The sequence below is a fragment of the Candidatus Nitrosocosmicus agrestis genome (assembly GCF_008389435.1).
Classification (GTDB): Archaea; Thermoproteota; Nitrososphaeria; order Nitrososphaerales; family Nitrososphaeraceae; genus Nitrosocosmicus; species Nitrosocosmicus agrestis.
This window is the reverse complement of the sequence record NZ_VUYS01000004.1, coordinates 57672-250828: the sequence shown is the minus strand read 5'-3', so window position 1 is coordinate 250828 and position 193157 is coordinate 57672. Positions and strand designations below refer to the sequence as shown.

Annotated in this window: 174 protein-coding genes, 2 tRNA genes and 5 pseudogenes; 87 read left to right on the top strand and 94 right to left on the bottom strand. The window is 32.9% G+C overall.

Annotated elements, in window-relative coordinates; all coding sequences use genetic code 11:
* Positions 1-1337: 1337 nt before the first annotated feature.
* Positions 1338-1598: a UBP-type zinc finger domain-containing protein gene (locus F1Z66_RS03900; protein WP_149862294.1), complete on the bottom strand. Its 261-nt coding sequence runs from the start codon at positions 1596-1598 to the stop codon at positions 1338-1340.
* Positions 1599-1686: 88 nt separating this feature from the next.
* Here F1Z66_RS03900 and F1Z66_RS03895 point away from each other — a divergent pair, with 88 nt between their 5' ends.
* Entirely contained in the window at positions 1687-1875 is a 189-nt protein-coding gene (locus F1Z66_RS03895; protein ID WP_149862293.1) for a hypothetical protein, read from the top strand.
* Between the two features lie 312 nt (positions 1876-2187).
* On the opposite strand, the gene F1Z66_RS03890 is transcribed toward F1Z66_RS03895, so the two are convergent.
* The 7 genes from F1Z66_RS03890 to F1Z66_RS03860 all read right to left on the bottom strand — a co-directional run bounded on the left by F1Z66_RS03890 (position 2188) and on the right by F1Z66_RS03860 (position 10145).
* Positions 2188-3162: a hypothetical protein gene (locus F1Z66_RS03890; protein ID WP_149862292.1), complete on the bottom strand. Its 975-nt coding sequence runs from the start codon at positions 3160-3162 to the stop codon at positions 2188-2190.
* Positions 3163-3316: 154 nt separating this feature from the next.
* Positions 3317-4405: a cation diffusion facilitator family transporter gene (locus tag F1Z66_RS03885; RefSeq protein ID WP_159357555.1), complete on the bottom strand. Its 1089-nt coding sequence runs from the start codon at positions 4403-4405 to the stop codon at positions 3317-3319.
* A 248-nt stretch (positions 4406-4653) separates the two neighbouring features.
* Positions 4654-4727 (bottom strand) — tRNA-Pro (locus F1Z66_RS03880).
* Positions 4728-4819: 92 nt separating this feature from the next.
* A complete protein-coding gene (locus tag F1Z66_RS03875) occupies positions 4820-6175 on the bottom strand; it encodes an NAD(P)/FAD-dependent oxidoreductase (RefSeq protein ID WP_255437888.1) in 1356 nt (451 codons plus the stop codon).
* 65 nt (positions 6176-6240) lie between these two features.
* Positions 6241-6615: a hypothetical protein gene (locus F1Z66_RS03870; protein ID WP_149862289.1), complete on the bottom strand. Its 375-nt coding sequence runs from the start codon at positions 6613-6615 to the stop codon at positions 6241-6243.
* A gap of 114 nt (positions 6616-6729) precedes the next feature.
* Positions 6730-8742, bottom strand: coding sequence for a DUF790 family protein (locus F1Z66_RS03865; protein WP_149862288.1), 2013 nt, complete (start codon positions 8740-8742; stop codon positions 6730-6732).
* Positions 8739-10145: a DEAD/DEAH box helicase family protein gene (locus tag F1Z66_RS03860; RefSeq protein ID WP_255437887.1), complete on the bottom strand. Its 1407-nt coding sequence runs from the start codon at positions 10143-10145 to the stop codon at positions 8739-8741. Before F1Z66_RS03860 ends, F1Z66_RS03865 begins: the two co-directional genes overlap by 4 nt.
* Before the next feature lie 244 nt (positions 10146-10389).
* Between F1Z66_RS03860 and F1Z66_RS03855 the strand changes: the two genes are divergently transcribed.
* From F1Z66_RS03855 to F1Z66_RS03845, 3 genes are all read left to right on the top strand, one after another.
* Positions 10390-10719, top strand: coding sequence for a hypothetical protein (locus tag F1Z66_RS03855; protein ID WP_149862286.1), 330 nt, complete (start codon positions 10390-10392; stop codon positions 10717-10719).
* Positions 10720-10833: 114 nt separating this feature from the next.
* Complete coding sequence (locus tag F1Z66_RS03850) at positions 10834-13167, top strand: helicase-related protein (protein ID WP_230207440.1); 2334 nt, start codon at positions 10834-10836, stop codon at positions 13165-13167.
* Positions 13168-13710: 543 nt separating this feature from the next.
* On the top strand, positions 13711-13944 hold the full coding sequence (locus F1Z66_RS03845) for a hypothetical protein (RefSeq protein ID WP_149862284.1): 234 nt from the start codon (positions 13711-13713) through the stop codon (positions 13942-13944).
* On the opposite strand, the gene F1Z66_RS03840 is transcribed toward F1Z66_RS03845, so the two are convergent.
* From F1Z66_RS03840 to F1Z66_RS03825, 4 genes are all read right to left on the bottom strand, one after another.
* Positions 13931-14872: a proteasome assembly chaperone family protein gene (locus tag F1Z66_RS03840; protein ID WP_149862283.1), complete on the bottom strand. Its 942-nt coding sequence runs from the start codon at positions 14870-14872 to the stop codon at positions 13931-13933. The two genes, F1Z66_RS03845 and F1Z66_RS03840, sit on opposite strands and share 14 nt — an antisense overlap.
* A 75-nt stretch (positions 14873-14947) precedes the next feature.
* The gene (locus tag F1Z66_RS03835; protein WP_149862282.1) at positions 14948-15247 is read right to left on the bottom strand and encodes a hypothetical protein; all 300 of its coding nucleotides are present in this window, start codon (positions 15245-15247) and stop codon (positions 14948-14950) included.
* Positions 15248-15629: 382 nt separating this feature from the next.
* On the bottom strand, positions 15630-16853 hold the full coding sequence (locus tag F1Z66_RS03830; RefSeq protein WP_149862308.1) for a glycosyltransferase: 1224 nt from the start codon (positions 16851-16853) through the stop codon (positions 15630-15632).
* Between the two features lie 341 nt (positions 16854-17194).
* Complete coding sequence (locus F1Z66_RS03825) at positions 17195-20164, bottom strand: PQQ-dependent sugar dehydrogenase (RefSeq protein WP_149862281.1); 2970 nt, start codon at positions 20162-20164, stop codon at positions 17195-17197.
* A gap of 287 nt (positions 20165-20451) precedes the next feature.
* Between F1Z66_RS03825 and F1Z66_RS03820 the strand changes: the two genes are divergently transcribed.
* The gene (locus F1Z66_RS03820; protein ID WP_149862280.1) at positions 20452-21165 is read left to right on the top strand and encodes a hypothetical protein; all 714 of its coding nucleotides are present in this window, start codon (positions 20452-20454) and stop codon (positions 21163-21165) included.
* 70 nt (positions 21166-21235) lie between these two features.
* Here the strand turns inward: F1Z66_RS03820 and F1Z66_RS03815 are convergent, their stop codons facing one another.
* Positions 21236-22894: an ArnT family glycosyltransferase gene (locus tag F1Z66_RS03815; RefSeq protein ID WP_149862279.1), complete on the bottom strand. Its 1659-nt coding sequence runs from the start codon at positions 22892-22894 to the stop codon at positions 21236-21238.
* A gap of 206 nt (positions 22895-23100) precedes the next feature.
* Between F1Z66_RS03815 and F1Z66_RS03810 the strand changes: the two genes are divergently transcribed.
* Entirely contained in the window at positions 23101-23553 is a 453-nt protein-coding gene (locus F1Z66_RS03810) for a hypothetical protein (protein WP_149862278.1), read from the top strand.
* A 282-nt stretch (positions 23554-23835) separates the two neighbouring features.
* Positions 23836-24705 carry a Kelch repeat-containing protein gene (locus F1Z66_RS03805; RefSeq protein WP_159357554.1) on the top strand — a complete coding sequence of 290 codons (870 nt, stop codon included), beginning with the start codon at positions 23836-23838 and terminating at the stop codon, positions 24703-24705.
* A gap of 836 nt (positions 24706-25541) precedes the next feature.
* Here F1Z66_RS03805 and F1Z66_RS03800 read toward each other — a convergent pair.
* The 3 genes from F1Z66_RS03800 to mpgS form a co-directional block, all read right to left on the bottom strand.
* Positions 25542-26567, bottom strand: coding sequence for a Kelch repeat-containing protein (locus F1Z66_RS03800; RefSeq protein ID WP_149862276.1), 1026 nt, complete (start codon positions 26565-26567; stop codon positions 25542-25544).
* 97 nt (positions 26568-26664) lie between these two features.
* Positions 26665-27261, bottom strand: a complete 597-nt coding sequence (locus tag F1Z66_RS03795; protein WP_149862275.1) for a beta/gamma crystallin-related protein — start codon at positions 27259-27261, stop codon at positions 26665-26667.
* A 216-nt stretch (positions 27262-27477) separates the two neighbouring features.
* Positions 27478-28692, bottom strand: a complete 1215-nt coding sequence (gene mpgS / locus F1Z66_RS03790; protein ID WP_149862274.1) for a mannosyl-3-phosphoglycerate synthase — start codon at positions 28690-28692, stop codon at positions 27478-27480.
* 534 nt (positions 28693-29226) lie between these two features.
* On the opposite strand from mpgS, the gene F1Z66_RS03785 reads away from it, so the two are divergent.
* From F1Z66_RS03785 to F1Z66_RS03760, 7 genes and pseudogenes are all read left to right on the top strand, one after another.
* The gene (locus tag F1Z66_RS03785; protein WP_159357552.1) at positions 29227-30147 is read left to right on the top strand and encodes a Kelch repeat-containing protein; all 921 of its coding nucleotides are present in this window, start codon (positions 29227-29229) and stop codon (positions 30145-30147) included.
* A gap of 468 nt (positions 30148-30615) precedes the next feature.
* Complete coding sequence (locus F1Z66_RS03780) at positions 30616-32322, top strand: PQQ-dependent sugar dehydrogenase (protein ID WP_149862272.1); 1707 nt, start codon at positions 30616-30618, stop codon at positions 32320-32322.
* Between the two features lie 111 nt (positions 32323-32433).
* Positions 32434-33049 (top strand): annotated as a pseudogene (locus tag F1Z66_RS16380) (transposase); the annotation flags it as partial.
* Between the two features lie 56 nt (positions 33050-33105).
* Positions 33106-33240 carry a hypothetical protein gene (locus F1Z66_RS16210; RefSeq protein ID WP_255437882.1) on the top strand — a complete coding sequence of 45 codons (135 nt, stop codon included), beginning with the start codon at positions 33106-33108 and terminating at the stop codon, positions 33238-33240.
* 654 nt (positions 33241-33894) lie between these two features.
* Positions 33895-34923, top strand: a complete 1029-nt coding sequence (locus F1Z66_RS03770) for an ATP-binding cassette domain-containing protein (RefSeq protein WP_149862270.1) — start codon at positions 33895-33897, stop codon at positions 34921-34923.
* 17 nt (positions 34924-34940) lie between these two features.
* Positions 34941-35756 carry an ABC transporter permease gene (locus F1Z66_RS03765; RefSeq protein ID WP_149862269.1) on the top strand — a complete coding sequence of 272 codons (816 nt, stop codon included), beginning with the start codon at positions 34941-34943 and terminating at the stop codon, positions 35754-35756.
* A 543-nt stretch (positions 35757-36299) separates the two neighbouring features.
* Entirely contained in the window at positions 36300-37190 is an 891-nt protein-coding gene (locus tag F1Z66_RS03760) for a MarR family transcriptional regulator (RefSeq protein WP_149862268.1), read from the top strand.
* 158 nt (positions 37191-37348) lie between these two features.
* Here the strand turns inward: F1Z66_RS03760 and F1Z66_RS03755 are convergent, their stop codons facing one another.
* The 3 genes from F1Z66_RS03755 to F1Z66_RS03745 all read right to left on the bottom strand — a co-directional run bounded on the left by F1Z66_RS03755 (position 37349) and on the right by F1Z66_RS03745 (position 39264).
* On the bottom strand, positions 37349-38023 hold the full coding sequence (locus F1Z66_RS03755) for a proteasome subunit alpha (protein WP_149862267.1): 675 nt from the start codon (positions 38021-38023) through the stop codon (positions 37349-37351).
* Between the two features lie 21 nt (positions 38024-38044).
* Positions 38045-38674: a proteasome subunit beta gene (locus F1Z66_RS03750; protein WP_149862266.1), complete on the bottom strand. Its 630-nt coding sequence runs from the start codon at positions 38672-38674 to the stop codon at positions 38045-38047.
* Positions 38675-38820: 146 nt separating this feature from the next.
* Positions 38821-39264, bottom strand: a complete 444-nt coding sequence (locus F1Z66_RS03745; RefSeq protein ID WP_149862265.1) for a hypothetical protein — start codon at positions 39262-39264, stop codon at positions 38821-38823.
* A 309-nt stretch (positions 39265-39573) separates the two neighbouring features.
* Between F1Z66_RS03745 and F1Z66_RS03740 the strand changes: the two genes are divergently transcribed.
* Together F1Z66_RS03740 and F1Z66_RS03735 are read left to right on the top strand one after the other, a co-directional pair.
* The gene (locus F1Z66_RS03740; protein ID WP_149862264.1) at positions 39574-39792 is read left to right on the top strand and encodes a hypothetical protein; all 219 of its coding nucleotides are present in this window, start codon (positions 39574-39576) and stop codon (positions 39790-39792) included.
* A 199-nt stretch (positions 39793-39991) separates the two neighbouring features.
* Positions 39992-40393: a hypothetical protein gene (locus F1Z66_RS03735; protein ID WP_149862263.1), complete on the top strand. Its 402-nt coding sequence runs from the start codon at positions 39992-39994 to the stop codon at positions 40391-40393.
* Positions 40394-40837: 444 nt separating this feature from the next.
* Here the strand turns inward: F1Z66_RS03735 and F1Z66_RS03730 are convergent, their stop codons facing one another.
* Complete coding sequence (locus tag F1Z66_RS03730; protein WP_149862262.1) at positions 40838-41215, bottom strand: VOC family protein; 378 nt, start codon at positions 41213-41215, stop codon at positions 40838-40840.
* A 1065-nt stretch (positions 41216-42280) separates the two neighbouring features.
* On the opposite strand from F1Z66_RS03730, the gene F1Z66_RS03725 reads away from it, so the two are divergent.
* Positions 42281-42820, top strand: a complete 540-nt coding sequence (locus tag F1Z66_RS03725) for a hypothetical protein (RefSeq protein ID WP_149862261.1) — start codon at positions 42281-42283, stop codon at positions 42818-42820.
* Between the two features lie 158 nt (positions 42821-42978).
* Here F1Z66_RS03725 and F1Z66_RS16005 read toward each other — a convergent pair whose 3' ends face one another.
* Together F1Z66_RS16005 and F1Z66_RS16000 are read right to left on the bottom strand one after the other, a co-directional pair.
* Positions 42979-43227, bottom strand: coding sequence for an SRPBCC domain-containing protein (locus F1Z66_RS16005; RefSeq protein ID WP_255437886.1), 249 nt, complete (start codon positions 43225-43227; stop codon positions 42979-42981).
* Between the two features lie 27 nt (positions 43228-43254).
* Complete coding sequence (locus tag F1Z66_RS16000) at positions 43255-43422, bottom strand: hypothetical protein (protein WP_201448606.1); 168 nt, start codon at positions 43420-43422, stop codon at positions 43255-43257.
* A gap of 52 nt (positions 43423-43474) precedes the next feature.
* On the opposite strand from F1Z66_RS16000, the gene F1Z66_RS03715 reads away from it, so the two are divergent.
* A complete protein-coding gene (locus F1Z66_RS03715; RefSeq protein ID WP_149862260.1) occupies positions 43475-43822 on the top strand; it encodes an ArsR/SmtB family transcription factor in 348 nt (115 codons plus the stop codon).
* A gap of 136 nt (positions 43823-43958) precedes the next feature.
* On the opposite strand, the gene F1Z66_RS03710 is transcribed toward F1Z66_RS03715, so the two are convergent.
* A complete protein-coding gene (locus F1Z66_RS03710; RefSeq protein ID WP_149862259.1) occupies positions 43959-44939 on the bottom strand; it encodes a hypothetical protein in 981 nt (326 codons plus the stop codon).
* Between the two features lie 975 nt (positions 44940-45914).
* Between F1Z66_RS03710 and F1Z66_RS03705 the strand changes: the two genes are divergently transcribed.
* Complete coding sequence (locus tag F1Z66_RS03705) at positions 45915-47183, top strand: hypothetical protein (protein ID WP_149862258.1); 1269 nt, start codon at positions 45915-45917, stop codon at positions 47181-47183.
* 118 nt (positions 47184-47301) lie between these two features.
* On the opposite strand, the gene F1Z66_RS03700 is transcribed toward F1Z66_RS03705, so the two are convergent.
* Complete coding sequence (locus F1Z66_RS03700) at positions 47302-47637, bottom strand: hypothetical protein (RefSeq protein ID WP_149862257.1); 336 nt, start codon at positions 47635-47637, stop codon at positions 47302-47304.
* A gap of 180 nt (positions 47638-47817) precedes the next feature.
* Here F1Z66_RS03700 and F1Z66_RS03695 point away from each other — a divergent pair, with 180 nt between their 5' ends.
* Entirely contained in the window at positions 47818-48537 is a 720-nt protein-coding gene (locus tag F1Z66_RS03695; RefSeq protein ID WP_149862256.1) for an alpha/beta hydrolase, read from the top strand.
* Positions 48538-48737: 200 nt separating this feature from the next.
* Here the strand turns inward: F1Z66_RS03695 and F1Z66_RS15775 are convergent, their stop codons facing one another.
* From F1Z66_RS15775 to F1Z66_RS03675, 4 genes are all read right to left on the bottom strand, one after another.
* Positions 48738-49502, bottom strand: coding sequence for a hypothetical protein (locus tag F1Z66_RS15775; RefSeq protein ID WP_195907463.1), 765 nt, complete (start codon positions 49500-49502; stop codon positions 48738-48740).
* A gap of 325 nt (positions 49503-49827) precedes the next feature.
* Positions 49828-51342 carry an MFS transporter gene (locus tag F1Z66_RS03685; RefSeq protein ID WP_149862255.1) on the bottom strand — a complete coding sequence of 505 codons (1515 nt, stop codon included), beginning with the start codon at positions 51340-51342 and terminating at the stop codon, positions 49828-49830.
* Positions 51343-51555: 213 nt separating this feature from the next.
* The gene (locus F1Z66_RS03680) at positions 51556-52047 is read right to left on the bottom strand and encodes a winged helix-turn-helix transcriptional regulator (RefSeq protein WP_230207436.1); all 492 of its coding nucleotides are present in this window, start codon (positions 52045-52047) and stop codon (positions 51556-51558) included.
* Positions 52048-52176: 129 nt separating this feature from the next.
* Positions 52177-52521 carry a hypothetical protein gene (locus tag F1Z66_RS03675; RefSeq protein ID WP_149862254.1) on the bottom strand — a complete coding sequence of 115 codons (345 nt, stop codon included), beginning with the start codon at positions 52519-52521 and terminating at the stop codon, positions 52177-52179.
* Between the two features lie 1561 nt (positions 52522-54082).
* Between F1Z66_RS03675 and F1Z66_RS03670 the strand changes: the two genes are divergently transcribed.
* Together F1Z66_RS03670 and F1Z66_RS03665 are read left to right on the top strand one after the other, a co-directional pair.
* Positions 54083-54850, top strand: coding sequence for a PsbP-related protein (locus tag F1Z66_RS03670; RefSeq protein WP_149862253.1), 768 nt, complete (start codon positions 54083-54085; stop codon positions 54848-54850).
* A 937-nt stretch (positions 54851-55787) separates the two neighbouring features.
* Positions 55788-56759 carry an SPL family radical SAM protein gene (locus F1Z66_RS03665; RefSeq protein ID WP_149862252.1) on the top strand — a complete coding sequence of 324 codons (972 nt, stop codon included), beginning with the start codon at positions 55788-55790 and terminating at the stop codon, positions 56757-56759.
* A 195-nt stretch (positions 56760-56954) separates the two neighbouring features.
* On the opposite strand, the gene F1Z66_RS03660 is transcribed toward F1Z66_RS03665, so the two are convergent.
* Both F1Z66_RS03660 and F1Z66_RS03655 read right to left on the bottom strand, forming a co-directional pair.
* Positions 56955-57542, bottom strand: a complete 588-nt coding sequence (locus F1Z66_RS03660; protein ID WP_149862251.1) for a universal stress protein — start codon at positions 57540-57542, stop codon at positions 56955-56957.
* 595 nt (positions 57543-58137) lie between these two features.
* Complete coding sequence (locus tag F1Z66_RS03655) at positions 58138-59046, bottom strand: pirin family protein (RefSeq protein ID WP_149862306.1); 909 nt, start codon at positions 59044-59046, stop codon at positions 58138-58140.
* Between the two features lie 539 nt (positions 59047-59585).
* On the opposite strand from F1Z66_RS03655, the gene F1Z66_RS03650 reads away from it, so the two are divergent.
* The 4 genes from F1Z66_RS03650 to F1Z66_RS03635 all read left to right on the top strand — a co-directional run bounded on the left by F1Z66_RS03650 (position 59586) and on the right by F1Z66_RS03635 (position 62597).
* Complete coding sequence (locus F1Z66_RS03650; protein WP_149862250.1) at positions 59586-59870, top strand: UBP-type zinc finger domain-containing protein; 285 nt, start codon at positions 59586-59588, stop codon at positions 59868-59870.
* Between the two features lie 24 nt (positions 59871-59894).
* On the top strand, positions 59895-60104 hold the full coding sequence (locus tag F1Z66_RS03645; RefSeq protein WP_149862249.1) for a hypothetical protein: 210 nt from the start codon (positions 59895-59897) through the stop codon (positions 60102-60104).
* A gap of 33 nt (positions 60105-60137) precedes the next feature.
* Positions 60138-60623, top strand: coding sequence for a (4Fe-4S)-binding protein (locus tag F1Z66_RS03640; protein ID WP_149862248.1), 486 nt, complete (start codon positions 60138-60140; stop codon positions 60621-60623).
* Between the two features lie 1569 nt (positions 60624-62192).
* A complete protein-coding gene (locus F1Z66_RS03635) occupies positions 62193-62597 on the top strand; it encodes a PPOX class F420-dependent oxidoreductase (RefSeq protein WP_201448605.1) in 405 nt (134 codons plus the stop codon).
* A 255-nt stretch (positions 62598-62852) separates the two neighbouring features.
* Here F1Z66_RS03635 and F1Z66_RS03630 read toward each other — a convergent pair whose 3' ends face one another.
* Positions 62853-63053: a hypothetical protein gene (locus F1Z66_RS03630; RefSeq protein ID WP_149862246.1), complete on the bottom strand. Its 201-nt coding sequence runs from the start codon at positions 63051-63053 to the stop codon at positions 62853-62855.
* Between the two features lie 341 nt (positions 63054-63394).
* Here F1Z66_RS03630 and F1Z66_RS03625 point away from each other — a divergent pair, with 341 nt between their 5' ends.
* Positions 63395-63892, top strand: coding sequence for a DUF2299 family protein (locus F1Z66_RS03625; protein WP_159357550.1), 498 nt, complete (start codon positions 63395-63397; stop codon positions 63890-63892).
* A gap of 308 nt (positions 63893-64200) precedes the next feature.
* Positions 64201-65304 (top strand): Rieske 2Fe-2S domain-containing protein, encoded by a 1104-nt coding sequence (locus F1Z66_RS03620; RefSeq protein WP_149862244.1) that lies wholly within the window; start codon positions 64201-64203, stop codon positions 65302-65304.
* Positions 65305-65913: 609 nt separating this feature from the next.
* On the opposite strand, the gene F1Z66_RS03615 is transcribed toward F1Z66_RS03620, so the two are convergent.
* Positions 65914-66831, bottom strand: coding sequence for an SDR family oxidoreductase (locus F1Z66_RS03615; protein ID WP_149862243.1), 918 nt, complete (start codon positions 66829-66831; stop codon positions 65914-65916).
* Positions 66832-67232: 401 nt separating this feature from the next.
* Between F1Z66_RS03615 and F1Z66_RS03610 the strand changes: the two genes are divergently transcribed.
* Positions 67233-67553, top strand: coding sequence for a hypothetical protein (locus F1Z66_RS03610; protein WP_149862242.1), 321 nt, complete (start codon positions 67233-67235; stop codon positions 67551-67553).
* Between the two features lie 240 nt (positions 67554-67793).
* On the opposite strand, the gene F1Z66_RS03605 is transcribed toward F1Z66_RS03610, so the two are convergent.
* Entirely contained in the window at positions 67794-68051 is a 258-nt protein-coding gene (locus tag F1Z66_RS03605; RefSeq protein WP_149862241.1) for a hypothetical protein, read from the bottom strand.
* A gap of 34 nt (positions 68052-68085) precedes the next feature.
* Positions 68086-68436, bottom strand: coding sequence for a hypothetical protein (locus F1Z66_RS03600; RefSeq protein ID WP_149862240.1), 351 nt, complete (start codon positions 68434-68436; stop codon positions 68086-68088).
* Positions 68437-68822: 386 nt separating this feature from the next.
* Between F1Z66_RS03600 and F1Z66_RS03595 the strand changes: the two genes are divergently transcribed.
* Positions 68823-69407: an MEDS domain-containing protein gene (locus tag F1Z66_RS03595; protein WP_159357549.1), complete on the top strand. Its 585-nt coding sequence runs from the start codon at positions 68823-68825 to the stop codon at positions 69405-69407.
* 354 nt (positions 69408-69761) lie between these two features.
* Entirely contained in the window at positions 69762-70085 is a 324-nt protein-coding gene (locus F1Z66_RS03590; protein WP_149862238.1) for a hypothetical protein, read from the top strand.
* A gap of 19 nt (positions 70086-70104) precedes the next feature.
* On the opposite strand, the gene F1Z66_RS03585 is transcribed toward F1Z66_RS03590, so the two are convergent.
* Complete coding sequence (locus F1Z66_RS03585; RefSeq protein WP_149862237.1) at positions 70105-70929, bottom strand: hypothetical protein; 825 nt, start codon at positions 70927-70929, stop codon at positions 70105-70107.
* A gap of 138 nt (positions 70930-71067) precedes the next feature.
* Here F1Z66_RS03585 and F1Z66_RS03580 point away from each other — a divergent pair, with 138 nt between their 5' ends.
* From F1Z66_RS03580 to F1Z66_RS15995, 4 genes and pseudogenes are all read left to right on the top strand, one after another.
* Positions 71068-71262 carry a CDGSH iron-sulfur domain-containing protein gene (locus F1Z66_RS03580; RefSeq protein ID WP_149862236.1) on the top strand — a complete coding sequence of 65 codons (195 nt, stop codon included), beginning with the start codon at positions 71068-71070 and terminating at the stop codon, positions 71260-71262.
* Positions 71263-71400: 138 nt separating this feature from the next.
* On the top strand, positions 71401-72492 hold the full coding sequence (locus F1Z66_RS03575) for a tetratricopeptide repeat protein (RefSeq protein ID WP_149862235.1): 1092 nt from the start codon (positions 71401-71403) through the stop codon (positions 72490-72492).
* A 1132-nt stretch (positions 72493-73624) separates the two neighbouring features.
* Positions 73625-73825, top strand: a complete 201-nt coding sequence (locus tag F1Z66_RS03570; RefSeq protein WP_149862234.1) for a hypothetical protein — start codon at positions 73625-73627, stop codon at positions 73823-73825.
* A gap of 484 nt (positions 73826-74309) precedes the next feature.
* Positions 74310-75851, top strand: a pseudogene (locus F1Z66_RS15995) (MFS transporter).
* A 366-nt stretch (positions 75852-76217) separates the two neighbouring features.
* Here the strand turns inward: F1Z66_RS15995 and F1Z66_RS03555 are convergent.
* The 4 genes from F1Z66_RS03555 to F1Z66_RS03540 form a co-directional block, all read right to left on the bottom strand.
* Positions 76218-76709: a hypothetical protein gene (locus tag F1Z66_RS03555; protein ID WP_149862231.1), complete on the bottom strand. Its 492-nt coding sequence runs from the start codon at positions 76707-76709 to the stop codon at positions 76218-76220.
* Positions 76710-77095: 386 nt separating this feature from the next.
* Positions 77096-77344, bottom strand: coding sequence for a hypothetical protein (locus F1Z66_RS03550; RefSeq protein ID WP_149862230.1), 249 nt, complete (start codon positions 77342-77344; stop codon positions 77096-77098).
* Positions 77335-77658, bottom strand: a complete 324-nt coding sequence (locus F1Z66_RS03545; RefSeq protein ID WP_149862229.1) for a hypothetical protein — start codon at positions 77656-77658, stop codon at positions 77335-77337. The genes F1Z66_RS03550 and F1Z66_RS03545 overlap by 10 nt, the downstream gene beginning before the upstream one ends.
* Before the next feature lie 1112 nt (positions 77659-78770).
* Positions 78771-79022, bottom strand: coding sequence for a hypothetical protein (locus F1Z66_RS03540; RefSeq protein ID WP_149862228.1), 252 nt, complete (start codon positions 79020-79022; stop codon positions 78771-78773).
* Between the two features lie 152 nt (positions 79023-79174).
* Here F1Z66_RS03540 and F1Z66_RS03535 point away from each other — a divergent pair, with 152 nt between their 5' ends.
* From F1Z66_RS03535 to F1Z66_RS15235, 4 genes are all read left to right on the top strand, one after another.
* Positions 79175-79681, top strand: coding sequence for a CHRD domain-containing protein (locus F1Z66_RS03535; RefSeq protein WP_149862227.1), 507 nt, complete (start codon positions 79175-79177; stop codon positions 79679-79681).
* Positions 79682-80913: 1232 nt separating this feature from the next.
* A complete protein-coding gene (locus F1Z66_RS03530; protein ID WP_149862226.1) occupies positions 80914-81156 on the top strand; it encodes a hypothetical protein in 243 nt (80 codons plus the stop codon).
* A gap of 757 nt (positions 81157-81913) precedes the next feature.
* Positions 81914-82159 carry a hypothetical protein gene (locus F1Z66_RS03525; protein WP_149862225.1) on the top strand — a complete coding sequence of 82 codons (246 nt, stop codon included), beginning with the start codon at positions 81914-81916 and terminating at the stop codon, positions 82157-82159.
* A gap of 300 nt (positions 82160-82459) precedes the next feature.
* Complete coding sequence (locus F1Z66_RS15235) at positions 82460-82633, top strand: hypothetical protein (RefSeq protein ID WP_195907462.1); 174 nt, start codon at positions 82460-82462, stop codon at positions 82631-82633.
* Positions 82634-82783: 150 nt separating this feature from the next.
* Here the strand turns inward: F1Z66_RS15235 and F1Z66_RS15230 are convergent, their stop codons facing one another.
* Positions 82784-82951, bottom strand: a complete 168-nt coding sequence (locus F1Z66_RS15230) for a hypothetical protein (protein ID WP_154670479.1) — start codon at positions 82949-82951, stop codon at positions 82784-82786.
* A 505-nt stretch (positions 82952-83456) separates the two neighbouring features.
* Here F1Z66_RS15230 and F1Z66_RS03520 point away from each other — a divergent pair.
* A complete protein-coding gene (locus tag F1Z66_RS03520) occupies positions 83457-84347 on the top strand; it encodes an SDR family NAD(P)-dependent oxidoreductase (protein ID WP_149862224.1) in 891 nt (296 codons plus the stop codon).
* A 790-nt stretch (positions 84348-85137) separates the two neighbouring features.
* On the opposite strand, the gene F1Z66_RS03515 is transcribed toward F1Z66_RS03520, so the two are convergent.
* The gene (locus F1Z66_RS03515; RefSeq protein ID WP_149862223.1) at positions 85138-85584 is read right to left on the bottom strand and encodes a hypothetical protein; all 447 of its coding nucleotides are present in this window, start codon (positions 85582-85584) and stop codon (positions 85138-85140) included.
* A gap of 233 nt (positions 85585-85817) precedes the next feature.
* Complete coding sequence (locus tag F1Z66_RS03510) at positions 85818-86417, bottom strand: hypothetical protein (protein WP_149862222.1); 600 nt, start codon at positions 86415-86417, stop codon at positions 85818-85820.
* Between the two features lie 828 nt (positions 86418-87245).
* On the opposite strand from F1Z66_RS03510, the gene F1Z66_RS03505 reads away from it, so the two are divergent.
* Complete coding sequence (locus tag F1Z66_RS03505) at positions 87246-87677, top strand: hypothetical protein (protein ID WP_149862221.1); 432 nt, start codon at positions 87246-87248, stop codon at positions 87675-87677.
* Between the two features lie 835 nt (positions 87678-88512).
* Here the strand turns inward: F1Z66_RS03505 and F1Z66_RS15770 are convergent.
* Positions 88513-88743 (bottom strand): hypothetical protein, encoded by a 231-nt coding sequence (locus F1Z66_RS15770; protein WP_195907461.1) that lies wholly within the window; start codon positions 88741-88743, stop codon positions 88513-88515.
* Positions 88744-89163: 420 nt separating this feature from the next.
* Between F1Z66_RS15770 and F1Z66_RS03500 the strand changes: the two genes are divergently transcribed.
* Entirely contained in the window at positions 89164-89664 is a 501-nt protein-coding gene (locus F1Z66_RS03500; protein ID WP_149862220.1) for a CBS domain-containing protein, read from the top strand.
* A 1203-nt stretch (positions 89665-90867) separates the two neighbouring features.
* Entirely contained in the window at positions 90868-91746 is an 879-nt protein-coding gene (locus F1Z66_RS03490) for a cache domain-containing protein (RefSeq protein ID WP_149862218.1), read from the top strand.
* 1814 nt (positions 91747-93560) lie between these two features.
* On the opposite strand, the gene F1Z66_RS03485 is transcribed toward F1Z66_RS03490, so the two are convergent.
* The 5 genes from F1Z66_RS03485 to F1Z66_RS03465 all read right to left on the bottom strand — a co-directional run bounded on the left by F1Z66_RS03485 (position 93561) and on the right by F1Z66_RS03465 (position 100100).
* Positions 93561-94739, bottom strand: coding sequence for a patatin-like phospholipase family protein (locus tag F1Z66_RS03485; protein WP_149862217.1), 1179 nt, complete (start codon positions 94737-94739; stop codon positions 93561-93563).
* 17 nt (positions 94740-94756) lie between these two features.
* Complete coding sequence (locus F1Z66_RS03480) at positions 94757-96088, bottom strand: NAD(P)/FAD-dependent oxidoreductase (RefSeq protein ID WP_149862216.1); 1332 nt, start codon at positions 96086-96088, stop codon at positions 94757-94759.
* A gap of 23 nt (positions 96089-96111) precedes the next feature.
* On the bottom strand, positions 96112-97512 hold the full coding sequence (locus F1Z66_RS03475; RefSeq protein ID WP_149862215.1) for an NAD-dependent succinate-semialdehyde dehydrogenase: 1401 nt from the start codon (positions 97510-97512) through the stop codon (positions 96112-96114).
* A 13-nt stretch (positions 97513-97525) separates the two neighbouring features.
* Positions 97526-98584 carry an alcohol dehydrogenase gene (locus F1Z66_RS03470; protein WP_149862214.1) on the bottom strand — a complete coding sequence of 353 codons (1059 nt, stop codon included), beginning with the start codon at positions 98582-98584 and terminating at the stop codon, positions 97526-97528.
* Positions 98585-99491: 907 nt separating this feature from the next.
* Complete coding sequence (locus tag F1Z66_RS03465; RefSeq protein ID WP_195907460.1) at positions 99492-100100, bottom strand: MarC family protein; 609 nt, start codon at positions 100098-100100, stop codon at positions 99492-99494.
* A 1063-nt stretch (positions 100101-101163) separates the two neighbouring features.
* Between F1Z66_RS03465 and F1Z66_RS15990 the strand changes: the two genes are divergently transcribed.
* The 3 genes from F1Z66_RS15990 to F1Z66_RS15980 are packed head-to-tail and all read left to right on the top strand — an operon-like array spanning position 101164 to position 101715.
* Positions 101164-101325, top strand: coding sequence for a hypothetical protein (locus F1Z66_RS15990; RefSeq protein ID WP_230207434.1), 162 nt, complete (start codon positions 101164-101166; stop codon positions 101323-101325).
* A gap of 6 nt (positions 101326-101331) precedes the next feature.
* Entirely contained in the window at positions 101332-101478 is a 147-nt protein-coding gene (locus F1Z66_RS15985) for a hypothetical protein (RefSeq protein WP_230207433.1), read from the top strand.
* A gap of 12 nt (positions 101479-101490) precedes the next feature.
* A complete protein-coding gene (locus F1Z66_RS15980; protein WP_230207432.1) occupies positions 101491-101715 on the top strand; it encodes an Hsp20/alpha crystallin family protein in 225 nt (74 codons plus the stop codon).
* A gap of 303 nt (positions 101716-102018) precedes the next feature.
* On the opposite strand, the gene F1Z66_RS03455 is transcribed toward F1Z66_RS15980, so the two are convergent.
* Complete coding sequence (locus F1Z66_RS03455; RefSeq protein WP_149862212.1) at positions 102019-102201, bottom strand: hypothetical protein; 183 nt, start codon at positions 102199-102201, stop codon at positions 102019-102021.
* Positions 102202-102490: 289 nt separating this feature from the next.
* On the opposite strand from F1Z66_RS03455, the gene F1Z66_RS03450 reads away from it, so the two are divergent.
* From F1Z66_RS03450 to F1Z66_RS03435, 4 genes are all read left to right on the top strand, one after another.
* A complete protein-coding gene (locus F1Z66_RS03450) occupies positions 102491-102682 on the top strand; it encodes a hypothetical protein (protein ID WP_149862211.1) in 192 nt (63 codons plus the stop codon).
* Positions 102672-103010: a DDE-type integrase/transposase/recombinase gene (locus F1Z66_RS03445; RefSeq protein WP_149862210.1), complete on the top strand. Its 339-nt coding sequence runs from the start codon at positions 102672-102674 to the stop codon at positions 103008-103010. The genes F1Z66_RS03450 and F1Z66_RS03445 overlap by 11 nt, the downstream gene beginning before the upstream one ends.
* Positions 103011-103358: 348 nt before the next feature.
* Positions 103359-104312 carry a VOC family protein gene (locus tag F1Z66_RS03440; RefSeq protein WP_149862209.1) on the top strand — a complete coding sequence of 318 codons (954 nt, stop codon included), beginning with the start codon at positions 103359-103361 and terminating at the stop codon, positions 104310-104312.
* A gap of 795 nt (positions 104313-105107) precedes the next feature.
* Positions 105108-106172, top strand: coding sequence for a multicopper oxidase domain-containing protein (locus F1Z66_RS03435; protein ID WP_149862208.1), 1065 nt, complete (start codon positions 105108-105110; stop codon positions 106170-106172).
* Positions 106173-106437: 265 nt separating this feature from the next.
* Here the strand turns inward: F1Z66_RS03435 and F1Z66_RS03430 are convergent, their stop codons facing one another.
* The 3 genes from F1Z66_RS03430 to F1Z66_RS03420 form a co-directional block, all read right to left on the bottom strand.
* Positions 106438-107790: a Glu/Leu/Phe/Val family dehydrogenase gene (locus F1Z66_RS03430; RefSeq protein ID WP_149862207.1), complete on the bottom strand. Its 1353-nt coding sequence runs from the start codon at positions 107788-107790 to the stop codon at positions 106438-106440.
* Positions 107791-108238: 448 nt separating this feature from the next.
* On the bottom strand, positions 108239-108439 hold the full coding sequence (locus F1Z66_RS03425; RefSeq protein WP_149862206.1) for an isochorismatase family protein: 201 nt from the start codon (positions 108437-108439) through the stop codon (positions 108239-108241).
* 93 nt (positions 108440-108532) lie between these two features.
* Positions 108533-108925: an isochorismatase family protein gene (locus F1Z66_RS03420; protein WP_149862205.1), complete on the bottom strand. Its 393-nt coding sequence runs from the start codon at positions 108923-108925 to the stop codon at positions 108533-108535.
* Between the two features lie 129 nt (positions 108926-109054).
* Between F1Z66_RS03420 and F1Z66_RS03415 the strand changes: the two genes are divergently transcribed.
* Both F1Z66_RS03415 and F1Z66_RS03410 read left to right on the top strand, forming a co-directional pair.
* Positions 109055-110314 carry a cation:proton antiporter gene (locus tag F1Z66_RS03415; RefSeq protein ID WP_230207430.1) on the top strand — a complete coding sequence of 420 codons (1260 nt, stop codon included), beginning with the start codon at positions 109055-109057 and terminating at the stop codon, positions 110312-110314.
* A gap of 181 nt (positions 110315-110495) precedes the next feature.
* The gene (locus F1Z66_RS03410) at positions 110496-110804 is read left to right on the top strand and encodes a hypothetical protein (protein ID WP_149862204.1); all 309 of its coding nucleotides are present in this window, start codon (positions 110496-110498) and stop codon (positions 110802-110804) included.
* 321 nt (positions 110805-111125) lie between these two features.
* On the opposite strand, the gene F1Z66_RS03405 is transcribed toward F1Z66_RS03410, so the two are convergent.
* The 3 genes from F1Z66_RS03405 to F1Z66_RS03395 all read right to left on the bottom strand — a co-directional run bounded on the left by F1Z66_RS03405 (position 111126) and on the right by F1Z66_RS03395 (position 113749).
* Positions 111126-111593, bottom strand: a complete 468-nt coding sequence (locus F1Z66_RS03405; RefSeq protein ID WP_149862203.1) for a universal stress protein — start codon at positions 111591-111593, stop codon at positions 111126-111128.
* A gap of 339 nt (positions 111594-111932) precedes the next feature.
* Positions 111933-112433 carry a universal stress protein gene (locus F1Z66_RS03400; protein WP_149862202.1) on the bottom strand — a complete coding sequence of 167 codons (501 nt, stop codon included), beginning with the start codon at positions 112431-112433 and terminating at the stop codon, positions 111933-111935.
* A gap of 953 nt (positions 112434-113386) precedes the next feature.
* Positions 113387-113749, bottom strand: a complete 363-nt coding sequence (locus tag F1Z66_RS03395) for a nuclear transport factor 2 family protein (protein ID WP_149862201.1) — start codon at positions 113747-113749, stop codon at positions 113387-113389.
* A gap of 1264 nt (positions 113750-115013) precedes the next feature.
* On the opposite strand from F1Z66_RS03395, the pseudogene F1Z66_RS16205 reads away from it, so the two are divergent.
* The 3 genes and pseudogenes from F1Z66_RS16205 to F1Z66_RS03390 form a co-directional block, all read left to right on the top strand.
* Positions 115014-115172, top strand: a pseudogene (locus F1Z66_RS16205) (IS5-like element ISThar1 family transposase); the annotation flags it as partial.
* A gap of 94 nt (positions 115173-115266) precedes the next feature.
* Positions 115267-115588: pseudogene (locus tag F1Z66_RS16375) on the top strand (IS5-like element ISThar1 family transposase); the annotation flags it as partial.
* Between the two features lie 2419 nt (positions 115589-118007).
* The gene (locus tag F1Z66_RS03390) at positions 118008-118724 is read left to right on the top strand and encodes an MIP/aquaporin family protein (RefSeq protein ID WP_149862200.1); all 717 of its coding nucleotides are present in this window, start codon (positions 118008-118010) and stop codon (positions 118722-118724) included.
* 386 nt (positions 118725-119110) lie between these two features.
* Here F1Z66_RS03390 and F1Z66_RS03385 read toward each other — a convergent pair whose 3' ends face one another.
* The 4 genes from F1Z66_RS03385 to F1Z66_RS03365 all read right to left on the bottom strand — a co-directional run bounded on the left by F1Z66_RS03385 (position 119111) and on the right by F1Z66_RS03365 (position 121910).
* Positions 119111-119884: a hypothetical protein gene (locus F1Z66_RS03385; RefSeq protein ID WP_149862199.1), complete on the bottom strand. Its 774-nt coding sequence runs from the start codon at positions 119882-119884 to the stop codon at positions 119111-119113.
* Between the two features lie 24 nt (positions 119885-119908).
* On the bottom strand, positions 119909-120094 hold the full coding sequence (locus F1Z66_RS03380; RefSeq protein ID WP_149862198.1) for a hypothetical protein: 186 nt from the start codon (positions 120092-120094) through the stop codon (positions 119909-119911).
* 428 nt (positions 120095-120522) lie between these two features.
* On the bottom strand, positions 120523-121404 hold the full coding sequence (locus F1Z66_RS03370) for a DUF72 domain-containing protein (RefSeq protein WP_149862196.1): 882 nt from the start codon (positions 121402-121404) through the stop codon (positions 120523-120525).
* Positions 121405-121439: 35 nt separating this feature from the next.
* Positions 121440-121910: a hypothetical protein gene (locus F1Z66_RS03365; protein ID WP_149862195.1), complete on the bottom strand. Its 471-nt coding sequence runs from the start codon at positions 121908-121910 to the stop codon at positions 121440-121442.
* A gap of 252 nt (positions 121911-122162) precedes the next feature.
* On the opposite strand from F1Z66_RS03365, the gene F1Z66_RS03360 reads away from it, so the two are divergent.
* The 4 genes from F1Z66_RS03360 (at position 122163) to F1Z66_RS16200 (ending at position 127113) form a co-directional block, all read left to right on the top strand.
* The gene (locus F1Z66_RS03360) at positions 122163-123134 is read left to right on the top strand and encodes a hypothetical protein (protein WP_149862194.1); all 972 of its coding nucleotides are present in this window, start codon (positions 122163-122165) and stop codon (positions 123132-123134) included.
* Positions 123135-123863: 729 nt separating this feature from the next.
* Positions 123864-124073, top strand: coding sequence for a hypothetical protein (locus tag F1Z66_RS03355; protein ID WP_149862193.1), 210 nt, complete (start codon positions 123864-123866; stop codon positions 124071-124073).
* Between the two features lie 1089 nt (positions 124074-125162).
* Positions 125163-126032, top strand: coding sequence for a family 16 glycoside hydrolase (locus F1Z66_RS03350; RefSeq protein ID WP_149862192.1), 870 nt, complete (start codon positions 125163-125165; stop codon positions 126030-126032).
* Positions 126033-126978: 946 nt separating this feature from the next.
* The gene (locus tag F1Z66_RS16200; protein ID WP_255437880.1) at positions 126979-127113 is read left to right on the top strand and encodes a hypothetical protein; all 135 of its coding nucleotides are present in this window, start codon (positions 126979-126981) and stop codon (positions 127111-127113) included.
* A 195-nt stretch (positions 127114-127308) separates the two neighbouring features.
* On the opposite strand, the gene F1Z66_RS03345 is transcribed toward F1Z66_RS16200, so the two are convergent.
* Positions 127309-127629 carry a hypothetical protein gene (locus tag F1Z66_RS03345; RefSeq protein ID WP_149862191.1) on the bottom strand — a complete coding sequence of 107 codons (321 nt, stop codon included), beginning with the start codon at positions 127627-127629 and terminating at the stop codon, positions 127309-127311.
* A gap of 765 nt (positions 127630-128394) precedes the next feature.
* On the opposite strand from F1Z66_RS03345, the gene F1Z66_RS03340 reads away from it, so the two are divergent.
* The 5 genes and pseudogenes from F1Z66_RS03340 (at position 128395) to F1Z66_RS03315 (ending at position 132296) form a co-directional block, all read left to right on the top strand.
* Entirely contained in the window at positions 128395-128622 is a 228-nt protein-coding gene (locus F1Z66_RS03340; protein ID WP_149862190.1) for a hypothetical protein, read from the top strand.
* 182 nt (positions 128623-128804) lie between these two features.
* A pseudogene (locus F1Z66_RS03330) lies at positions 128805-129865 on the top strand (MFS transporter).
* The gene (locus F1Z66_RS03325; RefSeq protein ID WP_438502937.1) at positions 129750-130307 is read left to right on the top strand and encodes an MFS transporter; all 558 of its coding nucleotides are present in this window, start codon (positions 129750-129752) and stop codon (positions 130305-130307) included. The pseudogene F1Z66_RS03330 and the gene F1Z66_RS03325 overlap by 116 nt, the downstream one beginning before the upstream one ends.
* Before the next feature lie 382 nt (positions 130308-130689).
* The gene (locus F1Z66_RS16195) at positions 130690-131226 is read left to right on the top strand and encodes an NADPH-dependent FMN reductase (protein ID WP_149862186.1); all 537 of its coding nucleotides are present in this window, start codon (positions 130690-130692) and stop codon (positions 131224-131226) included.
* Between the two features lie 425 nt (positions 131227-131651).
* Positions 131652-132296 carry a YncE family protein gene (locus F1Z66_RS03315; protein ID WP_149862185.1) on the top strand — a complete coding sequence of 215 codons (645 nt, stop codon included), beginning with the start codon at positions 131652-131654 and terminating at the stop codon, positions 132294-132296.
* Positions 132297-132546: 250 nt separating this feature from the next.
* Here F1Z66_RS03315 and F1Z66_RS03310 read toward each other — a convergent pair whose 3' ends face one another.
* A complete protein-coding gene (locus tag F1Z66_RS03310; RefSeq protein ID WP_149862184.1) occupies positions 132547-133218 on the bottom strand; it encodes a hypothetical protein in 672 nt (223 codons plus the stop codon).
* A gap of 88 nt (positions 133219-133306) precedes the next feature.
* Between F1Z66_RS03310 and F1Z66_RS03305 the strand changes: the two genes are divergently transcribed.
* Both F1Z66_RS03305 and F1Z66_RS15220 read left to right on the top strand, forming a co-directional pair.
* Positions 133307-134380 carry a class I SAM-dependent methyltransferase gene (locus F1Z66_RS03305; protein ID WP_149862183.1) on the top strand — a complete coding sequence of 358 codons (1074 nt, stop codon included), beginning with the start codon at positions 133307-133309 and terminating at the stop codon, positions 134378-134380.
* Between the two features lie 579 nt (positions 134381-134959).
* On the top strand, positions 134960-135115 hold the full coding sequence (locus F1Z66_RS15220; RefSeq protein WP_154670477.1) for a hypothetical protein: 156 nt from the start codon (positions 134960-134962) through the stop codon (positions 135113-135115).
* A gap of 77 nt (positions 135116-135192) precedes the next feature.
* Here the strand turns inward: F1Z66_RS15220 and F1Z66_RS03300 are convergent, their stop codons facing one another.
* Positions 135193-135426, bottom strand: coding sequence for a hypothetical protein (locus F1Z66_RS03300; RefSeq protein WP_149862182.1), 234 nt, complete (start codon positions 135424-135426; stop codon positions 135193-135195).
* A gap of 98 nt (positions 135427-135524) precedes the next feature.
* Entirely contained in the window at positions 135525-135716 is a 192-nt protein-coding gene (locus F1Z66_RS03295; protein WP_149862181.1) for a hypothetical protein, read from the bottom strand.
* 863 nt (positions 135717-136579) lie between these two features.
* On the opposite strand from F1Z66_RS03295, the gene F1Z66_RS03290 reads away from it, so the two are divergent.
* Together F1Z66_RS03290 and F1Z66_RS03285 are read left to right on the top strand one after the other, a co-directional pair.
* On the top strand, positions 136580-136879 hold the full coding sequence (locus F1Z66_RS03290; protein ID WP_149862180.1) for a hypothetical protein: 300 nt from the start codon (positions 136580-136582) through the stop codon (positions 136877-136879).
* Positions 136880-137304: 425 nt separating this feature from the next.
* A complete protein-coding gene (locus F1Z66_RS03285) occupies positions 137305-139101 on the top strand; it encodes a PKD domain-containing protein (RefSeq protein WP_149862179.1) in 1797 nt (598 codons plus the stop codon).
* Positions 139102-139311: 210 nt separating this feature from the next.
* Here F1Z66_RS03285 and F1Z66_RS03280 read toward each other — a convergent pair whose 3' ends face one another.
* On the bottom strand, positions 139312-139896 hold the full coding sequence (locus F1Z66_RS03280; protein ID WP_149862178.1) for a hypothetical protein: 585 nt from the start codon (positions 139894-139896) through the stop codon (positions 139312-139314).
* A 2-nt stretch (positions 139897-139898) separates the two neighbouring features.
* A complete protein-coding gene (locus F1Z66_RS03275) occupies positions 139899-140564 on the bottom strand; it encodes a hypothetical protein (protein WP_149862177.1) in 666 nt (221 codons plus the stop codon).
* Between the two features lie 407 nt (positions 140565-140971).
* Here F1Z66_RS03275 and F1Z66_RS15215 point away from each other — a divergent pair, with 407 nt between their 5' ends.
* A complete protein-coding gene (locus F1Z66_RS15215) occupies positions 140972-141145 on the top strand; it encodes a hypothetical protein (protein WP_154670476.1) in 174 nt (57 codons plus the stop codon).
* 53 nt (positions 141146-141198) lie between these two features.
* Positions 141199-141600 (top strand): hypothetical protein, encoded by a 402-nt coding sequence (locus F1Z66_RS03270; RefSeq protein ID WP_195907458.1) that lies wholly within the window; start codon positions 141199-141201, stop codon positions 141598-141600.
* 275 nt (positions 141601-141875) lie between these two features.
* Here F1Z66_RS03270 and F1Z66_RS03265 read toward each other — a convergent pair whose 3' ends face one another.
* The 4 genes from F1Z66_RS03265 to F1Z66_RS03250 form a co-directional block, all read right to left on the bottom strand.
* A complete protein-coding gene (locus tag F1Z66_RS03265) occupies positions 141876-142424 on the bottom strand; it encodes a hypothetical protein (protein WP_149862175.1) in 549 nt (182 codons plus the stop codon).
* Between the two features lie 2318 nt (positions 142425-144742).
* The gene (locus F1Z66_RS03260; protein WP_149862174.1) at positions 144743-145315 is read right to left on the bottom strand and encodes a hypothetical protein; all 573 of its coding nucleotides are present in this window, start codon (positions 145313-145315) and stop codon (positions 144743-144745) included.
* Positions 145316-145344: 29 nt separating this feature from the next.
* On the bottom strand, positions 145345-146802 hold the full coding sequence (locus F1Z66_RS03255; RefSeq protein WP_230207428.1) for a multicopper oxidase domain-containing protein: 1458 nt from the start codon (positions 146800-146802) through the stop codon (positions 145345-145347).
* A gap of 37 nt (positions 146803-146839) precedes the next feature.
* Positions 146840-147655 carry a hypothetical protein gene (locus F1Z66_RS03250; RefSeq protein ID WP_149862173.1) on the bottom strand — a complete coding sequence of 272 codons (816 nt, stop codon included), beginning with the start codon at positions 147653-147655 and terminating at the stop codon, positions 146840-146842.
* Between the two features lie 401 nt (positions 147656-148056).
* Here F1Z66_RS03250 and F1Z66_RS03245 point away from each other — a divergent pair, with 401 nt between their 5' ends.
* Positions 148057-148887, top strand: a complete 831-nt coding sequence (locus F1Z66_RS03245; protein ID WP_149862172.1) for a cupredoxin domain-containing protein — start codon at positions 148057-148059, stop codon at positions 148885-148887.
* 420 nt (positions 148888-149307) lie between these two features.
* Here the strand turns inward: F1Z66_RS03245 and F1Z66_RS03240 are convergent, their stop codons facing one another.
* Positions 149308-150147 carry a COG4705 family protein gene (locus F1Z66_RS03240; protein WP_230207427.1) on the bottom strand — a complete coding sequence of 280 codons (840 nt, stop codon included), beginning with the start codon at positions 150145-150147 and terminating at the stop codon, positions 149308-149310.
* Between the two features lie 514 nt (positions 150148-150661).
* Between F1Z66_RS03240 and F1Z66_RS03235 the strand changes: the two genes are divergently transcribed.
* Positions 150662-153049, top strand: coding sequence for an FTR1 family iron permease (locus F1Z66_RS03235; protein ID WP_149862171.1), 2388 nt, complete (start codon positions 150662-150664; stop codon positions 153047-153049).
* 93 nt (positions 153050-153142) lie between these two features.
* On the opposite strand, the gene F1Z66_RS03230 is transcribed toward F1Z66_RS03235, so the two are convergent.
* From F1Z66_RS03230 to F1Z66_RS03210, 5 genes are all read right to left on the bottom strand, one after another.
* Positions 153143-153778 carry a phosphatase PAP2 family protein gene (locus F1Z66_RS03230; RefSeq protein ID WP_149862170.1) on the bottom strand — a complete coding sequence of 212 codons (636 nt, stop codon included), beginning with the start codon at positions 153776-153778 and terminating at the stop codon, positions 153143-153145.
* A gap of 81 nt (positions 153779-153859) precedes the next feature.
* On the bottom strand, positions 153860-155476 hold the full coding sequence (locus F1Z66_RS03225) for a PQQ-dependent sugar dehydrogenase (RefSeq protein WP_159357541.1): 1617 nt from the start codon (positions 155474-155476) through the stop codon (positions 153860-153862).
* 496 nt (positions 155477-155972) lie between these two features.
* Positions 155973-156614, bottom strand: a complete 642-nt coding sequence (locus F1Z66_RS03220; protein WP_149862168.1) for a PepSY domain-containing protein — start codon at positions 156612-156614, stop codon at positions 155973-155975.
* Positions 156615-156669: 55 nt separating this feature from the next.
* The gene (locus F1Z66_RS03215) at positions 156670-157026 is read right to left on the bottom strand and encodes a hypothetical protein (RefSeq protein WP_149862167.1); all 357 of its coding nucleotides are present in this window, start codon (positions 157024-157026) and stop codon (positions 156670-156672) included.
* Between the two features lies 1 nt (position 157027).
* On the bottom strand, positions 157028-157591 hold the full coding sequence (locus F1Z66_RS03210; protein WP_149862166.1) for a winged helix-turn-helix transcriptional regulator: 564 nt from the start codon (positions 157589-157591) through the stop codon (positions 157028-157030).
* 1927 nt (positions 157592-159518) lie between these two features.
* Between F1Z66_RS03210 and F1Z66_RS03205 the strand changes: the two genes are divergently transcribed.
* On the top strand, positions 159519-159731 hold the full coding sequence (locus F1Z66_RS03205) for a zinc-ribbon domain-containing protein (RefSeq protein ID WP_149862165.1): 213 nt from the start codon (positions 159519-159521) through the stop codon (positions 159729-159731).
* Between the two features lie 352 nt (positions 159732-160083).
* Here F1Z66_RS03205 and F1Z66_RS03200 read toward each other — a convergent pair whose 3' ends face one another.
* Positions 160084-160995 (bottom strand): hypothetical protein, encoded by a 912-nt coding sequence (locus tag F1Z66_RS03200; protein ID WP_149862164.1) that lies wholly within the window; start codon positions 160993-160995, stop codon positions 160084-160086.
* 552 nt (positions 160996-161547) lie between these two features.
* Here F1Z66_RS03200 and F1Z66_RS03195 point away from each other — a divergent pair.
* Positions 161548-161895, top strand: a complete 348-nt coding sequence (locus tag F1Z66_RS03195) for a S1C family serine protease (protein WP_149862163.1) — start codon at positions 161548-161550, stop codon at positions 161893-161895.
* Positions 161896-162138: 243 nt separating this feature from the next.
* Positions 162139-162303 (top strand): hypothetical protein, encoded by a 165-nt coding sequence (locus F1Z66_RS15210; protein WP_154670475.1) that lies wholly within the window; start codon positions 162139-162141, stop codon positions 162301-162303.
* A gap of 840 nt (positions 162304-163143) precedes the next feature.
* Here F1Z66_RS15210 and F1Z66_RS03190 read toward each other — a convergent pair.
* From F1Z66_RS03190 to F1Z66_RS03170, 5 genes are all read right to left on the bottom strand, one after another.
* The gene (locus F1Z66_RS03190; RefSeq protein ID WP_149862162.1) at positions 163144-163485 is read right to left on the bottom strand and encodes a hypothetical protein; all 342 of its coding nucleotides are present in this window, start codon (positions 163483-163485) and stop codon (positions 163144-163146) included.
* 152 nt (positions 163486-163637) lie between these two features.
* Complete coding sequence (locus F1Z66_RS03185) at positions 163638-164849, bottom strand: hypothetical protein (protein ID WP_149862161.1); 1212 nt, start codon at positions 164847-164849, stop codon at positions 163638-163640.
* Positions 164850-164968: 119 nt separating this feature from the next.
* Complete coding sequence (locus F1Z66_RS03180) at positions 164969-167218, bottom strand: hypothetical protein (protein ID WP_149862160.1); 2250 nt, start codon at positions 167216-167218, stop codon at positions 164969-164971.
* A gap of 4 nt (positions 167219-167222) precedes the next feature.
* On the bottom strand, positions 167223-167450 hold the full coding sequence (locus F1Z66_RS03175; protein WP_149862159.1) for a hypothetical protein: 228 nt from the start codon (positions 167448-167450) through the stop codon (positions 167223-167225).
* Between the two features lie 2 nt (positions 167451-167452).
* On the bottom strand, positions 167453-167695 hold the full coding sequence (locus F1Z66_RS03170) for an AbrB/MazE/SpoVT family DNA-binding domain-containing protein (RefSeq protein WP_149862158.1): 243 nt from the start codon (positions 167693-167695) through the stop codon (positions 167453-167455).
* A 56-nt stretch (positions 167696-167751) separates the two neighbouring features.
* Between F1Z66_RS03170 and F1Z66_RS03165 the strand changes: the two genes are divergently transcribed.
* The gene (locus tag F1Z66_RS03165; RefSeq protein ID WP_149862157.1) at positions 167752-168843 is read left to right on the top strand and encodes a hypothetical protein; all 1092 of its coding nucleotides are present in this window, start codon (positions 167752-167754) and stop codon (positions 168841-168843) included.
* On the opposite strand, the gene F1Z66_RS03160 is transcribed toward F1Z66_RS03165, so the two are convergent.
* On the bottom strand, positions 168832-170145 hold the full coding sequence (locus F1Z66_RS03160; RefSeq protein WP_149862156.1) for a hypothetical protein: 1314 nt from the start codon (positions 170143-170145) through the stop codon (positions 168832-168834). The two genes, F1Z66_RS03165 and F1Z66_RS03160, sit on opposite strands and share 12 nt — an antisense overlap.
* Positions 170146-170207: 62 nt before the next feature.
* A tRNA-Arg gene (locus F1Z66_RS03155) sits at positions 170208-170282 on the bottom strand.
* Between the two features lie 767 nt (positions 170283-171049).
* Between F1Z66_RS03155 and F1Z66_RS03150 the strand changes: the two genes are divergently transcribed.
* From F1Z66_RS03150 to F1Z66_RS03140, 3 genes are all read left to right on the top strand, one after another.
* Positions 171050-172195, top strand: a complete 1146-nt coding sequence (locus tag F1Z66_RS03150; RefSeq protein WP_149862155.1) for an alpha/beta fold hydrolase — start codon at positions 171050-171052, stop codon at positions 172193-172195.
* Between the two features lie 621 nt (positions 172196-172816).
* Positions 172817-173113, top strand: coding sequence for a hypothetical protein (locus F1Z66_RS03145; RefSeq protein ID WP_149862154.1), 297 nt, complete (start codon positions 172817-172819; stop codon positions 173111-173113).
* A 111-nt stretch (positions 173114-173224) separates the two neighbouring features.
* Positions 173225-174565 (top strand): serine hydrolase domain-containing protein, encoded by a 1341-nt coding sequence (locus F1Z66_RS03140; protein WP_159357538.1) that lies wholly within the window; start codon positions 173225-173227, stop codon positions 174563-174565.
* A gap of 264 nt (positions 174566-174829) precedes the next feature.
* Here the strand turns inward: F1Z66_RS03140 and F1Z66_RS03135 are convergent, their stop codons facing one another.
* Both F1Z66_RS03135 and F1Z66_RS15205 read right to left on the bottom strand, forming a co-directional pair.
* On the bottom strand, positions 174830-175375 hold the full coding sequence (locus F1Z66_RS03135) for a hypothetical protein (RefSeq protein ID WP_149862152.1): 546 nt from the start codon (positions 175373-175375) through the stop codon (positions 174830-174832).
* 239 nt (positions 175376-175614) lie between these two features.
* The gene (locus tag F1Z66_RS15205; protein WP_154670474.1) at positions 175615-175788 is read right to left on the bottom strand and encodes a hypothetical protein; all 174 of its coding nucleotides are present in this window, start codon (positions 175786-175788) and stop codon (positions 175615-175617) included.
* A gap of 383 nt (positions 175789-176171) precedes the next feature.
* On the opposite strand from F1Z66_RS15205, the gene F1Z66_RS03130 reads away from it, so the two are divergent.
* Both F1Z66_RS03130 and F1Z66_RS03125 read left to right on the top strand, forming a co-directional pair.
* Complete coding sequence (locus tag F1Z66_RS03130; protein WP_149862151.1) at positions 176172-176669, top strand: hypothetical protein; 498 nt, start codon at positions 176172-176174, stop codon at positions 176667-176669.
* 255 nt (positions 176670-176924) lie between these two features.
* Positions 176925-177665 (top strand): hypothetical protein, encoded by a 741-nt coding sequence (locus tag F1Z66_RS03125; RefSeq protein WP_149862150.1) that lies wholly within the window; start codon positions 176925-176927, stop codon positions 177663-177665.
* Positions 177666-178382: 717 nt separating this feature from the next.
* Here F1Z66_RS03125 and priX read toward each other — a convergent pair.
* Positions 178383-179417: a DNA primase noncatalytic subunit PriX gene (gene priX, locus F1Z66_RS03120; RefSeq protein WP_159357537.1), complete on the bottom strand. Its 1035-nt coding sequence runs from the start codon at positions 179415-179417 to the stop codon at positions 178383-178385.
* Between the two features lie 649 nt (positions 179418-180066).
* Complete coding sequence (locus F1Z66_RS03115) at positions 180067-180378, bottom strand: hypothetical protein (protein WP_149862148.1); 312 nt, start codon at positions 180376-180378, stop codon at positions 180067-180069.
* Positions 180379-182445: 2067 nt separating this feature from the next.
* Between F1Z66_RS03115 and F1Z66_RS03110 the strand changes: the two genes are divergently transcribed.
* Positions 182446-183237 carry a class I SAM-dependent methyltransferase gene (locus tag F1Z66_RS03110; protein ID WP_230207426.1) on the top strand — a complete coding sequence of 264 codons (792 nt, stop codon included), beginning with the start codon at positions 182446-182448 and terminating at the stop codon, positions 183235-183237.
* A 588-nt stretch (positions 183238-183825) separates the two neighbouring features.
* Here the strand turns inward: F1Z66_RS03110 and F1Z66_RS03105 are convergent.
* From F1Z66_RS03105 to F1Z66_RS03095, 3 genes are all read right to left on the bottom strand, one after another.
* Positions 183826-184143, bottom strand: coding sequence for a hypothetical protein (locus F1Z66_RS03105; protein ID WP_149862146.1), 318 nt, complete (start codon positions 184141-184143; stop codon positions 183826-183828).
* A 124-nt stretch (positions 184144-184267) separates the two neighbouring features.
* On the bottom strand, positions 184268-184612 hold the full coding sequence (locus F1Z66_RS03100; protein WP_255437884.1) for a nuclear transport factor 2 family protein: 345 nt from the start codon (positions 184610-184612) through the stop codon (positions 184268-184270).
* A gap of 276 nt (positions 184613-184888) precedes the next feature.
* The gene (locus F1Z66_RS03095) at positions 184889-185395 is read right to left on the bottom strand and encodes a hypothetical protein (protein WP_149862144.1); all 507 of its coding nucleotides are present in this window, start codon (positions 185393-185395) and stop codon (positions 184889-184891) included.
* An 801-nt stretch (positions 185396-186196) separates the two neighbouring features.
* On the opposite strand from F1Z66_RS03095, the gene F1Z66_RS03090 reads away from it, so the two are divergent.
* The 3 genes from F1Z66_RS03090 to F1Z66_RS03080 all read left to right on the top strand — a co-directional run bounded on the left by F1Z66_RS03090 (position 186197) and on the right by F1Z66_RS03080 (position 187840).
* The gene (locus tag F1Z66_RS03090) at positions 186197-186451 is read left to right on the top strand and encodes a hypothetical protein (protein ID WP_149862143.1); all 255 of its coding nucleotides are present in this window, start codon (positions 186197-186199) and stop codon (positions 186449-186451) included.
* A 654-nt stretch (positions 186452-187105) separates the two neighbouring features.
* Complete coding sequence (locus F1Z66_RS03085) at positions 187106-187366, top strand: hypothetical protein (RefSeq protein ID WP_159357535.1); 261 nt, start codon at positions 187106-187108, stop codon at positions 187364-187366.
* A gap of 165 nt (positions 187367-187531) precedes the next feature.
* The gene (locus tag F1Z66_RS03080) at positions 187532-187840 is read left to right on the top strand and encodes a hypothetical protein (RefSeq protein ID WP_149862141.1); all 309 of its coding nucleotides are present in this window, start codon (positions 187532-187534) and stop codon (positions 187838-187840) included.
* 76 nt (positions 187841-187916) lie between these two features.
* Here the strand turns inward: F1Z66_RS03080 and F1Z66_RS03075 are convergent, their stop codons facing one another.
* Together F1Z66_RS03075 and F1Z66_RS15200 are read right to left on the bottom strand one after the other, a co-directional pair.
* Positions 187917-189143 (bottom strand): cation:proton antiporter, encoded by a 1227-nt coding sequence (locus F1Z66_RS03075; protein ID WP_230207425.1) that lies wholly within the window; start codon positions 189141-189143, stop codon positions 187917-187919.
* Positions 189144-190038: 895 nt separating this feature from the next.
* Positions 190039-190227 carry a hypothetical protein gene (locus tag F1Z66_RS15200; RefSeq protein WP_159357533.1) on the bottom strand — a complete coding sequence of 63 codons (189 nt, stop codon included), beginning with the start codon at positions 190225-190227 and terminating at the stop codon, positions 190039-190041.
* A gap of 100 nt (positions 190228-190327) precedes the next feature.
* Here F1Z66_RS15200 and F1Z66_RS03070 point away from each other — a divergent pair, with 100 nt between their 5' ends.
* Together F1Z66_RS03070 and F1Z66_RS03065 are read left to right on the top strand one after the other, a co-directional pair.
* Positions 190328-190624: a chorismate mutase gene (locus F1Z66_RS03070; RefSeq protein WP_159357532.1), complete on the top strand. Its 297-nt coding sequence runs from the start codon at positions 190328-190330 to the stop codon at positions 190622-190624.
* A 197-nt stretch (positions 190625-190821) separates the two neighbouring features.
* A complete protein-coding gene (locus tag F1Z66_RS03065; RefSeq protein WP_149862139.1) occupies positions 190822-192012 on the top strand; it encodes an aminotransferase class I/II-fold pyridoxal phosphate-dependent enzyme in 1191 nt (396 codons plus the stop codon).
* Here the strand turns inward: F1Z66_RS03065 and F1Z66_RS03060 are convergent.
* The gene (locus F1Z66_RS03060) at positions 192009-192275 is read right to left on the bottom strand and encodes a hypothetical protein (protein WP_149862138.1); all 267 of its coding nucleotides are present in this window, start codon (positions 192273-192275) and stop codon (positions 192009-192011) included. The genes F1Z66_RS03065 and F1Z66_RS03060 overlap by 4 nt on opposite strands.
* A gap of 17 nt (positions 192276-192292) precedes the next feature.
* Complete coding sequence (gene npdG / locus F1Z66_RS03055; RefSeq protein WP_149862137.1) at positions 192293-192970, bottom strand: NADPH-dependent F420 reductase; 678 nt, start codon at positions 192968-192970, stop codon at positions 192293-192295.
* Between the last annotated feature and the right edge of the window lie 187 nt (positions 192971-193157).

Sequence of the window (193157 nt, the reverse complement as noted above, 5' to 3'; positions counted from 1 at the left end):
TAATCCAAATTAATAAGATGGCAAGCAAACAACTATTAATTCCTCTTTATGTTATATCTGCGTCTTGATAAGTAATCTCTAGTATAATGAAATTCGTTACTAATGGATTATACAATAGTTTGCAACTTACTACACAATGTTTATATTTTAGGGAACTTATTTATATTTATACAAACTCCTGCAACTCCAAATGCAAACTGAATAATGAGATCTGTCCACTGCATAATTGATATTTCATATAATCCTTCCTAATCTTCGTTATGCCTGCTAGAGATGCACACAATTGCTTTTCGTCTATTCACGAACCGCCAGCACCATGCAGTACCCTACATGCCATGAAAGAATAAAACAATTTGATAAGAAATATTGCTGATCAATCATTGAGTACGATGATAAATATGAAATAGATGAAACTTCGTTGCTAATTTCACTAAAAATACATCTGGGTCTAGTTTAGGAATAGTTAACTGGGAAAAGAACGACAAACCAAAATCTTGTATTGAAGTGCCGTAACAATAAAAATTAAAGAAGAGGTGCCACTAATAATAATTGAAGTTAAATAGTTCTTGTTATTTGTGGTTTCCTAAACTACAGTAATATTTTAGATTTATCCATATTCGGCAACTGTTGTGTTTCTAATCATTGAGTTGCCATCAGTAATATGTATAATGTTCTAGTACAAGTATTTTTGGTAAGGTATGACCGTTAAATTGTTGATATTTAAGCAAATAGGAAGTTATAGATGTCCTGCAACCATCAGAGACGCGACTGCAAGAATGTTGGCAATAAGAAACAACATATTTTTCATACTTGTTTAAAAGTTGTTTTATTTGGTTTACTTATTGCCTGTAACCATTATATTTTACTTTTACGGATGTGTATGTAATATGTTGTGGACCATTAATCCTTAACATAGCGTATTCTATCATTTTCATTGGGATTATCCCTAAAAATCTAACAAACTTTGAGTTTTAAGGGCTTTTTCACCTGTAGTAGAGAATTAGGATGGATAAATAGATTGATAATCTTTTTGGATACATCTATGATGCCGAGAATAATTAATTTATAGATACATGTTATAAATTGGTGTAAGAATTAGACTAGGCTGTAATATTCTTTGGTAAAGGAAATTTATTAGCCTTTGTTATTATTTATATACCAAAGACTCGACAAAATGCATATTATTGAGATCTTATAACTATGGGTAGTATGGTAGAAAGATTTACCCAAATATAGAAATATTATTTGGTTGTACTACGAATTGATATATTGAAAGTAGGATTTATGTATAACAATGATTTGATGGGTTACTTGAAATTACTTTGACAATTTTTTTACTAGCCATACTGCTTATGTTCATAACACCATTTCCATGATTTGTTTGGTACTTCTATCATTACAGGGTGCTTGGTGGATTCAAAATGTTTTCTCGCATGTAAGCCAGCTGATGAATCGCAGCATCCAACATGTCCGCATGTCAAACACATTCTAAGCGCGACCCAATTACTTCCATCTTGATTACATACTTCACATACGTATGAATTTGGTTTATCAAAATTATCCATAGAGGATTGAGTGTGCTCACAACCTTTTTTCATAAATAAGATAAGTCATATTCACTTTAAGAATTATTCGATAAGCAAAGGTAATAGAGATTAAATAGTATGTTTATCATGGTTTGATGTTATGCCTCAAAATAACAAGAATAATCAAAACAATAGGGGTTTGGCATCTGCAAGTGCTGAAACTAGAGCAAGAGTCGCTAGAGCAGGTGGAAAAGCTAAACATGAGGAGAGGGGATTACAGGCAGCAGATCCTCAAACAAGAACTAGAGTCGCTAGAGCCGGTGGAAAAGCGTCCCGCAAAAATTCATAATTTAATGCAATCAGTCTCTGCTTTGCTTAACTCAATACCCGATATCATATGGATCCCATTGAATTTTCCTAAATTGTTCTAGAATATTGTATTTGGAGTCAATAGGGAAGTTTAATCTATCTTTTTACCAATTATAAATTCACTAGGAAATAGAGTTTTTAATAATTAGATAGCTTAGCAGTTAGGACTAAACAAACAGTCTGTCGTTCTGATACAAATCAAAATGTCTAACCTTTGTACCAGTAATATAAGAATTTTTTCTATTAATTAGATATTTTTATTGTTATTTAGCTTTACAATTCAGAAAAAAAATTATTGTTGTGCTGCTGCGTTATTTCCTGTATTATTTTGTGTTTGTGTATTTTGGTTGTTTCCAGAACCTTGTGTATTACCACCAGAAACTACTCCACTTCCTTGGTTAGAGGATTGTGATTGGCCTATAGCTTGATTAGCTGTATTACCACCGTTGCTGCTACCACTTCCACTACCACCTTGTTGACCTACCGCATTACTTCCTGTGTTTGTTTGTGTTTGTGTATTTTGGTTGTTTCCAGAACCTTGTGTATTACCACCAGAAACTACTCCACTTCCTTGGTTAGAGGATTGTGATTGGCCTATAGCTTGATTAGCTGTATTACCACTTTTTCCACTTCCACTACCGCCGCTTTGTGCTGCTGCGTTATTTCCTGTATTATTTTGTGTTTGTGTATTTTGGTTGTTTCCAGAACCTTGTGTATTACCACCAGAAACTACTCCACTTCCTTGGTTAGAGGATTGTGATTGGCCTATAGCTTGATTAGCTGTATTTGCTCCATTGCTTCCGCCTCCTTGCTGAGCCAATGCATTGTTACCACTGTTTTGCTGGTTTTGAGTATTCAAATTATTGCATGAAACAAATGTTCCTAAACCAGAAACACATAATGCATTTTGGTTAGAGGATTGTGATTGGCCTATGCCTTGGTTTGCAGTATTACCACCGTTGCTGTCATCATCATCATCATCATCATCATCATCATCATCATTACCGCCGCTTTGTGCTGCTGCGTTGTTACCACTGTTCGATTGGCTTTGAGTATTCAAATTATTACACGAGAAAAGAGTGCCGTCACCTGATACACAAACACCCAATTGAGTTGAAGATTGTGATTGGCCTATGCCTTGGTTTGCAGTATTACCTTGAGCAAATACATTCATGGTCATTGAAGTTGGACTCATTAACAGGATAAATGATACAACAAGGACTGCTGACATAACTAATGCTTTATTTACACTGAGGAGTTTATTCATCAAATTTGAGTATGCATAAAAATATATAAACTAAATTCTATCTTCATAAGATATAATATTGTTCACTCCATTATTTCTACGATCTTCTACTTTTTAATACTATATTACATTTACTTCTTCAAACATAAAGTACATTCTGAATTTTGTATACTGTTTATTTTGCATTTTCGTTTTGTTTATTACTTCTGTTCATGTAAGATGGTCTTCTCAATTTAATGCTTCTAAATTTATCCATTCTAGATGTTACTCTTGTTTCTGAAGCAGAGTATGGATGAGGAATCACTAATACCCTTTCGATTGAGGGGAATTGAGAACTAATGACTAATTGTATCTTTAAAGATAGCATCTCGACTTCTTCAAGTGATTCCTTTCCATCAACTGCAATATGTATTTCTGCTTGATCAACCATACCAGAAGATCGTAATAATACGTCTCTTACAAGAATTTTTTCATCACTAAATTGTTCTGAAATAATGTTTTTGATCATAACTGTGAGTTTAGGATTCTGCCATGAATCTATTAGTATCAACGATGATTTCTTGAGAGAGAGGTAAGAAACTGAAAATATGTAACAAGCTATTATCATCCCACCGATGCCATCCATTTGTACAAACCCAAATTGAGTCGCTACCAATATGCTAAAGAAACCTATTACAGATGCAGATCCATCCTTGATGGAATTCCTTGCATCGGTCTTTAAAGATAATAGATTATATTTGTTTGCGATGATGCGCATCTGGAAAGCTCTGTGTAGTGATAATGCACTTGCTCCTGCTAGTACAGCCATAACTATGTATGGGTGCCTAATTTCATGAGGATTGATTAATGCTTGATAGGAGTTGTAGAATATTATTACACCAATTATTATCATTCCTATTGCGGCTATTAATGCTGAAAAACTTTCTACTTTGTGATATCCAAAGTGGAATTTCTTATCTGCAGGTCTGTGAGCAATTCTTAGTCCCAATAAGACTATAAACGAAATTGCAGCGTCGGATATGGAATCAATTCCATCTGCCATAGCTACTACACTGCCACTTAATATGCCAGTTATAATTTCGACGATACCAATTGCCAAAAGGGTGATAACCGAAATCTTTGCGATCTTCTTTCCAGCGACAATTCCTTCCTGTACCAAATTAGGAGACTGTTGCTGTGGGTTACCATTTTTGATTAAATTATCTTTGAGTTCTGTGAGATCGTCAGTAGAATTATTCCGTTTACTGTCTTCTAAATCGTCCAAATTAAAATTTATTTTAATATCTTGTGCACACTATTTAAAATTTGCTAGCTTACCAATCTTTCTCAAATAAATTTGTCTAAATTTGATTTATTTAAGTAAATTGTAAATAATATAAATCTATTTTTAAATTATTTTGAACATTTTGTATAGTGAATAGAAAGAATTCTTGCCATTTTTTGATTACTCATAACCCGAGGATCATTTATCATACACCTCACAAGATGATAGTCATTCTAAAAAGTAGAAGGTGGGATCAGCCGGATTCGAACCGGCGACCTCCAGCGCCCGAGGCTGGCATCATACCAAGCTAGACTATGATCCCTTCCTTTGTTAGATCTTCTTGTTAACTTGATGACCTATTTTATTGTGTCTCATAACTTTCATTTAGTTTAAAATTTACTTAGCTGATTCGAACTACTTAAATTCTACTTCTATTTCTTTTCTACAGTTTTCTATTAGTTTTTCATCAAATGGTGTTAAATTCGTTAATTTTCTTTGTTCTATGCCATTGTTATTATATCTCAATATACCTTTGTCTACTAGTTTAAAGACTAATGCGTAAGCTATTGGAAAAACACCTGTAGCACCAGGAGAATTGTAATTTAAAATATGTAATACATTATTGTGCAGTTTGAATATTGGGCTCGATATAAAATCTCCATTTTTGTCTATAATGTTCGCGCGAATTCCAGACGTTCCACGAATCGTGAAATCTTTTGCTTCAATACTGGGAAGAAATTTTTTCACCCTTTTTATCATATATCTTTTCGAAACACTACTTAGCGCTTCCGTTGCAACTAAATTGAACATTTCTTTTCTTAGTATGGATTTATTTATTCTATGCTCTCCTAGTGTTAACTTGTATAACTTTGGGAAGAATTCCTTTAGATTATTGAGTTTATCATATCCATATGGAGAAAAAACGGGACAGGCATTAGGCCCTATCTCTCTATGTCCATTTGTACGAATAATCCAATGTGGATCTAAAAAGGGAAATTGATGAAATTGAGGTATTGAATAAATACTACGCCTAGTCAAATTATTATATTTTGAAGGTGCAATCCAATATTCTCCCAAAAAGAAAAGATCTTGATAGCCATGTTCTATTTTTGTTGTGTTCATTACATTGAGTGCATTACTTCCTGAAGCATTAATCAGAAAGTCAAATTTCATTTGTCTAACCGCATTCCCGTCCATATTCTGATATTCTATTATTCCAGGTAAGTCCAAATTTCTGTCTGTTTTTATGTTTATAACTTTTGATAACGTGGCAATTTTCACTTCTCGATCGTTATTGAGAAAGTGATTAGCGAGAAGTCTTGTGATTTGACCATAATCTACTGATGCATCCTTTTTGCATAATATGGCCTGATGGCATTTGACATGTGGTTCAATCATTTTGACCTCATTTTGATCTAAAAGTTTTATCTCATCGTAATTCAATCCATTTTTTATCCCCCAATCCAGATGGAATGAAAGTATTTTAGCTGAATCTGCATCAGTAGCTACCTCCAATACTCCGTCTTCTTCAAATGGGATTTTATTTGCTTCACAATAATTTTTCCAGAATTGATAACCATACAACGCGGCTTTGGCCCAGACTCTTTTCTTTTCTGGATGATAAATGAATGGCGCATGTACTTTCCCTGTATTTCTAGAACTTGTATGCAAAGCTGGTTTTGCTTCTTGTTCCAAAATAGTTATTTTCGACTTACATAAAGAAGAGATTACGTTTGCGAGAGCTAATCCTAGAATTCCTGCACCTACAATTATTATATTATCTTTTTCGTTTATTTCTTGACCCTAATTCCTAAACAAAATTCTCTTATTCTTGTTCATACTCCTGTCATTGTAACTTTTCCTGCCATTAAAGATTGGTTAATTTCTTGGATCTCATGGCTTTTGTGTTTTCTGCGTTCTACTACATATCCTGATTTAGAATGATAATATATTATCATGTCTGTAGGGTAAAAAGAAATCATTGAATGATTGTCTGAATCAGAGGCGAGATGTCTGAGATGAATGTTTTCCCATTCAAATAGTTTGTCTATATTGCCGTCGAAATGAAATTCACTGCCGCAAATACACTGAACATATCTCCAACTCTGTTTAATGTTCCTTAACCACCTGTCATTTTGTTGCCCTGATTTATTATCTGTCTCATCAAGAAATTCGTTTTTTTCCTTTGCATTTTTGGACGGTTGCATCATTCTACTTCAGTCGCCTTAAATAATTATTAATGTTGTCTTGTTTTAAATCTGTTTACTTTCCTTAAGTTCGGGGTTTATCCATATATATATACATATCATATCGATCGTCAGACGTTAAGAGTCGTCTTTTTTATGAAATGAATGATTTAGATTATTGGAGTCTTTTGCCACAACCAATTTTGCTTTTGAATAGTCTAGGCCTGCCCAATCTATTTGAAATCCAAGAAAATTGAGCAGGTCGATATGTATCTTTTCAGGTATTTCTTTTGATTTTAACAAGTCAATTGCCTTGCCTAAAGTAGAAATCTCTTTTATTTCGTTAAAAATTTCATCTAAAATTCTCTTCTTAAATATGCATTCTTTTATCAAAATTAATCCCTGTCGAGATATTTCTTCCTTAATTAAGTTGCTAAAATGTGGATTCTTATTAAATAAATCTGATAGTCTTATTTTTTCAAAAGTGTTGACCTGCCTATCTGTCTTAATAATCTTCTCGAGTTCGTCAAACAATATCAAACTCCTTTCTGTATTTGAGAGATCCTTTAATGAATTTGCAAACTTTATCATTAAATTTTCTTGATTCGATTCATTAAGAAATTGATGCTTCAGATATCTTTCCTCAATTGCTTTGAGATATGAAATAATATCTTTAAAGGATATTCTATTTTGCTTATAAGATGTTAACAATATGTTCTGATTGTTGCTATCGTTCATGTTTTTAATGCCTATAAAATTTTCATTTTCACTCATTTCGTATGACATCAAATTTGCATAATTAATAACCAAAATCATAAAAAAATACTCATTACTATATTTCTTATTCTGAATAATATCATTTAATTTTAATAACTTTCTTTCGAGATATTCTTTGGTCCAAAATCCAACTATCTCAACTAATATTTTGATATCATATTTGGATAAGACAAAGTCTGGTATGAAAGCTGCTTTATGAGTCGTGATAATAGGTCCTGGTTCTCTCTCAATTTTCCATCCTGATCGCATAAGTTCAAATTGTTCTGAAAATATTTTTTCTATTTTACTATCGTAAGATGCCTGTGATATGCTTAAATCCTTTTCTGAACTGAATGATAGATCAGTAGCAGTACGATTCACATAAAGAGTATTTAGAATATTCTGATTTTGAATACCTAAAGTCGGTATAAAATCGGGATAAGTGTCATATGCAATCTCAAATTTGTAAATTGATTTCTTTCCATTAATTGAATTCTTAAGTATGTCACAGCTTATATTCCATTTTTGTGATTTTAATATGTATGGAAACAGTTTAGAAATAGCGTTTCCATATCTATCAGTTAACTTTAAGACATTTAGGGCTCCTTCTATGGTACAAATCATCTTAGGATTGCTTTGGGACCTTTTATCGTTATTATCTGACTCATTTTCATTACCATAATCGAGCGAATCAAGCCAATACATTAATCCCAGTCTTTTCACATCTCTTAAGATTTCTTTCCATATTGTTCCTTCACTAAGATTTGATTGTAACCATACCTTCATTTGAATACATCCAAAGAGTAATGTTTGAACTGAAGATATGTTATACATGTAAAGTAACTGTTCGGGCGTAACTGGGTTAAGGCTTCTGATTATAGAGTTTTCTTCCAGATCTGACCACATTATCTCTAATAAAGAACTAACCTTAATGCCTAATCTATTGGAAACGTTTTGTAAAATTGTTTCTCTCTTGTTCTTGTCAGTCGCAATGCCTAGCATAGAAGATTCGGCAAATACTGCTTTTCTGATTTCTGGGGCAGAAAAATTTTCGAACAAATTTCTGTTATCATATAAATCATTATAACCATTTTCTGTGGGATGTTTAACTTCAGTTAAATTTCTATGTATGTGTGAACTGAAAGTACATCTTCTTTCTAAGATGGTGGACAATCCTCTAACGAGTTTAAAATCCTTATAAACATATTCTATGTTCTTTAGTAACTGATCTAAATTTTCCTTTATCTCTTTGTTTCTAAAGCAGTATTCAAACGCTTGTATTATTTGTGTGGCTATTTCTAGATCCTTTGAGTTTTTGTCTAAGGAACATAATACAGGGAGAATTCTATTGTTCTTATTATCTAGTTTGTACCTTAAGATGTCGGAAGGGATCATTTCTGTAAGTTATTTTTGTGATTTATACTGTTTACTCCTTTGTTTCTTCTAGTGCTAGTATAAATTTCACTTGTATCAGCTGATATTATCTCTATAAGATCAGCTACGTTCTCTATCTCAGATTTGGGCCTTAATATTCTTCCAAGCCTTTGTATGAATTCTCTCTTACTACCTGTTCCACTTAATATGATGCCCATATTCGCATCAGGAACATCCGTTCCTTCATCTAGGACCTTTGTAGTCACGATGATTTTGTACTGTCCTTTCTTAAAACTGTTTAAGATTTGGTTTCTTTCGTCATTTTTTGTTCTGTGTGTTATCACAGGAATCAAGAACCGATCTGAAATGATATATGCAAGTTTAGTATGTACTGTAAATATTATAATTTTTTTAAGCAAATTTTGTTTCAGAATGTTCTCTAATTCTGCTACTTTGGCTTGGCTGTTAAGTGCTATATCTAATGCTTCATTTCTTAATAATAATGCCTTTCTAAGATTGGGGTTTTTTCCTGATAACATAATTAGCTTTTCTAGTTTTATTGGATAATAGATCTTCGAATCCCTTAACAATTGTTTATATTCATTCATTGATTTATTGTATCTGTGTGACTCCTCAGGTAACATGTTGATCTTCATCTTTCTTAATCTAAATTTTGCTAGATGATTGTCTTTAGATAGTTCATGAAAATCCCGATCGTATATTACATTCCCTACTAGTTTGTATATATTCATATGTTTTCCATCTTCTCTCTCTATAGTTGCAGTCAAACCCATTCTTAATGGCGATATAAATTGTTCGCCAATCAAGGAATATTTGTCTGAACCTAGATGATGTACTTCATCAAATATCAAGAATTCAAATTTGTTTCCTAGATAGGATGATTTCAAATATGCAGAATCGTATGTTGTTATTGTAATGGTTCCTATTTTCTCATTCCCACCACCTAACTTTCCTAATTGATCCGGCTCCTCTAGTATATTAGACACCTCCTCGTACCATTGTTCTACAAGGTTTAGTGTTGGGACAACTATCAGAGTCGAAGTGTTGGTTTCTCTTATTGCCTCTAAAGCTATAACTGTTTTGCCAGTCCCAGTTGGCAAAACGATACATCCTCTTCTATTATTGATCTTCCATTTTGCAAGAGCCTCTTTTTGATAGTTTCTTAGATTAATTGTCTTTTTTTCTTTGAATTTATCACCATGTAATGGAACCAAATAATTGGGCACATAGTCCAAATAATTAATTTTGTTGTTATTGAAATATTTTATTATTTCTTGATAATTCATACCCAATGCTCTGTATTTGCTGGTTCTGGGGTCCAAAACAGAAAATGGACTGTGAAATACACCATCAATAACTATGGTGCCTTTATCGTAATTGAGCTTTGTAGTGGTTTTTGTGATTATATATTATATATAAACAATCGTTTTTATTTAATTATCGTTGTTGATTAAATGAATATAACCATAAACATAAATGTGTACTTTTCACACAATTTTTTCTCGTAAATTAATTATTCTTATGTTCATAGAATATAATTAAATAGCAAAATATGTTTAATTAATTAATCGTCAGTTAAAAAATTTTTTAGATATGTAAATAGATAAAATTAAAAGGATAGTCTATGGAGTATTAATTGCTTATAAAATGTCGGGAGATGAACGATTATCACAATTTTTGAAAGAAGGTAAGGATTGGGAACGAAAACCAACAAATGTTGCTGGCGTTTTCTTATTTAAACTACCTGAATACCGTGGTAGACCTCCAACTATTGCAATTGAAATTAACCCATTAAATTCCAATGGTACCCCTAGTAAGAAGCGTGGTATTGTAATCAAATCCCTTGAAGAATTAAATTCCATTTCGGATCTAGTTGGAAATCCTAAAGTTACCCAACTTGCACAGTCAATTGATAATGTAAATCCTGAGAGAAAAACTGTACCAAAGGGTGATACTAGTGAAGTTTTTGAAATATGATATAAGCTAAAATGTTTTTTGTATTCCTAATGTCACTGAAATCCTGTTAGATATGGCTATAATATAACTTTGACAAAAATAAATTATTTTTCACATCCTCTATTACGGGATAATGTGCTCAATTACAGACAATATCAACAAGATATTGTAACCAAATTGCTATATAATAATTCCTTAGTTGTAATCCCTACATCCTTAGGTAAAACCATCATTGCGTTATTGGTTTGTATAGATATTTTATTTAATTGGAAGCACTCTAAGGTTTTGATTTTGGCACCAACTAGACCACTTGTTATGCAACATTTTAATATGTTTAGAAGCCATACTGTTTTATCAGAACAATGTGTAGCTCTTACGGGTAATGTTTCTCCTGAAATTCGAGAAACAATTTGGAGATCGCATTCAATAAGAATTTTTTTTGCAACGCCTGAATTAGTAATTAATGATTTACGTAATAATCTTATAAAAAAGGAGGACTTTTACTTGCTTGTTTTTGACGAAGCTCAACGAACAGTCAAAGATTACAGCTATACTCATATTGCAAAACAGTTTTATGATGCTGCTACCAATATGAGACCCCCATTAATTCTGGGGTTATCAGCTAGTCCAGGATTTACCGAGGAAAAAGTGAGAGAAGTGTGTTCTAATTTATTCATAGAACAAATCATTGCCAAGACAGAAGATGATGCAGATGTACTTCCCTATGTCTATAACACAAGCATAGAATATTGCCATTTAAAGATGACTGATTCTGACGTAGAAATTTCAAGATTGCTGAAATCCATGATCAGTGACTATATTGGATGGTTGATCAAAAATAAATTTCTGAAAAAGAAGCAAATTGAAAATGTTTATAAAAAAGATCTATTGGAACTTAGAGACAGTATTATTTCGCATCTTGATCCAAAAAACCCCAATTTTTTGTTAATAGCTGGATTAAAGTATCAATCCATTTCTATGATATTGTATTACTGTCGTGACCTGATAGAGTCTCAAGGAGATTTTGCTCTCAGAAAATTTCTTAACTCGTCAAAATTAAATGAGTCAAAGACATATGCCGAGTTTTTTGCTGATAATAGAATAAAGGAGATTGTCCAAATCCTCAATATCCATATCAACAAAAGTTCACCTAAGTTGGAAAAGCTGTTGTCGATTATTGCAGAATTTGGGTTATTAGAGAAATATCAAGAGTTTAATTTAAAACATAACTCCAAAACTAATTTCACTCAAAAAAACCTTAAACTTGAATCTATAAACGGGAACTCATTTGAAAAACAGACTTTCAAACCAATACAAAAGAAGATTCTAATCTTTTCGCAATATAGGAACACTCTGGAAGAAATTACTGAATTTCTTAATATGCATAATATATCATGTAAGGGTTTCTTTGGACAATCTAAAAAGAATGGCCAAAAGGGACTAGATCAGGACAAACAATTATCTATATTGGAGGATTTTCGAAATGGAAAGTTTCAAGTTCTGGTTGCGACTTCTGTTGCTGAAGAGGGGCTAAATATTCCAAATGTCGATCTAGTAATTTTCTATGAACCTGTTCCAAGTGAAATTAGGTTCATACAGAGAAAAGGCAGGACTGGGAGATTTTCTAATGGAAGAGTCATCATTTTAAGTTATGAGGACTCTATTGACATCAAATACCTGGATTCTTCAAAGAGAAAACTATCCAAGATGAAGGCCTTGCTTCAAAATGCCAATTTCTCGTTGACCACTTTTGATAAGAGAGACTTTGGACAATGTGATAGAATTTCGGAATCAGAATTGGATCATATAAGAAAGAGGCACTCAAGAATACCCAAACTTACAAAGCAAAGTGTAGATGAGGGCACACATGTTATTGCAAACGTTAGTAGCAACCCAGTTATAGAATCCATTACATCTAGTTCTAATCGGAACATCAAACATCTTTTGAAAAAATTATCTTATGGGTATACTCGAGCTAATTCTTCTAATGATGAGGATTCTAATTTAAGTGATAGTTTGGAGGATCTTTTCGAGGTTTCTTTAAATTTAGATAGAAAGAAGATAACCAGTAGAATCCAACGACAAATTATGGAATTACTAAGCCAAGTTGGACGTTCGGGATTACAAGTTTCGCAATTAGATGAAATCAATGTTAAAGATAAAAGTATCGTGGCGGATGCGATAAACAATTTGAAAAAATCAAAGCGAATTACAATTTCAGAGGATGATGTTATAATTCCAATCGAATCAAAAAAGTTTTTGTCAGGAAATAAGTATTCTGTTTTTGTAGAAAAGATTATGACAGGAAAGGCTCTTGTTAGAGTCAATGAAAAATGGTATGCATTACTAGATCACTCTGATTACTTTGGTCCTAGGGCATTATTAAAAAAAGGAAATACTATTACTATTATTGGGGAACTATATCGAAATTCAGGTAAACTTCATTTATTGGTAAAAAGGACATTATAGATTAAGAATCCTAGATGTCAAGTGTCATGGATGTGATCATCAATTCTTCTTATTACCAAAAATAGCCCGACTTGCTTTTTTTTATGGTTAAGTTATATTTTATTATAATATAATATAATTTATGAATTATTCCATCTATATATATGGCAAAGGTTGTCGACATTAATGTTTATATTCTTTAGAGGAAGAACTAGTTTCATACAAGATTGTCGGTATGACTAAAATAATTTTAATCGATATGATGCTTTCTTTGATTAACGATAAATACAATTTATTGTAATTCATTTATTTATGTGATGTAATTCTCTCTGAATTTCTGTATACCTTTTATAGTTACAAATCCGATCATGAGTTCGAGAGAAACAATAAATGACTCACTGCAAAGGATTCTGGTATTGGACCCGAGTCTGACACAAACAGAATATTACACCCGGCCTAATTTATGCGATTATATGTACGATAGTAAAAATCGTCTTACCATGCTTAGGCGATCATGACTGAAATTAAACCGACACTTTTTCACCTTCTGCAATATTTAAAACATTGCTGACGACACTAGCAGGTCAGTTTCCAATCGTACATGATAAGGATTTTAGATTTAGAGAGGAGAATCTATGTTCACTCAATACTCCAACAAATGATATACACCTTACAATAGCTGTTATGAAAACAAAGTTAAGGGGTATGGAATACATGTCCACGGTAATGACTGTCGAACATTCAAATGATTATATTTTAACTTTACCGAGTCATACAAAGAAAATCAGCCATACATAAATCGATGACTAGAAACATTTCCTTCATCTTGCCCGCCTGTGCCTCCTACCACTCGCTGTTCTTGTTCTGCTTTAATGATTTGTTCTAATTGTTTTTTCAATTTTTGACCCTGTTCTCTCAACTGGGTAGTTTCGATTTTTAATTTATCGTCGTTGATAAAATTATTGAAAGTTTCTATCAAAAGCGAAGCGCCTTCAGGATCAGGTATTCCGCTGGACGAGGGAATAAGAATTGCCGCACACGGTATCTGATAAGATAGGCAAGAAGATAATAATCCTCCAGCTATACCGCCTATGAATGTAGTGTATTTTTTACTCGAATCTTCTATTGCATTCCTATTAAAGTTGCTTTGAGAACTCCCTTCTTGTTTGATTGGTCGATTGGATTCTCTGTCAGAATTTTCTGAGGATTGAGTTTCTGCAATTTTAATCTCACTACTATGATTTTGTTCCATATTTTCGCTTGCAAGAATAACTGTCTTTCTATCTGAATCTGGTATACCTTGAACCGGGATTCCATCTAACACCATTACTTCTTCTATGGAATTCTTGATGGCCCAGTCCATCACTGCATCTAGTACAAAATGAGTCCCATCCATCATTATGGGTGCTTCGCATACTAGCACACAAACATTGCCTTCTTTGTTTGCATACAAGCGAAATGGATGTCTTAATTTACCATCAATAAAAATGACCCCGGGTGAGATATAGTGGGATTCTACAAATGCTATTTGATACATCTCTAGCTTATCAATAATATAACTAGTACTGATTGATCCAACGAGTCCTGGACCTGGAAAACCTGCAATCAGTATAGTTCGATCCTTTTTCAAATTATTCAGATCTGCAATTGTTATTATTTTGGTTGTAGTAGAAGCTCCAACTCCTATACTTGGTTCTCCCTTTGGATTTGTCGACACGGGATTCATTAATCGTCTATACCTCTCATGTTTGCTTATTAATAATATGGTTAATAACGATTATACAGACGATACGGGCTCTGTTCACTTAATATGTTTTATTTCATTGTTATGATAATCTACAAAGAGCCGCAGCCAATTCCGTACATGCTTTAACTTGCAATTCTTTATTCTACAATGAAAGTAATCATCAAAACTTTGCGTTCTGTCTTTAATGTATTGCATTTTCATTTCTGTAAGGCTCTTCTCTACTGAAGAATGAATGTGATGATCGAGATTTAAGGATCTACAAGCCTGTAGATTCCAAGTACCTCCATAAGTGGATACTGGATGTTTGCCATAAATCTTGACTACCTTCGATAGAAATCTCTCTATTATCAGCATGTTTCTTTAGATATAGTTACTGCGAGAATTTACCTGTTTTCTGGCTCTATGATTACCCAAAGCCATATGTATTCTGACCCAACCTTCAACAATAAGGTCTCATCGACAATAAATTCAAAAATCCTATCTTTCTTAATTTATTGTTGGATGGGGATTTTGACTACAGCTTCACATTGAAACGTTATGATTTGTTTTATTTTGAATAAGAGATATATGTTTTGGAATCTCATCTAGTCGATAATTCAAGTAAAATATAAAATATGATCAATATCTGATTCAGATGTTCTGTTTTTTTGTTGTTGATCATGATTGAAGTAGAGCATCTTCAAGCAATTGAATTTTTCGTTAAGTTAACGAAGCCAGACAAGACTTTAATAACTATTTATTCCCATATATTTTCCTTAAAGGTTAATTTCTTGTTGAACAAAAAGTTGCTTACCGATGCAATTGTCACCCCTAGTAATAATGAAATATCATATGACATTCCTGATTCTCTTAGGAAATATATGGACAAGAATTGTATGAGTATTCCCAGTGAACTACATCCAACAAACATTCCGTACTGCTTAATAGATCTGATCAGATCTCTATTCTTGTCCTCAAAAGTCCAGAATTTGTTTAGCAAGAAGTTAGTGGTAACGGATACTGCAATTCCTACTGCCGTTGCTTGTAGATATTCCAGATTACCAAGAATTCCATTTGAAAATAGTATAGATATTATATAATTGAGGACAAACCCGCTAGCTCCTACAGTATAGAATCTAGCAGCTTTTGAAATAAACTTGACCGATTTTCTGCTTTCTGATTGAGTATTTTGTCTCTTTGATTTTCTACCATATCTATAAAGCTTCCAAACTGCTTTCAGATAGTCAACAATTGTTGAAAAATCCAACTTGCTTTGACCATGTTTTCTATCTCTGAATGTATAAGGAATTTCCTTAACACAAATATTATTATTCTTTTTAATCAAAATCTCCAGCAAAATTTTAAATCCATTTGTATTAAACTCTACATCTTGCAATACATGTTTCGGAAACGCAAAAAATCCTGACATGGGGTCGTAAACGTTTTTAAGAGATAAACCGTGCCTCGCAATCCAGTTAGCTCCTTGACTTAACAAAAATCTCTTAAATGACATCCCATCAATCGCTCCACCATCTACATAGCGAGAACCAATAATGATACAATTTGGTGCTTTTTTCAATTCACTGATCATTTTGTTTATTACTTCTGGGGGATGAGAAAAATCCGCATCCATTATTAGAACGTTTTTACCTTTGCAAAGGCCTATACCATTGACTATAGCAGCTATTAACCCAGCTTTTTCCTTCCTATGAATTACTCTAATCAAAACGTTCTTTGAGATTAATTTCTGTTTAGGTGCCTTTGAGTTCTCTTCGATATATTTCTCCACAATAAGTCCTGTGCCATCTGGAGAGTTATCGTCTACAATTATGATTTCAACATTGGTTTTAGCAGGAATATTAAATTGAATTTGGTTTAAAAGCTCTCTTATATTCAAGGATTCATTGAAAGTAGGGATAATAATAGAAACAAATTTTTGATCATCTTTGACCTCTTGCAGAGTATCATTCACATTAAGCATTGTCACGGCTACTTCCTCATCTCACATTTAATCAATTATCAAAATACTATATAATACATACGATTGTTTTCTAATATTAGAATGAGTTTAATGTGTTCAAAGTCAGGTCTACTATTAAATTCCATTTACGATAATCAACAATTGTTTTTCTTTATACCGGGGAGACAAATTGATTGAGAAAAATATTTGTAAAAAAACATTAGTTAAGATATTATGGAATTTCCCATCCTACAGCGTAGATCTCAAGGTTTCGAATTTCTTTGTCTCCAACAGAGTGTTATATTGCCCGTAAATTATTAGATGTATATACTATTATTTGGTTACTAAAAAAATTTATGGATTTATTTTGGGACGATTCTATAGAGATTACCATACAAGTGAGACAACACATACAGATAACCATCTGGACCCTCCTTTATATCTGTAGCAACTCCAAATCCTTGACCAAATACTACAGAATCCAATTCAGCGTTATTATTTGCAACTTTGTCTACTAGATCTCCTTCTAAATCTAACTTTGTCCTGTCGTCTATCAGGTTGAAATCATACAGGTAGTTATTGTTATAGTCCGCTACAAACAAATCATTTTGGTATTGAGTCCCTAATGTATCGTTCTTGAGGAACTCAAGTGCTGTTACTCCAACGGACATGTTCCATGTAAACTCTGGACTACTGTAATGTCCTTTATCCGCAAAGGTTTCTAAATTATCTGGTATTGTCACGATCTTATCTCCAAAATATCCTCTCTCTGGGGGTAAAGGCTGTGCATTTTCTACAGGCCACCATCCCTGCACTTTTAACCATCCACTATTGAACCCTGGTTCTACCAAGTTTAGTTCGTCACCATAACCAGGACCGTTTTCACTGTCCCACAGTTTATTGGAAATCGGATCAAATGCTAATCCAAATCCGTTTCTAACTCCGTAAGCAAAATACTTGTTTAGAGGGCTATGATCCGCTAATACCCCAGTTGTTTTATTTTCTCCTCCTAATATTGGTTCCCCAAATGGATTTATTCTTAGTATACCCCCTCTTCCATCGGGTGGATGACCCGTAGGAACATTGGATGATTCTGCATTTACAGTACTATCTTCAAAAGTACCAGTACAAAATTCATCTTCCCAACAACTATCGCCATCTCCAACGAGGACATAGATGTTTCCATCAGGACCAACTTTTATCACTCCGCCGTTATGATCAGCGCCTGGACCTACTGGAAGATCCAAGATGAGATTAGGGTTTATTAGTTCGCTTCCTGTCCACTCAAGTCTATAAACTCTATTTCCCAAAGGATTTGTTTTTTCATCACAAACTGTAGCTCCAGAACAAACATCGTTTCCATCTTTTAGAGCTTGAGTATAGAAGACGTAAACATATGTTTTCTCGCCTGTAGAGTTATTCAATGTCTGATTCGCTACTGCAATACCTAGCAGACCTCTTTCTATCTTGTTTGCAACGTTAAAGTCTATGACTGGCTTATCCAATAAAGTCCCGTTTATTATTCTCATTATAGTGCCATTATTTTTTTCTAGGACTAGAATGTCATCTTTTCCGACAAATGCCATTGTTGTAGGATACTTGAGTCCACTGGCTACTAGCTCAACTTTCAAATTAGGATCAGCAACCGTTGGCATAGGGATCTGAGGAACAGTCAAATTGAGATTCTCGGAATCCATCGTCCCGTTAGATGTTTGAGCGTATACTATATTGTCCTCATTTACATGATTTGATCTAACTTCAATCAGTCCTAATTCCCGTACCTCTTTCATATTGGTAAATGGATATTGATTTATGTCAATATTTTTAATTGGATTGTCAACAAATAAACCCACTCTGTCGGAATTATGGTATATTTTTCTTATTTTATCGAGGTGCTCACCCTGAACCGAATAATCTAGTACGTCGTGCTTTAGTTGATTATCCACTACCATTAGGACATCGTCAGTCTTTAACGGTTCTCTCAAATAACGTTCAGGGAATACGTCCTTTACGAAATTTGTCTTGTCATGTATATACATAGGAATCCATGAAAAGCTTCTAATCCAGTGCTGACCCATAAGTGTTGTTTTCATATTAAGGTCTGTGTTTGAAACCACATAATTTGAGATAAATGCCGATAACTCAAAAAAGGTTTCGTTTGTATTATTACCAATTACCATTAAAGTGCAAGTTAATCCGAAAATACCTATTCCAGCAATCAGAATTATTGATAAAAAATTATGTATCTTAATCTTTCTTGCACTTTTTTTACCCATCGCAGATATTTTATTACTAATTGTTACTATTATAAACCCTCCTGAAATTGCTAATATGGGTAACAACTCAATAAAGTGAAAGTATTTTACTATTCCACCAACTTGCCAAATAAACAAGAAATAGGGAATAGTCCATAATACAAAAAGCAGATCCCTTTTGACAAATGTGAGAGTTAGTCCTCCAACAATACCAAGAATTACAAGTACAGGATCTGCAAAAACAATAAAATTCAAAGTATCTGCAAAGTCCCTTTCGCCTCTCTCAATCTGATATAAGATTCCATTTAGCCCATTCTCTAAATTACCACTATAAATAATATAACCTGGCCAAATTAAAGGAATTAATATAACTGGAATCAACCATAAACCTATTTTCCTAAAACTTTTGGTTTCTTTATAGATTATGTATCCTACTAAGGGAATGAAAGTTACTACTGGTATCTTGGTAAAAATTGCGAGTCCAAGAGTTATGCCGGACAAAAAGATCAAAGCCGTCACAGACGAATCTTTCTTAAACCTTTTTCCTACAAACAAAGCTAACAAAACTGAAGAGAGGAAAAATGGCATTAGTAAATTGTCTAATAGTGTCATCTTTAACATCCATGTTAACGGCATGACTCCAAAAAGTATGGCCGACACAAAACCTACTTTTTTTCCTTTCCATATTTCTCCTATCTTGTAAACTAATAAGGTATCCACAACTGCTAATAGTCCCATTATTATTCGAGGTGTAAGATATAGCTGTTCAATTGATTGAGGACTTTCAGCATTTTGATCCGCATGATATCTGTAATCTGCTATTTTTAGTAACGAGGCTAAAAAAATCTGACCAAAATATGGGTGGTCATAAGGATGATCATATACTAATATTGATTCTTGAGGTCCCTGGCCTTCTAATACTTGAAGTGCCCTTCTCATATAGTGATCTTCATCTATGTATATGGATGGAAATCCAGTCGGATTCCATAGATGTGTGAATGCAGATAATACTACAGGAATCAGGATGATTATTATATACTTGGTTTTATTGCATTGTTTTTCTGTACACTTTATCAAAAATTATTTCACCTTCCATTCATTAATGCGAAAAGGATAACACTGACACTTCGTGCTTTAACAACTAAATAAAAACATTATCGATATTATCTGAATTAAGAATGTTTCTATTCGAAAGATTATAGATATATGTGTTCTGATATGATTTTTGAAATTGGAAAATCATAATCTGACACTCCATTGTTCTTTAAGCAGAAAAAGGTGTTTAGATATAAATATAACATATGTCTCGATACCAAAGCATGTTGAATTTTTTGTTTGTTAGCGGTAAAATAAAAGTGGTCTTTTTGTCATGCTTTTTTGCTTTTTTTGCTGTAATTATTATAGATGGTGGCGCTGTATCAAAGTCCATCAGTATGGCTTTTGAACCAAGTCCGACAATTTTTGGCAACGAAACAGTAGCGGGATCGAAATTAATCTATGAGACTGTACCTTCAAACGTCTCCATACACGTGGAACCAAAGGACACTGGAACTCTATATCTGTCTGCATTAATTTTCAATGATACTGTGGATATTTTCCGTGATCTAAATGACGAACTATTTCCATTTCAAGTGGTAAATTGGTATCAACTCATAAAGCTAGAACCTAGATACAAAGAATCTTCTGCTTTTGAGAACTTTACTAATAGTGATTTGGTCGTAGGACAACTCCAAGATTTTGATAACTTTGACAATTTACTAGAGCAAGCAAGACTCTATAACAATATACCTTTAAATGAAACTTTTATCTTGGATGTTCCTAACAGAGACGTTAGTTTCATATTGCTTAAAATCGATTTTACGGATGGTGAATCAGCTATATATTACGGACTTTATGATGGAAATCAACAACCTAAAGACAAATCTGAGGTCAATCTCCGTTTAAATCCTAAATCTAGTTTGAAGATGCCAGAATCAGAATCAGCAACCGAAATAAAGAATGATGATTTATTATTTAATATTACCAAAACGTTTGTTTGTAACGATCTTTATAAATTAGGATATGAAAAGTGTCAATAATTTTCTTTTTTTGATTAAAATAATAAAAAAATCTACTCATCTTGATTAATATTGTTATCATGCATACTTTTTAAAAATTTGTCCTTACCTCTATTGGACTCCCACCCAAATTAAATCTCATACTGCTATATGGGTATTGATTAAAGTTAAACTCTCTCCCATTTCCTACAAAATATTTTGATGAATTCAATCTCTTCATTACTTCGTAAATTCTATCAGCAGATGCAATATCTTGATTCCATGTACTGTTTTTTGATTCTACATTATTAGCTAAAAAATCTCTGAAGTATCTATCCAAAACTAAAATTAACTTGGTGTCATTTCTGAATTCTTTGTCTTCTGTATAGCTATAAGAAGTTTCATTGTAAGAATATATGTATTTGTAAATCCACGAATATATTGGACTAGCAATCATCGTTGTTTTTAATTTGTTGATATTGCTATCCCTCAAATTATTTCTTTCTCTTTGAGAATTTCCCAAGTCAGATATCGGTTCGGCATTCTTTTGTTTGAAGGGATCTTCTAATCCTAAGTCAAAATTAATATCTCCTTTAGATAGAATTGCATTAATATAAGAAATCGTTTGATCTTGGAATGACCCTACATCAGTCAAAATCAAAAGTAAGGTTGAGAGAAAGCCAAAGGTGATAACAAGTCCAATAATTGAAACAGTAAATAATTTAAATTTCGAAAAGGAGGAAATGATTCTTATTATTAGTACACTGGAGGATATACAAACAAATCCAAAAATAGGTATCATGTAGAACCAATTTATATAATCTATTAAAATTGAAAAAAAAGCTAAGAATGGTATTATTCCTAGTAAAATAAAATAATCTCTTTTAATAATGGCAAATAAGATCCCTGCAATGCCAATTGAAAAAATGGTTGGGTCGATTTCAAGAATGTTATAGATGGCGTCGAGCATGGCGGCGTCGTGTCTCATCATTTGAGAACTTACACCTAGCGTCCATTGTTCAAATTCTCCCTTAATTAATGCATCTAGTGGCCAAATTGTTGAGATTACAATTTCCGGAATCATGAATATTATGATATACGTCAACTCCTTGTTCTGTTTGTAGATAAGATATATCAATAGAGGAATCATAAGAAATATCGGTGCTTTTGTAAAAACTGATAACCCGAAAAGTATTCCTGAAACTGATATTAATAACCATGTGTTTTTTCTGTTCGACTGATTTTGATAATTTGAATACAAGACAAGCAAAACAGATCCAAGAAAAAAAGGCAACAGTAGCGATTCCAAATAAATTCGTCGTAGTGCCCAGGTAAAAGGCATTACAGAAAATAATACCGCCGATAAAATTGCTACGTTGCGGTCGTACAATCTTTTTGAAATTGCATACACCAAAAATGTATCTATTATTGCAAATAGGCCCATCATGAGTCTAGGAATTAAGTAGGGATTGTTGGCTAATCCTTGAAATTGTGTATCTGATAATACAAGAAGAGGGTAATTAACAACTTTTAAAAGAATTCCAAGCAAAACCGGACCAAAATACGGATGATCATAAAATGAAACATTCCATCCAACGTTTCCCAAGGTCAAAAAATGCATTGCTCTGTACATATAAGTCCCTTCATCTATGTGGATAGTGGGGAATCCAGTAACATTATAGAGATGAAATAATGTTGATATAGAAATTATCAAAATGATTGTAAAGTATTTGCTTTCATAAATCAATGTCATTCTGGCTAGCAGAGACATTCAGTTTCGAATTTCCTCCTAATTCTTTAACTAAGACTAATAGTTTGATATAAATCTATTTCTTAGGTAACATTTTATAGGTTACCAAAGCTTTTATTTATTTTTATTTCATCAAGTAAGGATATTTTTCAATCAAGGTTCACCTTCATTCTATGAAATGAGAATTAACAAATGTATTATATTGTTAAAGAATCACTTATCGTTAAATGAATAGTAATCCTCTTGCCAAATTCAAATTCAGTACGATCTTTGTATTCATGATTTCCGCTGTTACATTACTAATTACAGCATCTCCCAGCATTGTTTTTGGACAAATTGAAAGTGAGTCTGCTACAAGCGAAGAAGATAGTCGTTCTCCAATCGCAATTATTAACGAAATAAGAAATCTCTTGACACAAGCAAATAATCAATATGCATCTCAAGATTTTGTAGCAGCTGAACAAACAGTCAGAACTGCTTATTTAGATCATTATGAATTCTTAGAAGGACCATTAGCTGCATTGAATCCTGAATTAATGGAAGCAACTGAATTATTAATTCGTGAAGACTTGATATCGGCCATTCAGGAAAGAGCACCAGTTTCAGAGATTCAGAATTTGATAAATACAATAAATAACAACTTGGATCAAGCAGAAGTTTTGTTCCAACAAAATCCATAATTTTTTTAATCGAGTAATTCAAGACAATTGTATTATTCCATCTCAGACATAATTTTATAATATACTACTAGTTTTAATAAGAATATTTTAATTTCAAATTAGAGGATCAGCAATTCCTTTATATCTACTTTTAAAAAATTAGCTATTATGAATTTTTTCACAAAAAAACACTTGACGACCTTCCTTTGTATAATAATGATATCAACATTAAGCATGATAAATTATTTCCAATTTTCATATTCACAACCGGACACTGGAGTTTTTTGGACCCGAGGAGCAGATATGCCTCGCCTAACAACTGAAGCTACAGCAGCCCAAATTGGTGACGGCATATATGTAATAGGAGGCTATGATCAAGAAGGAGAAGGAGTAGGAATGGTTGAATTGTATAATGCTACAATGGATACTTGGTCTGAAGATATATCACAATTACCGTTACCTCTGCATCATGTAGCAGCGGCAGCTTTTGATGGCAAAGTCTATGTTGCAGGTGGTTACACAGGAGATTGGACTGCAAGTGATAGACTTTTCATTTATGATCCAGTTACGAATGAGTGGACCCAAGGCAATCCTATGCCTACCCCACGAGGATACCCTAACGCAGAATTTGTTAATGGAACTTTATATGTTATGGGTGGTGATGGTGGAGAGGGATATGATAGAGCCTTAAACACAACCGAGGCATATGATCCAAATACCAATCAATGGACTACAAAGGCTTCTATGCCTACATCCCGTCATCATGCGGCATCTGCAGTTGTTGATGGAAATATATACGTAATCGGCGGTAGAATTGGAGAAGAACTTAACAATGTTGACTTGATTGAAAAATACGATCCTGTCTCTAATACTTGGATTACTGATCTCTCACCCATGCCATCAAAGAGGAGTGGAAATGCTGCTACATCATTAGATGGATTTATTTATGTTTTGGGAGGAGAACAGAATCAGGGTGCCTTCAATGATAACGAACGCTATGATCCTCAAACTGATACGTGGACCAAGGAATTACCCATGATGAATGCTAGACATGGATTTGGTGCAGCGTCTTTTGATGGTAAGATTTATGCGATAGGAGGCGGACCTCAAAGAGGTTTCTTTACATCAAATATAACTGAAATATATCATCCTCTAAATCGCACTAGTCAATAATTATGGACTGATCGGAGGGATAGTTTTTGCCTGTTTGAGATGCTTCACCATTAGACATGTTCATATTCTTTTTTTATTGATTATGATTTAGAAAACTCTAGTAAACCTATGCGAGTTCTAGGTTTACTGGAATTAAAAAAAGTTGATATCTTGACCCACAATTTCATAAATTTAAAAGGATTTCGCCTTTGGCTGCATTTTGCATTAATATCTTTTATGCCAAGATATTTCCCATCAATCTGTACATAGTAAATATGACCCTCATAGGTTACTTAGTGTAGTAAACATTTTTTTTGGCTAATTCCATGATGTCTAGAGAAAATACTGTATTTCAAAATCTAGATAGGCTGGGATTGTCATCTAGAGTTGGATAAATTGATGGAAACAGATTCAGATAGAACGTCTTCCATTGAAGCAGATATAGTTTTCAAATTAATATAGAGTATATTGGGTTTATGTGTTATTAGGTCTTAATAATCCATGATCGAGCCTATATTACTGAAATTAAAAAAAATGGGTTGTCTATTACCTCTTGTTATAATATGATCAGACTTTGAACAGTAATCGGAGATACAGGCGGTATATATTTTTTTCATCTTCTAATATGGTCAAGAGATTACAACTTTAGACTCGATTATTTTTGTCACTATTAGATGTCATATGAGAATCGTGAGTGATATTTAATAAATGACTGGGCAAACAAATTAAATAAAGTGGTTGTATTAAATGGCATTTCGATTACCATACTCTGCAAATTTTCCATACATCTTAAATAAACAACTATGAATGAGCTTCACAAAAGATTAACCCACTATACTATTGAATATGATACTGATTTATGGTATTTTGTTCTGGTGACTACTGTTTCCCGGAGTTAATACCTCGTTTATATTCATAGCCTGAAGTCCTTCATGCTGTCCGCCAAATACATATATTTTATCATTATATGCTGCAACTGCCAAGCCCGATCTGTCTGCTTGCATATCAGGCTCGATGGACCATTGATTAGTAATTGGATCGTATCTCTCTATGTTTTTGCTAGCTCCGTCTGCCATCTGTCCGCCAAATACATATATCTTCCCGTCTAATGACTCGGCTGAAAAGCCGCTTCTTCTGATGGGCATTGGATCCATCTCTGTCCATTTATCTGTCTTTGGATCGTATTGCATATTATCGTCTAGGTTTGTGAGAGCATCGTTTATTTCATTAGGTACTCCATTGCCAAACAGTCTTCCACCGATAACATAAATTTTGCCGTCAACCGTGGCAGATGCGGCATGGTGTTTTGGACCATTATGTTCTGGCATTGGAGCTTTAGTCATCCATGTGTCATTTTCTATATTATATGCAAAATTAGTCCTTACGGGGTCGTGATCCAAATTTAGACCTGATATGATATATATAGTGCCATTTACAACTTCTGCTACTGAGGCAGCTCTTGGTTCGGGCAGAGGGTTTCCCTCAGTCCATTGATTTGTTACAGAATCATAAATCAATACCTTATCTGTGGTAATTTTATCCTCTTGAAAACCTCCAATCACATATATTTTGTTTTTATAAACAACGGATGGTGCATGGTCAAGTGAATATGGTAGAGGATTTCCCTTGGTCCAATTATTGTTTTGGGGATCATATATTTCGACTAAATTTAGTTGACCACCATTTCTATAGTCCGCTCCACCGATGACAAATATCTTATCATTTACGACGTCTGCAGTAATTTCAGTTCTATTTGTTGGCATTTCTTTTCCAAATTCCCAAGTGGAATTGTTGACGGCGTTAGTATCCTCTGGTAATGCAAAAATGATTGTAAACACAAATAAAACGGATATTGAAACAATCGCACTGTACTCTGATCCCATGATTGAGGATCCCTAAAATAAAAATGACTTATAACCTTTTGTTAAATTATCATTTATGAAATACACATCATACAATAATAGAGTTTGAATTGTTATATTAATTAGATCCGTTAGTTATTATTCCCGGTTTGATGTTCTTGAGTTCTAAAGTTTCTGGGGATAAAACTCTTAAGGATGAAATTTGATCATTAAGCCATCCTAGAGTTTGAATGTTATGTTTACCTGCACCTAGTATCATACAATTTCCTGCATAGCTTTTATGTTCGCAAACTTCTACCATGTATCCTGCACTCTGATTTCCATCAATTGTAATTATTAAACTACTTATCGAATCTTGAAATTGACCATTGATCAATGGAGTGTTTTGAGTAATTATTGTGTTATTCCCTACAAAATTCTTATGAATAAAAACTTGAGCAGCAAAGTGGTTAGTGAGGTTAGCAACTGGTGGCTCCAATGATGTTGTGTTAGCAACTGGGGACTCTAATGATGTTGTGTTAGCAACTGGGGACTCTAATGATGTTGTGTTAGCAACTGGGGACTCTAATGATGTTGTGTTAGCAACTGGGGACTCTAATGATGTTGTGTTAGCAACTGGTGGCTCCAATGATACAGATTCATTTGATAGAATTTTGGAATCTATGTTTTCAGCATCAAAAAAAGATTGATTCTCTGTAGTCGCTTCGGATTGCATGGGTCGAATAATTAAACTTGAAAATACAGTTACGAATATCAATAACAAAGATACAAAAACCAACTTACTATACATGTTGAGAAAACAAAGGAAAGCGTAATAAAAACCTGTACTAGATTCTAGGATTTGAAATTTGATTTGTAATAATCTAGAAATTCAAAAAAATAGCATAGATCTCAAATTTGTTACCTTTTGAAACCTTTATTTAAACTTAAATCATTGGACGTTAAACAAATGCAATAATTGAGGACTATCAATTACTAATTCATTAAATTTGTCAATTGGGATAGTGTTGATAGGCGCCATAATGTGGTCATTATTGTTCCCATTAAGTTTTATGCTGCCGTTGTTTGCTTTATGTTGTAACATTATCATATGATTTTTTATATCTTTGGTAATTTCGGTATTGCATATTTTACTGTTGTTTATGACATTGAGAGATTCATATAACATTCCTGTAATGTGTTCATCACCTTTGTTTTCATGAAAATGTGGATTCCTTGTTTCTATCTGGAATACTTCAACAAAGTCCTTAGTCGAGTTTGTAGTTTCGTTGATTATTCCACCAAATTTTTCTAAGATGTTTATTAATTCATATGGTTCTACCGAATATCCTGTTGAAAAATCCATGTTTTCAGCTAAACTCATTGATAATGCGTGTTCACCTGCATTGCCTGTGGTTACAATGTCTCTTTCAAAACCAGTTATATATGAGATCAGATCATTGAGATATTTATTACTGTGTTCTGAGATACGTCCCCATCGAGGGAAATAGACTCGATTATTAGCTACTTTGGGCTTTGAACGCCAACAAACCCTTACGTTACTTAAATGAGACTTGGACATGGCAAACCCTGAAGCAAAGATTTTTACATATTCATTTACCGCACCGGGAAAATAATTATCGCTATCAACAAATCCCACATATTTCATCCCGTGCATCTTTGCCAGTAATATGCCTATTACCATTCCTTCAGCCTTTCCGCTACGAATTTGGCTATAATTATCCAAAATTGAGGAATAATTGAGCTTGTGAAATATTCTACCAAGATTCGAATCTCTCTGATGAACAATTGCAATCCTTTTATTAGTAAATTGAGAATATTGTTTGACCATCTCAACTTCCATAGAATATCTATCTACAGGAGTCTTTTGACTGTTTGAAACTATGATGATTAGACATTCATTAGGAACACCACTAAGGACACCCTCCAAAAGACTTAGTTTTTCATTTTTTACTGGAATGACTATTGCCATTTCGTTACAGATTTTAGATATTTTTTTGTTACCAAAAGATATTGTTGAATTGTTGAGTTGAGAGTTCTTTGTTTTAGTACCATATCCTGAATCTATTTCATATACCTTCTGCAATGAGTGAATTTTGACAGCACCTATGACTTCAGTATACTTTGGAGGAAAGTCTAATCTCATATATCCTTCTTCCTATATACATCATAGGTTAATAATATAATATATGTTGAACCTTGTGAATGAATAAAAAAATTTTGCAAGTATTTAACCTTTACTATAGAAAATCTTTTAAATTGATATAAAATATATCGCTTGGACTTGGATTCTACTTCAATAAGTATCTAATATTCAATAAAATCACAAAAAGAGTTTTCTACCTTTAGGTCTTATGTCATTAACGTGCCTTAAAAAAATAATTACTGATTGATGATGACAGGTATATTTTCTATACTGTGATTATTTGAATAGTAACATAAAGTATTTATGAATCAGGATTCATCAAACTCAAAGTCTTTGTATTTAGCGAATTTATAATTAAATCAAAATGTTCGCAACCTCTAAGGATACATATCTGTTGTCATAAAAGTACATTATCATGTTTGAGGATTGTCTTCTATTTTATATTAGTTCTCTTATAGTAAGAATGTTATGATAAATAAAAATTTTAAACTGCTATCCCTTGTTATTTTGGTTTTTATTTTTTTGGTTGCTATTTTGAAATCAGATGATTATATTGCTGCTTTTTCTCAAGAATCAAGTGGATATGGAACTTGGTTAGAAGGAAAATCGTTACCAACTCCACGTACTGAAGTAACGGCGGCAAGTCTTGATGATTTAGTATATGTAATGGGTGGGTTCACAAATGATGGAAGAATAACTAGTACAGTTGAGGTATATAATACGACCAACAATCGTTGGAATGCAAATTCAAGTCCCTTGCCTGTTCCACTTCATCATACAAGCTCATCTGTCTATGATGGAAAAATTTATGTTATCGGTGGATATACGGGAGATTGGAATCCCAGTAATCTGTTATTCATATATGATCCTAAAATTAATAACTGGACGATCGGCCCATCAATGCCTACAGCAAGAGGTTCTCCAGTATCGTCTTTTGTAGGTGATGTTCTGTATGTAATTGGTGGTGATAAGCATGATCAGTCTCTTTCTACTGTAGAAGCTTATAATACTATCAATGGAACGTGGACAAGTCTTTCACCAATGCCTACGGCAAGACACCACGCAGCATCGGGAGTAGTAGATGGAAATATTTATGTAATCGGAGGAAGGATCGCTACTTCCCTTGTGAATGTGGATGTCGTGGAAAGATACAACCCAATTTTGGATAAATGGGATTCTGATCTTTCACCCATGCCCTCTAAGAGAAGTGGAATTGCTGCAACTACTGTTAATGGCCTGATCTATGTATTGGGTGGCGAACAGAATCAAGGTACTTTTAACAGGAATGAGGTGTATAATTCAACCAATAATGTTTGGACCGAGGAAACACCTATGCCTACAGCTAGACATGGACTTGGTATTGCTAATATCGAAGACAAAATCTATGTAATCGGAGGGGGACCACATCCTGGACTTACTGTAACTGGCAAAAATGAGGTTTATTTTGTTAATTAAGAATGAATTATACATATGCGCTTATGAATCAGACCGAATTTTCGCTACGAGTAAAGTCCAAAGTCCATCATATCATGTAATGTGATTCTGAGACACCAAATATGAAAAAACATAAAATTGACTTTGACCTAAAACTTTTTGCAACTAATCAAATATGGATTAGAATATGTGGTTTTTTCTTTGTAATTAAGTTTACTTTCTATACTCATATCTCCTAGTCATCCGCTAGTTGACATGATTTCATTAGATTTTTTAACTTTACACGTTTTTATGCTATACCTTGAACTACAAAATCATCGATGCCCTTTTTGTAATCATCTTTATTCATAATTGTAAAAAACTATAATATTGATTTACAATAATTTTATAATAGTGGAAGATATCTTTACTTGTTTATGATGAAATTACTATCTCAGTTACGAAACCTTAATTAATTTAACATAATCCTTAGTATAAATAGACAGACTTATGGTTAGTAATAGACAGAAACTGTTGATTTCCTTTTTTGCCATGTTCTTGATTACCATTTCATCCATTACTTCTTCTATTCAATTATCTTATGGTGCATATGCGAAGGCACCTTTATCTCCAAATGGTCCAACCGTAAATGATGACACTCTAACTGTGGAAAAAATAGCGGATGATTTGGAATTTCCAACCAGTATGGCATTTCTTGGTCCGAATGATATTCTAGTTACCGAAAAAACTACAGGAAAAGTAATGCGAGTAACAAACGGGATTGTGAATCCGAATCCGGTTCTGGATGTACCTGTTGCCAATGGAATTGAACGAGGTCTTTTAGGTATTGCTGTAGCGAAACAGCCCGATGGGAAAATCTATGTATTTCTCTCTTACACTGAATCAGGTAATGGTGTTGATGGCAGTGATGTTACTAGCTTTGTTGAGCCATTAGGTAACAGACTTTATCGCTATGAGTTTGTTGACGGCAGATTAATTAATCCTGTGTTATTATTGGATTTGACTGCTGTTCCTGTTAATGGTAGAGGAGAACATAATGGAGGCAAGATAAGAATCGGTCCTGATAATAATGTTTATTATATGGTAGGAGAAGTGGGTGGACATCGAACACAGGCTCAGAATATTCTTACAGGACCTCCTCCCAATGGTTTAGGTGGAGTGCTGCGTATAACCCAAGATGGGGGTATAGTAGATCCTGCTAACCCTATTTTCGGAAAAGGATTGCCATTGAACATTTACTATGCAATGGGCATCCGTAACAGTTTTGGAATGGATTTTGACCCTCTAACGGGTAATCTGTGGGATACTGAAAATGGTCCTGCAGCTGGTGATGAGATAAATTTGGTTTTCCCTGGTTTCAATAGTGGCTGGTATCAAATTCAGGGTTTTGTAGATGATGACATACTAGAACATGGAACTACCGAAAATGATCTCGTAGTTTTCGGTAGTAGTCAATATGCTGACCCGAAATTTGTATGGGATACCACTATAGGTATAACCGCATTAAAATTTCTAAATTCCCACAGATTAGGTGATGAATATGCAAACAATATGTTTGTAGGTGATATTAATAACGGACTACTATATCGATTTACACTTAACGAAGAAAGAGATGCAATTTTTATAAATAGTACATATCCTGGAAATATAGATCTTTTGCAAGATAATGAAGTCGACGATCCTAAGGAAAACCAGCCATTAATTTTTGCCCAAGGTTTTGGCGGGATAACTGACATTGAAGTTGGACCTGATGGGTATCTTTATGTTTTAAGTTATACTGGATCACTATTTAGAATATTGCCTATTTCTGATAGCATAAAACCTGGTAGTCCGCCGGTCGTATCTGCTGAAGAAGAGACTTTGCGTAATCAATCAGTACCTGCAGTAATACTGGGAATTGATGGAGATGACTCCTATTCTCCTAATCCTATTGAAATTAACGTGGGTCAAACAGTAACTTGGTATAATGGTGATACTATTTCGCATACCGTGACCTCAGGAGCAGATGGGGATCCTGATGAAGGTACTCTGTTTGATTCTGATGCGATAATCCCGAGTCAGTATTATAGCCTCACATTTAACCAGGCTGGGGACTTTCCTTACTATTGCATTTACCATCCAACCATGGTGGGAGAGGTCGTTGTAGACACACCTAACAGTGATGACTCTGACAGTGATGACTCTGACAGTGAATAACCCTTCTATTCAATCGTCATTGTCAGTTACATTATAAATTATTTAGTCCAAAAAATTGGACAGTTTATAGCAATTTTGTATATAATAATAATTACATCATGATTTCCATAGATAGCTAGCTCTGGAGCCAAGATAACCAATAGGGGCCAGTGGATGAATGGATGAATGGATGAGAAATGGAAGGGAAATGGAAGGTGCAGAATAGGAAAAAAGGCTATCTAAAGATCCATATCGCTTTAAACATAAAAACAAAGGAAATCCTTGCCCGCGGTAACAGATGAGAAGATTCATGATGGTAGACATTAAAGAAATTGGTCGACCATGTTCTGAATACTACCACTATCTCTACCTCTCTACCACTACCTATGCGAAGAATTTAATTCGCTACTCTCTCCTAGGGGATGGAGCTTATGATTCAAATACAAACTTTCAGCATCTTCAGGAGAAAGGAAGGGATCAAACTGGGAATAAAGGTAAGAAAGAATTCAGTCGTTACACCTAAAAACAACAGTTTAAGAAATGAGGAAGCAATACTGCAAACAAAAGAGATCTATTGAAATGGAAGAAAAAGAAAAGAAAGTACGGACATAGATGGATGGATGGCTGAAACTGCTTTCTTAACATTCAAAAGCATTTTGGCGAGTGTATGTATTCGCAACAAGGTTTCAAAATGATAAAGGAGATGATGATAAAAGTGTCATTGTATAATCTGTTTAGGAGAATATAAGGTAACAAGCATAGTTAGATTAAAAGGACAAGGATACAAAGCAGTTGTGATAGAATATGCCTGATAAGGCCTCTGCTGACTGGGCTCTGGCATCTGATTATATGCATTATAACGGAGATAATCCTGTAATTAAAGTCAATTCCTATAATCATACAAAGAATTTTATTAGTATGGGATTTGTTTCGCAATAAAGATTTGCAAGAAGTCATCCCGAAATATTAATACGTCTTTAAATTTATCATCGTCTCAGATACTTTGTTCGCTATATATTTGTCATCAAATAATCTGGCCTCTCACACCAAGTCAGTTACAACACTTTTGTTTCTACTCATTTACGATATCCAATTACTCCAATTAAGAGAATAGTCTGCTATACTTATTCTACTTAATCTTAAGGTTATTATTTTTATGATACTAGTACTTGGATTATTGACATTATTTTTACAGTTTGAGTAATTTTATTATGCAATCTATAAATACATGTTATCATGTGCAGGATGTTATGATATGAGATGAGGAAACATCTTGCTTCCATGTATTAGTTTATTTTCTTAATCAGTAAAATGGTATTATATCTGAATTTTATCTATCAGATATACTTTTTATCCCGTAATGATTTTTATATCAAAGACTCCAAGTAAAAGAATGTCCTTACTAGATTATCTAATAAATATTGTCGGCACATATCTCTCTATCAATTTTAATGGGAAAAATATAACTTCATCACCAGTCATTCTTACTATAGACAAATCTTGTCCCTCTTCTTTCCATTATATTTTTATTCGCGATACTTTTTGATTTTGATAAACATAATTGCCAGTTTCTTGTTGAAAGGTGTTTTTTAGATGAATACAAAAATAGACGATAAGAAAAATAGTACATTAGAAAATAATTCAACTTCAAATGATGTTTTGAATGAGATTACAATTTCTGTTAAGGAACTTCGAAAATCCTTTAAAGATGTGACAGTTCTCGATGGAATTACTTTTGACGTTAAGAAAGGTACAGTTTTAGCATTACTTGGACCAAATGGTGCCGGAAAAACTACTACTGTTCATATATTAAGTACTCTGTTGTTACCTGATAGTGGTGACATAAGGATTAACAATCATGAGGTTGTAAAAGATGTAGAAAAAGTGAGGAGTTTGATTGGGCTAACGGGGCAATACGCCGCCCTCGATGAATATTTGACAGGGAAAGAAAATCTACAAATGATTGGTAGATTGTATCGTCTTAGCCATAAGGCCATAAAAAAAAGAACAACTGAACTACTGGAATTATTTGATCTGGTCAGCGCTTCAAATAGAGCAGTAAAGACTTATTCTGGTGGAATGAAACGGCGTTTGGACTTGGCTGTTAGTCTTATTGCATCACCTCCTGTGCTGTTTTTGGATGAGCCTACAACAGGACTAGACCCTCATAGCCGGTTAATTATGTGGGATATAGTGAGACAATTGGTGTCACAGGGGACTACAGTTTTATTGACCACCCAAGATATGGACGAAGCTGATAGTCTCGCAGACAAGATAATCGTACTTAATGGAGGTAAGATAATAGCTGAAGGTACGTCTGAGGAATTGAAACAACTTGTTGGATCGGAACGATTAGAAATTACTGTTGCAGGAGATGACAACTTTACAAGGGCTATCAATCTTATCAATGAAGAAAATCTAAGTATAGATAAACAAGCACGGAAACTTAGTTTTGTTATAAATGGAGGAGTGCGTCAGTTAAAACAAGTACTAGACCGGTTAGATGAAGACAATATTATTGTAGAAAATATTTCCTTTCATAATCCTACCCTTGATGATGTCTTTTTGATCTTAACAGGACATATGACGCAACAATTAAACACAGAAAGCGAGATCAGTTAAGGGTTTGAAAATAAACTATGAACAAAAATTATATTAACTACAGTGTAGATATCGAGAAGCACTCTAAATTATTCTGGCTTATAAGCGATTCATGGGTTTTGGCAAAGCGTAGTATACGTCATATAACCCGAAATCTGGATCAACTTTTCTCAGTTGCGTTATTTCCAATTATGTTCTTTCTGCTATTCCGATACGTGTTCGGCGGGGCAATAGATACTGGTAGTATTAGCTACGTAAACTTCCTAGTTGCCGGTATCTTTGTTCAAATGCTTGCATTTGGAGCAAATTATACTACAATGAATTTAGCTATAGATTTACAGCGAGGTATCGTAAATCGATTCAAGTCACTTCCAATTGCAAGGTCGGCATGGCTGATAGGTCATGTTGGTGCAGATTTAGTTAGAAACATGATAACCGGGTCCATTGTCATAGGTGTTAGTTTCCTAGTTGGTTTCGAGCCTGTTGCGACTCCTCTTGATTGGATACTAATATTCATCTTAGGTGCTCTTTTTTCTTTGGCTATTTCTTGGATCTCTGCGGTAATGGGGCTGCTGGTAAAAAGTATCGAAGCCGCACAATGGACAGGTTTTATAGTGATCTTTCCTTTGACGTTTGTTAGCAGCGCATTTGTACCTACGGATACGATGCCATTTGCATTACGAGTATTTGCCGATAACCAACCACTTACACATGTAATAGAGGCCATACGCTCTTGGTTGGTTGGGGCGCCTGTAGGTGATTCCGGGTACCTTGCATTTGCCTGGTGCATTGGTATTATTGCAGTATCTGTCCCGCTCGCAACTTGGCTCTTTAAACGACAGACTCTTAGATAAGCAAATGCTTATTTGGTAGAACTAAAGGCCAGTCAAAAATATTGTTAACTTTATGTCAGACCACAAAAACCCATTCAATGCATTTAATACCTTTTTTTGAATAATTACCTACCTAATTATTACTACAAGAGTATCGCAGTTTAATGTAAAGAACAATTATTCACTTTTATATTTTGTATTTTATATTAATACTAATTCCTTTCCACTTCCTCTTACACAACACAAATAACGACATTGAATGTCTTTTAATCGGGGATTGATAAGCTACATTATGACTGCTTCTATGAATGTTTTCGTATTCCCTTTTTGTTTTAATTTCATTGCACTTGTATACTTGATATGATTTTCGGAACGAATACCTGCCACAATTAAAAGATCCTCTAATTTCCAAAGTTTTTTAAAAGGTTTAGTATATTTAATATAGTATGAAATTGGAAAATGAATTTTCCGGGAGGTACAAAGTAGCAGTAGCCCATAGTGGGATTTACGAAACTAAAGTGTTGATCGATTTTCCAATTTGTAATACGCGGGTCGAGTGATAAGATGCAAATTTCTAACATGATAATTCCCGAATACCTTGATTTTAGTTTAGGGTACAATAATAATAGAAATCTGCATTTGATGCCTGCAAAGTATGAGACACTAAATGAAATTAATCTTACTAACGAAAACCAGAACAGTGGTATCCATAGAAACCGCTTTCCTAAATTGGGTAAAGTGTTCCTTTCAGAAGATGATTATCTACTATCACTCAAGGATCTTTCTGAAGTTGACCAGAGAATTCTATTTCTGTTAAATGAACAACTAGGGTCGACATTCACGTTTAAGGCTTTGGAACGCAAATTAAATATACATCAACAAACTCTTACGAGATCTCTCAAAAGACTTATTGAATTAAAGTTAATAATAAAATCATCAAGAGGATATCAAATTAACGAAATTAATTCATCTTGGCTCTTCTCTAAGGATGGAGATTCAATTATCAATTTGATAACAGAGACAGAGATTGATACAGAGATCAGCCGATCAAAAAGAAGTAGAAAGTTCAAACAATTCCTACAAGTTTATCTTCCCATCAAGGTAGACATAGAAGCAATAATTTCGGCCGTGAGTGGAAAATGGTTTGGTAATCTTAGATGGCTTGGATTAGTTAAAAAGGATACTGGTTACAGGCTAGAGTGGGTGGCATTAGATAAATACAGCGATGAGAACCTATTCAAGATTATTGTTAACATCGTGGCAGATTATATAATAGTTGAGTCGGATGCCGAAGGCCAAGAAGAAAAGATGGATGCTATGGCGTCTTCAAACAGAATTGTAGGCGATATAATAAAAATCATTAAAGATAACCTGAAGAGTGAAAAAGAGACCGATAAGAAGTTTCACAAAATATATACAAATGATATCAAGTATTCTGTTAAGAAAGGCGAATGATCTTTTTTATTCTTCACCAAACTTTTTGAACTTTTCAATTCTTTGTAAAACTTTTATTGAAAGAATCATAATCTGGTATCAGATTTAACTTATTCATAAAGCACATTTAAGTATCAAAAACAAAAAAATTGTTTCGGAAGGTAGTACCATTGAGAGATCTAATTCATCTTTGAAAATCCTTTTGAAGTTACAATACCTGATTCTACTGTTGGTTTTTCACCAATTGCACTTTCAATTGCCCTTTTTGCAAGTTCGAGTGCGCTATCGATCGTCAAGTTTTTGCTATATCCCTTTTGAATCTCTTCTATTGCAACATCAGATGCGTGTCCAATTGCAAAACCATTTCCGCTTAAATATGTTCCACTTGGATCAACCTGGAATAATTGAATTCCTTTTTCATCAATTCCGGTAATAATTATGGATGCGGCTTGTGGCCTGACAGCATAGATTGTATAGTTGTGGAGATAAGTACTCAAGTGCTTGGCAACTGATTTGACATCGATTGGACTATCGTAGGACAGTAGGTGTTTCTGAGCTTGTACTCTTATTTCCTCAATTAACTGTTCTATGTCCGCTATGTATCCAGCACCAGTAGCTCCAATGTGTTTGTCTATCGTGAAAATTTTCTCATTAGGATCAACTAATGGCAATGTGGGTTTGATGTGACTGGATATCAATGAAAATTCGGGTGTCTTAATTCCTACCGTGGTTGAACCTCTGTTTACTGCTTCTAAAGCACTATCAACTAGAATCAGTCGTCCTCCTTGTCCATAGTAGTATGGATATCTTCCATTACCGCCTGAGCTATATCCAGAATTGTTGGTATCTGACATTCTCTAATCACTTCTCTCCTGTTAGGCCACAACCTCGCCGACAGAAATCAATTTGGGTATTATTAGAACATCTATACCATTTCCTGATCCTGGATCTCGCTCCATAGCCGCAGAGACCGCTTTAGCTGCAATTTCTTTAGCTTCTTCATTTGAAATGTCTTTGCGATACAGGCTTTCTAAAACACCGTATGCAATAGGAGCTCCAGAACCCGATGCGGCAAAATCCTCATTCGTAATGGCTCCACTCATGTCTGCTACATTTATGTGTGAACCTGTCGAATCAACTCCAGCTACTAATAGCTCAACATAGTAAGGTTGATAGTTTTTGAGTCCTGAATATGCTAGATTTGCGATAAGTCTTGACGATTCTTTTACAGTTAAAGGAAAGCCTCTTCTCATTTCTATTAATTTTCTTTCTGCAGCCGCCACTTTGATCAAGTGTTCTGCATCAGATAATTGTCCGGCTATGGCAATAGCAAGTGTATCATCTATCTTGGAGATTTTTTGGACTATTTTAGATCCAATAAAGAATCCTTTACTGGCCCTCTTATCGGATGCAAGTACGACTCCCTCTTTTGTTTTGATTCCTATTATTGTAGTCATCTTTACTATTATATAGGGCCAGAAGCATTTATTGACCAACTTATTCATACATTAGTCACATGTATTTTCTACATACATCAGTTAGACAATTAAGCACATGAATTTTAAAGGGATATCTAAAATTTAAGATTCTAAGGTATATAATTTTAAATTATTTTGGATCTTGAATAAAAAAGTGTATGTGTTTTTAATTGTTAACACATTAACCCCGGCTTGCAGTTTTTAGGATCAAAGATGTGGTGTTTTTCAGTCCAACTCTCATGATGACTGTGGTGATCAGCATGGTGGGGATGGGTGTGAGTTACGGTATGTACATGATCTTTATGTGTAAAGTAATGTGTATGGGTGTCAAGATATTGACCACTGTTGTCAGTGGTGATTTTACCTATGATGTCTGATAATTCTCCTATGATTGCGGTTAATTGTGTAGTAGCTAGTCCCGAATCGTTATTTGATACCGAGCTTTGAGCTTGGGTTAAATTTTGGACTAACTGTTCCAATACTTTTGCATTTTCGTTACTGTTTTCAGCGGTTTGAGCAAATGCGTCAAATCTAACATTTCCGCTTTCAGTAGTTGCGCCATAGAATACAAGCAACATTGGTATTATAGCAACAAAATAATACAGAGATATCTTCATTTCAAGTTTAGTATCTAGTTGGTTTTATTTAAAGAGAACTGCAATTATTGGATCGCACATGAATTTTGTGGCTATACCATTCCTCAATTGATCGAATCAGAGAATTCAGCCGAGAAAGATAATGGGTTATCATATTGATAGACATGACTTTAACTAATACCTATATCCATCCATCGTGGTAGTTCAAGTGTAATTATGACTCTGTATTCTAATGCTTAAAACTCTGATGTATGTTTGTTAAACTAAATTGCTTTCTTACTTATCTGCACAATATAATATAGTGTTATAAATCTTGTTCTTTAGTGAAAGATGATGAACAAAATACATCTATTTTCAATAATTAGTGTGTTAGCAGCATCAGTCTTGCTAGTAGGCGCAAACTCTTCCGCATTTGCACAGGATAATATGACCATGAATACTTCGGAGTCTGCCCCAGTTGATAATACGACACAATTGACTGATACAGGTGCAGGTTTGGATGCAAATATTGCCTTAGGTAATTCTTCGGGAGCAAATGCAACTAGTTAATAAATAATCCTAATTTCTTTTAATTTTTTATATTGTTATTCTGAATCGAAAATCTTATGAAACAAGTTTTATCTTAAAGTTTCTTTTTGTTATTTCAATAAAATGTATTTATGCTAATAATGGATTTACAACAAGGTTTTGATTGGAGGATTATAAAGATCGTATTTATCTTTTATATTATGTTGATAATTAAAATAAAATGAATGACAAAAACAAATTATCTATCAGCTTTGTTATCGCATTAGCATCAATGCTTGCAGCTATCTCTCCTGCATTACCTATGTTACCTGCCTTTGCTCAATCTGATGGCGATGATGACACATCTAGTTCTAGTAATTACGAAGAGTTTGTTAACTGCTTAGGTCAATCTGAAGGAGATAAAGGATATGCTAGTGAGAGTGAGATAAGAGATTGTTTCAGACCTATATATGACCCTCAGGCAGATACCGCGGGTGATTCGATCGCTAGTGACAGTTCTAGTGGGGATGGCATAGGCGGTAGCAGCACTACGGATTCAAGCAGCAATGACGATTCTGATGGTAGTAGTAGTGATGATGACTCAGAAAGTACTAGTAGTAATAATAGCGAAGGTAGTAATTAGTAACTGAGGCAGACGACTAATGGTCAATTCACTTGAGCCCATTCTATCCGTCTAAATTACAAACTAACAACCTATTTTTTAGTTGGCAAAAGGATTGTCTTTGCAGATAAATCTCTTTACTTTATTAAAAAAAGATTGATCGTTCTTCATCATATTTATTGTTTAATCTTTCTGATATGTCCACTCCCTTGGTGGATAAGGCCATCAACAAGTCTTGCTGAATTGCAAAAATAAACTAGTATCAAGGTTTTTATATTGCCATAATTTAACATAGCAAGCGGTTTAATTCCAAATATCAACAAAGATATGAATGGAAAACTTGAATTTCTAAAAATGATTCCCTACCCGTTACTGGTAAAACCACTAATGGGAATTGGCTCTAAGCAGTATAAGGTTGATAGGAGGTGTTTTCCCAATACCTATCTCTTCTTTGTTAAGTAAATATTATTGATTGATCAAGTTGAGGATATTTCCATCTGGGTCTTTAAACCAAGCAACTTTCATGTCACCATAAACATGAATATCTCCTTCCAAGACTGTATCAGGCATTTTATAATGCTCAAAACTCACACCTTTCTCTTTAAGCTGTTTCACAATATTTTGAATATCTGCACCTACTGCCCATGTTACACATGTTGCCTTATTTGTCCCAGCAAAATCCGATCTATAAACAACAATCGACGAATGTCCGCTCTTGTAAACTATTACCTCTTTTCCAAATGTTTCAATTCTTTTTAATCCCAGTATATTTTCATAAAAATTCTTGGCAGTCTCAATATTCTTTACTGCTATATCTGCGGATGAATCTTTATCTCCTAACACTTATTTTTCACCTCAAACTATTGATTTTGCTGTTATAGTATTGTTCTAAGTTAATTATAATATAGTCAAGATGCAATCTTGGTCTGTACGAACATACATGCGGTCCAAACATACCCACATTTACAAAACATAGTATAAAAATCAGTAAGGGAACAATTGTATATTTTGCAATATATTCAAAAGGATTCCGGTGTTTTAAACACTCATATGGTCCATTAGTCGCAGGATGTCTTTATCTAAGGCAAGATGGTAAAAGATGTATTTATTTGAATTCCGGATTTTGTCATCTAATCTTGTGATATGTTGCTATTCTGGTAAACATTTATTTTTTGACTTAATCCATCGGACAACCATCTGTTTTTATATCTATGTACATTTCACTATTTACCTTATTTTTGGTTAAATGATCCATATTTTATAATGCCAATTTTTTTACACGTCCTCATTTGTCAATACTTAAAATTCTTACAATTCTGTTGATCCTTCTATGACAATGGACCTTATTACGAATCAATATATGTTGATAAACATTGCGATGGACATAATCCGGGTGATTCCATTCGGGTAGTTTCCTGTAAGGAAAACAGTAGTAATAATATTAAAAATAACAGTCACTTCTGAATTAATAGGCAATATTAAAAGAGGATACAAAAATTAATAGTATCTCTTTAATCGATAATTCCATTTCTTACAGAACTAGTATAACCTTGATCTGGTTTTTTTAGAAATCTTGAGGATTGACCTTGTACTCTAATACTATTTACATTTGATTGCGATCTCAAAGTGGAATTTTCCTTTCAACTAGTAGGGGACGATGATACCTATGATGTCAACTAATATTATAATAAATATGCATTTGTTTAATGGATGATTCTAAAGAATCTGGATACACAATTGGTTTGAGTATCTCTAACTCTGTGAGAATAAATCTGGACCAATTTTCTTTGAATACTAAAATAATTTAGTGTTTCATATTTATGATTGTGCTTGCCAAATAATATTGCTTAATATTTTTTATAGTGTATTTTTATCAAACTTAAATACTATTGGCCTCAAATTTATGTGATGGAATTCAACAAGAATTTGATACCGACTACTTTTCTTTTGGCTGTATCGTTATTACTGATTGCTGGAACGAGTCTAAATCAAGCGTATTCTCAGAATCCTTCTAATTCTGATCCAAATGTCTTGAAAGGCGCTATTACAAGTACATCTAACAATGGAAACACTACAGATCCAGCATGGATATTAGGTGGTGTATATAAGTTTACAGAATTCAATTCATCAGCTCCCGTCTTTAACGCTTCATTTTATATGACTAAAACTGATGGTACTGCAGAACATATTCATCATATCTATGATTTGAAATTATCTGGAGAACCCACATTTGATAGTGCAACCAACACTACTACTCTTAAGGGTACTACCACAGTAACATTGAAAGACGGACCAGTTTCAAACGTTCCTACCCAGATCGATTTATTAGATGATAGTGGAATAGCTATTGCCGTTGATGGAAACTTAACTAACACTCACTTTGGAACAACCCCAATATACGGTACACAACATCTTATATGTGTAGAAGTCCCAGAGTTGTGTGAATAAACTCACTAGGATCAATTTTTTAATTTTATTATATACTACAATTTTGTAGTCTGACAAGTGCCTGTTTAAACCATCTGCAATTTATTTTATTGTGATATTTTGATAATAGTAAAATCAGTATATAATCGATCAAGTATTCGTGTTCATGCCTGCAGCAATTAATAAAAGAATTCTCTCAAGTTCTTGTCGTATTCCAAATACACTTTTAAGCAACAGAGCATTTGAGTCCAACCATGACAGTTGCTATAAGATTCTTCCAATGAGGATTGTTCCTCTTTAGTCCATCCAGGCTCTGAGATTCTTACCAATGTTGAATCTTCGCTTAAGACTTCAAAATCTATCTTAACTGTTAAGCGATGATCCTCAACTGCACTGGCCCATTCAAAAATTATTCTTTGATTTTTGATACTTTTAACAACATATATTGGAAAGGATCATGGGTAATCATGAAAATCCCATATGACCTCAACACCTTCATCAAGTGATCTGCTAGCTCCACCTGTAGCAAAATACTTTGAAAGTTTTTTTGAATTATAAACAGCATCAAATACTTCTTCTATTGGTTTTTTTATTTTTGCTTGTACGGTGAACTTTAATTCCATTAATATTCGCTGTTATTAAGTTTATTAGTAGTATTTGTTATATAAATGTAACATGAGTAGGGCCGAAGAAGAGAAAGAGAAAGAAGAGGAGGAGAGATACAATCGCATTCTTAAAGCTCTAGGCAATACCCAAAGAAGAAAAATATTGAACCTGATAAAAGATCAGCCCCGAACTACTTCTGATTTGTGCAATTCATTTGATGGATTTGATAGATGTACAGTAATGCAACATCTTGGTGTTTTGGAAGAAGCTGACCTAATTGTAGTAAGACACAAAGGAAAATATAGATGGAATTATATCAATCTTTTTCCTATTAAGGAAATCCACGATAGATTGATATCTAATTTCTCTATAAACTCATTAGACCTGCTTTCAAAACTCAAAAAAGATTTAGAATAGTCTTAGTCCCAAAATTTCCTCGTATTAATTGACACATTGGCTTTTTTTATTTCTCTGGATCTGATTTTTTATTGAGTGCCACCCCGACCTGCTGAAAATCAAAGAAAATCTAAAATAATTGCCAAGGATTAAAACTTTAGCTAGAAATTATTTGCAAATTAAACGCCTGTATTAAAGGAGGATGAATCTGTGTATGAACAATGTTCATTATCTGTAAAGGAGTATCTTTATTTTCAATCGACGTTATTAGATGTCGAATCCCATTTTCCAAATCGGAAATTTGGCCGCTTTTATCCTCATTGGATATTAGTGGTTTTAATTCTTTACTATATATTTGCATCAGTTCTTTTGCCATCCCATCTGCACTTTGATAGTTTGCCATATTTACTATGGGTTCGTTATTTTCCGAGACCATTCCATCATGCATTGCGCCTGAGTTCATGTTACCTGTCATATTGTGACTCATAGTAGATGAGGTATCATTCGTAGAAGCTATATTAGCCATGTTAGCCATGTCTGTCATGTCAAATTTAACATTGTATGCATCCCCGTAATTTCGAAGCACATTATCCAGTAGGTCTGCAAATCTGATTGGATGTATGGAATTGCTTGTATCATTGGAATTATTTGCAGTGCCGAATAGATTAGCGAAAAATCCTGAAATCTGACTAAATGGATCAGAACTTTCAGTCTGTCTTAACGCCGCAGCATCAGTAATAATTTTGTCTGCACTTGAATTAATCAAATTTACAAGTTTGTCTGATTGTTGAATAGCCTGCTGTCTGAGGGCTTCGGTGGCTTTCCCCTCTGAAAGTGATAAAGTTGAATTACGGAGATCTCCTATTCCCACTTTCAATTCATCTCCAATTGTCTTATTTTGTTTTACTATGTCCACCAAAAGGTCCCAATAGTAAATACTATTTGCTTCATTAGCATGTTTTTGGGCAAGAGAAATGTTATTGTTGACAAGATTCTCTTTGATCAGATTTGATTCTACTTGAAATTGATCCAAGGATGCTATAAACTTGGAATAATCATTTGGTGGAAAATTATGAGCATATACAATTTGGGTTGAAGTTGTCACAATATGTTTGATAGGTTCATTATATAACGCCATCCCAAACAATATACAAAAAATAAAGAAAGAAGCAAATGTAGATTTCTTCTTCACGTTGATAAATAGTGTCTAATTCTTATAATAACACTTCGTTGAGTCTGATATTTGAAATTTCTAATCGGTCATTGTCAAACCACTAAACAATGATTCACACTGTGTGTGGCCACAAACTATCGGGTGTCCCTATATTAAATATTGTAAAATGTTTGATAATATTGAAAATAGACTATGGAAAATGATTTACGTTTTAGTTAATTTTTTGTAATACACAGATAATAAGGCAATTTTATCCCCTATTAATCCAACTCTATTATGTCCAAATGTACTAGTAACTTCAATTGAACGAGTTAGGTAAAGTAATTCTCCTTCTAAGGGATCTTAAATATTTGTTAACTTGTATGATTTGATCTTTGTTTGCTACCAAAGTTTGAATTGATTTTATTTTTACCTCGTGGCTATGCAAATCTTGGTCTATAAGAGTTGCAATCTTTTTAATTCTTGAATTCATAAATAGATATATATTAAAAGATATTTATAGTTATTGGTATTTAACCCCAATAACAAACAATAAAACTTAATCTAGATTAGTACAATTTCTAGTCTTTAACCATATATATAATAAATCGAGTTTTTTTCCTAAATTTGTTTCCTAAATTCGATCTTGATCCGATCAATAGGTGATAGAGCATCGATTTAACGTCGAAATAGTGATCCTCTTGTCAATGAGGTGTATTTATTTTTTAATCTTAGAACGAATTGGGTTGTCTTGTGTTCTACAATGAATTGACGTAAATAGATATTTTTAATCGAATCTCTGACAATCAATATTTGGTTATATATTCATAAACTTGGCCGCTATACATATTAGAATATAGTTACTGTGACATACTAGTCAAGGATTGCGAACTCTATTATTTCATGTGTGTAGTTTCTTACTGTACAAACTGCAAAAATTGATTGGGATCTATCTTAATAATGCAATTTGTTTTTACATTATTATCTGTGGATACCTGCAATAATTCTAGAGGCTCCTTTTGGAGCGATCTTGAATTTGAAAATATCTCTATAGGCATCGAGCACAATTTGAAGAAAGTATTTGTTTCATATCATTTGCTAGACAAAAATACTAGTTTGATATCTTTTCAAAGTGATGATGGTTTTCCAATATCAATTCTAATAGAGAGTTTTCTTGTTTTCGATATTCAGTGCGTTCACAAAATAAAAAATAAGATAAGGGTTCCGATAGAATCTGGATGTAAATGGAAGCTTCTTGGTGGTATGAGCGAAGGAGCTTTCAAATCCAACGGGGGTTTGGATACTCGGTATTCTGATATTTTTCACGACAGTAATTGTGCAGTTTATTATCCACCTCGAGGCGGTTTTGACAAAACAATCGATACAAAAAAAATAACGATACAGTTGAGTGTCTATCCATTTGTTTTAAACCACCAAAACGGGAATCCACCTTCGTCAGACGAAGTAGGGTCAATAGGAACTATAAATACATTATTCATAAATTCTCCAGTGGTACGCAACTATTTTTTGGAAATAACTTTGAAAAGGATGGGTGGATTTCTTAACAGGAATTCTTATGAAGTCAAACTGGAATGTAAAAGTATCCATGATGGGTTCGATAGTCGGAATCAACAGGCGGAAGAGGTTGTTATGGGGACAGCACTGCCAGAATGCGATGAAAATGATTGTCATACCTACTCTAAGTTGTTGCCAGACAAGAATCTTCTCTACTCCACATTTAATACCGAGGAGCAAAGTTGTATCCTATGCGACCTAAAACTTTATTTGCGTTATTGGAGATGGATGTTTCAAGAAAAATTAAAGATTGATTTGTCATATTCTAGGTTCTTTACATCTGAATACGTTAGTCTTACGAGGATTTTGTATGAGAGGGTTAAATCTCTTGATATCTGCGGAAACAATAAAAAAAATGTTGCCATCTTTGATATAAGAAACAAAGACAATTTGACTTTTAAACTGCGCCTTTCTGAATGCCTGCTACCAAAAATATTAGAAACAGTTTGGAATACTACAGCAGGTTCATTTCCATGTGGTAGAATCGGAAATTCTGTTGTATTTCAGACACCTTCGGAGAAAGAACTACGCAAGTCTCCGATAACTATATCTATTTCAGAAATAATTCGTCATGATGATGCTTATTATCCTAAAGCGGCTTTGATAGATCAAAGAAGAATAATACTATTGAGAAGAATGGTATTTGGAGGATAGATTGATCGACTATCTTAAGAAGGCATCTGTGTAATAAAGTACTAATTCTCAAAAATATAGTAAGTGACAATTCCATTGTCATTGAAATAGACTCATTACCGAAAGTTAGGTGGCCTTATTATATCTGATATTCTTGTTTTGATAAATTGTCCTTTGAATCATTCAATAAATCAAAGTTATTTATCGTTAATGATCCTATTTCTGGACACTGATTTGCTAATTTACTTATTTTTTGTAATATTACTTGTGCTTGTTCAGACAACTTTTGATTTTGGACTGATTTGGTAAATTTCTCTTTGCCTCCTTCTATCTTGTACAAATTATCTACAAGTTGGCTTGCTTGATGTTTACACTGTTGCACATAGGCAGAAGGGGCATAAATTACTGCTACTCCAGCGGTTACAATAATAATAGGGATGGATAATAAAATTATGATCCTTAGGCTTTTCTCCATTCGCTATTGATATATTTGTTAAAGTTTGTAAAAAAGGTATTATATAGTAGCAATAATGCCATATCAAAACTATCGATGTTATTACTTGATACAAAATACCGAAGGTATTATCAATAGCGTTTGTAGTCACATTGCCTGCAATTAACTTTAATTGGTCCATAAAGTTATAGCCATTGTGGTATGAACACAAAACGAAATATCGTATTTGTTCATGGTTCTTGTCATGGAGGTTGGTGTTGGAAAAAAATACTGCCGTTTTTCAATCCAAATGAGTTTAACATTTATACCCCAACACTTACTGGATTAGGCGATCGAAGTCATCTTGTAAATGAATTCACAGATCTTTATATTCATATAGAAGATATTTTACAGATCTTTGAATATGAAGACCTATCTGATGTAATCCTAGTAGGTCATAGTTATGCCGGCATGATAATAAGTGGAGTTGCAGAGGTAATCCCCGACAAAATTCAATTGATGATTTATCTGGATGCATACATTCCTCAAGATGGGAAAACTGCTTTCGATCTTGTACCTGGGCTTATCGACCTCTATAGAGGAAGATCATTGAAAGATCAAAACAAACCATGGCTTGTCAAATCTTATACGCCTGACGAATTTGGGATCACTAATCCTGAAGATATCGCATGGATGGAACCTAAATTAGTTCCAATGCCATGGCATACTCATGATGAACCACTCAAGATTCAAAACGAAAAAGCAAAAAAAATTCCCAGGGCTTTCATTACTTCCGCGGAATTTGGAGAAGGAATGTTTGAGAGGCAAGGGGTGGATGAGAAGAATAAATGGGATTATTATTATGACATAAAAAGAGGACATGATGTGATGATCACAGCTCCAAAAGAGTTATCAGAAGTAATTCAAAATATTATAAGGTGAAAATAGATATACATTTTAGGAAAACGACGTAATAATCGATAAAGCAGCTTAATTCAATTAATATGGGGAATATCCTTATCTTCTTATCTTAAGAGCTGGCCGATATTGTAGAGTCTAGATTACAATATTAAACGGTATTCGTTAAAAAATTTGATTTTTCCAAGAATAAGTTATTGATGTTGTATTTTTATCAAAAAAAATTAAGGATTGTTGTAGCATACGGCATAAGATTGAACGGAAAGTGCAGAATCTGCTGTTGAATCCGAATTTATTGTCGTTGTATATGAAGTGAGCGTATCTGGGATTGACGAAACTGAAATTATGTTTCCGTCAGAAATTCCGTAAACATATCCGCCACCTAGAATAGAATCATTGCTATGACAAGAAGCAGTCGAAGAAAATGGACTACCTCCTGAATTCACGATAGGTCCATGTACAATGTAAGTATTGCCCTTTAATGAAGTTGATTCATCCGATGAAGATGAAGATGAAGAGTCGTCAGACGATGAAGATGAAGAAGATGATGAGGTTGAAGGATTGGTTACTACTACGTTTTTAGTATTATCTTTTGTATTGCTTATGTCGGTCGGACCGATGTGACATTTTTGTACATCAACATTTTTTGCTCCTTCTTGACATCCCTCTATATTTGTGTTCTTATTTTGAACTTGACATTTTTGTACATCAACATTTTTTGCTCCTTCTTGACATCCCTCACCACTTTGATGTTGCAAGTTATTTCTTGTCTCCAGGCCTCCTTGACCTAGCTGACCTCCTTGACCTAGCTGACCTCCTTGACCTAGCTGACCTCCTTGACCTAGCTGACCTCCTTGACCTAGCTGACCTCCTTGACCTCCAAACTGAAAGTTATTTCTTTGAGCTAACACAAGACCGGATTGCATCATGCTAGCAGGAATGATAAAGATGACCATTATCAACCCAATTATGAGTAACACATTTTTCATAATTTCCATAATTTGTAAAAATTACGAGATGGTAATATAGATTTTTATTAATTATTTATTCTTTGCTTGAATTTTGCTTATGAAATAGACAAAAATATCGCCTTTTTTTACCTACGTTAAGATAATAATACTTCATAAATTTAACTTCTAACAATGTTAATTTTCTGTCATTAGATGATTGGTTAATTTTTCCCCGGAATTGCCCGTTTTTATCTCATTACGCAAGTTTACAAAAAGTTAATCCTATAGCATGCAAATCTTATAATCTGATCAAAATCATAAACGAATGGTAATGATAAAAAATTATTTGAAGTGTCTTATACACTTATTTGTCAGAATGTTTATTACTCGTATTAGCAATATTCTTTGTTTTCTTAATTAGGAACAAAGATACCACTATTGCTATTACTGAAAGTAAGCTTGCAGTAAGGAATATGTTTACATAGGACTTGGGAGACGGATAAGTTTCCAAAGGCCCGTTTGTCACATGGTCTGACATATAGACTCCTGCCAATGCTGGTCCAATGGCCATCCCAATGAACAATAACAGGGCTCCAACGCCAACTGAAATTCCTGTAAATTCTTTAGTTGCTCCTGATACCACCAAGTTCCAAGTCGCTGTCATTGTCAGCGACAATCCTGTAGCTACTATTGCCAAACTAGTAGACAACTGGATTCCGCTTGAATGGAACAATGATAATCCTATTCCTCCAGTTAAGCTAATGATTCCACCTATTAATGCTGGTCTTGCACTGCCTATTTTATTGATTATTAATGGGGTTATGCTAGCGAAGATCAAAAATGCAATCATGAATGGAAGTTGAACGTTTGCTGCATCCACAGAGCTACCTCCAAATCCCCATGGGGCCGGGCTTCTCACAATCTGGACTATAGTAGGATATATCATGAACATCGTGATTCCTGTTGCTACTAGCAAAATATATGATGGTAAGAGAACTTTGTGTTTGAGAAGATTCAAATTTACAAATGGGTTAAATATTTTCCTTTCAATTGTAGCGAATAGAGCTAAAGAGATTGCCGAGATAGCAAATGAACTGGATATCAAAGGAATATTCTCATTTGTAATTCCTATTTGTATTGCTGTAAGCGCAATAAGGAAAGATGTGATTGTAGCAGAAAGTGTTATTATTCCTTTGAAATCTAATATGGATGACCTACCACCAGCTTTTGCAGATTTTGTATCATTTGCTTGATTTGATATCTTACTAGGATTATTTTGTTCCTTAACAAATTTGGCTATTAATAAAGCAACAATTATTGAAAATGGTATAATGGCCAAAAATGTGGCATGCCATCCAAAGTGTTGTATAATGGTTGCTCCGATGAGTAGACCTATAACAGAACCGGCCGAATATGCTGACCCAAATACACCTACCGCTATCGATAATTTGGCAGGAGGGAATGTATCTCTTAGTAAACTGAAAGCAGCAGGTATAGCCGCCAACCCAAAACCCTGGATAATTCTGGTCGCGAGCAACATGGTAATGTTATCAGCAAAACCTCCTGCCGCTAACCCTGCAATGTAAACTGCTAAAAGAGTTAGCAATACCTTTTTCTTTCCATATAGATCCGAAAGTCTCCCTGCAATGGGTGTCATCACTGCTGCAACTATGAGATATGCACTAAAAATCCATGCCGCTGTCCCATACGTTATATTAAGATCTGTTATGATGTCAGGGATAGCTGGTAATAACATCGTTTCTGAAAAGAATACTGTTAAAAGAGTTCCACTTAGAATGGCAAGAGTAGTCCATGCATTACGACTGACTACTATTGTTTGATTTATCATATTATTCCGTTTTACATCTTTATTTTCCATAATTGACTTACCTTGTGTTATTAACTATAATAAGGTAAGTATTTAAAATGGTAGGTGAGAGAAAGGTAAGTTGGTTAAGCCCACGTAACCAATATCGCATTTTCTTACATGCTAGATGAAATTCAGTTCTTAGAAAATTCTTGATTACTGTATTTATTATCTAAATTGTATATAAATCAACATTTGGTTGATAAAATTCTGCCTGGATTAGCCTTACTTTCTTTCCACATGATAAACAGTATTTCTCATTCTCTGGGATTCCTCAAATACGCGCGCGGTTACCTTGTTGATTTTAGAAGAGTCGGGATTATCAAAAACCTGTTCAGAGCAGTACTTTATTGAAAAGAGGGCCATTTGTTCTAATATAGGTTGTAACTCCTTGCCCTTTTGAGTCAGTTCATACTCTATTCTTATAGGTGTTTCATTGTAAACCCTGCGGGTTATGAGACCGTCACCTTCCATCTCTTTTAATCGAATGGAGAGTGTTTTAGGGTTTATTTCTTCAATGGTATTTAAAAATTCGTTAAATCTCTTATGACCATTGTAAATCATATTACGTAATATCAGAATCGAAAACTTCTTTCCGATAATGTTGAATGTATTAAAAACCGGACAGCATTTACATGACATATCTTCAAGCATTAAAACCCGCTTGATGTTTAATTTGCCCGTGTCTTGACATTGACTGATCATTCGTTCTTCCAATTAATGTTCCTGCTCCCCTGCAACTATTTGGATAATCTAGTTTAAAAACTTACCTTTATATATCTGCTTTAATTAAGTGATAGACCATACAAAGTAAGAAAAAATCGAATTATCGGTTATTCAAAAATATCAGAGGGTCGGAGTAGTCGATTCGTCTCTAACACTCGAATAATTTGAAGCAGATCCATTATCCATTGCCACATTACAATACTCACAGCTATGATCTACAATTACACCAGCTAGTCTAATTGCAAGTAAATGTGTAAATAATTCATCGGTGAGTTTTGTAAATTCGTCCGGATCTTCTTCTCTGACTCTATTTCGAAATTCGAGCCATTTTTCAATTTTGTCAACATATTCCACCGGTTTTTTTTCACCCTTCAAATCCACATCCTCATATTGGAGTACAACATGACCATCCAATAGATTTGTAATATACTCATCTACATATTTGAATTTATAATCTGATTCCATTGTAATATACTAGTATGTATATTACTATATTACTGTCATCTATTTGCGATACAGTAGACTTTGATTACTGAATGAATTATGTTGGGATACTAACTTTCAAAACGGCTATTTGGAATTAAGTGAAAACTAAAAATGTTTTTACTCACTGTGAAATTGTATTTGTTTAACGAGGTCAGTTATTTTAACATATAATATTATTTTTAGAAGTGGAATTGCTACTAACATGTCTGTATGTCAAAAGTCGTAATAGATCTGAATTTGATTATGATGTTGTCAACAATTATCGAACGGTTTAGTTATGCTCTATCATCTCCAATATATGAATTTTAATTGGATCTGAACTAAATTGCAAAAAGGTTTCATTCTTGTGGTAATAGTGATAAGAATTTAAAAAAATGATAATACTGACATCATTGCTGTCATTTACATAAGTAATAGACAAAGCTTGAGTTCTATATGTTGGTCAAAGTCAGATATTGATAATTATTTCACTTAGGGTTAACTTTACCTATTTACAAAAAAAGCTGTGATCTGTTCATAAATGACAATTTCAATACTCAGGGGATAAAAGGAAACAGATTATTATTTGGAAATAGTAAGTGACGCGATGGATTTTAGTCTTTATCTTTTTTCATCAGCAGACAGTTATCAGATAGTAGAATCAAAATTGAGTATATTCGAATTGAATGATGAATCTAATGTGTTTTATGATCTGTAATGGGATTTTGAGGGTGGATTCAAAAAATTATTCGAAAAGTGTGGTGAGGTATTCTATCCTTCAGTGTCTTTAATTCTGATGGGGTGAGACAATTTATATCTTGAGTGGATGTTGCTCCACCATTTTTTACTTAAAAACTACTAGGTAGTATTTCCATAAGATAGGATAATACCTTGATCATTCTTACTAAAATGATATATGCGCCATGGGAATTTCTAATGATTCTGTTGACATCGTCTTGTCAGGTGCTAGTGGTAGCAAACAATTTATGAATCCTCGTTTTGATACAAATGAATTAATTATCTGTTTGAAATGATTCCGCCTCCGCTATTTAAGGACTAATTTTCTTGAAAACAACACCAATTGGTATACACCTTTCCGTCAATCCTGACAGTCATAGAACTACCGGAGTCTCCATAACAAAACCGATACTCACAGAGTATTTAGAGGGAAAGATGACCCGAATTTGAAATTTCTAGAGTATCCTACTTAGGTTATTTGACTGGGCCAATAAACCTAACAGTTACAGTAATAAATCCAATAACTATCAGTAACCAATTTAAAATATTTTGGAGATATGATTTTTCTGTAGGCTTATTTACCAGAAAATCATAGTTGCATTTGCTAAGGCTAATTTTGACAGACGAAAGAAAGGAAAATGAATAATTTACAATCATACATTCCTTGTAATAAGATACAATGTAACACAATATCCTTTCGTTTAGTAAATCATAAAACTTCAGATTCTATGGATTAAAGATACTTTTAGATCAGTAAAATAGAAAAATCTTATGAAGAATCTTGCATTAGCTTATTTAAATTGAAATTTGTAATAATTTATGGATGTATGATTTAAAGTTATCATTCTTTCTGAATATTGTTTTTATCTTGGGATTGGTTACCATAGCATATCATCAAAATGAATATGTTTTAGGATCTCCAACCACAGCCAAACTTACCAATGTGCCCTCAAATTATACAACATATGCAGATGCTCGATTGGGAGTCAGTTTTGAATACCCTTCAAATTGGACCTTGGATGAAAAAATAAATAGATTTGAAAAAAATTCTGAAGTTGCTGTAATCAATGGTAATAGTTCATTCAGGGTTATGAAATCGCAATCTAACTCGGATGCAGAATTAGTTGAAAAATTAGGCGGACCAAAAGAGATTGTCGAGCTTATTTTGCCTTCAAAGGAAAGAATCATTGGACAAATTGAAGAGAATAAATATTTCATAGATGGTGCTGATACTGCTTCCGTACTAACTGTCTTAGAGGGAATACCTGATGTTCCTGATCGAGGATTAGAAAGAATAATCCTAATACATGATGATGCACTATTTGTATTTACCTATCAAAATATCGTTAGCACATTTGATTCACGACCCAGTCAAGAAGTATTCAATCACATAATAAATTCATTTCAATTTCTTGATGCCTCAAAGCCGGACACCTCGGGTGATATCAATAGCCTTGATAACGGTGATAGTGATGGAGATAGTGATGGAGATAGTGATGGAGATGGAGTCAGAAGCAGTGACACTGCTGACAGGGATAGGGAACGTAGTGACGAGAGTGATAACGACGATGTTGAAGAAAACAATTTGTAAAAATATTAAACAAATTGTCTTTTTAGCCAATCCATGTTTGCTCCATAACATAAATGCTTGAATTCTGTGAGCCTAATTAAATACGGAGAATGGAAAAAGGCATCAATAGGTGTCTCGTTAACCCTTCACGCTTTTGTATTTCCGTAGGGCCTCAATTATGTGATCCTATGGAAATACTTATCACATGAATGTAGCCTTAATCCATCTCTCAAAGTGGGTATTCATCATTTTGATGAGATATTAATCCCATGTGGTAGCAGGAATTATATTATATATTAGTCACCTATATATGGATTTCCAATAATTTCCATTTTAATTACGTTTATGCCATTTTATATCAGAAACCATTTTTTTACTACGGAAAATTCTCAATACTTGTTCTTATTAATATTGGGATTTGAAGTAGTCAGGTATGTGGTTAACTTCTATATGATGTTCGAACTTAGGTATGGTACTTGTAAACAGTAGTTTAGATTTTATTAAGCAAAAGATATATTTTTTTAGATAAAAAGGATTAAAGATACTAAATTATTTGTTAGAAATATTAACAATATCTATAATAATACAATAGATGGTTTTTATTCCTTGATTTCAAACCTCATCAAGGGTAAGAATGACAATTTACCCTATAACCAAATTATTTCAATATTTCCTAAATTGTGATGAAAAATTACAGTGGATCTTATTGGAATAAATAGTATTAATCTCGTGTCAATGTAAAAAAAGATTTGGGCGAATCCAAAATTGTACTTTAAGATACACTGAATGATATAAAGAACTATGTAAAGGTAAAAACTTTGAGCTTTTAATGATATAATTATACAACCAGAGTTATTCTCCTTCAACCAGTAACCCATTATATCCTGTGACTGAGTCAAATACCTTCAATAAATGACTTTCATTTATGTTTAATTATAATAATGTCAATATTTAGAACATGAACTTCTGGTATAACAAGAATGCACCTCCAGTATTTATTGCTAAAAGAAGTAAAACAATTTTACACCCTTTTACTATTGGTAAGTATCATGGTCATACTTTGAATGTTTATCAAGGTTGTCAACATCGATGTGGATATTGTTATGCTACTTACGAATGGTCGCCCGAATTTTATAATAAGATATATGCAAAAAATAATGCACCTGAAATCCTTGAAAATGAAATTAGAAACTGGAGATCTGGTGATATACTACCCGTAATGGTATCTTCAGCAACTGATGCTTATCAACCAGCAGAAATGAAGTTTGAGTTGACTCGTAAATGCGTCAAAATTCTGCAAAAATATGATGTTCCCTACTACATCTTCACAAAATCAACTCTAATTGCTCGAGATTTAGATCTTCATGCAGATTATCGCGATAAATGCTTTATTGTGTGGTCAATTACTACTGCTGATGAGAAAATACGACGCATTTTAGAGCCTGGTACACCTCCTACAGCATCAATGTTTAAAGTTATGGAAAAATTCATTAGTAAACGGATACAATGTGCTGTTAACATCGATCCTATTATTCCACTGGTCACGGACTCTAATGAAAATATAGATACTATAATTTCCCTTTGCAAAGTAGCTGGAATTAAGAATGTTTTTGGTGCATTTCTGCGACTCCGATATGATATTTGGGATCGATTGAAAATGGTGTTTGCGTTATTAAATATGAATTTAGATTTTTCAATTAATCATTACAAAAAGATTTATGGATTTTCAGAACCTCTACGACATGACAATAATTTATCAATGGAGCGTAGTCTCGAATCTACTTTTTTAAATAATATTGCATCCAAAGTTTTAGAAAACGGCATGATCAATGGTTTTCCCGAACTGAAAGAAAATAAATTCCCTTATAATACTAAATTCAAGAACTGTGATAAAAGACAACTTACCTTAAATAATTATCTTGATTCATAATCTGAGTTTCTGTGAAGGCATTCAGATAAGATGGGTTGTATTTTCGACTATTCCAAATTAATCTTATCAGGCTTTGATAATACAACTCCATGAATGGTATGAAGTTTCTTCCTTCGAGAATTGACATTTTTATTCTTAAACTTTGTTTTCAGTTACCTTTCAATTTATTTATTTTTTGGATACGCTTAAATGCGTTTAGGAAGGTATGAGAACACTAGTGTTTATTTTGCTAATAATTTTTCTTGCGTCACTAAATAATGAATCTATCCATGAACTAAGATGCGAAGACGTAAGGATAAGCAAATCATAATCCTGCTGATTTACTTCATTAACTATTTCTTGTACTACATCCCCGATTTTAATCTTGTAAGCGACTTTATTTTTACATCCCGCCTCTTTTATTTTATTGATCTTAGTTTTAACCGATTCGACCAAATCCTCTTCTATTTCTTTTGAAAATATTTGATCAGCCTCAGATGGCAGTTGGATAGCCGATGTATCTTCCGATCGTGGCTTTGTGGATAAGGACTTCGATGAAAATGATGATATTGCCTCTGATGTACCTGATTTTTCATTAGAATTTTTAAACTCAGAAATGTCTGCTAATTGACGAGAACGGTTTACTATTTGTAAGATTGTAATCTCAGCCCCTGACAAGTTTGACAAATATATTGCATAATTGATCGCCTTGTTGGATTTTTCTTCACCATCATGAGTTACAAGTATATTTCTAAAAGTCGGAAATACAACTTCAGAAATTGACTCTGTTGGATCTGGAAACATACTAATCCTAATCTATTAAATTATTTAACGCCAATCTATTTAACCAAAATTTACTTTCTTTTTTTGCTTCCAAGCATAAATTACTATGACTCTGGTTAACTTTTCTATTCTGTCTGGTCATTTCATACAATAAACCTGTACTTGAACTGATAAATAACAATTTTATTACGCAAGAGTTATTTGATTACTCAAATCATCCAAGCAACTAACTATGGTAAACATTGGAATAAAGATTCTCATGCTACAAAAAAATTTTATTGAATTTCTTAGTTTAAGAATGGATCTACTTTATAAATGTAATTTCTTTTTTTGATACACTGGTGATATTATAATACAAAAATTCAATCAATTTATGATTGATGGTCTCTCTGTAAAAAATTTACAAAATAGATTTAGTGAAGGGTGACTGGTCTTTTTTTAATCCTATAACTCATACTTACTACATTTTACAACTTTATTTTACTACTTTTGAAAATTGGTTTGCGAATACACACAATAAGATATTCAATATTATATGGCTTGGAAACAGATAAACTCATGATTTAAGGTTTTACTAAAGACATTCTATTATTGTCAGAAAAAAACAAAATTTGATCTAGCGGATGATACTTCCAAGTTTACCACTTCTATAGTCCTCAATGGCTTGATATATCTCCTCTTTACTATTCATAACAAACGGTCCATACCGTACTATGGGTTCATTCAATGGACTTCCACCAATTAGTAATATTTGTAATACTTCTTTAGCATTGGGAGCGGTTTTAATTATAATGGAGTCTCCGAATTTCTCAAATATTACTATCTGGCCTTTCTTTGCCTGTGGATTATTTTTTTCATCAAATGATGCAATTCCGCTCAATATATAGGCAAAGATGTTGTGTTTTGGATTCACGGGAACTTGAATTGTTGTACCTGGCTCCAGAATTATATGAAGGTATATAATTGATATCTTTGTATCGATCTTTGACTCAGTTTCATTGTATCTTCCTGCGATTACCTTTATTTGTCCTTTTCCTCCTGGAATTTGCACAATTGGAATTTTTGAAGCGGATATTTCTTGATAGCTAGATGCAGCCGACTTGTCTTTTCTGGGCAGGTTTATCCATAACTGCAAGCCGTGAAGTGTTCCACCTTTCTCTATCATAGCTTTTGAGGGCATTTCTGAATGAATTACCCCCGACCCTGCTGTCATCCATTGAACATCGCCAGGATTCAGCCAACCTGAACGTCCGTGTGAATCTTTGTGTACAAAATTTCCGGAGAGCATGTATGTAACAGTTTCAAAACCTTTATGGGGATGATCCGGCGCACCCTTTGCCTCTCCTGGTTTCAAGTCCATCGGACCCATTTCGTCTAAGAGCAAGAAAGGGTCAAAGTGTGATAATGTATTTGTTGGAAATGATCTATGAACTATAAACCCTTCTCCCTCTGTTGTTGTTACGCTGTCAATTATTCTATTAATTAATCTAATATTAAATGTATTTTTACTATTCTTAGGTGTTATCCTTTTATTTTCATTTTCATTTTCATCATTATCTGCGGTATTATTAGTATGGACGTCATCCCGTCTATTTTCAAAAGTTAATTTTTCCACATTCAGTATACCACTAAATATTATTTAACTTTAGTAGTAATTAATTACTTAGTTAGTAATAATTAGTGAATATAGAATTTGTCTTATTTTATGTACAGCAATCATTTGTTCTCTTTCTTTTCTAAAAAGAAGAATAAATGATCCTTGGCAAAAAATCAGTCAATATCAAAATATCCTGTAATCATTACTCTATTTATGATTATCTGGATGAATTATCTATGAAGTGCAATATACAATATCTGTCCTAATTACCAATTTAACAATAATTTTCTCAAAGTCATTCTAAAAAATCACATAATTTAAACATAGTTCCTTAGAATTTGATGTTTAATGGAATGGATCCGTGCGAAGAAGGTGGTCAAGATAAATGGTGAGAGTAATGTAATTATTATCTAGTCATTTTCTGAATACTACGCAATTTAATAATGCTTAATACATGCGATTACGTCATGTCTGAACAAATTAAAAACTCAAATCAATGTGGGCATCTGAAACAAGTGGACCTGGCCAAGGATGTCGGCAATACAAAAGGCTGTGAAGAGTGTGAAAAAATAGGCTCTAATTGGGTTCATTTGCAACTTTGCTTAACATGTGGTCGCGTAGGCTGTTGTGATTCTTCTCCCAATAAACATGGCACAAAACACTATCATTGTACTAGACATCCAATAATCAATTCTTATGAACCTGGCGAATTTTGGAAATGGTGCTACCTCGATCAGATTTTTATCGAATAATGATTCAGGGTTAAGATGAATTGAATGAAAATATCAATCAAAAATGAAAATAAATCCAAAACGAAAAATAATGATATAAAATTAGATCCTGTTCCTAAAATCCTTCCCCTACCAAACGGGCCTTTGTATTTGCATAATAATTTAAAGCCAATGATCGTTGAAAATTTGCAAAACTCACGGGGAGAAGCGTTGTATAATGTGAGAGGTGTAGCATTGTGTAGATGCGGCACTTAAAAGAATAAACCATTTTGTGATGGTTCTTATAGCATGATAAAATTCGTTACTGAGAATAAGACTGAAAGTAATGAATTATCTGGGATCAGAAAGTCGAAGAAAAGTTATGTTGGATCTGCCATAACTATACATAATAATCGCTCATTGTGTTCTCATGCCGCCCATTGTGTTAAAAAACTCTCCTCTGTATTCAGACTAAATTCGAGACCTTGGATTAATCCTAATGGTGCTACCAAAGACGAGATCATTGAGAGTATCCGTCAATATCCGTCTGGAGCATTAAGTTATTCATTGGAGAGTATAGAATTCAAAGATGTAGAAGATCGAAAACCTCTAATTACTGTTTCAAACAATGGTCCTTATGTGGTATCAGGTGGTATTGAATTGTTAAATGATACAAAAATTGATGATAATGCATCAAAAGAACATTATACTTTATGCAGATGCGGCGCTTCCAAGAATAAAGCAGTCTGTGACGGAACACATATTAGTATCAATTTTAATGATGAAATAAACTAGTGGAATCCACGTTTGACATATCTTATCATCTATTTTATTTTGTAGAATGATTTTATGTTCGCCTTGATGACTTTCTGCAACTGATCAATTTACTGCTCCTAAATCCAATGGATTGAACCATTGTATTTATTAAACAAAAACTGGAAAGTCGCGAACACGATGAAAAAGTTTTGAATTCATCATGACTAAATAATATATGTGAAGAGAAACTAGTTTAAATTTAGACTTTGCCCTGCTTTTTGTTTATGTGGATAAATAGTTTTGATAGTTTTGAGCTTTTTGATACCTTCTCATAATAGATGTGGTAAAGGAAAATGTATGTTTAGATGAATAAACCTTGCCAGTAAAATGAGAAGCATATTATCTACTGGTAATTAAAAGTTGGCAATCTTTATCTTATTGTACTGTTTATGTAAATCAATAAAGCATTGGAGAACAGTTTATTTAATTAAACATTCCTCAACCTTGCTCTTGTTCTATACTTACAAAATGAAATAAGAATAGTGAAGATTGATCCATCTTTTTTATCACTATAATTTTCATTTCTCTTAATATTAGAGTACGAGGAATTGATGGTCTTTACAAATCGTTGTTTTATTATTCTCAAAAGGGAAAGTCAGTATTGATGTTCCCGTTAAATGATAGCATAGCAAAAGATGAATGAGAAGACGATTTTAATAAATTAGTATAAATAGGTGTTTTGAACCCTACATGTTTTTACATTCTGTATAAATAAACGCATTCGTGAGTTATTTGAACAAGAGATTAACACTTTTACCTTTAATTAATTCACTGTTGCTTATGGCATGAATGTAAATTACTATTGTTTACCTCCCATTCATCGCGTATGTTCCTTTGGCGAGGGTCCTTTTTTTTACACCTGATAATCATTTATAGATTACATTACAAGAATTTTTAGATATTCTCATTGATCCTTTTAACTCTTATTTTCATTTGCATCAGATGTATGACCCGTATGAGCATTTGTAATATTTAATATACTTCTTCGCCTTTATTGTAATGTTGTATATCTAGCAATAGTCAAATTGTTTAAAATTATTTTCTTTTTTTATATTCTTCACAGAATCAAAATGATCTTTTAGCTAGACGTTATTTCCCTAGATGATAGTACCAAGAATTATTTATATTAAGTCAATATTTAACACAACTAAAAGTTTTGGTAATCAACACAAATGTAGTAGAAGTCATTGTTTTGTCATACAAACTATCTGGAAGAATTTTGACATCTATTACACAATCATCTTGCAGCGTGATTGAAATGCTCAAAGGGTGCATGCTAGTAGTACTCATTTAAACAAATTGTTATTTAAAACTGATCATAATATTCCAATAAAATTGAGATAATTCGACTGAAATTTAGATTTAGATTTAATAGAACAAAGACTTTTTTGTCTGAATATTGAATCAATGCATCCATATTATTTGATTTCATTTCTCACTGTCAGCGACTTTATTCTAAATGTCATTTGTTAGTTCCATTATTAAGTTGGCTTTCCATTATATCATATATAAAAACAATCAAGATCAAAAATATTTAGTTGAATGGATTTGCATGACAACAAGAATTTTGACTCTGCAACCAGAAAATTCTTCGAGGATAAGAATATTGCTTTTGTAACAACTTTGATGAAATATGGATCTCCCCAAATAACTCCGGTATGGATTGACATAGCGGATGATTCAATTCTTATTAATACTGCAATGGGTAGAGTAAAACAAAAAAATATTGAAAAAGATCCGCGAATTGCTATTTCTGTGGTGGATAGAAACAATATTTATCATATGGTCAGCATACGAGGAGAAGTAACGGAGCAAATTACTGGACAAGAGGCCGAAGATCATATTGATAAAATGGCAAAAAAATATTTGGATAAAGATACATATCCATTGAGAATTGAAGGAGAAGAGAGGATCCTGTTAAAAGTGACTCCTAAAAAAGTGGCTGTTAAGTAGTGACCCGAAAGTTTTAAAACACTGCATTTGATTCCAAAGTATTTTTTCTAATCGTTACCTTGGATCCCTTAGCCATTGGTTTTGATATCCATCTACAATAAATTCACCTGCTAGTATTTTGTTATGGAGATCCAATCTTGGTCCAATCACTCGATAGAGATATTTGTGTTATAATCTAAAGGTATTTGCAAAAAAATGTGGACTAAATATAATCAAAAAAAGTAATAAAACTTCTACCTAAAAATATAGGGTCTATTACATTGTTGAGTTGCTGGCCATATCAGTTGAGTTATCATAACTCATAGTCATATTGCCATGGTCCATCGGCATGGTTGAGTTACCATCCATTGTCATGGTCATGTTGTCTTGTGCAAATACTGGTGCCATCATAGCTCCTCCCATGAGAGCAGCTGCTGCAATTACGCTCAAAACTACAAATGCGCTAAATTTATTCATACAAGAGAAAATTAATGTAATAGTATATAATTTCTTTGTTTATTACTACTCTATTAATATAGAAAAAAACTTCATAAAGACTAAACACCTTGTATTGAAAGAGCAAAGATTTTTGATGTTTTTTGATGTCGTATATTACGCTGCTGTCTAGTGGTAGCAATTATTATTGATGTAATATATTGTGCTTTTAACCCTAAGTTAAGTTAAAGAAATGTATAATTATATGGCCATAAAATTACAGTTAGGATTTCTTTTGCAATGTTGTATGAATATGGAGAAAATCTATTTTATAAAATTACCTGACCATTTATTATCTTCAAAATTCTAGTAGATAGATGGATATGCAGGAAATATTAAATAAAATTTACAAATGGACCGAATTAGCAGGTCTAAAGTTAGATCAAGATGAGTCACTGGGGGAATCTTTTGGGATAGATTTTATTGGCTCTGTAAAATCAAATGATTTTGGCTACAACATTGCAATTTTCAAAAGTGAAGAGCTTATCAAACTATCCACTTATTATCGATTTAATGAAAATACTTTTAATGTTATTTCCAAATTCAAAGATAAAGGTTTTGAATTTCTTAGCGATATCCAATTAGCACTCTTGCAAATGAATTTAAACTATGCATTCTTGGATAAAAATAACCCATCTGATACCCAGGTTGATATTAAAGATATTGAAATAGAGAATTTGGAATCGATTGAAATAAGCAAGACAATTTATTTTGATGGGTTCAACAAGAATTTATATTATGATACGATTGAAAGTATTGTCCATGCCGCCCAAGTAATTACTTTACTGTTTAAGAAACTAGATATGAAAAATTTGGTTTAATCATAGATAATTAGGTATGGTTGATTATTGATTTTAAGAACAATAATGGTGATGCACATATCTTTTCTTACATGACTGCAAGAAGAAACTTATAATATTCTTTTTGGTCTTTTGATACACTCTCCTCATAGTTCGTTTTTTGATTTTGATTAATGAATTGCGATTCTATTTGTACCTGTTATTTGAATTAAATGAGGCATTTTGTTAAAGTTTAATATCCCTTTTAAGAACAAAATGATCACATCAAAGTTGTCAAGTTTTGTTCAATTCTTAAATAAAGTACTTTGATTAAGATATGATATTACTATATGAGTGGCGAAAATTGGTATAAGTTAGGGACAGTCGACGATTTTAAGGATCCATCTCTTAGAGAAATTAAGATCAATGACAAACTTACCATTGCTTTGTCTTTTTGTGATGAAAAATTTGGTGCTATTTCTAATATTTGCAATCACTTGGGAGGGCCCTTAGGAAAAGGGAAATTATCTGAAGATTATGTGGTGTGTCCTTGGCATAACTGGAAATTTCATCGAATAACTGGATTTGGCGAGCCTGGATTTGAAGATGATAGAGTTCCTCGTTATAGGCTTAAAATCGAGAAGAATGATTTATACATCGATCTCAATCCTACTACAACTCGAAATAAACTACCACATCCTTCTCATCCTATATCTAGAGAACCTGTACGTACCTCTGGTCCTATTAGGGTAGTAGGTATCTCTACCACAATAATGGACAAACAGAATCCCCGATATTCAACCTCTGAAAAATTGCTCAAAATTGCCTTAGAATATGCAAAAAATGATTTGAATTGCAATACTATGTTGATAAGCTTAAATGATCTGAACTTTAAAAGCTGTGAGGGTTATTATTCTAAAAGTGCCCAAGCTTGTACTTGGCCATGCTCTATTACACAAATGGATTCTAATGATCAATTGGATAAGGTTTACGAAGCACTTGTCCATTGGGCTGATGTCATTATTTTGTCAACTCCAATTCGGTGGGGTGCGGCAAGTTCACTGTATTATAAAATGGCTGAACGACTAAATTGTATTCAGAATCAAATCACCGTCAGAAATAAAATCCTTATCAAGAATAAGATAGCCTCCTTTATTATAACTGGTGGTCAGGATAACGTTCAGGATGTTGCTGGCCACATGCTTGGCTTTTTTGCAGAACTTGGTTTCCTATTTCCTCAATTCCCGTTCATCGCTCATTCTAGAGGGTGGTCTGCAGAAGATATGGAAAATAATATCTCCGATGTTGAGAATAGTAGTGATTTAAAAGAAGGCGCAAAGGATTTGGCTAGGAGAAGTGTAGAAATGGCTAGAATAATCATAGCAAGTGATCTTGTCAAACAAAAAATTGTACTTTCAGGAAGAAAAGCTAGAAAAATAGAAATGAAAAAATAATTAGATCCTTCTTTTCATCCTTAGCCAAAGATCTTTTGCCAAAACGAGACAATTACTTTCAAATCCTATGTGTTATAGGATTTATTCACAATAATATTTGGTGTATCTTAAAATGAGAGATTTATACAATGAGCTGATGAAAACAATAGATAATTACCCATTAAAAGATTCCATTAGTCATTTGAATATCATAGACATTATAATAACCTCAAATGATGTTGATGCAAAAATGACAACTTTCTAGATTTCATTATTTTGCAAATACTTTTTTTTAAATATGCAATTTTATATAAAGTCACATCTTGGATACAATGATAATTTTGTCGCCTTCACTATCTCTTATCCTTTTTATCCTAGTATATCTAAAAACAGTGTAAATTATAACCCTGTATAAACTTTGAACAATTTATTTACTAGTTTGAAATATGGTTTCATTTTTTTCTTTTATTCTCATAAATTAAGGGATCTGATTGTTATAATAGTCTTCACACCGGAGCCATTTCTCCATTACCTAGTTATAGAAAATATCTCATTATTCTTATTATACTATAGTAATTTTTTTGTTGTTCTTTGATTAGAGAAAGATCCATTATACTAAAGAAAAGATTGCTATTTCAACAAATTATCAACTATTAAATTGTGAAATTCAGTGTCTGACAAATCTTTCTTAAGTTTTGAGTATTTTGTGGCGTCAGATCCAATTGGCACCCTTAATAAATTTCCCGAATATTCTTTACTGTTTACTTTTGTATATGATGCTAGTATTTCGGTAGCGACCAAGTTCGGACCGGGAGCTTTACTCATGGCATTAAAGTAAAACTCTAAGAATTTAGCTATTGTTTTATTGTATAGAGATTCAGACGATTTTTGATTCTCAGATTCATTGTTTTTAATAATCTTGCCATTCTTATTGATATCATACTTAAAATCAGGAACAACAAGGTCTTGTACAAATTCAGTATTAATTACGCCTGGTTCTATCAACACTACCTTAATACCTAATGGGCCTAATTCATAAGATAATGCCTCTGATATTCCCTCCACAGCATATTTTGTACCGCAATAAATGCTCTGAGAAGGAAATCCTGCTATACCTGCAAGCGAACTTATATTTACTATCGTTCCACTACACTGCATTCTCATTGCAGGAAGGACATTTTGGATTACCCTTATAATGCCAAAGACATTTGTCTCGAATTGACTCTTGATATCTTGAATTGATAGATCCTCAACAGCACCAAAAAGACCATAGCCAGCATTATTTACCACAACATCTATTCTGCCATAACTTTTTACAATATCTGAAATAGTATTTTTCACCGAAAAATCGTGATTGACGTCCATTTCATACACTTTTAGCGAAATCTTTTCTTTTTCTGCTTTTTTTTCAAGTTCTTTAGATTTTTGCGTGTCTCTCATGGTAGCACAAACAATAAATCCATTCCTACCAATCTCTAAACATGTCTCAAATCCAATACCTGATGAACTACCCGTAACAACAGCCACCTCAGTGTAATTTTCGGACATATGTTAATAGACTAATTAATACAACAGTAAATGTGTTTTTTTAAAAAATCAAGATCTAATTACTTTACTAGAATCAGAACAATGAAAGGATGAAATAATGTCTATTTATCAGCTCGAATCTAAATAGTTTCTGCAAAATTCAATATAGTATTAGATCACGTTGGTATGTGTGTTCAAATTTTAACTATATAAAAAAATTCCAATTTTGAAAATTTTATTAGAACTGTGTCATCAATTAAACACTCAAATATCTTAATTCGGAATAAGTGATTTCTAAATAACAATTAATCCTATTGTGGTTGATAATACTTTCAAGGTAAGAAATAAATCATGAATATGTATGCTTTAAGATTAGATTTGGATTATTTTTATATGCTAGTGTAGGAAGTTAATAGAAAGATATGCAAAACAAAGATAATGAAGAACAAATCTGGTCTGATTGGTTAGATTTTGGTGACCCTGAAATTATATCTTCTACCGTACCTGATCAGGCTGGAGTGTTTAAAGTTCACGCCAGTATGAAAATCTTGTATATTGGTAGCAGTATGAATGTAAAACAATCATTGTTAGAATTTATGTATGATCCTTGTGTTGGTAAGGCAAAACGCTTTAGTTATTTAATTACAAAGAATCATGAAGAAGTAAAGAATCAAATGCTAATAGCCTTCCGTGAAAGTCATGGTGGTAAGTTACCCTCTTGTATGGAAAGTCAACAGATTTAATTAACCTGTTACCATCTTTCAAATTCTAAAAAATTGACTTTTCATCTGGAATATGAGTAACCTTATTTCTTTGGTTTGTCTACTATTTATCGGATTGGGATCGAGATTCCGGAGTCTTTCAGGGATATGGAGTAGTTTTTGTTTGATCTAAAGATATGTGGTACGGTAAATTTTTTTTTGAAATTCATGTAATAAATGTTTCTATTATTTTAGACATTTAGAAAAAAGTTTAAAAAGTATCTATTTTTGAGGAAATGAATATTCATTTATAGTATTTAGCTCCTCCAACTCTTTCTGTACAGTCTTTAATTCAGTTTCATCAGTTATATTTGGTATTAAATTTCGGCAAGCTTGAATCTGTGACGATATTAGTTGATTTTTATCAATGCATAAACCATGAACCGGTTCAGAAAATCCATATACCACTTTCTTTTTATTATTACAGCCACATAACTTGGCCTCACAGATCATTAATGATTCAGAAATTGTAATATTCATTTTTACTACCACTTCTCCTTGTATCTATAATTTATCACAGACCCTCAGACTGACAACAGTTCAATTTACCGCTATTATTATTTTGTCTGAGATTCTTTATCATGACGTGGGCATATTTTTCATGTGAAATTGATTTATTGCTGTTGCAGTCGAATAAATCCGAATTGTCTGCTTTTTTAAGCCAATTCTTATTCATTTTTAAAATTCTTGAATTTAATATTTTTCTAAGATTGTTAATCTCATGTTGGTTATATCGAATTTCTTCCCAAGTCCAAACAATGGGATCTGGAATTAATTTCCATTTTGATTTTATCAACTGACGGTTTTCCTGCACAAGTGCTTGTACTTCATTATTTCTGAATATTTTTGATCTAATTTTAACCATTATTACATTTTAGAAATTTGGATATAAAAAAAGTAAAGCACTTTAATTAAGAGTCCTAGTAACATTATTACTGCCCTTGACATTACAAATGAATACCGTACTAATTTTTTATGTATATTTTGTTTAATTCAGGTTGAATCTTGTTGTAGCGTTAATAAGGTTTCATCCACATTGAGTAAATATTAATCTAGCATATGGGAGTTAAAGATACTTGATTCTTTTAATCTTTGAAAATATTTTTGCTCTCTGTATTTTACTATGTAGCTTCAATAAAGCTTTGCAATGATGCATGTTAGGAATTCAAAAGTAACTGTGTTATTTGATACCTGAACTATATTACTTCATTATTTTTATATGAAAAAAGCGGTTTCATGTGTGTTAAAGTAATGGGATCGTTTGACTCGTTGCAACGAGGAAATCATGCATTTATTGTGTACCACTCAAAGGACCTTCAAATATGCGATTTCGTACCCTTCATAAAAAATGGTATTGAAAATAATGAATTAGTAATAGTTCTTTTGAAAGACCACTCAAGCTTTCAAGACTGTGATAAATTATACAGGTCTTCTTATACTTCCAGGCAAGAATCTCAGTTAAAAAGTAGTAATATTCTTTTAAGAACAACAGAAGAGTGGTTCAATCCATCCTGCTGTCTCCATGCAGATGAATTTCTATATAGATGGGCATCTGTCATTGAAAAAGCAGTCAATGAACACAAGGAAGGTGTCCGACTTTTGATAGAGACCAATAGATTCTTGATAGAAAAGCTCGACAATGCCTTAATTAGTTTTGATAAAATCCTTCAGGATTTATTTAATTTTCCAATTACCACTATATACGTATATGAAAGCAAGGACATTGAGACTATGACTCCACAACAAATAGCAATACTAAAAACATGTCCCAGCTACCAGGTAAATGAACCTGTCAAGCAAAATATCATGAATATTAAAGAGATCAATAGTACATAACTGTGAATTTTGTTTACGATGAGACTAATGTTAGTCCATCAAACCTGCACTCGGGCCAAGGCTGATGATCCTCTACAATAATTAAGATAGAAGGTTTACATGGCAAATGTATTATAAATAAAGAAATTATGAAAAATTTTTGATATGCTATTAGGATCCCGTAGATAAGATGTTGTTTTCAATGGTCTATTCGTTGCTTAGATGTTTATTCAGGATCATACATATGATCTTCTGACCTAATCCTGTAAACCAAAAACTTAGATAAGCATTCGTAATTCGAAAAAGATGTATAAAAAATATTAACATCAATATATAATCACTATTGCATCAATACGGGCTGTAATGGGATAGAGAATGGGCATAAAAAGTAAGAAAAGATTGTCTCCTGAATATACCATACTATCCATCCTAGAATATCTTTGTATTTCTTCAAGAGATACACCGATATCAAAATATCATATCATAAATAAATTGCCAGGAATAAAGCAACAGAGATCAGATCGAATAAATAATCTTATGGATGAGTTAGAAAATAATGGATTTATTCAGTCAATTAAAACCCCAAATTCCACTTTTTACAAAATAACCGATAAAGGTGTAACAGCATATCATGAATGGATAAAGTCTTTTCTAGATTTTTCGAGATCCGTTAATAAATTGGATCATGAGTTTGATTAAAAATGTTATTTGAAGACAGTTAAACAGAACTAATTATCCCAGGTTTTTCGATTATTATGAGATATCCTATTGATTTGTTTGAATAGTTTTTTGCGTATTCCATTGCTTCATTGGATACCTCATTACCAACTAACAATGCCAATCCGACGAACCTGTTTTTGGATTTTGAGTATTCAAGAACGGCCTGAATAAACGACTTTATCTCATTAATCTGGATTGTAGATGGATGAGAAATTATTTTCCCAATTATTGATCCATACTCATTGAGTTTACTAATAATCATTTCAATTTCTCTATCATTGCCACTGGATCTAATTTTTTCACTATCTATTAAGATATCAAAGTAAGTTTTATCGGATATTTTTTGGTCTAAGAATGAAAAAATATTGTCGTTATTTGCAAAAATATATTCTTTAATAGGTTCAGTAATAGTGCCTATGTTCTCTACAATAGAAAATAAAAGTGCCCTTTTATCCAAATTTGATAGTCCTATACTAATCAAAGATCCAATGGAATTTTTCTCAAATACATAAGCCCAGTTATCGAGTTTTCTTCTGGTCCTTAAAATAATCCTTAACAAGAAGATCATAATGCCGATTGCAATCAATGCAATTAATGAAAGGACCACATCATATTCGTCGTCAGATAGGAATTGTATGTAACCCTTTATAGCAGCAGTATCAATGAGTACTAGTAATGCAAATGCTACCAAAACAGAGAGTAACAAATAAAGTATCCGTTCTATGGAACGAATTGTAGATACAGCTTTTTGTGAATATGTTGTTATTAAAGTAGGAGAAAAAGAATTCAGATCTGATCTTTCTTGATTGTTTGTATCCTTCATTAACTGATAACTTATTTGCCAAAATTGAGTATATAAATCCAATAGTAACTAAATTACAATAGTAATTTCCATGCAATTTTGATGTTTTAGGTCTGCACTATATACACATTTATAATTCAGTATGATCTCTTATTTTCAATGACGAGAATTATTCATAAGGAAGATAAAGGTCCTATGCAAATAAAGGTAGGAAATGAAAGCAAGTGGATTTGTATGTGTGGATTGACTAATAATCAGCCATTTTGCGATGGATCCCATAAAAAAACCGCCGATGAAGAAGCAGGCAAGGTTTATCAATATAACCCTGATGGAACTCGGACCGAATTAAAATAACTTGGTTCGATTACAAAATTTAATCACGAATATCTCTCTTATTTATAACATCTATATTCAGAATCTTGCTATTTCTATCGTTTCTTGAAAGTTAACAAACTTCCAATAGCTTAAATATCTATTATATGTAAAATATTAATGGCTCTTTTATCTTCTATTCTAGATATTACTAGAGTCCGAAGATTGTGGATTGTGATTCTCGTAAGTGGATTGATATTATTTATTAATAATATCGAACAGTTTTGCTCTCCTACTTATCTTTTAGCCCAAGACGAAACCTTATTGATGAATATTTCTCACTTAATTGATCAAGCAGATTATCTTAGTAACATAGGAAACTACTCTACAGCGATTGATTTCTTTGATAGAGTTCTAGATATACAACCTAATAATACAATGGCGCTTCATGGAAAGGGATTGGCAATGGATAGTTCTGGAAATCATACTGATGCTGTCCATATTTATAACAAGATCTTAAAAATCGATCCTACCAATATGGATGCTTTGGCCAGCAAGGGTGTAATCCTCTATAACACTGGTAATATGACGGATGCTATAAAATACTTTGAGAAAGTATTGTCCTTAAATTCTACAACAAGTAATAGATCAATGTTTGATAAAGGAGTGTCTTCCTTTGGGTTAGGGAATTACACTAATGCTGTTAAATACTTTAAGAGGGCTCTGGATTTCGATTCAAACAATTCAATGACATTAAATAATATGGGTTTTGCATTAGACATGTCGGGCAACCACACGGGAGCAATTAAATACTTTAATCGTGCAATTTCAATTAATCCCAATAATGCCAATTCACTGTATGGCTTGGCTTTAGCATTTGACCATCTCGGCAATCAAAACAATGCAATATTTTTTATAGACAAGTCTCTTTCAATTAATAGTAATAATACCTTTGCTTTGACTGGCAAGGCTGATTATTTGTTTAAGATAAATAATTTTACCGGAGCCATTATCTATGCTGATAAAGCCATTCAAATTGATCCTTTAAATGCGAATGCTCTGATAATAAAGGGTGCTTCATTAGGAATTGCAGGTAACTATTCGCAATCACTAACTTATTTCAATCAAGCTCTCACATTCGATCCAAATAATCCATATGCTTTACACGGCAAAGCCTTTGCTCTTAGTAAATTAGGGAATCAGACTCAAGCAATCAATTATATTGAAAATTATTCCACGAGTCCGGATGTGAGTGATATTAAAATACAATGATCTTGATCAAAGATGTGTTGAATGTTTCAATGATTTGACTTTTTTTATGAAAAAGTCATAAACATACGACTTTACTTTTCCTGGATTTAATTATTCGTCAGGTTGCCACGTGTTACGAAATAGATATTGGGCTTGATGTTGTATACGTGAATTGCTCAAAAGTATTGTCGGCGTAATTTTGTTAAATAATACTTACGTAACTATGGATCATTATAGATACCATATAACTGACTGTCATCAAATTATTTGGTACCGGCTAACCCCGTCATAGTTAAAAAAATCTAATTAGCAAACTAGATTGAATCCTTTGTCAATCTAAAAATAAAGTGAACGTTGGCATATGGATAGATATAAAACAAAATTTTTAACTCAATGAATTAATTTCGAGATTTGTAATTATATGTGTCTTGAACCGAAAAAAAATGATGAATATATGATAATTGATGACAACCGCTACGTTTCATTTGACAATTGCCGACTATTGTCAAATGAAGTATATTCATTGCCAAAATGTCACGATGACAGAAGAGACTACAAACAATTCAAAATTATTATAATTATTTGATTATTTTTGATATCACAATGCCTTAATTTACTGGATTAGATATTTCAAAATCACCGACAGGACAGATGTATGCTATAGGAAAATAATTATCTTACCCGGGACAGATTTAAAATCAATGATTTCAAAGCCATTAAAGAAGTATGGATAATTCAAGCCTCGATCACTCCTATAAGCCAAGTTCATCCTGATAGATGATTCATTACCTTGTACGCTTAAAATTGTCGATAGTCGGGAACTAAATTCAACAATTTTGAAGAGCGATTTTGACACACCGTCTATGCAAACTTTTTACCACTAGTATTTAATTAATATTAATTAATTATCCCTCTCCTTTTTTCTCAAAAGTCCCTATTATCAATAGACCATCTATATTGAATGATATTTAAAATCTCTATGTTCTTGCAAGGTGTACTTTTATTTTATGTTTGTCGATGTCTTGATTGTAGTATCAACCTCGGAAATTGTGTTGCGAAATTTGGTGGTTAAAATAGCCTATTTTTGCTTTCACCTATCCATATTAGTTAATCGATAAGGATAAGAATTTAAGCATAATAGTCACGTGAAATCGTGAATAGGTTGTCAAATTTTCAAGAAGAGGCGGCAAGTCTCCATAATGTTGAAAGTTTTGTATTAGAAAAGTTGTTAATATCGCATACCTCTACGGGGAATAATAGTTCAACTAACATCAAAGAATTAATGGATTCTATTGACGATTCGATGCCACCCTTAATCGATAAGCTATTGAAGACTTGGTATCGCAAAGTATGATACATTGTGAAGATGGAAAAGACTTTCATATTACTTTTGACGGGATTCATGAACTTGTACATAGAAAAAAAGAAGCGATACCACTTTAACCAAATGACATTACTTATGCATCTATCAATCCTTTTTTTTGCTATAGAATACACGTGAATACTTGATTTACACCAAACTACCTGTTACAAACTATCAACGATAATTCTTCGAAAGGGTCAAATTATGGCCTACAACAGGTTTATACTATACTTATTCTGAATAAAGGAGATCTCTTCTATTATGGATGCTTCTAAATCATTTCATAAATATTGGGAATGTTTGCTGATAATTAGAAAAACGTATGTCTAACAATTGAATAGTAATTTTTGATGGGTAGAAAAGGTGGGTTAAATGAAGAGAGTAAGAAACCATCGCAGTCAGGACTAAGTCCTTTCAAATCATCTATGTATGGTCGTTATGGGTTGCTGCCCTTTTTTCTTATGTTGGTGCTGCAATGTATGAAGTAGGAGCATCATGGCTAATGGCTTCTATTTCCTCAGATCCGCTGTTTGTCTCACTTATTACTACCGCCACTACATTACCTATTTTCCTACTTGCATTACCGTCTGGGATCTTGTCTGACATTTTTGATAAACGTGTGATATTGCTAATTACATGTGGATATATGTCTATCATATCTGCCATACTAGGAATTCTTACTATGGCAGGAATTATTACATCCACAATACTACTTATGCTAACTTTTGCACTAGGAGCTGGGATGACTATGATAAGAACTCCCATTATCCCTATGCTGAGTGGACTGGTACCAAGATCCGAACTACCTGCGGCGCTTACCCTCAGTGCATTGGGAGGAAACATAGGTCGAGTTATCGGACCAACCATTGGAGGTTTTTTGGTGGCTGCTATTGCACCTTGGGCAGTATTTTTTCTCAATTCAGTCTCTTTTATCGTAATGATCATTGTACTAAGGAGATTGGCCAAAAAGCCTGTAGCATCCAGCAATGACCTTAGTGAAAATCAGAGTCAAACTTCATTGCCTCAAGAGAATTTGATAAGAGCTATTCGTGTTCAGATACGCTACATTCGCTATTCTCGAGCTTCGTGAGTATTGATTGTCCGAGCAGGTTTGTTTACATTATGTAGCAGTGCATTATTGTCTTTATTACCGTATTTTGCTAAATATGAATTGGGTTTTGATTCAACCGGGTTTGGAATGCTGTTAGGATCATTTGGAATGGGTGCTGTAATTGGAGGAATTGAGTTTTTACCAAGGTTGCGCCCAAAGGTCTCGGTTGAATCAATGATAATTGGATCCATCGCATTACTCTCTATGGTCACATTTTCAGTAGGGTATATACAAGATTTTGGGATTCTTTGCTTGCTTATGGCTCTAGGGGGTGCGGCACATATTACAATACTTTCAACATTTTATACTATAGGGGCAAAATCTGCACCAAAATGGATAGGTGCTAGGGTCCTAGCAATTTATCTTCTGATACTAAATGGTGGATTAGCAATAGGAAGTGTAATTTGGGGAGCGGTGGCAAACGAGATTGGAATACCGGTTACTCTTTCTTTGGCTGCTATTTCTTTGGTTGCAACTATACTGACAAAGAAACATTATAACAGTACATCGTTGGATAACCTTGATTTTACACCGGTTAGCGACCACTGGCCACTTCCTCCTCAACATTCTATCGAGCCTTCGGAATACAAAAATCAGGCTCTTATAACAATAGAGTATAGTAGTATCAATTCCAACATTTCTGCAGGATTCGAGCAAATTACACGCGAATTAGGATGTCTGCTAAAGAGCGAGGGAATGGCCTACTGGGAATTATTCCAAGATCCGACTGACATGGGTCACTATATAGAAATCAGAATAGCCGATACTTGGACCGACCATATGCGTCAACATGAATTTGTTACCAAGAATATTCAGGTAATGGAAAATAAGATCAGTGACCTTATTAAGGATTGCCCGACACCAAAAGTAGTACACTATGTAGGAAAATCATCTTCTATTTGGTAAAATGAGTTACTGGGTTGCATCTACCCTTAGCGACCTCAAATATAATGATATGTTTGGGAATATTGTAGAAACTTATTTTGAGCTGGGACCGCAATTTATATAATCCATTATCATCGCACTCTATAACAAAATTTTGTGGGAACACATTTAGAATTTATTTTATGATAGTGATAGTTTCAGATTTAAATTGATGTGCATTTGTATATATTTGGAATTATCGTGTCAACATATACTCTGAAGCACCTAGAATTTGATCTATTTTATTCGTGGACGATTAATTCTTTAGGAAGTCAGCAATATAAAATCTAAGAATCAATAGAAATGAAATGATATGCGCCATTGGGATACAAAAAAGTAATTAAAAGATCATTGATTGTTGGTAAATTTTACTCCATCATCTAAATTAATGAATGGTTCTTCGGGATGACTACCTTTTTTGTTGGTAAATTGCTGGCAGCTTTCTGCAGTACTGAATCCAGCATTTTGTGATTGTGGGGTAAAAGCTACACATATTGAATATGTTGCTCCGTCCTTAAATAATCCGGAAGGAGTTTCTATTTTTTTTAGCTCATAATTGTCAATACCATCATCTACAAAGGCCTTCATATTTTCAAAGGATACCTCTGCAGTAGGAATAACACAGAAGGCTTGTGGATCATTAAGTGAGTCAAGTGTAACGGTTCCTTCATAGGCACAATAACTAAACATACCCTCTACATTCTCACTCCATTGTACAATTGGTGTTATCTGTAATCCTCCTCCTTGCTGCGATTGAACAGGACTAAAAGTCACCAATGGATAAAGGTACAATATCGATAGGAAAGATAAAACACATAACACCAAATAGTTATTATTCATTGAATACTTAAACAATGGAAAATATTTAAGAATTCCATTTGCACAATATTGTATTAAAAGAATCAATATGTTCTGCTGATTAAAGTTTTATTTATTTTGGAATTGTATTTTAATTTCATATAATGGTCAAAATGGCAAGGATATCTGCCTAAATAGCCTGAAACCAATCTGGTCCTTTCATTTTTACATTCTGCAAGAAAATTATCTTTAACTTTGGTTTGGAGAAATTTAATTGGCTTACCTTATGATGGAGCCGTCTGTGGTGCATCTCTGGATATTGTTCCACCAAGCTCTTTCCGTGTTACTATGGATATAAATGATCAAATTGGCTCTGTTCACTTAATATGTTTTATTTCATTGTTATGATAGTCTACAAAGAGCCGCAGTCAATTCCGTACATGCTTTAACTTGCAATTCTTTAGTCTACAAGGAAAGTAGTCATCGAAACTTTCGGTTCTATCCTTTATGTATTGCATCTTTCTTTCAATCAGACTTTTCTCCAGAGAGGAATGAATGTGATGATCGAGATTTAAGAATCTACAGGCCATTGGATACCAAGTACCTCCATCAGTTGAAACTGGATGAATTCCATGAATCTTGACTAAACCTGAAATGAATCTTTCAGCTACAAACATGTTTCTTTCTTTAGATTTATTAGCAAAAGAAGTGCGAGAATTTGCCTGTTTTCGGGTTCAGTTGCAACCCAGAGCCAGACAAACTCTGATCCCACCTTCAACATGGTCTCATCTATGATATACTCTAGAACTCTTCTTCTAGTTGACTTCAGCTTTTGAGGCTTGTACTTTTGAATCCAATTCCAAATGGAAACGTGATTTCTCTTGTATATCTGAGATAATCTTTCCGAGGCTTTCCTTAAGGATAGGCCTGAAAAGTACAAATGCAACCCATAATATACATACTTTGAAGGCGTTCTGTTTCTAGTAAGCATAAAAGAAATGGAATGCTTTCAAGCTATAGGCTTATCGTTAACTGAACAGAGCCATCAAATTCAATTATCATTTCCAGGATCCTTACTTGGTACTATTAAGTAACTTTGGATGCAGGACAACATGTGTTAGACTCAGACATTACTAAAGCCCATGACCAAAGATGAATTTGAACAAGCATTCGATATGCAAGATGTTAGTTTTGAAGTAGGCGTTAGAAGAGGTTCTTGTGAAATTGGTGAATAAGGAGATATGTAGGCACAATAAAAACCTGTCGGCATCTAACACGCGCAGTGCAAATTACAGTAGTTGTTGAAAACGGAAGTGTAACTGAGGCAGAGCACCGGTAATCTAATATCTGATTATTAAAGGAGAAATGATTTATCTCTTTTATTTATAGTCATTTAATTTCATTTGCGTAAATCTCGTAAAAATCAAACGAACTATTACTTAAGAAATTAACGAGTGTCGATTCTTTATTATCTGGTAAATCATGGGGGATTTGTTTAATCAGGATATATTGTTTGTTTATACTTGATACATCTTCGGAAAGCCAGTAAATTCTAACGATCTCCTATAACTAACTGTGTCTAGATACATTGATTAGCATTTAGGTATTAACTGACCACTGATAATAATCGATAGGTATTTGTGTTTGGGTTAGTTGCGATCCACTTTAAAAGACTACATTATGCCAAGATTTTTAATAAAGATGTCATCTTATATTGATAGTTTCATACATATGTAAGAACAATATTGAAGCGAAATCCTAATCGTAGGTTAAAAATTTTAAAATTTCATGATATTTATTATTGAATAACGTTACAGTTCAGGATTGTAACTTATTGTTGTAATAACTATATTTTATCTAAAAAAAGAAACACTTGAAAATGTACAACATAGTTCAGCAACATTTGATATGTGGTTAATAAATACTTGTCTGAAACATGATATTGATCAAACTGTTGTAAAATCATGCACTATGAAATTCTATTGGAATTGTCATAAATGTCATATATTATTATTGATCATAAACTCTGGCGTATTATGCCTATTTCAGCAATGGATCTAAAAAAGTACTGAACTTGAGGTATACAAAAAATTTAGGAGTTGTTTACTTGCAGTGTCCTTTCTTCCATCCTGCATTATATCCGTGAGCGTAGTCACTTGTTCCAGGATTATATGATAAACAATGATCATGGTCATACCATCCATCTTTACATCCTGCTATCCAAGCATTTGATTTTCCTTGATTCTCACACCAATGCGATGCTGCGTCTGCAGTGTTGATATTAAACAAAGAAGGCGCCATTGCCAATGATGTCACGGCAATTGCTATCGCAAACAATTTTGACTTAACATTCATTATTTCAATTAATTTATAGTTATATAAAAATATTTAATATGTCAAAGAAAGATGAGATTAAATTAAATAAAATTCTATAAAAGTTAAGTTTTGGGTTAAAAAAACATTCTTTTATCAAATACGTTATATACTAGCATTTTCTTTAATAGGTGATGAAAATAAGTAACTCTATAATGACATTAATGGTACTATCTCTAGCCGCAGCAACATTTGGTATTATAGTATCTACAAGCTTAACTCCCTCAGTAGCTTTTGCAAACCACCACTTTGGAGCAAATCTGACGGGACAACAGGAAGTTCCACCAACTAATTCTGCAGCAACAGGTGAGGTAACTTTAGTACCTGTATTTCCAACCAACAACACCATTGACTATTATCTAAACACAACAGGAATGCAACAAATTACCCAAGCACATATTCATAGTGGAGCAAACGGTACCAACGGGCCTATTGTAGTAACACTGTTTAAATTTGACCCACCACGTGATCAGGCAACAATAAATAGCAATATAGCTGAAGCTGAATTAGAAGGTCCATTACAAAATAAGACTATTGGTGACCTGATAATTGCAATGAAGAATGGCAGCACATATGTAAACATTCATACTGTTCAGAACCCAGATGGTGATATAAGGGGACAAATAACGAGCGTAGAATAAAAATTTCTCACTATTTTTAAAAATCTATATTTCTACATGTTTTGAGGAAATGGTGTATAGTTCACTTATTGATAATATATTTTTTAGAAGAGTTTCTTAATAAATTGCTACTATTTTGTAACAGAAATAGAACCTGTAACGAGGTAGCGATAATTCTAAAACTTAATGTTACCTTGTGAAGGAATCAAGTTCATTGTTTTAATGTCGATTGAGAAACATTTTCGTATACTTTCCTTTAAAATGACTGGCTGCCTTCACAAGTTCTTTATGTATATAGATAGTTTTTTGGCGAATATATATAATGAATTCGTTGATTTCATGATTTCAAAATATGATCTGTTATTTCTCTTTGAATATGAAAATCTAAACAGAATGCATGGTAATTTGAAGGTCACCGGCTTTATGAATTTTATTTTCTAATTCTTTTCAATGATAGATAAGGAGTGACTAACCGTAAAAGAATATTTTGAATTTTTAAAACATCTATCCATACATGTGTACTCAAATCCATGGGAGAAAGTGATTGATTGTCTATCTAAGCTTGTAATGTGAAGGGTCTTTTTATTGAATACGACTCTAATGTCATTTTGTTGATTATTTTTCAGGTGTTTGAATCTCTTTCGAATTGTGGCCAAGTCATGAGGAATTTAGGACTATGATCCATCACATTCGATTCCTCTTCGAGATTGCTAAAAAAATAGAAAATTTGGGCTTTCCTTTTATTCAAATCAACGACTTTTTTCTTAAAATGAGTCACTCTGAGTCACTCATTCGCATCAATTTTTCAATGACCAAGAGCACTTAACAAATTTAGAGTATTTTTAAAGTATTACGATGGGGTTTTTTTTGATCCAATTTATGGTCATAATGCTACTCTTTATCTATGTCTCTAATAATATGAGATATTATTTTTCCGTATTTCTGTATATGTTGCCGAAACTTTTCACAAACCTTATTAATCACAATCAGATTTAGTTAAAAAATATCACTATTTAACCAATTTTCTATCTTTATCTAAAGAATAGCGATTCAAAAATTCAAAGTATAAAAACGATAACTGGTATTGATATGGAAAATACTTTTCATTGCAAGCTAACTCATGATACTTGATTTTGTCAAGATAAACATACAATATATAATTTATATAGTATCTATAACGAATCTCCAATTATACATTCCAATAATAAAAGAATGTAGATGAATAAGAAGGATGTTTTACCTTCATAATTAGAATGGACAGTATCCTGAAGACAACGTTAAAGCGTCAGGTCCCTTATCTCATCGGTGGAACAATAACTGGAGCCATAATGACATATTATTATGGCTTTCTATTTGCAATTGTTGTGAACAGCATAATTTGGTTTATTGTTTCAATGATTGTTAATAGATATCTTTGGCATTATTTCGGTTTTGGAGATGAGATGTATCTTTTTAGAAAGTATATAATTAATAGAAGAAGGACCAATGACTTGTAGATTGAGTAAATTGTGACGCTAAAGATCGCATTTAATTATATATGGAATTTTGAGAGATATTATTTTAGTGTGAACAGATAATGGTTGTCGGTTTGTTATGCTATTTTAATAGATGGCAGTTGGAATAAGCGCGATTACAAGTGTATTTTTATCGTTAGTTTTCTGATACTAATTTGCATTTGGTTAACGATATGGTCTTTTTTTTTGAAGAAATGGAATTTCCTTTCACATAGGGAGAATTAGGTCATAGTTCAACGAGGGTATTTCGTCTATCCACATAAAAAACGATTTTAAGAAAAATATTATTCATAACAAGATGTCAACAAAGATATAAACGTACAGTGTAAGAAACAGCTTCTGATTTATTATTACTATTCTCAATTATCCAAGATTGTGACGCAGTGGATTAGAATTGGGAATTACAAGCGCATGTTGTCAACATAAAACCCAATAATTTCTTAAATGATTGTAGAAATAAGCATACCACATTACAATTCAGATATCGATTTACAATCAACCATCAAAAATGAATTTAAAACAAATTCTCTTCTCGTATTTATAAAAATGCAAATCTGATAGTCATGCCATAACAAAAATAACATGCTGGTTTGTTTCTAGTCTCTAATTGATTAGAAATTATGATATTTATAATTTAGTCATAAAAAAAAGCCTCAAATTTGTTATATTTTTTGTTCCTCTTGAATTTGAATTAGCATACCTAATCGAAGTATAAATAAAATGTTTTTTTTAATTATATATGTATAAAGATATTGATTGGAACGATGTTATAAAAAAAGAAGCGAAAGGCAATAATGAATCTGATTTAGGCGAGGTACAGGAAGTATCAAATGGCATAATCTTGACTCAACGTGGAATAGGAAATAAGGAGATATTTAGTCTTCCTCAATATAAGGTAGAAAATTACGATGGCAAGGTCTTAACGTTTGCTGTTTCAGAGGAAGAAGCAATTAACAAATTTATGAAAACATTCCATGCTAATTAAATATTTATCTATAGCTCTATCAAGGGATCGATAATTTACTGATATGAGGACTACATATAATTACTTTATTTGGGATTGAATATTCTGTTAAAAATTTCCCTGATAGTGATATAGATCTATCCATTTGCCTATTATTACGGTAAAATAATGATAATATCACTTCAGTAAACTTTACTAGTTTTATTTCAAATTCTTTTGATGACCTTTATAATAGTTACCTTATTGTTATAACTTATTATCAATGACTGCAGAATAAGTAAAACATGACCGAAGTATATAAACTATTATTTATATGAATACATGTATATGCTCGGAACACTTTGGACCATTATTTTGGTTATAGTCGCAATTATAGTAATAGTGCTTTTACTAAGATTTCTTTTTGGGATCTTAGTAATAGCACCTGTAGGGTTGGAATTAGTTAAAACTGGAACTCCTGTCGATATCGTCTTACCGCTAGTTAGTCGTATATAGAAAATGTATAAATAGTGAATAGGTTTGGAACAACTGACAGTGAATTGAATTCGCTCGTATTTTATATTACGACCCCATCCTTCATATTATCTGTTTATTTTTTGATTTATGAAAAATAAAAAAATCTTTTCATTTTAATTATAATATCCTTTAGATGCTGGTAAACTTCATCATCAAAGTCTGACATTTAATAGAATGCCTTAAATCAATAGGAATTGGACCTGTCTTGTTGACCTCATAGACAACATTTAACTGCCCATTCTTTGTAAATGAAGGATCCAAGGTGTGGCCTTGCGTCAAAATTTTTTCAGGGTTCATATGTATATTTTGTGTTAAGATTATTTTGTATAAATGACGTTAATATTACCAAATTATGGTAATGAGAATCAATTGTGGGATTGAAAAGCAAAAGTTTGATTCTCGACTTTGGGACTCAGAATATTATCAATAGAGCATTTTTGTATAAATAGGATTTTTAATGGTGGAGTAAGATATATTCATAAATATATTTGTCAAGATTGTCTTGGAGGTTTCGCGAATACAGTGATCTAGTTTGATATTCTGACGTTCATTCAAATCGATATTTATAGATAGTATCAGGCAATCTTTTTTTCTCGATCAAATTATATAAATATAGAAAATTATACTTTCTTTAGATATTTATACTTGAGAAAAGAACCTGACTTTTTAATATCTAAGCATTGTTTCCGTAAGAAGGTCTGATTGAGTATTCAAATTGTAAATCGGTAATCTTTTCTACCATACCTTACAATTTAATTCATTGATGTGGTGTTCATATATTTTGTTGTATTAATGTCAGTATATGTCTCTCCACAGTGAAGCTAATCCCGTAGCCATTATTACTGGTTCAAGTCAGGGAATTGAAAAGTCACTAGTAAAAGATTTCTTAGATTCTGGCTATAAAGTTTTTATAAATTCATCAGATGAACATGCATTAAAAGATATGGTTACAGATATTTCAAGTACAGAAGGAGATACCGATAACATATCTTATTTTGTAGGCGATATATCTGAAAATGGATTTGCGGACAAACTGATCGAAGAAGTAATAAAAAAATGGGGAAGGCTTGATGTATTAATTAATAACGGAAAAATAACCAATAATCCAAAGATAACTAGTGATGAAGAATGTATCCCTGAAAACAAAATACAACAACTCCAACAACCATCTTCCTATTCCATTCCAGAGGAATATCAAACATCGGATCCTCTGATCAGAGGTATTTATTATTGTATTAAAGCTGCTGTAACCAGAAAGTTATCTGATAATGACGATGGTAATTTATCTATTATCAATATATCTTCCTGCCAAGGGTGCTTAACTCAGGAAACGGTAAATTCGTTTACAGAGTTTAATTTTGGCGTGGACCCTTACGTCGATTCCATGGCTCGTATCGAATCCTTAACTAAATCGATTGCTTTAGAATTAGCAGATAGGGGAATACGAGTTAATGGAATTGTACCTGGTTTGGTGTTTGATGATATGAATCAAGAAATAATTAACGATATCGACAGGAGGAAATATGAGGGGAGTAAAGTTCCCTTAAGAAGGATTGGTATGCCACACGAAATCTCGAAAGTCGCTCTTTTCTTGGCATCCGATGGAGCCAGTTATATAACGGGATCAATGATCCCAGTTGACGGTGGATTAACGCTAAAGCGTCCTAATTATTATGCTGAGGTGCTTTATTGACAACTGTTAATTATTGCGAGGACTGGTTAATCAGGTTATTTTGGACCGGTACAAACAAGTCTGTTTTGTAATAGGGGTGTGGGGTTGACTATATTGTCTAAGATAGTTATTTTTCATAAAAGGGTATTCATTATTCTGTAGAACGTATTGCTGCTATCCAAATGGGAATGGTAAGTCAACTCCACCATATATTATAGCAGCATATCAGTCAACATCATTGCGTGGTTATTCGGTAATAATAAATCAAGTATTTGCCTTTAGTAATTATAACTGCTACTCCAATTGTCCGACAATGCTACTCCAATTTGATATATAATTTGATTCATCAGCATCTACATCTTATACTTTTAAAATTTCATCTAATTATGACGTAGAAGTCAAATTGAATGAAATATCTGACTTTTGATTCTGTATATTCGTACAAATTATCAAAATAATTGACTACTAAATCTAGAACCTGGAGCCTTAGTTTTGTCGTTTGCTAGCGTAACAGTCCGATCGAATAAATCATGTTAATCATTAACGGAAAAAACCGTTACAAACATTGTAAATAGATCGAATTTTCGAAACTGGGTCTAACATAACATTAAGGTCAAAATATAAAGAAATAATCAATATGTAAATAATACTTAAAAGGACTACTAATACTGACTAATTAATGTTCACTAAACGATAGTGAAAGTAATGCAATTAACTCGCCAATATCTTTATTTATAAAGACAGAAAGCAAAGTAATGAACAATCAAAATAATAGTCGATAAGTAGTCGACATCATAATGCCGACTATATCTTATTGACTGGCGTTTGTGCTAGAAGCGTTTGTGCTAGAAGCGTTTGTGCTAGAAGCGTTTGTGCTAGAAGCGTTTGTGCTAGAAGCGTTTGTGCTAGAAGCGTTTGTGCTAGAAGCGTTTTGTCCCGATGTATAATCTAATTCTGCTGGTGCACTAGATGAATCTGATATATTAGCTACCTGATTACTTACATCCTCTGGAGTTGTTGCATTGGTAAATGCCGTAACGTTTGCAGCAACGTCGCTAGCAGAATCGGTTGTACCAGTCAAAGGATTAACATTTCCATTTGTACCTTCATTTGCATTGTTGTCTTGATTGGTTCCATCATTATCTTGATCATCATCTTCATTATCTTGTGCATATACGCTTCCGTTAATTGAAAAAATTGCGGAGGCCAGCACAAAGGCTAAAAGTAGGGTTATGTTTGAATTTATAAGTTTCTTCATGTAACAATTTTAATATAAAAAAGGTTATAATGGTATAATAAATTAGGAATTGAGGGTCTATTCATTTTACTCATTTAATCAATCGACAAAATAGTAATCAATGGTAATTAAAGATTGTTTGGTATGGGTCGATGCTAAATTAGTTGATTTCAGGAACCCTAAAGGTTGACTTGAATGAGAAATATTACAATAAAGCCTTGGTTTCTGGATGAATTTTTAAAAGTAATTGTTATTTAGACTATTCTGAGAACTATTTTATGATGATCGATCAAATTTTGTCTTACATTATCTGGTAATATGTCAAAGTCCTTGCCGTGGTATAAACAAATACATTTGAGTTCAAATTCAAAATATGTCGGCATTGACATTTCATACTCCAGCAAATCTCTTATTTTGTATTTATAATTAAAAATACCCATATCTTCTATGACTGTTGCTCCCTTTTTGTCTAATCCTTTGGCAATATCAACAAGTCGCTTATTCAACGCGTAGTTTTGTAATGTATCATCCTTAGTAAAATTTTTTATTAAAGAGTCTATAATAAAAAGTCTATTCTCGCTGTCTTCAAATCTTTCCAAATCTAGTACTTTGTGATTATGTCGAGTAAGAGTATTTCTTACCATATCTTCTGTTTCATAAAAATGATCTAACTCGACAATTTCGTCGTCTTTTTTGAGAACTTCTTGTATATAATATGTATAGAATTTTCTACATTTACTCAAATTAGAATAGATTAAAAGACAATGTGCGCCAAAAGGTGCATCCAATATTCTTTTTGCTGCTTCTATGGCGTTTGATAATGCTAAATTATTTACGTCCGACATACTTGTCATGGCAATGAATTTTTATACACTAATGTTTAATACATTACACCAAAGATTCACTTATGCCATCACAAATTGTTTAGTAATACACAAATTTTTTATATTGTGTTAAATAAGACTTCATTTTTAAATGGTTATTTTAACAAAAAAACCTTCTAAGATTATAAAATTCTCTGTCTCCATTATAAAATAACAATATTTAATTTATACTTTCAGAGCTATTACGATATACAATGCCTTGTAATATATCATATTTGTCGTTATTCAATAACTAAAAACTGCCAAAATGAATTAATTGGTAATTTTTGTCTGTGGCCTATCCAATCCTTTTGGATTGTCACAGCCCATTGGATATGGTAACAATAAGATAAGGGGCTAATCACATGAGGAGGAAAATCAATTGACTTAATCATATATTGTTAATATCTTAGATACATTTGGATAGTAACACTATTTTTGTCGTATTTTTCACTATTTATATTCAAATATGTAATTTGAAGTCAATTAGATATTTTTAGCAGATCCATTAACAGCTAATATTATAAAACTTGAATAAAAAAGTCATGTTAATGGCTAATTTGATTAACTAATAATGCCTCATTCAATTTACTGGTCGCGCAATTAAGCTATTGCTCACAGGTGCATATAAATATCGGAAAATAAAGCCTATCTTAATTTCTATTGAATCACGTAAAAACCTTGAGCAATATTAAATATTTTTCTTATCGTGTTCATGAGCGTTTATCGCATTTGGATATATTTTTACATCTTGCTACAAAAATAAACAAGAATTATGAGCCTAATATAGTATGTTGTAAATAATATGTGGTATTCACAATGGGAGAAATTATTGATCAAATAAAAGAAAAAGCAAAAGATGTAAAAGATGCAATGGTTGATACAACCAAAGATGTAGCAGACAAAACAAAAGAAACGGTAGATCCATCATCTAGTTCTAACGTTCAGTCTTACTCCTCTGGCTCTGGGGTAGATAGAAAATATGAAGAAGGTGGCCCGGGAACTAATGTACATAGAAATGATGATCCACTCACAGAGTATAAAGATAAAGAGCCGATGACTCCATCAAAAATAAATGAGCATGAGCCAACTGCAGTAAAAAGAAATTCAAGTGATCAGACCATAACTTCTAATGGTCAAACCGGTACTAACACTTATGAAGCACAAGAAGAATATCGTAAAAGAGGTATGACAAAGGTGGAGTCTCATGAACATTCACATGAAGGTTCATCATGTTCATGCGGTCATTGATCCGAAAACTATCTACTTTCTAAAAGGACCGTTGTAATATAGTCCAAATCCTTTTTTAATATCGTATTTTTTTTGAGTATTGTTTGCCATATTGATCTAATGAATGAACTCGTAAATTAAGGACCCCTGCATTGTAGTTTGATATTTGTAAATAATGTTTTTGATATACACTTCTTTACCATTCACCATGATTGTTATTCCTCAGAGATACTGAATCTTTATAAGGCTTGATTATATGTTATTATATTCAATCCAAAAACTTCAATAGCATGTCTATTCTTTATTATTGTCAGACAGCCTTTTTATTAACAGTAGATGTAATATATCATTGAATGTTACGATTATATGTTCTACACCATTCTGTAATCTTGAACATTTTTTGACAAAGTAGATTCTGTGATAGATATAATACGAACCCAATCTTTAGACTACTGGCATGATGAGGGTCATCTACTCATTTTCCAGATTAATATTTTATGAATTCGAAATTAAATCTGCTGTAATCCATTCTCTGCCTATATTATATGACGTAAAAAATAAAATAATTAAGATGTAGCGGAATTATTTACAAGACTACATCTGCAGAGTCTTAATTATTTTGTTATTGATAAACCAGACAAATTTCCAGCATCAATTATGAGTGCGTTCATCTTATTTTGCATCAACAGCGGAATCGATTTATCCATAAATTTGGAATCCTTAATCATCATATCTGTAAACTGCATTTCCTTTTTTTTGGGGTTTGTTCTACGCCGCGTATTGGGGTATCCCCAAAGTGGTTATTGATTCTAGATAGGTCGACAGAAATGGCCAGTATATTGTTATCATTTATTATCTAAGTAACTGGTACATTAGAAACAGGTTCATTGATCATGATCACTGTTACTGAGTCTTGCATAATCGTATTATTACCATATATGTGAATATTATTTATAGTTGTGTTGGATATCTGATGCAGATGATAGGCGGTTTTATTTTTCATTACTATGCTGAATGTTGCGTGAAAACCTGAATTTGAAAGAATGATGGATTGCCATAACCCTTTTAATCTCCAACCAAAACCCAAACATTATTTAAACTTGTAATAGGGACATAACCATATCCGTAATCATTTGCTGTTGTGGAAAAAGCATGACTGTTTAGCTATGTCAAAGAGAACAAGGTTGTAACAACCATAAAAGCAGTCAGAATCCTGACAGAATTTGAGTTGGTCACGCCCTATATCCACAAAAGCTTGTTATCAAGCATGATGATTATTATTTTATACAACGTATGACTTTGAAAAGAAATTTCTTAATTACTATGTTCCAATCTTTCAAATCTGAATCTCACTGATACTGTCCTCATCTCAAGTAAATAGTTTAGTGACAAATGATAATGATAGTTAGTTAAAGCAACATTGGTAGAATAATGTAATGACCACATATGTTAAGCTCTATCGCATTTTTCTCATATAGTTTAATAAAAGGAACTTCGAAGGAACTAAATGGGTTTAAAATCGGTCAATATTTATGAAATAATTAGAAGGGATGTTAAAGTAATAGATCAAGAACAAAATATTTTTGATACATCCAAGGTTATGGTAGATAACAATATAGGTTCTGTTGTAATTATCGATAATAATGATAGCAAGAACCCGGTAGGTATTGTAACTGAGAGAGATATAGTAAGAATAGTAAGCACATTTTCATTGGCAGACTTGGAGGTTCCCGTAAGAGAACTCATGAGTTATCCATTAATCACACTCTCACAAAATGCATCAGTCCTAGACGCAATGAAATTGATGTATGAACGTAAAATAAGAAGGATTATTGTCTTGGAAGGAAATAACCTTGTAGGTATTGTTACGGAGCATGATATATTTAAGCTACTTATGAGCAATAAGGAATTAATTTCCACTGTTATCTCTAGTGATTTTCCAATACCTCAGAAAGACATATACGAAGATTTTTCACGATTTTGGTTTAGCAATTCTTTTCATAAATAGCTAAATCTGTAAATTATCTGATTTTTCTGGATAATTCTATTTTAAACGTTTTCTGTATTAGTAATAAACCATTAAATCATTTCTTAGTTGATTTTTTAGAATTTGTTTTATCTTTAAGACTATTTTTCTTTCTTTGTATCTACTTAGAAGCCCATAGTATATCTCTTTTTTCCATAGCTATATTTGTTATCCCGGGACTCACCTTTTATTCAAAGATGATTCATGAAATCTCAATGTTTTTGGTTTGTGAAATATACTTACCCTGGTTCATATACTAGGTAACAAGTCTCTGTCCTCTAAGAATTGTAATGTCCAGATCACCAGATTTAAGCATTCTGCAAGATAAGTTTTCACTGATCTACCATGTGACAATTATTCCTGTCATTTTTTCTTGTCTAGTAATTCTTAAATTATGCCTCCAAATATTTTGATAACTAAATCTTTCTCTCATAAAGCCTTTTACATAAACAATCCCATTTCAAAAATTCCTCTTTCAAAACCATTCATTCAGTATACTATTGTCATTCTGTAAAATCTGCAACAAAAGCTCTATATTCAAGAGTGAGACTACACCTTGACTTTACTGACATTTATATGACATTTCTGATTGGTGGTCTTGTTAAACCAATGTAGCAATACCTTTAGGAGCAATGCAATTATTAACAAGAATGATAAAATACCCAAAGCAGCAAGCTTTAATTTGACAAAAAAAGCCACTGCCAGAATGAGTTGTGGTTTTTACTTTTACATTGCCTTGCATGTATATGCTATTGTTCCTACCTTTACAGTAATTTATACCTCATAGTTGAATAGAATTTTAAGGATTTCCCTTGGCCTTTAAAGTCTTGTATTGCATTGGGCATTTTTAAATAGATAATTTTTAAATGCTCATTATTTCAATATTGATGATTTGTCAATTTGTCATTTTTCTCTTTAGTGTAATCTCAAAATCATGCTATTTCATAAGAGATTGGAAGTAAGAAAATATCAAATAGTATTATGATGAGGTATAGAAATAGCAAGATATTAAACAATCAAAGTTAGGGTATTATACCTCACCTCTAAATAGCATATTATTTTTGCATCTAAAAGTCTTAGCGGATCACTAATAAGCATGGTTTTGTTAGAGTTATATGATTGACTTTTAAATTGTATTTTGGATCAAATGTAATTTTTCTATTTCTATTTCTATTATCGTTATTCATGATATCACTTATATCCTCAAACTCTTTTTCAATTTCAGTAAAAGATATCTTCTTTGATAAAACAGGATCTAAAGCAAGCACTACAACTAATGAAACTGTAGGTAAAAATAACATACTTAGTCTAAAACTACTAGCCAATAGCCTTGAAACTAGATTGAATGGCGCAGCTTCAATGTTGGAATTTGCAGGCAACTTGTCTGAAATGAGAAGTATGCCGAACGCAACCTTACTAAACGCTACTTTAGAAGGACTTCATGGAATTCCTTCATATTCTGATTTGCAAAAAAGGATGATTGCACAAAAGGTCATTTCTTATTATCCTGAAATTGCAGGAATTTCTTTCATCATGCCCAATGGTGATACTTATTTTATGGAACCTTATTCCTTGCAGAGTAATCAAACAAAAAATAATCTTGCCTTTCGTGATTATTTTATGGGTGCCATCTCATCTAACCAAACCTATTTAGGAGATATAATAACTTCCACCTCATCTGGTTTAAAACGAGCTATCATCGCTGTACCTGTATTTTCAAACGATGACGATAATAACGGGGTTTTAAGTGGTGTATTGGTCGGATCTATTGACTTGGGCCTCCTGAGCAAAGAAACTCAGTCTTTTAATCTCCCTCAGGAACAACGAATTGTGTACGTTGATTCCAAGGGTATAAAGATAGCTGACTCTGACAAGCGATTTTCCATAAATAATAGCGAATCATTTTCTAATCTAAATAGCTTCCAATATGCCCTTGCAGGAAAGTTCGGTTCTACAGTGGAGGAGGTTAGCCACGAAACAATGCTTATATCATACTATCCTATGGACGCTATTCAAAACAGATGGATTATTCTTTTGATGCAACCTGTAGTAGACGTTATCTGATATCCATAATAGCTCTTAAGGTTATAAAACAATCAAATTTAGCTCCTCTGAGATGCTGAATGATATCTGCTCCTATTCAACGTTTCTTTTATTTAAAATATTTTCATTTTTTTGTCTATAAATTCGATTAATAGTTAATTTGAATAGATTTTACAAATACAAATCTATGAATTATTCATTATACATATACATTATAATACAGGAAACATAGTCTGATTTTGCCACTTTTATCCATTGTTCCAAGCAAGTTATTCAAGCATGAATAACAACATAAACTATGGGGAAATAGCACTGATAGCAGACCATTAGAAAAAATATTGTTTGTAGCTAATATTCTGTATATATCTTATAAACCAACTTTGATAATAATATTTTGTGTACAAGAAACACAGTAGGAAAAACTAATCTAATCAGTAAATTATTGAAAGAGGCTATATCTACAGAGAAATCATTAAAAGTACAGATTATTCGCCGAATGAAATTGCCTGAGCCCAGGGAGAACAAGCAAATGGAACTATTAATGTACTCTTAAAAGACAAATCTGTTTGTTCCCGTATATTTGATTCATTACAAAAGGAAATTTCACTTGTTCAAACCGTTGTAGATAATGAGATTGTTCCAGAACTCATTTGTAATTCAAAAAAAAATATCTGAATTAACTTGACGAATTAGCCATAGTACCTACTGATCAATTAAAAGGATAGGGATCAAATCATTAACCTGGTTGAATTTCTAGTAGAGAATCCTCAGCATAGAAAAAAATGAAAGAACTTATGCAGATACAAAAAGAAATATGAGAGTGGATGGTGGACAAAACTAAATTAGAGCCTGTTATCAAAAAACAGTAAAGAATATTTACAAAAACTATCACAGGAAGTTAGAATATTTGAGACTATATTGATGCAAAGAAGTCTAATTCCAAGCATTCATTTTAAATAGATTATTACTTTCTGAAATACTCTGTTGGGTTATAATAATTGGAAGAACAAATAGACTAATAGCAACCCCCAAAATCAGTTGCTTCCCTCCCCCAGCAGTTTGTTATTTACTTTTTCAAAGAATCTTTCAAATATCACATGTCAAATGCTTTACATAAATAAAAGATGAAAATAATCATTTCAAACACCTAAATATTTGTAACCACTTGTTTGCCATTAATTATTTTACTGTAAATGGTAAAGCGAGCAGCAATTTTCAGCTATGTAGTCCCTCTTCTATTACAACCATGAATGGATCCGTATTAGGGACAAATTCAACATATGATAGTTGTTTTATGCTTTGTCAAGCTACTGTCAACAGGAAATTGAAAAGATAAATATGAAATAACATCATCGAAAACTTATGGAATCATATTCCATTATGTGGGAACCAATCTTTCGTTAGCCCCCACTATATATAATAAAATATAATATACAGTACCGAACAATATCTAAAAAAATAATATTAAAAAAATACTTATGTTTACCACAATCCAAATTATTGTGACTTGGTAAAGTTATTCATAAAGAATGTGACTCATCCTTTTCAAGGAGCGTCAAACTTTATTGTGAATTCTTTATTAGTAAATCTTTACCATTTGGATTGGGTCCGGAATGATCATTCCAAGATAATTTAGGTAATGCACCTTAGTTCTCAATTTCACTTCTAATTGGTAAAGTTATAAAATTTGTATTAATAAAGTTGACAAATCTGGGCCAAAATGGTAAATCGTCAAAAACTCATTGATTCTCACTATCGTTTACCTTGAATAATCAATATATATATTTGAGAAATCTCAAGTGGTTGATAAATTTCATCTTTGATTTTTTCTAAAGTCATTTTGATTTATTCTTTTTTGTAATTACTAATCCTGCATCCTTTTCGCCTTTTGATATGAGTTTTTTAATTCTGTATCTAGAAAAGTCTGCATCCTCAAACATGTAGTGAGAATCTTTCTCTTTCCTACCAACTCTAATCACGTCTGTCACCGATGCACCATATTTTTGAGTTAGGTCAAGATATTCCTTGTCTAGTTTATTAATACTTTCTCTTGTTCTATCATCTATCTTTGCATCTTCAGAATTTAAGATCTCATAAACTCTTTTTAATAAATTTAATGACCTTTCGTTTATCTTGAGCATTTCTATATTTTTATCCGTTTTATCCATGAATATGATATCACGGGCCCTGTGCCATACTTCTATCATGTTTTGTGGTATTTCTTTTTGTTCTCTTGGGAATACATCCACAATGTACAATTTCTTGTTCTTTATGGGTGATGCTTTGAAGACCTCCATTAATGGAGTGTTAGTGAGCAGGCTGCCATCCCACAGATATCTTTCGTCTGCCAAACTCCATCTGATTCCATAAAAGGGATATCCTATGCTAGCAATTATTTGATCTACAGTAATGTCTGTATAAGCAGTATCAAAGATTACCGGTTCTCCTTTTTGAATGTCTGTGGCAGTTATTATCAACCTTGATTTCTCTTTTCTACCATCCTTACTAGTGATTTTTGGATCTTTTTTCAGGTTTTCAAAGTTTATGAAATCTTTCAAAGTTTTTCTCAATGGGGATGGATCATAAAAATAGGTCCAATCAAAAGGAAAACAATAATTAGTAGAGTTTGGCATGAACCATTTCGGTAGGAATGCTTTGGGAATGCCATATAGGATTGAATTCATCGATGACCAAATTGCGTTAGATTTATCTGAAGATAAATGGGTTAGCAAAGACTCGTAAGGTAAGACATTCTCTGAGATGGTGATCCAAAAATCTTCGAGAACCTTTGCCACATTTTCACCTCCGTTTTGTGCCGAGGTTATTATAGAAGTATTTAGAGCTCCAATGGATGAACCTGCTAAGATATCAAATTCCACGTTATGCTGATACAAATACTTGAATACTCCGCATTCATAGGCGCCTAGTGAGCCACCTCCCTGTAATACAAGTACTGTTTCTGGATTCATATTTTTGGTAAATCTCTTGTTAATTTTGTGATTGAGTGTTGTCATAAGAAAATCACCCTGAGTTAATGTATCTGACTTACGTCTGGTTTAAAGACCAAATCAAAAGTCCAGTCACCCATTACTTTAATTTTCTTTTTTGAGGAAGGTAAATTTAGCAAATAATAAGAACGCCACAGCCACCAGGCTAAAAAACCGTGGATCTTTATTTTGCCAAAAAGGATTGCAACTCCTGTCCTTTTACCAATTTGAGCCATCATTCCCTTTGTATTGTAATTGAATTCCTTTTTTCTATGATTCCTATCATTTTTTCCATTTATTTTCTTTTTAATAAACGATGCAACATTATAAGATACTATCTCACTTTGTCTTATTGCATGCTGTGCTGTTGGTGGATACGGTTTACCTGTGTTGGGATTTATAATGGATGCACAGTCTCCTAGTGCATATACAATATCTTCTAGTCCTTTTACTTCCAAATGACTGTTCGTAATTATTCTGTGTCTTTTATCGTGTTCACACGTGAGATTGGTTATTATATGATTGGGTGCTACCCCTGCCGTCCATATTACCGAATAACATGGAATGGATGTATTGTCGTCTAGTAAAGCATTTTCTATTGTCACATCTTTTACCTTTGAGTTCATAATAAATTCAACTCCGTTTGCTTTTAATTTCTGTAAAGCAAATTCACCTAATTCTTCATCAATTTGCTCTAAAATTTTGTCAGTTGCACTGACCAAAGCAATCCTTATATCTGTCATGTACAAGTCTGGATAATATTTTTTGACCGATTCGCGTACAAAATCGTTAATTGCTCCAACAGTTTCAACCCCGCTGAATCCTCCGCCAACCACAACAAACGTTAATAGGGCCTTTCTTAATACAGAATCAGATTGCTCAATTACCGCTTGTTCTAATACTTTAATAATGTGGTTGCGCAGATTTATTGCATCCTCGATTGTTTTTAATGTAAAGCCGTATTTTTGAATATTTGAATTACCAAAAAAATTGTCTTCGCTACCTAAAGCTATAACCAAACAATCATAATTAATTATATGCTCATGTATTTTGTCAGTTTCAACATCGTGTCTTCCTATATTATGACTTATGGTAACTAGTTTTTGGGTGAAGTCTAAGGATTTAACTTGTGCTTCATAAAACCTCGAGTTCTTGCAAAATGATCTAATGGGAGTTACAATATGTCTGCTTTCTATCGTACCTGATACTATTTCGGGGAGCATTGGGGTAAAAAGCAGAAAATTGTTGTCACTTACTAATGTTATTTGTACGTTTTCATTATTGTTGAATTCTTTCTGAAGGTCTTTTAATACTCCGATTCCTCCAAATCCACCTCCCAAAATTACAATATTTTTTTTCTCGATCCTTGGTGACATTTCTCAACGTAACCTTTAATCTCTTACTCCACGTGATGCTGAGTGTATAATTGATCATAGAGTCTTACGGATTTTATGTTGACAAATTCGAGCATGCCAAATCTGGATAGCTCTCTACCAAATCCGCTCTTTTTGACACCTCCGAATGGAACTCTAGGATCAGATGCTACTACATTATTCACAGAAACTATTCCAGTCTCAATATTTTCTGCCAGTTTTTCTGCGGTATCCAGGTCCTTTGTCCAAATTGATGCACCAAGACCATATTCAGAATCATTTGCAATTTTTATTGCTTCTTTTTCATCCTTTACTGTCATAATTGGGGCTACTGGTCCAAATACTTCTTCCTGTGCTATATGCATGTTCGGAGTAACGTTTTTGATTATTGTCGGTTGGTAAAAATATCCCTTGTTTTTATCAATTCTTTCACCTCCTACAACGAGTTCAGCTCCTTCTTTCAATGCACCTTTAACTTGTGAGTCTATTTTTTCAAGTGCTGATACATTGACCATAGGACCTAGATCAGATTCCTCGGATGTCGGATTTCCAACCTTAAGTTTTTCAGTGTTTGAAACAAATTTTTCTAAAAATTCGTCTTTTATATCATCCACAATAATTATTCGTTTTGAAGCTATGCAGCTTTGTCCGCAATTTATAAAACGTCCTTTTACCGCACCATTCGCAGCTTTTTCGATATCAGCGTCCTTACATACTATAAAAGGATCACTTCCACCTAATTCTAATACACATTTCTTGATTTGTGAGGTTGCTTGACTGGCAATTAAAGAACCAACCTTTACACTTCCTGTAAATGTTACTGCACTAATGTATTGTGATTTAATTAGATCATTGACTATACCTGAGTTACCAACTATTGATTGAAATACTCCGTCTGGTAATCCAGTCCTATTAGCTGCGTTTTCAAGTTCAATTCCACATTGAATTGTAGCACTTGCTGGTTTTAAAACGGTGGCGTTTCCTGCAATTAAAGACGGGGCTGCAAATCTTATGGCTTGCCAGTAAGGAAAGTTCCATGGCATGATACTTGCTATAACCCCTATAGGATTAAATTTGATGTAGGTTTTTCTTGCATCCGTATTTGTTATCTCGTCTTGCATGAATGACGCACCGTTATCCGCAAAATATTCTATCGCCCATGCACATTTTTCAACTTCGGATCTTGATTCTTTTATTACTTTTCCCATTTCATTCGTAGCGGTCATCGCCAGATTTTCCTTGTACTTTCGCAGTTGTTGTGCAAATTTGTGAAAGTAATCTGTTCTACTGTTAATATTTTTCCTCCATTCACCAAATGCTTTGTGGGCTTTTTTTATCTTAGAATCCAGTTCTTGCGTCGTTACAACAGTGTATTTACAGATAACTTCCTCTGTATATGGATTTATTGTTTCTATTTCTAAAGACATAGAGATAACCACTTTAAGGATTGATTACACTTCTACCGTGTACTTTGCCATGTTTAAGTGCATCCAAAGCCTCAGTGGCTTGGTCTAGTTTATAGTGATTAGAAACAACTGGATTAATTATTTTCCTGTTTGCTAACGATACTAATTCATTGAGATCGTTCAGAGTTCCGGTATAGGATCCAATTAATTTGTAGGCTCTAGTAGGCATGTTAACCAAATTTAGTTTTAATTCGCCGCCAAAAAGTCCAACTAAAACCACTCTAGCTCTTTTTCTTATGAACTGCATATCGGTTTCCACAGTCTTTGATGCATTCACAAAATCTATTACGGCATCTGCTCCCAATTCTGATGTCTTTTCTTTTACTGATTTGACAGCATCAACTTGAGATGAATTGATTGTTTCATCGGCCCCTCCATCTTCTTTGGCCAATTTTAATTTGTCGTCATCTATGTCCATAGCAATTACACGGGCACCAGTAACTGCTTTTGCTAATTGCATGGCCATTAATCCAAGTCCTCCTGCTCCAACAATAACCACAGAATCATATGGTTTCAAACTGGCATTTTTTACTGCATTATATGCAGTTAGAGATGAACAAGATAATGTTGCAGCTGTATTAATATCTAAATTGTCACCTATTCTTATTAAGTATCTGTAACTTGGTACAAGTACATATTCTGAATATCCTCCATCAACGAGAACACCAAGTGATCTCGGTTTGTCACACAGATTCTCCTCTCCCATTCTACAGGCTGGACACAAACCCTCTCCTATCCAGGGATAAACTATTACTTTGTCTCCTTCGTTGAAATCTGTCACATTTTTACCAAGTTTATCTATAGTACCTGCAATTTCATGACCTGGAGTCAACGGATACTTTACACCTCGGTCTGTAGTTTTCATAAATTTTCCGTCTATTCCTTCATAACCACCTTCCCACAAATGTATATCACTATGACAAACTCCGGAAGAATGAACTCTTACAAGGACCTCCTGACCGTCTGGTTTTGGGGTGTCTAACTCTTGTACTTGTAATGACTCCTTGGGCTTGATAATTCTTGAGGATTTCATATTTTTTCTACTCACAAAAATAGTTTAAAAGGAAGATGTTACCTTGTAAAATTTCAATTACTTTTAAATGAATAAAAAATATTAAAATCAATTATAGTCATTTGACAATTTATTATATATTAATTCGAGAAGAGAAAAAATTTTTATCTTCTATTGATACAATTCTCTAAAATTTCGGTACCGAAATATTTTAGTAGTAAAATTTAATTCTTCTGTTATTCTAGGTTTGTCTACGGTTGTAAATTCAAGATTTACTAAACTAGAGCCTTATATATAAATATATGAAGTATGTTGAAAATTAGATGACTTTTGACTTTAATTTAAATATGGACAATGGTGAGGGATTTAAATATATTATGATTTTTTTATTTCATATGTAAATTTATTAAAAGATATTTCCTTTGTAATTATGTCGAAATAAAAGATCAAGACGTGATTGATAGTGACAAACGTCTAGATGTTCTATTGGAATAACTACAAATCAGAGACTATATAGAATATATTGCTATCGAGTGCGTTTATCTTTAATCTTTACAATACCAATAGGATCCTACATAATTTTTTCAATTTCAAATTTGGTATAACTCTTTTTTTAATATCCTTTTTAACAAGGAAATTATTTTCATTATTACGGTGTCCGTCTTAGTTAACGATATATAGTTTTATATTGTAGTAGTCGACAAAAGGATTCGACCAATTCCGCACATTTTTTAGTTTACAATTCTTTGACCAACAAGGAAATATTCCAGATACCAAAACTAGAATCTTTTTATCTTAATTTTATATGGCCTCTCCGCGTAAAACTACTTAGGCTGAGCCTTTGTCTTATTCAAAAGAATAAAAAATCCCATGATGTTTCTATAATGGTAATTCTATTAACATTGATGATTTACAGTTTCATATGATGCTAAAATGATTTCAATCCGTCTACAACATATTGAACCGCGATTGCAGCTACTAAAATAGCGAATATTCTTGTAATAATTAGGGATCCGCGTCTTCCTAGTACTCGATAAATAGAATCGCTGAGGCGGTAAATTACATATGTTATCCCCATCACAATCATAATAGAGAATAAGGTAAGTAACAAACCTGATGTCTCAAACGATAGTAGGACCGAAGCAATGGCACCAGGTCCGGCCAAAAGCGGAAATGCCAATGGGAATACACCGGATTCATCAGAAACATTGTTGCCTCCAAATGTCCAATCACCATGTATAATCAATTCTATAGAAATCATAAACAATAAAATTCCTCCAGCAATCATGAAACTTGAAATATTAATTCCAAAAAAAGATAGAATTTGAGTTCCTGCTATTGCAAATACAAATAACAGTATTCCTGCAGTTATGATGGCTGTATTCGATATTTCTTTTCTTGCTTTTTTGGTTTGGTTTTTAGTAATGGCTATAAAAATAGGGATAGTTCCTAAAGGGTCTATTATTACGAATAGTGCAATTACGGATCTCAGCAAGTCCATTCCAAAGGAATTAAAAAAAGATAAGATGGATTCCATATGAATAAGCATGTTAGTATATTTTAGTATAAGTATACATCAAGAATAGAAAGAGTATACATAATCCAAAAAATCAATACACGGGTAAATAACCTAATATACAGGGAGATACAACTACTAGCCCAATACTAAAAACAAAATGCATTAATTGAATAACCTTTGCTAATTTAGGATGAGATCTTAATTACCTATATTCAATTTTGTGTTGTTAGGTCTCGTAATTCGTACAACAATAAACAATAAATCCGTCGATCTTTATTGCTTTTACATATGGATATGGCTTGCACTATAAAAATGAGCAATAATTTTGGTGATTCTTGGTAGATCTTTGTCTTATTTAGTTTAAATTTACTGATTATTTGATACTAAGCTGATGAAACAATCTAATTAGCTGACCTTCATACCATTATAGGGGGCTAACTGATCCAGCCGGGATTGTATATATATTATGATATCTTCATTCCTTAGGGTTCCTCTGTTTGTGCTCTTAATTATTATTCGCTTATTGATGATACATATTTAACAAATTGTATCTCATTTATGTAATTGATTGATATATTTTGCAGTTATTATTTACGGGAACATATCTTTACTTTGATATGATAAATCTATGATGTGTTCTAGAAGTATAATATTTATATTGATTCAAAAACATGATTCTACCTTTATTATTTTTTGACGCGATTAATTATTAATATATATGATTACAACATTAAAAGTAATAACATTGTTCAATTATTATTTAAGTAGTAGCAACTTTGAATAAAGCAAAAAATTCAGGAATGTATAGAATAATCCTAAGTGGATCCTAGCTGGAAGTAAAAAAAGGTTGATTAAATTCAAAATAATACTAAATTATCTGCATCTGTGGATAATGACATCAAATAAATGATTTCAACTTTTACTGTGGTAAGCGAATCTGACCCTATTGCCTATACAATGTTTGATTTTCTATTAATTCCTATGAGTGGAAGTATTGAACCATATGACTGGTTTAAAAGATTTTTTAACGACCGCAATTGGTTTGGAGATAGAGATTTAGGTAGTGAGGATTTTTTTTGGCATGAACATATTCAGAGACTTTAATGAGATACAATCACAAATGCAAAGAATGTTTGATCAATTCGACAACAATCTTGCCAGTGGCCCTTCAAAAGATTTTGTAAGAGAATATCAGTGTCCTGATGGCTCTAAAGTAAGGCAAGTAGGCCCAATAGTGTATTGATATTCGATGACAATTGGGCCGGATGGAAAATCTGTCATACAAGAATTTGGAAATGTGAAGCCCAGCAAAGACAAAGTTGGAATGGCCAGAAGAAGACCTCCCTTAAGTGCAGAGAGAGAACCGTTGGTAGATGTTAACATAATGGATGATTAGGTCACAGTCGTTATGGAAATGCCTGGAGTTAACCAAAGCCATAAAATAAATGCGTTCGATGATTCGCTTGAGGTATCGTCTACCGATCCAAAACGAAAATACAATAAAACTATTGATTTACCCAAAGATGTTGATGTGGATACTGCAAAGTCTAAATTTAACAATGATATTTTAGAAATACTATTTAATAAAAAGAAAGAAACTACTCCAAAGGGAAAGGAGATTAAGATAAACTAGTGAATAAAATCAGAGCAAGAACACAACAGGTTATGTTACTATCATAAATCCATGATCTTGTTTTTTTAGGATTTGGTCAATCTTAATAAATGTTATAAATTATTAAAGCAATCAGTAATCAAGATCTAATTTCTAGCTAATAGGGTATTTCTAAATCACAGTGTATATTTACAGTAATCTCGATAGTGACACATCATTTACAAACTTCGATTTTAATAATGAATAATCTAATCAGTAAGAGTTTATGGCAGGATACTGAGGCCATTGCATTTGAAATTTACTGTCTAGACATCGATTATTTGATTACGATTTAGTTTCATCTTCTTGTGTTTCTAGTATAGGGGTGAGATCTTCTATCAAATCCATCTCTGACTCAGATCCTTGAGATTCCAAAGATGTAGATGATTGTTCAATATCTGATAATTTCTTCTTGTTAAATCTCTTTGTACTCTCTATGGTTTCATCTATTTTCTGTTGTTCAGGCATAACTTAGGTAGTCTATCAAATAATATAATAACTATCTAAAAACATTGTCAGGAAATCCCATCAATATGTTTATTTAATAAACGGTGATTACAAAAAGTCAAATATATTCTATATAAGGTAAGATCTATCAAAATAAAGTATCAAGATAATATGATAGTGTCATTTTATCCTTGATCTTCATGATAGGTAATTTCAAAGATAATTATCTGTCAATATTAAGAATCTATTATGCTCCAAGGCGCTGTTACCTTAACGAAATATCTATAGCTTTCAGGTGTGTATTTCTGATATGTCAAATAAAAGAAACAGAACGCCTTCAGAGTACGTTGGCTATGGTTTGTATTGGTACTTTCTTGTCTTATCATTAAGAAACGTTGTCAAAGCATCGTCATATCTACATATATTTAAAGGAGTCGCGTATCAATCTGGAAGTGGATCCAAAAATTTTATCATAGAAGTTATCATCAACCATGAGAAATAAGATATCAGAGTACATTGTAGATGAAACCATATTACAGGTTGGATCCCAATTCATCTGGTTATGGGGAGCAATTGATCCAGAAACTGATCAAATTCTCACACAAGATATAACTAAAGAAAGAAACATGCTTTTTGCCGAGCGCTTTCTGTCATGTATTGTCAGAGACTACGGAAAACATCTGGTCTCTACTGATGATGATACCTTGTATCCTCAAGCCTGTGAGTTTCTCAAAATGGATCATCATATCATTTTTCTTTTTTTGGCAAAGAAGAGAAAAGATGATTGTGAGGGAAATGCATTACATAAAGGACAGAACTCAATACTTTGACGATTATTTTCCGTGTAGACTGGAAAACTGTAAACTAAAACATGTAAAGAATTGGATGAATTTGTTTATCATTTATCATAACAAGGATGTGATAAACGCTTTAGTTAACAGCGCCTGATCGAACAATCTATAAATTCTACATGACTTGTGGCGTAGCACAATCTTTATTATTTACAGTGTGACGCCTATCGGTTTCATCATTCCTACTAATTTGTACAAAAGCTTTTCTAGTTTCTGGTTATCATTTTCAACGTTTATAAACTCTTTTTTTCTTCTAATTTAGGGTTATATTGAAATAGGCGTTATAAACCTTCGATGTTAAATATGAAGGATGGTTAAATATGTAGTATGGTTGTAAATATCTCTGATAACTTTGTAGTCAATCCCTCCCTAAAAATAGACCATGTTCGTCTCAAAGTATCTATTTTACAAACTTCGATAGATTTTTACCAAACTATTCTTGGGTTGAGTCTTTTGAGGGTTTCATCTGATGGAAATACTGCATATTTGGGTATCGAGTCTACACAGGGAGAGTTGTCTACACTACTAGTTCTTGATCAAATCGATCAACCAGGGATTATACCCAATATTAGTAAAAATAGGACAGAAGCAGGCCTTTATCATTTTGCTATATTACTACCTGAAAGGAAATATCTGGCATCATTTCTTTACTACATTAAGGATAACCTTGATCCGCAGTTTTATGAAGGTATGGCTGATCACGCCGTATCAGAGTCTATATATCTTCATGATCCAGATCATAACGGCATCGAGGTTTATAGGGATAGAAAACCGTCCGAATGGAAATGGATCGGTGAACACATGGTATACATGGCAACAGAACCATTGGATGTGGCTAACCTACTGAGTCAACATAGAGATCAAACATGGTCCGGTTTTCCTACCAATACTACCATTGGACACGTACACCTCCATGCCTCTAACCTAGGAAAGGCAAAAAAATTCTACAATCAATTATTGGGACTTTATCATACTGCATCATATCCAGGGGCATATTTTTTCGCCGCAAATAGTTATCATCATCATATTGCTACAAACACTTGGATTGGAACAAATATTTTACCAAGCAATGCCGATGATCACAGAAAACCTGGCCTAAAGCACTATGCTATACGAGTAACCGGAGATAATGAAGAACTAAATAGATTGAAAAGACAATTGACAACGAATAACATAGCAATTTATGAACATGTGAGGGATTCGGACGAACAAAGTGATACCTCTTTTTACATTTATGATTCAGATGGAATAAAAATACAAATTCTGTTGAGGAATGACTAGACATTTTCTCCTGAACTTATATTTCTCTAACACCAAGCTCAGATCTTAGATGGATAAATATTTATCTAGTTTTGCATTATTCATTTTGTCTTTTTTATTTTTTGACTATTTGCGTAGTCTTGTTAGTTAGTTAATTTAAGCAATTAAAATTGTACTGATGTTATAGTTATTCCAGGTAGAGGGAATGGAAAGTTTAAGATGACCATCATGAGAAACGTTGTCAATAATTTAATTCATCATGCTATAAAGTCTCTGATAAATGTAAAGATATGTTCACCAAACACTATTATTCTAATCAGTAGCATTTGAAAACTGTACTATTTGGACTTATTGACGATATAGCCCTATTCATATGAATGTTTTTCTCTGATTAATTACAAGAAAATTATGATTGACAATCTGAAGAAAATGAAAATTCATAATGGAGTTATTAAAGAATATTGTTGAATAAGTTGATCTTGCAATACGATATTTCTTTGTTCTATTAATCACAACTGAAATATCATTTTCAGTTTACTAACCCATTAATCGTTTTTCCCTATTGATTGATTATTTTAGCAAATGTTCGCTCTGGTAATTAGTACAAATACTGAATGATGATCACATGCATTTGTATCTTAGGTGGAACTTTTACATGCGAGAGGGGGGGGGAGACACATCTGTCGATTAGAAGAGAAATATGAGTAACGGTATGTTTTGGCATAGTTTATGATTGTATACAGATAATCACATTAGAATACATTCATGCGCAATAAATACGGCTAGATTATTAACATGTATGCCTGATAGCCACTTATGGATGCCATATTCTTGGGAACTGCATTTCAAAAGACAAAATCTATTGTGCTGATTGTATTGCTTGGATTTTCTTTAAATGCTCTAATTTATAGTAACGTTGAGAACTCTGATGCAGTAGCAACAACAACAAAAAAAACCAGTGATCAAGCTAATGGTCCCAGGTCGACTAATCCTGCACCTATTTCAAATACAAAAGAATTCACTTTAATAGCTGAAGAAGTAACACTAGACATTTCTCCGAGCAAAAAAATAAAGGCTTGGACATACAATGGTAGTATACCTGGACCAACACTCCGTGTTACAGAGGGTGATAAGGTAATAGTTCATTTCATAAACAAGCTTGATCTACCTCACACAATTCATTTCCATGGCGGACATAATGGTACGGTGGATGGAGTATTTGAAATTGTAGCACCAAATAAGACCTTTACCTATGAATTTGTTGCTGCCCCATCAGGTGCTCTTATGTACCATTGTCATGTTATGCCCGTTGTAGAACATGTAAGAATGGGTTTATACGGTGCTTTTATTGTTGACCCCAAAACGCCTTTGCCACCTGCTAAGGAATATGTGATCGTATTTGGTGATTATGATACCAAGGATATTCAAACTTCGGATCCTGAAAGTGCTTTCTACAATGGTTATGAGAACATATATTATGATAATCCCTTACCAGTTTACGTCAATGAGACCGCAAGAATTTATATGATTAATCTTTCTCAACTGCCCGCATATGGATACCATGTACATGGAACTCTTTTTAAAACCTGGGTTTCAGGCATTCTTATGAATGAACCCATATACACCCAAACATGGGCTATATCTTCTGGGGATGCCGCAATATTTGAGATGAAATGGCCATGGGAGGGAAACTATGTATTCCATCAGCACGGTATACCTGAGGACCGCGGCGCAATGGGTTACTTTAACGTCACTTCACCTACACCTAATCTGATAGATGGAAAAGACATTGCTATTACAAAACCTGTAAGCATGATTAATTGGCAAGAGAATCTCACAAGGACATTACAAAATGCAACAGCAAAAGCCATGGAGAATTAGGAATCAATTTTTTCTTTTTATTTTGCAATTGAAGGGTGATTGAAAAAACTGTCAACATTATAAACCTCTAGTGGTCAAGATAGAGCATTAGTTTGTTGACTTTGAAAGTCTTTATCAAAGTTATAATTCTATTGACATAATTAATTAATTGATTGATTAATTAGTTTTTTTTTGAACCCTTTTTCATTATACCAAATGAGATATTCAAATGAATTACTTTCAACCAAAACACTTTTCATCACATTGATAATACTGGTTAAATTTTCTAATAAATAACTCGTTGCTTTCTCGCATAGGCTTCTCTTGCTACATTTATCGCACCTTTTCGTAGTAACATTGCTCTATATACTATTTGTTTCGCCGTCTCCATAGCCGCTTTTCTAACATTGAGTTGTGAAGTATTATCTTCTGGGTCTGTTGATGAAAGTGAGTTATAAAGCGCCCTTTTGACATTATTTGTAATTTTATATTCTATTAAATCAAAGGCTTCTTTTTCAGTTCGACCCTGATACTCAACAAATGATCCTATTACACCACCTGCATTTGCCAAAAAATCGGGTATGATCAATATATTGTTCTCCAGCAGATATTTATCGGCTGATGATGTGGTAGGAATATTTGCTGCCTCTACTATTATTTTCACATTGTTTTTCAATAACTTTGGAGCAGTTTTATCGTTGATAACGCCAGTAAGAGCTGCAGGAATAAAAATGTCTGTTTCTACATTAAAAATTTCGTCTTTTTCTAAAAGATCATAACGGTGTTGCTGCTGGTGGGTTTGATTTTCTGAAAGATCCCTCAATTTAGACTTGTCTTTCATATCATTCATTAATTGCTGAATGTCCAAACCTTTTTCATTAAATACAAATCCTGACACATCACTAACTCCTATAACTTTTATGTGCAGATCATTTAGAAATTTTGCAGTAAACGAACCTACATTACCAAATCCTTGAATGATTACTTTAATGTCGTTGCTTTTTGATCCTAAACTGTTTGTAAGATCCTGAAAAGATTTAGGTGTTTTTGATCCTTCACGTTTGATGTCTTTTAAAAAATTTAGTGTAGTCTCTAATGCAACACTAACTCCATATCCCGTTGTTCCTAATTCATGAGGAATTCCTCCTAGTTCCTGTGGCTTACCTGTGCATGCTCGCATATCTCCTATCTCGTGTGCAAACACTGCCATGTCTAATTCGGTTGTTCCAACATCAGTAGCCGCTATATACTGTAAGGGACAATAAGGTCTTATCATTTTTGCAAAGGACTTCACCCATTCCACTTGGTTTACTTTACTTGGATTTGCAATAATTCCTCCTTTAGCTCCTCCAAATGGTAGTCCGGCGGAAGCACATTTCCAAGTCATTGTTCTTGCGAGTTTAAATATCTCGGTAGGAGTGACACTATCTGCAAATCTTATTCCGCCTTTTCCAGGGCCTGTAGATGTGTTATCGATAACTAAAACACCCTTCATACCAGTGTCAGGATCATAAACCTGCAGTATTTTTTCGGGACCCCATTCGTCTACCTCGGGCCATTCTAAATTGCCTCTGCCCTCCATTTGCTGAATTTTAGGTCCTATATGTGAGCTCGATAATGATGGATCAGTGTTGACCATTCGAATTATAGTACTTATAATATATTATAACATACTATAGAGAAATAGATTCGCGAGTATCTCTTTTTTCCAACGTTATGGATATTATGGAACAATTGGAATTCAGTCTGCTCTACTTTCGATAATCCTTCTCCAGTTTATCAATTTATTTTTAACAGATAGCATTTATAATTGGACCATCGGTTCAACTATATACATAGATGATTGATTTACCTTTCGGCAAATATTAATACTATAACCACATCACCTTCCTGATGATATAAATTCGAAAAAAATTGACTTATTATCAGGAAGTCAAAGTGCGTTAATAAGCTGTTGTGATTTTATTGCCTGATAAGTTATTTATTCTTAATATCTGCAGGTCGAAATTCTCCCATAAACTTTTCATATTTCTTATCCAGCTTATCGTAAATCATTTTACCTTATTCTAAATCTTCAAGTAATTTTATCAATTTGTAGGATCTTGATGTTCAAGTACACGATCATAATAGTCTCTTACTCTTTCTAATGTAGTTTCATAATGTCTTTTGTTTCCCAAGCCAAGTGAATCAGAAACTAGTATAATATCATATCCTATATTAAACGCCTCACGCAATGATGTATCTACATATATAGATGTGTCAATCCCACAAAATACAAGAGTATTAATTCCTTCACTTAGCTAGCCCTTAGTTCAGTATCTTAGAATACATCGTCTCTTCTTTTGATAACTATATAGTCATTTTCTGTGGGTTTAGTTCCATCAATTTTTTGGACATCTTATGTACCTCTCATTGTGATAGGAACTTAGTTGTTCCTTTCTTGCTAAAGGCAAAAATCTATGAAAACAGGTTAAGAGGTCTATACTACTGGCTTCTCTAACTGCTTCTGTATAAAATATTGGTATATTTGTGGTTCTGCAAAAATGTATCAGTTCTTTTACTATTGGAATGATCCTTTGATATTCTTTAATATTCGGTCTCGAATGATTGTATGAACTACCTTTGCTTATAAACCCATTATGCATATCAATCACGGCAAGTCCAATTCTAAAATTTGTTGCTTCGATGGAATCTCGGATATGATTATACTTACCTATTAAAATTAAAAAGTGATGTTTAAGACTATGGTCTGCTAATCCTGTATTCGAATACATGCAATGATGTTGATGATCTATTGATATTATCACTGTGATCTAAGGCGTCTTGAGTGTTTAATCTTGGAAAAAAATAACATAATTGCTGATTTACCATTCTATAAATAGCGTGATTTATTATTCTTATTTGTGGAAGCACAGATTGGACAAATATTGCAAGATTTTGCAGTTATAATGATAATTGCTTCTGTAATGACGTTGGCTTTTTACAAATTAAAGCAACCTGTCGTTATAGGATTCATAGTAGCAGGTATCGTAATTGGTCCTTATAGTCCACCTTTTAGTCTAATTCATAATTTAGATATTCTTAATCTCTTCGCTGAGCTAGGTGTAATATTGTTGCTTTTTACTGTAGGTATGGAATTTCCCATTCAAAAATTAAGGGACGTCGGTAGAAAAGCAATTATTATAGCCTCTAGTGAAGCATTTGGAACCTTAGTTATAGGCTTTATTGTTGCACTATCATTGGGTTTGGGATTTTACGATAGCCTTTTTATCGCACTCGCAATATCAGTAACAAGTACTGTCATCATAATGAGGGTTCTTGGAGAGCTCAAAATGATGAAAGATGAATCTGCCACTCTGATCTTAGGAACAACTATAATTGAAGACATCATCATAATTTCACTATTAGCGATATTTCAGTCAACGGGATCAAGTGGAGAGATATCGATAAATGAAATCATAATCTCTATAGGAATTACTCTAGCATTTATTGGAGGAGTATTAATAGTTGGCTCAAAAATCATTCCTAAACTTTTAGATATTGTGGCAAGAACCAATCAACATGATGTACTAATAGTGGCTGCGGTAGGAGTCGCTTTTGGATTCGCTTTTATATCTTTTCAATTAGGAATATCTGTAGCAGCAGGAGCATTTTTTGCAGGTGTTCTTGTAGCGGAGTCTAGATCTCACGCTGTGACTAGCGTTTTAGCTAATCCTGTTAAAGACATTTTTGCTGCATTATTTTTTGTATCTGTGGGAGCTTTAATGGATTTTTCACTAATACCAAAGTTCATAGTGCCTGCATTGATATTGATAGCGGTCTCTATAGCAGCAAAATTCGTTACAGTTTATGTTTCTTCTAGACTCCAGAAGATAAATCATCTTACCTCAACAAGGACTGCGTTAGGATGTTCGTCATCTGGTGGTGAAATAGCTCTAGTTGTAGCAAAAGGAGGAATTGACGTCGGAGCGGCTAATCCAATTATTTTACCCATGATTGGGACTATGACAATCATAACAACTTTCATCGCACCCTATGTAATCAAATATGGTTGGAAATTTACAGAGAAATTTAACAAAGCCCAAGATAAAAATAATCAACAGCAAAAGCAAAAACAACCCCGTTCAACCGAATCGGAAGAGGATTCAAACACACCAATGTGATATGACTACTTTGACATAACAAACAATTTTTTACAAACCTTCCTGACAGTAGAGTATTAGATTCACGAACATGGATATGATATTATGATTGATAATCTTCGAATTTGCCGTAGAATATAGATAACCTTATTTACCTTTTTTTATCTATATATGAATTGAGAAGGAAAGATAAATAATAGACTTGTCTAGAAAATCTCAAACATCTGAAACACATTCTGCATTGAATAGCCTTGATCTTGGTACAATAGAGTTTATGAAATGGCTAATATCAAAAGATACGCATTCTGGAGATACTTTGGTAGTGGTTAAAGATTACTTTGATAACAAGTATGTAATTTTGTTTGATAAGAGTATGTCAACCAATGTTATAGTTGCTTATAGAGATGGCATGCCTTGGTGTATTACATGCAATACTGATGATTGTGGACATGTCGGTTTTGCTATCTGTCTAAAGCAGGATTATGATAGAAATGAGCAAGTGATCTTTTAAGTGCCACATATATGAAGTTTGTTTGCTTTAAAGGACAATACATCTCCTTGCAGAATCTACAAAGTAAATTGTGAATACTATACTCAGCAAAATATCAAGATTTATTTGTTAAATGAGTAAAAATTGCCTTGACCCACCATTTACTAATATTTAAATTCACTCTACAGCATTTTTTATCAACTACTATGCGTTCAAAGATGTTGAAAATTGCTTTTAAATCTGAATATTTTTTAAATTACTTGGGAACATTTTGATAGTGCCTTCATCCGGTTTTCTTTAATTTATGATATCAGAATTATTGTATTAGTATGTATTTAGCAATTATCTTACTATTAACAATGCACAGTTTACTTCTTCAGCAACTTTTCTTGCAACACTTCCTAATTTCTTAAACATTCCTGAAATTCCTTTATGTCCTATACTACCCATAACAATGAGATCAATGTCGTTTCGTTTAGTAAAGTCAATAATAGTTTCTGCTGGATCGCCTATTTTAATTTCTGTCATGATTTGAACATTGTGCTTTGCATATGTTTTCTTCACATCATCCAGAATCCCAATCATTTCGTTCTTTATTTCATTATGGAGTTTGTTAACCAGTGGGGATATAGTTATTTCATTGTTTTTTAGTTCTATTTTTGAATAGTGGATTGGCAACGGTATTTCGTTGATAACATGTAGTATAAAGATTGGCGATTGATTGACGGAAGATAATTCTATAGCTTTTTCTAAGGCTTTAATTGACAACTTGGATGTGTCAAAAGGTACTAGTATACGATTAAAGGGCATCAATTAACAATAATTTTCGAACAATATAAGTAATACCGGATTGTTCAAACAAAAAAATTGCTTTTTTTTGAGCAAGGCTTGGTGTCATTATTTTCAATATTTATTTAACGAAATTTATGTTGCGATGATATGATTTTTTACTCTAAAATAAAAAAAGAAAATTCTTCTAATGCAACTTTTAGATCTCGTGTTTTTAGAAACAGACAAATTTTCTCACTGTTCTATATCATTAAGATCTGTAAAGAATGATCAATCTGTTATATTCGTCAAACATGGGTCCCATAAAATGAAATTAGTTTTTTTTTGAATATGCCGTATCTAGTGTAGTCGCTAATCTTATTATCTTATTATTGTCATAGGACAAGAAACTGCTTCTGATACTTTTCTTGAGACACTTCCAAGGCCTTTGAATTTAGACAATCCTTGCAGTCCATTACTTCCCATAACTATTAAATCGACTCTATTATTGCTTGAATAATCTATAATTTGATTAGATGGGTCGCCATAAAGAATTAATGATTCTAGTTTAATTCCTTCTATGGATTTATAGGTCGTCTTTTTTTTATCCATATCTTTTTGCATTAAAGTTTTTGTTTCTTCATATATGCTATTGGCATGTTCATTTAATGATGAATTTTCATTTTCATTTTTAATTTTCATTTTCATTAAAAGACTTTTCGTAAACGGTATTTCCTGTATTACATGTAACATTATGATTTTAATAATTCGTTTTTTTGGATCACCTCTAAAGATTGCCTTTGCTAAATAGACTGCATACTCTAGTGCATTTTCAGAAAAATGAGAACTATCATACGGTACTAAAATAACTCGTAGATCCAATCTCCATTATAAAAATAGGTGTTATATCATAATAGCTTTACTGTGGATACATCTTTTAATATTGATGAACTTGTTGTTTGCATTTCCCTAAAATTATGCTTGAATTGATAAATTACGTAGGACTTGATGTGATGTTCTTAATTTTGTAATATATAAGAATGCCAAACTGTTGTTCTAGTAGGTCATCATGGAGAGACAATATATATGTAATGAAGATATTCTGGGATGTCCTTATTGAAAAGATACTAGACCACCTCCTATGAAATTATAACTCTATTTTGATGACCTGGTCCACAATCATGTGATGCCTTTAGAACTTTCATTTAATTTCTTGACTGCAATTAAATCATTATCATTGACAAATGCTTTCATTATTCGCCATTCTTGCTTAAGTATTACTCACCTTTTCAACTAAATTCTGTATGGTGATTCAAATCCTATTAAACATAGCTTATCAGCAACTTTTTTACTCATCAATGGGATTGCCATGCATGTCGAGCATATTTAATCTGGTTATCTTAAATATTTTGGACAGAATTTAATAGCTTTGGAATACACGCAAGCTTCATTAACCACACGTTTTACATCACTGATTAGTTAATTTCGATACACTAATTTGTTTGGTTAGTTGATCTCAGTGGTCTAACTCATTTCCCTATTTAGTATTTTAAATTGTTCCACATTATAATTATTGATTGTGCATTCAAATTTAATGTGGATATTTTGGAATATGATATTGGTTTCTAAAACAAGTGTGTCTTAATTAACTTATTTTTGATTGTCAATGCTCTGTTACTGAATACATGACGCTGTATCTAAAGTTCTATTGGTAAGGACTACTTTGAGATAATCGTAAACTTGAATTTAACTGCTTATTCTTCACGTTATACTTACATATTCAAAACGTAGCTCCATAGAATTTGTTATTTGCATCTTATAAGTAGAGGCTTTGACTACTTCTGCTGCATGAAGGGACGTGGGTCAAGGATTGCCCTAATTGAATTTATTTTCCCTTTATCATCAACTTTTATCCAAAAACACATAATTTGAGAATTATACTCTTGGAGAATGCAGACGTCATTTCCATCCGGAAACACCTTTTTAATGTCTAATTTGGTTAATCCTCTTAACTGGTATTGTCGTTTAAAATATTTCAGATAGGATTCCGGATTATCAAACGAATTTACAGGCGATAAATAGGAAAAATTATCACTCAAAGAGCCTCTTGCCAATTGCCAATCTTGATTGTCCGTGGCCTGAAAATACTCCATTACTATATCCTTTGAACTTTCTATAAAGGCTCCACTTTTTTCCATGGGGGTCTTTAGAAAACATTGTATTTATCAGTATCAGCGATTATGATGCTATTGAACCCGGTAAATGAAGATTGGAATTGAATTTTGTATTAAAGTTTACCTGACACCATATGGTTAAAAACTCTATATCGAGGCAGTCCTACTTAGGATTGCTATCCAGATAAATCGCTAGGGATGTGAAAGAAAAAAAGGAAACAACAACCTAGTTCTGCTTTGTTTCCTAATTCAAATTATTCCGAAATAAACGACAGTTTCTGCCAGATATGGCGAATCATATCTCAGCGAATACTGGAAAATAATTTGAAAAATGCTATACAACTCATTTCAGAACTAGACAACAAAGCACTTTCAATCTACTATTATCATATAACAACAACAACAACACGACAAGTAAGTAAGCACCTTTATCCGATAAAAACAAATAAAATAATTTAACTAATTATCCAAATTCTTTATTTTAAAATGCTACTTTTTCTCTTCTATTATCATAAAGGAAAGATAGCAGGTTAATCATATGCTTATTTTTTTAAGAGCGTCCAATTGGCCTTTTTTAGCTTCGTAGCGAACGTCATTTATAAGGATTTTTATTATTAAACATGTTGTAATATGTAGTATGGTGCAGATAGATAATGCGAATTTAAACTATAAACTAACTTCTCCATGCTGATAAATATATTCTCGTCTACTGTCCTAAGGGAATTAAAACAAAATCACGACAGTCAAGTAAGTAGTCAATAGAATTGTATGCTTGACTACCTTTTTTGCGTTAACCTTGATAATAAAATACTGAAACAATTGTAAAGGCGTTAATTTGTTGTTGAACATACAGTCTCGTATTATTATTATTATTTGTATTAATTTTCAATAATACTCGAGATCTGACTTTAATGAAAAAAGCATGTCATTTGCAGTTCTATTATACTATATAGCCTAACTCAAACTATTTAGCTTGGATTGTCCCATATGGTTTTCGAAGATCGATTGGCATTTTTATAACAACCGTTCACTAGTTAGACGTGGCGAGAGAGAAAGAGAAAAAGAGGGATATATTCTCTTCTCATATGATTTTTCTTGATGATAACTGGCTGGGATTTCGAGCTAGAAAAGATATAAATCAGGATAAAATGGGTTAACATTATTATTCCCAGATTCATTCATCCTCGCAATTTTGTAGGTAATAACAACAATAATTGCATCAAGATTTCCATAGATAGCTAGCTCTTGAGCCAAGATAACCAATAGGGGATAGTGGGTGGATGAATGAATGAATGAGAAATGGAAGGTGCAGAATAGGAAAAAAGGCTATCAAAAGATCCATATCGCTTTAAACATAAAAACAAAGGAAATCCTTACCCTTGAGGTAAAAGACGAGAAGGTTCATGATGGTAGACGTTAAAGAAATTGGTTAGTCATGTTCTGAATACTATCACTACCTCACTACCTCACTACCTCACTACCTCACTACCTCACTACCTCACTACCTATACGAAGAATTTAATTCGCTACTCTCCCCTAGGGATGGAGCTTATGATTCAAATACAATTTCAGTATCTTTTGGAGAAAGGAAGGAATCCAACCGAGAATAAAGGTAAGAAAGAATTCAGTTGTTTCGCCTAAAAACAATAGTTTAAGAAATGAGGAAGCGATACTGCAAACAAAAGAGATCTATTGAAATGGAGGAAGAAAAGAAAGTACGGACAGATGGATGGATGGATGGCTGAAACTGCTTTCTTAACATTCAAAACCCTTTTGGAGAGTATGTATCCGCAACAAGATTTCAAAATGATAAAGGAGATGATGATAAAAGTGTCATTGTATGATCTGTTTAGGAGAATATAAGGTAACAATCTTAGTTAGATTAAAAGGACAAGGATAGGATACAAAGCAACCTAGTTCCTTAATCAATTCACAAATGGCTTGATAGAGTCGATAATCGAAATAGGCAGGTGGATATAAATTCAACCCATACTTTACTGCGATATTTTGGAGCCATGTTAGATTTTCGTGAGTTAATTGTGGAAGAGGTGAATAAGTATTAGAAGTTACTAGTTTCCCTACCTCTAAAAACAATTTTTCATACCTGCAGGGCTCAAGAAACACAGAAAATGTGCTCCATTATCCGTTTCGTTAGTGAATTTATGAATTGGTCCATTAAAAGGTATATTTACAAAACCTTTTTTTGGGCAGTATATCTTTTCTCCTTTGCTATTGCAATGATCTATCCTTCCAAAATATTAAATGCTTCTTGGAATGTGGCGTATGAATGAAGTGTTGGTCATTTTCCAGGGGAATCAGCCTGTCAACAAGAGAATTGAAGTGTTGGTTTGTTCACCTCCTATTGCAATGCGATAAGTATTGCCCATCACTGATATAGGAGGTCATTCCTGCCTTAACATCCACTACAGTTGGAAAACTGTTTGTATTTACTCTGTCTGTTTTAGATTTTACTTATTTTAATTAAGGATTTGTTAAAACTAATGACTATAAGTGTACCGATAATCTAACATTATTTTTTCGACTTGGCATCAACAGCACCTTTGACTAGCAATATTAAATCCTGATTGCTGTAAGAGATATTTTCCTCAAACTATAGCATATTTATCAAGTAATGTGTTTTATATTGTATTTTCTGTGGTATAAAAGCCGGGTAGTGTGATTTGTTAAACTTATATTGGCTTTTCAATTGGTTTAAACTACCTATGCGTACCTTTAGAATGTCATAGTGACCTAGAGAATTAGTAGTAAGGCTACATTCGTGTTATAAGTATCTTTGATTTCCCTATAATGTAATGTATTTTACTTTCCAAACCTTGTACCAAACCTCAGCATAGTACATCTTACATTATAGATATTAACACAATTTCAACCATTGTTAACTTTCCAACCACAACATAATCATCGGTACAAAAACATGAGCATGGGTACTGTACACCCGAACATTGATACCTTACTACTTCTCAATTAGGATACCGCTAGTTAATAGTACAGTAGTGTGACATTACTCAATATAGATAATTATGATAATTCTATCCTTTCATTTTGACCATGCAGAAACGGCTTACCCTGTAAATAACCAACCCACATTTACAGTGGATTGATAAGCCGTCACCTTTGATGAAGGATAGAAGATAATGTTGGCGTATTAACAGTACCATTCCACTTGAATATAAGATCGGAGCATTTAATTGCAAATAATTACAATTATAGGATTTGAAGATCGTATTCAACTGTAATCTATGAGGCTATTATCAATGTATGTTTGCATAAATTAGACAAATGGGAATGACAAAGGCCGAAGCATCCAATATTGGCGATTTGCAATCCCTTTGATAAAACCGATTATCTTTCTAACTGTCTAGTTAAATTCTCTTAAATTCATCGGGTATCATTTTCATGCTCTAACACATCCTATATGCACTACTAATTTCGATTCACCATTCTTTATTTGATATAAATTTTACATACTCTGCCCATTCAATGAAAGTCATCTTGAGTTTTAACATTCTTACTTAATGTGTCAATATCTACTACCGCAAATATGCTATCGCCTTCATTTGAAATAATGGTCTTTCATATTTTCCTGTTGTTGTGCGCTACTTATGCTTCTCAAATAATTAGATATATCTATAATTAACCGTTGATGGTCAAATCTCTCGAACTCAACTCAATCTGCTGGGTTATGTTACTTGCGTGTTCTGGGCCAGGGCCGTACCATATTCAGGTGAAATGTGATTAGTGGCTTTTCCGTCCTTTTGATCACAGACCTTTATTTTTCTTTTTTTTCAGTATTTTAATTTATAATTCATCTTCCATACTAGAATACATTAGATTGTGCCTTTCAAAAACGATTGAATTCATTTAATGACTATGGGCCTGGAATACTAATACAATTCATATTGCGGTATGTGCTCTGCTGATGGTCCTTTATGAAAGATAATTAATCATATTAAAGAATAATAAAGCAGTTAAAATCATCATTTCTGTCCTAATTTAAAAGGGGATAAGTAATGGTGTCACTTACCGATTATAGAATTGAAATTGATGCTCATTTCGTTAATAAATTCTAGATTATTTAAGTTTGGTGATAATATCAAACAAAAACCCAAAAACCCCTAATGGCCTTTGGGCTATGAGGAAAGAAGGCAGTTGATTGTTACTATAGTATTTAATACAACAAGTGATTAAATACCCTTTTAGGACTATTCTTTCTTTCTAGAAGTATATGTTATTTAAGTAAAGTTATCATTGATGAGTTGAAATGTCGAAAGATGCCCATACAATATTCCAACCATCTTTGAGAAACAAGTTTTTAATTGAAATTATAGGTACATTTATTTTGGTTTATGCAATTGCATCTGCTGCGACGGTTTATTCTGATAGTGGTCAGTTGGGAGTAATAGGTATAGGGTTGGTACATGCCCTTGTCTTAACAGCAATTGTATATGCAATAGGATATCGATCCGGTGCGCAGGTTAATCCTGCGGTTACCATTGGATTATTAGTGGCCAAGAAAATAACAGGTAGGGAATCTGTTACTTATATAATTGCTCAGATTATAGGGGCAGTAATTGCTGCAGCTGTAGTATATTCTATATTTGGCTCCGAAATGTCTGCTAGTGTGACATTACCTGCGCAAGATAATGTGATAAGAGCTCTTATACTAGAAACAGTCATGACTTTTACCTTAGTGTATGTAGTACTGACAACAACTACTTCAAAGAACGTTAGGATAGTGCCACTGGCAGGACTTGCAATAGGCTTCACACTGGGACTAAATGTGATGTTTGGGGGTGCAATTACTGGAGGCTCATTAAATCCTGCCCGGTCTTTTGGTCCCGCATTAATTATGTTCAATTTTAGCTATCATTGGATTTATTGGGTGGCTCCAATATTAGGGGGATTGATAGCTGCTGGAGTTTATAAAACAGTACATACTAAAGAAGAACAAGAGGAAGAAAGACTCCCACCAAAATAGTTTAACATGAATCTTTTGATATAAAATTTGATTTTTTTTGCTGATCAAATTTTAGTGTAGTTTTATTTTTTTATGTGGTTGTTTTTGTAGGCAGAATTTTGCTAAACTTGCATATAATGGAAGATATTGCGATCATGTATTTTCAATGATGACTTATATGGCATATAATTATGAAATTAAAATATTAGTCTGAAAAAGTATTGATATGACAAAAATATTACTTCTGATTTTAACTGGAAAGCCCAAATACCTGTGCCTTTGAACGATACAAAGGCAAAGAGAAACGAATTTCACCTGTTGCTAAAGTTGGAAAAGTCCAAGATGATCTAGGGTGTAATAATTTACCTTAGAGAAAACTTGCAATATAATAAAGAGCAATTCAAAAGTTAGGGGTTTGTTATGCCTGACAAACTTTGAACTTCATTCCAGTACTTTTCAAACATAATCTCCTGAACAAATATTTGATGTTTCTCTTCTGAGTATGTTCCTTCTAATCGACCTCTATTGTTAGCGGGTTTTATTTGAATCATACTCTTGTTATCGCTTATTATTATTGTTTCGTCAAATTTACCTAATAGTCCCTTAACATATCCTAACTGAATATGGTTGTTTTTAGTTATTTTATTCACCGAATCGATGGCCTTTATCCATTGTTCATCAAAATAATCCACCAAGAATCGAATGCGAACATCTTTCTTTATTAAATGAGTTAACCTTGTAAGGAACGTGATCTTACCTTTTGCTAATACCTGGTTCAAAACCTTTATGGATGAAAATACAAGTACTTCCTTTCTACTTTGTTCTATCATATAAATAATTTCGCTTTCTATTTCATCAGGATTTGTGATAATAAAATTGTCACTTTGATGTTCTAGTTCTTTAATCCTGGACGGAAGCGATATTCCAAAACTCCAAAGTTGTTCAAAGATCTTTTGTTGTTTTTCTACTAGAGGTTTGAAATTACTAAATACTCCTTGAGTAGGAGGTTGATAATCTGTAAATAATATGTACATCATATAACACCTGTTATCCATTATTCCAAAATTTCCTCTGATGCTGTCTAAATGCCTGAATTCACCTAAATCATGCAGATCGAATGTATCAATATTTTCTTGTGTAAATTCTATTACAAATCTTGATTTGATTCCTCTAGTTTTCATTCTTTTTCTTCCGATAGAAAATCCCTACTTAAAGTTATTGAGAAGAAATGCCATAAATTGGGAATCCCATACACTATCAAAACCCTTTTCACAGATTTCCACTGCATTTAAGCTGATCTCTACTATTTGGTCCCAACCATGAATGATTTCGGTTGTTATTGGATAATACTGACGTGACTCCTTAATCTGATTTAAGGTATACATATCCATTTACGATGGAACATATACATAAAAGAATAAAAATATCATGATGATGCAATTAAATGATTTCATGTTTTAATTCGTAATTGTTACCTATTTCTAACCTCAAAATTTATCAAGTTGAATTTATTTGTCTCTTCTTAAAATGAGGCTGCTTATTTTAGTCATAAAGCAAGTAAGTTGTGCAGTAATAGGATCTCAAGCAAATAATAAGCAAAATAGTAAAGAGTGAAAGAACAATAACACTTGTGGACATGAAGTCTTTGAGACAACCTATGGAGCCAGGCGCAAAAGACTAGTTAAGTAATCTCGCACCAATAGTCTCAGCATCATCCAAAGACCGAAGTCTTGAATTATATTGCTACTCGGTTGCTTCATATAGCTTTTTTATTTCTTAATCTTCAAATAATGTTTGTAAATTATCTGAAAACATATCGTTAAAAATATTTTTTGGCACTTTCTAATACTCTTTTCTCATTTTCCGGTAAGGAATTTTCATTCAACATTTCTTTAAATTGTAAGGCGTTTACTATGGCTTTTCCGCCATAGTGATTATTAAAATAGACAAATACCGTGTCTGTATTTTCCTTTATTTTCTTAACCTTTTTAACCCATGTATTCAGTTCTTCTTTGGAATAAAGATAATTATACCAATAGTGACCCTGAGTTGTATTTCTGCCATGCATTCGAATCACTACTCCGGTAGACTTTGAAGTTATATTGTCTTCATTAGATAGAAACTCTAAATTTTCTTTCGCAGGAGAATCTGTAAGTACTGAGACTATGTCATAATGTTGAAGTAGTTCTAATGCACCTTCTGTATCCCATGACTTGTTTCTAAATTCAACGGCAAACTTGATGTCATTTGGTATTTCAGAGTCTTTCCTTAATACTCTGAGAAAATCCTCTAAATATTGTGAATCTGTGATAGCAAAACTAGGGGGTAATTGGATGATTATGGTTCCTAGCTTGTTAGAATTTTTTAAAGGTGATATTTTATCAAGGAATGTCTTTAAATCAACCATGACACCTTTGTTCACGTCTAGTCTCTTGTCATGAGTAATTATTTCAGGAACCTTAACCGAAACTTTAAAGTCACTAGGTGTTGTCTTTACTATTCCAATGAATAAACCTTGATTCATGTGCTGATAAAATTTATTATAAAAAGTGGCATCCATTTCAACTGTGTTAAAAAATTGTGAATAGTAATTGAGTTTTCGAGTTTTCCTATCTGGATAAAATACATTTAACCATCCCCCTTTTTCAGCCGAATCTCCATAGTTCCAGCCTGAACAGCCTATGTATAATTGAGAAGTCATTACTAATCGGACTTTCAATCACTAAATTACTGAATTCATTTATGAAAAATAGGACGCGATCTCCTTTTTTTATCGGTAGCTTTTTTTACTTTTTGACCTTCTAATTCTAGATCATCTTCTGTTGCTTTTTCTTTTGTAGATGGAATATTGAGTTTAGCGACTTCAGGAATTGCATATGCAAAATGAATATGTTCACAATCCTGTGTTTGGTCAAGGTCACAATATAGCGTATGATCCTTCAGATATATTTCAGCAACTTTCTTATTCCTTTCATCCTTAATAAATAAAGTATTATCGTGAATTCCTATTGGAGAATAATAGGGCATCATTACAGATAAGAATTTATCTTTTTCTAAAACGTCTATTAATAAATCATTAACAAAACTACCTATTTTCTTATTTTCGTCTAGTGCATTGCGCTGTTGTTTTTCTATTAACTTTTGTTTTAACCTTGCAAAAACTTCAGCTCTTATAGTTATATTTTGTGCTCCTTTTGCTAATGGCATTGATAGTTCTACTTCATAATACATGATCACACTATTTAAGATTAGGGTGAGCCTAAATTACCTTAGTAAAATACAGTATACTTATATAACATGTTATTCAATGGTTTATAATGGGTAGAACATGTATTAATTTGATTAATTTTAGTGCTAGAAAGCAATGGTTTAGAATAAAATCAACTAGTAAAAAAGTGAGGACACAAGAGAATTATCAAATCATTGTATAACTACCTACTGCGACAGGGTGATTGATAAATGCACTTACTTTCTACAAACTCAATAAAAAAAGAATTACAGAATTCCAAGATTTTTTTTAATGCCTTTGATGAATTTAGTGAAAGAAACAGACGACTATTTAACATACCTGAAATTGATAGACATTTATTCTTTGAGGATAAAAAGAATATTTGTATTATAAATAATTCGTCTTCTAATATTTCTGACAGTTATCTATATTCCGTAATTACAAACACATGTATTGCATATCACTTAAACGGTGAAGATGTTACATGTGACAATAATATACTACCAAAAAAGAAAGTGACAATATTGATAGATGCAGGTAATGGTAACAATTTGGGCTATATATATTTGGACCTAGTTAAAACGTGGTCAAATGAAGAAATAGATATTAAAGAATTTCTTAAACAAATAGTGGTTCTAAGAGCATTTACCTTTTATCAAATGTTAAATATAGTAATAAATGAAATTCCCAAGTTTATCTATCAATGCGATAGTGATTGCAAAATTCAAATAATTATTTTAGATCTGCTAAACACATTAATTGAATCTTCTAGTCAAAGTATTGTATCAAAGAATGATAACAGCAGTTTTAGAACTGAAAGAGATTTTCAAAATAACGAAAAATTAGTAAATGAAGTGATCGATGTATTGATCAATCTTTCGGATAATTATTTTGTAATATTAACATGTAATAATAGAACCAATATTATTGATAGTTCCATCTTTTACAAATTTAGTAATTATGTTGAGGTGGATGTAGTAAATTTTGTTAGCAAGAGTAAAAAAAATAGAAAGGATTTAGACAAACTACAGGTAAGGAGAAAAGAAATTCTATTAAAAATTAAGTCCAAGAAAATTGTATCATCAACAACCATCAAACACCCTGTTATTTATGGTTCCAAAAAGAGTTTATTTACAGGTGATAATGAACTCTATACATCATCTTACAACGATCTGGATTTAATGAATTTGTGTGTGCTTTAATGAGTAGATCTATTCCTTATTCTAGAATGTTAATAAATATAGAGATATTAGAACGGAGAACATTTAAAGAGAACTTGTCATACAGGCAGGATAAAGAATATTTGAATAAATTATTTCCTATCCACAAATTATATTGTTATTCCTTATCTCATTTATCAAAATCTATAATCACAGAACCAATCTTATTAAGCGTCTTTTTCAAAGTTTCAAACAGAATAATGAGTTGTCGTTTAAACCTCCTGCACAACAACTATTAGCAAAAGTTCCAATGTAGTGGTCCAAGATAAATCGAAAAATTTGAGTAATTGTGTAACTCCTGCCAATGACCAAATAAGCAATAAGTGTTATTTTTTAGCACCACTTAAAGAATGGAGAGAATTTAGTGATTGTTTAAGCAAGTAGGATGAATCTATTTTTATTGTAATGATTACTCGTTGCTATGATTGTAATCACTTGGCTATTGATTCCTATAATGATGGCCATAATAGTATGAATGCAAATAAAGAGAAAGGATAACAAAAGCCCTGTATACGAACAACGACGTCGCTCCTCATGATCCTATATCTATATTAGTAAAAGCAAATAAACTATATGAAATCAAATCAAAAACAACTTGATTTCTATGTTGAGTTAGTTAGGTAGAATTCCGTCTTTTCTATAAATTTAGCCACCTCTGAGTCTAGATGGCTCTTTAATGTCTATCATCTAAATGATAGAATAGTTTTATGGATGAAGCAAAAGGATAATGAAACGGCAACGTATGCTTTTTATACTATTGGTAACTATCTTATGGATGAAAGTTTTGATAGCAGCGGAATAACTGTATTTGATGACAGTGCTACGGATAAACATTCATTTCTTAGTAATTCAAAAGAAATCTATAAGGACCGAGTTAACAAAAATAGGGACAGAACTTTTCTAATTTGGTATTGGAAATAGCCGTAATTAAGTAAATAATACTTTGGGTTATCCCTTCTACCTATTTAGATATAGAAAGTAGCAGATTTCTGAAGAGATTCAAAGATACGGGTTTGAGGCGTAATAGATCCTAAATACTCTTTTTCATTGTCATTTTATTGGATAGGATCAATCCTTTTATTCCTACATAATAATTATAATTTAATTGCAAAGTATTCTATATGATACTGACCCAACCTGTAGATATGTTAGAGTCGGCGCGAAAGAATCTTTCAAGAAAGTTGGTCTGTATTGAATCACAAGTGATGTGCATTATTCGCCTGGTTTTCAAAAACAATATGATATTTCAACTAGTCATAATCCATATTTTGGTCCAAACAAGGTGAGCCCTGTGGGTTTAGTAATAGATATATTACGAGTCCAAATTTTTAAATTATTCTGGTAAGTATATATCTATTAACAAAATTAAAAACTTCTATAATGGATAAGGATTCCGATGGGAACGTATAACATATTCTAGATTCAGTGGGCTTCGAATTTATATGGTATATCAAAACTGTAAATTTACTAAATTTTAAAGAAGTCAGTTTTTTAAAGTAACTAAAGTTATAATGCCAAGTGGAATTAGTAGAGATATGCTATCAATCTATGATGAATTTTTTTTGACATGCTTTTGGAAATTCAACTATTGTAAAATATAATAATCACTAATAATTTAGTCATAGTAGAAACTAAAGACGATTAATCTTCTATGAACGTAAATGCATCTGATACTATCCATTCACAAGCCTTCACAACTTCCCAACATTTATCGGGCATTTAAACAACTATTGCCCAATAGTTTATTTTAAAAAATTAATAATCAAGTTTAAACAACGATCAGTTGTTAAAAAAGGAGCGATTCTCTAAAGGTTAATCTAGACCATCTATGTACAGAATTGATCTATTTTACTAACTTAGTGAAAATGATTATGCAATGGGATTCAAGTTTTATGTTATTAAGAATAGCTGGGTTTCCTCTAAATTCAATCAATTTTATAACTTTAACAATTGTTCAAACAAATCAAACGGAGTTATAAGCACTTTACAATAATTAACTCTATTGGCATCATGGCTACAATTTTGGTATTGGTCTTAATTATTCAATTAGATACATACCAGAGTGCCTATTCAGCCACATCATCATCACGGTATGACGACATTTGGTATCAAATTGAGAGTCAATTGCCATCTGTGGTACCTTCCCTAAATAGTGATTGGTTTGCTGATACTGATAATCTAAACGATGATGAATCTGAATCTCAACCTGCTCAGTTGGCTGCTACCACTTCTGGCACCTCTTGCAAAGCGACTTTGTCTGATAAATTTGATTATCCCCTATACTCGCTGCGTGATGGACAAACGTCGCCCAATGGAAAGTGGCTGGATGTTTACAACGGTTATGGTTCCTCGGGAGTAGAATCTTCATTCCCTAGGGTTAATTTCTGGTTGTCCCCTAAAGTTTCTACTAGCCCGTCTGAAACACATGCTGCGTTTGTAAAATCTAAGGATACATTTTGCAATTTTGCAATGACTTTTGATATAAACACTGTAAAACAATTACGAAAGAACTCTCCTGCCAATACGTGGGAAGTTGGTTGGCTGTTCTTTAGATATGTAGATGGTACTCATCATTACTATTTATTAGTAAAACCAAACGGTATTGAGCTTGGAAAGAAAGATTGTGATCGCTGCAAAGTTCCCGTAGAAGGTGATCAAGTGTACCTGGTAACAAAGTCTTCTCCCAAATTAAAGATGAATACTTGGAATAAGGCCCAGGTCTTTATGGTTGGTAATCACATCAAGGTAAACTGGAATGGAAATCTTGTGATAGATTATGTTGATAAGACGATGTCTTCAAAGTTGGCTTCTGGCTCGATTGGAATGTACACTGAGGATGCGTATGTGAAATTTGATAATATGGTTGTTTCCCCAAGGTAGAAATACCTTCTTTTGGTAATTGAACGTTGCCATATTCAAGCAACTTGTTCTCTATAACATGTGTTTAGGTAGCAAAACCAATTCGATTTTAATGATATTATTTTTTTTTGACCTGATCTGATCTGTTTATACTAAAATACTTCTAATCCGATGCCATATGATCAGGAGTACCTGCAAATACATGATATAAGCAAACTAGCATTGCAAAAGCGAATTAAAATGACCGAGAACGATATGCCCATTTTTCATAAGGAACAATCCTCTTGATATGCCTGGATATGAGGTAGTGGATTGTACCTAGAAAAGAGAACAAAATAAAATAAACTGTGAGATGACTAAAGAACCGCAAAAAGTCTTTTGTTAGTACTCCATTGTATGATGGTGACGATTATAACAACAAATTTGTAACAAATTGTCTTTCCCTTCGTATGTCCAAAATTGAGGTCTGATACTAACTGTTTGCTTCGTAGAATATGATATTCGGTAGAAATAAATTATTATTTTCATTAATCTAATAGTCAAGTAATCTAAATTCTTCTTTAAATTGGGTTGGACATAATTAGTCGATACCATGGGATTGAGAATCTGGTTGACCTAGTAATAATTATGATGCGAATCCAAATTTTAGGTTGAACTGATGATGATGCAATACTACTTTTCTTTTCTAATTGATTGTCTTTAGTGTATTATTTTGTTAGTAATTAATGAAGTATGACTAAATTTACTATCCTGGTGACCATCAAATATGCAAAAAACAAAATATGGTAATTTTCTCATTTCCTCATTTGTGCATTATTAGAATAATTAAAACAACACCTTTAAACTTGATATAAACAACTAAAGTACCTTTTATGTTACTATTATGCCGTAATATTTGTCTTATGCTGTATCCCTACCATATGTATTGTAGGGGGTTGTTCGGGTATACCTGATTATTTATCCTGTTTTGACATCCGCAGCAAGGAAGGAATTTGTATATAGGTTAGGTAGAGCCCGAGTAGGATCATTAAAATCTAGTGTTACATTCCCGGTTGGAACATCTGATATCCCTGTATTTGGATCCAAAGAGCCTTCAGACTAAACAGTAGCACCTCCATTTTAGCTATGATGATATTATTTTCTCTTAAAAAATGATCATGTTTACCTGGTAGTCTAAATAAAAAGTTATTTTGGATTGTCACCTGTATTGTTCTCATTAGATGTAGCCTCCGAATCTTCTGAAAAAGATAATTCTGGTTGTTTTATTTGATCCGATTGTAATATACTCACTTTGGTATCATTGGGGATGCTTTTTGGTGTAAGTTGTTGATTTTGGGCAGGTTGAATATCTTAAATTGTCACTTGCTATTCCAGAAGGTTTAAAAGGTGAGTCTTTTACTATTGGAGCGGGACAGTAAATATCTTTACATGCGTCAGTATAGGAACTTAATGCATCTTGTATGTTGTGTTCATCTTTCTCACTTAATTTGACTCCCTGAAATCCCTTCTGAGCTTTCAAAGCTTTTATTAGGTCCCAGAGATTAGCGCATGCTTTTCTGTAAGATGTATCGTCAAATAAGAGTATATCAAATCCAAAATTTGCTATTGGCATCATCAATATGAAAGCAAATTCTATTGCAATAGCGATTGTTATATATTTCGTTTTGTATTATTTTGGAAATTCCTGTTATTTCCCAGATTTTGGTATGCGAGCAAAAATAGTAAGCATATCTACCCATTTCCTTGGGTCTAATATTCTAATAATTTGAGAATTTATGATTGATCAGTAATTCTATATTTCAGTAATCACAGAGCGATAGCCGGTGGGTTTAGTAATAGATATAATATCAGGATCAGTTGCGTAATGGGTATGAATCGAACAAGAACTCTATATTTGCGTCATTAGCGTCATAAGTATCATTAATTAGTTAGATTAACAAGAAGACTTACTCTTCAAACTTGATTCTCCTAACAGAACGATACATCTAGTTAGTGTGGTTATGAATAGAACTGTGAAGACACCTAGAAAAAAAGGGTGGGATAGAAAAAAGATGAGTAGTCCGTTCTCTCGTCCCCATTCTGTGTTATCTGAAACTTGTATAGGATAGACGCGTTTGCAACATAATGTACACAAACTAGTATCTAATGATAATAGAAATGAATTAGAATCATTAGAAAAAACCATTGTAGTAGTTCCGCATTTGGATTATCATATACAATTTTTTCGATTGCAGCGAATGTCCTCTTGGTATCTGGAATAAGAGTTTGTCTGGGCCCATAGAGAAGGTCCACCATGACAAGCAATGTGATAACCTTTAATTTTTACAACATCTATGTAAGTGAAAGTAAAGATATCTAATTCACTCTCTAGCGACGGTATGGGATGGAGGGTGACCATATCTATTTCACCTTTTTCGCCTCCATAATAGGCATCATTCTCTGGTTATTCTTTTATGCAGAAAATTACAATATTTATCAGAACATTGCCATAGTTGTTGTGATCTTCTTAGGATTTATCGCAGTAATGGCGGCCACTTGGGCCTCTTGGGGTATCAAGCGGAGTGGAGAGGGAAAATGGCGAAATAACAGTAATAAGGACGATATTGAATAAAATATGTCCGAATTGACATATGATGTGTATATTAATTTTCAATCTCTTGACAATTTTATAGTTCAATTTGCAAGAAAAGATACTATTGAGATAGTTTGTCTAAAGAGGATACAAATAGAAGATTCTGGATTTTGTTGGCTATTCTTGGCTCAATAGCAATAGTAGTTGAATACGCCGAAACGATGCTATTTCCTGCGATTCCAGATATAATCAAAGAATTCGAAATGAATTATAATTCTTCTTCATGGATTCTTTCAGGATATCTAATAACTGCAGCTGTAATGGCACCAATCGCTGGAAAATTATCCGACGTGTATGGAAAAAAAAGGTACTTGTAATTATTATGTCTATATTTCTAGCGAGTATAGCTTTGGCAGGTTTTAGCTTTGATGCAACGTTTCTTATAGCGTGTAGAATAATCCAGGGAGTCGGCCTCTCGATGTTTATTCTATCGCTTTCAATCCTGCAAACAGAGGTTCCAAAGGAAAAATATACACTCGCCAATGGGGTTTTAGCTTCATTATATTTTGCTGGCTCCTCCATAGGACTGGTATTAGGAGGAAGCATTGTCCACTACACCGACTGGAGGATAACTTTTTTTCCCCTTGTACCTCTCTTGGGAATTCTCTATTTGATTACCATCAAATATCTGAAGGTTCGAGAGGTCAAACAAAGCATAGATCAAAATGAATTAGATGGTACATCTTCTATTTCAGACAATTATGATACGCGGAAGCAGGAGATGCCCTCAACCTCCTCTTCGCCCTCATTCCCAGACAAGGATCTTCACAGATTCACTCAACCCAAACCAAAGAAAGTACCTTTAGATATCAAAGGTACATTACTATTAGGTACAAGCATAACTTTCCTTCTTCTTGGGTTGTCTTATTTGGCAGAAGACAATAAAGATTATGATTCAAATGACATTGCTTTGGAAAATGCTAATCTTGTTTTAGCTCTGGTTTTTTTTGCAGTTTCCATCATATCTATTATTATGTTTATAAAAATAGAACAAAAGGACAATAGTCCTTTACTAGATATCAAGTTTATTGCTAGCTGGAAAATCTTTGCTCCTTGTATTTTTAATTATGGGCTTTACAATGTTTATGATTTATCAGACTCTTCCTATTCTGGTAAAAGCTCCTTCCCCCATTGGATTTGGGGGGGGAAGCTCTCTAACATCATCAGCAGTTTTATTGCCATTTACAATTGTTTTTTTGATCATATCGCCTTTGGTAAGTAAAATAATTTCCAAGTTTGGTAACCTAAAGCCATTCATTGTTGCAAATTCAATAAGTCTAATCGGATTTGCAGGGATATTTGTTTCACATTCAGATGAATTTCAGGTTGGATTAAACTTGACTATTATAGCTACTGGGCTTGCAATGATAAATACTATTGCAATGAATGTAATATTGTTAATTACTCCAAAAAACTTTGGTGGAGTGGTTGTTGGTGTTGTGCAGGTTTTTATCTTTACAGGTATGGCTCTAAGTCCTATAATTAGTGGTTTATACATGCAAAATTACCAAACTCAATCAATGGATGGTTTAGAGGACATTTCTTTACCATCAAGTGAAGCATATCAATTAATATTTTTGACTGCAGTATTTGCATCCTGTATCTCATTAGCTATGGCCATTGTTATAATTAAAAAAGTTCCTTCTCAAGTTATCAAAATATGACAATTTAGGTACAATTAATTGTCAAGTCAAATTTACTTAAAATACCATCAAAGAGATGATGTCGTAATTCTATTTCCAACTGATATTTTCTCTCATTTTAAACTTTTGAGTCTTATTAAAGTAGTAAAATTGCAGCGGGCCAGGTAGGCTTCAGAAGATATCGGTCCTTTAAGATGGATTCTTTACCTTTAAAACCAATTGCAAATTTTAGATATAAAAAATATTTCATAGATTTATGCTTGCGAGCAAAATCTAAGTTCGAAGGCACAAGTACGACTCGATGACTAATTAGTTAATGGATCCTTCTAATCCTGTTCCTTCTACTTGGATAACCTCTCGGGTTAAGTAAAAAAGGAGGAAAAAGCAAATATATATACAGTTTATGAAAAACGTTATCGCCCTAATAGGAAGCGCCACGACGTCATCGACCAACCATAAACTGATGGAGCATATTAGGTCAGAAGCTAGGAATACTTTCCAAGTTACATTTTACGACCGTTTGAAAACGTTACCGCACTTCGACCCGCAGTTATCTCTGGAACATCCGCCATCAGAAATTATAAAGCTACGCAATCTAATCCATAATGCGGATGGAGTCATAATCAGTACACCGGAATACGTATTCAGCATACCCTCGGGGTTAAAGAACGCTATAGAATGGTGCGTGGCCACTACTGTCTTTTCCGGAAAGCCCTTAGGTATCATCACCGCTTCCACAAGCGGTACTAAATGCCATGAAGAATTGCAGTTGATCATGCGTACCCTTATGGCAAATTTTACACCTGAAACTACTTTACTGATCCAGGGGATTAAGGGTAAAATTGATGGACACGGAGTTATTATCGATATCCAGACCAAGGAGAGCTTACAGCGTCTAATAAAATCTCTGTCTACTTTGATTGGTACCGACTCACATTAAAATAGTAAAACATCCTAGGTTTGGCTATTGTGAGCCTTTAGCACAAAGAATTTTACTTATTAAATATTGTCACTAAGAAGAAAAACTGAATCGATGGATTCATTAATAGTTAAAATACGAGTCTAAAATCCTTTCAACCAATCATTGTTTAATTTATATCACTTTATACTCCGTTATGTCTATTCAAATAGTTTAATATAGCTCATTCAATTGTAATATAGTTTTAAATCATTAGTAAGACTGGAATCAATGTTTAATTGGAAGTGTCGGTATATGCCAATTCCTGAAAGAACTACCTAATTATTTCTGTTTGTCTGTGATGATTTTGATATCTTCTTTTGCTACTTTTGGTTTATTAGACTTTCATACAACATGGGCTCAATCTGTAATAAAAACCATAGATGTAGGTTGACTTTCCAGTTACATTGGAATACAATCCTATTAACAAATATGCCTATGTAGCAGATTTATACTCACATGACGTGTCTGTAATAAATAGTGCTACCAATAAGGTGGTTAAAACCATAGATGTGGGTGACTGGCCCTACGATTTAGAATACAGCCCTGGTAACAATAGAATGTATGTAGCGAATAGTGGCTCAGATACAGTATCAGTGATAAGTAGTTCTACTATAATTATTGGACCTGCAGCTGATGCAGGACCTAATCTGACAGTAGATAGTGGTAGCTTAGTTAGACTGGATGGTAGCAGTAGCAATAGTAGTTCGAACTCATCAGAAGATTCACTAACCTATAAATGGACTCAAACAGGTGGTCCCAGAGTAACTTTGAATGACCAAGCATCTCCAAATCCGACATTTACTGCTCCTAGGACAGCTGAGCAATCAGAAATTACTTTTAGCCTGCTTGTGACAGATGAAGAAGGTAATACTAGCGAACCTGATGAAGTTAAGATAACTGTAAATCCTCTTCGAATCAACACTTCTGAAAACGATGAGTCAAGAACACTCGGTGACGAAATCACAGGAATTTTAAGGAACCCGCTAAATGTAACCAACTCTATTGATTCTGCTGATAGATTAAGAGATATTTTGTCAGACAATAACTGAAACAGTTAGATACGATGGGCCAGTTGATCCCCACTGTATTTTAACAGCTAAATGGGAACGTATGATATAATCATAATTCGGTGGACTTCGAATCCATGAGGACATGGGAACTGTTAATTAAATAAATATTTTGGAAATGGTTTTAGTAATAGATATATTACGAGTCTAAATCTTCGCATTAATTGATTTGAATTTGAAAGCTGTTGATAAGGACCAGGTCCGATAAAGACTATATTTGACTATTATCTATCTAGCCTAAAAACAGCTTGTGAATACTTTCTTTGGTTACATATAATTTATACAATTCATCACCATTCACTATGAATATCTGTTGATGAGAATCAAATAACGCTATAATATCAAATATAGATGAATTTGTCAGGTCCTTTATTTTGTATGGACAAAATACGAGACCTTCCAGTTTATTTTGATCGTATGCTCTTTCAATCTCAATTGTTTCCTTAATGTCATGCTTTGCTATGTCATTAAGAAGAAAGTCAATACAACATAATTCCTTATTTTTAGACTTTTTTATAATACTATGCAAAACAGTACTAAAGTATTTCATGAGGTCTTTTTGTTCGGATTTGTGCTGTGCACCATCACTATCAATATCATACCAATTCAGATCTTTCAATATCTTTTCAAATTTTTTATTTGACGAGGATGGTATAAAACATTTGAACCATTTGTCGTTACCATGTGTGAACTTATTAATCGATTTTAACAATCGGATCATTGCTTTATCATCATCATAAAGTATCATATGATGTCTCTTTGGAATTTCCTTTTGTTTTTGAAGCCACTGATCTACTGCATCTTTTACCATGGAATTTATGGATACCCCTTTTTGTCTGGATAGATCTCCTAGTTGTGAGTGGGTGTCATGATCAAACCCGCGAATTACTAAAGTATGCGTCATTAATTATTATGCAACTGATATAAATATAAATGCTATCACACTAGCATAATTAGCTATCTTTAAATAATGCTAGTGTGATAGCATAGTTATGAGTAATTTATTATCTAAAATTAATTCAGAAAAACTCAATGAATTTATTGGAAAAGTTGTAAGCGATTGGGGTGGAGCAGAAGGGGTATTGATAACTTTCATTGGAGATAGGTTGGGATTGTTCAAAGCGATGACAGGAGCAGGTGAATTGACATCCGAAGAACTAGCACATAAAACTGGAACACATCCACGTATAATAAAAGAATGGCTCGCAGGCCAAGCAGCCGGAGGTTACGTTGTTTATAATCCTGATAATAGTACATATTTATTGCCTGATGAGCATGCTTTGGCACTTACAGATGAAAACAGTCCTGCATATGTAATAGGTTTTTACCAGTCTTTAGTTAGTCTTTTCAAGGACGAGGAAAAAATTATTCAAGCATTTAAAACTGGAAAAGGTCTTGGATGGGGAGATCATCACCATTATCTTTTTGAAGGAACAGAGAGATTCTTTAAACCAAACTATGTAGCTAATTTAATAAATAGCTGGATTCCTTCGCTTGAAAATGTAGAATCCAATCTTAAGAAGGGAGGAGCTAAAATAGCGGATGTTGGCTGTGGACACGGTGCTTCATCAATTCTGATGGCAAAAGCATATCCTAACTCAAAAATCATAGGATTTGATTCTCATAGACCGTCAATAGAATGGGCAAGAAGGGAATCTGAAAAAGAAGGATTGAAGAATGTAGAATTCGAGGTAGCAAACTCCACGAACTATCCAGGGGATGACTATGACTTGGTTACGTTCTTTGATTGCTTCCATGATATGGGCGATCCCACAGGGGCTGCTAAATATGTCCTCCAAACTCTAAGAAAAAGAAACGGTACATTGATGATAGTGGAACCTTTTGCCAATGATAGACTAGAGGACAATTTAAATCCACTTGGTAGGGTATTTTACTCGGTATCTTCTGTGGTATGCGTTCCTGCATCTTTAAACGAAAGTGGTCCAGGTCTTGGAGCACAAGCAGGTGAGCAAAGAATAAAAGAGTTAATAAAATCGGCAGGTTTTTCTAACGTTCGAAAGGCTACTCAAACCCCATTCAACTTGGTCTTTGAGGCTAAGCCTTAGAGTGTTGATAGATATGTTGGAGACAAATAATAAACGGTGTGATGATTCTAATAATAGGGATGATGCAAAATGAAATACTACAATATTCCATTTACGATCATTATCTAATAATGATTTGAATATCACCTTAACTAAGACCCGATTACAAAATTAACATCATGTAAATCAATTTATTTCATATATATTAAGCCATTCTTAGGATGTGGTTCCTATGTCAGGATCAAATCTTTTTGTCCTGAAAATAATTATGAATGTGAAATAGATGCGATGATTGACTAGGTATCCATTGAACAATAAATGGGAAATTACAATAAACTAAGAATTCTGTGGACTTCGAATCCATGAGATACATGGGATCTGTAACTATTATTTATTGTTTGAATTCAATGATTTGGTTAAACAAGGGTGTGATTTGTAAAAGTGGAAGTTTGGAATAGATTCATTAGCGATTATGAGGTTTAACTCAAATGTGAATTGGTTGTAGGTTAGCTTCGCATTAATAGATAAGGTAGTGAAGGATTAAAGTAATTTGTTGATTGTTAATCATTTATAATAATATATGAAAGAGATTCATTCTTTTTGAATAAAGAGGACATCGGCTTTACTAATGCAAAAAAGTTGTTATCTTTGTGTCTTATTTCTATAGAATACATTTCTATGGGATGTAGTACAGTATCCACAAAAATCTACAATACCGGGTTTGCCATGACACATGCATTCGCAATTATTTCCTAATGAAAATCTTTGTTTCATAATCCTATATATGGTCCATGCCTTATAATATTATGTAATTTTTTTCCAATAATCCGGTATTAACATCCACAAAGTGGACAACATGCACTAAGTATATTTTCTCTAAATTCTTGAATTTTGTCTTTAATCTGTTCTTTCTTTTCAAAAACCTTTTCTTTAATGTCTTGATTGACCGAATTATGATTCAGTAACGCATGACTTCCAGGAATATGTATTGATAATAACCCTGTCATTATAACTAATGTAGTTACATATACAAACATTGTTCTTGTTGTTTTGTAATTAAATTTCATATGATGTTTTCATTTAGAAAAATTCGTATATTTATGATGGGTAAATTTAAACTATGCCACAATAAAATAACAATATAATGATATAATGTTCTATTAATTTATCTTATGTCATAATTATCATTTATATCTATGTATATCTGACTTGTATTTTTGTTAGATGGAAGTAGTATACTATATTCATAATTATAAGCGACTTTCATTCTATTAACGAGTTCTGCTATCTTCATTCTTTCCATCCAATGTAGTCCTTTTTGTTGGATCTCTGTAAATTTCTTTATTTTTTCGATCATATCCCTTTGTTAATATTTCCCCTCCGATGCATTAGAAAAATTGGTAAAAGATAGATAATTTATGATGGATATATTACTTGAAATTTGGATTGTTTTATCATAGACTGTTGCCAAAACCTTTACATTAAATTTTAACAATGCTTAGGAGAAATTACGGAAGGACATTTTGGAATATTGGACAAAAAAGTTTAAAGTTATATTGACAAAATCAACAAGTAATTTTCGTTTATTATCTAATACAGTTTTTGGATTATTTTGCTGTAGTAATGCTTAAACTATGAGAGAAAAGTAACTTTATTCCCTGGTTGCCCTTGTGGGATGATTGATATTTGTTTTATCAGCCAGGGTATGATATGTTGGCATTTGTGTTTTAATTTTTTTTCTTTTTATCTATGGTATCACTCAAAGAAAAATCATCTTTGCAGATCTTAGTGAAATCAACGTTCGATTTCCTTTTATTTCCTTATTCCCACAGTTCTTTAGAAACTGCATATACCAATATAGATATCTGGACAAGAAAAGACAAGGATATTACGTATCTAGGAATCTTGTAGTGGTTATCATTTGATTAAACTCCTCACCCTGGTAGTTTGAATATCGAAGACTAGGAGTAATCAACCTGTATATCTTAAAAGACAGTTTTCAAATATATCAAGTCGTCATATTTTTAATTCTTTTTTGCTCAAGTTCTGAATATAAAATTATATCTAATTCAATCACTCTATTGGGAAGCAGATGGTATACAAATGACACCATTATTCAAAGGTTTCATCAATTGCTGATAGGAATAATAAGATGGCTGAGTATCTATGTAGATAATTTCTGACTAATTTTTTGACTTTTTGACTATGGTTGTGACTATTTTGACTGATAAATTAAATAACCTTGTAAAACTATTACATCTATACAAATACAACAGCAAATTAATGACTAAAATAACTGGAGAGGTAAAAGTTGGAATTATTCTTGTTAATTATATTATTAACCTAGGTCTTAAAATGGGAAGAGATATCAAACGGGCCCGGTGGGCTTCAGGACGATATCAGTCCTTGAATGTGGGTTCTATTTTTAACTATCAAATACTAAGTCTGAACCATTATGTATTTCAATCAATTAGTGGTAGAATCGACCTCACTTTTATTACATTGGTTTCACTCTTATGAATGATAAACAAATAAGACTAGTGATATTCAGAATTAGACATAATATTGAGTTGTGATGATTTGAGAATTGGTCAACCTTTAAACTTCATGATATTGAATTTACTGTAGGAAAGAAATTACCAACTGAAGTTTTGTAAATATTTGAATTCTCCTTACCAATCTGATTGACCCTAAGCACAAAATTTCTTACTGTAGTATTGGTAATAGACTCGCTAAATGTACTATATAAAAAGAATCACCCAATTATGCTATTATTCTATTAGTATTTTCAGAGTTACTTGGGGTATTATCAGATTTACTTTGATCCATTATGCCTAGATATGCATATAAAACTTCATTTTTATATTTATAAATATGATTTGAAGAATGTTTTTTAAGTATAATTAATAGTAATTGTTATATTCTAAAATTTAGATGAAAAATTGATGAATTTAGATAATGTCAAGTATTTGTCTTTGATCATTTTTGGAAGTTTGTCTATAATATGCTTTTTACACTCTCTTCAAAATGTGCTTGCGGAAGAGGTTATTGATACTATTGTTGTAGGGGATGGACCTAAGAATCTAGCTTTTAACCCTGATAATAATTATGTATATGTAACGAATTTTGATTCTAATGACGTATCTGTGATTGACAGTGTTACAAATCAAGTAATAGATACTATCGCAGTTGGAAATGATCCTGATGACGTCGCATACAACCCTGATAATGGGGACATATACGTTACAAATTCTGATACGATTTTTCCCGAAGAGAATGGAAGTGTCTCTGTGATTGACGGCTCTACAAATCAAGTAATAGATACTATAAAAGTAGGAAAACAACCTCAAGGCATTATATTTAATCCCGAAAATAACAATATGTATGTAGCTGTTCATGATAGCCGTACTGTATCTGTTATTGACAGCGATACCAATACAGTAATACAAAATATTACGCTAGGTGCTCCTATAGATAGTAAACACCCTAATTATATTGCTTATAATCCTGACAATGGCAATATGTATGTAACATCAACATTCGGAGATGACGAAGTCGCAGTTATTGATAGTTCTTCAAATTCTGTTATTCAATATATTCCTCTTCCTGAGGGTAGTCTTCCACAAGAAATTGCGTATAATCCTGACAATGGCAATATGTACTTAGCAATGCAGAATAAAGATTCTGTCGCATTAATTGATTCATCTGATAATACAGTAATTGGTAATATACCTGTTGGGAACAGTCCGAGAGGAATTTCTTATAATCCTGACAATGGCAATATGTATGTCACTGATTGGGGTTTACCATTTGAATTATCGATAATAAATGGTTCAACAAATACTGTGTTGGAAACAGTGGATGTTGGAAATGCACCTCTAGGAATAGTTTATAATCCTTATAATAATGATATGTACGGAACAAATGATGCAGAATCCGATACCGACACTGTATTTGTACTTGGAACTACCTCATCTACACCCACCGCAAACGCAGGAACTGATCAAACTGTATCTAGTGGAGATAGTGTCCAGCTAGATGGCAGTGGCAGCACAGATCCTACTAACTCTCCTTTGACTTTTCAATGGACTCAAACAGCTGGTCCATTAGTTACTCTGGATAATTCTACATCGATGAATCCTTCATTTTCAGCTCCAGCTTTACAATCAACAAATGTCATAGTATTCCAACTCGTTGTAAGAAACGAAAATGGTGTTGAGAGTCAACCTGACAGTGTAACGATAAATGTCAATCCTGTTTCTACTATCCCTACAGCAAACGCAGGAACTGATCAAACTGTATCTAGTGGAGATAGTGTCCAGCTAGATGGCAGTGGCAGCACAGATCCTACTAACTCTCCTTTGACTTTTCAATGGACTCAAACGACGGGACCAAATGTCATTTTAGATGATTCGGCTGCAGTAAAACCTACTTTCGTAGCTCCGAGAACAACAGAAAATAGCATCACCATTACATTCCAGCTTGTAGTACTAAATGATCATGGTATGCAGAGTCAACCTGACAGTGTAACAATAATAGTTCAACCTAAGACAATTGAGAATATTGTAACAGACATAATCAAAAATCCCGCTGATGTAGACAACACCATTAAATCCTCAAAGGATATAAAAGATACATTATCAAACAACAAACCTCACAATACTAAGGGAGTTTGTAACTTCTTCGGTAAGATAAGCGATAAAGAGATTTTGAAAAACAGTTTCTTTTGCAAGGACCTGTGAGATGTTATTAAGGGAATTTTGATCTCCCCTCTTTTATGATCTACTCTAAAGATGGCCTACATATATTTCACTAATACTTTATTGATACTATTACTGTTGATTGTGACTGCAATTTTTATATAGAAAAACTAACTAGCTTTTTAGTTGATAATTCATATTTCTTCTAAACTTTCAAAATTATTGTCAATAATTTTGGATGGTTTTCTAGTGTCATTGGCACACTTCTAATGCAATACACTGATCTATAGCACTTTGAATATTCTGTATCTGTTGCCGCGATTGTTCTAATGCATCACCTGGATTACCAAAAGTGAAAGATGGATCTTGAATCTTTGGACATGGGAGATTAGCTAATTTAAGTGTAGAGCAATACCCGCCTGGGTCATCTGAAAGTAGCATATTTTCACACCTTTCCTTTGAAAAACCTGACTGAATGCAATTGTCAATTAACCCTGCGCTTGATTGTTCTACAGGAGGCAAATTTTCATTACCCTGTGGTATAGGTTGAAAGTTATTCTGTTCTGTTTCTAAAGGACCTTTTTCGATGATCCCTTCTGCATCTTCTCTATCTTCGTCTGGAATAGAATCATAGAGATCTTCGTTCACTTCTACAATTGCATTTGGGAATACCTCTGATAATTTCTCTGCTTCTTCTTCATCCGGCAACACGCATCTATGTTCGTAACTATAGCCACAATGTTTTGGTAATTGAGCATATGTATTTGCTGTCAGCCCAACTGATGAAAAGATGAGAGATAAAGTAACCGCAAGTAATAGCAATACATTAGGATTCATCTTTAATCTTCGTTTCCATTAATGAGAATTTCAATTTCGTCTGCATGTTCTTGGCCAAATGGACTTAGCCATTGCATATCATGAGCGTGTTGTTCTTCATTAGATGCATCATACAGATGGTACGGGTCCACTCCAACAACCGCCAAAGGTGATGCTTCAAGAACTATTGACAACTCTTTAAATGTTTTTACAAAACATGGTGCTAGTGGATGACATAGCACATAAGTCTCCCCATCTCGTTCAAACTGAGGCCATTCTTCGGGCTGTTTGACTAACTTTGCCAAAAGAGAATTACCATGAAATTTTATATTAACCACTGTATCATCATTATCTCTTTCATCTGAGTCACTTATTGAACCAAAATCAGATTCTGGATCTAACGTAGAGGCGTTCACGCGTGTTGTAATTGAAATCGAACTGATTAAGAGTACTGAAATCAAAAAGATTGATAACATATTATTAAACCTTGACCTCGCTATCTTTTGCAAAGATTTGGCTATGGGCCGGAGATAATAATATCGACTGTTGAAATAATCCTCCAAAGCTCTTCTATCCCCAAGCAGAAGAGTTTCAGATAATGAACTTAAAGTTAGTTTCTTGGACAATATTTGATTGAGACAATAGTAATAATAATAATGATAATTTGCATTGATTTGGCTTGAACTCATAATTGGGGTACATGGACTTCTCCTCACATTTCGGTATAAATAAAGTCTTGCTATTAAGGTTTTTGAAGATAATTCATTTAGGCGAGTTCAGTTATAGTATATTTCCAATTGTTATTTAAATCGCATATTTTCATCTATAAACAAAGTCATTTGTAATGTTTTATTGGCAGGATACTGTGGCCTATGATAATTCTAATATGCATATTTAATTAATTTTTGGAAAATCTTTGGATGAATATTCCTTTATATAGTAATGAAGTTATCACCAGTTTTGTATTCTTCTAAATGCGAAATTTAATAAATTAGAAATTGAATAAAAAATATTGTAACAATATATTGAAGGTAGAAAATTTTGGCTCTGTTCAGTTAACGATAAGCCTATAGCTTGAAAGCATTCCATTTCTTTTATGCTTACTAGAAACAGAACGCCTTCAAAGTATGTATATTATGGGTTGCATTTGTACTTTTCAGGCCTATCCTTAAGGAAAGCCTCGGAAAGATTATCTCAGATATACAAGAGAAATCACGTTTTCTTTGCCAAAAGTGGAATTGGATTCAAAATTACAAGCCTCAAAAGCTGAAGTCAACTAGAAGAAGAGTTCTAGAGTATATAATAGATGAGACCATGTTGAAGGTGGGATCAGAGTTTGTCTGGCTCTGGGTTGCAACTGAACCCGAAAACAGGCAAATTCTCGCACTTCTTTTTTTTGCTAATAAATCTAAAGAAAGAAACATGTTTGTATCTGAAAGATTCATTTCAGGTTTAGTCAAGATTCATGGAATTCATCCCGTTTCGACTGATGGTGAAGGTACTTGGTATCCAATGGCCTGTAGATTCTTAAATCTCGATCATCACATTCATTCCTCTCTGGAGAAAAGTTTGATTGAAAGAAAGATGCAATACATAAAAGACAGAACGGAAAGTTTCGATGACTACTTTCCTTGTAGAATAAAGAATTGCAAGTTAAAGCATGTACGGAATTGGCTGCGGCTCTTTGTAGACTATCATAACAATGAAATAAAACATATTAAGTGAACAGAGCCAAAATTTTTGATCACTTGCTATGTCATAGGCTTGTAATAACTCTATATCAAAATGAATAACCTTCTTCCATCGTGTTAACACTCAGGTAATAAGCTGCATAGATTTCCTTATATTACCAAATTTTCTGGACGACTTGTAGGCATGCTCATTATCACCTTCGATTTGATGGAAAAGATAGCATATTTTATGATTATTGAATGAAAATCGGCATAATTTGATCTGACGATTACAAGATCCTTTTCGTCAATGTTATGAGGTAAACCCATTTATGGAAATGGTCTGAACGAATCAACCATGGAATTGAATATATCGGTATAATCTGAACTTAATTTATCTCTGATAACATGCACCATGGCATATAGATAATCATTTGTATCTATAAAAACAAATCTGTCCAAAACTATCCTGTCGTCATAAGAAATAGAGACTGAGTAGAACTGTACATATTCTTTATCGTCATAGCTGGTGGGTGGAAATATAGCGTAATCTTTATTGCTCTTGAGAATAGAAGACATCATCATAAATGTCAAATCAACATCATCTCTGCCAGTATTTTCAAGGATATCTTTTGATTGCTTTAACACATAAAATCCCTCATCCTTTATCAATGGACTTGTTATAATCAAATTGTTATCAAATAATTTGCCTTCTAATCCTGAAGGAATGTTCAAGTAGTAGCCTAATTTACCCCAGGTAGATTCTGAAATTGATTGGCCTTCATTCCCTCCTACGATGGTACCATAAACAGGGAAGATGTGAATAAATGAGAATAAGAAAATCAAAATAAAAAAAATACTATATGCATTTTTAGTCAATTGTATACATGCAATAGCATTGGTTTATTTATACTTTGTCCATTTTTCTACAAGACTGTATTATCTATTTGTCGTTCCGCTAGAAAGTAAATATAATAATGCAAAATGCAGAACAGTACTCCATAGGTGACCTGGTACGATACCGGTGATACAATTGAAAGTTATTTCGGTATAATGAAGCATAGAGTTCTACTACTAAATGTCGTTATTGTAGGAATATGGTAATTTCAAAGGAAATTAAACCATCTTGAATAACATTTACATTTTAAAGAAATAGACTAATGGATCAATTACTATCAATAACTCTAATTGCCATTATCATCATAAAGTAATATCATATTGATATTAGTTACCGAATCCCATAAAATCACTATAGCCTTGATAGGGGGTGGTCTATTTCGACATTTAAAGGAGAAAAAAAATCACTACCAAATATATATAAATTTTTATCAAAGACTCCGCATATCTAATTTTACTTACATTGATTTGGAAGTAGCAAGGAGCGTTCAAAATGGATCAAATAAAAGATGATTTATTATCATTGATGGTTTAGTTTCGTTTCATTTTATATCGCCTTGTTAGCATTTATTTGGGTATGTGATAAACCACTGAGAATGTCATCCCCAGAACTTTCTGTTCTAATAGCCTCCTTGAGGCTTTCACCATACTGACCGCCAGACTAATCTGCAATATTCGCTGGGCCTACATAGTAATCCGCGCCGTATGATTTAGATAATTCACCATTTTGTATACGTCTGCTTCTGTAGGTTTAAACTAGTCTCGCTTAACTAGGATTTTTTGTACAATAATGTTTAATTGATTTTTGTATTTAGATTATCTTCTATTATTTTAATCGTATATGGGTATGAATGAGAATTGTATTTGATTTCCTCTATATTTTACTGCTTTGCTGCCTATTTTGCACTGAATCCTAAAATATGGTCAAATTTTATACGGGCCCGGTGGGCTTCGAATCCATGAGGTACATGGGAACTTTTAATTAATTAATTTTAGTATTAGGAAATCAATTTAGTTAGTTGTGGCTCAAAATTGATTATAATGCCATTCACGATTCTTTAGTATTGTTTTATTCACACATTAAGAATACTAGTGCCAAGTATTATTCTGTACATCAACATGTTTAAAAAGAAAATCCTAGTTTAGAAGTATTAAAGGTATCAATATCTTACGGCGCCGTCAACTTTCAGATATGGTTTTCAAGTCTCATGCTTTTGTGCCTACAGTCCTTGGAGCAAGTAGTATGCTACTATATTGTTTTTTTGACGATAGATACTTATCACATGAATGTAGCCTTTAATACTATTTCTCTAGGGTATCTGTTAATAATATTGGAACTAAAGTTAATAAATAATATACTTGATTCACTATAGAATAATAAAATAATCACACCAATAGTTCTCCAGGAATATATCATATTTTTTGATAATTATGATACCAAATATGCCTACTACAGGACTGCCAATTTTACAGAGACTCCGCTAGCGATCAATATTACTGATAATAATAAAAATGGATTTAAATTCCATGAGTTTATGAACGTAATGTTTTATTTAAAAGATCCTGAACAAATGTAGCTATTCCAATATATCATTTTTGCAGCAACTTGTCAATTGACCGTTTTACTTTCCGATAAAACTTATCATTACTAGAAGTCCTTTTAATAGTAACACTAATTATTAACAATATTTAAATTCTATGCTTAAATATTACATCGGTGGGAAATTTGATTTGTAAGATATATTGCAAAATCCATTTTACATCCAAGCTCTGATCATGAAGCTGGATTATTGTCCCTGTAAACCAAATCTGATCTCATGCTCACCTAAAGTGAGTCTCAGTGGTATAGGAATTTTAGTAGTTATTGAAATCTTTTGCATATGTTTAAGAATTTCATTAGTTTTTGAACAATACAATAAGTATCATTATTTTGATCTCTCATCCATTCTGCTTGAATTCCAATATTAAGGATATACATATCATTTTCCACTAAATTTCTTAAATCGAAAGAGATACTTGATTTATTGCTGTCTTTTGTTAATTTTATTTACGAGATAATAAATTGTCAATATTTTTCAAGTTTCAGAAAATAAGGATGAAGGATTAATCCGGTGTGACGTTAGTGGATCGAAATAGGGGATTCTTATTAGTAAGATTAATTGCAGTAACATATTATTAGAACTCAATGGGCTTCAAATGTATTAAGTAAATGAGAACTAGTAATCAATTAAGTTTTAGCTATGGACTCGGATTACTCATTCCCTGAGATGATTGTAGACCACAAATATATTATCATTAGTCTATTGTGTTACTACTCCTATAATTGATTGATTGCCAAAATGATTTTTGATTTTAGCGGGATCAAAATACACTGAAATATTCTTTTCACCCAATGTAATGGTGGTAGGTTCTTCGGAGACAAAAGTTCCTTTATCCATCGTAAGGGTTGTTGTACCCTTTATGACAGTAGAGTTAGTTTGATTAAATGGTGCATATGGTATGGTAAGATCACTAACTGTATGTTGATGACCTTCCGAGCCATTTGGTTTTGCCATATTTATGACTGCATCAAAAGTAAGTACCACTGAGGGAGACTCTTTAAACGACCAATTCCCTGTATCGGTCCAATCCGGGTTGCCCGATGTATCAGATTGTGTATAATTAAAAGTTCCTTTTTTTGTTATATTTTGTACCTGAGCATTTGTCAAATATGGACTATGAGTGAATATTATTACTACTAGAACTAAAGATAAAGCCAATATCAATAAGACAAATACAACAGAACTATTTCGATTATATGATCTTTTAAAGTGATGCTTTGACATGGATTTGTTTCTGATTGAAGCAAAATTACCTGTATTAATTTTACTCACGTAATTATCTCAATTTCCCTCTTTGAACGCTAGTCACTTGGTATGTCGTTATGAACTATTTTTAAATCTCCTGCAAGATTTACCCTGGAAATGTTTTCCAAAGAAGTCGATTCATTTAATGGATTCTCCGTATTTGTCATTTTATTTGAAGGCGTAGTATTCACTTGTTTATAAGATGCGTTTAATTCGATTTGTTTTAACAATGTTTGATTTGTAGGTGTTTTTAGAAGAGTGTTGTTTGTGTTATGGATAAATGTAATGTTGTTGCTTTGATCCTCCTGACTTATTACATCAAAATATCCCATCCATCCCAAATCTGAAAATTCGTTTATATGAGAATGAAACATGTATTTTCCTATGTATGGATAATTGAATTCAACTATTCCTCTATCTCCTTGTCCCAACGTCAAAATATCATTGACAAAGGAGGGGGTTTTAGAAGTACCACTTGGATAATATTTGAAAACATTACCATGAAGGTGAAACGAATTTACTGGGTCGAATTCCAACATATTGATAAGATATATCCTATAGTTTGCATTTTGGTGTAACTGAATGGGATTGTCCACATAATCAAAGGCTTTTCCGTTTACTGTATATACTTCATTTACATGTTCAAAGGCCTGAGGCATGTAGTCTTCTGCATACTCTTGAGGCGTTGGAATGCGACTGGGACCAACCCCCTCTTTCTCGTAATCTAAATCATATCCATTCATCATCATTACCAGTTCTGTCATATTTGGTCTTGGTGTTTTTGGATCTATAATAAAGGCACCATAAAGTCCATTGTTTATGTGCTGATCAATGGGTGACGAATGACAGTGATATGGATATACACCATAAGGACCTGCTTTAAAAATATAAGTAAAGTTTTGTCCTGGTTCTATATACCCGCTCGGTCCATTGACTCCATCCCTATCTCCTGGATGAATGGAATGCATATGCATTGAATGAGTGTGGTTATTTTGTGGCGGATTGATTACGTTTATTTTTACAATGTCTCCCTCAGTTACTCTCATTGTGGGTCCAGGTATAGTACCATTGAACGTCCACGCGGGAGTAAAAATCAATCCATTATTTGCAATAGGTATAGAGCTGTTTTCATCCACAATTAGAGTAAATTCCCTAGTAGTTTGATTCTTATTACTACTGTTACTATTATTTTTGTCGCTAGAAATTACATGACCACAATTAAAGAACGTTAAATATTCTATGGATGTGGGTCTTTTATCAGTATCCGTGGTACAGGTCTTTATTTTATCATATTTTGCTACTGAGAGAGTTTGATTTTTTAGATCAAAATTTTTTTGTGTTAATGTATTGTTTATATTTATCACTCCTTTGGTAGATGCATTGAAATATCCACTCTTGCCCATGCTTAGCATGGAACCGTGAATAGGACTGGAGTAAAGTGATACTGAAGTTATTAATAAAAATGAAAACAATGCAAGAGCGTATTGCTTCATGTTGGGACAAATATTAGTCATTGTCAATATCTCCGTCTGCCTATTTCCTGTTCATAGGCTACTTGTATGGCAAATTGGATCCAATATCAGCTAGTGCTGAAATGATTGTGTCTGTAGTCATATTTGGATCTGCAGTCCACACTAGCAAGGTTTGTTGTGAACCTGTATCTCTAGCTAAACCTCTAAGATCGTTAAATGAATATGTACTATCAATTGTGAATCCTTTATCTGTGAAATCTTTTGTGTAGTCATCGATATCTTTCGTTGGTACCATAAAAACTCCTACGCTTTCTACATTAGCGGTTGGGTTAGTGTTTAATTTATTTGGCTGGTCAATCACCTTTACGTTCCCCGTCATTACAAATCCTTTTTGCTTAGCTTCTTGACTTACATCTGGACTATTATAACTAAAATCTCCAATTGTGTTAAAAGCCATGGGATTTGATGCGGAATATTCAGGGATTGTTCCACTGTCAAACAAACTTTCATCATTGTTGATGATTATCCTGTGTTCGTGACTAACATCACCACTAAACCAAATTACATTCGTACCTTTGTTTACAACCGCATTTTGTGGTAGGAATGACTGCTCAATGAATCTGTTCTCTTTTGCTTCGCCGTTACCATGATGTGCCTCATCTGGAATCAAAATAAACAAATTTCTAATATTGTTTCCTAATATCGCTTTTCCTGTATCATAAATAGATTTGGCGTCAATATTAGGGAGATTAGCGTTATCACTTTGTCCATAAATAGGTGAAGTATAATTAACACTCAGAAGGAGAATAGTTATTGTAAAAAGAGTTAGAGAGAATTTTAACACTATGGATATTTTATTCTGATCTGTAAATGATAGCAACTTTTCGTTGTGCATAGGTAAAAAAGTAGGTTTGTATTTAATACTCAACACTCGAATTGAGATTTTTAAATAGATAAGTAGTCTGGTACAGTTGTATGAATCAAAAAATTTTTGACCCTAGATCAGCATCATAAATTAGTATATTCTGATGTAAAGTTGTTAAATATCATCATTTTGATTTAATCTACGCGATAAATTTTTTAATTATTTAGTAATTGACCAATAAGCACAATTTTACCCTAAATATCAATTGAACATTTCTGTGAATATTTATTATAAGTAATATTAAGTCAGAAAATTATAATAATTTACTTTAACTATTGGATGCCTCCTGTTGACATAATTAAGCTCATTTGTGATTCTCATTTTCGAAAATGAGAGTAGCTTTTACATAGTTTGGTACCATTCAAATCATAATGAAAATCAATAATCAAAGCTCAAATATTCATCTATTTTTGAGCATGATAAGCGCTATAGCACTATTAACATCATTTAATTTGATTTCACCTGATAATATATTCGCCCAGCAGGATACCACCACTAATAATAACGATAGTACCGGTGGTGCTAACTTACAACCAAACATCAATGCTGAAAGTATGTTTAATACTAAAACAATGACTTTAGGCAACAGTGTAAAAACATTAGTCATTTTGATTCCAAACGAAGGACATCATGCCGCAGGTGAAGATAATGAGGCTAGATTCTTAGACCAACACTTTGTTCCTGAAAATGCTGTAATTAACACAGGAACCACTGTACTCTGGTTTAATGGCGATGTGGGTCATGAGCGAACAATCGACGTTAAAGATGCAAATGGTAATTCTGTGTTTAATACTGGAGAGATAACCGATATGCAACCTTCAGAGTCATTTACCTTTAGCAATCCCGGAGAATATAATTATGAAGCACAAGGCGATCCGGGCGTAATTATGACTGGCACTATTACAGTTGGAAATATCGACTCTGCAGTGACATCTTCTAGCTCTTCTGCAAGTTCAAACTCAAGTAACTTTGACACAGTGGGGGTTATAATGGTACCAACACAAGATATTGACAGTTACATTCAACAAATAACTAGTGCTGGAATTACAGTAGATAACACATACGACTTTAAAGACCTAAGAGGTGGCCAAAAAGGAACCGGGGATACTCAAACTTTGATAGTATGGACTACAACTGGAAAAGACTTGGGTCAAACACTTTCATCATTAAGTGACCTTTCAAAAGATCTGCCATACAGTTAAAATAAAAACCAATTTCTTATTTTTATATCTAATACTTTCAAATAAGTTAACTCTACTAGCTTCTATACAAATAGTTACTAACCTTTATGAATTCTTATTTTGGGTCTAAACTATAGATAGGGATATGATAAACTACTATGTTATTACAATGGTCAAAACTAGTAAATTACCAATATGCTTGCAATCGTGGTAAACAAATATTAGGATTATTGATTTGCATTAGGTTATAGAATTTTTCTAGTATGTAGACCTTCTGAAACAATTAAGGAGTGTTAATTAAGAATGATGTTATTAATGAACCAAATTTTCATAGCAGAACTTTGGCAAATTTCTTATCCTAAAACTTTCAAATGTCGAATTTCACTTTTTATTTCACTTAAATGGAGCATGAAAAAGTCATTGATTTGATTGTTAGTTAGATCACCTATGCCTCCCCCATTTTTCTCCGTCGTCCTCATTTTCTCTATTTTTCTTTGTCTTACTCAAATTCTCAAGCATTTCGGCCTTTAGACGTGGAGCATCCTTTTTGGTAACAGTCAAATATATAACCATCGCTAAAATTGCTACGAGAAATATCACACTAGATATGATAGTCCCAAATCCCAAACCACCGTATTGAGGTAATTGCGATAGATAATCGCCAATTGACGCTCCAAATGGACGTGTTAGAATATACGCAAGCCAAAACGCCAATACTGCATTTAATTTAAACTTTAGATGAGCAACTGCTATAATACCAAGCAGAGCACCAAATATACCAATAGAGGTGAGATAACCTAGTTCAAATCTTTCTGAAAGAAGGTCACCTGCAGCCGTTCCAAGTGCAAACGTGAAAAAGATAACCAGCCAATAAAAGGTCTCTCTTCGAGTGGTGTAGATAGAATGAATTGATAATGTTTTTTCAGCTTTATACCATGCCGCAAATATAATAGCAAGAGCGACACTAAAAGCAATTGTAGTAATCTCAAGCTTCACTTCGAAAACATCGGTAAGATTATCTGTTATTAACGTCCCAAAAATGCTTAGAAACACGACAGCTAGCCAATAGACACTTGGAACGTACTTTCTACCTCTAAATTGGAAAAATAGAGCAACTGCCAACAATGCTCCCATAATATAAGTAGTACTAGTTAATCCCAAATTGAGATTCCAATTCATATAATCCGCAGCAGTCTCTCCTACAGTTGTACAAAGAATCTTAATTGCCCAGAAATAAATGGTAATTTCTGGGACTTTGATCAGCATCTGTCTTGCTTGCATCAAAGCATGCTACTATGTTAGGGATAATAACTAATTTGGTACAGTTAGCTGAATAAGATTTACAACTCAAAATCTAGAAAAACAGGCCAACCTAACCATCATTTAGAGATTCATACCCTTATTGTTATATAGAATATCTCAACCTCATAACGTTACTAAATATTAACTAATGAAGTTTTATGTAGATACTTAAATATGAACAAGTATTCAAATTAAACTTGAAAAAATTAGTGTTTTATCAGCTTAATCCATTATTTTTGCATCTAGTAATAGAAAAGATGGATCAAAGTAGGGGTTTATTCTATGGAACGAGAATCGTAATATAGTTTATTAATGCATTTATTGCATCGGATTAAAAGCCCGATCAAATTTGTCTAGAACATTGCTGAATTATCCAATAATATATTATTGTTTCCCTTTAGTAGTATTTATATTATTTTTATTTATTGCAAGCTCGTTTATAGGATCTAATCCAGTCACATCCTACCACTTTGTTTTTGGAATAAATGCAGATTTGGGTAAGCCAATAAATGTATCTGCCGAAGAAGCTCAGTTAATTTTTCTTAATTTAGAACGGATCAATTCACAGATTGAGCTGACCTCTCGAGATTTAAAAGCCAATAATACAGAGGGAGCATTTTATCATTCTTACATCCCGCATTCTGTTATATATCCTACTATTAAACAATCTTTGGTCAAGATTGATCCTGGTGCGTCATACAAATTGGAAGGCTTGCTTACGGATTTACCAATTTTCATAAATTCTGAAAATCAAACTTCTAAAGTTTTTTCATTCGTCAACCTACAATCAAATTTAAATCAAATTCAAGACACCATAAATAATCTGACCAATATTCTTTTTACGAAAAGAGTAAACGGCATAAATCCATCCACTTTATTGCCGAGCTTATCAAATAACGATCTACTCACTTTACAAACGTCATCATTATTATTAGACGACTCTATACAATCTTATCAAAAATCTAATGTTTCAAACACAAAACTATCTGGAGATTCTATTGATCCCTTAAATCTAGTTGATTATGAGAATTCTATAGAGTTGGTTGATAATTCAGAAAAGCTGTTTTCATCAATACAAGGTTTTGATTCAAATACTGTTTCAGAAAGTCGCCTCCATTATGAACAGATCAAAGATTCAATAAATGACAAACAGGATATTCAATTTGTTTCCAAACTCATAGATTCTCTAAAAAGAAATTATGATTCCATTTTATCAACTGCAAGTAAAGATGTCACTGCCGCTAATGAAAATGAAAACTACTTTAGGAATATAGATAACCTGTTGCACAAGACCACGGAGTCGATTGGTAAAGGTAACTACATTGAGGCTGACGCCTATGCTACCGAAGCATATCTTGATAACTACGAATATTTAGAAGCACCGATTGAAAAAATAAATTCCACATTAAAGAATGTTTTAGAAATTGATTTACGAGAGAATCTCCTCGGGAAGATTGATAACAGGCAGTCTTTATCAGACATATCTTTACTTGTAAACAAAACTATTATTCCTAATCTTTTGAAAGCTCAGTCATTGTTGAGTTCCCAAGACTTTGCGATAAATACTCAACCAAATATCGATGCCAGTAATCCATCACAGAATAAAACTAGCTTCACAAATTCCTTAGCCAACATAGACTCGCTGCGCCAAGGATTCGGTGTTTATACTGGAGATAGAAAGGTAATGGGTGATGTAGATGATTCTCAAAAACAGGTGGTTCGACAAAAGGTAGATGAGATTCGATTGGGATTGGAAAAAATTTTAAATCTTTACAAGGACAAAAAATATGATGAAGCAATAAGTAGCGCCCGTGAAGTATATCTCGACAACTACGAAAATATTGAAGTTCCACTTAGACCTATTAATCCAGATTTTACGCTTGATATGGAGATAAAATTTGCAGAATTGAGAAATCAACTTCAACAAAGACAATCCTTTGACACTGTTGAAAAAAAAGTAATTGAAATCCGAAATGGCCTGGATGAATCAGAGCGTCTTGTTTCAGGAACAGGTGTAATTGCACCAACCATTGCATTTTCATCATCGCTATCCATAATTTTCAGAGAAGGCCTAGAGTCTGCGCTCATCATTGGAGCAATGTTAACTTATCTGGAAGCCTCCAGAAATGAAAAATTTAAGAAGCACATCTATTTGGGGATATTCTTCGCAATAGTAGCTACGGCTGTAATGTGGATAGTCGCAGAGAATCTAATCCAATTAACAGGTGCAAGTAGGGAACTAATAGAAGGAGTTGCTGGTGTTTCAGCGGTAGCAGTATTATTTTGGGTGAGTTTTTGGGTACTTAACAAGATTGAAACTAAAAAATGGATAGAGTTTGTAAAGTCAAAAGTCTGGCAAGCTACCACCACAGGAAGTGTCATGGTTTTTGTATTGCTCTCTTTCTTTACTATTTTTAGAGAAGGATTTGAGACAGTTCTTTTCTATCAATCAATGTTTAGCTATGCAAAGTATATGGAATCGTATGTTATCGCGGGACTACTTATAGGACTAGGTATTGTCACATTTATCGCGTTTGTTATTAAAAAACTAGGAAAACGATTACCTTTGAGAGTGCTATTTGGGTTAACAATGGGAATAGGTGCATACATGTCCGTTGCATTCATCGGGAACGCTGTTAGGTCTTTTCAAGAAGCAGATTATATAAGTACAACACCCATGATAGGAATAATTCCTCGTTTTGACATTAATATAGCATCTATGACTGGTATTCATCCTACACTTGAAAGTTTTGTAGCACAGTTAGCTTTACTTGTAGTTTATGCTGTTGGATCCTCTTATGTACTTATAATCATGCCAAGAAAGAAAAAGAAAATAGAGATGTCAAGAAAATCCATGGCAGATAGAACAAGGAGGAATTGATATTAACTCTTTTTGTAAATTCGTAACCGAAAGTGGATTTCGAGTTATTACTAATTAACTCTCTTTTTCATCTGATTTAAAGTATCAGAGAATTCATCGTTGTCTTAGTTCGAAGATCATTTTACTTAGTTGCTGGTACAGTAACTCCAGTTTATCTTGCTTCCAAATAAACAGAAATGATATTCCGATACCCAAAAATATCCCTCCCAAAACATCAAAGGGATAATGACCTCCTACATATACTCGTGAGAAACAAACTAAACCTGCCTCTGCAGTCAGCATAATTGATATTGCTAATTCTTTATATGAATTCCTATAAAGTGAGATACTAATGGCTGCTCCTGCAGAGACAATCAAAGCATGACCTGATGGAAATGCGTATTCAGTATCGGCAGGAATAAGAAAGTCAGATTCTGGAATAGTCGGCCTAGGTCGCTCTACTATTTGCTTTGCAATTATACCTATAGGTACAAGAACAATCATGACTAAAATTATCATGGCTGCTACTCTTTTACCTCTTTTTTTACCAATTATTAGAAGTAAAATTATAACCAAAATCCAGAATGTCTCTCTCCCATAAATTGTAAGATATATCATAAATTGATTTAATGAATTATGATGTGAATTTACTATGATAAGTAACATCGAACTGTCATACTGAGACAATATGCGATTATTGACAAATGAGACTGGAGAGACTACTAATGCTAAAACAAAAAACAGTGTCATGCAAACTAGTGAAATTATTAGATATTTGTTATTGGACGTTATTTACCTCTTACTTCCTTTTATTAGAATGCACGAGATAATTTATCTAACAATTATCTCGCCTACCATTGAAGGATGGTAAATACAGTAATAGTCAAAATTGCCAGTATTATCAAAGGTAATACTATGTGACTGGTTTGGTATAATGGCGCCAGAGTCAAATAGTTTACCACTTTCGTTTATTTTATTATCCACGCCTGAAGTCACGGTATGTGAAATGGTGTCTCCATTGTACCAGGTAATGCTTTGACCTTTTTCTATTGTAATTGGATTAGGAGAGTATGAACGATCGCCATTTATACCTTGTATCACTACTGGAACGGAATTCCCATTACCCGTGTTAGATTGAGTATCTTCATTACCTGACTGTTCACCTTGATGTTTTTCTGAAGTAGTATTAACATTAGAGTTAGAATTTGAATTAACCGTTGAATTAACAGAAGAAGAAGAAGACGGCACTATTCTAAATAATGATCCAGTGTAACTAAGTATGTATAGATATCCATCCGGACCGACCTGTATGTCTGTAATTCCTCCAAAACCCTGTCCAAAAACAAAGGGTTGATTTTCCTTAGGGTCGTTTACTACCTTGTCTTCTAAAGGCTTTGTGTTTCCTCCATTATTATTTTCACTATCAAAAGATATATCATCTCTTGCCTCATTCAGAACAAATCGATACAACAAACCATTGTTTATGTCACCAACAAACATGTTATTCTGATAATCTTTGCCCAGCTTGTCCGAAGTCAAAAACTTGAGTGCCGTAATACCTATTGGGGTAACCCAAGATAATTTTGGTTCAGTATAAGAACTTTGTCCGAAGTAAACCAAGTCATCAGGTGTTGCACCAGTGCCAAGCAGATTATCTTTAGAATCGCCTTGTATTAATGCCCATCCACTATTAAAACCTGGATATACAAGGTTTATTTCATCACCCGCTGTGGGTCCATTTTCTGTATCCCAGAGATTTCCAGTCATAGGATCAAAGTCCATTCCAAAACTGTTTCTGATGCCCATCGCATAATAGACGTCGAGTGGTAGTCCCTTACCAAAAATCGGATTATCTGGATCCACTATCTGACCATTCTGTGTTATATGTAGTACCCCACCCAATCCGTTGGGCGCAGGACCATCAATGATGTTTTGTGCTTGGGTCCTATGTCCACCTACTTCGCCAACAATATAATAAATATTGTTGTCAGGCCCTATCAATATCTTCCCACCATTATGTTCACCACGTCCATTTACAGGAATGGCGTTTAGGTCAAGCAAAAGCACGGGGTTAATAAGCCGTCCATTTGAAAATTCATATCTGTATAATCGATTACCTAAAGGATCAATATTTGCAGAATGATCACTGCCATCAATGCCATTTCCAGATTCCGTATATGAAAGAAAAACATATGTTTTTCCATCATTATGCTTTGAAATAGCTATGCCAAGTAAACCTCTTTCTATGTCACTTGCCACTGGTACATCCAAAACAGGGTCATTTTGAACCTGACCATTTAACACCCTCATAACTTTGCCTGTATTTTTTTCCGTAACTAAAATATCGTTCGGACCGAGAAAGACCATGCTAGTTGGGAAATCTAATTTATCAGTTATTTTTTCCACGGTCAAATTAGATGGAATAACAGTAGGCCCATTGGGTGCCAACGGCGCCTTCGAGTAAGCGGCATATGAACATTGAATATTTGATAAATTAGCAACTAAACAAATTGAAATTAAGCACAATATAATAATTGGTATATATTCAAATCTCAACATGACTCGTTTCTGCTTTGAATAGTATTTTGTCTCTTTTATATAACTAATCGGATCGATACAACGTTGATAGGAAATAAAGCTGAAACGTTGCATTATTAAAGGCCAACACACCAACTTTCAGGATAAACTCAATCCTCTATTGACCGTTTGATTTATTAAGATAAAGTGCATACAAATACTGCTCAGCCTTTTTCATAGATAAGGTATGTGGTACACTTGTTTGATTGAAAAATATACCAATTAGTTATATTTTAAGAATCCTGCTCTTTGGACTTGATTATTGATTTGATATATTGATTTGTCATTAACTTTAGGATTACACTGTGATTATATGTAATTAAATTTGGTAGTTTGAAGATCACTAAAAAAGGAGGTATTAATAAACTCATTGAAACTTTTGAATCATCTCAGTACTGTTGTTTTTATTCATGCTATCTTCATATTCTGCAGTATCATTATCTCCTACATCATTCCCTTCTTCATTAGAATCGTCACTATTATCTTCACCTTCCAAATCACCGTTTTCTACTTCTAATATATGGCCGTTTAAAGCACCTACTTTGACGTCTTTTGATTCATTACCTTGAACTACATTTATTGAATAAATTATATTTCCATTTTCATTTTCTAATTCAACTCCTTTTACATCTGATTGCTGACCTGACACATTCTTCAAAGCAATCTGTATGGCTTCATCATTAGTTATTTTTGCAGCTGATTTAAGGTTAGACATATTAGACGCTGATTTATATTCGATATTTACATTTTCTGGAGTGTTCTTCGTATTATTTGCTTGAGCATATACAATGTGTCGATCCTCCGCCATGGAAATACTCGCAAGAATGATGGATAGTAGAACGAAGCTAGTTACTATTTTAGTTTTGTATAGTTTTTTGATATTTTTATTTGTAAACATCATAAGAACAATCAATTCTAGACACTTAAGGAATTTGGTACAGGTAACTGAATGAGATTCCATATCAATACCCGATAATGCAACAATATTGTTTTTTTGCAAATTAGTCATAGATCAAATTAATCCAAAATCATTCAAAAAAATTCAACTGTTTAATTCTATTTATTTATTTATTTCTCCTGACAATGGCCATAAAGAAAAGTATCAAGATAGCAAGCGTAATACATGAGACTAATAAACTGCTAAAAACTGAATCCAAATTTTCAAAATAATCTTCAAGGGTCTCCACAAATAGACTTACAGCAAACAAGCCAAAGGCCGCTGAAGCATAGAGGATACTCTTTACTCTCGTTTCTTTGTAAGCAGATAATGATAGCAGTAATAGTAAGATGGAAAAGATGCCAATCGATGCAGATATAAAAAATTCGATAGTTCCAAGCGGCTCTATATCCAAATAATACATAGACGAGAATTTGTATGGGATTAAACCGATTATTGAATGGAGGATAGGCAGGGGTATCAATTTAGTTCTGTTCCTTTCCTTTATTGTCTTTTGATTCTGACATGGCCAGAAACATTTCTGCTAGCCTACTACTCCATTTATTCCAAGTATGTGGATAATAATTTTGTAATAACTTGGCGATATATAATGAATTAATATCTGGATGTATTCTATATCTCTTGAATTTACCATCCTTTGATTCTTGTAATAAGCGAGCAGCCACTAACCTTCTTATATGCCAACTAATCGATGCAGATGATATATTGATCCTAGACACAATTTCAGTTTGTGAAGGATTCTGATCTTCCATGATAAACATAATTATCTCTCTTGGGGTTTCTTGAGTTAGAAACTTAATAATCTGTTGCTCATTTTCCTTGAACATTCCGATAGGAAAATAATGCCTATATAGACCATTCCTTGTAGATGATATCTTACCCATTTTTTCAAGTCTATCTAAATGATACTGAACTGTGCCCATGGATATCTTCATATGATGCTTAATTTTACGCAAGTGCCACCCTGGATTTTGTCTAATAGTTTCGAGTATCATATTTGCTGTACCTTCAAGTTCATCTCCAGCCACAATCTAGCCGACCGCCCAATGCAAGCACATTATATAAGCGATAGTATTCGGTAATATTCAAGTCAGTACTCTTATGGCGAAGAATGATCATAAAATTATTTATGGTACACATATCTAATTGAATTCTCTTATAGTTTCAAGATGTTAGTCAGTTAAATTCTAGGCAAAAAATAGTACATTTCGGCTGTTACTGATTAAATATTAATAGAATTCATGTTATTTAATGCTGATATCTTAAGGTTAAGCGTTACGCTGAAAATCTCTAGATCTAACGAGTATTCCTTCGATATATATTCTTTGTTAGGACCTTCAAAATAACTATATGAATCATTTTGTTATCTGCTATTTCTCATTTTGAGATTCACTTTTTGAAACTAATTTTAGGGATACTGATTTGGCAAAACGTTGATAAGAAGTAAGAAGAAAAAGACAGCCTTTTATCACTCCTATTTCTAAATCGTATTGACATTATTTAACCCAACAATACGATGCAATTTTGGAGTAATGTGTTAAAGTATTGTAAGAAATATTGCTATAATAATTTTGTAGTATAATAGTCAAAATGAAAGTGGTTACTATAATACCGAATTAAAATATATCCTTTTTAGGCTTGCCAAAATGTTGAAGTAAAACAGTGCACAATCGTCGCCACATAAAATAAACTGGTCATTGAATTAAATATTTCACAAACTATCGTGAGATCAAATTAAACTTTTGATGATGATTTCCGTTTGGTCGAAGTGCATCTTTATATGACAAAAGGAACCATCAACCCGATTCGAGTAATTGTAAGATAGGTAAGTATTAAATCGAACGAGTAACTTGATAGATTTGATTATGAATAAAACTGACATTCTATGTATAAACCATTAAATAACGTTACCTTGGGAGGCAGGAGTATAGCTCATTCTCAACCATCTCACCTCCCTAAGGAGAGTATACTTTTTTTACCCTACTGTGTATTCAAGCATCAAAGAACTTCACAGTGTATAGTAACCAGCACTTAAACTATAATAGGTTTATAGTACAGAAAACAGAATGAAAATAACTTTAGATTAATTACCAAAATAACATGGAGATGTTTTACCTAAAGCATACCATACACGTTCCTCATGCCAGTTTCTTACCATTACTTTTTGATACTTGATCTTTAGTTGTTAATAGCTAGTATCAATAAAATTTCCACATTCGAGAATCATTTACATAATTTTATATTATAATATCTTGCTTGATTTTGAAATTATTTTAATCTAGTTCCTCCTCTTGATTATAAAACGAGAATTACAATATTTATTATGTTACTATAACTACTTATTTGATTCATAGTGCAGTTAATACATATAACTTCATTGGTAATTATTAATTCATTCATTTATGCAACTGTACCATAAACGATAATTAAATGGAACCTAATTAATAATATACCACTGAATAAGGTTACAGGGTATTTCATTACGAATGCAGGGAGGTTCGAATTGCAAATATTGCTTTATCGATCCATCTTGCATTCTTTAAATTGAATAACAGCGGATCCTCGAAACTGATGATTATATTTCAATCCACCTTATTGCCTAATAGAGAAATAAGCAAATTTGAAAATTTCATTACTTTAAATAGTCTGCAATATAAAATACTATAAAAGTTAAGAGATTACAAAACGTCTACTTTAACTGGAGCAAATGTTAGGGTTTTAAATATTTACATTTCTAGAAATATATGAAATGCCGACTGAAGAATTAAGGACAAAATTTACAAACTGGTTTAAAAAATATCATCTCAGGAATACTATTTCTTTAATACTATAGAAATAAACCTTTAAAAAATTTATTCGTCAAATTATCTTGACCTTCACGATGGAGAATATGCTGAAATTTCTCTAAATGTAAGAAAAACCGAGGGAGCTCAATATCATTTAGCAGCAGATCCTTTGACGGCCATATTCCTTGGATCGACATGCAAAACAATTATGGAAGAAATTACAAATAATGTGGATGCAATAATTTCTGATCGAGTTCAAAAGGAATTAGAAAATAGCTTTGAAAGTAAATGTATGAACTGCAATGCTCTAAATCTCAAAACTGCAAAATTTTGCGATCAATGTGGACAGAATCTTGATATAAAAAATAGCAGAGGAAGTTAAATTTATTTCTTTTTATCTCTGAATTACCTATTGGTAATGGGGCAGGAAAAATAAAATTAAATTAATATCAAGCCTAAAATAATACATAAAAAGCGGAACAACCCTTGGTTTTATTGATAAATCTAGTTTAAGTTCCTACTATCATATTCTAAAAAAAATTGGGACTTAGTTTTGTAGTGTTTATATATTTTAAAACTGCTCATAGTTATCCTGGCTAATGCATTTTCCTTCGTCAGTCTTGTAATCATAAATACCTATGATGTATTGGTGGTATTCAGGGCAAATTTTCTAATGACTATGAATCCATCATGAGCATATGCTTTTGTGTCTTAATACATCAAAGAAAATAGAATTAAATGTATACATTATCTTTTACGAATGTTTTTAATATCTTTAACGTTTGCTCTAGTGGTTGTTCAGAACTATACATAATCAAAGTATGATTTCCGCTCTTGTTATCTGGCCAATATCCTTGCGGACAATAATCACATTTAGAATAGGTGAAATTGTATTCACTTAGAATTTTAATTCCATTTTCATTAACTACTTGTTTATAATATGCTAAAGAACCGGGATGAGTGTTGCCGTCATTATCCTTTGTGTTTTCGACTTGATTTGTAGGGGTATAAAATCCTCCTACAATTAGTTTGTTGTTACCGATGCTATTATTATTGTTATTATTATTATTTCCCTGATTGTTGTCAAGCACGGTAATTGTTCCTTCTTTTATTTCATAGTCTTTATCGGTTATTGAATAGTTGCCAACAGGAAGAGTAAAGAGTTCTGAATTATCTGTATAATTTAAGATACCTGTTGAAAAGGATGAAGCTTCACTATTTTCCTCATTATTGATATTGACCAATTCTATGTCATGTGGATGAGGGGTATCCCATGGTGCGTCGGCATCTAAGAATACTAACTTTGTTCCTTCGTAGATAATGAGATTTGTAGGGATAAAATACGCGTTTTTATCTGTAATTAATTTATGCTGTTCCTCTTTCCAACTTTCATGTGCCTCATTTGCAATTAGCATTACAAATGTATCTGTGTTTGGAGGTAGTTTCATTGTCTCAGTGGTATGAACAGATTCAGCAGAAGGAATATTAGAATAATTTGTAGTAACATTATATATAATTTCTTGAGCATCTGCAAAAATCAATTTGTTCATCGTATTACTTTCAAAACATATGATGACTACTGATAGTGCCGTTACAGTCAAAATAGCTAACAAATATACTCCCAGTGGATTTTCATTCGATTCCATGCTAATAAGATAGAAAGAGTATTAGTGTCTTATAGTACTTGCTATGGTCTTATTGCGAAAACGACTGGATTCAAATGAAAATGCGTTTGAAGATAATAGTATCTAGATTTATACATCTTAACTCAATAGTGGATTTAACATGAAAGATATTCTATACAGAAAGGGATATCAAAGTTATTCAAACTAACGCTTTATTTCTATACAGAATATATCTAGTCCACTAATAAAGGAGTATCTAAATTGTAACCGGTAACAATTGAATCTATATGGTTAAAGAAAGAGCCAATATGGAATTTTATTTTGACTTAACAGTATGTATTTTTCAATTGATGTTCTTTATCTATAATCATTGATCCTAACAATGTGTCAATATCTTTAACTTAACCTACGATAGAAATAGACTCTTTGATGACATATTATACGGTGCAATAATAATATGCATTTTCTGTTCGACTTTATTCATCCTGCTTTACACAACAAACACTGAAACTTTGGATTTCGATATTTATACCTGTGCACAAATAACCTCTTCTGTATCTCCCTCTTCCGGAGATGATTTCTAATAGTAGTGGTAATGGCAATAGTGTTGAAAATATGATACCTATAAACCAAAATGTCAATTATGCCGATGACAGTTTAACTAAACTTTATGACAATGTCGATCAATCAGTTATACGAGTAACATATGATTCAGATATTCTTGGAGAGTCTAGATTAGGATCAGGTTTTGTTTATGATCAGTTAGGTCACACAATTGCTAACTACCATGTAATTAGTGGAGTTGAGCCTGATAAACAATTTGATATAACATTTATCGATGGATCAACGTACAAGGCAAATGTCAAAGTCAAGTCCAACTCTTTCTTTTTAATTGATATGATACCAAAACTAAATTCCTGATGATCATATTCAAATAAAGATATCACAACCAATTAGGTATTGAGACTCCAAGTATGAAGAATATTCAAGATTTTATGAGCCATTTGTTGGACAACAATTAAGTAGGATTTGATGTGTTTTTGTCAAATAAGTTAATTGCATGTTTGAGTGAACGAGGGATATACAAATATAGTAAAGGAATTTTTGAAACCAGGTATCATATTTCGAATGCATTACAGTTAAGAAACTTAAGTCTTGTTATAATTGATTGAGAATTCATCTGACAGGATAGGGAACTCGATAAAGAAGCGAAGAAAAGGAAGTGGGACAAAAGTCATTGAATCTACTAGTTTTTCTGATAGAGAATGGATTAATATTTATCCTTGGCTAAACATTGACATTACAAAGTCATCTTTTGAAATGTATTAGTACATATGAGATTGTTTTACCTGTTTAATTCACCTTCAATTTACTCGCATTGATCTAGTCCTGACTCCAAATTTTCAATTATTACTTATGCAATAACAGAAGATTCATGAAGATTATCAGAATCTTCGACTTTTATCTTTGAGCTAGAATATATCCAGATTAATTTTATCCCTTTTAATCAATTCATCAAAAGAAAAGGATTTGAATCATTCAGTTTATTCGCCTCGAGCCTATTCTCAGGATTGTCGCATAATCTATTAGATTATGATATTGGGACAGCAATAACAATAGTCATTGCAACTTCCTTATTACTATGACTATTTTGGAATTCTCCAAATTCTTGATTTCAGTAATTATCATAGAATGTGAAATGACATCTTTCTCCAGCGAATATCTGTTCATTGGAGCAATAGAATCGGATTGGTTCAAGGATGAAAAATAGAGAGAAAATCTATTACATAATTCCTTTTCCACGGTATTTGATTCTTATCGAATCCAGAAAACAAGAAAGTTAAATACATCAGATTATTCGATATTCTTCTACATTCGGTATTACTTTACAGATAAGATCTGGCTGTACTGTCGCAGTTGTGATAAAAGTGCCATCTCTACAAAAAGTTTGAAGAGTAATTTTAAAGATCTATTTTGTAGACAAGTTTTTGTAATATAATGTATATTTTGAAAATTAAATGCTAATAGATATTCTAACAAGTATTACCTTGTCTTAATTTAGTTATAAACAATTTCACAGAATCTGTTACCTAAGAAATTCTTGAAAGCGCTCTTTCACACGCTCAATTATAACATTTTATTATTATTCTCCAAGTATTCATTACGAAGTCATAATTTTCCTAAATATTTCTTTCTTAGTTTTTTAGTCTTATCATCTTTCCAATACCCATAGTAATATGGTCCATGTTCCTGATCACAATTTGGTTTCCCACAGCTAACATATTCACATTTGATGAAAGCCTTTATGGGAAGGGATGTAATCTTTTGAATGAAATCATGTTCTTTTGGTTCTTCTTTATTGAATTTGAATTTGAATCGATTTGCTATTTCTCTACCTTCTGTGGAATAATCATAGAAAGATGACGATACTTCACCGTAAATATCATCCAGTATCTTTTTAATAGATTTTTCAGAATCTGTGTAGTCTTTATCTCCTTTATTTCTTGACAATGATATATTTTAAGGGAATTAAAACTTTTAGCTTTTTAGGTTTTAACTAATAACCATACGTATTTTATCATATAGAGTTAACGAGATAATCAAGAAACAGATGTGGATTATTTTACAATCAACTCGTTTACATCAAGATAACAAATTACTATCTATAGTCTTTTTACCATTTCATAGACCTCAGTATTTATAGATCTCAATCTATATTTGCTTGGAGGAAGATAAGTTCCTACATATCTTATATATTCATGAATCTTTTGGACCGAATTAAAGTCAAGTTCATTTGTTAGATCACATTTATCTAACCATTCCTTTAGCATAAGAACAGTTTCATCAACCGTTAACTTTCTTATATTTAATAGATAGGGCAAGAAGATTCTCCAAAGACAAAACTTCCTATGATCTAGGATCGGAGTTGATAAAAGCTTTTCAATCCACCATATTTTTCTATTTATATGAATTAAATTTGTATGATGGTTCTGAAGGCATATGTGATTTGTAGTTTTAATACTGTCAAGATTATTAGCATATTTTGACGAGAATTTGTATTGGTCGACTTCAAGTTGCATGAGCCATCTTCTAAATCCCTTTGTTAATAACTGGATAGGTAATCTCTGTCCATTCCATTTTTTTATTATTTTTACTTTGGAGTTTTCATGATCATAACCTCTCTGCAAACATTTGGAATTAAAGGTATCTGGAATTCTTATTAAACATGATCTAAATGTTGGTTTGTGATTCGGATCTGCTTTTCCATTTGTAAAGAAGTTTTCTCCATATTGTAAAAATAATTCAGACACAGAAAATCTGGAATATTTACTATAATCGGTGAATAAATTTGGATATTTTTCCTTAGAAAACAGTTCATATTGATCTAGTAACAAAGATTGAATAGGCAAGTAAACATGATACCCATTGCCCGTCCAAAGTACCGTTGGTTCAACCTTTAACTGCATCAGATCTTCTTCATTCTTTGATATTCTCTTTTGGATTAGCGAATGCTGAGATTGTTGGGAGTATGTCTGAGAGATCAGGTATATTTTTTCTAATACCTTATTTAAGGCTATATCAAGCATTTCCCTTGGTTTAGTGAAGTTATCAAAACTGGATAAATCCAAATCGATAAAGACAAAATTAGGTGATGGTAAAAATTGTGTATAGGATTTGTTATTAGCTGTTTGGAAAAAGTGATATGCATTAATCCTGCAGTCTATATAATCTGATTCCTTACATCGTGACAGAATTTCTCTTTTAGTTTTGACAATGAATTGTCCGTTTGATTTATTGGTCATCATCTTTCTTGGGAAAAGATCATTTGCGTCAAAATGTGAGAGAATAAAGTCCAAATTTGCTTCAATGGTCAAATTATCTTCTTCCTAGATCATTTAACTCTCAATAATTTTTTGAATTCGAAAAATTACGGATGTCGATAAGATGCAGATTGATCGTGCTACTACAAAAGAAGATTTTGAAATTTTCATTGTCATGGTGATATTTGATCAGAATCTTTGTTCAAGGTCCCTCTGCAGGGATGTTTAAGCATGTACCATTTGTCTCCTCGATCCCTACAGAATCTACATCCCCAGATGTCTGTATTTCTGAATCTGAATATGTTCTGGTTGGATATTGAATCATGTTCATTATTTGCACTAGTATTTGTGTGAGAACGTGAGCACTGTGAATGCTTCTGAGGTTCTGATTCCATACTTTTATAATTTTGCTTTGTTATGATGTCCAGTCTTGAGTTAAGTTTTGTATCAAATTCGTCATTTTTCGCTTTATTATCACCTGATTTAGTGATATTGTTTGAAATGTCCCCACTGCAGGGAAGATTTTCTTTTGTATTAGTCGTCTTAAAGTCCTCACAGTCCTCACAGTGTCCACTTAATTCATTCGTTTTTTCACTCTGGTTTTTTCCGATATTAAAGATATCAGAATCTTTGTTTTGTGTTTCTAATTTTGTTTGGAAAGAGATGTTGTATTGACTCGCATTTTTCAGGACTTTGTTCTTATCAAATATTAGTTCTGTATGTTTACGATGATGTTTCGAAGTTACTCCAAGTTTCTGTAATACATTGGATATGGAGTTCCTATATATAGTCCCAAAGTCCTCTGTGTGATATTCATTTGGTTTTCTTTCGTCAAGTTTTCCTCTAATGTAATATAACACATTTTCCCAAAAGTGAGAGAATGTTATCGTTCCAATTTTTGACTCTTCTTCCATCAGTTGCAAAATTAGTGGTAGTAGTGCTGCTTCTATTGTAAACTCTTTTCTTTCATTTTTAATCTTTAATAATGCCTGGAAGGTATATTGTAGTTCTTGATATGTCTTATAGTTTTCTTCTGTATTATTATCTGAGAACAATTGCAGATAAGGCTTGACAAGCTCTTTATTTCTTCCATCGATTCCAATATCAATATTTTTTATTTTGTCTTTGAAGTGTAATAATCTGTATACAAATAGATCCTTTCGAAGTTGTTGCAACTCGTCATAAAGCTTTTTATACTCTTGACCTCCCGTATCCGTCGGATTCAGTATTTCCTTGATGTCATAAATAGGTTTACCATAATAAACAATATTGATAAAGGTTCTATCCATTACTCCATAAGCAATACTCAAACTCGGCGGCTTTTCGCCTATAATGTATTTGGGGCAATAGGCATAGAATTTTTCAGGAATCCCAGTATTTTGATTAACTTTAGTTACTATTTTTTTGTAGTCATAGCCAGTTTTTAGTATCCCCATCATCTGTGGAGATTGATCAATTTTGTCACATTCGTCCATCACCAGCATGATCTGACCAGGTTCAATACCTCCAAGGGAACGAAATATATTGGCTGCTGATGGATCTGTGGTGTTAACAGCTCTATATCCTAATGCTTCAACAATATCGCCTATGCTACTTTTTCCAGAACCGTTTGCTCCAAAGATTCCTGTATAATGAACCGTACTAAATCTGTCTGAGAAATAGGAGAATACTATATCGATTGCGATGAGATTGATGAGATGTCCTTCTTGGTCCACATATTTTGAAACAATCGCCTTTGTTTTCCGGTACAGGGAAAAAATCGATTCCTTTTCCTTTTGCATAGTTTCTGCTATTTTTTTAATCTCGTCAATCGACTGAAATTCATATGGGTTATGCAAGTACTCCTCTAGCGATGGAGGAATTAATATGCGTGTATTCTCTTCAATATATTCAATGGTATCGAACGACAAGGATTCGTATACGCAATCATTAGCGCAATTATTTTTGATATCATTGGCTTCCGAATTATGCCTAATGAAACTTATGAAAATGGGAATACTGTTGATCAATACCGATTCGTATAACTCTCCTTTTCTGTTCTGAGAATATTTATTGACCACTATTTTTTTCTTTTTTCTATTTTGTTTATCATTTTCATTGTGGTCATTAATATCAATACTTCCCATGACAGAATCTGTATTATTGTTAACTTCTTTCTTAACCAACTCCAAGTCTTGGATATTTGAACAGATTATGTCTTCAATTATATTGTATACTTGATAAGAAATATCTGGTAATTCAGACTTTACTTTTGTTTCAAGATTGGATAATGATGTTTCTATATTTAGTAGATCGAATGGGGCAAACAATATTTCTTTACTTTTGTATTCTTTGGTAAATTTGATTCTAATGTCCTTTTTATTTATCCTATATTCAATCGAGTGTAACAAATTTTGGATATCTTTCGGTATCTTGAAATTCATGATGTTACTGCCTTTCCCTGAGGGCTATGTCGTCAAATTGAGTGTCAATTAATCCATAACTTTCGAGATCCCTCTTACAATTATCACAAAAAAGACCTTTCTTATTTATATAGATAACCCCAAGACTATGGACTCCTTCATTAGTGCAGCCCTTTCCAGCACAGATTTTATATTTCACCAAATCCTCTTTAATAATATCCTTTGGGGAAAGTTGTCTATTTGACATGGTCAAAGTCAATGCCTCCTCTGGTAATCTATACTTGATGATTCAGGCTTGAAACTAGTTTCATCAGGCATAGTTTTTTTATTCCTTTCCACAAATTGTAATACAATTTTTGATTCATCATATTTCAAGGCAAATCCTGTAGAAGGATTTATCTGATATTTTTTTACGATCGCAGAAGGTATTACTAAAGCCAGTGATTTTGCATTTTTTGCTCCAACCTCGTAGGGTTGAAGGAGATATGTGTTTCTCATATGAACATCATAAACAAAATGTTTAAAAAACTAAAAGTTCATGTTAATCTGATTAGATGACGGACCGGTTACCTATTAACGTAAAACGTAGATTAGACAAGGATTTAAAAAAACATTATAAACTAATTTTAAGCACGTTATATGAAAACAGAAATGTAAAATTTAACAAAAATAAACTGGTTGAAGTTGTGCAAAATAAAGGTAAACAGATCAACTGGACCGGTTCAGGCCACAAAAGCAATTCGCTTGATGCGATCCAAACCTTGATAGATGCTGGATTAGCACTAATGGAAAGAGAAGGTAAGCAAAAAATGAATATCACGTTAACTTCCAGTGGTAAACAACTATGTAAAATTATTTCTGCAATAGATGAATATAATGCTTCCTTTTCAAAGTTTCAAGATGGATTAATTGATAATATATTTTGTATACCTGATTACATTTTGATGAGTTTAGAAATAGATGATCTAGCAAATGGTCAAATGGATGGTCCCAACCTTCGTGAAGAGATTGAGAATGCCAAAATGAAATTACTCAGCAAAGGGTGGAAAAACAAAGAGATAAAGTATTATAATAAATTTCGTTCTACACTATTACTTCTGTATAATATCCTTGATAAGAATTTCATTTATTTGGTCATCTATAGATTTGCCAAATTGAAACAACAACATGATCAAAACGAATCTCAAGCCATAGTTAGAAATATTGTGATCAGGGGGCTTATAATGGAGTCAATTGAGAACAAGATAGAATATTTGATAAATAATCAAGAGCGGGTTTTCTTGGGTCATTCTCACGTTAAGCATGTCAACCCGACCATAACTAGGGGTGGAATAATACTTGAAAGTATAGGCAGCATTCTTCAATATTATGTTGATATTCAAGATACAATCTCACGAGGTTTGATTCCTTCTATAATGAAAAATGGTGTATCAAGAATGATATTATGTTATCTTGATTTGCTTGAGCCATCTTTGATAAATCTGGATCTCAAATTACAGGAAGTAACAGACAAGATAAAATACATGAGAGGTATGGAGGACATCTCTGAATACCAGGAGTTCAAACTATATACTTTGGAGCAATACCTGAGCAGTTATTATAGATACTGCAAAGTAAATGGTTATAATCTTAGATTAATTGGTTAACTTTGGCAAATCTATTTTTGACAATAGAATTTGGAATTTATTTTCCATCTCCTTGACTATACTTGAAATTTGATCTGAATATTTTTTTTCCAAATCAGCAAACCTTTTTTCCTCGCTCTGTTTTATTTCCTCAAATGCCTCAGGTACCATAGGATAGGAACAAGATGAACAATATTTATTTTCCAAGGCGTTTACCAAATTACACCTGGGGCAATTCAACACTAAAGGCTTTTTCCTCTGGGTTTCCTCTGTAATAATTCCATTATATTCTAAAATTTTATTTCTCAATTCATTGCCCATTCTTTTTTTTATATATCGAGCACCTTGCTTTGAGTTTATCGACCATCTGACTTTTTTCTTTAAAGCATACTCTGGTAAGAAATCGCTATCTGCTGTTATTGCTGAATGGCGGATACAATAGGGATTCCATTTCTTTACCTTCAAAAGGTAACGTAGTTGTTCTAATTCTTTTATATTGGTAACTTTTTCGCTTTCTACTAACCTAATAATTCTTTTCTTTAATTGCTTCATGACTTCACTAATTTGATCCGACCTAATGGGTGAACCAGTTAATAGATTGCAAATTAGCCTTGCTTCTGGCTCATTCTTAAACGGATGTTCATTTAGCCAGTCTCTAACATAAGGGAAAGAAAAAGTAAGCAGCATTGGACCACTTCCCGTTTTTGCTTCATGAGGTATCTCTCCTTCTCCATATTTTTCCTTAAGTCTTATATGCTTAATTTTTAATAGTGTGATCTCATGAGGTCTAGCGTCCAGATCCCATAACAATGACAGAACCGCCTTATTCCTCTTATAAGGTTCATACTTTATTATTGTAGCCAACTCGTCTTTATCCCAAATTTCACTTTCCAGATAGGGACTCAATCTTTTTGTTGTTTTCATTTTTATATCAATAAAAGCGGGTGTATCCCAAGAATCATAAGATTTTGCGTTTATTCCTTTATCTCTAGCATTGTATAGCCATCTATAAAAATACTTTAATCTCCAGAGATAATCATTCCATGTAGTAATCCATTTTTTATCTGGATCATCTGTGTTTGATTTTCTTTTCGAATCCAAGAACTCTAATATTTGCTGTTTTTCTTGGATTAGATAAAACGTTGTATTATCTCCTATATGCTCTGCATATCTAATCAAGACCTTGAGCAAACCGTTTTGATAGTTTTCAGAGGTGTCTATATTCTGTAGATATTGATAAAATTCTTTGATAATTTGTCTATTTATCTGATTCGCTACTTTGATATCTATATTTTTGATTGTTGTATTCAATTTGGCGGGCAACTATGACCTCCTTTCTCCTATAGTTATGTATGGTTCAGAAATATTTGAACCCATATGATTAGCGGGCCCGGTGGGCTTCGATCCCATGGCCTGCGGTTCCGAAGACCGCCGCGATATCCTGACTACGCTACGGACCCTCTTTTCTTGTGTATTATCATGGCAGTTATATAATTTATCATTATTTATGTGTGTAAAGTTTTTGTTATTTAGAGCATTTGTTGGGAGATTTGCAAGGTTATTACCCTTACAGTTCTTACTATTTTTGGTAAGATTGATATGTAGATGATTATCTGTATGTTTCTCACTGATATAAGTAAGGTTCAGATTCGGAAATAATGACGTTAGTAATGGAAGTTCTTTCTCCATCAGGTTGGGAAGCTTTTTTTGATGATGGATTTTATCTTATACTCGTATGATTTTGAAACAACTTTCTGGCGTTGCAAGAATTGAACCTCTGCTTTGGAGAGGAGTGGCATATAACAGATAGCGACAGGATATTAAAAGATCTTTCGACTCACAGTGCCTTAATCCTGTTCTTGACTATTCGAGATTTTGCTATTGTCTGTTGATGGCCTGTAACTAGGGTTAACTTTCACTGTCAATACATGCTGTTTTTAAAGTTCATTTGATAGGTAGAAATACCTCCAAAAGAATTCCATAGGGGTCTTGCATCGGGTTCGTGTCACGCATGATGCAAGACCCTTTATCTCATCGCTTGTTATTTTACAATTAAGAATTTGTCGAATGTTAGAGACATATTCATCTCCTGAATGTATTAGATCGCAAACCAGTTGGTCTTTATCACGGTCACCGACTGTCAAAATGTATTATGTGATTTGCAAAGGCAATGGGATTAGTTAAATCTAATTCTTAATTTTATTAGCTGGTTTGAGACAAACAAAATGTGAATCACTTTAAATCCTCATATGAATTATTTTTTGCGTTAGTTGTTATTATAAACCTGGTTTGCAGTTTATTAACTTCGATTCCAGAAACAAATTTGGTATATTCAACAACGTCTTTTAGCCAATCCTTACAACAAAGTCAGTATGAATTGCAATCCGCAATTAATAAGGAAGTTCAAAAAACAATTGCAAACACAATTAGTAATATTAACAACAGTATTTCAGATTCAAACAAAATTAGTAATAATGACAGTCAAACTCAAGACCTTAATTCATCATCAGCTTTTCAACAGAAATCATTGGCATTAGATGATATTCCACTACAAGAAGTAAGAGTTGGAGATATCAATATTGCTTATAAGCAGATTGGCCAAGGACCTCCAATATTACTAATAAGTGGTAGTGGTAATGTAATGGATGTATGGCCTACTCATTTACTCCAAGAACTATCAAAAGATCATAAAGTGATTATCTTTGACAACAGAGGAGTAGGAAATACGACTGTAGGGATAAAACCGTTTTCCATTAAACAATTTGCCAATGACACTGCAGGACTTGTGAGTGCCTTGAAATTACAAAAAACTGATGTTCTAGGTTTCTCTATGGGTTCTTTTGTTGCACAACAGCTCGCTTTAACTTATCCAGAAATAGCAAATCATTTCATACTATATGGTGCTTCATGTGGTGGGCATGAAGGTACTCCGCAAAGTCCTCAAGTTGTTAAAGCACTTTCTGATTTTGTAAACAATCAAACAGAGAACCTAAATTTGTTCCTAGAGGTAACATTTCCAACCAAATGGATGAGAGAAAATCCAAACTTTTCAGATACAATACCAAAGACATCTGAAATCATACTTTCTACTACCTTAAAAAAGCAGTTTGAGATAAATGAAAACTGGCTTTCAAAGAACTGGACTGGTGTGTGTGATCAACTTCAAAGGATTACTAAACCTACTTTAATAATAACAGGAACTGAAGATCAAGCAATTCCATCTTCCAATTCTTTGATTTTAGCTGGTGAAATTCCAGGAGCATGGTTAGTGCAAATAAGAGATGCAGGTCATGGATTGATGTACCAATATCCTAAAACCTTTACTGAAATTGTAAAAACATTTTTGAATATTACTGGTTATAAGATGGGGTAATGATTCATATCCCTATCATTAATATTCATTCCTTTGATTTTGTTAAGTTAGATAAATTAGGTGCAATAATAAATTGATATATTTTCTAGTTAAGATTCATTTATTCAGAACATTAACTCTTGGGACCTACTTCTTGAAAGACTCTTTGGCACCAACTCGGGTATAATTAGAATTTAGACCCTTATCAGAGATGGAACACTTAGTCAATGGACTAAAGTATATCAAGTTAGGATAAAAAAGTTGATTTTCTTGATTCATAAATCTCAAATTCTCTTTTGCAAAATTAACTTGGCATAAAATGTATATTCAAAACATAACAGATGATTTTTCTACGCTAAAATTTCTACTATCATTTTGTAAACCATTGGACAATGTTTCTTGTTAATCCGATTTCATGATTGTTAAAGCGCTTAAACCCATATCCTAAAAGCACCATTATCAAGTCATTTATTTACATAAAAAGATCTCAGTTGATGATTGGTAAATAATGATTCTTTATTGTAAATAAATGCCATATTCATTACGGGATTATTCATATTCTTCATACTCTTATCCTTTGCATCTCCAATGAATTTTCAGTATCAGATAGACCTCAATAAGAATGAAGAAAGTTTTAATCAAATGGTCGAGACTTTCAAGAATTATACGCCAGTAATAAAATCAACACAACAAATGATTATTGTAAGCAATGATCAATTATCTCTTTTGAATGAAAACCTTTCCAAAGTATTAGATGTTAACTCATCTTATAAAGAGAATGTTGAGAATGAAATTAATTCGTTGGAAACACAATATGAGTTAGCAATCAATGAACTACAAAAAAATTCAAAACCTTATCTAAATTCAATACAAGAAACTCATAACATTCTAGTATCAGCATCATCGCAAGAAGAGAGGTTAATCATATACAAACTTTGATTTTCAATTTTTGTTATTAACGCAATTCTAAACTACATATGAAAATAAAACTAAAATAATCAGGAGTAAAACAAATATTTATATCCAAAAGTTATGGTTATTGTTCTTAAAATGTTGTCAGTATTTCCAGTAAGAAAATTATCTTCATTATTGTTATCATTTGTATTGATGGTAACGATTGGAGTTAACTCTGTGGAATCTCCTGTAAATGGCTCCACAACTGCTTCTAATATAACTTCTACATCTTCCAGCCCACTTCTGTTGCCTTCACAACAAGATTTATACTTTAATTCAACATCCGAAGATGGTGAATCAAAAATAACCGAACAGATAAAAGAGCTTCTGAGAGAGCGTATAGACAATAACAAAACTAACGCTGCAATTGCCATAGGACTTGTAGATAAAAATGGTACTCAATTCTACAGTTATGGTCAATTATCACATAATAGCAATGCCAAAGTAGATCAAAATACTATATTTGCAATTGGATCTAACACTAAAGTATTTACTGCACTCCTCCTTGCAGATATGGTCAATAACGGTCTTGTTAATTTAGACGACCCTGTTGAAAGATATCTTCCTGTCAATGTTACCGTTCCCCAATATAAAGGTCATAAGATTACGCTTGAGGATTTGGCAACTCATACCTCTGGCCTGCCAGAATGGCCCTATAATTATTGTCCTCAATACGACCCATCTAGAGCATCTGTTCAGGATTCTATCCAGTTCCGATTAGGTCTTATTAACTGTACTAAAGATTACACCATCAAGCAATTCTATCAAGCATTATCTAACACATCTTTATCTGGAGAACCTGGTTCGCAGTTTCATTACTCAACATTTGGCTCCGGCTTACTTGGTCATATATTGGTACTAAAATCAAACATGTCTTCATATGAAGAACTTTTACAAAAAAGGATTTTAGATGTATTGGGAATGAATAGTACTGGGATTAATCTCTCTGAGCAAGATAAGATGCGTTTAGCCATAGGGCACTACAAAGGTCAAGAGATTCCAATGTGGAATCTATCGGCTCCTATTGAGGGAGGTGGTGCTATATATTCTACAGCAGCCGATATGGTAAAATTCCTATCTGCAAATATAGGATTAATTAAAACCGTATTAGATAAGCCAATGCAAGATTCGCATTTGATAAGACATGGTACTGGTCAACTATTGCCAAATAACTTACAAACATCAGAAGGTGCGAAACTTGATTATTATGTAGGGCTAGGGTGGATTATTACTACAAACTTTGGTCATGAGATCATTTGGCATAATGGTGCTACTGCCAGTGGTTATAACGCTTTCATGGGTTTTAATCCGACCACGGAAAGGGGTGTTGTCATACTAACCAGTGATGATATAACTAGCAACAATGTATCTAACATTGTTTTTAATGATAAAGATACACTGTCTAACTTGATAATGGATCTTTTAACAAGGAACTAAGTTATGAAGAAAAACATTTTCTTTGTTTGTTAGTTATAATATTACAATTCCGATCTACAAAAACTTTGTTTATGGTTATTTATTATTTTACTCTTTCTACAACTCCTCCCACACTGGGCTTTTACTCTGCAATCGTCTCTGCATTGTTCAATAAGTATTTAAAATAATCAAATTCACTTTAAATAAAAGACTGAGATTCAACATAGCAGTAAGATAAACATGACTAAATAAGAGATAGTGGGTAAAGTGATCTGTATTTACAGTCTAACCATTAGTTTGGTTATCTTCCCCCTCTTGTTCCTCGTCAGAATTAGAAGAACCTTGACTCTGACTAAACATCAGGTCATCTAATACGTTACCTCTGAGGTTTGTTTTGTCACTACCCGCACCATTGTCTTCATCTGGAGTCTGGGTTATGGGACTACAATTACCATTCTTGTCAACTGCCACATTTTCAGGACATTTTTCAGTTGAAGTCGGAGGAGCGTTTCCGGATGGTGGTTGAGGAGAAATGATATCGTTATTTAGTTTACCTGGTTTGTTATAGTAACAGTTTTCGTAGTCGCCAGTTTGCGGGTTTATCTGACATGTTTGACACGCATAATTCCCAGCTGAAGCTTGCCAGCAACAAGTAGCCTGTAGATCACCACGACTATTATCGCAAATAGCAATACAACCAGGAGCACCATTTCCAAAGCAAGGGTCAGGTGGAGCGGCAGACACAAGGGTGATTGAAATGGGGAAATAAAACAATACAACAATGACAAATACGAACATCGAGCTAAAAATTATTTTATTAATGTTTTTCATGACAAATACCATACAAAGTCGTTATTAAAGATTATGATAAGAGATCTTTCCATAAAATCTTTATCTTTTATCATTGGGAATTGAGAGATGTCCTCGCAGTGTCATATTACCATTCAAGAGATCTACGAGAAGGTTAATTAAATAGTGATCAAGTTTGAAACTAAGAAAATTCAAAAAATAGTTGGATTTTTAGTCGCAATCTGCACCAAGTTGGTCTGCTAATTCGCTTGGATGACTGGCTAAATTACCAATTCCTTGTCGTGGTTCGTCAAAACTTGAAGAATGTTTCCCATTTGTCTGGATTTACCAAAATCTAATGCTGCTTCGCCAAAACAATTAGGATCGGATGGTTTTTTAGCAAGGACTAAGCTAGTTTGTGAGGTTGCAATTATTGTTGAAAAAAGACCAAACATAGCAATTATGGCAAATATTGTTATTATTTACTTGTTCATTCACTTTTCTAACAGAATTCGAATATTCAAGTTTATCTTAGATGTTTCATAGAAAATTTAAAAATACGATTTGTATGTTATAAAGGCAATGAGGATTATGACAATGATAACAGAGATTCCTATAATGACAAAAGTGGAAGATAGGGAATAGGTCGATTACAGGGAAATACTCAATAATATCATTGTATTTGGTGTACAAGAATAAGATGTAGATGGTTACTGTTATTTGCATAACCGTTCAAAAACTTCTTTTTATGCCGTATTACAACACTGCCTTTCCTTTGACTAATCTCTACTTCGTATTTGCGAATAATTTATATATATTGTATTTTATTAACAATACGATGAATAAAATTGCTTTGGCATTTACTTCAATCGCATTGATTGGAGCAATTGCATTAATAACACAACTTTCAGGTTCCACAGTATTTGCACAACAAACAGAACAATCAACACCTTTCGTTGTACAAAATACAACTAAATCAATGCAAGATCCATTACCAGGTCACGAAATGCATCAGATTGTGATTGCTGCTCCACCTCGAGATGACGGTAAAATATATTCAGGAATTGCTTCTTTTACTGCAAGTCAACCAGTTGAAGTAGTAATGTTACATCCATATCAATCAGGACAAAATACAACTGAGACCGGAGAGCCATTAAATGCACCCTTTGGTGATGGCAAAGTTGCAATATCTTTGATGAAACAATTTACCGACACTCCAGTTAGTTCAGGTTCATTTGTATTTGCTGGTAACGCATTGGCATTTCATAATATAGAAGGAAAACCATTTGTTATAACATACACTGTAGACGGACATATTGATTCATTAACTCAATAATATCGAACAAAAGATCTTTTTTCATTTATTTTATTTTATTTTATTTATAATTTATATGTAAAATTTTTATCTCTATTATGATTATCTAATTCAAACTATATTTATCTACCATATAAGTTTCCAGATACTACTACTATAAATTAATTTCTCTAGATTAGCCTATTAATTTAATATATTTGACAAATATATTTTACCTTTCTAGATTTTTGAGAAGAATGTCAAATATACACAATATTAGAATAAATGTTTGATAAAATGAATTTAAATACAAGAGTCATCATTCCAGCTATAATCTTTGTAGGCATTTTGTCGGTTGGATTAATTTCTTATGGTCAAATTCAACAAACAAACGCACAATCTACAGGCTTTCCTGGTTTAGACAAGATACCTGGACTTGATATTTTTAATAAATTCGTAGGAGAACATAATAGTAACAACAATGGACCATCAAACTCAAATGCAGATTATCTTGATATAGATAAGGCTGTAGTTGGAACAGATGCAAAGAAGGTACAAGCAGTGTTACAAGCTCATGGACATATTCCAAAAGATGGTAGCGGAGGTGCATTTGGATATGGTATCTTGACAACAAAGGATATTAGTGCCGTTATGGTAAGCACCACTCATAAAGGAGTTTTAGACAGCAAAGAGCAAAAAAACAAGAACGATCCAGTATGGCATAATCATTATGTATCTTTGGGTGAGGATACTAAAAATTGCGGCAGTAACCAAGCAGTAACTTCAATCACATATCAATCCCCTGGTCAAGTATTGGTAAGCAAGGATAAAGCAATAATGTCAAATCTTCCAGCCAAATTCACAGGTACTAATGCACTAGACAATAATAAACCTTTGACTCTAAACCCTGGCACGAATATAAAAAATGTAGTCTCCTTCAAACTTCAACCAGTTTTTGAATCAGATGCCCCAGACGCCAAACTACTAGCTGTATGTGTTACTGATATCCACCCTGCAGACAAAGTCATAAAAAACTAACTCTTTTTTTTATTTGAGATCTCATTTTTTCCTGGGCAATAGTCAATAATTTTTTAAAATTTATTACCTATGTAGATTTGCATGGTTTTTCATTCTCTAATAATATATCAAAATTATATGCATAATTCTGAGCATTTTAATAAATGATATGCTAATTAGTATCTGTTACCTTATGACAATAAGAACTATCTCCTTGTTAATAAATTCGCAAAATTTCGTGTCCAACCACTTTTAAGTTCATGTTATTTTTCCATCTGTCAAATTTATGTCCATATTGAAATTGCGGATTTGATATACCTTTACCACTCAAATCATTCAATGTCAATCATGACTCCTTATTGATGTTTTGGAAATGCATGTGCAAAAATGTATAAAAACAGATAACTAAATCATAAATCAGTTGTGAAATGTGATTTCGAGTTACTCCCTACTTTGATTAATTCAGGGCTTTAGAGCATCACCCGTTTTAATCTACTAATTTGTCATTTGTGTAGTTAAATATCTTTATCTCTGAGTCTATCACGATACTTTACATTTGTTTCTTGCGAAATCTAATATTACAAGCAAAGTAATGATAATTCTATTGCCTCACCTACCTCAAACAATCATTCTACGTAAAGCTCTTCTAGGTAGTATATCCAAACATAGGATAAACGAATTTGGATTTTCAATATATCTACAACCAAATAATGTTATTACAAAGTTATTCCTAACTGATCAATTTCCTATTAATCGATATAATTCAAAATTTTCCTTCTTCAAATTTTCAAGGCTAATAGGTGGATATCCTTTATCATATTTTAATTGCTCCTCTATCCTTTCTGGATATCTCCATTTCACAGTCTCTATTTTGCTACATTTATCTAACCACTGAGTTATTACTTCTATCACATCAAGTTTTGACAATTTCTTGATGTTTAACAGATAGGGAATTAATATATGCCATAGACAATAATATCTATGATCGCCAATTGGAGTAGCAAGTAATTTTTCTATCCAATTAATTCTGGATTTGGATTCGTTAGAATTGATTTTGTTATTCCTGTCCTTTAAATTTTCAAATTCAGATTTCAATTGCTCTAGATGTTCAATGAACGGTAATGTAATGGAGTTAGCAATGGCCTCAATACCATTCCACGCTTCAATTATTTTCACCGTCTCACTACATTTTGAGTTGACAGTTTCTGGGATTCTAATAAGACATGAGTTAACAGATGGACTATGCCTTGGGTCGCCCCTACTATTTGTAAGATATTTTTCTGCAAAGCGGATGAATTCCGTAGTAAGATCATTTTTAATATAAGGAGTGTAGTCTTTTATTTCTTTGAAATCGTTAAGAGTTTGCTTTTTACCATCATCCGCAACTATCTTGATAGGCTGATAAATATGGTAGCCTCCTCCTGTCCATAAAACGGTAGGGTGACCGTTAATCTCTGTCTTAATTTTCTTTAAGGTTTGATCCAAGATGTAGTCCAATTTTCCCAACGGATACTTGCACACAGAACAAAGTGGCAAATCCAAATCTATAAATATAAAAGTTGGAGAGGGTGGACTTTTGTCTATATCATTAAACTGTGGATAGCCATTAATTCTACAATCAATATTATGGGCAGAAGTAAAATACTTGAGTATCTCTTTTTTATTTTCTACAAATACTTGGCCATTCGTTTTGGATGTCATTATTGAACGTGGATAAATGAATTCTTGACCTTTAAAATGGGAAAGGATAAACTCACAGTTATTATCAATCATACTGTTTTCCTTCACTTTATGGAATGATAAGATGCGAAATGCAAATAAATCTATCATTGAAAAATTCGTTGATATCATTTCTTTTCCTTTGGATTTTATTAGTCTAGAACCCAAAAAAATAGGAAATCAAGAAAGACATGTGAATTCATTCAATACCGTATCTTTAAGTTTTTTCTTTGACTGAATGTTTTGACCTTCTTGTGGAGTCACAATAAATTCCATTTGTTAATTCAAAAAAGAATAATTCTTTGGATTTACTACTAAAAAATATTATTATAATAGGGTTTTACCATTTAAGAGTTCTATCGTAGGTAATATGAGGAAGTCTAATTACTGAGACTACAGCAATGCGGTTAAGACGATCCATATATTTGAGATCACTCTGGGTAATTCTCCTAAATAGTTGCAAAAAAAATAAAATTTATCATTGTTATGAATTTAAATATAATGCATTAACTGCTAACCTTAATTATTTTACTTTTTTTTAGATCCGAAAGGTGGGATAAATTCTACTAGATAAGTCAGCGATTTCCTCTCCGATTTTTGTAAATGCTCTAGGCCTTCTGTTCATAAAGCATCGTTTAACATGGAGTAAATATACTACCTTTGGATAAAGTGATCCATAATATTTTCAACTTGGCTTATAAATTTAAAACACTTTAACCAAATTCTTTGATACCATATATCCACCAATCTTTATGGATTTGTTGCTATGCCTTGATGATATAGTAATTTGATTATCACTTTGGTAAGGTGTAAACCAGAATCTTTCAAAGATCCTAAATATTGTACTTGAGCAATATGTGATTGTATACGATAAGACATTTTTTAATAGACTAGTTTGACCTATGTTAGTTGAAGTTGCGTTCTCATCCTTTACTTCAGTCGGAATATTGTCAAAAATATTTTCGAATGTTAAGTTTTCAGTGTTAATTGATGAGTTTGAATTAAAACTTATCAAGTAGTTACCTAACTTGTTTGATATGCCTCGATTATCCTTCTAAAATTTAGTACTTTGAACTTGTAAGATTATCTAAAACATAGTCTCTCCAACTTTAACTGTCAGTTATGGGTAATTCCTATGATGCCATAAATGCCTAAAGTCATTACTTAATTTGACAATTATCTTGTACAATCTTTGTAAATATAATTCATCCTAGTTTACAAATATGTATTGTCTCATTACCAAAGGATATATAGTTAAACATGAGAAAAGTAAAGAGACGCCATTTGCGACTCTATGTCCCATATCTTAATGCAGTGACGTGGAAACGCTACTATAGTGATACGATCAGTATATCTTGACAACTATTGATCAAATTTGATCATTTTTGATTTAGTTTACAGTTTTTATTCTTAAATTATACGATCTTTCAAGAATACCAACATAACATCGCCAGTTATATCTTCATCAACTTGGCTCACTGATTTGATAATTGCTTAAAATTCGAGTTCTATTGTAGAAAATACCCATGCAGATATCTCCACCCATACTTTACCAGAAAATTCTGATTGAAATTTGTTCTAGATATATCTTGTAGTCTTTTTAATATTATTTCATAAATATTTATAGTAAATATACATTACCAATAGGCAGAGCGTAAATAAGTCGAAAATGATCGCTGAACATTAAAAGAGTATGAATAGGGTTAGCGAAACAGAATGAATTTCATTTCAAACTAGTTCCTACCCCTAGGATGTGTTCAGCTTTGCCTGGCTTGACAATATTATGTTCGTAATAACTAACTACTTCTAGTGGCTTGTGTTTTTGATGATTTTGAGTATCGTAGCTATGCAAGGAATTAGACCAATTTAATGAAACCTTTATTGTTTCCTGAATTTGATTTTTTATGATTTAATTCTAGTAAGAATATATAAAACCAATTTTTCTTGTCGGCAGGCATTGTTGGATTTGTAGGTTTGTTATGTGTGAATTAGATTATTTTTTTGTAATGTTGCTTTATGGATAATATTAGTTCAAGATATTCAATTGCAACTGAGCCAAAATAAAATCCAATGTGTTACTCTTCCGTACAAATGAATAACTTTCTCTGGTTAATTTTATATTGAAATATTTAACAATTAATAATCTAATTCGTGTTAGGAAGAAACACGTTTGGTTATCATTCTCATGAATGGAAGGATTTTGGATTTCCAGAAAATTTACTTACGTAGTAATTGATTAAATTATCCTTGGCTACTTGATACCTAAAATGTAAATTTCTATCATTCGACTGAGGAATATATTGATTTTTATAATTAAGCAAAGTCAGTCAAAGTCGTGTATACTATTATCAATTTGTTTGTTTAATATAAAAGATATAGTAATGTGATCTTCTTCCTTGTTTCCAATTACAACCATCCCTTACAATTTGGAAATACCAAAATGAGTCTTTTATTTAATCGAATAACTGCTGTCTTGTTTAAATGAAATTTTTTGAATCATTTTTCCTCACCATCTTTTTTAAATTGATTACTCATGGTCTAATCGAGGGACTTCCCTAGAACTTAACCTGTATCCATAGTATTTTGGAACAGAATTCTTAGTTTATCCGTATAGATACTCCTCAGATATTTATGGTTAGATTTTTATGGTTTACCTTGTAGTTCGCTTTCGTTTGCAATTGAATACATTATCCTTAAATTTATGAACGTATTTAATATTATCGCATCGACATACGCCTATACAATAAACTAGTGTAGCGGTCTACCTATCTTCACTTCTGGTAGTGTTCGTTCTTCAAGTAGACCGTTACCAAACATTTCCTATTAATACTATTTAACATGTACCTGGTTATTACGTAGCTTAGAAATATCTTCACCATCTTTTATAGATGAATTCTCGTACGGAATGAAATGAATTTATTTAATAAAACAAATCTGATTAGTATTTACACTTTGCATTAGAGTAATTTTTTGGTGAATTATCAATCATATTTAATTCCAACAAGTATTATATCTGGAAATAATATTAGTAATAAACGCAACTTGAAAATAATTTTATATCTGAATGTAGAGAATGCAAATAGTGGACGGAGAATCAGATAGCGAGATAGGAGCCCATAATACTACAATAGTTTCTCAATTTACTAAACAAGCCATTCCATTTAAAGAAATGTCTCAGCATTCAAATCATTATGGTATGAATTTGATGTTGAAATTAAGTGAACCAAAACAACATGACACAGTTTTAGATGTTGCATGTGGTCCTGGAATTGTATCGTGTGAATTTGCTAAACTGGTACGATATGTAAAGGGGATAGACTTAACTCCAGCTATGATAGAACAAGCAAAGCAGCTCCAGAAAGAAAAGAACCTAGATAATATGGAGTGGGAAATAGGGGATGTATCTACGTTACCCTTTCAGGATAATGAATTCTCAATTGTAGTAACGCGTTATAGCCTTCATCATATGATTAATCCGAATAGAGTCATTAAGGAGATGTATCGTGTATGTAAGCCTGGAGGGAAAATATTAGTGGTAGATGTTACTCCTGAAAAGGATAAAAGAGAGTTGTACAATATGGTAGAGAAATTGCGCGATCCTTCTCACACCGAAGCGCTAACTCTTGATGAGTTGAGATTGTTATTAGAGAGTGAATCTATAATAGATATAAAGACTGAACATCATGATTTGGAAATGAAGCTTGAAGATATATTAAACGCATCATTTCCTAGTCCCGAGGATAAGAAGAAAATTTTAACTCTTTTTAAAGATGACGTCATAAATAATAATTTGGGAATGAATAGTCAAAATAGAGATGGAAAAATATATTTCTATTTTCCAATTTCGATGCTTATTGGGTTTAAACCCAAATAGCTTTTTTAAATTTTTTATTAAATTTGAAAATATGACTTGTTTCTTTTGCTATTTTTTGTTACACTCAAATAAAATATATAATTAATTGGAATTACACTGTTTGTCTTATTACTAAAGTCCCTTTGATTTCGACCAATTGTTGTTAACTTGACTACAAATCTACTTTTATACCTGCTCATAAACCAATTGAATGGTAATTTGATCAACCCGGGTAGATTATAGTTATAGCATGTTAGTGCATATTGTTTTATTCATTAATGTTAACGAAATTTATATATTGAGCAAACAGTGAACGTACCTCATATTGACACTGCTGAATTTAGTTCTGTGTTCCTAACTTGAAATACCATTCAAAAGTATTAATTGGAAATTCATTTGCAATTGACATACTCAAAGCTACTTATACAATCCTTTTTGCACAACACTGTGGAAATAGTGAATATTCATTGATATTTACGTACTGAGTTTGATGTATGATGAAATATATGCCAAGAAAGAAAAAAATAATTAGAAAACAAATTAATGTCGAAAAAAGAATTAATTCATTTGCTTTTATCAGTTAATTTATTTATTAGGGAAAATCTGTTTTTAGGTTTTGTATGCTTCCCAGAGAGACTGATTGTTCTTAATCTTGCTCCATCCATCCTCCTCAGACCCTATCGCTACTATCTGGATATCACTGAAATACCTGTCTAAAACGGCCTCTCTTTCTGATACAAGAGGTGGATCATTGCTATCTTCTTCAATCCAAATAGCATTCTTATTGTTATCTACTTTTGCATTTTCCAAACTTCTTTGTAATGATTTGCCAAAAGGTATTAAAGTATGGATCATTCCATGGTCAATGTCGTACCGAAGATCAGATATGTTATCTCTTGGTTTTGCTCTTACTTCATAAAATGTCATGATCGTCATAGGTGGAGGACAGTTAAAAAGTGTTAATTTGATCTTTCGACAAAAAAGTGGAATAAATTATTAATCCTGACCTGATAGTTTTTTGTGACTGAATAAAATATAATCTGTGATTGTCTTATTGTAGCAGTCCTTCGGCACCATAAAATACACTAGATGTTGTAATTTTATTATCTTTGAATTCAAATTTTTCCATAACCAATGTTCTATCAATCTCGTTTAATGATACGATATACTCAAGTACTAGTGTATCGTTATGAACAATTACTTCTTTTGCTTCAAATCTCGAATTCGAATATTTTTCGAGTGCTAAGGTCCAGTATTCTTCTAGTTCCTTTTTATTACTTAATTGCAATGACCTTCGGTTAGGGAGTATGCTCTTAATCTTGGGACTAGAAAGCTGAATTTCATCTGAATACATTTCTAATAACGCATCCAATTCTTGATTATTCCATGCGCTTATCTATTTTTCCACATGCTTTTTAGCAAATATATCCGTAAGCGTCATCTCAAATACTGTATCAGTTTAATACAAAATTACTTTATATTGTTTGCAAATGAAATCCACTTTAAAATTAAAGTTATTTTGATACATCATCGGTAAATGGATGGATTTTTTTTCTTGTATTGTTTTAGATGTGATATTAAGATGACCAATGTCTATAGTTCTGTAATTGATAAACTGATCCAGACACTACATTTGATATTAAGTCAGGTTTTTTACTTGTAATTTGGACACTTATTTTTGGGAGTCAAAGTGAGCGAACAACTTTGTACGTCTGGCCATGATGTTTGCACTAGATAAATAAAGAAGCCACGCTAGGATTGTGGTGATTATTGAAATTTGAGAAGTATCTAAATTGCTTGTGGAGTACAAAAGGAGATAAGTTGATACAAATTTAGTAACTAAATAGCTAATTTCGGATATACCTAAAGTAGATAATAGTTTGAGTATCATTGACTTTATAGACCATTCGGTAGAGTATGAGGTTATTCGTTCTCTTTTTTTCTTCCAGTCTAAATAAAACAGAAAGATAAACAGAGAATTAAATATTATAAAATCACCAACTAGAGATAGTATGGCTATCTCAAGATGATTGTTAGCAAAAATATTCGATGCCACCGCAAGTATTATCATATCACATATTGCTGTGACTATTGCGGAGACAATGATATTCTTGTTAAAATCAATAATATTTTTGTAACTGTAATAATAATCTTTGATGAGACATATTATTCTCATCACTGTATTGTAGTTCCTAGGTTATATTAAAATAGCCTGGATAATATTTCGTTATAAACGATCATATCTTTGAATTATTAATGAGAATAATCAGGATTAATATAAAAAATCGATATTATCAACTTAATATGTCTTATTTTTATGTTCGCTTCAACTCTTGTCTTCTTGATATTATTACGAAGTAGACTAAAACTATATTTTTTTGTCAAAATCATTTTGAAAGGAACGGTTATGAATATACTAAGATGTTCAAAGTCTGAGCAGGGTTTTTGAAATATTATTCCACTCCGATTTAATTGTCTTTGCAACGCTAATATATTTTGTTCATTAAAAGCCACTTAGGATTTTACCCTTATGCAATCAAAAAGAAAAATTAAATGATACCACATATTACCAATTGGAAATATCTTCTGGTTTACTTATGTTCTATTCGCTATTTCTAGGAGGATAACAACAGGCTTGGAATGGAAAAGGAGTGCGCAATTTGTATCGGCTATGATCTCCTCCTGGTTTGAGGATTAATTTGAATTTTTACCTGGATACAATCTAATTCATATACAAAGGTCGATTAAGTTGTCTAATAGTTTCTTCCTAGCAATTTTGCGTCAGGTAAATTCTATCTATACAGCACCAATTGTACTTTGGTCACAAATATATTCAAATTATTAAATGTAATATTCAAACGGTCCGAATCTGTCCCAATGACCTGATTAATATTATTGGTGAAATTAAAATAGATCATTAATTATAAGGGATTAAGGTTTAAATAATTTGAAATGATAATAATATCTGTGATATTGTAGATTGAATATCATTGAAAACGAAATTCCCTATTTAGTTGAAGCAAAAACTTGTGGCTGTAATGAGCATGGGAAGAGTGTTTCGTATCATTTCATAGAATCAACACATGGATTGTGTCTAGATAAGATCGAATTAATGTCTGCTCAAATCCAAGCTTGTGAAAGGTTATTGAAATATGCAAAAGATGAACCAGAGAGTATACTCCTTAAAGATGAGATCGCTCACTTGCGTCTAGCTTCGGATATGATCCAATATTAGTTATTTCGCAGGATACAACAAATTTATAGAAGCACTATTTTTGATTTTTTAGTGCATGATTAAACAAAATCTTATGTTTATATATATCTCTTTGTAGTAATACAATCTTGAAGACTGAGATTATTTGTAGCGATAAATGTATATGTTACTAGTAGTGTCGCTATATCTATTATCTAAAATGTGTTCCTACTGTTAGTACTTGGATACTTAAATGAAATAGAACCAAGATCTTAACAAGTATTGCTTTATTTGTAGATATAGGTTTATCTGAGAAAGCATCTTGTTTTTTTCATTAGGCATAAAATACAACAACATGTTACTATGCTTTAACGTTCATTAACAAATTATTAGTTTGTATATAATTGGACATAATGATTGATTTTGCATGGGATGGCAATGTGAAAAAGGTGGTTTTCTCAAGACCTGAATGTCATTTTTATTTAAACAGGTATTCAAACGGCGGTTTCTAGGTTGTGATAAATTGTGTTAATTAACAAATTTAAACGACACTTTACAGATTTGAATAATTATTTTACTAAGCAAGCAATTTTTCATCATTTGTTAGAAGAAGATGGATGTAAACATAAAATCTAATATATTTTATAAGATTGTATAACTACAATTAGGTTAATGACTGAAATGCGATGTAGAGTCGTGCCCGAACCTCATCATGAACACAAGGCAGTTTTTAGACAGACTTTTGTGAAATCCCCATACTTTGATGGAGATGATTACGAAAATGTCGTTTCTACTAAAACTTCATATCTTTGCGGTAATTGTGAATTTGTCCTAGCAAAGAATATTCACTCAGATCAAATTCTTCAGCTCTTAAATATCACTCAAATTGAAAATGGAATTGTATTACAGTGCCCTCAATGCCAAAAGTTCAATGAATTGGGTGCTAAAATGGATTAAATTTAAAAATCTAGTATAAAACAAAAAGGAAAAGTAATGATTTTGCTCAGTTTTATGATAAATTATATATATAAACAATAGTGATCGTTTCTTAGGTTCAATAGAATAGATATCTTTAATACCCTTATTATCGAAGTCAGGTTGGAAAGGAAAGATAAGGTAAGATTGTCTGGAAAATCCCAATTAATGGAAGACGATCATGAGTTATCAACTCTTGATTTAGGCACGATGGAATTTATGAAGTGGTTAATGGCGGATAAAGAAAATACACGGGATTGCTTGGTAGTTGTAAAAGATTTTTTTGAAAATAAATACGTGATTTTGTTTGATAAATGTATTTCAAAATCTGTAATAGTAGGCTATCGCGATAGCATGCCGTGGTGCATGAATTGTAATACTGACGATTGTGGACATGTTGGATTTGCTATTTGTTTAAAGCAGCATTGTGATAGAAATGATCAGCTTATTTATTGATTAGCCTAGTGAGAGAGTAACGTTTCCTCTCATTTTTGACCTAAAATTAAAATTCCTAAAGAAATGAAATGACTTATTAGTCATATGTTGCTTTGCCCAAAGGTTGATCCTTATCTGCTTTAGTATCCTTTTTAAATCTCTCTGTTAATCTCCAGCCATACTTAATAACATATGGAGAAATAAATGTCGTAATTATGGTCATAGTACCAATCATTGGTAGTATAAAAGCACTGGCCGCCCCCACGTCGATACCTCCTTTTGCAACTACTAACGCTATTTCACCACCTGAGGACGATAAACCTACCGCCGTTCGTGCTGAAGTAATATTGCTAACTTTTTGCATTCTTGAAGATATATAAACAGTCAAGAATTTTGCACCTATTGACACTCCAATCAATATTAAAGCAGGTATAATAAATTGAGGAATAAGTTTAAAGTCCATCAACGCACCTACAGATACAAAAAACAGTGCTGCAAAAATATCCTTTACAGGAGTGGCAAGGACGCTGGTTACTGCATGGGATCTTGACTCTGCTATCAATACCCCTGCAAAAAATGCACCTGCGGCAACTGATATGCCAAGTTGAAAAGATATGAACGCAAATCCAAAGGCAACTCCTACTGCAGCAACTATCAAAACATCGTGTTGATTAGTTCGCGCTACTATATCTATTAATTTGGGGACGATTTTGGACCCGACTGCCAAAACTGCCGTGATGAACCCGATTGTAATAGCTATGGATATCATTATTTCGTTTATCGATATATCTCCACTTACACCTGCGGACTGAAATACCGCAAGTAATGAAATAATTAGTATATCTTCTATTATGGCTGTTCCGAGAATCAGTGTTGCTGATTCCTCTTTCATCATGTTCAGCTCTCCTAACACCCGCATAACAATCACAGTGCTTGTTACCGATATTGCTAAAGCTATAAACAAACTGTCATAGAATCCCAGTCCTAGAGCCTGTGCTGTAAGAAATCCTATAGCGAGAGTACCTAAAGCTTCGCTGGTTGCTATAATTATTGCTTTTCTGCCTATTCGCTTTAGTTTTTGAATTGGAAATTCCATCCCTACTGTGAAGAGTAATAATATTACTCCCATTTCCGCGAAGAGATTTAAGACATCAGTATTGTGTATCAAACTAAAAGGAGGAGTATGTGGTCCTATAATTATACCAGCAACAATGAATCCAATAACTATAGGTTGTTTCAACCTATAAAAAATCAAAGTCATTACCGAAGCTATTATCATTATCACTGCAAAATCTTGTAAAATTTGCTCAATTGGTATTTCCACAAGAAAGATAGTATTTTACGTTATTTAAATTCTAAGGGGCAAGACCTTTAATGATATCTTGTGTTAATATTCAATAACAAAGAATTTTATTACCTAGAAGTCAAAAAAAAATAAACTCCGGATAATAATGGAACTCCGATTTGAACCAGTTGGATTTCGTAATTTAGACGCATAGAATTTCTATGTAACATCATAAAAGTCGATGTAAACAAACTTGTATTTATTCAAATTGGGTATTGATTTCGTGACTAAGATGATTCTAAAAATGAGACATTTGCTTACGACATTGGCTTTACTAATTAAGAGTAATCTTTTTTTGTAAATTAGAAATATCTGACCTTCAAGCTATTCTTCATGTTGGTAAAGAAATGTTATATCATGATATTTTTTTATTATTTTATTATATAAAATTTGCTACATATAATATAATGTTTCGAGAGTACCCAGAAAGAATTATTGCTAAATTCGTAACATATGTCAATTTGAATAATCTTTCATTTTTCTAGAGGATCAATATAATAATAATCTCTTAAAATAGTATCCTAAAATAAAACTTGTCCAGGCTTATTTAGTACAAATCCGTCGTTGCTATGTTAACCATGAAAAGATCTGAAAAAGCCTTTAGTTTATTCATTCCTAGTTTTCTTTCTTCGGTACAATGGTCACGAAATACATTTTTCTATATCGCCTTACACTGTTTCGCCTTATTTCACCCGCTGTTATTTCAAAGGTATGGATGACTCATGGCCAAATGATCAATCTATCTGATAGTGAAATTCTTAATTACATTTAAATAACACCATGAAAAAAATTTTGTTGTTTATATATTATATTTTAATATCCGCTTGGATTTTGTAAAATACATTCTAATAAAACTGAAAGTCCAAAGAATACGCTATAGACTTCCTTGCAGACCATACAAGCGTTTGTCAATGAAATCCTTTGTAATCATGGTTGGTGACTCCATACGTAAATGCGATGGTAAAAGCTTGTTGATCTTGATAAATAATTTTATCTTATCGTCCGTATCTTCTTCGTAAATGCATTTTCTAATCAACTGTTTAATCCTATTAGTATTAATCATGATCTATATTTGATAACAATGTTTATATCTATAACTAATGCAATGAATTCGATTATATCGGTATGATTCACTTAAATGATTGAATTTTAGTTATTATATATTGGACATAAAAGATTGTTCATCTTTAAAGGAGATTCGACATCATATAGATTTGTTAGATAGGGAAATTGTTTTACTTTTGGCTAAAAGAGGTGAATATGTAAGACAGGCCGCCAAATTCAAGGAAAATATTGGGAGTGTCGAAGATAAACATCGCATTAATGAGATTATAACTAAAGTCGAAAAATATGCAAATGAAATCAATTTTGATTCATCTATTGTTTCGCAGATTTACGAGTTTATGATAAGGATTTATGTAGAATATGAAAAAAAATCATTTAGGCAACGCAAGTATTAACTTTTAATTTTTTTTCAAGTAATTAGTCCCGAAAATGTGTACTCGTTTCTGAAGAATTGAAATTAAGTTATAAGTATAAGCACATGTCGTGAAAGGCATTTTTGTCAAAACAACTCTATAAACTCACAATCATAGCTGAATTTTGATAAAATACAAATATGAATTGAATCAGATATATTAATGGAAATAGATGATCAATGAGAGTATCTGATAGGATTAGTCGTGTGGAATATGCAATCCGAGATATTATGCTTCATGCTAGGGAGTATCAAAAAACAGGCAAAGATCTAATGTACCTGAATATTGGAGACCCTGTTGCATTTGATTTCAAGACACCAAATCATATAAAAAGTGCTCTTTCAGATGCTCTGGCCAATGATAATGATTATTATACTGATTCCGAGGGTTGGATAAGCCTTAGGAATTCTATTGTTACAAAGGAAAATGATAGGAAAGGGCTCGAACTAACTTCTGATGACGTCCTAGTCACAAATGGTGTATCTGAAGGGCTCGATATGGTAATGGGTTCAATAGTCGAAGAGGGGGATCATGTACTTTTGCCTGGTCCATACTATCCTCCATATTCTTCATATGCAAAATATTATGGAGGAAGTATATCTGAATTTGAAATATATGATGACGGGACTCCAAATATAGATGACATCAAAAGCAAAATTTCGCCAAAGTCAAAAGCGATTTGTATTATTAACCCAAATAATCCTACTGGAGAAGTCTTTTCACAGAAAAGTCTTAAATCTATGGTGGATATCGCAGCAGAGAATGACTTGTATGTTATTTGTGATGAAATTTATGATGAAATAGTATTTGATGGTCAGTTTAGTGGTATAGGGGGAGTATCTAATGACGCTCCAGTTGTACTTTTAAATGGATTTTCAAAGACATACTTGATGACTGGACTTAGATGTGGTTACGTATGTATGAACAATAAATCCAGACAGCTCGATCCATTAAGACAGAATATATTTAAACTTGCCCGAGTCAGAATCGCATCAAACCTTCCGGTTCAAATTGCTGCTGACGCCGCTTTAAATGGTCCTCAGGATCATCTGCCTGTGATGGTTCACAAGCTGAAAAAAAGAAGAGATCTGGTGTTTAAAAGATTAAATGAAATTAAAGGGCTTTATTGCAGGAAGCCAAAAGGTGCATTTTATATGTTTCCTCAAATAGATCTTGGTAATAAATGGAAAAGTGACTTGGAATTTGTTATCGAGTTATTAAACTCTACGGGCGTACTAACAGTACATGGGTCAGGCTTTGGCGACCTTGGTAAAAATCATTTCAGAATAGTTTATCTACCCCAAGAGGAAATTTTAGAAAAATCAATGAACAAAATCGAAGTTTTTATGAAAGATAACTATTCTGTCTAGCCTATAGACTCTTCCAATCGTTTTTTCCTTCCAAAATAAACTAGGATCAAACCTATTGCATACATTATTATAGCAAATTTTTCATTTGTTATCTCAGAGTTAAAGAAATTAACTATAAAGAACTCAAATCCAAATTCTGTAGTTATTAAGACTAAATTCCTAACTAGAATGATAGTTGCCATAACTATAAATAGTATTCCAAGTGGAAACATCCACTCCTTGCGTCTATCTCTTATTTTTTTATCTATCTTATCGAAATCCATTTTATTAGATGTAATATTTAAACTAGTTTTATTCCTGGATGCTTTAGCTTGTTTTGTTTTGATGCGTTGAGAATCATAGGTGTCATCATCTCTGCTTGATAGGATAGTTCCAATGATCCTAGGTAAATTGATCTTAGGCCCTCTATCTCACCAATGAGGTCGTTAATATTCACCAAAACCTCTTTATTGTCTGTACAGATAAAGGTGTCTGCATTTAGAGGACTCTCTATATCTTTTAGTTTGACTTCAGAGATTGTATGGAACGCAGAAACTATTTTGTCACAATTTGGCAGATTCTCTCTGACCATGACTCCTGCTGACTTTTTTCCCTCAACAAAGGGAACATAATAAAATCCAGACTGATTTCTGCTCATTGGTACTATGGGAGATACAATTATGCAATCTTCACTTATCACATTCTCGATATCCTTGCATGTATTTTGTATGTTTTCATAAGGTATAGAAAGAATTAGAACATCACTTTCTCGAGCAACCGAGACATTGTCGTTTCCTGATATATTTCCATTTATTTTTTCATGGTAAGATGATCCTTTTAATACATCCATATGATTTTTTGCAATATCTTGGGCCTTTTGCTTATCCCTTGAACCCAATATTATCTCGTGATTAAAACTCCAACGTAAAGCAAACCCTTCGCCCATTCCTCCAGTACCTCCAATTATCCCAATCTTCATTTAATGAATTTACTATTCTGTTCTTATATATTAAACAACACGCTCATAAATCGTGTTCGACAAGTATAAATATTGATGCTTCAGTCAACCTCCAATAATGTAGATATTTTGATTATTTTGTCTGTAAGTTGGGCTCGGACCAAATTAGCTATGTTTTAGATTGAATGAATCAAATATTGGTGTTATA

Bases quoted from the DNA above. Each gene is read 5' to 3' on its own strand.
- F1Z66_RS03900 (WP_149862294.1), bottom strand. From the start codon at position 1,598: ATGAAAAAAGGTTGTGAGCACACTCAATCCTCTATGGATAATTTTGAT.
- F1Z66_RS03895 (WP_149862293.1), top strand. From the start codon at position 1,687: ATGCCTCAAAATAACAAGAATAATCAAAACAATAGGGGTTTGGCATCT.
- F1Z66_RS03890 (WP_149862292.1), bottom strand. From the start codon at position 3,162: ATGAATAAACTCCTCAGTGTAAATAAAGCATTAGTTATGTCAGCAGTC.
- F1Z66_RS03870 (WP_149862289.1), bottom strand. From the start codon at position 6,615: ATGATGCAACCGTCCAAAAATGCAAAGGAAAAAAACGAATTTCTTGAT.
- F1Z66_RS03865 (WP_149862288.1), bottom strand. From the start codon at position 8,742: ATGATCCCTTCCGACATCTTAAGGTACAAACTAGATAATAAGAACAAT.
- F1Z66_RS03855 (WP_149862286.1), top strand. From the start codon at position 10,390: ATGTCGGGAGATGAACGATTATCACAATTTTTGAAAGAAGGTAAGGAT.
- F1Z66_RS03840 (WP_149862283.1), bottom strand. From the start codon at position 14,872: ATGAATCCCGTGTCGACAAATCCAAAGGGAGAACCAAGTATAGGAGTT.
- F1Z66_RS03835 (WP_149862282.1), bottom strand. From the start codon at position 15,247: ATGCTGATAATAGAGAGATTTCTATCGAAGGTAGTCAAGATTTATGGC.
- F1Z66_RS03830 (WP_149862308.1), bottom strand. From the start codon at position 16,853: ATGCTTAATGTGAATGATACTCTGCAAGAGGTCAAAGATGATCAAAAA.
- F1Z66_RS03815 (WP_149862279.1), bottom strand. From the start codon at position 22,894: ATGTCTCTGCTAGCCAGAATGACATTGATTTATGAAAGCAAATACTTT.
- F1Z66_RS03810 (WP_149862278.1), top strand. From the start codon at position 23,101: ATGAATAGTAATCCTCTTGCCAAATTCAAATTCAGTACGATCTTTGTA.
- F1Z66_RS03805 (WP_159357554.1), top strand. From the start codon at position 23,836: ATGCCTCGCCTAACAACTGAAGCTACAGCAGCCCAAATTGGTGACGGC.
- F1Z66_RS03800 (WP_149862276.1), bottom strand. From the start codon at position 26,567: ATGGGATCAGAGTACAGTGCGATTGTTTCAATATCCGTTTTATTTGTG.
- F1Z66_RS03795 (WP_149862275.1), bottom strand. From the start codon at position 27,261: ATGCAATCCGAAGCGACTACAGAGAATCAATCTTTTTTTGATGCTGAA.
- mpgS (WP_149862274.1), bottom strand. From the start codon at position 28,692: ATGAGATTAGACTTTCCTCCAAAGTATACTGAAGTCATAGGTGCTGTC.
- F1Z66_RS03780 (WP_149862272.1), top strand. From the start codon at position 30,616: ATGGTTAGTAATAGACAGAAACTGTTGATTTCCTTTTTTGCCATGTTC.
- F1Z66_RS16210 (WP_255437882.1), top strand. From the start codon at position 33,106: ATGCCTGATAAGGCCTCTGCTGACTGGGCTCTGGCATCTGATTATATG.
- F1Z66_RS03770 (WP_149862270.1), top strand. From the start codon at position 33,895: ATGAATACAAAAATAGACGATAAGAAAAATAGTACATTAGAAAATAAT.
- F1Z66_RS03765 (WP_149862269.1), top strand. From the start codon at position 34,941: ATGAACAAAAATTATATTAACTACAGTGTAGATATCGAGAAGCACTCT.
- F1Z66_RS03760 (WP_149862268.1), top strand. From the start codon at position 36,300: ATGCAAATTTCTAACATGATAATTCCCGAATACCTTGATTTTAGTTTA.
- F1Z66_RS03755 (WP_149862267.1), bottom strand. From the start codon at position 38,023: ATGTCAGATACCAACAATTCTGGATATAGCTCAGGCGGTAATGGAAGA.
- F1Z66_RS03750 (WP_149862266.1), bottom strand. From the start codon at position 38,674: ATGAATAAGTTGGTCAATAAATGCTTCTGGCCCTATATAATAGTAAAG.
- F1Z66_RS03745 (WP_149862265.1), bottom strand. From the start codon at position 39,264: ATGAAGATATCTCTGTATTATTTTGTTGCTATAATACCAATGTTGCTT.
- F1Z66_RS03740 (WP_149862264.1), top strand. From the start codon at position 39,574: ATGATGAACAAAATACATCTATTTTCAATAATTAGTGTGTTAGCAGCA.
- F1Z66_RS03735 (WP_149862263.1), top strand. From the start codon at position 39,992: ATGAATGACAAAAACAAATTATCTATCAGCTTTGTTATCGCATTAGCA.
- F1Z66_RS03725 (WP_149862261.1), top strand. From the start codon at position 42,281: ATGGAATTCAACAAGAATTTGATACCGACTACTTTTCTTTTGGCTGTA.
- F1Z66_RS16000 (WP_201448606.1), bottom strand. From the start codon at position 43,422: ATGGAATTAAAGTTCACCGTACAAGCAAAAATAAAAAAACCAATAGAA.
- F1Z66_RS03715 (WP_149862260.1), top strand. From the start codon at position 43,475: ATGAGTAGGGCCGAAGAAGAGAAAGAGAAAGAAGAGGAGGAGAGATAC.
- F1Z66_RS03710 (WP_149862259.1), bottom strand. From the start codon at position 44,939: ATGGCGTTATATAATGAACCTATCAAACATATTGTGACAACTTCAACC.
- F1Z66_RS03705 (WP_149862258.1), top strand. From the start codon at position 45,915: ATGCAATTTGTTTTTACATTATTATCTGTGGATACCTGCAATAATTCT.
- F1Z66_RS03700 (WP_149862257.1), bottom strand. From the start codon at position 47,637: ATGGAGAAAAGCCTAAGGATCATAATTTTATTATCCATCCCTATTATT.
- F1Z66_RS03695 (WP_149862256.1), top strand. From the start codon at position 47,818: ATGAACACAAAACGAAATATCGTATTTGTTCATGGTTCTTGTCATGGA.
- F1Z66_RS15775 (WP_195907463.1), bottom strand. From the start codon at position 49,502: ATGAAAAATGTGTTACTCATAATTGGGTTGATAATGGTCATCTTTATC.
- F1Z66_RS03685 (WP_149862255.1), bottom strand. From the start codon at position 51,342: ATGGAAAATAAAGATGTAAAACGGAATAATATGATAAATCAAACAATA.
- F1Z66_RS03675 (WP_149862254.1), bottom strand. From the start codon at position 52,521: ATGGAATCAGATTATAAATTCAAATATGTAGATGAGTATATTACAAAT.
- F1Z66_RS03670 (WP_149862253.1), top strand. From the start codon at position 54,083: ATGTATGATTTAAAGTTATCATTCTTTCTGAATATTGTTTTTATCTTG.
- F1Z66_RS03665 (WP_149862252.1), top strand. From the start codon at position 55,788: ATGAACTTCTGGTATAACAAGAATGCACCTCCAGTATTTATTGCTAAA.
- F1Z66_RS03660 (WP_149862251.1), bottom strand. From the start codon at position 57,542: ATGTTTCCAGATCCAACAGAGTCAATTTCTGAAGTTGTATTTCCGACT.
- F1Z66_RS03650 (WP_149862250.1), top strand. From the start codon at position 59,586: ATGTCTGAACAAATTAAAAACTCAAATCAATGTGGGCATCTGAAACAA.
- F1Z66_RS03645 (WP_149862249.1), top strand. From the start codon at position 59,895: ATGAAAATATCAATCAAAAATGAAAATAAATCCAAAACGAAAAATAAT.
- F1Z66_RS03640 (WP_149862248.1), top strand. From the start codon at position 60,138: ATGATAAAATTCGTTACTGAGAATAAGACTGAAAGTAATGAATTATCT.
- F1Z66_RS03630 (WP_149862246.1), bottom strand. From the start codon at position 63,053: ATGAATAAATTTAGCGCATTTGTAGTTTTGAGCGTAATTGCAGCAGCT.
- F1Z66_RS03625 (WP_159357550.1), top strand. From the start codon at position 63,395: ATGCAGGAAATATTAAATAAAATTTACAAATGGACCGAATTAGCAGGT.
- F1Z66_RS03620 (WP_149862244.1), top strand. From the start codon at position 64,201: ATGAGTGGCGAAAATTGGTATAAGTTAGGGACAGTCGACGATTTTAAG.
- F1Z66_RS03615 (WP_149862243.1), bottom strand. From the start codon at position 66,831: ATGTCCGAAAATTACACTGAGGTGGCTGTTGTTACGGGTAGTTCATCA.
- F1Z66_RS03610 (WP_149862242.1), top strand. From the start codon at position 67,233: ATGCAAAACAAAGATAATGAAGAACAAATCTGGTCTGATTGGTTAGAT.
- F1Z66_RS03605 (WP_149862241.1), bottom strand. From the start codon at position 68,051: ATGAATATTACAATTTCTGAATCATTAATGATCTGTGAGGCCAAGTTA.
- F1Z66_RS03600 (WP_149862240.1), bottom strand. From the start codon at position 68,436: ATGGTTAAAATTAGATCAAAAATATTCAGAAATAATGAAGTACAAGCA.
- F1Z66_RS03595 (WP_159357549.1), top strand. From the start codon at position 68,823: ATGGGATCGTTTGACTCGTTGCAACGAGGAAATCATGCATTTATTGTG.
- F1Z66_RS03590 (WP_149862238.1), top strand. From the start codon at position 69,762: ATGGGCATAAAAAGTAAGAAAAGATTGTCTCCTGAATATACCATACTA.
- F1Z66_RS03585 (WP_149862237.1), bottom strand. From the start codon at position 70,929: ATGAAGGATACAAACAATCAAGAAAGATCAGATCTGAATTCTTTTTCT.
- F1Z66_RS03580 (WP_149862236.1), top strand. From the start codon at position 71,068: ATGACGAGAATTATTCATAAGGAAGATAAAGGTCCTATGCAAATAAAG.
- F1Z66_RS03575 (WP_149862235.1), top strand. From the start codon at position 71,401: ATGGCTCTTTTATCTTCTATTCTAGATATTACTAGAGTCCGAAGATTG.
- F1Z66_RS03555 (WP_149862231.1), bottom strand. From the start codon at position 76,709: ATGAATAATAACTATTTGGTGTTATGTGTTTTATCTTTCCTATCGATA.
- F1Z66_RS03550 (WP_149862230.1), bottom strand. From the start codon at position 77,344: ATGTTTGTAGCTGAAAGATTCATTTCAGGTTTAGTCAAGATTCATGGA.
- F1Z66_RS03545 (WP_149862229.1), bottom strand. From the start codon at position 77,658: ATGCTTACTAGAAACAGAACGCCTTCAAAGTATGTATATTATGGGTTG.
- F1Z66_RS03540 (WP_149862228.1), bottom strand. From the start codon at position 79,022: ATGAATGTTAAGTCAAAATTGTTTGCGATAGCAATTGCCGTGACATCA.
- F1Z66_RS03535 (WP_149862227.1), top strand. From the start codon at position 79,175: ATGAAAATAAGTAACTCTATAATGACATTAATGGTACTATCTCTAGCC.
- F1Z66_RS03530 (WP_149862226.1), top strand. From the start codon at position 80,914: ATGGACAGTATCCTGAAGACAACGTTAAAGCGTCAGGTCCCTTATCTC.
- F1Z66_RS03525 (WP_149862225.1), top strand. From the start codon at position 81,914: ATGTATAAAGATATTGATTGGAACGATGTTATAAAAAAAGAAGCGAAA.
- F1Z66_RS15235 (WP_195907462.1), top strand. From the start codon at position 82,460: ATGTATATGCTCGGAACACTTTGGACCATTATTTTGGTTATAGTCGCA.
- F1Z66_RS15230 (WP_154670479.1), bottom strand. From the start codon at position 82,951: ATGAACCCTGAAAAAATTTTGACGCAAGGCCACACCTTGGATCCTTCA.
- F1Z66_RS03520 (WP_149862224.1), top strand. From the start codon at position 83,457: ATGTCTCTCCACAGTGAAGCTAATCCCGTAGCCATTATTACTGGTTCA.
- F1Z66_RS03515 (WP_149862223.1), bottom strand. From the start codon at position 85,584: ATGAAGAAACTTATAAATTCAAACATAACCCTACTTTTAGCCTTTGTG.
- F1Z66_RS03510 (WP_149862222.1), bottom strand. From the start codon at position 86,417: ATGACAAGTATGTCGGACGTAAATAATTTAGCATTATCAAACGCCATA.
- F1Z66_RS03505 (WP_149862221.1), top strand. From the start codon at position 87,246: ATGGGAGAAATTATTGATCAAATAAAAGAAAAAGCAAAAGATGTAAAA.
- F1Z66_RS03500 (WP_149862220.1), top strand. From the start codon at position 89,164: ATGGGTTTAAAATCGGTCAATATTTATGAAATAATTAGAAGGGATGTT.
- F1Z66_RS03490 (WP_149862218.1), top strand. From the start codon at position 90,868: ATGATATCACTTATATCCTCAAACTCTTTTTCAATTTCAGTAAAAGAT.
- F1Z66_RS03485 (WP_149862217.1), bottom strand. From the start codon at position 94,739: ATGACAACACTCAATCACAAAATTAACAAGAGATTTACCAAAAATATG.
- F1Z66_RS03480 (WP_149862216.1), bottom strand. From the start codon at position 96,088: ATGTCACCAAGGATCGAGAAAAAAAATATTGTAATTTTGGGAGGTGGA.
- F1Z66_RS03475 (WP_149862215.1), bottom strand. From the start codon at position 97,512: ATGTCTTTAGAAATAGAAACAATAAATCCATATACAGAGGAAGTTATC.
- F1Z66_RS03470 (WP_149862214.1), bottom strand. From the start codon at position 98,584: ATGAAATCCTCAAGAATTATCAAGCCCAAGGAGTCATTACAAGTACAA.
- F1Z66_RS03465 (WP_195907460.1), bottom strand. From the start codon at position 100,100: ATGGAATCCATCTTATCTTTTTTTAATTCCTTTGGAATGGACTTGCTG.
- F1Z66_RS15990 (WP_230207434.1), top strand. From the start codon at position 101,164: ATGAACATATTCAGAGACTTTAATGAGATACAATCACAAATGCAAAGA.
- F1Z66_RS15985 (WP_230207433.1), top strand. From the start codon at position 101,332: ATGACAATTGGGCCGGATGGAAAATCTGTCATACAAGAATTTGGAAAT.
- F1Z66_RS15980 (WP_230207432.1), top strand. From the start codon at position 101,491: ATGGAAATGCCTGGAGTTAACCAAAGCCATAAAATAAATGCGTTCGAT.
- F1Z66_RS03455 (WP_149862212.1), bottom strand. From the start codon at position 102,201: ATGCCTGAACAACAGAAAATAGATGAAACCATAGAGAGTACAAAGAGA.
- F1Z66_RS03450 (WP_149862211.1), top strand. From the start codon at position 102,491: ATGTCAAATAAAAGAAACAGAACGCCTTCAGAGTACGTTGGCTATGGT.
- F1Z66_RS03445 (WP_149862210.1), top strand. From the start codon at position 102,672: ATGAGAAATAAGATATCAGAGTACATTGTAGATGAAACCATATTACAG.
- F1Z66_RS03440 (WP_149862209.1), top strand. From the start codon at position 103,359: ATGGTTGTAAATATCTCTGATAACTTTGTAGTCAATCCCTCCCTAAAA.
- F1Z66_RS03435 (WP_149862208.1), top strand. From the start codon at position 105,108: ATGGATGCCATATTCTTGGGAACTGCATTTCAAAAGACAAAATCTATT.
- F1Z66_RS03430 (WP_149862207.1), bottom strand. From the start codon at position 107,790: ATGGTCAACACTGATCCATCATTATCGAGCTCACATATAGGACCTAAA.
- F1Z66_RS03420 (WP_149862205.1), bottom strand. From the start codon at position 108,925: ATGTATTCGAATACAGGATTAGCAGACCATAGTCTTAAACATCACTTT.
- F1Z66_RS03405 (WP_149862203.1), bottom strand. From the start codon at position 111,593: ATGCCCTTTAATCGTATACTAGTACCTTTTGACACATCCAAGTTGTCA.
- F1Z66_RS03395 (WP_149862201.1), bottom strand. From the start codon at position 113,749: ATGGAAAAAAGTGGAGCCTTTATAGAAAGTTCAAAGGATATAGTAATG.
- F1Z66_RS03390 (WP_149862200.1), top strand. From the start codon at position 118,008: ATGTCGAAAGATGCCCATACAATATTCCAACCATCTTTGAGAAACAAG.
- F1Z66_RS03385 (WP_149862199.1), bottom strand. From the start codon at position 119,884: ATGAAAACTAGAGGAATCAAATCAAGATTTGTAATAGAATTTACACAA.
- F1Z66_RS03380 (WP_149862198.1), bottom strand. From the start codon at position 120,094: ATGGATATGTATACCTTAAATCAGATTAAGGAGTCACGTCAGTATTAT.
- F1Z66_RS03370 (WP_149862196.1), bottom strand. From the start codon at position 121,404: ATGACTTCTCAATTATACATAGGCTGTTCAGGCTGGAACTATGGAGAT.
- F1Z66_RS03365 (WP_149862195.1), bottom strand. From the start codon at position 121,910: ATGCCATTAGCAAAAGGAGCACAAAATATAACTATAAGAGCTGAAGTT.
- F1Z66_RS03360 (WP_149862194.1), top strand. From the start codon at position 122,163: ATGCACTTACTTTCTACAAACTCAATAAAAAAAGAATTACAGAATTCC.
- F1Z66_RS03355 (WP_149862193.1), top strand. From the start codon at position 123,864: ATGAAGCAAAAGGATAATGAAACGGCAACGTATGCTTTTTATACTATT.
- F1Z66_RS03350 (WP_149862192.1), top strand. From the start codon at position 125,163: ATGGCTACAATTTTGGTATTGGTCTTAATTATTCAATTAGATACATAC.
- F1Z66_RS03340 (WP_149862190.1), top strand. From the start codon at position 128,395: ATGGAGGGTGACCATATCTATTTCACCTTTTTCGCCTCCATAATAGGC.
- F1Z66_RS16195 (WP_149862186.1), top strand. From the start codon at position 130,690: ATGAAAAACGTTATCGCCCTAATAGGAAGCGCCACGACGTCATCGACC.
- F1Z66_RS03310 (WP_149862184.1), bottom strand. From the start codon at position 133,218: ATGACGCATACTTTAGTAATTCGCGGGTTTGATCATGACACCCACTCA.
- F1Z66_RS03305 (WP_149862183.1), top strand. From the start codon at position 133,307: ATGAGTAATTTATTATCTAAAATTAATTCAGAAAAACTCAATGAATTT.
- F1Z66_RS03300 (WP_149862182.1), bottom strand. From the start codon at position 135,426: ATGAAATTTAATTACAAAACAACAAGAACAATGTTTGTATATGTAACT.
- F1Z66_RS03295 (WP_149862181.1), bottom strand. From the start codon at position 135,716: ATGATCGAAAAAATAAAGAAATTTACAGAGATCCAACAAAAAGGACTA.
- F1Z66_RS03285 (WP_149862179.1), top strand. From the start codon at position 137,305: ATGAATTTAGATAATGTCAAGTATTTGTCTTTGATCATTTTTGGAAGT.
- F1Z66_RS03280 (WP_149862178.1), bottom strand. From the start codon at position 139,896: ATGAATCCTAATGTATTGCTATTACTTGCGGTTACTTTATCTCTCATC.
- F1Z66_RS03275 (WP_149862177.1), bottom strand. From the start codon at position 140,564: ATGAGTTCAAGCCAAATCAATGCAAATTATCATTATTATTATTACTAT.
- F1Z66_RS15215 (WP_154670476.1), top strand. From the start codon at position 140,972: ATGCTTACTAGAAACAGAACGCCTTCAAAGTATGTATATTATGGGTTG.
- F1Z66_RS03255 (WP_230207428.1), bottom strand. From the start codon at position 146,802: ATGACTAATATTTGTCCCAACATGAAGCAATACGCTCTTGCATTGTTT.
- F1Z66_RS03250 (WP_149862173.1), bottom strand. From the start codon at position 147,655: ATGCACAACGAAAAGTTGCTATCATTTACAGATCAGAATAAAATATCC.
- F1Z66_RS03245 (WP_149862172.1), top strand. From the start codon at position 148,057: ATGAAAATCAATAATCAAAGCTCAAATATTCATCTATTTTTGAGCATG.
- F1Z66_RS03240 (WP_230207427.1), bottom strand. From the start codon at position 150,147: ATGCAAGCAAGACAGATGCTGATCAAAGTCCCAGAAATTACCATTTAT.
- F1Z66_RS03230 (WP_149862170.1), bottom strand. From the start codon at position 153,778: ATGACACTGTTTTTTGTTTTAGCATTAGTAGTCTCTCCAGTCTCATTT.
- F1Z66_RS03220 (WP_149862168.1), bottom strand. From the start codon at position 156,614: ATGACTAATTTGCAAAAAAACAATATTGTTGCATTATCGGGTATTGAT.
- F1Z66_RS03200 (WP_149862164.1), bottom strand. From the start codon at position 160,995: ATGGAATCGAATGAAAATCCACTGGGAGTATATTTGTTAGCTATTTTG.
- F1Z66_RS03195 (WP_149862163.1), top strand. From the start codon at position 161,548: ATGATTTCTAATAGTAGTGGTAATGGCAATAGTGTTGAAAATATGATA.
- F1Z66_RS03180 (WP_149862160.1), bottom strand. From the start codon at position 167,218: ATGAATTTCAAGATACCGAAAGATATCCAAAATTTGTTACACTCGATT.
- F1Z66_RS03170 (WP_149862158.1), bottom strand. From the start codon at position 167,695: ATGAGAAACACATATCTCCTTCAACCCTACGAGGTTGGAGCAAAAAAT.
- F1Z66_RS03165 (WP_149862157.1), top strand. From the start codon at position 167,752: ATGACGGACCGGTTACCTATTAACGTAAAACGTAGATTAGACAAGGAT.
- F1Z66_RS03145 (WP_149862154.1), top strand. From the start codon at position 172,817: ATGGTCGAGACTTTCAAGAATTATACGCCAGTAATAAAATCAACACAA.
- F1Z66_RS03140 (WP_159357538.1), top strand. From the start codon at position 173,225: ATGTTGTCAGTATTTCCAGTAAGAAAATTATCTTCATTATTGTTATCA.
- F1Z66_RS03135 (WP_149862152.1), bottom strand. From the start codon at position 175,375: ATGAAAAACATTAATAAAATAATTTTTAGCTCGATGTTCGTATTTGTC.
- F1Z66_RS15205 (WP_154670474.1), bottom strand. From the start codon at position 175,788: ATGTTTGGTCTTTTTTCAACAATAATTGCAACCTCACAAACTAGCTTA.
- F1Z66_RS03130 (WP_149862151.1), top strand. From the start codon at position 176,172: ATGAATAAAATTGCTTTGGCATTTACTTCAATCGCATTGATTGGAGCA.
- F1Z66_RS03125 (WP_149862150.1), top strand. From the start codon at position 176,925: ATGAATTTAAATACAAGAGTCATCATTCCAGCTATAATCTTTGTAGGC.
- priX (WP_159357537.1), bottom strand. From the start codon at position 179,417: ATGATTGATAATAACTGTGAGTTTATCCTTTCCCATTTTAAAGGTCAA.
- F1Z66_RS03105 (WP_149862146.1), bottom strand. From the start codon at position 184,143: ATGACATTTTATGAAGTAAGAGCAAAACCAAGAGATAACATATCTGAT.
- F1Z66_RS15200 (WP_159357533.1), bottom strand. From the start codon at position 190,227: ATGATTAATACTAATAGGATTAAACAGTTGATTAGAAAATGCATTTAC.
- F1Z66_RS03065 (WP_149862139.1), top strand. From the start codon at position 190,822: ATGAGAGTATCTGATAGGATTAGTCGTGTGGAATATGCAATCCGAGAT.
- F1Z66_RS03060 (WP_149862138.1), bottom strand. From the start codon at position 192,275: ATGGATTTCGATAAGATAGATAAAAAAATAAGAGATAGACGCAAGGAG.
- npdG (WP_149862137.1), bottom strand. From the start codon at position 192,970: ATGAAGATTGGGATAATTGGAGGTACTGGAGGAATGGGCGAAGGGTTT.